The organism is Kitasatospora azatica KCTC 9699, assembly GCF_000744785.1.
GTDB lineage: Bacteria > Actinomycetota > Actinomycetes > Streptomycetales > Streptomycetaceae > Kitasatospora > Kitasatospora azatica.
The window spans coordinates 3,597,607-3,825,836 of sequence record NZ_JQMO01000003.1; the positions used below are offsets into that span (position 1 = coordinate 3,597,607).

The 228,230-nt window shown below is 71.9% G+C and carries 194 protein-coding genes, 3 rRNA genes, 1 other RNA gene and 1 pseudogene (2 of these 199 only partly in view); 126 read left to right on the plus strand and 73 right to left on the minus strand.

Annotated features, from left to right (window positions below; translation table 11 throughout):
- Positions 1-1,531, minus strand: partial view of an FG-GAP-like repeat-containing protein gene (locus BR98_RS26680; RefSeq protein WP_198042286.1) — the 5' portion only. The gene continues 20 nt to the left of window position 1, outside the view; the window shows 1,531 of its 1,551 coding nt (coding positions 1-1,531); the start codon lies at positions 1,529-1,531; its stop codon lies off the left edge, out of view.
- Between the two features lie 259 nt (positions 1,532-1,790).
- Here BR98_RS26680 and BR98_RS26685 point away from each other — a divergent pair, with 259 nt between their 5' ends.
- Positions 1,791-3,194 carry an ATP-binding protein gene (locus tag BR98_RS26685; protein WP_035853993.1) on the plus strand — a complete coding sequence of 468 codons (1,404 nt, stop codon included), beginning with the start codon at positions 1,791-1,793 and terminating at the stop codon, positions 3,192-3,194.
- A 31-nt stretch (positions 3,195-3,225) separates the two neighbouring features.
- A complete protein-coding gene (locus tag BR98_RS26690) occupies positions 3,226-3,912 on the plus strand; it encodes a LuxR C-terminal-related transcriptional regulator (RefSeq protein WP_035848275.1) in 687 nt (228 codons plus the stop codon).
- 102 nt (positions 3,913-4,014) lie between these two features.
- On the opposite strand, the gene BR98_RS26695 is transcribed toward BR98_RS26690, so the two are convergent.
- Positions 4,015-5,391, minus strand: coding sequence for an acyltransferase family protein (locus tag BR98_RS26695; RefSeq protein WP_035848277.1), 1,377 nt, complete (start codon positions 5,389-5,391; stop codon positions 4,015-4,017).
- Positions 5,392-5,696: 305 nt separating this feature from the next.
- Here BR98_RS26695 and BR98_RS26700 point away from each other — a divergent pair, with 305 nt between their 5' ends.
- The 6 genes from BR98_RS26700 to BR98_RS26725 all read left to right on the plus strand — a co-directional run bounded on the left by BR98_RS26700 (position 5,697) and on the right by BR98_RS26725 (position 14,798).
- Positions 5,697-6,983: a glycosyltransferase family 87 protein gene (locus BR98_RS26700; RefSeq protein ID WP_083977011.1), complete on the plus strand. Its 1,287-nt coding sequence runs from the start codon at positions 5,697-5,699 to the stop codon at positions 6,981-6,983.
- Positions 6,984-7,101: 118 nt separating this feature from the next.
- The gene (locus tag BR98_RS26705; RefSeq protein WP_051970237.1) at positions 7,102-8,391 is read left to right on the plus strand and encodes a glycosyltransferase family 39 protein; all 1,290 of its coding nucleotides are present in this window, start codon (positions 7,102-7,104) and stop codon (positions 8,389-8,391) included.
- Positions 8,392-8,455: 64 nt separating this feature from the next.
- Entirely contained in the window at positions 8,456-9,964 is a 1,509-nt protein-coding gene (locus BR98_RS26710) for a glycosyltransferase family 39 protein (RefSeq protein ID WP_035848279.1), read from the plus strand.
- A gap of 164 nt (positions 9,965-10,128) precedes the next feature.
- Positions 10,129-11,643, plus strand: coding sequence for a glycosyltransferase family 39 protein (locus BR98_RS26715; RefSeq protein ID WP_198042287.1), 1,515 nt, complete (start codon positions 10,129-10,131; stop codon positions 11,641-11,643).
- Positions 11,644-11,703: 60 nt separating this feature from the next.
- The gene (gene pcrA, locus BR98_RS26720) at positions 11,704-14,295 is read left to right on the plus strand and encodes a DNA helicase PcrA (protein ID WP_035848281.1); all 2,592 of its coding nucleotides are present in this window, start codon (positions 11,704-11,706) and stop codon (positions 14,293-14,295) included.
- A gap of 95 nt (positions 14,296-14,390) precedes the next feature.
- Positions 14,391-14,798, plus strand: a complete 408-nt coding sequence (locus BR98_RS26725) for a cobalamin B12-binding domain-containing protein (protein WP_035848284.1) — start codon at positions 14,391-14,393, stop codon at positions 14,796-14,798.
- 76 nt (positions 14,799-14,874) lie between these two features.
- Here BR98_RS26725 and BR98_RS26730 read toward each other — a convergent pair whose 3' ends face one another.
- Positions 14,875-16,539, minus strand: coding sequence for a DUF5691 domain-containing protein (locus tag BR98_RS26730; protein ID WP_232247610.1), 1,665 nt, complete (start codon positions 16,537-16,539; stop codon positions 14,875-14,877).
- On the minus strand, positions 16,536-17,831 hold the full coding sequence (locus BR98_RS26735) for an SWIM zinc finger family protein (protein ID WP_035848287.1): 1,296 nt from the start codon (positions 17,829-17,831) through the stop codon (positions 16,536-16,538). The genes BR98_RS26730 and BR98_RS26735 overlap by 4 nt, the downstream gene beginning before the upstream one ends.
- Before the next feature lie 134 nt (positions 17,832-17,965).
- Between BR98_RS26735 and BR98_RS26740 the strand changes: the two genes are divergently transcribed.
- The 5 genes from BR98_RS26740 (at position 17,966) to sucD (ending at position 25,044) form a co-directional block, all read left to right on the plus strand.
- Positions 17,966-19,150 (plus strand): ATP-binding protein, encoded by a 1,185-nt coding sequence (locus BR98_RS26740; protein WP_198042288.1) that lies wholly within the window; start codon positions 17,966-17,968, stop codon positions 19,148-19,150.
- Between the two features lie 37 nt (positions 19,151-19,187).
- Positions 19,188-21,539: a DUF5682 family protein gene (locus BR98_RS26745; protein ID WP_063774846.1), complete on the plus strand. Its 2,352-nt coding sequence runs from the start codon at positions 19,188-19,190 to the stop codon at positions 21,537-21,539.
- Positions 21,536-22,690: a VWA domain-containing protein gene (locus BR98_RS26750; protein ID WP_035848293.1), complete on the plus strand. Its 1,155-nt coding sequence runs from the start codon at positions 21,536-21,538 to the stop codon at positions 22,688-22,690. The genes BR98_RS26745 and BR98_RS26750 overlap by 4 nt, the downstream gene beginning before the upstream one ends.
- A gap of 279 nt (positions 22,691-22,969) precedes the next feature.
- Positions 22,970-24,145, plus strand: a complete 1,176-nt coding sequence (gene sucC / locus BR98_RS26755; RefSeq protein ID WP_035848294.1) for an ADP-forming succinate--CoA ligase subunit beta — start codon at positions 22,970-22,972, stop codon at positions 24,143-24,145.
- Positions 24,146-24,162: 17 nt separating this feature from the next.
- Positions 24,163-25,044, plus strand: a complete 882-nt coding sequence (gene sucD / locus BR98_RS26760) for a succinate--CoA ligase subunit alpha (protein WP_035848296.1) — start codon at positions 24,163-24,165, stop codon at positions 25,042-25,044.
- A gap of 53 nt (positions 25,045-25,097) precedes the next feature.
- Here sucD and BR98_RS26765 read toward each other — a convergent pair whose 3' ends face one another.
- On the minus strand, positions 25,098-25,958 hold the full coding sequence (locus BR98_RS26765; RefSeq protein WP_051970239.1) for a sigma factor-like helix-turn-helix DNA-binding protein: 861 nt from the start codon (positions 25,956-25,958) through the stop codon (positions 25,098-25,100).
- A 76-nt stretch (positions 25,959-26,034) separates the two neighbouring features.
- On the opposite strand from BR98_RS26765, the gene BR98_RS26770 reads away from it, so the two are divergent.
- Positions 26,035-27,612, plus strand: coding sequence for a cell division protein PerM (locus tag BR98_RS26770; RefSeq protein WP_157537943.1), 1,578 nt, complete (start codon positions 26,035-26,037; stop codon positions 27,610-27,612).
- A gap of 39 nt (positions 27,613-27,651) precedes the next feature.
- Here BR98_RS26770 and BR98_RS26775 read toward each other — a convergent pair whose 3' ends face one another.
- Positions 27,652-28,347, minus strand: a complete 696-nt coding sequence (locus BR98_RS26775; protein ID WP_051970240.1) for a hypothetical protein — start codon at positions 28,345-28,347, stop codon at positions 27,652-27,654.
- A 385-nt stretch (positions 28,348-28,732) separates the two neighbouring features.
- Here BR98_RS26775 and purN point away from each other — a divergent pair, with 385 nt between their 5' ends.
- Both purN and purH read left to right on the plus strand, forming a co-directional pair.
- Positions 28,733-29,392, plus strand: a complete 660-nt coding sequence (gene purN / locus BR98_RS26780; RefSeq protein WP_035848301.1) for a phosphoribosylglycinamide formyltransferase — start codon at positions 28,733-28,735, stop codon at positions 29,390-29,392.
- A complete protein-coding gene (gene purH, locus BR98_RS26785; protein WP_035848303.1) occupies positions 29,389-30,969 on the plus strand; it encodes a bifunctional phosphoribosylaminoimidazolecarboxamide formyltransferase/IMP cyclohydrolase in 1,581 nt (526 codons plus the stop codon). Before purN ends, purH begins: the two co-directional genes overlap by 4 nt.
- Positions 30,970-31,041: 72 nt before the next feature.
- Here purH and BR98_RS26790 read toward each other — a convergent pair whose 3' ends face one another.
- From BR98_RS26790 to BR98_RS26800, 3 genes are all read right to left on the minus strand, one after another.
- Positions 31,042-31,497, minus strand: coding sequence for an RDD family protein (locus BR98_RS26790; RefSeq protein ID WP_051970242.1), 456 nt, complete (start codon positions 31,495-31,497; stop codon positions 31,042-31,044).
- Between the two features lie 67 nt (positions 31,498-31,564).
- The gene (locus BR98_RS26795) at positions 31,565-32,221 is read right to left on the minus strand and encodes an RDD family protein (RefSeq protein WP_035848307.1); all 657 of its coding nucleotides are present in this window, start codon (positions 32,219-32,221) and stop codon (positions 31,565-31,567) included.
- Between the two features lie 87 nt (positions 32,222-32,308).
- Entirely contained in the window at positions 32,309-32,728 is a 420-nt protein-coding gene (locus BR98_RS26800) for a DUF2752 domain-containing protein (protein ID WP_083977019.1), read from the minus strand.
- 231 nt (positions 32,729-32,959) lie between these two features.
- Between BR98_RS26800 and BR98_RS26805 the strand changes: the two genes are divergently transcribed.
- From BR98_RS26805 to BR98_RS26835, 7 genes are all read left to right on the plus strand, one after another.
- Complete coding sequence (locus BR98_RS26805) at positions 32,960-33,814, plus strand: bifunctional methylenetetrahydrofolate dehydrogenase/methenyltetrahydrofolate cyclohydrolase (RefSeq protein ID WP_035848309.1); 855 nt, start codon at positions 32,960-32,962, stop codon at positions 33,812-33,814.
- Positions 33,815-33,837: 23 nt separating this feature from the next.
- Complete coding sequence (locus tag BR98_RS26810) at positions 33,838-34,251, plus strand: DUF3017 domain-containing protein (protein WP_035848312.1); 414 nt, start codon at positions 33,838-33,840, stop codon at positions 34,249-34,251.
- 221 nt (positions 34,252-34,472) lie between these two features.
- Positions 34,473-35,465 carry a malate dehydrogenase gene (locus tag BR98_RS26815; protein ID WP_035848315.1) on the plus strand — a complete coding sequence of 331 codons (993 nt, stop codon included), beginning with the start codon at positions 34,473-34,475 and terminating at the stop codon, positions 35,463-35,465.
- Positions 35,466-35,537: 72 nt separating this feature from the next.
- On the plus strand, positions 35,538-36,875 hold the full coding sequence (locus tag BR98_RS26820) for a hemolysin family protein (protein WP_051970243.1): 1,338 nt from the start codon (positions 35,538-35,540) through the stop codon (positions 36,873-36,875).
- A 30-nt stretch (positions 36,876-36,905) separates the two neighbouring features.
- Positions 36,906-37,946 carry a tryptophan--tRNA ligase gene (gene trpS, locus BR98_RS26825; protein ID WP_051971187.1) on the plus strand — a complete coding sequence of 347 codons (1,041 nt, stop codon included), beginning with the start codon at positions 36,906-36,908 and terminating at the stop codon, positions 37,944-37,946.
- Positions 37,946-38,527, plus strand: a complete 582-nt coding sequence (locus tag BR98_RS26830) for a 2'-5' RNA ligase family protein (protein WP_051970244.1) — start codon at positions 37,946-37,948, stop codon at positions 38,525-38,527. The genes trpS and BR98_RS26830 overlap by 1 nt, the downstream gene beginning before the upstream one ends.
- Before the next feature lie 157 nt (positions 38,528-38,684).
- A complete protein-coding gene (locus BR98_RS26835) occupies positions 38,685-40,541 on the plus strand; it encodes a stealth family protein (protein WP_051970245.1) in 1,857 nt (618 codons plus the stop codon).
- A gap of 60 nt (positions 40,542-40,601) precedes the next feature.
- Here BR98_RS26835 and BR98_RS26840 read toward each other — a convergent pair whose 3' ends face one another.
- Positions 40,602-44,165, minus strand: coding sequence for a bifunctional glycosyltransferase/CDP-glycerol:glycerophosphate glycerophosphotransferase (locus tag BR98_RS26840; protein ID WP_035848320.1), 3,564 nt, complete (start codon positions 44,163-44,165; stop codon positions 40,602-40,604).
- Between the two features lie 206 nt (positions 44,166-44,371).
- On the opposite strand from BR98_RS26840, the gene BR98_RS26845 reads away from it, so the two are divergent.
- Positions 44,372-45,313 (plus strand): YihY/virulence factor BrkB family protein, encoded by a 942-nt coding sequence (locus BR98_RS26845; protein WP_051970246.1) that lies wholly within the window; start codon positions 44,372-44,374, stop codon positions 45,311-45,313.
- Between the two features lie 34 nt (positions 45,314-45,347).
- Here BR98_RS26845 and BR98_RS26850 read toward each other — a convergent pair whose 3' ends face one another.
- Entirely contained in the window at positions 45,348-46,697 is a 1,350-nt protein-coding gene (locus tag BR98_RS26850; RefSeq protein WP_063774848.1) for a D-alanyl-D-alanine carboxypeptidase family protein, read from the minus strand.
- Positions 46,698-46,859: 162 nt separating this feature from the next.
- Here BR98_RS26850 and BR98_RS26855 point away from each other — a divergent pair, with 162 nt between their 5' ends.
- Positions 46,860-47,102 (plus strand): SCO4848 family membrane protein, encoded by a 243-nt coding sequence (locus BR98_RS26855; RefSeq protein WP_035848323.1) that lies wholly within the window; start codon positions 46,860-46,862, stop codon positions 47,100-47,102.
- Between the two features lie 58 nt (positions 47,103-47,160).
- Here BR98_RS26855 and BR98_RS26860 read toward each other — a convergent pair whose 3' ends face one another.
- Genes BR98_RS26860 through sdhC form a run of 4 tightly spaced genes read right to left on the minus strand, consistent with a single transcriptional unit; the run spans position 47,161 to position 50,596 of the window.
- Positions 47,161-47,937 carry a succinate dehydrogenase iron-sulfur subunit gene (locus BR98_RS26860; protein ID WP_035848325.1) on the minus strand — a complete coding sequence of 259 codons (777 nt, stop codon included), beginning with the start codon at positions 47,935-47,937 and terminating at the stop codon, positions 47,161-47,163.
- On the minus strand, positions 47,937-49,679 hold the full coding sequence (sdhA, locus tag BR98_RS26865) for a succinate dehydrogenase flavoprotein subunit (protein WP_035848328.1): 1,743 nt from the start codon (positions 49,677-49,679) through the stop codon (positions 47,937-47,939). Before sdhA ends, BR98_RS26860 begins: the two co-directional genes overlap by 1 nt.
- Before the next feature lie 35 nt (positions 49,680-49,714).
- Positions 49,715-50,206 carry a succinate dehydrogenase, hydrophobic membrane anchor protein gene (gene sdhD, locus BR98_RS26870; protein ID WP_035848331.1) on the minus strand — a complete coding sequence of 164 codons (492 nt, stop codon included), beginning with the start codon at positions 50,204-50,206 and terminating at the stop codon, positions 49,715-49,717.
- Positions 50,207-50,212: 6 nt separating this feature from the next.
- Positions 50,213-50,596, minus strand: a complete 384-nt coding sequence (gene sdhC, locus BR98_RS26875) for a succinate dehydrogenase, cytochrome b556 subunit (protein ID WP_035848332.1) — start codon at positions 50,594-50,596, stop codon at positions 50,213-50,215.
- Between the two features lie 239 nt (positions 50,597-50,835).
- On the opposite strand from sdhC, the gene BR98_RS26880 reads away from it, so the two are divergent.
- Positions 50,836-51,627, plus strand: a complete 792-nt coding sequence (locus BR98_RS26880; protein ID WP_035848334.1) for a hypothetical protein — start codon at positions 50,836-50,838, stop codon at positions 51,625-51,627.
- 5 nt (positions 51,628-51,632) lie between these two features.
- Here BR98_RS26880 and BR98_RS26885 read toward each other — a convergent pair whose 3' ends face one another.
- The 3 genes from BR98_RS26885 to BR98_RS26895 form a co-directional block, all read right to left on the minus strand.
- On the minus strand, positions 51,633-52,124 hold the full coding sequence (locus BR98_RS26885) for a 2-oxo-4-hydroxy-4-carboxy-5-ureidoimidazoline decarboxylase (RefSeq protein WP_035848336.1): 492 nt from the start codon (positions 52,122-52,124) through the stop codon (positions 51,633-51,635).
- Positions 52,125-52,447: 323 nt separating this feature from the next.
- The gene (locus BR98_RS26890; RefSeq protein WP_232247612.1) at positions 52,448-53,989 is read right to left on the minus strand and encodes an alpha/beta hydrolase; all 1,542 of its coding nucleotides are present in this window, start codon (positions 53,987-53,989) and stop codon (positions 52,448-52,450) included.
- Positions 53,990-53,993: 4 nt separating this feature from the next.
- Positions 53,994-54,755, minus strand: a complete 762-nt coding sequence (locus BR98_RS26895; protein ID WP_035848338.1) for an SDR family oxidoreductase — start codon at positions 54,753-54,755, stop codon at positions 53,994-53,996.
- Positions 54,756-54,908: 153 nt separating this feature from the next.
- Here BR98_RS26895 and BR98_RS26900 point away from each other — a divergent pair, with 153 nt between their 5' ends.
- The gene (locus BR98_RS26900) at positions 54,909-56,501 is read left to right on the plus strand and encodes an acyl-CoA mutase large subunit family protein (RefSeq protein WP_035848340.1); all 1,593 of its coding nucleotides are present in this window, start codon (positions 54,909-54,911) and stop codon (positions 56,499-56,501) included.
- Between the two features lie 71 nt (positions 56,502-56,572).
- On the opposite strand, the gene BR98_RS26905 is transcribed toward BR98_RS26900, so the two are convergent.
- The gene (locus tag BR98_RS26905) at positions 56,573-58,639 is read right to left on the minus strand and encodes a S53 family peptidase (protein WP_083977021.1); all 2,067 of its coding nucleotides are present in this window, start codon (positions 58,637-58,639) and stop codon (positions 56,573-56,575) included.
- Between the two features lie 572 nt (positions 58,640-59,211).
- On the opposite strand from BR98_RS26905, the gene BR98_RS26910 reads away from it, so the two are divergent.
- The 13 genes from BR98_RS26910 to BR98_RS26970 all read left to right on the plus strand — a co-directional run bounded on the left by BR98_RS26910 (position 59,212) and on the right by BR98_RS26970 (position 70,967).
- Positions 59,212-60,441: an amidohydrolase gene (locus BR98_RS26910; RefSeq protein ID WP_051971189.1), complete on the plus strand. Its 1,230-nt coding sequence runs from the start codon at positions 59,212-59,214 to the stop codon at positions 60,439-60,441.
- Between the two features lie 179 nt (positions 60,442-60,620).
- On the plus strand, positions 60,621-61,691 hold the full coding sequence (locus BR98_RS26915) for a BMP family lipoprotein (RefSeq protein WP_035848342.1): 1,071 nt from the start codon (positions 60,621-60,623) through the stop codon (positions 61,689-61,691).
- Positions 61,692-62,028: 337 nt separating this feature from the next.
- Entirely contained in the window at positions 62,029-63,588 is a 1,560-nt protein-coding gene (locus BR98_RS26920; RefSeq protein WP_051971190.1) for an ABC transporter ATP-binding protein, read from the plus strand.
- A 5-nt stretch (positions 63,589-63,593) separates the two neighbouring features.
- Positions 63,594-64,748, plus strand: a complete 1,155-nt coding sequence (locus tag BR98_RS26925) for an ABC transporter permease (RefSeq protein ID WP_051970249.1) — start codon at positions 63,594-63,596, stop codon at positions 64,746-64,748.
- Positions 64,745-66,019, plus strand: a complete 1,275-nt coding sequence (locus BR98_RS41575) for an ABC transporter permease (RefSeq protein WP_035848345.1) — start codon at positions 64,745-64,747, stop codon at positions 66,017-66,019. Before BR98_RS26925 ends, BR98_RS41575 begins: the two co-directional genes overlap by 4 nt.
- Positions 66,016-66,414 carry a cytidine deaminase gene (locus tag BR98_RS41580; RefSeq protein WP_035848347.1) on the plus strand — a complete coding sequence of 133 codons (399 nt, stop codon included), beginning with the start codon at positions 66,016-66,018 and terminating at the stop codon, positions 66,412-66,414. The genes BR98_RS41575 and BR98_RS41580 overlap by 4 nt, the downstream gene beginning before the upstream one ends.
- A 108-nt stretch (positions 66,415-66,522) precedes the next feature.
- Positions 66,523-67,800: a thymidine phosphorylase gene (locus BR98_RS26940; RefSeq protein WP_035848349.1), complete on the plus strand. Its 1,278-nt coding sequence runs from the start codon at positions 66,523-66,525 to the stop codon at positions 67,798-67,800.
- A 156-nt stretch (positions 67,801-67,956) separates the two neighbouring features.
- Positions 67,957-68,295, plus strand: coding sequence for a helix-turn-helix domain-containing protein (locus BR98_RS26945; RefSeq protein WP_035848352.1), 339 nt, complete (start codon positions 67,957-67,959; stop codon positions 68,293-68,295).
- 98 nt (positions 68,296-68,393) lie between these two features.
- Positions 68,394-68,912, plus strand: a complete 519-nt coding sequence (locus tag BR98_RS26950) for a hypothetical protein (protein WP_035848355.1) — start codon at positions 68,394-68,396, stop codon at positions 68,910-68,912.
- Between the two features lie 89 nt (positions 68,913-69,001).
- A complete protein-coding gene (locus BR98_RS26955) occupies positions 69,002-69,838 on the plus strand; it encodes a DUF4097 family beta strand repeat-containing protein (protein WP_035848358.1) in 837 nt (278 codons plus the stop codon).
- 73 nt (positions 69,839-69,911) lie between these two features.
- A complete protein-coding gene (locus tag BR98_RS26960; protein WP_035848361.1) occupies positions 69,912-70,190 on the plus strand; it encodes a type II toxin-antitoxin system Phd/YefM family antitoxin in 279 nt (92 codons plus the stop codon).
- Entirely contained in the window at positions 70,175-70,591 is a 417-nt protein-coding gene (locus BR98_RS26965; RefSeq protein ID WP_198042289.1) for a type II toxin-antitoxin system VapC family toxin, read from the plus strand. The genes BR98_RS26960 and BR98_RS26965 overlap by 16 nt, the downstream gene beginning before the upstream one ends.
- A gap of 79 nt (positions 70,592-70,670) precedes the next feature.
- Positions 70,671-70,967, plus strand: coding sequence for a putative quinol monooxygenase (locus BR98_RS26970; RefSeq protein WP_035848364.1), 297 nt, complete (start codon positions 70,671-70,673; stop codon positions 70,965-70,967).
- 4 nt (positions 70,968-70,971) lie between these two features.
- Here the strand turns inward: BR98_RS26970 and BR98_RS36685 are convergent, their stop codons facing one another.
- Entirely contained in the window at positions 70,972-71,496 is a 525-nt protein-coding gene (locus tag BR98_RS36685) for a Uma2 family endonuclease (RefSeq protein ID WP_051970250.1), read from the minus strand.
- Positions 71,493-72,770, minus strand: a complete 1,278-nt coding sequence (locus tag BR98_RS26980) for an MFS transporter (RefSeq protein WP_035848366.1) — start codon at positions 72,768-72,770, stop codon at positions 71,493-71,495. Before BR98_RS26980 ends, BR98_RS36685 begins: the two co-directional genes overlap by 4 nt.
- A gap of 28 nt (positions 72,771-72,798) precedes the next feature.
- Here BR98_RS26980 and BR98_RS26985 point away from each other — a divergent pair, with 28 nt between their 5' ends.
- The 3 genes from BR98_RS26985 (at position 72,799) to BR98_RS26995 (ending at position 75,618) form a co-directional block, all read left to right on the plus strand.
- Positions 72,799-73,782, plus strand: coding sequence for a LysR family transcriptional regulator (locus BR98_RS26985; protein ID WP_407639541.1), 984 nt, complete (start codon positions 72,799-72,801; stop codon positions 73,780-73,782).
- A 94-nt stretch (positions 73,783-73,876) separates the two neighbouring features.
- Positions 73,877-75,025, plus strand: coding sequence for an adenosine deaminase (locus BR98_RS26990; RefSeq protein WP_051970251.1), 1,149 nt, complete (start codon positions 73,877-73,879; stop codon positions 75,023-75,025).
- Positions 75,026-75,210: 185 nt separating this feature from the next.
- On the plus strand, positions 75,211-75,618 hold the full coding sequence (locus tag BR98_RS26995; protein ID WP_035854041.1) for a hypothetical protein: 408 nt from the start codon (positions 75,211-75,213) through the stop codon (positions 75,616-75,618).
- A gap of 97 nt (positions 75,619-75,715) precedes the next feature.
- On the opposite strand, the gene BR98_RS27000 is transcribed toward BR98_RS26995, so the two are convergent.
- A complete protein-coding gene (locus tag BR98_RS27000; protein WP_035848368.1) occupies positions 75,716-75,898 on the minus strand; it encodes a PspC domain-containing protein in 183 nt (60 codons plus the stop codon).
- A gap of 106 nt (positions 75,899-76,004) precedes the next feature.
- Positions 76,005-76,613, minus strand: coding sequence for a VanZ family protein (locus BR98_RS27005; RefSeq protein ID WP_051970253.1), 609 nt, complete (start codon positions 76,611-76,613; stop codon positions 76,005-76,007).
- A gap of 198 nt (positions 76,614-76,811) precedes the next feature.
- Between BR98_RS27005 and BR98_RS39690 the strand changes: the two genes are divergently transcribed.
- Entirely contained in the window at positions 76,812-77,135 is a 324-nt protein-coding gene (locus tag BR98_RS39690; protein ID WP_035848370.1) for a hypothetical protein, read from the plus strand.
- A 42-nt stretch (positions 77,136-77,177) separates the two neighbouring features.
- On the opposite strand, the gene BR98_RS27015 is transcribed toward BR98_RS39690, so the two are convergent.
- Together BR98_RS27015 and BR98_RS27020 are read right to left on the minus strand one after the other, a co-directional pair.
- Complete coding sequence (locus BR98_RS27015; RefSeq protein ID WP_083977031.1) at positions 77,178-78,758, minus strand: ATP-binding protein; 1,581 nt, start codon at positions 78,756-78,758, stop codon at positions 77,178-77,180.
- Between the two features lie 18 nt (positions 78,759-78,776).
- Positions 78,777-79,454: a response regulator transcription factor gene (locus BR98_RS27020; protein WP_035848373.1), complete on the minus strand. Its 678-nt coding sequence runs from the start codon at positions 79,452-79,454 to the stop codon at positions 78,777-78,779.
- Positions 79,455-79,696: 242 nt separating this feature from the next.
- Between BR98_RS27020 and BR98_RS37145 the strand changes: the two genes are divergently transcribed.
- Entirely contained in the window at positions 79,697-80,518 is an 822-nt protein-coding gene (locus tag BR98_RS37145; protein WP_063774849.1) for a SigE family RNA polymerase sigma factor, read from the plus strand.
- Between the two features lie 178 nt (positions 80,519-80,696).
- On the opposite strand, the gene BR98_RS27030 is transcribed toward BR98_RS37145, so the two are convergent.
- A complete protein-coding gene (locus BR98_RS27030) occupies positions 80,697-81,617 on the minus strand; it encodes an AraC family transcriptional regulator (protein WP_035848377.1) in 921 nt (306 codons plus the stop codon).
- A gap of 146 nt (positions 81,618-81,763) precedes the next feature.
- On the opposite strand from BR98_RS27030, the gene BR98_RS27035 reads away from it, so the two are divergent.
- Positions 81,764-82,750 (plus strand): zinc-dependent alcohol dehydrogenase family protein, encoded by a 987-nt coding sequence (locus BR98_RS27035; RefSeq protein WP_035848379.1) that lies wholly within the window; start codon positions 81,764-81,766, stop codon positions 82,748-82,750.
- A 36-nt stretch (positions 82,751-82,786) separates the two neighbouring features.
- On the opposite strand, the gene BR98_RS27040 is transcribed toward BR98_RS27035, so the two are convergent.
- The 4 genes from BR98_RS27040 to deoC all read right to left on the minus strand — a co-directional run bounded on the left by BR98_RS27040 (position 82,787) and on the right by deoC (position 87,040).
- On the minus strand, positions 82,787-83,419 hold the full coding sequence (locus BR98_RS27040) for an ATP-binding protein (protein WP_035848381.1): 633 nt from the start codon (positions 83,417-83,419) through the stop codon (positions 82,787-82,789).
- Between the two features lie 243 nt (positions 83,420-83,662).
- Entirely contained in the window at positions 83,663-84,583 is a 921-nt protein-coding gene (locus BR98_RS27045) for an aldehyde dehydrogenase family protein (RefSeq protein ID WP_035848383.1), read from the minus strand.
- Positions 84,576-86,048, minus strand: coding sequence for an aldehyde dehydrogenase family protein (locus BR98_RS27050; protein WP_035848385.1), 1,473 nt, complete (start codon positions 86,046-86,048; stop codon positions 84,576-84,578). Before BR98_RS27050 ends, BR98_RS27045 begins: the two co-directional genes overlap by 8 nt.
- 5 nt (positions 86,049-86,053) lie before the next feature.
- Complete coding sequence (gene deoC, locus BR98_RS27055) at positions 86,054-87,040, minus strand: deoxyribose-phosphate aldolase (RefSeq protein WP_035848387.1); 987 nt, start codon at positions 87,038-87,040, stop codon at positions 86,054-86,056.
- Between the two features lie 193 nt (positions 87,041-87,233).
- Between deoC and BR98_RS27060 the strand changes: the two genes are divergently transcribed.
- The 3 genes from BR98_RS27060 (at position 87,234) to BR98_RS27070 (ending at position 89,429) form a co-directional block, all read left to right on the plus strand.
- Positions 87,234-87,863: a TetR/AcrR family transcriptional regulator gene (locus tag BR98_RS27060; protein ID WP_035848390.1), complete on the plus strand. Its 630-nt coding sequence runs from the start codon at positions 87,234-87,236 to the stop codon at positions 87,861-87,863.
- A 91-nt stretch (positions 87,864-87,954) separates the two neighbouring features.
- Positions 87,955-88,695 carry an ABC transporter ATP-binding protein gene (locus tag BR98_RS27065; RefSeq protein ID WP_157537948.1) on the plus strand — a complete coding sequence of 247 codons (741 nt, stop codon included), beginning with the start codon at positions 87,955-87,957 and terminating at the stop codon, positions 88,693-88,695.
- Positions 88,692-89,429: an ABC transporter permease gene (locus tag BR98_RS27070; protein WP_035848392.1), complete on the plus strand. Its 738-nt coding sequence runs from the start codon at positions 88,692-88,694 to the stop codon at positions 89,427-89,429. The genes BR98_RS27065 and BR98_RS27070 overlap by 4 nt, the downstream gene beginning before the upstream one ends.
- 37 nt (positions 89,430-89,466) lie before the next feature.
- Here BR98_RS27070 and BR98_RS27075 read toward each other — a convergent pair whose 3' ends face one another.
- Entirely contained in the window at positions 89,467-89,829 is a 363-nt protein-coding gene (locus BR98_RS27075; RefSeq protein ID WP_157537949.1) for a hypothetical protein, read from the minus strand.
- A 53-nt stretch (positions 89,830-89,882) separates the two neighbouring features.
- On the opposite strand from BR98_RS27075, the gene BR98_RS27080 reads away from it, so the two are divergent.
- Together BR98_RS27080 and BR98_RS27085 are read left to right on the plus strand one after the other, a co-directional pair.
- Positions 89,883-90,386: a GNAT family N-acetyltransferase gene (locus tag BR98_RS27080; protein ID WP_035848396.1), complete on the plus strand. Its 504-nt coding sequence runs from the start codon at positions 89,883-89,885 to the stop codon at positions 90,384-90,386.
- Positions 90,387-90,611: 225 nt separating this feature from the next.
- Complete coding sequence (locus BR98_RS27085) at positions 90,612-90,872, plus strand: hypothetical protein (RefSeq protein WP_157537950.1); 261 nt, start codon at positions 90,612-90,614, stop codon at positions 90,870-90,872.
- A gap of 65 nt (positions 90,873-90,937) precedes the next feature.
- Here the strand turns inward: BR98_RS27085 and BR98_RS27090 are convergent, their stop codons facing one another.
- Positions 90,938-93,094: a carbohydrate-binding module family 20 domain-containing protein gene (locus BR98_RS27090; protein WP_232247615.1), complete on the minus strand. Its 2,157-nt coding sequence runs from the start codon at positions 93,092-93,094 to the stop codon at positions 90,938-90,940.
- Between the two features lie 297 nt (positions 93,095-93,391).
- Here BR98_RS27090 and BR98_RS27095 point away from each other — a divergent pair, with 297 nt between their 5' ends.
- Positions 93,392-94,072: a PH domain-containing protein gene (locus tag BR98_RS27095; RefSeq protein ID WP_035848402.1), complete on the plus strand. Its 681-nt coding sequence runs from the start codon at positions 93,392-93,394 to the stop codon at positions 94,070-94,072.
- Between the two features lie 114 nt (positions 94,073-94,186).
- Here BR98_RS27095 and BR98_RS27100 read toward each other — a convergent pair whose 3' ends face one another.
- The 4 genes from BR98_RS27100 to BR98_RS27115 all read right to left on the minus strand — a co-directional run bounded on the left by BR98_RS27100 (position 94,187) and on the right by BR98_RS27115 (position 98,310).
- Entirely contained in the window at positions 94,187-94,873 is a 687-nt protein-coding gene (locus BR98_RS27100; protein ID WP_035848411.1) for a hypothetical protein, read from the minus strand.
- Positions 94,874-95,000: 127 nt separating this feature from the next.
- Positions 95,001-96,671: a phospho-sugar mutase gene (locus BR98_RS27105; RefSeq protein ID WP_035848413.1), complete on the minus strand. Its 1,671-nt coding sequence runs from the start codon at positions 96,669-96,671 to the stop codon at positions 95,001-95,003.
- Between the two features lie 241 nt (positions 96,672-96,912).
- The gene (locus tag BR98_RS27110) at positions 96,913-97,734 is read right to left on the minus strand and encodes a purine-nucleoside phosphorylase (RefSeq protein WP_035848415.1); all 822 of its coding nucleotides are present in this window, start codon (positions 97,732-97,734) and stop codon (positions 96,913-96,915) included.
- Between the two features lie 138 nt (positions 97,735-97,872).
- Entirely contained in the window at positions 97,873-98,310 is a 438-nt protein-coding gene (locus BR98_RS27115) for a gamma-glutamylcyclotransferase (RefSeq protein WP_035848418.1), read from the minus strand.
- 159 nt (positions 98,311-98,469) lie between these two features.
- Between BR98_RS27115 and BR98_RS27120 the strand changes: the two genes are divergently transcribed.
- Complete coding sequence (locus tag BR98_RS27120; protein ID WP_035848421.1) at positions 98,470-99,930, plus strand: NAD(P)H-quinone dehydrogenase; 1,461 nt, start codon at positions 98,470-98,472, stop codon at positions 99,928-99,930.
- Between the two features lie 198 nt (positions 99,931-100,128).
- Positions 100,129-101,064: a DeoR/GlpR family DNA-binding transcription regulator gene (locus BR98_RS27125; protein ID WP_035848424.1), complete on the plus strand. Its 936-nt coding sequence runs from the start codon at positions 100,129-100,131 to the stop codon at positions 101,062-101,064.
- Between the two features lie 72 nt (positions 101,065-101,136).
- Here the strand turns inward: BR98_RS27125 and BR98_RS27130 are convergent, their stop codons facing one another.
- From BR98_RS27130 to BR98_RS27150, 6 genes are all read right to left on the minus strand, one after another.
- Entirely contained in the window at positions 101,137-102,909 is a 1,773-nt protein-coding gene (locus BR98_RS27130; RefSeq protein WP_035848427.1) for an acetyl/propionyl/methylcrotonyl-CoA carboxylase subunit alpha, read from the minus strand.
- A 206-nt stretch (positions 102,910-103,115) separates the two neighbouring features.
- A complete protein-coding gene (locus BR98_RS27135) occupies positions 103,116-103,895 on the minus strand; it encodes a hypothetical protein (protein WP_035848430.1) in 780 nt (259 codons plus the stop codon).
- Positions 103,896-103,990: 95 nt separating this feature from the next.
- A complete protein-coding gene (locus tag BR98_RS27140; RefSeq protein ID WP_035854045.1) occupies positions 103,991-104,590 on the minus strand; it encodes a nucleoside triphosphate pyrophosphatase in 600 nt (199 codons plus the stop codon).
- 31 nt (positions 104,591-104,621) lie between these two features.
- Positions 104,622-104,762, minus strand: a complete 141-nt coding sequence (gene mmpB / locus BR98_RS40550; RefSeq protein ID WP_198042291.1) for a morphogenic membrane protein MmpB — start codon at positions 104,760-104,762, stop codon at positions 104,622-104,624.
- Positions 104,763-104,872: 110 nt separating this feature from the next.
- On the minus strand, positions 104,873-105,094 hold the full coding sequence (locus BR98_RS27145; RefSeq protein WP_035848432.1) for an acyl-CoA carboxylase subunit epsilon: 222 nt from the start codon (positions 105,092-105,094) through the stop codon (positions 104,873-104,875).
- A gap of 43 nt (positions 105,095-105,137) precedes the next feature.
- Positions 105,138-106,742: an acyl-CoA carboxylase subunit beta gene (locus BR98_RS27150; protein WP_035848433.1), complete on the minus strand. Its 1,605-nt coding sequence runs from the start codon at positions 106,740-106,742 to the stop codon at positions 105,138-105,140.
- 213 nt (positions 106,743-106,955) lie between these two features.
- On the opposite strand from BR98_RS27150, the gene BR98_RS27155 reads away from it, so the two are divergent.
- The 3 genes and pseudogenes from BR98_RS27155 to BR98_RS41585 form a co-directional block, all read left to right on the plus strand.
- Positions 106,956-107,852 (plus strand): biotin--[acetyl-CoA-carboxylase] ligase, encoded by an 897-nt coding sequence (locus BR98_RS27155; RefSeq protein WP_051970254.1) that lies wholly within the window; start codon positions 106,956-106,958, stop codon positions 107,850-107,852.
- Positions 107,853-107,996: 144 nt separating this feature from the next.
- Positions 107,997-109,217: an adenylate/guanylate cyclase domain-containing protein gene (locus tag BR98_RS27160; RefSeq protein WP_083977039.1), complete on the plus strand. Its 1,221-nt coding sequence runs from the start codon at positions 107,997-107,999 to the stop codon at positions 109,215-109,217.
- Between the two features lie 60 nt (positions 109,218-109,277).
- Positions 109,278-110,543: pseudogene (locus BR98_RS41585) on the plus strand (diguanylate cyclase domain-containing protein); the annotation flags it as partial.
- Positions 110,544-111,150: 607 nt separating this feature from the next.
- On the opposite strand, the gene fdhD reads toward BR98_RS41585, so the two are convergent.
- A complete protein-coding gene (fdhD, locus tag BR98_RS27170; protein WP_035848435.1) occupies positions 111,151-111,972 on the minus strand; it encodes a formate dehydrogenase accessory sulfurtransferase FdhD in 822 nt (273 codons plus the stop codon).
- A gap of 100 nt (positions 111,973-112,072) precedes the next feature.
- Between fdhD and hutH the strand changes: the two genes are divergently transcribed.
- Complete coding sequence (gene hutH, locus BR98_RS27175; RefSeq protein ID WP_083977041.1) at positions 112,073-113,653, plus strand: histidine ammonia-lyase; 1,581 nt, start codon at positions 112,073-112,075, stop codon at positions 113,651-113,653.
- Between the two features lie 24 nt (positions 113,654-113,677).
- Here hutH and BR98_RS27180 read toward each other — a convergent pair whose 3' ends face one another.
- A complete protein-coding gene (locus tag BR98_RS27180) occupies positions 113,678-114,121 on the minus strand; it encodes a hypothetical protein (RefSeq protein WP_035848439.1) in 444 nt (147 codons plus the stop codon).
- Positions 114,122-114,387: 266 nt separating this feature from the next.
- Between BR98_RS27180 and BR98_RS27185 the strand changes: the two genes are divergently transcribed.
- The 7 genes from BR98_RS27185 (at position 114,388) to BR98_RS27215 (ending at position 122,469) form a co-directional block, all read left to right on the plus strand.
- Entirely contained in the window at positions 114,388-115,245 is an 858-nt protein-coding gene (locus tag BR98_RS27185; protein WP_035848442.1) for a MurR/RpiR family transcriptional regulator, read from the plus strand.
- Between the two features lie 31 nt (positions 115,246-115,276).
- Positions 115,277-115,627: a hypothetical protein gene (locus tag BR98_RS27190; protein ID WP_035848446.1), complete on the plus strand. Its 351-nt coding sequence runs from the start codon at positions 115,277-115,279 to the stop codon at positions 115,625-115,627.
- A gap of 126 nt (positions 115,628-115,753) precedes the next feature.
- Entirely contained in the window at positions 115,754-117,442 is a 1,689-nt protein-coding gene (hutU, locus tag BR98_RS27195) for a urocanate hydratase (RefSeq protein WP_035848449.1), read from the plus strand.
- Between the two features lie 17 nt (positions 117,443-117,459).
- Positions 117,460-118,647 (plus strand): allantoate amidohydrolase, encoded by a 1,188-nt coding sequence (locus BR98_RS27200; RefSeq protein ID WP_035848455.1) that lies wholly within the window; start codon positions 117,460-117,462, stop codon positions 118,645-118,647.
- On the plus strand, positions 118,635-119,996 hold the full coding sequence (locus BR98_RS27205) for a formimidoylglutamate deiminase (protein ID WP_035848461.1): 1,362 nt from the start codon (positions 118,635-118,637) through the stop codon (positions 119,994-119,996). The genes BR98_RS27200 and BR98_RS27205 overlap by 13 nt, the downstream gene beginning before the upstream one ends.
- Positions 119,993-121,159 (plus strand): imidazolonepropionase, encoded by a 1,167-nt coding sequence (gene hutI, locus BR98_RS27210; RefSeq protein WP_035848467.1) that lies wholly within the window; start codon positions 119,993-119,995, stop codon positions 121,157-121,159. The genes BR98_RS27205 and hutI overlap by 4 nt, the downstream gene beginning before the upstream one ends.
- 71 nt (positions 121,160-121,230) lie before the next feature.
- Positions 121,231-122,469: a hypothetical protein gene (locus tag BR98_RS27215; RefSeq protein ID WP_035848469.1), complete on the plus strand. Its 1,239-nt coding sequence runs from the start codon at positions 121,231-121,233 to the stop codon at positions 122,467-122,469.
- A gap of 71 nt (positions 122,470-122,540) precedes the next feature.
- Here the strand turns inward: BR98_RS27215 and BR98_RS38425 are convergent, their stop codons facing one another.
- The gene (locus BR98_RS38425) at positions 122,541-122,669 is read right to left on the minus strand and encodes a hypothetical protein (RefSeq protein WP_324606690.1); all 129 of its coding nucleotides are present in this window, start codon (positions 122,667-122,669) and stop codon (positions 122,541-122,543) included.
- Positions 122,670-122,930: 261 nt separating this feature from the next.
- Here BR98_RS38425 and BR98_RS27220 point away from each other — a divergent pair, with 261 nt between their 5' ends.
- Complete coding sequence (locus BR98_RS27220) at positions 122,931-123,833, plus strand: hypothetical protein (protein ID WP_051970257.1); 903 nt, start codon at positions 122,931-122,933, stop codon at positions 123,831-123,833.
- Between the two features lie 7 nt (positions 123,834-123,840).
- On the opposite strand, the gene BR98_RS27225 is transcribed toward BR98_RS27220, so the two are convergent.
- A complete protein-coding gene (locus BR98_RS27225; protein ID WP_232247617.1) occupies positions 123,841-124,449 on the minus strand; it encodes a Uma2 family endonuclease in 609 nt (202 codons plus the stop codon).
- 43 nt (positions 124,450-124,492) lie between these two features.
- On the minus strand, positions 124,493-126,004 hold the full coding sequence (locus BR98_RS27230) for a peptide MFS transporter (RefSeq protein ID WP_035848474.1): 1,512 nt from the start codon (positions 126,002-126,004) through the stop codon (positions 124,493-124,495).
- Between the two features lie 390 nt (positions 126,005-126,394).
- Between BR98_RS27230 and BR98_RS27235 the strand changes: the two genes are divergently transcribed.
- Positions 126,395-127,069 (plus strand): response regulator transcription factor, encoded by a 675-nt coding sequence (locus BR98_RS27235; RefSeq protein ID WP_035848478.1) that lies wholly within the window; start codon positions 126,395-126,397, stop codon positions 127,067-127,069.
- A 12-nt stretch (positions 127,070-127,081) separates the two neighbouring features.
- Positions 127,082-128,329: an ATP-binding protein gene (locus BR98_RS27240; RefSeq protein WP_035848482.1), complete on the plus strand. Its 1,248-nt coding sequence runs from the start codon at positions 127,082-127,084 to the stop codon at positions 128,327-128,329.
- An 88-nt stretch (positions 128,330-128,417) separates the two neighbouring features.
- Here BR98_RS27240 and BR98_RS27245 read toward each other — a convergent pair whose 3' ends face one another.
- A complete protein-coding gene (locus tag BR98_RS27245) occupies positions 128,418-128,960 on the minus strand; it encodes a GtrA family protein (protein WP_035848485.1) in 543 nt (180 codons plus the stop codon).
- 170 nt (positions 128,961-129,130) lie between these two features.
- Between BR98_RS27245 and BR98_RS27250 the strand changes: the two genes are divergently transcribed.
- The 3 genes from BR98_RS27250 to BR98_RS27260 are packed head-to-tail and all read left to right on the plus strand — an operon-like array spanning position 129,131 to position 132,036.
- Positions 129,131-130,288 (plus strand): 5-(carboxyamino)imidazole ribonucleotide synthase, encoded by a 1,158-nt coding sequence (locus tag BR98_RS27250; protein WP_267886094.1) that lies wholly within the window; start codon positions 129,131-129,133, stop codon positions 130,286-130,288.
- Positions 130,285-130,815, plus strand: coding sequence for a 5-(carboxyamino)imidazole ribonucleotide mutase (purE, locus tag BR98_RS27255; RefSeq protein WP_035848497.1), 531 nt, complete (start codon positions 130,285-130,287; stop codon positions 130,813-130,815). Before BR98_RS27250 ends, purE begins: the two co-directional genes overlap by 4 nt.
- Before the next feature lie 27 nt (positions 130,816-130,842).
- A complete protein-coding gene (locus BR98_RS27260) occupies positions 130,843-132,036 on the plus strand; it encodes a dipeptidase (RefSeq protein ID WP_035848500.1) in 1,194 nt (397 codons plus the stop codon).
- A gap of 46 nt (positions 132,037-132,082) precedes the next feature.
- Here BR98_RS27260 and BR98_RS27265 read toward each other — a convergent pair whose 3' ends face one another.
- The gene (locus BR98_RS27265) at positions 132,083-133,078 is read right to left on the minus strand and encodes a helix-turn-helix transcriptional regulator (protein ID WP_035848511.1); all 996 of its coding nucleotides are present in this window, start codon (positions 133,076-133,078) and stop codon (positions 132,083-132,085) included.
- A 156-nt stretch (positions 133,079-133,234) separates the two neighbouring features.
- Here BR98_RS27265 and BR98_RS27270 point away from each other — a divergent pair, with 156 nt between their 5' ends.
- From BR98_RS27270 to BR98_RS27300, 7 genes are all read left to right on the plus strand, one after another.
- On the plus strand, positions 133,235-133,591 hold the full coding sequence (locus BR98_RS27270; RefSeq protein WP_157537952.1) for a hypothetical protein: 357 nt from the start codon (positions 133,235-133,237) through the stop codon (positions 133,589-133,591).
- Positions 133,592-133,736: 145 nt separating this feature from the next.
- On the plus strand, positions 133,737-133,880 hold the full coding sequence (locus BR98_RS39695) for a hypothetical protein (RefSeq protein WP_157537953.1): 144 nt from the start codon (positions 133,737-133,739) through the stop codon (positions 133,878-133,880).
- A gap of 162 nt (positions 133,881-134,042) precedes the next feature.
- Complete coding sequence (locus BR98_RS27280; protein ID WP_035848516.1) at positions 134,043-134,450, plus strand: CoA-binding protein; 408 nt, start codon at positions 134,043-134,045, stop codon at positions 134,448-134,450.
- Between the two features lie 177 nt (positions 134,451-134,627).
- Positions 134,628-135,536 (plus strand): ABC transporter ATP-binding protein, encoded by a 909-nt coding sequence (locus tag BR98_RS27285; RefSeq protein ID WP_035848523.1) that lies wholly within the window; start codon positions 134,628-134,630, stop codon positions 135,534-135,536.
- 64 nt (positions 135,537-135,600) lie between these two features.
- Entirely contained in the window at positions 135,601-136,356 is a 756-nt protein-coding gene (locus BR98_RS27290; RefSeq protein WP_035848525.1) for an ABC transporter permease, read from the plus strand.
- Positions 136,357-136,467: 111 nt separating this feature from the next.
- Complete coding sequence (locus BR98_RS27295; protein WP_407639542.1) at positions 136,468-137,742, plus strand: sensor histidine kinase; 1,275 nt, start codon at positions 136,468-136,470, stop codon at positions 137,740-137,742.
- Entirely contained in the window at positions 137,739-138,371 is a 633-nt protein-coding gene (locus BR98_RS27300; RefSeq protein WP_035848530.1) for a response regulator, read from the plus strand. Before BR98_RS27295 ends, BR98_RS27300 begins: the two co-directional genes overlap by 4 nt.
- Before the next feature lie 4 nt (positions 138,372-138,375).
- Here the strand turns inward: BR98_RS27300 and BR98_RS27305 are convergent, their stop codons facing one another.
- Positions 138,376-139,722, minus strand: coding sequence for a UDP-glucose dehydrogenase family protein (locus BR98_RS27305; protein WP_035848533.1), 1,347 nt, complete (start codon positions 139,720-139,722; stop codon positions 138,376-138,378).
- Between the two features lie 177 nt (positions 139,723-139,899).
- Between BR98_RS27305 and BR98_RS27310 the strand changes: the two genes are divergently transcribed.
- Both BR98_RS27310 and BR98_RS27315 read left to right on the plus strand, forming a co-directional pair.
- The gene (locus BR98_RS27310) at positions 139,900-141,063 is read left to right on the plus strand and encodes an acyl-CoA dehydrogenase (RefSeq protein WP_035848538.1); all 1,164 of its coding nucleotides are present in this window, start codon (positions 139,900-139,902) and stop codon (positions 141,061-141,063) included.
- Between the two features lie 164 nt (positions 141,064-141,227).
- The gene (locus BR98_RS27315) at positions 141,228-141,899 is read left to right on the plus strand and encodes a DUF4232 domain-containing protein (RefSeq protein WP_157537954.1); all 672 of its coding nucleotides are present in this window, start codon (positions 141,228-141,230) and stop codon (positions 141,897-141,899) included.
- A gap of 11 nt (positions 141,900-141,910) precedes the next feature.
- On the opposite strand, the gene BR98_RS36690 is transcribed toward BR98_RS27315, so the two are convergent.
- Positions 141,911-142,372: a serine O-acetyltransferase gene (locus tag BR98_RS36690; protein ID WP_051970260.1), complete on the minus strand. Its 462-nt coding sequence runs from the start codon at positions 142,370-142,372 to the stop codon at positions 141,911-141,913.
- A 66-nt stretch (positions 142,373-142,438) separates the two neighbouring features.
- The gene (locus tag BR98_RS27325) at positions 142,439-143,755 is read right to left on the minus strand and encodes an LCP family protein (protein ID WP_035854069.1); all 1,317 of its coding nucleotides are present in this window, start codon (positions 143,753-143,755) and stop codon (positions 142,439-142,441) included.
- Between the two features lie 150 nt (positions 143,756-143,905).
- On the opposite strand from BR98_RS27325, the gene BR98_RS42650 reads away from it, so the two are divergent.
- The 5 genes from BR98_RS42650 to BR98_RS27345 all read left to right on the plus strand — a co-directional run bounded on the left by BR98_RS42650 (position 143,906) and on the right by BR98_RS27345 (position 149,311).
- Entirely contained in the window at positions 143,906-143,995 is a 90-nt protein-coding gene (locus tag BR98_RS42650; RefSeq protein ID WP_407639501.1) for a putative leader peptide, read from the plus strand.
- Positions 143,996-144,064: 69 nt separating this feature from the next.
- Positions 144,065-144,625, plus strand: coding sequence for an NADPH-dependent FMN reductase (gene ssuE / locus BR98_RS27330; RefSeq protein ID WP_035848543.1), 561 nt, complete (start codon positions 144,065-144,067; stop codon positions 144,623-144,625).
- Positions 144,626-144,802: 177 nt separating this feature from the next.
- A complete protein-coding gene (locus tag BR98_RS27335; protein ID WP_051970261.1) occupies positions 144,803-145,591 on the plus strand; it encodes an ABC transporter ATP-binding protein in 789 nt (262 codons plus the stop codon).
- Between the two features lie 16 nt (positions 145,592-145,607).
- Positions 145,608-148,187, plus strand: a complete 2,580-nt coding sequence (locus tag BR98_RS27340; RefSeq protein ID WP_035848549.1) for an ABC transporter permease — start codon at positions 145,608-145,610, stop codon at positions 148,185-148,187.
- A 98-nt stretch (positions 148,188-148,285) separates the two neighbouring features.
- Positions 148,286-149,311: a glycosyltransferase family 2 protein gene (locus tag BR98_RS27345; RefSeq protein ID WP_157538232.1), complete on the plus strand. Its 1,026-nt coding sequence runs from the start codon at positions 148,286-148,288 to the stop codon at positions 149,309-149,311.
- A gap of 34 nt (positions 149,312-149,345) precedes the next feature.
- Here the strand turns inward: BR98_RS27345 and BR98_RS27350 are convergent, their stop codons facing one another.
- Positions 149,346-150,629, minus strand: coding sequence for an LCP family protein (locus BR98_RS27350; protein ID WP_051970262.1), 1,284 nt, complete (start codon positions 150,627-150,629; stop codon positions 149,346-149,348).
- 152 nt (positions 150,630-150,781) lie between these two features.
- The gene (locus tag BR98_RS27355) at positions 150,782-151,558 is read right to left on the minus strand and encodes a TIGR03089 family protein (RefSeq protein ID WP_035848553.1); all 777 of its coding nucleotides are present in this window, start codon (positions 151,556-151,558) and stop codon (positions 150,782-150,784) included.
- Positions 151,559-151,704: 146 nt separating this feature from the next.
- On the opposite strand from BR98_RS27355, the gene BR98_RS27360 reads away from it, so the two are divergent.
- Genes BR98_RS27360 through BR98_RS27375 form a run of 4 tightly spaced genes read left to right on the plus strand, consistent with a single transcriptional unit; the run spans position 151,705 to position 154,377 of the window.
- Positions 151,705-152,847 (plus strand): peptidoglycan recognition protein family protein, encoded by a 1,143-nt coding sequence (locus BR98_RS27360; protein ID WP_035848561.1) that lies wholly within the window; start codon positions 151,705-151,707, stop codon positions 152,845-152,847.
- Positions 152,848-152,875: 28 nt separating this feature from the next.
- Positions 152,876-153,799 carry a DNA-3-methyladenine glycosylase family protein gene (locus BR98_RS27365; protein ID WP_035848564.1) on the plus strand — a complete coding sequence of 308 codons (924 nt, stop codon included), beginning with the start codon at positions 152,876-152,878 and terminating at the stop codon, positions 153,797-153,799.
- A gap of 39 nt (positions 153,800-153,838) precedes the next feature.
- Positions 153,839-154,111, plus strand: a complete 273-nt coding sequence (locus BR98_RS27370; protein ID WP_035848571.1) for a type II toxin-antitoxin system Phd/YefM family antitoxin — start codon at positions 153,839-153,841, stop codon at positions 154,109-154,111.
- Positions 154,108-154,377, plus strand: a complete 270-nt coding sequence (locus BR98_RS27375; RefSeq protein ID WP_035848577.1) for a type II toxin-antitoxin system RelE family toxin — start codon at positions 154,108-154,110, stop codon at positions 154,375-154,377. The genes BR98_RS27370 and BR98_RS27375 overlap by 4 nt, the downstream gene beginning before the upstream one ends.
- A gap of 7 nt (positions 154,378-154,384) precedes the next feature.
- Here the strand turns inward: BR98_RS27375 and BR98_RS27380 are convergent, their stop codons facing one another.
- The 3 genes from BR98_RS27380 to BR98_RS27390 form a co-directional block, all read right to left on the minus strand.
- Positions 154,385-155,683 carry a coenzyme F420-0:L-glutamate ligase gene (locus BR98_RS27380; RefSeq protein ID WP_035848582.1) on the minus strand — a complete coding sequence of 433 codons (1,299 nt, stop codon included), beginning with the start codon at positions 155,681-155,683 and terminating at the stop codon, positions 154,385-154,387.
- Complete coding sequence (gene cofD, locus BR98_RS27385; RefSeq protein ID WP_035848585.1) at positions 155,680-156,639, minus strand: 2-phospho-L-lactate transferase; 960 nt, start codon at positions 156,637-156,639, stop codon at positions 155,680-155,682. Before cofD ends, BR98_RS27380 begins: the two co-directional genes overlap by 4 nt.
- 91 nt (positions 156,640-156,730) lie before the next feature.
- Positions 156,731-157,258: a cysteine dioxygenase gene (locus BR98_RS27390; protein WP_035854075.1), complete on the minus strand. Its 528-nt coding sequence runs from the start codon at positions 157,256-157,258 to the stop codon at positions 156,731-156,733.
- A gap of 869 nt (positions 157,259-158,127) precedes the next feature.
- Between BR98_RS27390 and BR98_RS27395 the strand changes: the two genes are divergently transcribed.
- The 3 genes from BR98_RS27395 to BR98_RS27405 all read left to right on the plus strand — a co-directional run bounded on the left by BR98_RS27395 (position 158,128) and on the right by BR98_RS27405 (position 164,229).
- The gene (locus tag BR98_RS27395; RefSeq protein ID WP_035848588.1) at positions 158,128-158,397 is read left to right on the plus strand and encodes a WhiB family transcriptional regulator; all 270 of its coding nucleotides are present in this window, start codon (positions 158,128-158,130) and stop codon (positions 158,395-158,397) included.
- A 256-nt stretch (positions 158,398-158,653) separates the two neighbouring features.
- Complete coding sequence (locus BR98_RS42115; RefSeq protein WP_083977045.1) at positions 158,654-162,577, plus strand: glycosyltransferase; 3,924 nt, start codon at positions 158,654-158,656, stop codon at positions 162,575-162,577.
- Positions 162,574-164,229: a DUF5719 family protein gene (locus tag BR98_RS27405; protein ID WP_051970263.1), complete on the plus strand. Its 1,656-nt coding sequence runs from the start codon at positions 162,574-162,576 to the stop codon at positions 164,227-164,229. Before BR98_RS42115 ends, BR98_RS27405 begins: the two co-directional genes overlap by 4 nt.
- Before the next feature lie 7 nt (positions 164,230-164,236).
- On the opposite strand, the gene BR98_RS27410 is transcribed toward BR98_RS27405, so the two are convergent.
- Positions 164,237-164,716 carry a metallopeptidase family protein gene (locus BR98_RS27410; protein WP_083977047.1) on the minus strand — a complete coding sequence of 160 codons (480 nt, stop codon included), beginning with the start codon at positions 164,714-164,716 and terminating at the stop codon, positions 164,237-164,239.
- A 139-nt stretch (positions 164,717-164,855) separates the two neighbouring features.
- On the opposite strand from BR98_RS27410, the gene BR98_RS27415 reads away from it, so the two are divergent.
- The 7 genes from BR98_RS27415 (at position 164,856) to ahcY (ending at position 172,163) form a co-directional block, all read left to right on the plus strand.
- Positions 164,856-165,227, plus strand: a complete 372-nt coding sequence (locus tag BR98_RS27415; RefSeq protein WP_035848593.1) for a DUF3499 domain-containing protein — start codon at positions 164,856-164,858, stop codon at positions 165,225-165,227.
- 92 nt (positions 165,228-165,319) lie between these two features.
- Complete coding sequence (locus BR98_RS27420) at positions 165,320-166,705, plus strand: phosphomannomutase/phosphoglucomutase (RefSeq protein ID WP_035848598.1); 1,386 nt, start codon at positions 165,320-165,322, stop codon at positions 166,703-166,705.
- A gap of 106 nt (positions 166,706-166,811) precedes the next feature.
- On the plus strand, positions 166,812-166,994 hold the full coding sequence (locus tag BR98_RS27425; RefSeq protein ID WP_035848603.1) for a Trm112 family protein: 183 nt from the start codon (positions 166,812-166,814) through the stop codon (positions 166,992-166,994).
- Positions 166,995-167,030: 36 nt separating this feature from the next.
- Entirely contained in the window at positions 167,031-168,233 is a 1,203-nt protein-coding gene (locus BR98_RS27430; RefSeq protein ID WP_035848606.1) for an SIS domain-containing protein, read from the plus strand.
- A gap of 80 nt (positions 168,234-168,313) precedes the next feature.
- Positions 168,314-169,522, plus strand: coding sequence for a mannose-6-phosphate isomerase, class I (manA, locus tag BR98_RS27435; RefSeq protein WP_035848609.1), 1,209 nt, complete (start codon positions 168,314-168,316; stop codon positions 169,520-169,522).
- Between the two features lie 13 nt (positions 169,523-169,535).
- Positions 169,536-170,504 (plus strand): cation diffusion facilitator family transporter, encoded by a 969-nt coding sequence (locus tag BR98_RS27440; protein WP_035848613.1) that lies wholly within the window; start codon positions 169,536-169,538, stop codon positions 170,502-170,504.
- 210 nt (positions 170,505-170,714) lie between these two features.
- Entirely contained in the window at positions 170,715-172,163 is a 1,449-nt protein-coding gene (gene ahcY / locus BR98_RS27445) for an adenosylhomocysteinase (protein ID WP_035848617.1), read from the plus strand.
- A gap of 78 nt (positions 172,164-172,241) precedes the next feature.
- Here ahcY and BR98_RS27450 read toward each other — a convergent pair whose 3' ends face one another.
- The gene (locus BR98_RS27450; protein WP_232247619.1) at positions 172,242-173,402 is read right to left on the minus strand and encodes a hypothetical protein; all 1,161 of its coding nucleotides are present in this window, start codon (positions 173,400-173,402) and stop codon (positions 172,242-172,244) included.
- The gene (locus tag BR98_RS27455) at positions 173,399-173,917 is read right to left on the minus strand and encodes a SigE family RNA polymerase sigma factor (RefSeq protein WP_035848627.1); all 519 of its coding nucleotides are present in this window, start codon (positions 173,915-173,917) and stop codon (positions 173,399-173,401) included. Before BR98_RS27455 ends, BR98_RS27450 begins: the two co-directional genes overlap by 4 nt.
- 119 nt (positions 173,918-174,036) lie before the next feature.
- Between BR98_RS27455 and BR98_RS27460 the strand changes: the two genes are divergently transcribed.
- Entirely contained in the window at positions 174,037-174,666 is a 630-nt protein-coding gene (locus BR98_RS27460; protein WP_035848632.1) for a hypothetical protein, read from the plus strand.
- 4 nt (positions 174,667-174,670) lie between these two features.
- Here the strand turns inward: BR98_RS27460 and BR98_RS42120 are convergent, their stop codons facing one another.
- Entirely contained in the window at positions 174,671-175,786 is a 1,116-nt protein-coding gene (locus BR98_RS42120) for an RDD family protein (RefSeq protein WP_267886095.1), read from the minus strand.
- A gap of 178 nt (positions 175,787-175,964) precedes the next feature.
- Here BR98_RS42120 and BR98_RS27470 point away from each other — a divergent pair, with 178 nt between their 5' ends.
- The 5 genes from BR98_RS27470 to BR98_RS27490 all read left to right on the plus strand — a co-directional run bounded on the left by BR98_RS27470 (position 175,965) and on the right by BR98_RS27490 (position 183,332).
- The gene (locus BR98_RS27470) at positions 175,965-176,969 is read left to right on the plus strand and encodes a stage II sporulation protein M (protein WP_035848635.1); all 1,005 of its coding nucleotides are present in this window, start codon (positions 175,965-175,967) and stop codon (positions 176,967-176,969) included.
- 494 nt (positions 176,970-177,463) lie between these two features.
- Positions 177,464-178,985, plus strand: a 16S ribosomal RNA gene (locus BR98_RS27475).
- Between the two features lie 280 nt (positions 178,986-179,265).
- Positions 179,266-182,381: ribosomal RNA gene (locus BR98_RS27480) — 23S ribosomal RNA — on the plus strand.
- An 86-nt stretch (positions 182,382-182,467) separates the two neighbouring features.
- Positions 182,468-182,584, plus strand: a 5S ribosomal RNA gene (gene rrf, locus BR98_RS27485).
- Together the 16S, 23S and 5S rRNA genes form the textbook arrangement of a ribosomal RNA operon.
- A gap of 73 nt (positions 182,585-182,657) precedes the next feature.
- Positions 182,658-183,332 carry a transposase gene (locus BR98_RS27490; protein WP_083977051.1) on the plus strand — a complete coding sequence of 225 codons (675 nt, stop codon included), beginning with the start codon at positions 182,658-182,660 and terminating at the stop codon, positions 183,330-183,332.
- A 38-nt stretch (positions 183,333-183,370) separates the two neighbouring features.
- Here BR98_RS27490 and BR98_RS27495 read toward each other — a convergent pair whose 3' ends face one another.
- From BR98_RS27495 to BR98_RS27515, 5 genes are read right to left on the minus strand one after another with little or no spacing between them, the layout of a single operon-like run.
- Positions 183,371-184,681 carry a DUF58 domain-containing protein gene (locus BR98_RS27495; protein ID WP_035848637.1) on the minus strand — a complete coding sequence of 437 codons (1,311 nt, stop codon included), beginning with the start codon at positions 184,679-184,681 and terminating at the stop codon, positions 183,371-183,373.
- 49 nt (positions 184,682-184,730) lie between these two features.
- Positions 184,731-185,684: an AAA family ATPase gene (locus tag BR98_RS27500; protein ID WP_232247631.1), complete on the minus strand. Its 954-nt coding sequence runs from the start codon at positions 185,682-185,684 to the stop codon at positions 184,731-184,733.
- A 17-nt stretch (positions 185,685-185,701) separates the two neighbouring features.
- Entirely contained in the window at positions 185,702-186,943 is a 1,242-nt protein-coding gene (locus BR98_RS27505; protein WP_232247635.1) for a DUF4350 domain-containing protein, read from the minus strand.
- On the minus strand, positions 186,940-187,611 hold the full coding sequence (locus BR98_RS27510) for a DUF4129 domain-containing protein (RefSeq protein ID WP_035848642.1): 672 nt from the start codon (positions 187,609-187,611) through the stop codon (positions 186,940-186,942). The genes BR98_RS27505 and BR98_RS27510 overlap by 4 nt, the downstream gene beginning before the upstream one ends.
- Positions 187,612-187,615: 4 nt before the next feature.
- Complete coding sequence (locus tag BR98_RS27515; protein ID WP_051970265.1) at positions 187,616-188,929, minus strand: DUF7847 domain-containing protein; 1,314 nt, start codon at positions 188,927-188,929, stop codon at positions 187,616-187,618.
- 240 nt (positions 188,930-189,169) lie between these two features.
- Between BR98_RS27515 and mtrA the strand changes: the two genes are divergently transcribed.
- The 3 genes from mtrA to BR98_RS27530 are packed head-to-tail and all read left to right on the plus strand — an operon-like array spanning position 189,170 to position 193,872.
- A complete protein-coding gene (gene mtrA / locus BR98_RS27520; RefSeq protein ID WP_035848644.1) occupies positions 189,170-189,847 on the plus strand; it encodes an MtrAB system response regulator MtrA in 678 nt (225 codons plus the stop codon).
- Between the two features lies 1 nt (position 189,848).
- Positions 189,849-191,963 carry an MtrAB system histidine kinase MtrB gene (gene mtrB / locus BR98_RS27525; protein WP_198042292.1) on the plus strand — a complete coding sequence of 705 codons (2,115 nt, stop codon included), beginning with the start codon at positions 189,849-189,851 and terminating at the stop codon, positions 191,961-191,963.
- Positions 191,950-193,872: an LpqB family beta-propeller domain-containing protein gene (locus tag BR98_RS27530; protein ID WP_035848647.1), complete on the plus strand. Its 1,923-nt coding sequence runs from the start codon at positions 191,950-191,952 to the stop codon at positions 193,870-193,872. The genes mtrB and BR98_RS27530 overlap by 14 nt, the downstream gene beginning before the upstream one ends.
- A gap of 66 nt (positions 193,873-193,938) precedes the next feature.
- Here BR98_RS27530 and BR98_RS27535 read toward each other — a convergent pair whose 3' ends face one another.
- The gene (locus tag BR98_RS27535; RefSeq protein WP_051970266.1) at positions 193,939-194,616 is read right to left on the minus strand and encodes a ComF family protein; all 678 of its coding nucleotides are present in this window, start codon (positions 194,614-194,616) and stop codon (positions 193,939-193,941) included.
- A gap of 348 nt (positions 194,617-194,964) precedes the next feature.
- Between BR98_RS27535 and hpf the strand changes: the two genes are divergently transcribed.
- Positions 194,965-195,654 (plus strand): ribosome hibernation-promoting factor, HPF/YfiA family, encoded by a 690-nt coding sequence (gene hpf, locus BR98_RS27540; RefSeq protein ID WP_035848653.1) that lies wholly within the window; start codon positions 194,965-194,967, stop codon positions 195,652-195,654.
- A 191-nt stretch (positions 195,655-195,845) separates the two neighbouring features.
- Positions 195,846-196,574 carry a response regulator gene (locus BR98_RS27545; protein ID WP_035848658.1) on the plus strand — a complete coding sequence of 243 codons (729 nt, stop codon included), beginning with the start codon at positions 195,846-195,848 and terminating at the stop codon, positions 196,572-196,574.
- 25 nt (positions 196,575-196,599) lie between these two features.
- Here BR98_RS27545 and BR98_RS27550 read toward each other — a convergent pair whose 3' ends face one another.
- The 3 genes from BR98_RS27550 to BR98_RS27560 form a co-directional block, all read right to left on the minus strand.
- Complete coding sequence (locus BR98_RS27550; RefSeq protein WP_035848663.1) at positions 196,600-197,766, minus strand: winged helix-turn-helix domain-containing protein; 1,167 nt, start codon at positions 197,764-197,766, stop codon at positions 196,600-196,602.
- A gap of 64 nt (positions 197,767-197,830) precedes the next feature.
- Positions 197,831-198,445: a GNAT family N-acetyltransferase gene (locus BR98_RS27555; RefSeq protein ID WP_035848668.1), complete on the minus strand. Its 615-nt coding sequence runs from the start codon at positions 198,443-198,445 to the stop codon at positions 197,831-197,833.
- Positions 198,445-198,999 (minus strand): GNAT family N-acetyltransferase, encoded by a 555-nt coding sequence (locus tag BR98_RS27560; RefSeq protein ID WP_232247637.1) that lies wholly within the window; start codon positions 198,997-198,999, stop codon positions 198,445-198,447. Before BR98_RS27560 ends, BR98_RS27555 begins: the two co-directional genes overlap by 1 nt.
- A 235-nt stretch (positions 199,000-199,234) precedes the next feature.
- Here BR98_RS27560 and secA point away from each other — a divergent pair, with 235 nt between their 5' ends.
- On the plus strand, positions 199,235-201,988 hold the full coding sequence (secA, locus tag BR98_RS27565; RefSeq protein ID WP_035848674.1) for a preprotein translocase subunit SecA: 2,754 nt from the start codon (positions 199,235-199,237) through the stop codon (positions 201,986-201,988).
- A gap of 56 nt (positions 201,989-202,044) precedes the next feature.
- Here secA and BR98_RS39700 read toward each other — a convergent pair whose 3' ends face one another.
- Positions 202,045-202,680, minus strand: coding sequence for an Rv3235 family protein (locus BR98_RS39700; RefSeq protein WP_051970267.1), 636 nt, complete (start codon positions 202,678-202,680; stop codon positions 202,045-202,047).
- A 298-nt stretch (positions 202,681-202,978) separates the two neighbouring features.
- On the opposite strand from BR98_RS39700, the gene BR98_RS27575 reads away from it, so the two are divergent.
- From BR98_RS27575 to BR98_RS27590, 4 genes are all read left to right on the plus strand, one after another.
- Positions 202,979-203,488, plus strand: coding sequence for a DUF6912 family protein (locus BR98_RS27575; RefSeq protein WP_035848677.1), 510 nt, complete (start codon positions 202,979-202,981; stop codon positions 203,486-203,488).
- An 84-nt stretch (positions 203,489-203,572) separates the two neighbouring features.
- Entirely contained in the window at positions 203,573-204,229 is a 657-nt protein-coding gene (locus BR98_RS27580) for an HAD family hydrolase (RefSeq protein ID WP_035848683.1), read from the plus strand.
- 85 nt (positions 204,230-204,314) lie between these two features.
- Complete coding sequence (gene pruA, locus BR98_RS27585; RefSeq protein ID WP_035854116.1) at positions 204,315-205,940, plus strand: L-glutamate gamma-semialdehyde dehydrogenase; 1,626 nt, start codon at positions 204,315-204,317, stop codon at positions 205,938-205,940.
- Between the two features lie 300 nt (positions 205,941-206,240).
- Positions 206,241-211,187: an NAD-glutamate dehydrogenase gene (locus BR98_RS27590; RefSeq protein WP_035848689.1), complete on the plus strand. Its 4,947-nt coding sequence runs from the start codon at positions 206,241-206,243 to the stop codon at positions 211,185-211,187.
- A gap of 116 nt (positions 211,188-211,303) precedes the next feature.
- Here BR98_RS27590 and BR98_RS27595 read toward each other — a convergent pair whose 3' ends face one another.
- Positions 211,304-214,000, minus strand: coding sequence for an FtsK/SpoIIIE domain-containing protein (locus tag BR98_RS27595; protein WP_035848691.1), 2,697 nt, complete (start codon positions 213,998-214,000; stop codon positions 211,304-211,306).
- Between the two features lie 324 nt (positions 214,001-214,324).
- On the opposite strand from BR98_RS27595, the gene BR98_RS27600 reads away from it, so the two are divergent.
- From BR98_RS27600 to prfB, 3 genes are all read left to right on the plus strand, one after another.
- Entirely contained in the window at positions 214,325-216,292 is a 1,968-nt protein-coding gene (locus BR98_RS27600) for a serine/threonine-protein kinase (protein WP_035848697.1), read from the plus strand.
- Between the two features lie 183 nt (positions 216,293-216,475).
- Positions 216,476-217,774: a serine/threonine-protein kinase gene (locus BR98_RS27605; protein WP_051970269.1), complete on the plus strand. Its 1,299-nt coding sequence runs from the start codon at positions 216,476-216,478 to the stop codon at positions 217,772-217,774.
- Between the two features lie 16 nt (positions 217,775-217,790).
- On the plus strand, positions 217,791-218,900 hold the full coding sequence (prfB, locus tag BR98_RS27610; protein ID WP_035848701.1) for a peptide chain release factor 2: 1,110 nt from the start codon (positions 217,791-217,793) through the stop codon (positions 218,898-218,900).
- 68 nt (positions 218,901-218,968) lie between these two features.
- Here the strand turns inward: prfB and BR98_RS27615 are convergent, their stop codons facing one another.
- Positions 218,969-219,163, minus strand: a complete 195-nt coding sequence (locus BR98_RS27615) for a hypothetical protein (protein WP_035848703.1) — start codon at positions 219,161-219,163, stop codon at positions 218,969-218,971.
- Between the two features lie 395 nt (positions 219,164-219,558).
- Between BR98_RS27615 and ftsE the strand changes: the two genes are divergently transcribed.
- From ftsE to BR98_RS27650, 8 genes are all read left to right on the plus strand, one after another.
- Positions 219,559-220,248: a cell division ATP-binding protein FtsE gene (gene ftsE / locus BR98_RS27620; protein ID WP_035848706.1), complete on the plus strand. Its 690-nt coding sequence runs from the start codon at positions 219,559-219,561 to the stop codon at positions 220,246-220,248.
- 63 nt (positions 220,249-220,311) lie between these two features.
- The gene (ftsX, locus tag BR98_RS27625; RefSeq protein ID WP_035848709.1) at positions 220,312-221,223 is read left to right on the plus strand and encodes a permease-like cell division protein FtsX; all 912 of its coding nucleotides are present in this window, start codon (positions 220,312-220,314) and stop codon (positions 221,221-221,223) included.
- An 84-nt stretch (positions 221,224-221,307) separates the two neighbouring features.
- Positions 221,308-222,453 carry a S41 family peptidase gene (locus tag BR98_RS27630; protein ID WP_035848714.1) on the plus strand — a complete coding sequence of 382 codons (1,146 nt, stop codon included), beginning with the start codon at positions 221,308-221,310 and terminating at the stop codon, positions 222,451-222,453.
- A 62-nt stretch (positions 222,454-222,515) separates the two neighbouring features.
- On the plus strand, positions 222,516-222,992 hold the full coding sequence (gene smpB / locus BR98_RS27635; RefSeq protein ID WP_035848718.1) for an SsrA-binding protein SmpB: 477 nt from the start codon (positions 222,516-222,518) through the stop codon (positions 222,990-222,992).
- Positions 222,993-223,101: 109 nt separating this feature from the next.
- Positions 223,102-224,352: an alpha/beta hydrolase gene (locus BR98_RS27640; RefSeq protein WP_051970270.1), complete on the plus strand. Its 1,251-nt coding sequence runs from the start codon at positions 223,102-223,104 to the stop codon at positions 224,350-224,352.
- 109 nt (positions 224,353-224,461) lie between these two features.
- Positions 224,462-224,844, plus strand: a transfer-messenger RNA (tmRNA) gene (gene ssrA / locus BR98_RS37150).
- 134 nt (positions 224,845-224,978) lie between these two features.
- The gene (locus BR98_RS27645) at positions 224,979-227,318 is read left to right on the plus strand and encodes a HelD family protein (RefSeq protein WP_035848722.1); all 2,340 of its coding nucleotides are present in this window, start codon (positions 224,979-224,981) and stop codon (positions 227,316-227,318) included.
- Positions 227,319-227,697: 379 nt separating this feature from the next.
- Positions 227,698-228,230, plus strand: partial view of an NAD-dependent malic enzyme gene (locus BR98_RS27650; RefSeq protein ID WP_035848727.1) — the beginning only. The gene runs 943 nt beyond the window's last position; 533 of the gene's 1,476 nt are visible here — the first part of the coding sequence; the start codon lies at positions 227,698-227,700; its stop codon lies off the right edge, out of view.

Consider the following 228,230-nt stretch of genomic DNA (forward strand, 5'->3'; position numbering starts at 1 on the left):
CGGTGGCCACCTGGCCCAGGCCGAGCCAGCCGCCACCGCCGTCGCCGCCGTGGTTGAGGAAGAGGTTCACCGCACCGGTGGGGGTGACCTGGAGGTAGTCGGCCTTGCGATCGCCGTCGAAGTCGGCGAGGCGGACCTGGTTCTGGTCGCTGGTCTGGCCGGTGGCGACCTGGCCCAGGTTCTGCCAGCCGCCGCCGGTGTCGCCGCCGCGGTTCAGGAAGACGTGGACCGAGCCGTCGGGGTTGATGACGGTGTAGTCGGCGCGGCCGTCGCCGTCGAAGTCGGCGAAGCGGACCCGGGTGCGGTCACCGGTCTGGCCGGTGGCGACCTGGCCGAGGTTCTGCCAGCCGCCGTGACCGTCGCCGCCGTTGTTCTGGAAGACGTCCACCGAGCCGTCGTCGTTCAGCAGGATGTAGTCGGCCTTGCCGTCCCTGGTGAAGTCGGCGAAGCGGACCCGGTCGGCGTTGTTGGTCAGGCCGGTGGCGACCTGGCCGAGGTCCTGCCAGCCGCCGCCGGTGTCGCCGCCGCGGTTCAGGAAGACGTGGACCGAGCCGTCGGGGTTGACGAAGATGTAGTCGGCCTTGCCGTCCCCGTCGAAGTCGGCGAACCGGACCCGGCTGCGGTCGCGGTCCAGGCCGGTGGCCACCTTGCCGGCGTACTGCCAGCCGGGGTGCCCGGGGGTGTCGCCGCCCTTGTTGAGGTAGACCTCCACCGAGCCGTCGTCGTTGACCACCAGGTAGTCGGCCTTGCCGTCGCCGTCCCAGTCGGCCCAGCGGACCCTGCTGCTGACCTCGGGGGCGCTGCCCGGGTTCGGGCTGTTGCCGGGGACCCAGCCGTCGCTGAAGGCCTGGTCGAGGCCGGTGAAGTAGGTCTGCGCCATCCGCGCGTAGCCGGCGTCGTTGGGGTGCAGGCTGTCGTGGAACTGGTCGGAGGTCAGCGCGGGCGCGTCGAGGAAGCTGAGGTGGCGCCCCGCCTGCTGCTCGACCGCCGGTAGCTGCCTGGCCAGGTCGTTGTACTGCTGCACCTGGGTCTGCAGGTTCGCGGTGGTCGGGATCAGGCCCTGGAGGACCACGGCGATGCCCGGCCGGTCGGCGAAGATCCGCTCGACCAAGGTCTTCAGCTGGGCCTCGGCCTGCACCGGGTCCGCGCCGCGGTTGAGGTCGTTGATCCCGATGTGCAGCAGCACGACGTCCGGACGCTGCAGGCCCAGCCAGCTGTCGACACCGCCGGCGATGTCGTTGATCCGCCAGCCGCTGTGGCCCTCGTGGTCCGCGTCGGGGCCCGGGCCGTTCAGCTGCGAACCGACGAAGTCCATGCTGTACCGGGACTGGCCGGCCACCTGGTTCCACAGCGGGAGCCGGTAGCCGCCGCCGCTCTCGCTGTAGGCCCCCATGGTGATCGAGTCGCCGAGGGGCATCACCCGCAGGACCGGTGGTGTGGTGGCGGCCGCGGCGGCGCCACCACCGAGGACCGGCGCACCGGCCGCCGCGCCGATCAGCGCGGCCACAGTGAGCGGGATGAGCCTTTTCACGAGGTTTTCTCCGTACATGTGATGACAATTCGTCAGGACGGTGTGCTCGCACACCAGGTCGATCCTGGCGCAGCCCTACGACACCGCCGCGCGCGGGGCCCCCGGTGGCGGTCTTCGCCGCCTCGGTCGTCAGCACCTAGGGGCCGGACCCTGATGCATTCGGACCCGCCGTCGTGTGACCATCGGTGGCGTGGCAGCCCCCGGTACCGATCCGACCCCCAGTACGCCCGCCCCCGACGGCCCCGCCCCCGACAGCCCGGTGGCCCCGGGCACCGAGCCGACCCCGGCGGCGGGCCGGCCGCCGTACCGCAAGCTCTACCGCAGCCCGCACTCGCGGATGCTGGGCGGGGTGGCGCACGGGCTGGCGGTGCATCTGGGGCTGCCGGTGACCTGGGTGCGGGCCGCGTTCGTGCTGCTCTTCTTCACCAACGGGATCGGGGTGCTGCTGTACGCGGCGTTCTGGTTCGTGGTGCCGATCGGGATCGGCGAGCCGGCGCTGGGCAGCGACTATGTCTGGGCGAACGGCCAGTTCGTCCCGGCCGGCGCCTCCGGCATCTCGCCCGACCCGCTGCGCAAGGGCCGGCGCGGGCGGCTCGGCCGGCTGCGGGACCTGCTGCAGGGCACCTTCCAGGGCGAGCCGGTGATCGTCGAGAACACCCCGCCCGGCAGCTCGCCCGGCGCCACCAGCCGGCAGAACGTCGGGCAGCTGGCCGCGCTGCTGATGCTGGTGATCGGCGTGATGGCGCTGCTGAACGCGTTGGGCCTGCAGTCCTCGAAGCCCTACGTCTGGCCGCTGCTGGCCATCGGTGTGGGTGTCGCGCTGGTCTGGCGGCAGGCCGACGACTCGCGCTGGCAGCGCTGGTTCGGCCTCGAGGGCGGCGGCAAGCGGCGGGTGGCCTTCGTCCGGGTCGGCGCCGGCGTGCTGCTGGTCACGGTCGGCATCATCGGCTTCCTGGTGCTGCAGGGCGCCGGCTCCACGCTGGCCTCGGTGGTCGAGGCCTCGCTCGCGGTGCTGGCCGGGGTGCTGGTGCTGACCGGCCCCTACGCGCTGCGGATGTGGCAGGACCTCGGCGCCGAGCGCACCGCCCGGATCCGGGCCCAGGAGCGGGCCGAGATCGCCGCGCACATCCACGACTCGGTCCTGCACACGCTGACCCTGATCCAGCGTCGGGCCGAGGACCCCAAGGAGGTGCAGCGCCTGGCCCGGGCCCAGGAACGCGAACTGCGGCTGTGGCTCTACCGTCCGGAGGCCGCCGCCGAGGCCGCTCCCGATACGCTGGCCGAGCGGATCCGCGAGGTGGTCGCCGAGGTCGAGGACCGGCACGGCGTGCCGATCGAGCTGGTCTGCGTCGGGGACTGCCCGATGGACGAGAAGATCGCCGCACAGATGCAGGCCGCGCGGGAGGCGATGGTCAACGCCGCCAAGTACGGTGGCGGGGGACCGGTGCAGGTCTACGCCGAGGTGGAGGGGAGGACGGTGCTGGTGTTCGTGCGCGACCACGGCCCGGGCTTCGATCCCGACTCCGTGCCCGAGGACCGGATGGGTGTCCGGGAGTCGATCATCGGCCGGATGAAGCGCAACGGCGGCACCGCCCGGGTGCGCCCGGCGCCGGACGGCGGCACCGAGGTCGAGCTGGAGATGGAGAGAGCTGCTGATGACTGAGTCGACGTCACCTGAGAGCACATCAGGGCCCATGGGGGTCCCCCCGGCCGAAGGCCGGGGGAGGGTGGCGCGGGTGGTCCTGGTCGACGACCACCGGATGTTCCGCACCGGAGTCCGGGCCGAGATCGGCCGCACCGAGACCACCGGGATCGACGTGGTGGGCGAGGCCGACGACGTCGAGTCCGCGGTCCGGGTGGTCGCCGAGACCCGACCCGACGTGGTGCTGCTCGACGTCCACCTGCCCGGCGGCGGCGGCGTCGAGGTGCTGCGCCGGTCCACCGCGGTGATGGGCGAGCCCGGCGGCGTGAAGTTCCTGGCCCTGTCGGTCTCCGACGCCGCCGAGGACGTGATCGGCGTGATCCGCGGTGGCGCCCGCGGCTACGTCACCAAGACCATCACCGGCACCGACCTGGTCAACGCGATCTTCCGGATCTCAGACGGCGACGCCGTCTTCTCGCCGCGGCTGGCCGGCTTCGTGCTGGACGCCTTCGCCGCCACCGACACCCCGCCGGTCGACGAGGACCTCGACCGCCTCACCCAGCGCGAGCGCGAGGTGCTGCGACTGATCGCCCGCGGCTACGCCTACAAGGAGATCGCCAAGCAGCTCTTCATCTCGGTGAAGACGGTGGAGAGCCACGTCTCCGCGGTGCTGCGCAAGCTCCAGCTGAGCAACCGCCACGAGCTGACCCGCTGGGCGACGGCCCGCCGCCTGGTCTGAGACGCCCGGTCCGAGACGGCTGGTCCGAGACCCGCCCGGCACGTGAAGGGGCCCGCCCGGTCTGCACCGGGCGGGCCCCTTCAGCTGTTCCTGCGCGCTCTGCTAGCTGCCCGCGGCCGGGCCGGGGGCCGGTTCCGGGGTGGCGGCGACGGTCGCGGCGACCGGAGCGGTCCTGGCGGTGCGGCGGTCGAGGGCCTTGGCGACCTTCTTGCCGATCTTCTGGCCGGGCATCTCGATCAGCTTGTAGGTGAGCTGGCTGACGATCAGGACGGCCGCGATGAAGAAGGCGGGGAGCAGCCAGCGGCCGGCTCCGGTGGCGGGGAAGGTGACCACCTTGTCCTTGAACCACCAGGTGCCCCAGAGCACCGGGATGTGCACCACGTAGACCGAGTAGCTGATCGCGCCGAGCCAGGTGAGCACCCGCGGCCAGCGGCGGTTGCGCAGCAGCATGCCGAGGCCGAAGACGGCCCAGGCGGTGATGTAGGGGATCGAGAAGCCGTACCAGGAGGAGGTCCAGGTCCGGTCGAAGGCCTTGCCCTGGTTGTACATGTAGCCGGACAGGAAACCGGCGGCCAGCACGAACAGGCAGCAGACCACACCCACCACGCGGTCGATCTGGCCCTTCTCGGCGCGGAAGATCGCGGTGCCGGCGAACATGGTGGCCAGGATCATCATGCTCTCGAAGAACATCGACCGGGCGTTGAAGAAGAGCAGCACCACGCCGAGGCCGCCGAGCACCATGGCGCCGATCCGGATCAGCTCCGGACGTCCGGTCAGCACGCTGACCAGGCCGGCGGCCAGCACCACGACGGTGGCCACGATGATGTGGTGGGTCGCGCTGGGCGCCACCCAGGGCAGCTTCGGGGTGATCATCTGCGGCGTCCACCAGGCGCCGAGCAGCAGCGCGAGGCCGGCGAAGAAGACCGAGATCGGGGCGCTGTTGCGGTGCCAGCCCTTGACGAACAGGGCGCTGACGAAGAAGTAGAAGACCATCTCGTAGCAGAGGGTCCACATCGCGCCGAGCGCGCTGGAGATGTTGGTCATCTCGTGCAGCAGCGTCAGGTTGGCCAGGTAGGCCCAGAACGGCCGGTCGGTGACCTGGGTCGGCACCGCCGAGTAGTGCTTGGGCAGCAGCACCAGGGAGAGCGTGACGACGATGATCACCAGCGGGTAGATCCGGAACAGCCGGCCGACCCAGAAGCCTCGGACATCACCGCGGCGCTCCAGCGAGGCCGGTACGATGTAGCCGCTGACCAGGAAGAACAGCATCACGGCGAAGATGCCGAGGTCGAAGTTCTTCTCGAAGTCCTCGCCCCAGGAGAACCACTTCACCAGCCCGAAGTGGTGGACCGCGACCAGCAGGGCGGCGATGCCGCGCAGGCCGTCGAGCCAGCCGAGGCGGGCTGCGGGCCGGTCTGGGCGGGCGCTCTTCGAGGTGCCGACGGCCCGGTCGGCGGACTGGTGTTCAATCACGGTCACAGGGGGAGGCTAGCTTACCGGGGCTGTGCCCTGCATGGCGCGATCCGCGCCCGGGGGGCGCGTGCGGTCCCGGTTCACCCGCGGTGTTCGCCGCAGTGTTCGCGTGCGGTGTGTGCGTCTGCGGAGGACAGGTGAGACTTCCGGCCGGGCGGCGCCACATAATAGGGTCTTGACGGTTGCCGGGCAGTGGTCCGGTACACGCGCGTCGCGGCCGACCCCCGAGCACGAAGCTGCCCCGGTGTTCGGTCGCGTTGTTGTGCTTCCCCCGATCTTCCGCCCGCGACACCTGCAACTGACGGAGCACGATGTCTGAGACCATCACGGAGACCCGGCCGGCGGCCGGCGATTCCACCGGTTCCTCGTCGGCAGGTGGTCGGCCCGCGCTGGTGTGGTGGAACCCGACCAGCTGGCCGGGGCGGATCATCGCTCCGCTCGGCTACTGGGTCTCCACTCGACTGATCATGATCATGACAGTCTTCCAGACCCGTGAGAACTCCAACGGCGAGGTCCACAAGCTCTACCAGGCCTGGGCGCAGATCCTGCGGCACGGCTCCTACCCGATCGGGGACCCCACCTGGCAGTACCCGCCGGGGGCGGCCGGGGTGATCCTGGCGCCGCTGGCGGTGCCGGGCGTGAACTACGTCCAGGGCTTCGTGGTCGTGACGATAGTCGCCGACCTGGTCGTCATGGGGGCGCTGCTGCGCTACGGCAGCCGGCCGGGACGCTCGCTCGCCGGAGCCTGGGTCTGGCTGCTGACGCTGCCGCTGATGACCTACATCCCGTACGCGCGCTACGACGTGATCGTCACGCTCTTCGCGGTGCTGGCCCTGCTCTGGTTGCAGCGGCGCCCGTGGCTGGGCGGCGGGATGGCCGCGCTCGGCGCGATGATCAAGGTCTGGCCCGCCTTCGCGGTCTTCGGTGCGCCGCGCGGGCGCTCGCTGCGCTCGGCCGTGATCGGCTTCGTGGCCTCCGCCGTGGCCCTGGTGCTGATCGCCATGGCGCTCTTCAAGGGCTCCTTCGACTTCCTGAACGGCCAGGGCAACCGCGGCGTCGAGTTCGAGTCGCTGCCCGGCAGCATCCTGCTGCTGGCCCACCAGTTCGGCTACAAGGGCAACATCGCCTACCGCTACGGCTCGCTGGAGATCGTCGGCCCGCACGTGGAGACCATCGGCAAGGCGATGCTGGTGCTCAGCGTGCTCGGCTTCTGCTGGCTGCTGCTGTGGCGACTGCGGGCCCGGACCTTCTCCGACGCCACACCGGCGGACGCCGCGCTCGCCGTCGTGCTGGTCTTCATCACCACCAGTCGGGTGATCAGCCCGCAGTACCTCATCTGGGTGGCCGGCATCGGCGCGGTGTGTCTCAGCTTCAAGTCGACCACCCAGCGGCCCATCGTGGGTCTGCTGGTCCTCGCCACCGCGATGACCACGGTGGAGTTCCCGCTCTTCTGGCAGGACGTGATCGCCGGCAAGCCGGGCTTCGACACGCTGCTGGCTGCGCGCAACCTGATCCTTCTGGTAGCGACCGTGTGGTCCTGTGGCAGGCTGTGGCGGGCAACGGTGCCGCGCGGCCGCCGGCGAGGCATCTCGAAGTAGTACGGCCCCGGCCGTCCGTCATCAGATCGTGCCGCAGGGCTCGACCGCGATAATGAGGTGTTGTGTTCACTAGCAAGGGAGCCGGGTGCCCCAGGTACGACCGCGCGGGGAGCGGGCTGTGACCTCGCAGCTGGTGGAAGAGGCGACCGCCGTCCGAGTGCCGGTCCGTCGTGGGCACCGGCGGCGCGGGGCGCGGTTCGTCGTGCGGGTGCTCGGCGCGTTGCGCTACGCCGCACCGGCGCTGCTCGGGTACCTGGTGGTGCGCGCGATCGGCGTCGCGGTGCTGTTGCACTGGCACAGCCAGTCGATCATGAACCCCGCGTACAAGCAGTTCGCGGACGGGCACCACGCGACCGCGCTGGTCCAGCTGGCCACGCTCTGGGACGCCCAGTGGTACCTGGACATCGCGCACCACGGCTACGCCGGGACGCCCGCGCACGCGGGTCCGTTCGGCCCGTACCAGCCGTACGCCTTCTTCCCGGTGTACCCGGCGCTGATCCGGGTCGTCTGGACCGTCCTGCCGCTGCCGCTGCACTACGCGGCCCTGCTGACCGCCTGGGTGGCGGCGCTGGCCGCCGCCTGGGGCATCTTCAAGGTCGCCGACAAGCTCTACGGCCGCCGGGCCGGAGTGATCGCCGCGGTGCTGTGGGGCGTCACGCCGTACGCCGTGGTCGAGAGCATGGCCTACTCCGAGCTGCCGTTCTGCGCGCTGGCCGCCTGGACCATGTACGCCGCCGTGAGCAGGCGCTGGATCCTGGCCGGGGTGCTCAGCACGCTGGCCGGCCTGACCCGGCCGACCGGTGTCGCGGTGGCCGCGGCGATCGGCATCGGCGCGGCCTGGGTGCTGGTCTCCCAGTGGTGGCGGGGCCGTCGCGGCACGCTGCCGGCCGAGGATCGGATCGCCTGGTGGCGACTGGTCCTGGGCGGCGCGATCGCGCCGGTCGGCTTCGTCGGGTACATCGCCTGGGTCGGCGTAGTCAAGGGCCGGATGGACGCCTACTTCCGGATACAGGACGCCTGGCAGTCGCACTTCGACTACGGACGCTCCACCTGGGACTCCTTCCACCACATGCTGACCGTGCCCGGCGGCATCTGGCTGACCGACCTGGTGGTGGCCGTGGTGCTGGTGGCCTCGGCGCTGCTGCTGGTCCTGTCCGTGCTCCAGCGCCAGCCGCTGCCGCTGCTGGTGTTCAGCGCGATCACCCTGCTGCTGGCCGTCGGCGACGCCGCGTACTTCAACTCCCGGGCCCGCTTCCTGGTGCCGGCATTCGCCCTGCTGTTCCCGCTGGCGGCGAACCTGGCACGGGTGCGCACCCGTGCGGTGGTGCCGACGGTGCTGGCCTCGGCGGCGGTGTGCTCCGCGCTGTACGGCGGCTACGTGGTCTTCGTCTACACCAACTCACCCTGAGCACCAACTCACCATGGGTCACGAGAGAGAATCTGGCAGGTCTGCAGGCATGAGTGTCGGCACGATGAGTACTGCCTCCGAACTCCCCGAGCAATCGGCGGGGGACGGGGAGGCAGGCGGCGGGGGCGTCGGACGGAACATCTTCGACCTGGCGCGGCGCGGATACTGGCTCTGGCCCGCCCTGCTGACCCTGGGCTTCGGCGTCTACGGCAGTGCCCGGGTCGGCCTGTGGCGCGACGAGCTGGCCACCTGGAGCGCGATCAACCGCAGCCCCGGCCAGCTGTACTACCTGCTGCACCACGTGGACGCCGTCTCCGGTGCCTACTACCTGTTCCTGCAGGAGTGGGTCCGGCTGTTCGGCCACTCCCTGACCGTGCTGCGGCTGCCCTCGGCGCTGGCCATGGCCGGGGCCGCCGCCTTCGTCGCGCTGACCGGCGGGAAGCTGTTCAACAAGCGGACCGGTCTGACCGCGGGCCTGCTCTTCGCGGTGATCCCCTCGGTCTCCCGGTACGCGCAGGAGGCCCGCTCCTACGCCATCGTGGTGCTCGCGGTGGCTGCGGCGACCTGGCTGCTGCTGCGGGCGCTGGAGCGCTCGGGAACGCTGCGCTGGTTGCTGTACTCGCTGGCCGTCGCGACCGTGGGCGTCTTCCACATGGTGGCGCTGGCCATACTCGCGCCGCACGCGCTGATCGTGGTGGCGCGCTGGTGGCGCGAGCGTGACCGTCGACTGCTGCTGGGGTTCCCGGCGGCGGCGCTGGTGGCACTGCTGGCGGTGCTGCCGATCGCCTACGAGGGGCACAAGCAGGCCGGGCGCCAGCTCGGCTGGACCAGTGCTCCGGACCTGAAGTACGTGGCCGACCCGTTCTGGCGCGGGCTGTACGGCTCGACCTGGGTGAGCCTGTGCGTGCTGGCACTGGCGGTGCTGCCGCTGGCCTGGCCGCGCGGGCGCCGACCGGCGGTCACCATCGCGGCCGTCGCGATCCTGCCGATCGCGCTGATCTGGGTGGTCTCGCAGAGCTCGAGCCACTACTTCCTCGACCGCTACCTGCTCTTCACGCTGTCCGCCTGGGCGGTGCTGGCCGGTGCCGGGCTGTGCGCGCTGCGGCCGCGGGCGCTGGTGGCGGTCGGGTTGGTGGCGGTCGCGCTGGTCGGGCTGGACGACCAGAGGCACCTGCGGCAGGTGGGTTCGCGCGAGCAGTTCAACGCCAAGGCGGCCGCCGCCGTGATCGCGAAGGACTACCAGCCGGGTGACGGCCTGATCGCCGTTCGCGGTGACAAGGCGTACCTGCAGATCGAGACCGCGGTCGACTACGACCTGCCGGCCGACCGGACGCCGAGGACCGTCCTGGTCTCGAAGACAGCGGCGGCGTACGGGGACCTGCTGCCGCTGCCCTGCGCGGACCCGACGGCGTGTGTCGGCGACACCCCGCGACTGTGGGTGGTGACCATCGGGAACTGGCTGGACCCGTTCACCGGGCTGTCCTCGGGCGAGCTGGCCGCACTGCAGAACTACAAGCAGGTCTCGTCGACCAATGTGCCCGGGCTGATGGTGACGCTCGTCGAGCGGAAGTGACGGTACGGAGCATCCGCTGCAGCCGGGCTCCTCGACGGTGACCCCGTCGAGGAGCGCCCGGTAGCGGACTGCGTATCCTGCAGGGGACGCCGGCATCGTGGGGGACCGGCGGGGTGGGGAAAACTGGCCGGGGGGCTGTGATGAGCGTCAGTTCGATCTGTGTTGTGCCGGAAACCATACGGGTGGACGACCGCCCGGCCGAGGTCGGACGCCGGCTGCGGGACGTGGCGAGACGCGGGTACTGGCTGCCGCCGGCCGTGCTGACGCTCGCCGTCTGCATGTACCACATCACCCGCACCGGCCTGTGGCGGGACGAGCTGGCCACCTGGAGCGCGGTCGACCGCAGCCCGGGGCAACTGTTCCAGCTGCTGCACCACATCGATGCGGTGTCGGGGGCCTACTACTTCCTGCTCAAGGGCTGGGTCGGCCTGTTCGGGCACTCGCTGCTGACGCTGCGGATGCCGTCCGCGCTGGCGATGGCCGGCTCCGCGGCCCTGGTCGCGCTGATCGGCCGTCAGGTCTTCGACCGGCGGGTCGGATTGACCGCCGGCCTGCTCTTCGCGGTGATCCCGTCGGTCAGCCGGTACGGCCAGGAGGCGCGCTCGTACGCCTTCGTGGTGCTCGCGGTGGCCGCCGCGAGCTGGGCGCTGCTGCGCGCCCTCGAACAGCCGCGGGCCGGGCTGCGCGGACTCGGCTGGTGGGGGCTCTACGCCTGCTGCGTCGGCTGCGCCGGACTCTTCCACCTGGTCTCGCTCACCATCCTGGCCAGTCACGCCGGGATCGTCGCCCACCGCTGGTGGCGGGTGCGCGCCCGGGGGCAGGTGGTGGGCTTCGTGCTGGCGGTCCCGGTCGGCCTGCTGCCGCTGCTGCCACTGGCCTGGATCGGCATGCACCAGCAGGGGCGCCAGCTCGGCTGGCTGGCGGCACCGACCATCCAGTACGTCGGCGACGCGTTCTGGCCCGGCCTGTTCGGCTCCTCCTGGACCAGCGTCACCGTGATGGCTCTGGCGGCACTGCCACTGGCCTGGCCGCGCGGTCGGCGCCGCACCCTGGACCTCTACCTGCTGGCCATGCTGCCGGTCGGGCTGGTCTGGCTGGTGTCGCAGAGCGGCTCGCACTACTTCCTCGACCGCTACCTGCTCTTCACCCTGCCGTTCTGGGTGCTGCTCGCCGCGAGCGCGCTGGCCGGGCTGCGCCCGCGCGCGGTCGGGCTGGTCGGCCTGGCCGCCGTGGTGCTGCTGGCCGCGCCGCAGCAGCTGCAGCTGCGGCAGCCGTACGCGCGCGAGCATTTCGACGCGGCCAAGGCGGCGGCCGTGCTTGCCGCGGGCTACCGGCCGGGCGACGGCATGGCCCTGCCCAGGGGCTCCTTCCACTGGTTCTTCCAGGTCGACACCGCGCTCGGCCTCTACCTGCCGTCCCAGGTCGCGCCGACCGACGTCTTCCGGGCCAAGTCCCCGGCCCAGCAGCAGGGCCTCTACTCGGCGGGGTGCCCCGACGACCAGACGCTCTCCTGCCTGGCGGCCGCGGCGGCGCCCCGGATCTGGGTGGTGACCGTCGCCGAACCCAGTGACCCGTTCGCCGGCCTGTCCGAGGCCGAGAAGGCGGCGCTGACCTCGCAGTACCGGGTGCGGTCGGTGACCGAGGTGCCGGGCATGGTGCTCACGCTGATGGAGCGGTAGGGGGGCGGGTTCCCCGTGGCCGCCGGATCTGTCGGTGGCGGGCCATAGACTCGGAGGGCCATGAGTAGCCTCTTTGACGACCTCCCGCTGCCCGGCTTCGAGCCCTTCGAGGCGAAGCCCGCCGCCGACGCGATGCCCGTCGACCTTGCCGAGGAGCCTCCGCCGGAGGAGTACCACGGCCATGACGAGGGCGGTTACGAGGAAGAGATCCCCGCGGATCTCTTCCACACCGACTACGCCGCCCAGGCCGCCCGCGACGCGTACTACCGCAACGGCGCGCACCGCACCGTGGTCGACCCCGCGCAGCTGCTGGAGGGGATGAACGACCCGCAGCGCGAGGCCGTGCTGCACGCCGGGTCGCCGCTGCTGATCGTGGCCGGCGCCGGGTCCGGCAAGACCCGGGTGCTGACCCACCGGATCGCCTACCTGCTGGGCGCGCGCGGGGTGCAGCCGGGGGAGATCCTGGCGATCACCTTCACCAACAAGGCGGCCGGCGAGATGCGCGAGCGCGTCGAGCAGCTGGTCGGCCCGCGCGCGCGGGCGATGTGGGTGTCGACCTTCCACAGCGCCTGCGTGCGGATCCTGCGCCGGGAGAGCAAGCGGCTCGGCTTCACCTCCAGCTTCTCGATCTACGACTCGGCGGACTCGCAGCGGCTGATGTCGCTGGTCTGCCGGGACCTCGACCTGGACCCGAAGCAGTTCCCGCCGAAGTCCTTCACCGCCAAGGTCTCCAACCTCAAGAACGAGCTGATCGACGAGGAGAGCTACGCGGCCCAGGCGTCCAACCCGATGGAGCGCAAGCTGGCCGAGGCCTACGCGCTCTACCAGGCCCGGCTGCGCGAGGCCAACGCGCTGGACTTCGACGACATCATCATGACCACCGTCAACCTGCTGCAGGCCTTCCCGGACGCGGCCGAGCACTACCGGCGGCGGTTCCGGCACATCCTGGTGGACGAGTACCAGGACACCAACCACGCCCAGTACATGCTGGTCCGCGAGCTGACCGGCGGGGCGGCCGGCTCGGCGCCCAAGCGCACGGTGGACGGGGAGTTCGTCAATCCGGCCCAGGCCGGCCTGGCCGAACTGCCGCCGGCCGAACTCTGCGTGGTGGGTGACGCCGACCAGTCGATCTACGCCTTCCGCGGCGCGACCATCCGCAACATCCTGCAGTTCGAGGAGGACTACCCGGACGCCGTCACGATCCTGCTGGAGCAGAACTACCGCTCCACCCAGACCATCCTGTCGGCGGCCAACGCGGTGATCGAGCGCAACGCCAACCGCCGGGAGAAGAAGCTCTGGACGGCCGGCGAGCACGGCGAGAAGGTGATCGGCTACGTCGCGGACGACGAGCACGGCGAGGCGCAGTTCATCGCCGAGGAGATCGACCGGCTGACCGACGCGGGCGACGCCCGGCCCGGGGACGTGGCGATCTTCTACCGGACCAACGCGCAGTCCCGGGTGTTCGAGGAGGTGTTCATCCGGGTCGGCCTGCCGTACAAGGTGGTCGGCGGGGTGCGCTTCTACGAGCGCAAGGAGGTCCGGGACGTCCTGGCCTACCTGCGGGTGCTCTCCAACCCCGAGGACACCGTGCCGCTGCGCCGGATCCTCAACGTCCCCAAGCGCGGCATCGGCGACCGCGCCGAGGCGATGATCGAGGCGCTCGCCTCCCGTGAGCGGATCTCCTTCGCGCAGGCGCTGCTGCGGGTTGACGAGGCGTACGGGATGGCCGCGCGCTCGGCCAATGCGGTGAAGAAGTTCAACGCGCTGCTGGCCGGGCTGCGCGAGGTGGTCGAGTCGGGCGCCGGTCCGGCGGCGATCCTGGAGGCGGTGCTCGAGGAGACCGGGTACCTGGCCGAGCTGCAGTCCTCCACCGATCCGCAGGACGAGACCCGGGTGGAGAACCTGCAGGAACTCGCCTCGGTGGCCCTGGAGTACGAGCAGGACCCGGGCGAGCGGCCGGACGCGGGCGAGGACGGCGCGCCGCCGGTCGGCTCGCTGGCCGACTTCCTGGAGCGGGTCGCGCTGGTCGCCGACTCCGACCAGATCCCGGACGACGAGGACGGCCAGGGCGTCATCACGATGATGACCCTGCACACTGCCAAGGGCCTGGAGTTCCCGGTGGTCTTCCTGACCGGGATGGAGGACGGGATCTTCCCGCACATGCGGGCGCTCAGCCAGGTCAAGGAGCTGGAGGAGGAGCGCCGGCTCGCCTACGTCGGCCTGACCCGGGCCCGGCAGCGGCTCTACCTGACCCGCTCGGTGCTGCGCAGCGCCTGGGGCCAGCCCGCCTACAACCCGGCCTCGCGCTTCCTGGACGAGATCCCGGTCGACCTGGTCGAGTGGAAGCGCACCGGCGCGACCGCGGTGCCGGCCTCGCGCGGGCTGTCGATGAGCGGTTCGCGGGGCGGCGGTGGCGGCGGTGGGCTGAGCTCGCAGGGGCCGAAGGCCGGCTGGGGCAAGTCCGCGCGGAAGGTGACGGAACGTGAGGTGGTGAGCCTGGCGGTGGGTGACCGGGTCAGTCACGACACCTTCGGACTGGGCACGGTGGCCGGCGTCGAGGGGGTGGGGGAGAAGGCGAAGGCGACCATCGACTTCGGCTCCTCGGGCCGCAAGGTGCTGCTGCTGCGCTACGCGCCGGTGGAGAAGCTGTGATTTTCCCCTCCCTTTAGCCCGAGACGAGTGGCGTCGCAGGCAGGAGCGCTAACCTCCCCTCAGGTCGGTTATTGCTGGTTAACGTGGAGGCAGTGATGGGTGTGTCAGGCCCGATCCGGGTGGTGGTTGCCAAGCCGGGGCTCGACGGCCATGACCGTGGCGCCAAGGTGATCGCGCGGGCCCTGCGCGACGCCGGTATGGAGGTGATCTACACCGGCCTGCACCAGACGCCCGAGCAGGTGGTGGACACCGCGATCCAGGAGGACGCGGACGGCATCGGCCTGTCCATCCTCTCCGGCGCCCACATGACCCTCTGCGCCCGGGTGATCGAGCTCCTCAAGGAGCGCGACGCGGCGGACATCAAGGTCTTCTGCGGCGGCATCATCCCCGATGCCGACATCGCCGAGCTGAAGGCGCTCGGCGTCGCCGACATCTTCACCCCGGGCACCCCGACCCGCGACGTGGTCGCCTGGGTCGAGGCCAACCTGCGCGCGGCCGGCTGAGCCGGCGCGGACCATCCCCGGGGCCGGACCGGCCCTGGGGCCGGCATGGGCCGACCTGGGTGGCAGCCGCCGGCGCTCACTCGAGTTCGGCCAGCATGGCGGCGCGGAAGCGCAGCGTGCCGGCGAGCCGGGCGAAGGTCTCGGACCAGGCGGTGTCGGGTGCGGCGTCGGTGGCCAGGGCCTCGACGGCCGGCGCGGTGGCGGGAGCCAGCGAACGCTCCGTCAGGCCCAGCACGCCGCTGTGGCTCCATGGATAGGAGCCGGATGCGGCGGCCCGCTCCAGGGCCGCCACCACCGCCGTGCTGAGCGGCGGCGTCCACGGAGTGGCGCAGGCGCCGAGCAACTGGAAGGCGTCGCCCAGCCCGTGGCTGCGCAGGAAGGCGGCCGTCCAGGCGGCCCGCTCCGGTGGCGGCAGCACCGCGAGCAGCTTGGCCGGCGCCCCGGGCGACACCCGCGCCCCGCGTGGCGCGGGCCCGAGCAGGACCCGCGCCCAGTCGGCGTCGTGCTGGCGCACCGCCGCCCTGGCCCAGGCCTCGCGCAGTTCCTCACGCCATTGGTCGCTGCTCCCGACGGCGTCAGCGGCGTCGGTGGTGGCATCGGTGGCATCGGTGGCGTCCTCGGTCTCGTCCGCCACGGGCAGCGCGAGCAGCTGAGTCGGCGTCAGACCGAAGGCCGAGGTCCAGGTCGACAGCGGTGTCGCGGCCAGCAATTCGCCCAGCCACCAGGCCCGTTGGCCCCGTCCGGTCGGCGAGCTGGGCGCGATCCCGTCCCGCTGCATCGCGGTGTCGCAGGCGGTGGGCGGGGCGACCAGCAGCCGTCGGCCGTCGTCGGCGAGCCGGACGGCGGCCAATGCCCGATCAGCCATCCGCCGACCCAGCGCCGAGCCCGGCAGGCTGGAGAGCAGCTCGGCGGCGGTGGCCCGGACGTTCTTGCTGCGGTCGTCCAGCGCGGTTTCCAGGAACGGCTCGTCGGCCGCACCCAGACCCTCCTGCAGGGCGTCCAGGAAGAGCAGCCGGTCCTCGGCCCGCTCGGTCGACCAGGTGCCGGCGAGCAGGGTCAGCGCGGCCGCCGGATCCGTCCGTCGCAGCCGGGTCAGATGGGTCACCCGTTCGGCGAACAGGCCCTCCTGCCAGATGCGTTCACCCTCCGCCGGGCTGTCGCCGCCGACCGTGCGCAGGACGTAGCGCCACTGCGGGTTGTGCTCGGCCAGCCAGCGCCCGAGCGGCCCGGCCAGCGCCACCACGTCCCCGCGCAGCTCACTGCGGGCCCGGGCGGTGTCGAGCAGGGCCGGGACCAGCGCGGCCGGTGGGCGGTAGCCGCGGGCCCGGGCCTCGGCCAGCCACTGCGGCAGCAGCTCGGCCAGGTTGGCCTGCCCGCCGCCGGTGGCCCGCCCGGCCAGCAGCACGCCGAGCCGACTCGCGGCCGCCTCGGGCAGCACGGGGCGGAGGTCGACGGCCGCAGGCCGGGCGGCCTGCGGGGCCCGGGCCGGCAGCAGCCCCGCCCGACGGCGGACGGTGGCGAGCGCGGCCAGCTCCAGCAGGCCGGTGGCCGGATCCTGGCCGGCCACCGCGGCGGCCGCCGCGGTGAAGGCGGGCGAGCCGCTCAGGGCGGGGAGCGGGCGCCGGTCGGTGCCGAGCAGCGCGGTGCTCTGCAGCTGCGCCCAGGGGTCCTCACTGCTCACATGCTCACCGCTCACATGCTCACCGCTCACATGCGCACTGCTCAGGTGCTCGCTGCTCATCCGCTCACTCCTGTCGCCTTGCCGGATTCGTCCCAGACCGTGACGGGCGTGAAGCCCCGGTGCCCGCACTCGCCGAAGACGGTGACCGGACGGCCGCCGGAGACCGCCGCCAGGCGCCAGCGCGCGTCCTCGCCGGTGTCCCGGATGGGCAGCGCGTGCTGACCATCCGTCAGGTACCAGTCGGGCCGGCCCGGCACCGGTACCACCCCCGCCAGCACCACCGGCCAGGACTCCACCCACGGGTCGTCGGCCACCGCCTCCCCGTAGGCGGCGAGCCCCGCGGTGGGCGAGAGTCCGGACGGGAGCGTGCGGGCCGTGCCGGGGGTGCCGTACCGGGCGCCGATGACGGCACGCAGCGGTCGGGCGGACGGATGGAAGGCCAGTTCGGCCTCCAGGAGCTGCCCGGTCGGCAGCGGGAGGTCGGGGGCCTGGCCCGGGCGGCCGAAGGCGAGCAGCAGGGCGCTGCGGCCGGTCTTGGTGCCGTGCAGCCAGACCCGACGGGTGGTCAGGTTCGCGTCCGCGTTGTCCCGCCTGCCGAGCACCAGCCACTGGTCCCGCACCGTCGGACCGGCGAGCAGTTCGGCGGTGTCGGTGGTGAAGCCGACCCGGGCCCGGACCGTCGCGGCCAGCGGCTCGGGCAGCTCGCCGACCCGCTGGTAGGCGGCCGCCAGCAGGTGCAGCAGGGCGTACTCCGCAAGCAGCGACTCCTGCCCGGCCGACCCCAACTCGCGGGCCCGGGCGGCGAGTCCGGGTGCCTGGGCGTCGACCATCCGGGCCGCGACCTGGTCCCAGCCGGCCGAGGCGGCAGCCGGGTCGGCCAGCCCCTGCCGGATCCGGTCGGCCAGCCGCAGGCAGAGCTCCTGGGCCCCCGCCGCCACCCGGGCCGACCGCCGCTCGGCCCGCCGCGCGGCCGCCACCGGATCGGCCGCGGCCGGCGCCGACACCTTCTGCGCGCGTTTCTGACGCCCGGCCAGCCAGGCGGCCGCCCACTCGGGCGGCACCGTCCCGCCCGGCACCGCCTCCGGGCTCCCGCTCCACAACAGCAGCAGCCCCAGCGCGTGCTTGCACGGGAACTTCCGGCTGGGGCAGCTGCACTGGTACGCCGGCCCGCCCAGCTCCACCACCGTCCGGTACGGCGTGCTCCCGCTCCCCCTGCACTCCCCCCAGAGCGCGCCCTGTCCCCACCCCGCCCCGGACCAGGGCGCGGGCCCGGACAGCTTCCCGGCAGCCTTCAGCGAGGCAGCGTCAGGTGCGAGCGACAGGACGTGTTCGGTGCTCCAACGTTCCTCCATGCCTCGAACGCTAGGGCGGGGGACTGACAGGCCATCAGGGCGGCGGTGGCCGGCCGCTGATTGTCAGTGGCGGGGTGCAGAGTGGTTCTTGCAGGTCGGACGGGAGGTTCGTCCCGGGCCTGCCATCTGCGCCGATGCTCCCTGGACACCCCACCGCCCGGGCACTCGTGTGTGCTGGGGCGGGCGATTCGAAGGAGCCCGTTGTGACTGATTCCGATGTGACCGATTCCGAGAAGACCGCCGAGGTGCTGCGCGCCCATGCCGAGGACGCGTTCGCCGGTGAGCTGGCGGCGTTGGCCGCGCAGGACGAGCGGCCGCGGCCGGAGCGCTGGCGGCTGTCGCCGTGGGCGGTGGCCACCTATCTGCTGGGAGGTGAGCTGCCGGACGGGACGGTGATCACGCCCAAGTACGTCGGGCCGCGCCGGTTGGTCGAGGTGGCGGTGACCACCTTGGCCACCGATCGGGCGCTGCTGCTGCTCGGGGTGCCGGGCACCGCCAAGACCTGGGTGTCCGAGCATCTGGCGGCCGCGATCAGCGGCGACTCCACGCTGCTGGTGCAGGGCACCGCGGGCACCCCCGAGGAGGCCGTGCGGTACGGCTGGAACTACGCCCAGCTGCTCGCCAACGGCCCGAGCCGGGACGCCCTGGTGCCCTCGCCGGTGCTGCGGGCGATGGCCGACGGGAAGATCGCCCGGGTCGAGGAGCTGACCCGGATCCCGGCCGACGTACAGGACAGCCTGATCACCATTCTGTCGGAAAAGACGTTGCCGATACCGGAGTTGGGCGGGGAGACTCAGGCTGTCCGCGGGTTCAACCTGATCGCCACCGCCAACGATCGCGACCGCGGAGTCAACGAACTCTCCAGTGCGCTGCGCCGCCGGTTCAACACGGTGGTGCTGCCCCTGCCGGCGACCCTCGACGAGGAGGTCGAGATCGTCGCCCGGCGGGTCGGCCAGCTCGGCCGCGCCCTGGACCTGCCCGAACTGCCGGGCGGCGCGCAGGAGATCCGACGGGTCGTCACGGTCTTCCGCGAGCTGCGCGACGGCGTCACGACCGACGGCCGGACGAAGGTCAAGACGCCCACCGGCACGCTCTCCACCGCCGAGGCGATCTCGGTGGTCACCAACGGTCTCGCGCTCGCCGCGCACTTCGGCGACGGCGTGCTGCGCGCGGGGGACGTGGCGACCGGCGTGCTCGGGGCGGTGGTCCGCGATCCGGTCGCCGACCAGGTGGTCTGGCGCGAGTACGTGGAGGGAGTGCTGCGCGAGCGGGACGGCTGGAAGGACTTCTACCGGGCGGCCCGCGAACTGTCCAACTGACGTACACATCATCAGAATTGGGGGAAGGGACACGAAAATGACCGCTGAGGTGACCCTGCTGGGGGTCCGGCACCACGGGCCGGGATCGGCCCGGGCGGTGGCGGCCGCGCTGGCCGCGCTGCGGCCGGACGCGGTGCTGATCGAGGGGCCGCCGGAGGCCGACCCGATCGTCGCCCTGGCAGCGGAGAAGGAGATGGTGCCACCGGTCGCGCTGCTGGCGCACGCGGTGGACGACCCGGCCCGCGCGGCGTTCTGGCCCTTCGCCGCGTTCTCACCCGAGTGGGTGGCGATCCAGCACGCGCTGGCGGCCGAGGTGCCGGTCCGCTTCATCGACCTGCCGGCCGCCGCCACCTTCGCCCTGATGACTGATGGATCGTCAGATCAGGCCCTGGAACGCCTGGTTGACCCGATCGCCGCGCTCGCCGCAGCGGCCGGGCAGTCGGACCCGGAGGCCTGGTGGGAGGACGTGGTCGAGCACCGGACTCCCGGCGAGGACCCGCTCGCGCCGTTCACCGCCGTGGCCGAGGCGATGGCGGTGCTGCGCGGCGAGGACCCGGTCGGCACCCCGGGCTCGCCCGGCGTGCGGCGTGACGATCTGCGCGAGGCGCACATGCGCCAGCAGATCCGCGCCGCCCGCCGGGCGGGGCACCGGCGGATCGCCGTGGTCTGCGGCGCCTGGCACGTACCGGCGCTCGCCGCGCTCCCTGCGGCGGGCGCCGACCGCGCGTTGCTGGCCACCCTGCCCAAGAAGCCGAAGACCGAGATCACCTGGGTGCCCTGGACCCACCGCCGACTCTCCCAGCACACCGGCTACGGCGCCGGGATCGAGTCCCCGGGCTGGTACCAGCACCTGTACGAGACCTCCGGCGCCACCGCCGGCCACGGCCTGGCCCGCTGGCTCACCCGCGCCGCCGAACTGCTGCGCGCCGAGGACCACCCGGTCTCCTCCGCCCATGTCATCGAGGCGGTCCGGCTCGCCGAGACACTGGCCGCCGTTCGCCGCCGCCCGTTCGCCGGACTGGCCGAGACCCTGGACGCCGTGCGCTCGGTGATGTGCGACGGCTCGGACCTCGCCCTCGCCCTGGTCCGCGACCGCCTGGTGGTCGGCGAGGCGCTCGGCGAGGTGCCCGCGAGCACCCCTACCGTCCCCCTGCAGCGCGACCTGACCCGGCTGCAGCGCAGCCTGCGGCTCAAGCCGGACGTCGAGGAACGCGAGCTCACCCTGGACCTGCGCAAGGAGCTGGACGCCAACCGCTCCCTGCTGCTGCACCGGCTGCGCCTGCTCGGCATCGGCTGGGGCACCGAGTCCCGCTCGGCCGTCAACTCCACCGGCACCTTCCGGGAGAGCTGGCGGCTGCGCTGGGACCCCGAGTTCGCCGTCCGCGTGGTCGAGGCCGCGCAGTGGGGGACCACCGTGGCGCAGGCCGCCGCCGGCAAGGTCGCGGCGCTGGCCGAGCGGGCCACCGAGCTCGCCGATCTCACCGGGCTGGCCGAGCACTGCCTGGTCGCCCAGTTGCCCGAGGCACTGCCCGCCGTGCTGCGGGCGCTCGCCGACCGGGCCGCACTGGACACCGACACCGCCCACCTGGCCGAGGCGCTGCCCGCCCTGGTCCGGGCGCTGCGCTACGGCGACGTGCGCGGCACCGACAGCGGTGCGCTGGACGGTGTGGCGCGCGGCCTGGCGGAGCGGATCTGCGTCGGCCTGGCGCCCGCCTGCACCGGCCTGGACGCCGAGGGGGCGAGCGCGATGCGCGCCCGGCTGGACGCCGTGCACACCGCCATCGGCCTGCTCGGAGGCGGCACCGAGGACTCGTCCGACACGCTGGCCGACCGCTGGGCCGCCGCGCTCGGCTCGGTCAGCCGGCGCGAGCCCACCGGCGGCGCGGCCACCGGGGTGCCCGGACTGCTGCGCGGGCGAGCCGTGCGACTGCTGCTGGACGACGGCCGGCTGGCCACCGCCGAGGCCGGGGACCGGCTGGGCCTGGTGCTCTCCCGGGCCAGCGCGCCCGCCGACGCGGCCGGCTGGATCGAGGGCTTCCTCTCCGGCGGCGGCGCCCTGCTGCTGCACGACCCCCGGCTGCTCGCCCTGCTGGACGGCTGGCTGACCGCCGTCCCCGCGGACGCCTTCACCGACCTGCTGCCGCTGCTGCGCCGCACCTTCGCGACCCTGGAGGCGGGCGTGCGGCACAGCGTCGGCGCCCGGATCGCGGCCGGCCGGCTGGACGCCGCCCCGCGCCCCGCCGCTGGCGAGCAGCTGGACCAGGCCCGCGCGGACGCCGCGCTGCCCACCGTGCTGCGGCTGCTCGGCCTGCCACCCGGCACCACCGAACCGCCGCCGCCCGTCCGCCCCCGGATCCCCCGCCAGCTGGACCGAAGGAGCGCCGCGTGACCAGCACCCTCGACTCGGACCGGCTGCGCCGCTGGCGCCTGGTGCTCGGCGGCGAGGCCGACGGCACCGGCTGCACCCTGACCGGCCGCGACGCCGGGATGGACCAAGCCCTCGCCGCCCTCTACCGCGGTGCGCGCGAGCAGCAGCCCGCCGGCCGTTCCCGCTCGGCCGGACTCGGCGGCAGCGCCCCGCAGGTGGCCCGCTGGCTGGGCGACATCCGCACGTACTTCCCCACCTCCGTGGTCCAGCTGATGCAGCAGGACGCGATCACCCGGCTCGGCCTGGAGCGGCTGCTGCTCGAACCCGAGATGCTGGCCGCCGTCGAGCCGGACGTGCACCTGGTCGCCACCCTGCTCTCGCTCAAGCACGCGCTGCCCGAGACCACCCGGGAGAGCGCCCGGCTGGTGGTGGCCAAGGTGGTGGCCGATCTGGAGCGCCGGCTGGCCGACCGCACCCGGGCGGTGCTCGGTGGAGCGCTGGACCGCAGCGCCAAGGTCAACCGCCCGCGCCACCGCGACATCGACTGGGACCGCACCATCCGGGCCAACCTGAAGAACTACCTGCCCGAGCGGGGCACGGTGGTCCCGGAGCGCCTGGTCGGCCACGCCAGGGCCCAGCGCGCGGTGAAGAAGGAGGTGATCCTCTGCATCGACCAGTCCGGTTCGATGGCCGCCTCGGTGGTCCACTCGGCGGTCTTCGGTGCGGTGCTGGCCTCGATGCACTCGCTGGCCACCCGGTTGGTGGTCTTCGACACCTCGGTGGTCGACCTGACCGAGCAACTCACCGATCCGGTCGACGTGCTGTTCGCCACTCAGCTCGGCGGTGGCACCGACATCAACCGGGCGCTCGCCTACTGCCAGTCGAAGATCACCCGTCCGGCTGACACCGTGGTCGTCCTGATCAGTGATCTCTACGAGGGCGGGATCCGGGACGAGATGCTCAAGCGGGTGGCCGCGATGAAGGCCGCCGGGGTCCAGTTCATCGCCCTGCTCGCGCTCTCCGACGAGGGCGCCCCGGCCTACGACCACGCGCACGCCGCCGCGCTGGCCGCCCTTGGTGCCCCGGCCTTCGCGTGCACGCCGGACGCCTTCCCGGAGATCATGGCGGCGGCCGTCGAGCGGCGTCCGCTGCCGGTTCCGCAGGCCCGCTGACCCGGCGCGGGCGCCCGGCGCGCGACCCGCCGACACGCACCCGCTGTGACGGTTCTCACCCAATCCGCAGCGGTCCCGGGCGAACCGCGCCCGCCCTGCGGGGATAACCTGCCAGACGGACGTGACGCGCGTGTTGATTGACGTGTGCGCCCGTGGCTGTGTGGGCCGCAAGGCCAGAAACTCTGCGTATCCGCACCGCCCCGACGACCCGCAGCGAAGATCCTGCCGTGGCACGCTCGTAGAGACACAATCCGCGACCACGAACAAGGACGAACACACGTGGACCTGTTCGAGTACCAGGCGAGGGACCTCTTCGCCAAGCACGGCGTACCCGTGCTTGACGGTGATGTCATCGAGACCCCCGAAGCCGCTCGTGCCATTGCCGAGCGCTTCGGCGGGCGCGCCGTCGTCAAGGCTCAGGTGAAGGTCGGTGGCCGTGGCAAGGCCGGTGGCGTGAAGCTCGCCGCCGACCCGGCCGACGCCGTCGCCAAGGCCGAGGCGATCCTCGGTATGGACATCAAGGGCCACACCGTTCACAAGGTGATGCTGGCCCAGACCGCGGACATCAAGGACGAGTACTACGTCTCGTTCCTGCTGGACCGCACCAACCGCACCTTCCTGGCGATGGCCAGCGTCGAGGGCGGCGTGGAGATCGAGGTCGTCGCCGAGGAGAACCCCGACGCGCTGGCCAAGATCCCGGTCGACGCCAACGAGGGCTGCACCCCGGAGAAGGCCGCCGAGATCGTCGCGGCCGCGAAGTTCCCGGCCGAGGTCGCCGACCAGGTCGCCGAGGTGCTGCAGAAGCTGTGGACCGTCTTCATCAAGGAGGACGCCACCCTCGTCGAGGTCAACCCGCTGATCAAGTCCGGTGAGGGCAAGATCATCGCGCTCGACGGCAAGGTCTCGCTCGACGAGAACGCGGAGTTCCGTCAGCCCGAGCACGAGGCGCTGGAGGACAAGGCCGCGGCCAACCCGCTGGAGGCGGCGGCCAAGGCCAAGGGCCTCAACTACGTCAAGCTCGAGGGCGAGGTCGGCATCATCGGCAACGGCGCGGGTCTCGTCATGAGCACCCTGGACGTCGTCGCCTACGCCGGCGAGAAGCACGGTGGCGTCAAGCCCGCCAACTTCCTCGACATCGGTGGCGGCGCCTCCGCCGAGGTGATGGCGAACGGCCTGGAGATCATCCTGGGCGACACCGACGTCAAGGCGGTCTTCGTCAACGTCTTCGGCGGCATCACCGCGTGCGACGCGGTCGCCAACGGCATCGTGCAGGCGCTGGCGCTGCTCGAGAGCAAGGGCGAGGCCGTCACCAAGCCGCTCGTCGTCCGCCTCGACGGCAACAACGCCGAGCTGGGTCGCAAGATCCTGACCGACGCCAACCACCCGCTGATCGAGCAGGTGGACACCATGGACGGCGCCGCTGACCGCGCCGCCGAGCTGGCCAACGCGAAGTAAGGAAGGGGACTCTCACCATGGCTATCTTCCTTACTGAGGACAGCAAGGTCATCGTTCAGGGCATGACCGGCTCCGAGGGCATGAAGCACACCCGCCGCATGCTGGCCTCGGGCACCAAGATCGTCGGCGGCGTGAACCCGCGCAAGGCCGGCACCACGGTCGACGTGGACGGCACCGAGGTGCCCGTCTTCGGCTCCGTCGCCGAGGCGATCGAGAAGACCGGCGCCGACGTCTCCGTCATCTTCGTGCCGCCGGCCTTCACCAAGAGCGCCGTCGTCGAGGCGATCGACGCCGAGATCCCGCTCGCGGTCGTCATCACCGAGGGCGTCCCGGTGCACGACTCGGCCTCGTTCTGGGCCTACGCCGGCGAGAAGGGCAACAAGACCCAGATCATCGGCCCGAACTGCCCCGGCCTGATCTCCCCCGGAAAGTCCAACGCGGGCATCATCCCGGCGGACATCACCAAGGCCGGCAAGATCGGCCTGGTCTCCAAGTCCGGCACGCTGACCTACCAGCTCATGTACGAGCTGCGGGACATCGGCTTCTCCTCGGCCGTCGGCATCGGTGGCGACCCGGTCATCGGCACCACCCACATCGACGCGCTGCGCGCGTTCGAGGCCGACCCGGAGACCGAGATCATCGTGATGATCGGTGAGATCGGTGGCGACGCCGAGGAGCGCGCCGCGGCCTTCATCAAGGAGAACGTGACCAAGCCGGTCGTCGGCTACGTCGCGGGCTTCACCGCCCCCGAGGGCAAGACCATGGGCCACGCCGGTGCCATCGTCTCCGGCTCCTCGGGCACCGCGGCCGCCAAGAAGGAGGCCCTGGAGGCCGCCGGCGTCAAGGTCGGCAAGACTCCGTCCGAGACCGCGCGCCTGGCGCGCGAGCTCATCGGCTGATCGAGCACAGCGGTTGAGTCCTCTGACGCAGCCTCACAGCGCCCCGGACCGGGTCACCGGTCCGGGGCGCTGTACGTGCACCAGGGGCTGCGCGGCCCGGTTCCGGCACCGATCGCGGCCGGGCCGGCGCCGCCGGTGCTCGCGCAGTGCTGCCGGGGCGCCGGGGCTGGGCCGGTGACCAGCGGGTGGCCGGCCAGGGTGCTGCCGAAGGCCCCGACGGTGGCCAGCACCAGCACTCCGCAGGCCACCGGCCGCGTGGCTGCGCGCACCCGGCCGCGGGCTCGCAGCGCCACCGTCGGACGCGGCTCGGCCGGCCGGGGACAGCCGCGCTGCGCCGCGCGGTAGAGCAGCCCGCCGAGCCGCTCGCCGAACTCGGGCGCCTCGGGGTCGGCGCCGACCAGTGCGGGCACCGTATGGGCCAGCTCCCGGCGCGCGGCCGCGACCCGCGCCGCGACGGCCGCGGTGCTGGCCTCCACCTCGGCGGCGATCGCGGCGGGCGGCAGGCCCAGCGCGTCGTGCAGCAGGACGGCGCGCCGGCGGGGGCGGGAGAGCCGGCGCACCGCCTTGAGCAGGGCGCGGTCCCGGCCCGCGGTGTCGGCCATCGGGGGGACGCTGATCCGGCGCCGAGGCAGCCGGACGGCATGGGTGCGGCGTGGTCCGACGCGCCGCCAGGGGGCCAGGGCGCTCTCGAAGGCGTGGGCGCGCAGCCAGGCCACCGGGTCGGGCCCGGCGGCCAGCTCGGGCCAGCGCAGCCAGGCTGCGCCGAAGGCGCGGCGGACGGCTCGGGCGGCGCGGCGGCGGCCGGCGGTGAGCAGGAAGGTCTGCTGGAGCAGGTCCGGGTACGTGCGGGCGTACACCTGCTCGAAGCCGTCGAGGGTGGCTTCGACGGGTTCGGCGGCACCGTCCTGACACATAAGCAGATCATCCGAGACACGGCGAGGGCTCGCTCCTGCACAGAGCAGGACGAGTGACAGCGGCACCATGGGCGGCATGACGCACCACCTGACGGGCCGTCCGATCCCGGGCCACGTCGGCACACCGGCGTCCGGACCGGCTCTCGCCGGCGCCACGGCCGCGCTGCTCGGACTGGCCCTCACCGGTGTGCCGGTGCTGGTCCTGTGGGTGCTCACGGCCACCCCGCAGGACAGCGCCGCCGACGCCGCCCGACTGGCCGGCGCGCTCTGGCTGCTCGCCCACGGCGGGCCGCTGACCAGGGGCGGCGCCGGTGCGCCGCTCTCCCTCACCCCGCTGCTGCTCACCCTGGCCGCCGTCCTGCTGCTGCGCCGGGCCGGCGCCCGGGCGGCCGCGACGGCCGGCGTGCGGTCCGCCACCGTGCCGGCCGCGCTCTGCGCCGGGTACCTGGCGGTGGCGCTGCCGGTGGCGCTGGCCTGCCGGGGCGCGGGGGCGCTGCGCGCCGAGCCGCTGCCGGACCTGCTGGCGGTCGCCCTGCTCGGCTACGGATCGGCCGCGCTGGGCGCCCGCACCGGACCGCGCTGGTGGCCCGCCCTGCGGCGCCGCGTCCGGCGGCTGAGCGAGCGCCTGCTCACCGGTCTGCTCGGGCGCCTGCCCGAGCGCTGGAGCCGGGCGGTGCGTCGGCCCGAGCTGCTGCCGCCGCCGACCGCCGTCGGCCAGGCCGCGGCCGCCGGACTGCTCACCCTGCTCGCCGGCGGCGCGCTGCTCTTCGGCACGGCCCTGCTGCTGCGCGCCGACGCCACCGACCCGGCCGTGCGCGAGCTGTCCGCCGGCAGCCTGCCCGGGGTGCTCGGCCTGCTGCTCACCTGCCTGCTGCTGGCACCCAACGCCGTGCTCTGGGCCACCGGCTACGCGCTCGGCCCGGGCTTTCGACTCGGCGCCGACACGGTGGTGGCCCCCGGTCAGGTGCGGCTCGGCGTGCTGCCCGACTTCCCGCTCTTCGCACTGGCGCCGACCAGCGCCTCCGGCTGGCAGCGCCTGGTCCTGCTGGTCCCGCTGCTGGCGGGCGCGGTGGCCGCCGGACTGCTCGGGCGGGTGGCCGCCGCCGTCGGCCCGCACCCCGAGGACGGGAGCGACGCCGCGCCGTGGCGGCCGGCCACCACCGCGCTGGCCGGCCTGGCCACCTCGCTGACCGCGGGCACCGCCGTGGCAGCGGCCGGCTGGCTCGCCCAGGGCGCGGTCGGCACCGGGCGGATGGCCGAGCTGGGCCCGTCCTGGGCCTGCGGACTGGCCGCGGCCGGCTGGTTCGCGCTGGTCACCGTTCCCGGTGCCACCGCCCTGCGCTGGTGGCTGCTGCGCCGCGCCGAGGCCGAGCAGGACTGGGCGCAGGCCGAACTGGACTGGGCCGCGCCCGAGGGAAGGCCGGCTCGGGGGCGCGGCTGGCCGGTGTTGCGCTGGTGGCTGCTGCGCCGCGCCGAGGCCGGGCCCGAGCCGGACTGGGCCGCCCCGGTCGAACGGTCCAAGGAGCAGTCCACCGAGCAGTGCACTGGGCACTCCACTGAGCGCTCCACTGGGCACTCCACCGGGCAGTCCGCCCGGTCGGCCGCGCTCGGCGACCGGCTGCGTCGGCTCACCGGACGGGTGCGCGGCGGCTGAGGCGGCCCCCGCCCCGGCGGCCGGACCCCGGCCGCCCGGTCAGTTCTGCTGGTCGGTGATCGAGACCAGCCAGTGCGGCGCGAGGTTCGCGCAGCTCTTGTCGGCCACCGAGGTCAGGGCGTCGTTGCGGCAGTCGAAGTACGGCTGGTAGGCCAGGTTGATCGCATAGCTGCCGAGCACCAGCACCAGCGCCACGCCGCCGGTGAGCAGGCCGCCGAGGGCGGCCGGCACCTGCGGACGGCTGCGCAGCGCCGGCGGCCAGCCGCCCGAGGGGGCCGCGTCGGTGCCGGCGGGCCGTTCCGTGGCGCTGGGCGCGGACTCCTTGGCTCCCGCCCGCAGCGCGCTCACCCCCCAGTACAGCGCGAGCGCGCCGAACAGCAGCGCGAGCTCCAGCAGGCTGGAGAGCCCGGCGAAGAGCGCGGCCATACCGCTGCCCAGCGCGTACCGGGAGCGCCGGTGCACCGGGTCGTTGGGGTCGAATTTGGGCTGCTGCGGCGGCTGCTGACGGTCCGGCCAGCCGGGCCCGCCGCCGCCCTGCCAGTTGGGGCTCCACGGGTGCGGCGGCGGCACCGGAGGGCGGTTCGGCCGCCCCTCCTCCGAGGACCCGTCGGCGCCCGGCGGCGGCCCGTCAACGGGGCCGCCCTGCGGGAGGCGCGGCTGCCACGGCTGGTCCGGGGCATCCGCCGGCGGCGGCGCGAAGGGGTTGCGCTCGTCGCTGTTCTTGCCGCTGCTCATGTCGGTCGGAGTCCTCATCCTCGTGGGGCTTCGGGTGGCGTCCTCGGGCGTCCGGGACCCATGATCCCGCAGGCCGTCCGTCGGTTGTGGTCGGCCTGCCGTTCGATGCGCAGGTGAAACAGTCCGGGGCGCTTCGCGGCCCGGTGGGCGGGTGCGCGAGATCCCGCTCTCATCTACGCGCGTCGAGCAGAATCCCAGGTACAACCCGCGTTCAACCAGCCGTTATCGTGGTGACGGTCAGCAGCTCTCCCAGGTTCCCGGGCCCGCAGCGCAGCGGGAGCCCCCGGCGTACCTCCCGCCCGCCGACCTGCCGCCTGTCCGTAGTGGCCCCACCGCCCGGTGGACGTACCAGCGGGCAGGCACCCGACGTACGGAGACCCGCGCAGTGGCCGCCGCATCCACGCTCGCCTTCCCGCCCCCGTCCGACCGCCCGGCCCGGCTGGTGGTCCTGGTGTCCGGCTCCGGCACCAACCTCCAGGCCCTGATCGACGCCGTCGCCGACCCCGCCTTCGGGGCCGAGATCGTCGCCGTCGGCGCCGACCGGGACGGTATCGCCGGTCTGGAGCGCGCCGAGAAGGCCGGCATCCCCACCTTCGTCCACCGGGTCAAGGACCACGCGGGCCGTGCCGACTGGGATGCCGCGCTGACCGCCTCCGTGCAGTCCTGGCAGCCCGACCTGGTGGTCACCGCGGGCTTCATGAAGATCCTCGGGGCCGGCTTCATCGCCGCCTACGCCGGACGGATCGTCAACACCCACCCCGCCCTGCTGCCCGCCTTCCCCGGCGCCCACGGTGTCACCGACGCGCTGGCGTACGGGGTGAAGGTCACCGGCTGCACCGTCCACCTGGTCGACGCCGGGGTGGACACCGGGCCGATCATCGCGCAGGGCGTCGTGGAGGTCACCGACGCCGACCATGCCGATGGCGGCGAAGCGCTGCACGAGCGCATCAAGACTGTCGAGCGCCAGTTGCTCGTCGACGTCGTGGGCCGCCTGGCCCGTGAAGGTCACCGCATCGAAGACCGAAAGGTATGGATTCCGGCATGAGCGCCGCCTCCAACACGGCCCCCGTCTCCGAGAACGTCCGCCCGATCCGTCGCGCGCTGATCAGCGTGTACGACAAGACCGGCCTGGAGGAGCTGGCCCAGGGCCTGCACGCCGCCGGGGTCGCCATCGTCTCCACCGGTTCGACGGCCGGCCGGATCGCCGCCGCCGGGGTGCCGGTGACCGAGGTCTCCGAGCTGACCGGCTTCCCGGAGTGCCTGGACGGGCGCGTGAAGACGCTGCACCCCCGGGTGCACGCCGGTGTGCTCGCCGACCTGCGCCTGGAGTCGCACCGCGCGCAGCTGGCCGAGCTCGACATCGAGCCCTTCGACCTGGTCGTGGTGAACCTCTACCCGTTCACCGCCACCGTCGCCTCCGGCGCCACCCCGGACGAGTGCGTGGAGCAGATCGACATCGGTGGCCCCTCGATGGTCCGCGCCGCCGCCAAGAACCACCCCTCGGTGGCCGTGGTGGTCGACCCGGCCCGCTACGCCGACGTGCTGAAGGCCGTCAACGAGGGCGGCTTCGACCTGCTGACCCGCAAGCGGCTGGCCGGCGCGGCCTTCGCGCACACCGCCGCCTACGACGTCGCGGTGGCCCAGTGGTTCGAGACCTCCGGCTACACCGAGTCCGAGGAGCCCTTCCCGTCCTTCCTCGGCGCCACCTGGGAGCGCTCGAACGTCCTGCGCTACGGCGAGAACCCGCACCAGCAGGCGGCCCTCTACACCGACGGCACTGGTGGCCTGGCCTCCGCCGAGCAGCTGCACGGCAAGGAGATGTCGTACAACAACTACGTCGACACCGATGCCGCCCGCCGCGCCGCCTACGACCACGAGCGCCCGGCCGTGGCGATCATCAAGCACGCCAACCCGTGCGGCATCGCGGTCGGCGCCGATGTCGCCGAGGCGCACCGCAAGGCACACGCCTGCGACCCGCTGTCGGCCTTCGGCGGGGTGATCGCGGTCAACCGCCCGGTCACCGTGGAGCTGGCCGAGCAGATCGCGCCGATCTTCACCGAGGTCGTCGTCGCGCCGGACTACGAGGAGGGCGCCGTCGAGGTGCTCGCCCGGAAGAAGAACATCCGGGTGCTGCGGGCCCCCGAGGCCCCCTGCGAGCGCCGTGAGGCCCGCCGGATCAGCGGCGGCCTGCTCTTCCAGCAGGTGGACAAGGTGGACGCCCCCGGCGACGACCCGTCGACCTGGACCCTGGCCACCGGCGAGGCGCTCTCCGCGGCCGAGCTGGCCGACCTCTCCTTCGCCTGGACGGCCTGCCGGGCCGTCAAGTCCAACGCGATCCTGCTGGCCAAGGACGGCGCCTCGGTTGGCGTCGGCATGGGCCAGGTGAACCGGGTCGACTCCGCGAAGCTGGCCGTCGAGCGGGCCGGCGAGCGCGCCCAGGGCTCCTTCGCCGCCTCCGACGCCTTCTTCCCGTTCGCCGACGGCCTGCAGATCCTGCTGGACGCGGGCGTCAAGGCGGTTGTGCAGCCCGGCGGTTCGGTCCGTGACGAGGAGGTCGTGGCGGCCGCCGCGGCGGCCGGGGTGACCATGTACTTCACCGGGACCCGGCACTTCTTCCACTGAGTCCGGGCGCCGAACGACCGACGGGCCGTGGGATCGAGAGATCCCACGGCCCGTCGGGCTTTGCTCAGGACGTCACTTGGAGACGACGACCACCGAGCCGACGATCTTGTCGGCGAAGGTCTGGCGCTTCTCGTCCCAGATCGGCCAGAAGTAGCCGAGGAAGCAGGCGAGTGCGTCCAGGATGTGCAGGACCCGGCGCAGGATGCCGATGCCGACGCCGAGCAGCGCGCCGTCCGCGTACTTGGCGGTGCGCAGGCCCACGACCTTCTTGCCGGGGGTCTGGCCGGTGGTGCCCTCCATGTAGCCGAAGGCGATCAGAGCCGCCAGGCTGACCAGGTTGCCGAGCAGCTGGTTGGTGACGGCGGCGATGGCGACGGTCGGTATGACGACGATCAGCCAGTCGATCAGGCCCGAGCCCAGCCGCTGGCCCCAGTTGGCCAGCACCGGAGCCTGCGGCTGCGGGGTGTAGGCGTAGTTCGGGTCGAGGTTGGGCTGGTAGCCCGGCTGCTGCTCGTACGGGTTGCTCATGGGATCCCCCAGGGACGGTGAGTGGTGGTTGGTGGTGCGAGGTCCTGCGAAAGGTGATGCCGCACCGTCAGGCGCGGATCACCAGGCTGCTGGTGACCTTGTCGGCGAAGGTCTGGCTCTTGTCGTCCCACAGCGGCCACAGGTAGCCGAGGCCGCAGAGCATGTTGTCCAGGAAGTGCGCCAGCTTGCGGACGAAGGCCATGCCGAAGCCCAGCACCTGCCCGTCGAGTTCGCGGACCAGCTTGATGCCGACGGCCTTCTTGCCGACGCTCTGGCCGGTGCTGCCCTCGCGGACCAGCTGCCAGATGCCCAGCACCAGGCTGACCAGGGCGCCGACCGCGATCACGGCCAGGCCGCCGCCGCTGATGTTGCCGGAGGACGTGTCGCAGCTCGTGTAGCCGTACGCGTCGGTGGTGCAGGCGTTCTGCACCTTGGTGACCACCATGGCGATGCCGATGACGTAGCAGATGATCACGGGGATGCCGACGATCAGGAAGTCGATGAAGTACGCACCCACCCGCGATCCCCAGCTCGCCAGCACCGGCGGCGCCACCGGGGCGTACCCGTACGGCGCGGCCTGCTGCGGGAACCCGTACCCGGGGGCGGGCTGCTGCGGGTAGCCGTAGACCGGCTGCTGCTGGCCGTACGGACCCTGCGGCGGGACGCCGTACGGCGCCTGCTGCGGCTGGCCGTAGGGGTTGTTGGGGTCGGGCGGGTAGGACACGGAAGGCCTCCGGGCAAGACGTGCTCAGCTGAGTGGGGGACAGGCGAACGACGGACGTACGGATCAGCGGGTGAGACTAGTGGAGCGTCATGACAGCGCGACACCCAGGCGGTTGAGCTGCCAGATCCAGGCCGTGGCCAGCCCGGCCGCGATCAGCAGACCGCGCCGACGCGACGTCAGGGACCACCACCAGCTGCCGCCGCCCAGCGGGGCGGTGAGCAGGCCGAGCACCGCGACCAGGGTGACCGGATTGGCCGTCAGGGCGCCGAGCCAGTGGCCGTGTCCGGCCTCGATGAAGACGGTCGTGCTGCCGCAGGCCGGGCACGGGATGCCGGTGAACCGGCGCAGTGGACAGAGCACTCCCGGGTCGTGCACGTCGTGCAGGACGGCGACCGTGAGCGCGGCGACGGCCGCCCCCGCGCCGCGCAGTGCGGTCTGCAGCAGACGGGAGCCGAGCCCACCCGGTTCGGTCCTGGCGGCCCTGGCGGCCCGGACCGGCGTGCTCACGGGCCCGGCTGCGGATGGTTCGGATGGCTCACGTCGTTCGTTCCCCCTGACTGTTGCTCGCGCACTATCGTCGAGGTCCGTCGCGCCGCTGTCCAGCGGCTTAACGCGGTGCGGACACAACTGTGGCGCAACCGCAATCGGATCCACACGTTCCGTTAAACCGGGACCGGGCTACCGGCACGCTACGCGCGTGGATCCGGAGCAGGGCCACCGATCCGGGAGGATGGGGGCATGACTGCCCAGATTCTCGATGGCAAGGCCACCGCGGCCGCGATCAAGTCCGAACTCGCCGTCCGCGTGGCGGCCCTCAAGGAGCGGGGCATCACGCCCGGCCTCGGCACCGTGCTGGTCGGCGACGACCCCGGCAGCCACTCCTACGTGCGCGGCAAGCACCGCGACTGCGCCCAGGTCGGCATCGCCTCGATCCAGGTCGAGCTGCCCGCCACCGCCACCCAGGCCGACGTCGAGGCCAAGGTCCGCGAGCTCAACGAGGACCCGGCCTGCACCGGCTACATCGTCCAGCTCCCGCTGCCCAAGGGCCTGGACGCCAACCCGGTGCTCGAGCTGATGGACCCGAACAAGGACGCCGACGGCCTGCACCCCACCTCGCTGGGCCGCCTCGCGCTCGGCATCGAGGGCCCGCTGCCCTGCACCCCGTACGGCATCGTGGAGCTGCTGCGCCGGCACGAGGTGGAGCTCAACGGCGCCGACGTGGTGGTGGTCGGCCGCGGCGTCACGGTCGGCCGCTCGATCGGCCTGCTGCTGACCCGCAAGAGCGAGAACGCGACCGTGACGCTCTGCCACACCGGCACCCGCGACCTCTCCGAGCACCTGCGCCGGGCCGACATCATCGTGGCCGCCGCGGGCGTGCCCTACCTGGTCAAGGCCGAGGACGTGCGACCGGGCGCGGCCGTGCTGGACGTCGGCGTCTCGCGCACCGAGGCGGGCCTGGTCGGCGACGTGCACCCGGCGGTGGCCGAGGTGGCCGGCTGGCTGTCGCCCAACCCGGGTGGTGTCGGGCCGATGACCCGCGCCATGCTGCTCAACAACATCGTCGAAGCGGCCGAGCGCCAGGCCGCCGAGTAGCTCTCACTCCCCGAGGAACCACAATGAGCGCGGAACGAACGGGCCGGTCCTCGCGCCGCCGACCGGTCAGGACCACCGGGACGCTGCCGCCGGAGGGCTCGGGTGCGGCCATGGACCGCGGCCACTCGCTGCCGATCCGGCAGTGGCCGATAACGCTGGTGCTGGCGGTGGTGGCGATCGGACTGGTCGTCACCTGGGCCGACGACTTCAGGTACGGGCTGCTGGTGATCGGCGGCGGCCTGGGGCTGGGCGCGGTCCTGCGGCTGGTGGTGCCCGAGGTCGGGATGCTGGCCGTGCGCAGCCGGTTCACCGACGTGCTGGTGCTGCTGCTGTTCGGCGGCGCGATCGTGCTGCTGGCACTGGTGGCCCAGCAGGACCCGTGGCTGCACCTGTCGAAGTTGGAGGACGTCGGCAAGTACATCGGCCGCAAGCACTGAACCCGGCTCGGGGCCCGTCCGCACGGACGGGCCCCGAGCCGGTTCGGCTGAATTCGGCCGCACCCGGCCCGCTGTGACGCACCAGCCACACCGCCGAGCGCGTCCCGCGCCCGGCCTTGCGATAACCTGACGCCGGTTCTCTCGATGTCGAGAGAAAGACATCCTCGGCTCCAGCGCGCCGACGTGCCTGGGGCATGCTGGCGATCGCTGGAGAAGGAAAAATGACTCGCACCCCCGTCAACGTCACCGTCACCGGAGCGGCCGGTCAGATCGGCTACGCGCTGCTCTTCCGCATCGCCTCGGGCCACCTGCTCGGTGCGGACGTGCCGGTGAACCTGCGCCTGCTGGAGATCCCGCAGGGCCTCAAGGCCGCCGAGGGCGTCGCGATGGAGCTCGACGACTGCGCCTTCCCGCTGCTGCGCGACATCACCATCACCGACCAGGCCGCCACCGCCTTCGACGGCGCCAACGTGGCGCTGCTGGTCGGCGCCCGGCCGCGCACCGCCGGCATGGAGCGCGGCGACCTGCTCGCGGCCAACGGCGGCATCTTCGGCCCGCAGGGCAAGGCCATCAACGACAACGCCGCGGACGACATCAAGGTCCTGGTGGTCGGCAACCCGGCCAACACCAACGCCCTGATCGCCCAGCGCAACGCCCCCGACGTGCCGGCCGACCGGTTCACCGCGATGACCCGCCTGGACCACAACCGCGCGGTCGCCCAGCTCGCCAAGAAGGCCGGCGTCACCGTCGAGGACGTCAAGAAGGTCACCATCTGGGGCAACCACTCCGCCACCCAGTACCCGGACCTGTTCCACGCCGAGGTCGCCGGCAAGGGCGGCTTCGAGGCCACCGGCTCGGACCTGGAGTGGGTGAAGACGGACTTCATCCCGACCGTCGCCAAGCGCGGTGCGGCGATCATCGAGGTGCGCGGCGCCTCCTCGGCGGCCTCGGCCGCCAACGCCGCCATCGACCACGTCCACACCTGGGTCAACGGCACCCCGGCCGGCGACTGGACCTCGATGGGCATCGTCTCCGACGGCTCCTACGGCGTGCCGGCCGGCCTGATCTCCTCCTTCCCGGTCACCTGCAAGGACGGCAAGTACGAGATCGTCCAGGGCCTGGAGATCTCCGAGTTCTCCCGTCCGCTGATCGACGCCTCGGTCAAGGAGCTCGCCGACGAGCGCGACGAGGTCACCAAGCTCGGCCTGATCTGAGCCGACTGCGGTACCCGGTGGCCCACCAGTCCCCTCAGGGGTGGTGGGCCACACCCGTTTACACTGCCGACCGTGAACGAAACCCTCCAGGACGCGGCTCTCGTCCTGGTCTTCATCGTCCTGGGCGGCCTCTTCAACATCGCCGAGATCTCGCTGATCTCGCTGCGCGAGGGCCAGATCCGGGCCCTCGCCGAGCGCGGCACCAAACGCGCCGCGCGGGCCGCCCACCTCGCCGCCGATCCGAACCGGTTCCTGGCCGCCGTGCAGGTCGGGGTGACCTGCATGGGCTTCCTGTCGGCCGCCTTCGGCGCCGACACGCTGGCCGGCAAGCTCTCCCCGGTCTTCGTCCGGATGGGCCTGTCGGAGGGGGTCGCGGACGCCGTGGCGCTGGTCGGGCTGACCCTGGTGATCTCCTACATCTCGCTGGTGCTGGGGGAGTTGACGCCCAAGCGGATCGGCCTGCAGCGGGCCGAGTCGATCGCGCTGCTGGCCGCGCCGGTGGTGGACGTGATGTCGGTGGCGCTGCGGCCGGTGATCTGGCTGCTCGGCCGGTCCACCAACCTGATGGTCCGGCTGTTCGGCGGCGACCCCAAGGCCGGGCGCGGCAGCATGAGTTCGGAGGAGCTGCGGGGTCTGGTGGCGGCCAACACCGAGCTGGGCAGCGACGAGCGGGCGCTGATCGCGGACGTCTTCGCGGCCGGTGAGCGCCAGCTGCGCGAGGTGATGGTGCCGCGCACCGAGGTCACCTTCCTGGACGCCGACCAGCCGCTCACCGAGGTCCGCGAGGAGACCAGCACCTCGCCGCACTCGCGCTACCCGGTGGTGGAGGGCTCCTACGACGCGGTGGTCGGTTTCGTCCACGTCCGCGACCTGTACCGGGCCCGTGGCGAGCGGGCGCTGCGGGTGCGCGAGATCGCCCGTCCGGTGAAGCTGCTGCCGGCCACCAAGAAGGTGCTGGAGGCGATGAGCGAGATGCGCCGGGAGGGCCACCACCTGGCCATGGTGGTGGACGAGTACGGCGGCACCGCCGGCATCGTCACCCTGGAGGACCTGGTCGAGGAGGTGATCGGCGAGATCCGGGACGAGTACGACGCGCAGGAGACCACCGCGACCCGGCGGCTGGCCGGCGGCGGGGTCGAGGTGAACGGCCTGCTGAACCTGCCCGACTTCGCCGAGGAGACCGGGGTCACGCTGCCCGAGGGGCCGTACGAGACGGTGGCCGGCTACGTGGTCGCCGAACTGGGTGAACTGCCCTCGGTGGGCGACGCGGTGTGCACCGAGGAGGGCCTGCTGCTGACCGTGGCGGCGCTGGACGGCCGGCGGATCGACCGGGTTCGGGTGAGCGCGGAACGCACCGGCCCGTCGGGCGCCGATCGCTCGTCGGAACCTCCAAACGAAGCCGGGTCCTGACCGCACTGCGAAGCTGGAAGAATGACGGTCATGGTCAACGAAGCGGTCAACGGTCCGGCGAAGGTTCGCCCCCGGGTGCTCTCCGGCATCCAGCCCACCTCTGGCTCGTTCCACCTGGGCAACTACCTCGGCGCGGTGCGCCAGTGGGTGGATCTGCAGGAGGCCAACGACGCCTTCTACATGGTGGTCGACCTGCATGCGATCACCGTGCCGCAGGACCCGGCGGTGCTGCGGGAGAACACCCGGGTGTCGGTGGCGCAGCTGCTCGGCGCCGGTCTGGACCCGGAGCGGTGCACCCTGTTCGTCCAGTCCCAGGTGCCCGAGCACGCGCAGCTCGGCTGGGTGATGAACTGCCTGACCGGTTTCGGCGAGGCCGCCCGGATGACCCAGTTCAAGGACAAGTCGGCCAAGCAGGGCAGCGACAGCACCACGGTCGGCCTGTTCACCTACCCGATCCTTCAGGTCGCCGACATCCTGCTGTACCAGGCGGACGCGGTGCCGGTCGGCGAGGACCAGCGCCAGCACCTGGAGCTGACCCGGGACCTGGCCGAGCGCTTCAACAGCCGCTTCCAGCCCACCTTCACGCTGCCCAAGGCCTACATCCTCAAGGAGACGGCGAAGATCCTGGACCTCCAGGACCCGACGGCCAAGATGAGCAAGTCGGCCTCCTCGCCCAAGGGCCTGGTCAACCTGCTGGACGAGCCGAAGGTCAGCGCCAAGAAGTTCAAGAGCGCGGTGACCGACACCGACACGGTGGTCTCCTACGACGAGGAGAAGAAGGCCGGCGTCTCCAACCTGCTGCGGATCCACGCCGCACTCAGCGGGCAGAGCGTGGACCAGCTGGTGGCGCACTTCGACGGCAAGATGTACGGCGCGCTCAAGACCGAGCTGGCCGAGCTGTTCAGCGAGTGGGTGCTGCCCTTCCAGGAGCGGACCCGGACCTACCTGGACGACCCGGCCGAGCTGGACCGGGTGCTCGCGGTGGGCGCCGAGAAGGCCCGCGAGGTGGCGTCGGTGACCCTGGAGACGGTCTTCGACCGGATCGGCTTCCTGCCGGCCGCCAAGCGCTGATGGACCCGTCCGCTGCCCTCGGTGGTGACGCCCTCCCGCAGGGCGCCACCACCGGCACCTCGCTGACCATCGGGGTCGCGGTGACGGTGCCGGAACCGTTCGGCTCGGCGATCCAGGACGCCCGGGCCGGACTCGGTGATCCGCTGGCCCGGGCGATACCCACGCATGTGACGCTGCTGCCGCCGACCGAGATTCCGGTCGCGCGGCTGCCCGAGGTGCGCGGGCACCTGGCGGCGGTGGCGGCGGCGCACCGGCCGTTCCGCATGCTGCTGCACGGCAGCGGGACCTTCCGCCCGGTCTCCCCGGTGGTCTTCGTCCGGGTCGAGGCGGGCGCCCAGGAGTGCCGCGAGCTGGAGGCGTCGATCCGCTCCGGGCCGCTGGCACGGGAGTTGGCCTTTCCGTACCACCCGCATGTGACCGTGGCGCACGCGCTGCCGGAGGCGGCGCTGGACGCCGCCTTCGCCGAGGCGCGGGCCTTCCACGCGGCTTTCGCGGTGCCCGGGTTCACACTCTCCTGGTTCGGCGAGGACGCGGTCTGGCGGCCGTGGCGCAGTTACGCTTTCGCGAATACGCAACTTTAGGCGCTCAGTGCGGATAGCGCGGGGGCTCTCAGAATTCCAAATAGTCATTTCTTATTAACTTCTCATTTACTCCATCGTGTACTGAACGCTACACTTTCCCGTTAATGGCCGCGGGGGCCTGGGAGCGGTCAGAGTGCACACCGTCTTGGAGTGATTGATGCGCTGTCCCCGCACGGCCCGGCGGCTGCTTCGCGCCGTGGCCCGCCGGGCCCGCCGGACCCGGGCCAGCGAGGGGCAGCCGGTCGCGCCGCCCGATCCGACCAGCGCCCGGGCGGCCCAGCCCGGGGGCCACGGCGATCCCGAGCCTGCTCCCCAGCCTGAACCCGAGCCGCCGGCGCCGACCGCCGAGCAGCTGCGACGGGCGCGCGAGGAGTGGCTGCTCGAACGGTGGCCGGGACTGGTCCGGGCGGACGGCCGGGTGGCCGAGGTGCGCGACGACCTGCTCTCCGGCGCCGCCTTCCTGCGCAACTTCACCGAGACCGCCGAGGTGCTGGTCGCCGCCAAGGTGGTCTTCGCGCCGATGCGCGCCCAGGAGCTGCGGCACTGGGTGGTGATCGCCCCCGGGCAGCGGGCGGCGGTGCTGGCCGCCTGCGCGAGCGCCTTCGAGGGCAGCCCGGTCTACGCCGAGCTGCTCGGGCACGACGTCACCCTGGCGACCGTCCTGGCCGAGGAACTGCCGGTCGCTGTAGCCGAGTTGGAGCAGGCCACCGAGGATGACGACGGGGCCGAACCGGTGCTGGTCAAGGGCGTGCGGATCTACCGCCCGGTGGTGACCAGCGGCGGCACCCTGCACTACGGCCCCGAGCACGGCTGCGACCTGGACTTCTGGGACTCGGCCGAGCCCGCCGCGGGCGCCATCGCGGCCATCCACGAGCCGCCGATCGGCTGGTGGGTCCCCTCGCTGGAGCCGGACACCACGGTCCGGATCGACGGCCGCGAGTACCCCGTGCCGGCCGCCTTCGCCCAGCCGCTGCTGGACGACGTCACCTTCCCGGTCGACGCCGTGCTCACCTGGGTGGACGACAGCGACCCGGCCTGGCGGCAGCGGCGTGAGCAGGCCCTGGACGCGCTGGCCGAGCCGCCGGCCACCGGTGGCGGCGCGGAGCGCTTCCGCAGCCGCGACGAGCTGCGCTACTGCCTGCGCTCGATCGCCATGTACGCCCCGTGGATCCGGCGGGTCTTCCTGGTCACCGACGGCCAGCGCCCCGACTGGCTGGCGGCCGAGCACCCGGCCCTGACCCTGATCACCCATCAGGAGCTGTTCGCCGACCCGGCGGTCCTCCCGGTCTTCAACTCGCACGCCATCGAATCCCAGTTGCACCGCATTCCGGAACTCGCGGAGCATTTCCTGTATTTCAACGACGACATGTTTCTTGGACGACCCGTCAGACCCGAACAGTTCTTCCAGGGCAACGGCGTTCCACTGGTCAACCTGGACTCCCGGGTCATTCCGCCCGGGCCGGTGGTGGCGCAGGACGACGAATACGTCGCCGCGCAGAAGAACACCCGGGCGCTGGTCCGCCGTGAGTTCGGCCGGCACACCACCAACGCGCTCAGCCACGCCCCCTACCCGCTGACCAGGGCGCTGCTGGCGGACAGTGCCGAGGTCTTCGCCGCGGAGCTGGCGGCCATCGCCCGCTCGCGGTTCCGGGCCCGCACCGACGTCGCGCCGATCACCCTGGCGGTCAGCCGCGGCTACCTCACCGGCCGGGTCGCCTGGGGGCGGATCGGCCACCGCTACGTGGACGTCGACCGGTTCGCGGCGCTGGAGCAGCTGCCCGGACTGCTGCGCGAGCGCGGCATCGACACCTTCTGCCTCAACGACGGCGATCTGGACCAGGTGCCGCGGGCCGAGCAGGACCGGATCATCACGGCCTTCCTGCAGGACTACTTCCCGATCGCCGGGCCGTTCGAGTGCTCCGCCCCGCAGCCGGCCTCCCGGATCCCGCAGCAGGCCGGCCTCGCCGAGCAGGACCCGGCGGCCGTGCAGGAGCCTGCCGAGCAGCTGCGCTGAAGCCCGTGGGGGCCCTCGCCGCCGGCGATGGCCCCCACGGGGTGAAGCGGTGCGGTGGGCTCAGCCGAGCAGGCCGTCCACCACCCGGGCGGCGGCGTGGCCGTCGTCCAGGTCGCAGTAGGTGCTGCGGAAGACCGCGTAGGCCTCCTTGTGCTCGGCGGCCACCTTGTCCAGCTCGCCCAGCGCCTTGATCAGCTCCGCCGAGGTGCGCAGCAGCGGGCCCGGGGCGTCCTTCTCGAAGTCGAAGGTGAAGCCGCACAGGTTGTCGCGGTAGTGCTCCAGGTCGTAGGTGAAGAAGAGCATCGGCCGGCCGGTGGCGGCGAAGTCGAACATCGAGGCCGAGTAGTCGGTCACCAGGGCGTCCGCGACCAGCAGCAGGTCGGACATGTCCGGGTAGTGCGAGACGTCCCAGACGTAGCCGTTGCCGGCGTCCTGGACCGGTCCGTAGCAGTTGGAGTGCGGCCGGACCAGCAGCACCTGGTCCTCGCCGAGCGCCTCGCGGGCCGCCGCCACGTCGACCCGCAGGTCGATCTGGTAGCCGCCCTGCGGGCGCTTGCGGTCCTCGCGGAAGGTCGGCGCGTACAGCACCACCTTCTTGCCCTCCGGCAGACCCAGCCGACCGCGCACCTCGGCGGCCCGCTTCTCCCGGTCGGGGGAGAAGAAGATGTCGTTGTGCGGGTAGCCGGTCTCCAGCAGCTCGCCCTGGTACTTGAAGGCCCGGCGCAGCACCGAGGAGGCGTAGCTGCTGCCGGAGACCAACTTGCCCCAGATCGGGACCTCGCGGTCCAGGTGCTTGAGGTAGTTGCTGTCGATGAACCAGATCTTCTCGAAGTCGTGGCCGATCCGCTTGAGCGGAGTGCCGATCCAGGTCTGCAGGATCACCTGGCCCGGGCGCGGGGTCACGAAGTCGGGCAGGTGCGCGCTGGTGACGATGTACTTGGCGGTGGCCATCGCCTCGAACCACTCGGGGCTCCACTGGCGCAGCCCGCGGGCGGTCTGCGGCAGGTCGGTCTGCTGGTCGTCCACCGTCCACAGGTGCTCCAGCGGCAGCCCGCGGCGGACCAGCTCCTCGTGTATGGCGCGCGGCGAGCCGGCGTACTGGCCGCCGTTGGCCACGTTGTAGAGCACCGCGTCACGCAGCGGACGGTGCTGCGCGGCCGGGAACTCCTCCTTGCGCAGTATCCGCTGGCGGTAGCCGCTGCGCTCGTGCGGGCCGAGGTCGGAGTGCGCCTCCAGCGAGAGGGTGTCGTAGTAGCGCCGCTCGAGCACTATCTCCTTGCCGCGCGCGTGGATCTCGGCGGGCAGCGAGGCGTGCGCCTCCAGCGCCACGTGCACGGTCGGCCAGGGCAGCTCCGGGTCGCCGTCGGTGGGACGGAAGAAGAGCTCCCAGGTGCCCTTGTGCAGCGGCACCCGGCCGACCACCGGGTTGGTCGGCACGGCCGGCAGCAGCACCTCGAAGCGGCCGTCGCGGATCACCAGCGGGTGCAGGTGGTCCTCCTCGCGCCAGACGTGCCGGACCACCAGCTCGTAGTGGTGCTCGCCGGGCAGCGGGAAGTGGCCGGCGAGGGCGAAGCCCTCCTCCTCGGCGGCGGTGATCCGGTCCACCACCGGCTGCGCCAGCTGGTCGACGAACTGCAGGCGGCCGGTGTCGGTGGCCTTCGAGACCAGGGTGCGGGCGGTGCCCAGCGGCGCCTCGGGGTCCAGCGGCAGGTCCAGGTGCTCCAGCGGGGCCCGGTCGTCCACCATGATCGGCAGCGTGGTCCCGTCGGCGAGCAGCAGCTTGGCGTACCACTGGTCGGCGGAGCGGGTGTCGGCCGCCGGGTCCAGCGCGTTCCAGCGCTCGCGGACCTCGGCGACGTCGGCCAGCGGGATCCTCGCGGTGAACGGCACCGGCCGCCCGGCCGGGACGCCGAACTCGACCGGGAAGTCCAGCTTGATCCCGGACTGCGAGTGCTTTATCCGCAGCTGCAGGCCCTGCAGGTCGGAGGCGCTGCGCACGGTGCCGCTCAGCTCGACCGCGCCGTCCGCCGCCTTGACCGCGGTGACCGAGGCGCGCAGCTTCTCGATCCGCAGGTGCAGGAAGCCGTCCTTGAGCAGCGGGACGATCCGGGTGGTGGCGTCCGCCCAGTAGGTCGGGTAGCTCTGCGCGGTGTCGGCCCAGCCGCCGGAGATCCGGCCCTTGTAGACACCGGCCTTGCCGGCGCCGGCGATCAGCACCCGCCAGGTGCCCTCCTGCCACTGGCCGCGCTTCTTCAGCTTGGTCGGGTCGATCTGGGTGGTGAAACCGGCCCAGTCGCAGCTGTAGAGGTCGTGCGGGGAGCTGGCGGTCGCCTCGGGGGCGTACATGGTCTTGGTGCCGAAGGTGACGAAGCGCTTCCCCTTGGCCTCGCGCAGCACGATCATCTTGACCAGGTCGTGCTTGTTCTCCGCGCCCAGGTGCTCGGGGAAGGCGTGCCCGGTGAGCTGCAGCTTCCCGTCCACCCAGGCCGAGGTGTAGACGCGGCTGCGCATCACCAGCGCGTTGTCCAGCCGCAGCACGTCGGCGGGCACGCTCTTGCGGCCGCCGCGCAGGAACGGGTAGTCGGCGTACGGGCGCAGCAGGCCGCGGGCGGGGGCGGCGCCGTTGCTCTCGGCCTCGAAGCGCATCTGCTCGACGAACTCGTCGAGCCGGCCCTGCAGGGTCAGGTGGTACTTCAGGCGCAGCGGGGCGCGCAGCTTGCGGACCTGCTCGGGGCCGATCGCGCGCAGCAGCCGGCCCACGCACTGCTGGTAGGCGTCCCGGTAGTCCTGCTCGCCGTCGACCACCGACCAGAAGAACATCGGGATCTCCTCGACGAGGTTGTTCTCGTCGTAGGAGCGCAGGTACTCCTTGTACTTCGGCTCGGTCTGCTTGAGCAGCCAGGCCCGGACCAGCTCCATCGAGGTGACCCGGTCGATCAGGCCCTTGGGGTTGGTGCGCATCTGGGTGATCGACATCTCGCCGAGCTCGCGCTCGCGCCAGTGGTAGATCGGGTCGGAGAGCACGTCCACGCTCTTGGCGAGGTAGTGGTGCGGGACGCTCACCGGGGCGTCCTCGTACAGGATGCCCTCGGGGTAGAGCAGCCCGGCCGCGTCCCAGAAGCTGCGGCGGTAGACCTTGTTCCACGCGGTGCGGTCGGTGACCAGCGCCGGGATCTCGGTGATGTGGGTCTTCAGCTTGGTCTGCCGGAACGGCTTGGCGTGCCCGCCCGACTGGTAGTGGCCGACCGCGCGGAAGCGCAGCACGTTGCCGGAGCAGAAGTCGGAGCCGGTCTCGTCCAGCGTGCCGATCATCAGCTCGTAGGCGCTGGGCGGCAGGGTGTCGTCGCTGTCCACGAAGGCGATGAACTCGGTGCCTTCGGTGAGGTGCAGCAGACCGGTGTTGCGGGCGGCGCCGAGGCCCGCGTTCTGCTTGCGGACCAGGCGGAACCGGGAATCCTTCGCGGCGAACGCCTCGGCGATGGCCGCGCTGCCGTCCTTCGAGCCGTCGTCGACCATGATGCACTCGAGGTCGCTCATGGTCTGGGCGGCGATGGATTCCAGGCACTCCTCCAGGTACCGCTCGACGTTGTAGATCGGAACGACGACGGAGAGACGGGGGGCCATCAGCTGCGCGGGCCTTTCATGAGGGACAGAACACGGCCTCGGAGCGGACCCGCTGCGTCGGGGGCCTGGCGCACCGAGGCGGTACAGCCGCGATCCTACCGTCCGCCGCAACCGGCTCCCGCTGGGCCACGGGAGCCCGGCGCAGCGCCCCGGGACCCGGCGGGGCTGAGTACTCCTCAGGTGCCGGGAATGTCAGTCTGGGCGCCATGGGATTCCTCACCAGGCTGCCGGTCCTCGGCCCGTTGCTGGCCGCCGTGTTGCGCAGCCGCCCTTACCGGGTCTACCAGCTCCTCAGCGCCGCCAAGGGCAACCGGCTGGCCGGGGCGGTGACCTTCTTCGGCTTCCTGGCGCTCTTCCCGCTGCTCACCGTGGCGCTGGCGATCGCGGTCAGCACGCTGACCCCGACCCGGGTGGACAGCCTCAAGCACAAGATCGCCGACCAGGTGCCCGGGCTGTCCGACTCGCTCGGCCTGGACTCGCTGATCGCCAACGCCGCGACCGTCGGGGTGATCAGCGGGCTGCTGCTGCTGGTCTCCGGGCTCGGCTGGGTGGCGACCATACGCGGCTCGATCCGCGACATCTGGCAACTGCCCGCCGAGCAGGACAACGTGGTGCTGCTCAAGATCAAGGACTGCGTGGTGCTGCTGGGTCTGGGCCTGGTCTCGATCGTCTCGCTGGGTGCTTCGACGGTGGCCACCCGGCTGGCCGGGCAACTGGCCACCGGGCTGGGCCTGGCCGACCGGGGGCCGGGGCACTGGCTGCTGGTCGCTTCCGGCTTCGTGATCGCGGTCGGCGCCGACCTGCTGCTCTTCCTCTACCTGCTGGGCCCGTTCCCGGGGATCTACGGCCAGCACCGGCGCGACCTGCTGACGGCGGCACTGATCGGCGCGGTCGGCTTCGAACTGCTCAAGCTGCTGCTCTCCTCCTACCTCGGCTCGGTGGCCGGCAAGAGCCTGTACGGGGCGTTCGGGGTGCCGGTGGCGCTGCTGCTCTGGATCAACTTCGTCTGCCGGCTGCTGATGTACTGCGTCTCCTGGACGGCGCTGGCCGACCCCGAGGGTGCCCGGGCCCGCGCCCGGGCCAGCGCGGAGGCCGCCTACCGCGCGGCCGGCGAGCTGGGGGCGGGCGGCGTGCCGACGCGCGGGTGAGCGGGTGAAGGGAAGCGGGCGAGCGGGGGGAGCGTTACCTGCGGCGCAGCGCGGTGGAGCCGCCGGGGCCGGTCGGCGGGGCCGGCGGGGAGTGCGGGGCGGAGACGGCGGTGGAGCCACCGGTCTGGGCGACGGCGGGCTCGGCGGGGGTGAAGGCGGTCGGCACGGCCGCGGTCGCGAGCCGCCGGCGCCGGTTCAGCAGCCAGCCCGCCGCCGCGGCGGCGAGGGTGACGGCGGCGACCATCGTCCAGCTCTCGGGGCTGAGCAGCTTGGCACTGTGCCGGCCGACCCGGGGTACCTCCACGGCCTGCGCCCGGGTGGCCTGCCCGTTGGCCGCCTGGCCCGCCTTGGCCGCCGCCTGCGGGGGCTGGGCGCCCGCCGTGGCGCTCGGTGCCGGGCTGGGCGTGGGCACCGCCTTCGGCGCGACCAGGGCGCCGACCGGCGTCACCTTGTCGGCTGCCGCGAAGCCCCAGTCCAGCAGCGCCGCGGTCTCGTCGTAGACCTTCATATAGGTGTCCGGGTGCATCACGGCCACCAGCAGGGTCCGCCCGTCCCGCTGGGCCGCCCCGACGAAGGTGGAACCGGCGTTGGTGGTGTAGCCGTTCTTGACGCCGATCAGCCCCGGGTACTTGCCCAGCAGCCGGTCGGTGTTCTGGATCCCGAAGGTGCCGCGCTGCCCGGTCTTCGGGTCCACGGTGCCGGGGAACTGGGCGTCCCGGGTGGCGCAGTAGGAGCGGAAGTCCGGATTGCGCAGCCCCTCGCGGGCGAACAGGGTCAGGTCGTAGGCGGAGGTGAGCTGCCCGTCCTCGTCGTAGCCGTCGGGCGAGATCACCTGGGTGTCGGCGGCGCCCAAGGCGTCGGCCTCGGCCTGCATCTGACGGACCGTCTGCTCGATCCCGCCGTTCATGTGGGCGAGCACGTGCACCGCGTCGTTGCCCGAGCTCAGGAAGACCCCGCGCCACAGGTCCTCGACCTTGTACTCCAGGTCCTCCTTGATGCCCACCAGGCTGCTGCCGGTCCCCATCCCGGCCAGTTCGGCGGGCGCCACCTTGTGCACCGCGTTCCGGTCGAACCTGGGCAGCACGGTGTCGGCGAAGAGCATCTTCAGGGTGCTGGCGGGCGGCAGCCGCAGGTGCGGGTGGTACGCGGCGAGCACCTCGCCGCTGTCGGCGTCGGCCACCAGCCAGGACTGCCCGGTCAGCCCGCTCGGCAGCTGGGGCGCGGCCGGGCCGAGCGCGACCTGCACGCCCGACTGTCCCAGCAGCCCGCCGCCCACCGCCTCGGGCAGCGGCGGCGGCTCGGCGGCGGCGGCCGGTGCGAGGGCGAGGACCAGGGCGACGGCGAGTGCCGCCGGCCCCGCCGCTCGGCGAGCAGTACGACTCATCAGGTGATCATCCAAAAGCACGTGTTGGGTGTACCCAGTCCCCGCCCCACCCGCCCAGGCGCGCCGCCCAGCTCCCCCGATCGGGTGCCGCCGACTACGCCGATCGGCCCGCTGCCCATACTGGATGCCTGCTCCACCCCCGTCCACGAAGGAACGTCCGCCATGAAGCTCAGCCGCCGCACCTCCTGGTTCCTCACCGCCTTCGGCGCCTGGTCCCTGATCATCTGGACCACCTTCGTGAAGAACCTCTGGAAGGACTCCGGCCACCAGGCCTTCACCGGCGGCGACCACTCCCACCCCACAGCCTTCTTCTGGGTGCACCTGACCCTGGCCGTCACGTCCTTCGTCCTCGGCGCCCTGGTGGGTGCGGTCGGCGTGCGCGGACTGCGCGCCGCGAAGTCCTGACGGCACAACGACCGAGGGCCCGTCCGGTGGGTACCGGACGGGCCCTCGGCGCAGGCGACTAGAAGCGGCGCGTCACCAGGGCGCGCTTGACTTCCTGGATGGCCTTGGTGACCTCGATGCCACGCGGGCAGGCCTCGGAGCAGTTGAAGGTGGTGCGGCAGCGCCAGACACCCTCACGGTCGTTGAGGATCTCCAGGCGCTGCTCGGCGCCCTCGTCGCGCGAGTCGAAGATGAAGCGGTGCGCGTTGACGATGGCGGCGGGGCCGAAGTACTGGCCGTCGTTCCAGAAGACCGGGCAGGACGAGGTGCACGCGGCGCACAGGATGCACTTGGTGGTGTCGTCGAAGCGCTCGCGGTCCTCGGCGGACTGCAGGCGCTCGCGGGTGGGCTCGTTCCCCTTGGTGATCAGGAACGGCATCACGTCCTTGTACGCCTGGAAGAACGGGTCCATGTCGACCACCAGGTCCTTGAGGACCGTGAGGCCCTTGATGGCCTCGATGGTGATCGGCTTCTCCGGGTTGACGTCCTTGAGCAGGGTCTTGCAGGCCAGCCGGTTGCGCCCGTTGATCCGCATGGCGTCCGAGCCGCAGATGCCGTGCGCGCAGGAGCGACGGTAGGTCAGGGTGCCGTCCTGCTCCCACTTGACCTTGTTGAGGGCGTCCAGGACGCGCTCCTTGGGGTCCATGGTGAGCTGGTAGTCCACCCACACCGGCTCCGGGTGCTCCTCCGGGTTGAACCGGCGGATCCGCAGGGTGAAGGTGATCAGCTGCACGCCGCCGGCCTCGGCCGCGTCCAGCGCCGCCGAGTGCGGTGCGTCGATCGTGGGGGCGCTCATCAGTACTTACGCTCCATCGGCTGGTAGCGGGTCGTGACGACCGGCTTGTAGTCAAGGCGGATAGAGGTGGTGCCGTCCTCGGCCACCTCCTGGTACGCCATGGTGTGCTGCATGAACTTCACGTCGTCACGGGTCGGGAAGTCCTCGCGGAAGTGGCCGCCGCGCGACTCCTCGCGGGCCAGCGCGGAGACGACCAGCACCTCGGCCAGGTCGAGCAGGTTGCCCAGCTCCACGGCCTCCAGCAGGTCGGTGTTGTAGCGGTAGCCCTTGTCCTGGATGGACACGTTCTTGTACCGCTCGCGCAGCGCGGCGATGTCCTCGCTGGCCTGCTTCAGGGTGGCGCCGGTGCGGTAGACCATGGCGTTGACGTCCATGGTCTCCTGCAGCTCCTTGCGGATCTGCGCGACCGACTCGGTGCCGGTGGACTCGCGCAGGCCGTCGACCAGCGCCTGCACCTTCTCGGCCGGGTTGGCCGGCAGCGGGGTGAAGTCGACCGTCGACGAGTAGTCGGCGGCGGCGATGCCGGCCCGCTTGCCGAACACGTTGATGTCCAGCAGCGAGTTGGTGCCCAGGCGGTTGGCGCCGTGCACGGACACGCAGGCGACCTCGCCGGCCGCGTACAGGCCCGGGACGACGTCGGTGTTGTTGCGCAGCACCTCACCCTCGACGTTGGTCGGGATGCCGCCCATCGCGTAGTGCGCGGTGGGCTGGATCGGGATCGGGTCCGTGTAGGGCTCGATGCCGAGGTAGGTGCGGGCGAACTCGGTGATGTCCGGCAGCTTGGCGTCCAGCTGCTCCGGCGGAAGGTGCGTCAGGTCCAGGTAGACGTGGTCGCCCTCGGGGCCGCAGCCGCGACCCTCGCGGATCTCGGTGTAGATCGCGCGGGAGCAGACGTCACGGGACGCGAGGTCCTTCATGACCGGGGCGTAGCGCTCCATGAAGCGCTCGCCGTCCTTGTTGCGCAGGATGCCGCCCTCGCCGCGGGCGCCCTCGGTGAGCAGGATGCCCATCCGCCAGATGCCCGTCGGGTGGAACTGGAAGAACTCCATGTCCTCCAGCGGCAGGCCGCGGCGGTAGACCAGGGCCTGGCCGTCACCGGTGAGGGTGTGGGCGTTGGAGGTCACCTTGAAGAACTTGCCGGTGCCGCCGGAGGCGAAGACCACGGCCTTGGCCTGGAAGACGTGGATCTCGCCGGTGGCCAGCTCGTAGGCGACCACGCCGGAGGTCTTGCCGTCGTTGATCAGCAGGTCCAGGACGTAGAACTCGTTGAAGAACTCGACGCCGTGCTTGACGCAGTTCTGGAACAGCGTCTGCAGGATCATGTGACCGGTGCGGTCGGCCGCGTAGCAGGAGCGGCGCACGGCCGCCTCGCCGTGGTTGCGGGTGTGGCCGCCGAAGCGGCGCTGGTCGATCCGGCCCTGCTCGGTGCGGGAGAAGGGCAGACCCATCTTCTCCAGGTCGAGGACGGCGTCGATGGCCTCCTTGCACATGATCTCGGCGGCGTCCTGGTCGACCAGGTAGTCACCACCCTTGACCGTGTCGAAGGTGTGCCACTCCCAGTTGTCCTCCTCGACGTTGGCGAGGGCGGCGCACATGCCGCCCTGGGCCGCGCCGGTGTGGGACCGGGTGGGGTAGAGCTTGGTCAGCACCGCGGTGCGGCTGCGCTGGGTCGACTCGATGGCCGCGCGCATGCCGGCGCCGCCGGCGCCGACGATGACGGTGTCGTACTGGTGAATCTGCATGGGGTTCTACTCGCCTCTGGCTCTGCGATGGCCGATTAGATGTTCGGGTCGAAGGTGAAGATCACCAGGGTGCCGAGCAGAACCGTGAAGACGGTCGCGACTCCCATCAGGGTCTTCAGCCAGAGCCGAGTCGAATCCTTCTCGGCGTAGTCGTTGATGACGGTGCGCATGCCGTTGGCGCCGTGCAGCATCGCCAGCCAGAGCATCAGCAGGTCCCAGCCCTGCCAGAACGGCGAGGCCCAACGGCCCGCCACGAAGGCGAAGTTGACCTTCGCCACGCCGCCGTCCAGGGTCAGCATGATGATCAGGTGACCCAGGATCAGCACGACCAGCACGACGCCCGACAGGCGCATGAAGAGCCAGGCGAGCATCTCGAAGTTGGTGCGGGTGCGACGCGGGGTCGTCTTGGTCCGGGTCCGCGGCGGCTCGATCACGAAGCCGTCGGCGGGATTGCCGGTGCCCAGGCCCTTGCCGGTGTGGGTCTGGGAGGACGAGACCAGCTCGATGTCAGTGGTGTCGGTCGACATGCCGGATCAGCCCTTCCCGAACCAGTCGGTCAGCGTGTGCTGGAGAATCGGGTAGAAGGCGCCGGCCATCAGGACGACCCAGACGCCGACGACGCTCCAGAGCATCTGCTTCTGGTACTTCGGGCCCTTGGACCAGAAGTCGACCGCGATGACCCGCAGCCCGTTCAGCGCGTGGAACAGGATGGCGGCGGTCAGGCCGTACTCCATCAGGTTCACCAGGGGCGTCTTGTAGGTCTGGATGACCGAGTCGTACGCCTGCGGCGAGACCCGCACCAGCGCGGTGTCGAGAACGTGGACGAGAAGGAAGAAGAAAATGAGGACGCCAGTGACTCGATGAGCCACCCAGGACCACATGCCTTCGCGGCCGCGGTACAGCGTTCCAGCCGGCACGGGAAACCCTCCGGAAGCGGTTGAAGGGCTCGGCCGGCTTCGGTGTCGGTCAGCCCGGCCGGGTACGGTCCACCGGCCGCGAGCATCCTATCGACGCCGCGTCGGGAACCGCCTCCGGGGGGTTTGAGTGTGATCAATCAGGCACGTGCGGGCTAATCGGGGCCTTCCGGGTGACGTTGGGCCACCGGGCGGCTGCGGTACGGTGACGAACCCGCCGCCGACCGCTCTGCGAGGACGCCATGCCGGCCCGCCGTCCGTCTCAGCCCGTCCGCCTGCCGTCCGCCGGTCCGCTGCGCACCCGCCTGCCGCGCACCCACTCGCCGCGCACCCGCCTGCTTCCCGTCCTGCTGCCGACCGTGCTGGTGCTCGCCGGCGGCTGCACCACGGTGCGGCCCACCAGTTCCGACGCCTCCCCGGCGCCCGCGGCCCGGGTGCTGACGGCCGCCGAGCTGCGCACGGCCGCGGTCGGCCAGGCCGAGCTGGGGCCCGGATACACCGTCAGCCTGGTCAAGGAGGGGCAGGCCGCGCCGCCGCCGGGCGCGGTGGAGCGGCAGCTGTCGGACGTGCCGGCCTGTCAGCCGGTGCTGGACGCGATCGGTCCCGGCGATCCGGCCGCGACCCCGCAGGCGGAGGCCGACCTGATGGTGAACAAGGGCGCCGGCGGCTCCTCCTACGTCGCGCTGCTCGGCTACCCGGCGGGCCGGTCGACGGCACTGCAGTCGACGCTGGACCAGGTGCTGGCCCAGTGCGCCGCCTTCGGCTCCACGGTCAAGGGCCGGCCGGGCCGCAGCAGGCACCAGCTGGCCAAGGCCGACACGCCCACTCCCGAGGGAGCGGACGCGGTCAGCGCGTTCACCCTGACGAGTGGTGACCAGGGCGGGCCCGCACTCACCCAGCGGGCGGCCGTGGTCCGGGTCGGCACGGCGCTGGCCGTCTTCTCCACCGTGGGCACGGCGAAGGAGCCGGCCGCCGTGCCCGACCCGGCGGTGGTGCAGGCGCAGACCCGCAAGCTGCGGGCCGCCGAGCGTTGACGAACTCAGCTCGCGCCGCTGGCGACCAGGTGCTCCAGCCGGTGCAGTGCGATCCGGCGCAGCTCCTCGGCGGCGACCAGGCGCTCCTCGTCCGGCTCATTGGCCAGCCGGGTCCGGATCGAGCTGAGCACCGTGTCCAACATCTCCTCCGGCTCGACGCCGTCCAGGCAGACCACGAAGACGTGCCCGAACCGGGACTCATAGGCGGCGTGCGCGGCCCGCAGCGCGGTGTGCGCCGCCTGGCTGCCCGGCGCCCGCATCCCCAGCAGTGGCTGGGGCATCCAGCTCTCGTCGGCCAGCGCCTCGGCCAGGTCGCTGGGGCGCAGGTCGTAGGAGGCCTCGCTGGCGGCGGCCAGCAGGGACTCCAGGTCGGGGTAGGGACGGTGGGCGGTCAGCCGCAGCGCCCAGCGGTGGCTGCCGCAACAGGCGAGCAGCGCCTCCTCGGCGGCGCCGGGATCGGCCTCGTTGAATCGGTGCAGGCCGACCGCCGGAAGCACGGGGCAGTCGGCGGCAGTCGGCCGGGGTGCGGGGATACCGACCTGATCAGCGGAGCTGTCGGTCGGAGTGTCGCTGGCCAGCGGGTCCTCCTCAGGAGGGCGGGAAGGGCGTCGGGTGAGCACAAGAGGTCGTAACCAGCATGGATCACGGCAGGGCGTGGGCGAACTCGCCCACGCGGGACCGTGGTCGTCCCGGGCAGCGGCACCACGGTAGTTGAGCGCTCACCAGTTGGGGAGAGTGCTCGCGGAATTCACCCTGACGAGCTATCAAGTTGTGACCCGTGCGCTACCGGGCCATCGACCTTACCCGTCGGGAGCAGCCGTTACTCCTGCGCGCAGGAGGTGTTCGCGGCCGGCACGGTGCCGCTGACCAGGTATCCGTCAAGTGCGGAGTCCACACAGCTGTTGCCGCTGCCGAAGGCCGCGTGGCCCTCGCCCTGCCGGGTCAACAGGGTGGCGTTGGCGAAGCCCTTGGCCAGGTTGACCGCCGACTGGTACGGGGTGGCCGGGTCGCCGGTGGTGCCGATCACCAGGATCGGGGCGCTGCCCTCGGCGCGCACGGTGTGCGGTTGCTCGGTGGTCTGGAACGGCCAGTCCGCGCAGCCCGCGCCCTGCACGTCCTCCGCAGTGGTGTCCCGGTTGAGCAGCGGGGCCTGCTGCTTGAGCTCGCCGAGCACCTGCTGCACGCGTGCGGCCGACGGCGTCGGGCTGGCCGCGTCGGCGCAGCCGATCGCGGTCTGGGCGTCGTCCGAGGCGGTGTAGTGGCCGTTCTTGTCGCGGCCGTTGTAGGCATCGGCGGCGGCCAGCAGCCGGTCGCCGCTGCCCTGGCGGATCGCGCTGCTCAGCGCCGAGCGCAGCTCGCGCCAGGCGGTGTCCTGGTCGCCGTAGAGGAACAGCAGCGCGCCGGTCCAGCCCAGGCCCGAGGTGAGCTTGCGCCCGTCGTGGTCGCCGGTCGGCAGCGGCTTGTCGCGCAGGCCGTCCAGGAAGGCGGCGGCGTTCTCGCCGGCCTTGGCCGGGTCGCTGCCCAGCGGGCAGTCGTCCGGGTGCTTGGTGACGCAGTCGGTGGCGAACCGCTCCAACGACTTCTCGAAGCCGATCTGCTGCTGCACGCTGCTGTCCAGCTTGTCGGCGGCCGGGTCCACCGCGCCGTCCAGCACCAGCCGGCCGGTCCTGGTCGGGAACTCCTCGGCGTAGAGCGCGCCCAGGTAGGTGCCGTAGGAGACGCCGAGGTAGTTGAGCCTGGCATCGCCCAGCGCCTGGCGCAGCAGGTCCATGTCGCGGGCGGTGTTGCGGGTGCCGACGTAGGGCAGCAGCTTGCCCGAGCCGGCCTCGCAGGCCGCCGCGTAGCTCTTGTCCCGCTGCGCGCGCACCGCCTTGCGGGCCTGCGGGTCGGCCGGGTCGTCCTGCTGGTCCTGGGCGTCGCGCTGCTGGTCGGTCAGGCAGCGGACCGGGGAGCTGTCCCCGGTGCCGCGCGGGTCGAAGCCGACGATGTCGAAGCGGTCGTGCAGCGGGCCGTCGAACTGCTCGGTGCCGTCCTTGACCATGGCCACGCCGGACTCGCCGGGGCCGCCCGGGTTGACGATCAGCGAGCCGACCCGCTGCCCGGTGTTCCTGGCCCGCTCGCGGACCAGCGCGAGTTCGAGCGAGTCGCCGGCCGGCTTGCCGTAGTCGAGCGGGACCCGCAGCTTGCCGCACTGCAGGCCGGAGCCGCAGGAGGTCCAGCTGATCCGCTGGCTGTAGTAGCCGTCGGTGCTGGTGGGCGCGGGGGTGGGCGGGGTGGCACTGGTGCAGCCGGCGAGCAGCAGCGCGCCGAGCGCGACCGGTATCGGCAGACGCAGCAGGGCCGACCGCAGCAGGGGGGTCAACGGATCAGTCCCGGTGCACCTTGTAGTTGGACGCCTGGGCGCGCGGGCGCACCACCAGCAGGTCGATGTTCACGTGCGAGGGGCGGGTGACCGCCCAGGCCACCGTGTCGGCGATGTCCTCGGAGGTGAGCGGGTGCGTGACGCCCTGGTAGACGGCGGCGGCCCGGGCCTCGTCGCCACGGAAGCGGGTGACCGCGAAGCCCTCCGACTTGACCATGCCGGGGGCGATCTCGATCACCCGGATCGGCTCGCCGACCAGCTCCAGGCGCAGCGTGGCGGCGATGGTGTGCGCGGCGTGCTTGGCGGCCACGTACCCGCCGCCGCCCTCGTAGGCGGCCAGCGCGGCGGTGGAGGAGAGGATCAGCACGGTGCCGTCGCCGCTGGCCCGCAGGGCCGGCAGCAGCGCCTGGGTCATGTGCAGCACGCCCAGCACGTTCACCTGGTACATCGCCAGCCAGTCGGCCGGGTCGCCCTGCTCCACCGACTCGGCGCCGAAGGCCCCGCCGGCGTTGTTGACCAGTACGTCGATCGGGCCGAGCTGCTCGGCGAAGGCGTCCACCGCGGCCCGGTCGGTGACGTCCAGGGTGACCGCCCGGGCGGTGCCGCCGGCGGCCTCGATCTCCTTGGCGAGCTCCTCGATCCGCTCGGTGCGGCGCGCGGTCAGCACCACCGAGAAGCCCTCGGCTGCCAGGCGCCGCGCGGTGGCCGCGCCGATCCCGCTGCTCGCGCCGGTGACCACCGCGACTGGTTGCTGACCGGTACCCATCGTGCCCGTCCTCCTTTGTGCCTTGTGTGAAGACCATCATCGCAGCAGGCTGTGAGCAAGGTCCCAGGGGTGGAATCTGTCCTGTCTTCTACACAGCCCCCTACAGTGCGTAGCGCCAGCTGAACGTTAGTCAGCGTTATCCGGAGGTTCCCCATGGCGCCCGAGCCACGCCGTACCGAGTCAGCCCGTCTTTCCGAGTCAGGCTGGCCCATCGAGCCGCTGTACGGCCCTGAGCAGCCGATCGAGCGGCTCGGCGTTCCGGGCGAGTACCCGTTCACCCGCGGCGTCTACCCGTCGATGTACACCGGACGCCCCTGGACCATGCGCCAGTACGCCGGGTTCGGCACCGCGGCCGAGTCCAACGCCCGCTACAAGCAGCTGATCGCCAACGGCACCATGGGCCTGTCGGTCGCCTTCGACCTGCCCACCCAGATGGGCTACGACTCGGACGCCCCGATCTCGGCCGGCGAGGTCGGCAAGGTCGGCGTGGCGATCGACAGCGTCGAGGACATGAGCGTGCTGTTCGGCGGCATCCCGCTGGGCGAGGTCTCCACCTCGATGACCATCAACGCGCCCGGTTCGCTGCTGCTGCTGCTCTACCAGCTGGTCGGCGAGTCCCAGGGGGTGGCGTCCAACAAGCTCACCGGGACCATCCAGAACGACGTGCTCAAGGAGTACATCGCCCGCGGCACCTACATCTTCCCGCCGAAGCCGAGCCTGCGGCTGATCGCGGACGTGTTCCAGTACTGCCGGGCCGAGATCCCGAAGTGGAACACCATCTCGATCTCCGGCTACCACATGGCCGAGGCCGGGGCGAACCCCGCGCAGGAGATCGCCTTCACGCTGGCCAACGGCATCGAGTACGTGCGCACCGCGGTCGCCGCCGGGATGGACGTGGACGACTTCGCGCCGCGGCTGTCCTTCTTCTTCGTCTCGCGCACCACGCTGCTCGAGGAGGTCGCCAAGTTCCGTGCCGCGCGCCGGATCTGGGCCCGGGTGATGCGTGAGGAGTTCGGCGCCAAGAACCCCAAGTCGCAGATGCTGCGCTTCCACACCCAGACCGCGGGCGTGCAGCTGACCGCCCAGCAGCCCGAGGTCAACCTGGTCCGGGTCTCGGTGCAGGCGCTCGCGGCGGTGCTCGGCGGCACCCAGTCGCTGCACACCAACAGCTTCGACGAGGCGATCGCGCTGCCGACCGAGAAGTCCGCCCGGCTGGCGCTGCGCACCCAGCAGGTGCTCGCCTACGAGACCGACATCACCGCCACCGTCGACCCGTTCGCCGGTTCCTACGTGGTCGAGGCGATGACCGACGAGGTGGAGGCCACGGCGCTGGAGCTGATGGCCAAGGTCGAGGAGATGGGCGGCGCGGTGGCCGCGATCGAGAACGGCTACCAGAAGTCCGAGATCGAGCGCACCGCCTACCGGATCCAGCAGGAGCAGGACTCCGGCGAGCGCACCGTGGTCGGGGTCAACCGCTTCCAGCTGGACACCGAGGACCCGTACGAGCCGCTGCGGGTGGACCCGGCGATCGAGGCCCAGCAGGCCGAGCGACTCGCCCGGCTGCGCGCCGACCGCGACTCCTCGGCGGTGGACCGCACGCTGACCGCGCTGCGCAAGGCGGCCGAGGGCAGCGACAACGTGCTCTACCCGATGAAGGAGGCGCTGGCCGCCCGGGCCACCGTCGGCGAGGTCAGCAACGCGCTGCGGGAGATCTGGGGCACGTACACCCCGGTCGACCGGTTCTGACGCCTGACGCCACAGAAACCGAGTGGGGCCCGGGAGAGTCTCTCCCGGGCCCCACTGGTGTGTCAGGACGGTCAGCCGCGCTTGGCGAAGGACTTCAGGAAGTCCTTGCCCGGGGTGCCGACGCCGGTCGCGGTGTCGTAGCCCGGGGTGGCCTTGAGACCGAAGTCCGAGCCGATCTTGTACAGACGCACCTTCAGCGCGCCGTTGATGACGCCGAGGTCGACCACGTTGCCGAGCTTGCCGTGGTTCTCGGTGTCGTCCACGTCGTTGTAGATGCGGTCGTTGTCGGCCCGGTTGTACAGCGCCGGGTTGGCGAAGCCGATCGCCTTGCCGCCGCGCGCCTCGATGGCGTCGGCCAGCATGCCGGCCAGCTCCGGGGAGGAGACCGAGGTGCCGCCGTAGCCGCCCTCGCTGTAGGCGCCGCCGGTCGGGGTGTAGCCGACCAGGGTGGCCGCCACCAGGTCACCGCTCATCGCGATGTCCGGGGTGGCGCGCAGCGGGGTGGCCGACTTGGTGCCGTCCGCGGCGGTGTGCGAGACCGAGTCCGGCACGACGCCCTGCTGGTACCACGGCTGCGCGATGTCCTTGGCGACACCGCCGCCACCACCGAAGTAGAAGAAGCCGGGCAGCGGGTTCCAGGACTTCTGGTCGGCCGAGAGCACCGAGCGCTGGTCGCCCATGCTGACCTCGTCGGCGTAGTCGCCCTTCTTGTTCCACAGCTCCAGCGCGGTGCCGCCGACGGCGGTGACCCACGGGGAGGCGGACGGCCACTGCACCTGGGCCTGGTTGGTGTCGGCCTGGCAGTTGATGCCGGTGGCCGCGGCCGCCGGCGAGTTGTCGCCGCAGTCGCCGGAGGAGACCGTGAAGCCGATGCCCTGGACGGCGCCGAGCTGGAAGATCTGGTTGTCCGCGGCGATCACGGCCGGGTCCAGGTCACCGCTCTTGCCGTGCATGATCTCGCCCCAGGAGTTGGAGACGACATCGGCCAGGTGGTTGTCGACGATGTTGGCCAGCGCGTCGCCCAGGTCCTGGTCGTAGCAGGAGTTGGCACCGACGTAGACGACGTTGGCGTCCGGCGCGAGACCGTGCACCATCTCGACGTCCAGCGCCTCCTCGCCCGACCAGTCACCGCAGTCGGCCTGGTGCTGCCACTTGTCGGGGGTGACGATCTCCTTGTACTGCCCCGGGGCGAACGGCTTGTCACCGTGCGCGGTGGAGAAGTGGTTGGCGTCGGCCTCCATGGTGCCGAAGCCGTAGGCGTCGACGATGGCGACGGTGGCGCCCTTGCCGGTCAGACCGGACTTGGTGACGCCGTAGGCCTGGCGCAGCTGCGAGGTGGTGTACGAGCAGGGAGCGAAGGGCTCGTTCTTCTCGTAGCCGGCCGGCGCGCCCTTGGCGATCAGCGAGTCGTAGCCGTCCTCGGAGCAGGTCGGCACGGTCGGCAGGGTGTCGGTGCCCTTGTCGGCGATGACGCCGGGCGCGGCGGCCCGGGCGGCCTGCTGCGCGGCGACGGCCTTGGCCTCGGCGGTGGCGGCCGAGACGGCCTGCGAGGAGGCCTTGCCGGCCGCGTCGCTCAGACCCTGGACGGCGAGCACGGCGTTGGCCACGGAGGCCGGGACCACGGCGTCGGAGGCCGGGGCCTTACGGGTGCCGTCCGCGGTGCGGTAGTTGCGGAACTCGGTGCCGAAGGCCTTGGCCAGCGCACCGCTGGAGCCGGAGACCTGCACGAAGTGCGTGGTCACGGCCTCGACGGTCAGGCCGGCGCCGGTCACCCAGTCGGTGACCGCCTTGACCTGCTCGGGGGTGGCGCCGAACCGGGCCTTGGCCTCGGCGGCCGACAGGAAGTTGCCGTACTGCGCCGAGCTCTGCGAGGAGACGGCCTGCGCGTAGGCGGCCAGTGCGGCCGGGTCCTTGCCGGCCAGGTAGATGCGCGCGGTGCTCGGGGTGCTGCTCGGCACCGCACCGGCGTCGGCCTGGGGGGTCGCCCAGGCGGGGTGGGTCCCCTGAAGGTCCTTCGCGATGCCGGACGGGGCGTCGGCGAACGCCGGGTGGGCGATCGCGAGCGATCCCAGGACCAGGGCGGCGGCCGGAGCCGCCACTGCTATCCGGGACAGCCGGCTGCGCTTGGCTGCGGGCACGTGGGTTCCCCACTCTCATGATGACTGCGCCGCGGACGCACTTCGTGGGCGCAGACCGGGCGCTGGCAGGACGAATCGCCCCAATGCGACCGTGCACCTGACGCAGGGTCGCGCGGAGCGCGAGTTTGACTGTGCGGACGTTGTCTATTCGCTCTGATGGTCGAAGCTCAAGACTTCGTCTGATTTCTTTGCCAGCACATGACCTGAACGACCGGATCTTGATACGTGGCGGCCACGCGGCCGTGACGAGCGGGCCACATCCTGGTCGTCCACCAGACCTTTGGCCTGGTGGGTGACGGGACGTTACTCCTGGGTCGCCCGGTCGTTGCACAGGTTCATCGCCCAGGGCGGTGGTCACCGGGGAAGGCGGCTGAAACGAGATGTCATACCCACCCGCACGCCGCGTATGCGCCAATTCAGGGACGGATTTGGCCGAAGTCAGGCCAAACTCCGGCCGGGCCCATACCCTTGTTGAGGTGAACCGTCCTCAGTCGGCCGCGCAGGCCAGTCCGCAGGTCATCGCGTCCGTGTCGTCGGTGGCGTCCGCGTCGGGTACTCCGAAGGGCAAGGCGATGATCAGTCACCATCCGCTCCCCCCGGCGAAACTGACGCTCCGTTCGCGGGTGCGCGCCTACGAGGCCGAGCTGATCGCGTTCCGCCGTGACCTGCACCAGCACCCCGAGCTGGGCCGCCAGGAGTTCCGCACCACCGGCCGGCTGGTGGACCGCCTCACCGAGGCCGGACTGGCCCCCCGGGTGCTGCCGCACGGCACCGGCCTGATCGTCGACCTGGTCCCGCCCGGCACCCCGGCCGGCGCCCCGCTGCTGGCCTTCCGCGCGGACATCGACGCGCTGCCCATCGATGACGCCAAGAGCGAGGTCCCGTACCGCTCCAAGGTGCCGGGCCAGGCCCACGCCTGCGGCCACGACGTGCACACCTCGGTGGTGCTCGGCACCGCGTTGGTGCTGGCCGAGGCGCTGCGCGAGGGGCGGCTCGGCCAGCCGGTGCGGCTGATCTTCCAGCCCGCCGAGGAGGTGATGCCCGGCGGCGCGCTGGACGTCATCGCGGCCGGCGGGATGGACGGGGTGGGTCGGATCTTCGCGGTGCACTGCGACCCGAAGGTGCGGGTCGGCCGGGTCGGCCTGCGCACCGGGGCGATCACCTCGGCCTGCGACGCGCTGGTGCTCAGCCTGGACGGCCCCGGCGGACACACCGCCCGCCCGCACCTGACCACCGATCTGGTGGCGGCGATCGGCCGACTGGCCGCCGACCTGCCGGGCGCGCTGTCCCGCCGGATGGACCCGCGCTGGGGGGTCAGCCTGGTCTGGGGTCGGATCATGGCCGGTTCCGCCCCCAATGTGATCCCGCAACACGCCGAGCTGGAGGGCACGGTCCGCTGCCTGGAGCTGGACGGCTGGCGCGAGGCGCCGGACGTGCTGCACGAGCTGATCAGCAAGATGGCCGAGACCCATCGGGCGAAGTGGAGCCTGGACTACAAGCGCGGGGTCCCGCCGGTGGTGAACGAGGCCGTCTCGATCGCCCAGCTGGACACCGCGATGACGCGGCAGTTCGGTGCGGGAGGTGACGCGGTCGTGGAGGAGACGGAGCAGTCCCTTGGTGGCGAGGACTTCTCCTGGTACCTGGAGCACGCGCCGGGCGCACTGGCCCGACTCGGTGTCCGGGCGCCGCACGAGACGGCCGTGCGCGACCTGCACCAGGGCCGGTTCGACGTGGACGAGCGGGCGATCGGGATCGGGGTGGAGCTGTTCAGCTCGCTGGCGCTGGAGCATGGCCGGGTGTAACGGTCGAACCGTGGGACACTGGGGGGTGCTCGTCGACATTTGTCCCGGTTCGGCGGGCCTCCGTGCCACGGTTTGATAACAACCCGAATGGCCCGGCACCCCGTAATAAAACCGTGTTCTACGCGCGTTACGGTGGCGCCAGACCACGCCAAACGGGTGTGTGAGAAGGAGATACTCCCTTGCGCCGTTCAGTAAAGCTCGCCGCGGTTGTGCTCTCGGGTTCCCTGGGCATCGCCTCGCTCGCCGCTTGCGGCGCAAAGAGCACCGACAACACCGCTTCCGCAGGCGCCTCCGGCTCCGGTCTCAAGGTCGGTATGGCCTACGACATCGGCGGCCGTGGCGACCAGTCGTTCAACGACTCCGCCGCCCGCGGCCTGGACAAGGCCGTGTCCGACCTGGGCGTCCAGAAGACCGAGGCCGAGGCCAAGCAGGGTGAGGCCGACTCCGACAAGGAGGCCCGCCTCAACAGCCTGGTGACCGCCGGCTTCAACCCGGTCGTCGCGGTCGGCTTCGTCTACCAGGCCGCCGTCGAGAAGGTCGCCAAGGCCCACCCCGAGGTCAAGTTCGCGATCATCGACTCCGCCTCCACCACCCAGCCGAGCAACGTCACCTCGCTGACCTTCTCGGAGCAGGAGGGCTCGTACCTGGCCGGTGTCGCGGCCGCGCTGAAGACCAAGACCAAGCAGGTCGGCTTCATCGGTGGCGTGCAGACCGAGCTGATCAAGAAGTTCGAGGCCGGCTACCGTGCGGGCGTCCAGGCGACCGACCCGAGCGTCAAGGTCGACGTCAAGTACCTGACCACCCCGCCGGACTTCAGCGGCTTCGGCGACCCGGCCAAGGGCAAGTCCGCCGCCCAGGGTCTGCTGGACAACAAGGACGACGTGATCTACTCGGCGGCCGGCTCCTCCGGCTCCGGCGCGATCGAGGCCGTGTTCAACAGCACCAACCCGCCGGCCTGGGCCATCGGTGTCGACTCCGACCAGGCCAACCAGCCGGCCCTGTCGGCCTACAAGGCCAAGATCCTCACCTCGATGGTCAAGAACGTCGACACCGCGGTGTTCTCGTACATCAACAGCATCAAGACCGGTAACCCGCTGACCGGCGTGAAGAACTTCGACCTCAAGCAGGGCGGTGTCTCGCTCGCCACCACCGGTGGCCACATCGACGACATCAAGAAGCAGCTCGACGACGCCACCGCGAAGATCACCTCGGGTGCCACCACGATCCCGACCGCGCCGCCGGCCGGCTGATCACTCGTCAGCACGCAGCAAGCAGTAAGTAGTACCAGGTAAGGGGAGGGGCCCGGTGGGTCGCGCGCCAGCGCACTCCGCCGGGCCTCTCCTGTACTCCCCGCGGCTCGTACCGCCGCACCGTTCTCCGGCTACCCCCCAGCGCGACGAAGCGCCTGCCGACCATCAGGAGATCGCCATCACCGCTTCCAACCCCTCCCTGAGCAAGGGAGGCAACCCCGGCGCGGGGACGGCGACGACGGCCGTCGAGCTGCGCGGCATCACCAAGCGCTTCCCCGGTGTCGTGGCCAACCACGACATCAACCTCACCGTCCGCACCGGTACCGTGCACGCCCTGATGGGCGAGAACGGCGCCGGCAAGTCGACGCTGATGAAGATCCTCTACGGGATGCAGCGCCCGGACGAGGGCACCATCGCGGTCAACGGCGAGCAGGTGGAGTTCAGCACCCCCGGGGACGCGATCGCGCGCGGCATCGGCATGGTGCACCAGCACTTCATGCTGGCCGACAACCTCACCGTGCTGGAGAACGTCGTCCTCGGCGGCGAGAAGCTCTACGGCATCGGCTCCCGGGCCAGGGCGAAGATCCAGGAGATCTCCGACCAGTACAGCCTGAACGTCCGCCCCGACGCCCTGGTCGAGGACCTCGGTGTGGCCGAGCGCCAGCGCGTCGAGATCCTCAAGGTGCTCTACCGCGGCGCCCGGATCCTGATCCTGGACGAGCCCACCGCCGTACTGGTCCCGCAGGAGGTCGACCAGCTCTTCGGAAACCTGCGCGAGCTCAAGGCCGAGGGCGTCACCGTCATCTTCATCTCGCACAAGCTGCACGAGGTGCTCTCGGTGGCCGACGCGATCACCGTGATCCGCCGCGGCACCACGGTCGGCGACGCCGACCCGCAGCAGGTGACGGCCCGCCAGCTGGCCGAGCTGATGGTCGGCAGCGAGCTGCCCTCGCCGCAGAGCCGCGAATCCACGGTCACCACCGAGGAGATGCTCAAGGTCGAGGGCCTGCGGATCGCCAAGCCCGACGCCGAGGGCATCGAGCGGGTGGTCCTGGACGACATCTCGCTGACCATCCACAAGGGCGAGATCCTCGGCATCGCCGGCGTCGAGGGCAACGGCCAGGCCGAACTGGTCGAGGCCATCATGGGCATGCTCCCGCTGGACGCCGGAACCGTCATTCTGGACGGCGCCGACCTGACCAGCGCGCTGACCCGGGCCCGCCGCGAGGCCGGCATCGGCTACATCCCCGAGGACCGGCACCGGCACGGCCTGCTGCTGGAGGCCCCGCTCTGGGAGAACCGGATCCTCGGCCACGTCACCGAGGAGCCCAACTCCAAGGGCTTCCGGCTCGACCCGGCCGGTGCCCGCAAGGACACCCTGCGGATCGTCCAGGAGTACGACGTCCGTACCCCCGGCATCGAGGTCACCGCCGCCTCGCTCTCCGGCGGCAACCAGCAGAAGCTGATCATCGGCCGCGAGATGAGCCACAACCCCAAGCTGCTGATCGCCGCCCACCCGACCCGCGGTGTGGACGTCGGCGCGCAGGCCCAGATCTGGGAGCAGATCCGGGCCGCCCAGCGCGAGGGCCTGGCGGTGCTGCTGATCTCCGCCGACCTGGACGAGCTGATCGGCCTGTCCGACTTCATCAAGGTGATCTACCGCGGCCGCCTGGTCGCCGAGGCCGACCCGGCCACCGTCACCGCCGAGGACCTGGGCACCGCGATGACCGGCGCCGCCTCGGGCCACATCGAGTCCGACGAGACCGCGCTGGCCGAGGCGGCGGCTGTCGCCGCCGAGGAGCTCGGGCGCAGCGACGAGCCGGGCGGGGTCGACACCTCCCCGCAGGACGCCACCACCGACGACACCGCTGCCGACGACGCGCAGGCGGGGGAGTGACCGACATGACCACTTCGACCGAACCCGCCAAGCGCGGCTGGCTGCAGCGGATCGACCGGGAGAAGGTGATCCTCGGCCTGGCGGCACCCGTGCTGGCCGTGATCATCTCGGTGGCGATCAGCTCGATCGTGCTGGCCGTCTCCGGACGTGACCCGTTCCAGGCGTTCAACATCCTGGGCACCTACGGCTCCGCCTCGGACGCCCAGGTGATGGTGATCAACAAGGCGACCACGTACTACATCGCCGGTATCGCGGTGGCCTTCGGCTTCCGGATGAACCAGTTCAACATCGGCGCCGACGGGCAGTACCGACTCGCCGCGCTCTTCGTGGCGTTCATCGGGGCGCAGGTCGACCTGCCGTCCTTCCTGGAGATCCCGCTGCTGCTGATCGTCGCCATGCTGGTCGGCGGTCTGTGGGCGGCCGTCGCCGGCGTGCTGAAGACCGCCCGCGGGGTCAGCGAGGTCGTCTCGACGATCATGCTGAACTACATCGCCAGCGCGGTGATCGCGCTGCTGCTGGTGCCCGGAGTCTTCGCGCCCGAGAAGGGCACCACCTCCAACAGCATCCAGACCAAGCCGATGGCCGCGTCGAGCGACTTCTTCTTCTTCAACTCGCAGGGCGGCCAGATCTACGGCTTCGTGATCATCGCCGTGCTGCTCGGGGTGCTCTTCCAGCTGACCCTGAACCGCACCCGGTTCGGCTTCAACCTGCGCGCCACCGGCCGCAGCGAGGAAGCGGCCGCGGCCAGCGGGGTCAACGTCAAGCGGATGGTGCTCACCACCATGGTGGTCTCCGGTGGGCTGGCCGGTCTGATCGGCATGCCCGACCTGCTGCAGTCCGCGCACTACTACGGCCAGAACTTCCAGCCGGGCCTGGGCTTCACCGGCATCGCCATCGCGCTGCTGGGCCGCAACACCCCGATCGGGATCGCCCTCGCCGCGCTGCTCTGGTCCTTCCTGGACGTGACCGGCCAGCAGCTGCCGCTGAAGGGCGACTTCCCGCAGGAGATCGTCGCCGTCATGCAGGGCACCATCGTCATCTGCGTGGTCGTCGCCTACGAGCTGGTGCGCCGTTACGGCCTCAAGCGCCAGCAGCAGAAGGTCGGCGCCCAGCTCGCCGCTCAGGCCGCCGCGGCCGCCAAGAAGGAGGTCGCCGCGTGAGTACCGCGACTGCAACATCTCGTCCCAAGCCGGCCGGCAAGATTCCCGGAAAGGCGAGCCGCAAGCTCTCCTGGCCCGTCGTGCTGCTGCTGATCGCCGGCGCGCTGGTGCTCTTCTCGGCCGTCGCCGCCGTCACCGGCCACCACGGCCTGACCTCCTCCGGTCAGGTGGAGGCCGCGCTCAGCGCCGCCGTGCCGATCGGCATGGCCGGTCTCGGCGGTCTGTGGTCGGAGCGCGCGGGCGTGGTCAACATCGGCCTCGAAGGCATGATGGTGGCCGGCACCTTCGCCGGCGCCTGGGCCGGTTACCTGGTCAACCCGTGGGTCGGGGTGCTGGCCGGGATGGCCGGCGGCGCGATCGGCGGCCTGCTGCACGCGGTGATCACGGTGACCTTCGGGGTCGACCACATCGTCTCCGGTGTGGGCATCAACATCCTGATCCCGGGCATCTGCGCGTACGTCAACAAGATCTACTACAAGGACTACGTGGCCTTCGGCGCGGGCGCCAACCAGTCCCCGCCGGCCGCCTCGCTGCCGCAGCTGACCGTTCCAGGGCTGTCCCCGTGGCTGGAGCACATCGAGAGCCACCACTGGTTCCTGGTCTCCGAGGTCGCCGGCATCCTGGCCGGTCTGATCACCAACCTCTCGGTGGTCACCATCTTCGCGGTGGCGCTGTTGATCATCAGCTACTTCGTGCTCTGGCGCACCAGCTTCGGCCTGCGACTGCGCTCCTGCGGTGAGAACCCGACCGCCGCCGAGTCGCTGGGCGTGAACGTCTACAAGTACAAGTACATCGCGGTGATCGCCTCCGGTGCCTTCGCCGGCCTGGCGGGTGCCTACCTCTCGCTGGTGCTGTCGCACTTCTACAAGGACGGGCAGACCGGCGGCCGCGGCTTCATCGGTCTGGCCGCGATGATCTTCGGCAACTGGCTGCCGGGCGGTCTGGCGATGGGTGCCGGGCTCTTCGGCTTCACCGACAGCCTGCAGCTGCGCGACCAGGCGGCCGTGCACGACCTGCTGCTGATCGTGGCGATCGCGCTGGCGCTGCTCGCGCTCTGGCAGCTCTACCGGCGCAAGCTGGTGCCGGCCGCGATCAGCCTGGTGGTGGCCGGTGGCCTGGCGGCCTGGTTCGCGATGACCGACCACGTGCAGGTGCCGCTGATCCAGGCCACCCCGTACATCATCACGCTGGTGGTGCTGGCGCTGGCCACCCAGCGGCTGCGGCCGCCGAAGGCCGACGGCCAGATCTACCGCAAGGGCCAGGGCAAGTGACCGATCCTCAGCAGGCATTCGACTGGGAGGCGCTGCGGGCGGCGGCTCGGGACGCGATGGCGCGGGCCTACGCCCCGTACAGCAAGTTCCCGGTCGGCGCGGCGGCGCTGGTGGACGACGGGCGGGTGGTCACCGGCTGCAACGTGGAGAACGCCTCGTACGGGCTCGCGCTGTGTGCCGAGTGCGGCCTGGTCTCGGCGCTGCACGCCGGCGGCGGCGGTCGGCTGGTCGCGTTCACCTGCGTGGACGGGGCCGGGCAGCCGCTGATGCCGTGCGGTCGGTGTCGGCAGCTGCTCTACGAGCACGGCGGTCCCGAGCTGCTGGTGGAGCTGCCCTCGGGGATCAAGCCGATGACCGAGGTGCTGCCGGACGCATTCGGTCCGGAACGGTTGTAATCGGGACAGTCGGTAGTAGCGGCGTGCGTGTTGACGCGCGTAGAGTGGCGCGGGGGCGGCCGAGCAGTGGCCGCCCCCGCGCCACTTTCGTCCCCGTTGGAGAACCGTATGGACGTCATCTCCGTCATCACCGCCAAGCGTGACCGCCGCGAGCTCACCGATGATCAGATCGACTGGGTGATCGACGCCTACACCCGGGGCGAGGTGGCCGACGAGCAGATGTCGGCACTGGCCATGGCCATCCTGCTGAACGGGATGAACCTGCGGGAGATCGGCCGCTGGACCGAGGCGATGATCCGCTCGGGCGTCCGGATGGACTTCTCGGCGCTGGGCATGCCCACCTCCGACAAGCATTCCACCGGTGGCGTCGGCGACAAGATCACCCTCCCGCTGGCCCCCCTGGTCGCCGCCTGCGGCGCCGCCGTCCCGCAGCTCTCCGGCCGCGGCCTCGGCCACACCGGCGGGACGCTGGACAAGCTGGAGTCGATCCCCGGCTGGCGGGCGCTGCTCTCCAACGACGAGATGATGAGCGTGCTGCGCTCCTCCGGTGCGGTGATCTGCGCGGCCGGCGACGGCCTGGCTCCCGCCGACAAGAAGCTCTACGCACTGCGCGACGTCACCGGCACGGTCGAGGCGATTCCGCTGATCGCCTCCTCGATCATGTCCAAGAAGATCGCCGAGGGCACCGGCGCCCTGGTGCTGGACGTCAAGGTCGGCTCCGGCGCCTTCATGAAGAACCTCGCCGACGCGCAGGAACTCGCCCGCACCATGGTCGGGTTGGGCCGCGGCGCCGGCGTCAACACGGTCGCGCTGCTGACCGACATGTCGACCCCGCTCGGCCTCACCGCGGGCAACGCGCTCGAGGTGCGCGAGTCGGTCGAGGTGCTGGCCGGCGGCGGCCCCGCGGACGTGGTCGAGCTGACCATCGCCCTGGCCCGCGAGATGCTCGCGGCGGCCGGCGTCTCCGGCAAGGACCCGGCGGACGCGCTGCGCGACGGCTCCGCGATGGACCACTGGCGCCGCCTGATCAGCGCCCAGGGCGGCGACGTCGACGCCCCGCTCCCGGTCGCCCGCGAGCAGCACGTCATCCCCGCCCCCGCCAGCGGCGTGCTCACCGCCCTGGACGCCTACGCGGTGGGCGTCTGCGCCTGGCGCCTCGGCGCCGGCCGCGCCCGCAAGGAGGACCCGGTGCAGGCCGGGGCCGGCGTCGAGATGCACGCCAAGCCCGGCGACACCGTGACCGCCGGCCAGCCCCTGCTCACCCTGCACACCGACACCCCGGAGAAGTACGACTACGCGATCGCGGCCCTGGAAGGCGGCATCGAGGTCTCCCCGGCGGGGACGGAGTACACCCGGACCCCGCTGATCCTGGACCGGATCAGCTAACACAGTGGATTCATATGGCTACACTGAGCCATGTGAGTGGCGAGCGCTTCACGATCGAGGTGGAGCCTGAGGTGCGCCGGTGGCTTGAGAAGCTGCCGGCGCATCTGTATCTCAGGGTCGAGGCCCGCGTCGATCTTCTTGCTGAGGAGAGATGTGATGAACCACTCTCGGTGGAAGACCGCGCGGACTCGTGCGCTGCTCGGTGAGCAGGTTTCGGAGGATTCTGCCGTCGCTGCCCTGCGCCTGGAGATCCGCTATGCCCTGGTGTTCGGGCAGGCGCACTACGACCGGCGCACCGAGCTGGGACTGTCCAAGGGGGAGGTCGCTCGGCGAGCCGGTCTGACGCTGGCTCAGATTGAGCAGATCGAAGGCGGTGACACCGTGCCGACCTTGCCGCTGCTCCAGCGTCTGGCGGCGGCCCTGGAGGCCGAGCTGGACATCCACGTCGCCGCGGGTGCCGAGGCCGAGGTGCGGTTCCACTCGCCGGCTGCCTGAGGCCGGCGCTGCCACGGCGGCGACTGGTGGCGCCATCTTCCTTCCCGTAGGCGCCACATTCACTAGACATGGCGCCATTGTGGTGCCATGCTTGAGCCATGGACCTCACTCCCTATGTCGACAACCTCCGCCACGAGCTCGCGGTCGCCGCGGCGGCGGGTGGGGATGAAGCCCGTGAACTGGCTGAGCGGCTGACCGCGCCGTTGGAGTCGGCGACTCGGCTGACCTTGCTGAGTGCGCTGTCGGCGGCGATGGGAGAGGTCACCCGGGAGTTGGCGCCGGGGTCGGTGGATGTGCGGCTGCGCGGGCTCGACCCGGAGTTCGTGGTGACGCCGTCGGTGGCGCAGGACGGGTACGAGACTGTGCCAGCCGGCGCCACAGTGGCACCATCGCCGGTGGTGGTCCCCGAGGCCGACGAGGCCGGGACCGCCCGGATCAACTTCCGCCTCCCCGCCCACCTCAAGTCCCGGGTCGAGGACGCCGCGAGTCGGGAGGGCCTGTCGGTCAACGCCTGGCTGGTGCGCGCCGCCGCCACCGCACTCGAGCCGGCCGACCGCGGCCCCGTCGGGACCACCCGGCACCGCGGCGGCCAGACCTTCACCGGCTGGGTCCGTTAGGACCTGTCCGGCCGAGTACCTGGCACCACCTTTCACCTCACCCCGCCGACCTGCGGGAACACACGACGAGCCAAGAGGACGGGACAGCCATGCCTTCTTTCGACACCACCGGACCGATCTCCGCGACCGTGGAGATCGACATCGCCTCGGTCCGGATCACCGCGAGCAAGCGCACCGACGCCGTGGTCGAGGTGCTGCCGGCCGACGGCGCCGACGAGCGGGACGTCTGGTGCGCGCAGCAGACCAAGGTCAGCTACTCCGCCGGCAAGCTGCTGGTCAAGGGCCCCAAGAAGCGGTCGCTCTTCGGCAAGGTCGGCTCGGTCGACGTCAGCATCGAGCTGCCGGCCGGCTCCGAGGTCCAGGGCACCGTGGCGCTGGGCGACTTCAGCTGCGAGGGCCCGCTCGGCGACTGCCGGCTGAAGACCTCGGCGGGCGACCTGCAGGTCGCCGAGGCGGCCGCGGCCAATCTGCGGACCGCGCACGGCGACGTCTCCCTCGGCCTCGCCACCGGCGACGTCGAGGTGTCCGGCGGCGGCCGGGTCGAGCTCGGTCGGCTGCTGGGCACGGCCACGGTCAAGAACAGCAACGGCGAGACCTCGATCCGTGAGGTCACCGGCGACCTGGTGGCGAAGGCCTCCAACGGCCGGATCTCGATCGGCAGCGCGCAGGCCGGCGTCGAGGTGAAGACCGCCAACGGCGCGATCCGGATCGGCGAGGTGGTGCGCGGCGTGGTGCAGCTGAACACCGCGATGGGGGACGTCGAGGTCGGCATCCGCGAGTCCACCGCCGCCTGGCTGGACGTCAACACCCGGCTGGGCACCGTGCGCAACTCGCTCGGCCCGACCGAGGGCCCCGACACCGCCGAGCGGACCGTCGAGCTGCGGGCCCGTACCGGCCTCGGCGACATCGTGATCAGCCGGGCCTGAGCAGTGACCCCGCCCGAGACGGCTTGTGGCGCAGGCGTAGCGCGGTGTATTGCAGCGCGCTACGCTGGATGGCATGAAGACCATCACCCAGCGCGAACTCGCCGCACGCTCCAAGGCCGTGCTCGATGATGTCGAGGCGGGCGAGACGTACCTGATCACGCGCAACGGCACCGAGATCGCCGAGGTGCGTCCGCTCAGCGCCCGGCGGCGGTTCGTGCCGGTGGAGGAGCTCCAGCGGAAGTGGCGCCATGCGCCGGTCGTCGATGCTGCTCGGCTGCGCGCCGAGGGCGACGAGTTCTTCGGTGGCGAGGACCGCGTCGGTGGCGAGGACAATCCGTGGGAGCGGAAGTGACCAACCGCCGGCAGCGCGGCCTGCTGGACACCTGCGTCGTCATCGACCTGCCGAGGATCGACCCCGGCCGGCTGCCGGTGGAGGCGGCCGTGCCCGCGATCGTGCTGGCGGAACTGGCCCAGGGCGTCGCGATGACCAGGGACCCGGTCGAGATGATGACGCGGGCTCAGCTCCTGGCCGACGTCGAGGCGGAGTTCGCGGCCATCCCGTTCGACCGCGAGGCCGCCCGCCGCTACGGCACCCTGGTGGCCCTCACGGTGAAGGCGAACCGCAATCCGCGCCCGCGCCGGATCGACCTGATGATCGCCGCCACGGCCGCCGCCCAGGGACTTCCGCTGTACACGCGCAACGTCGCCGACTTCCGCGGGTTGGAGCAGGGCGTCCAGGTCATTCCGGTCTGAGGGAATCGCGGGCGCGCCCACCGGGTTCCTCATTCGGTGGGGCCGCGGAGGGGCCGGGGCCCGAGGAGAGTGGGGGACCATGTCCGAGCGCGTGAGTGTCGTCGTCACACTGAAGGTCAAGCCCGGTGCGGAGGACCAGTTCCGGGCCCAGGCGGCCGCCACCGAGAAGGTCAGCCGAGCCGAGGCAGGCTGCCTGTCGTACACCAACTTCGTGGACCCGAACGACCCCGCCTCCTGGGTGGTGGTCGAGGAGTGGGCGGACCGGGCGGCGCTGGACACCCACCTGAACAGCCCGCACCTCGCCGAGTCCCTGGCGCTCACGGTCGAACTGCTCGCCGAGCCGCCGGTGTTGAAGATCCTGAGCGAGATCGAGTGAGCCGTCAGGCGGGGTCGGGGCCGTAGCTCGGCAGACCGCTGGTGTCGAGTGTCCACGGGCCGACGGTGATGGTGTCGCCGAAGGCGAACTTCTCGCGCGAGGAGTAGCCCGGTTGGGAGTACACGATGCCGGTGCCCTCGCGGGGGTCCACCAGGAGGTAGTTCAGGAAGCCCATGGCAGCGTAGTCACGAACTTTGGCATCGCAGTCACGGGCCGGCCCGGCGGCCGAGACCACCTCGACCACAAGCAGCATCGGGCCCGGGGCCTCGCCCACCACGAGGTCCGGGCGGTACCGCCGTCCCGGCCCCGGGTCCTCGACCACAGGGCTGGGACGGACGGCGAGCTCCGGGTGGAGACGGGGCAGCTGGGCGCTCAACCGGGAGCCGAGGCGGCGGGCCACCTCGTGCTGCTCGGCAGTCGGCGGCAGGGCCAACGAGACCTGGCGGTCGGTGATTTCGACTTCCCCGTACGCCGAGACCAGATCGGCGATCTGACGGAGCGTGGCGAAGGCCGCTGCGTCGGTGCTCATGCGGGCAGCGTACTCATGCGCCGGCCGCGCCGGGCCGCGAGCGCCTGGCGGGTTGCGTACAGCGTCACGCCCGCCGCCAGCGTCATGGCCGCGAGGCCGACCGCGGCCGAGCCCGGCCAGCCCACGGCGTGGTAGGCGTCGGCGCCGACGGTGCCACCGAGGCTGTTGCCGAGGTAGTAGGCGATCAGGTAGAGGGCGGAGGCCTGGGCGCGGCCGTGCTGGGCGGTGCGGCCGACGGCGGAGGAGGCGGTGGCGTGGCCGGCGAAGAAGCCGGCGGTGATCAGGACCAGGCCGAGCAGGGCGCAGGGCAGCGAGTCGGCGAGGGAGATCAGCAGGCCGGCGCTGGTGAGGGTGATCGCCAGGTAGAGGGCGCCGCGGCGGCCGAGGCGGGCGGTGAGGCGGCCGGCGCTCGCGGAGGAGGCGGTGCCGACCAGGTAGACCACGAAGATCGAGGCGGCCACCGACTGCGGCAGGTGGAACGGGGCGGCGATCAGCCGGAAGCCGACCGTGTTGTAGACCGCGCCGAAGACGGCCATGAAGAGCAGGCCCAGCGCGTAGAGGCGCAGCAGCAGTGGGTTGCGCAGGTGGGCGCCGACCGTGGTGGCGAGCGCCCGGGCGTCCACCGGCGTGCGGCGGAAGTGGCGCGCCGTCGGGATCAGCAGGCGGAAGGCGGCGACCGAGAGCAGCGCGAGCAGGGCGGAGGTGGCCAGGCCCCAGTGCCAGCCCCAGGCGGCGCCGGCCCAGCCGGCGACCAGTCGGCCGCCCATCCCGCCGATGCTGTTGCCCGCGACGTAGAGCCCCATCGCGGAGGCCAGTGCGCTGGGGTGCACCTCCTCGGCGAGGTAGGCCATCGCGGTGGCGGGCAGGCCGGCCAGCGCCGCGCCCTGCAGGGCGCGCAGCAGGACCAGGGTGCCGAGGCCGGGGGCGAACGGAAGGGCCAGGGCGATCACCGAGGCGGCCAGCACCGACCAGGTCATCACCGCGGTGCGCCCGTACCGGTCGGAGAGCGCACTGGCCGGCAGCAGCGCCAGGGCGAGGCCGAGGGTGGCCGCCGAGGCGGTCCAACTCGCCTGGCCGGGCGTCAGATCGAGGTCGCTGGAGAGCAGCGGCAGCAGACCCTGGGTGGAGTACAGCAGCACGAAGGTGGCGATGCCGGCGGCGAACAGCGCGAGGTTCGAACGCCGGAAGTCGCGCTGCCCCGGTCGCAGTCGGAGGTCTTCGGGAACGGCATCCGCCGCGACGGCGGCGGATGCCTCGGTATCGGCGGGAGGCATGTCACCGACGGTAGACCTGGCCCGTTCCATGCGTCCAATGCATCAATCAGCGATAATCCATACCGTGCAGAATGAGGAGCCGAAGACGCCCGCCGACCTCGACGCCGCGGCGCCGGCGGTCCTGCTCGCCCCGCGGCTGGCCCAGTTCGCGGCCGTCGCCCGGCTCGAACACATCACCCAGGCAGCGCAGTTGCTCGGTATGCCGCAGCCCACGCTGTCCCGGGCGATCGCCCGACTGGAGGCCGAGCTGGGAGTGGCGCTGCTGGCCCGCCAGGGCCGCACGGTGCGGCTGACCCGGGCCGGTCGGCTGCTGCTCGGCCCGGTGGAGCGCGCCCTCGCCGAGCTGGCCCGTGGGGCGCAGGCGGCGCGCGAGGAGGCGGACCCGGCGACCGGGCGGGTGGCGTTCGGGTTTCTCCACACCATGGGGACGGACGCGGTGCCCGCGCTGCTGCGGGGGTTTCGCACCGACCATCCGGGGGTGCGGTTCCAGCTGGTGCAGGACTACGTGGCGGCGATGCTGGACCGGCTGCGGGCGGGTGAGCTGGACCTCTGCCTGGTCTCGCCGATCCCGGACGACCCGGAGCTGACCGCCCGTCCGCTGGACGAGCAGGTGCTGCACCTCGCGGTCCCCGCCGACCACCGGCTGGCCGGGCGGCGCCGGATCCGGCTGGCCGAGGTGGCCCGGGAGCCGTTCGTCGCGGTCGAGCCGGGGTACGGGCTGCGGGCGATCACCGACGACTTCTGCGCGCAGGCCGGGTTCACGCCGCGGATCGCGTTCGAGGGCGAGGAGGCCGAGACGCTGCGCGGGCTGGTGGCCGCCGGGCTGGGGGTGGCGCTGCTGCCGCCGGGGCTGGTGCCGCGTCCGGGCGTGGTGGACCTGGCGGTGACGGCGCCGCGCACCCGGCGGGCGATCGGGCTCGCCTGGGTGACCGGGCGGCCGCTGACGCCGCCGGCCGAGGCGTTCCGGGACTTCGTGCTGTCCCGTCGGGGGCGGCTGCTCGACCACGGGTAGGCAGCTCGGATCAGCGGCTCGGGCCAGCGGCTCGGATCGGCAGCGCACGGCGATGGTGTTAGGAATCTACGCGCGTAGGCCTTACACTCCCGCAATGGAGAAGCAGATCCCTGTCCCCGCGGGCACCACGGCCCCGCGTATCCCCACCGCCGACCAGGTCCGCCGCGCGCCCAAGGTGCTGCTGCACGACCACCTGGACGGCGGCCTGCGCCCCGAGACCATCGTCGAGCTGGCCGCCGCCTGCGGCTACCAGGGGCTCCCCACCACCGACCCGGCCAAGCTGGGCGTCTGGTTCCGCGAGGCGGCCGACTCCGGCTCGCTGGTCCGCTACCTGGAGACCTTCGCGCACACCTGCGCCGTGATGCAGACCCGCGAGGCGCTGATCAAGGTCGCCGCCGACTGCGCCGAGGACCTGGCCGCCGACGGCGTGGTCTACGCCGAGGTGCGCTACGCCCCCGAGCAGCACCTGGAGGCCGGGCTGACCCTGGACGAGGTGGTCGAGGCGGTCAACGAGGGCTTCCGGATCGGCGAGGCCAACGCCCGCGCCAACGGCGACCGGATCAAGGTCGGCACGCTGCTCACCGCGATGCGCCACGCCGCCCGCTCGCAGGAGATCGCCGAGCTGGCGAACCGTTTCCGCGACGCCGGTGTGGTCGGCTTCGACATCGCCGGCGCCGAGGCCGGCCACCCGCCGACCCGGCACCAGGGCGCGTTCGACTACCTCAAGGGCGAGAACAACCACTTCACCATCCACGCGGGCGAGGCCTTCGGCCTGCCGTCCATCTGGGAGGCGCTGCAGTGCTGCGGCGCCGACCGGCTCGGCCACGGCGTGCGGATCATCGACGACATCACGGTGAACGAGGACGGCACGGTCGAGCTCGGCCGGCTGGCCGCGTACGTGCGCGACAAGCGGGTCCCGCTGGAGATGTGCCCGACCTCCAACCTGCAGACGGCGGCCGCCAGCTCCTACGCCGAGCACCCGATCGGGCTGCTCAGCCGGCTGAAGTTCCGGGTCACCGTGAACACCGACAACCGACTGATGAGCGGCACCAGCATGAGCCAGGAGTTCGCGCACCTGATCGAGGCCTTCGGCTACGGCCTGGACGACATGCAGTGGTTCACCATCAACGCGATGAAGTCGGCGTTCCTGCCGTTCGACGAGCGGCTGGCCATGATCAACGACGTGATCAAGCCGGGCTACGCCGAGCTCAAGTCCGACTGGCTGTTCGGTTCGACGGTCTGACGCTTCATCAGAAGACTGCGCACATACGGTATTACTGTTAATCCGTATGGGTTAGCTGTCTTTGATCCGCGTGCGACGCAGTGTCTACGGTGTGCCAGTCACTGCTTACACGGTGCAGCGGCGTACCCCCCGGACAGCTCGGGGGTGAGCCAGTGCGCCGGCCCGACGAGGACGAGGACGCACTCATGAAGCAGGCCACTCTCAAGGCTGCAGGTACCGCCGTGCTCGGCGTTGCCATCGCGGCGGTCGCCGCGGGTACCGCCTCGGCCGCCACCGGCGGTCTCAGCGCTCTCCCCACCGGCGCACTGCCCGACACCGGTGGCCTGACCGGGAGCCTGAGCAAGACCCCGGCGGTCGGCGGTCCGGTCTCGCAGACCACCGGTCTGCTCAACCCGGGCGCCGGTTCGCAGGCCCCGGCCGCCGAGGCGCCCGCCGCCCCGGCCGACGCCGCCCCGGTGGCTCAGCCGGGTGGCGCCACCCGCGGCCTGCCGGTCGGCGCGGTGTCCAACGTGACCAAGCAGGCCGGTGGCCCGCTGGGTGGCGCGCTGGGCGGCGTGAGCCCGCTGGGTGGCCTGCCGGGCCTGCCGGGCTGACGGTTCGCAGCGCTGGGGTTCACCAGCACTGAACCGACGAGAGCGCGGGTCCCCGGGAGACCGGGGCCCGCGCTCTGTCGTGCTCGCAGCGGCGGCTTCACGGTTCCTGCGGGAGCAGCAGCCAGAGCGCCAGGTAGATCAGGAACTGCGGGCCGGGCAGCAGGCAGGAGGCCAGGAAGATCAGCCGGACCGTCCACGGAGTGAGGCCGAAGCGCTCGGCGATCCCGGCGCAGACACCGGCGATGACGCGGTTGTGACGGGGGCGGGCGAGCGTACGCATGGGGTCCTCCGAGCGGTGGTGGGGGGGCTTCCCGGTGCTTTCCGATGCTTCCCGGTGTGTCCCGATGTCCTGAGCGGATGACTCCATCCTCCGCCCGGCCGTCCGCTCAGGCGTCAGCCCGGATGCCGATCCGCGACCCCGGCGTCTCACCGGGCCGGGCGATCCGGATCTCGGGGTTCGGCTCAGGGGTGGCCCTGAGGACCTGCCGGGCCCGCAGCGCGGCCCGCCCGGCGGGGACCAGCAGCAGGTGGGCCAGGCCCGCGCCGATCACCCCGAGCAGGATGTCGTCCACGTTCAGTACCTGGCCGGCCAGGCCGGTGCGCAGCACCTCGAAGGCGGTCGCGATCATCGCGCTGCTGCCGACGGCGTGCAGGAAGGACGGGAACCAGGCGGTCCGCAGCCGTCCGCCGGCCACCGGGAGCAGCACGCCCAGCGGCGCCGTCAGCGCCGGCGCGGCCAGCAGTTGGCGCAGTCCGCCGGTGGCGAGGATCCGGTGCACCGAGGCGAACGGGGTCAGGTTGGTGTCGTACGCCCAGGCGGTCGGGACCTGGCGCAGGGCCAGCCAGCCGAGCAGGCAGAAGTAGAGCGCGAGCAGGATCAGTCCGGCCGAGCGCAGCGGCGCGGGCAGCGCGTCGGCGCCGGGGACGTCCGGAAGTGGCGGGGCGCCGCCGGGCGGCGTGGCCGCCGGGGCCCGCCGTCGATCTTCGATCCGCACCCTGTCGCGCGCTTCCCGCACGCCGGTGCCATCACGCTGCACGCCCCGAAGGACGCGGTGTCACGCCGGGGCGGTTCCCGATGATCGCGAGGATTCACCCGTGGGGTCACTCACAGTGGCTGCTCAGCGGGCCTGCACGGTGGCTGCCCGGCCGAGCTGCTCGCCGCGCGGCTGAGTTGCTCACGGCGGCGGCTCACGGTGACGGCTCGGCGGGGCTACTCGCAGCGCAGGCTGCCGCTCGGGCTCGGCGTCGGCGAGGGCTGCGCGCTGAACAGGCTGCCGCTCGGCGGCGAGAGCGAGGGCGCCGGGGAGACCTCGGGGGTCGGGCGGGCCGAGCCCTTCAGCGCGCCGATGGCCTGGCTGGAGGCCACGGCGGGCGGGTGGACCGGGCTCGGGCAGGCGGTCCGGCTGGCGGGCGCGCCGGCGTCCACCGGCACGGCGGTCGGCCGGATCCCGCAGCCGGTCGCCAGCGCGGCCGTCACGGCGGCGCCGACCAGCGCCAGCGCCCAGCGCCCGACCTGACGGCTCGGACCGGCAGCACTGCTCGGTGTCCTTCGAAGGGGCTTAAGCACCGTTGCGACCTCCGCTCGGTTCCTGCGTCGGTCGGCCGGCAGCCGGTGCCGGTGGCCGCAGCGGCAGCCGCAGCGTGAAGACGGCGCCACCGCCCGGCCCGTTGGCGGCGGTGATGGTGCCGCCGTGGATCTGCGCGTTGGCCATCGCGATGGACAGGCCGAGGCCGCTGCCCTCCGAGCGGGCCCGGCCCTTGTCCGCCTTGTAGAAGCGGTCGAAGACGTGCGGCAGCACATCCTCCGGGATGCCGGGACCGCTGTCCGAGACCGCCACCACCACCTCGCCGGCACCGGTCGGGCCGATTCCCTGACGCACCGTCACCCGGACCGGCGAGCCGCCGTGCTTGAGCGCGTTGCCGATCAGGTTGGCGAAGACCACGTCGAGTCGGCGCGGGTCGACCACGGCCAGCACCCCGCGCGGGGCGTCCAGCTCGACGGCGTCGTACCAGGCCCGGCCGTCGATGCAGGACATGATCAGGTCGGCGATGTCCATCTCGTCGGCGACCAGCTTGGCGGTGCCCGCGTCGAACCTGGTCACCTCCATCAGGTTCTCCACCAGGTCGGAGAGCCGGCGGGTCTCGCTGACCACCAGCCGCACGGCCGGTTCGATCATCGGGTCCAGCGACTCGGCCTCGTCCTCCAGGATGTCGGTCACCGCGGTCATCGCGGTCAGCGGGGTGCGCAGCTCGTGCGACATGTCGGCGACGAACCGCCGGCTCTGCGCCTCCCGGGCGCTCAACTCCTCGACCTGCTCGTGCAGCGACTCGGCGGTCCGGTTGAAGGTCCGTGCCAGGTCGGCGAGTTCGTCGGCGCCGCTGACCTCGAGCCGGGTGTCCAACTTGCCCTCGCCCAGCCTGCGTGCGGCCTCGGCGAGTTGGCGAACCGGACGGAGCACGGTGGCGGAGGCGGCCTGGGCCAGCAGGGTCGCGGCGATCAGCGCCAGCATGGTGGCCACCGCCAACGACCAACCCAGCGTGTTGAGATCGTCCCGCTCGTTGTCCAGGGACTTGAACATGTAGGCGGTCGGTCCGGTCGGCACCACCTTGGTCCCGCCGACCACGAACGGCTCGCCGCCGATGTTCACCCGCTGCCAGTACAGGTGGTACGCGTACGGGTTGCCCTCGCCCACCGGGCGCGGCTTCGGCACGGCGGCCAGCAGCGGGGCCGGCACCTGGGCCACGGTGAACCGCGGGTCGGAGGAGGCGGTGCACTCGGGGTGGCCCTCGTCCACCACCACGACGTTGTAGCCGAGTCCGGACGCGGCCACGTCATTGGCGAGTTGGACCAGCGCCGGGCAGCTCGCGTTCATCGGCAGCGCGGACACGCTGCGGCTGAGCGAGACCCGGAAGTCGTTCAGCGCGGTGTTCTGGGCACGCTTGAGCACCGCGTCCCGGTTCAGCCAGTAGGCGATGCCGGAGGCGGAGACGGCGGCGGTCAGCGCCACCACGGCGAAGACGGCGGCCAGCCGGACCCGCAGCGAACTCAGCCGCAGCCGTCGCCACAGGTCGGGGACGAGCCGGCGGCCGTTCTGGGGGGCCGTCACGTTGTCAGGTCTGTCACGAGGTCGGTCAGCCATTCGGTCCGGGTCTGCGGGTCAGGCGGGCGGGTCCAGACGATAGCCCACCCCGCGCACCGTGCGAATCAGGGTCGGTGCCGACGGGACGTCCTCCACCTTGGCCCGCAGCCGCTGCACACAGGCGTCCACCAGGCGCGAGTCGCCCAGGTAGTCGTGCTCCCAGACCAGCCGCAGCAACTGCTGGCGGGAGAGCGCCTGACCGGGCCGGCGGCTGAGCTCCAGCAGCAGCCGCAGCTCGGTCGGGGTGAGCTGGAGGTCCTCGCCGTCCTTGGTGACGGTCATCGCCGAGCGGTCGATCACCACCGAGCCGAAGGCCGAGGAGTCCGAGTTCTCCCGCTCGCCGCGGCGCAGCACCGCGCGGATCCGGGCGTCCAGCACCCGTGGCTGCACCGGCTTGACCACGTAGTCGTCGGCCCCTGACTCCAGACCCACCACCACGTCGATGTCGTCCGAGCGCGCGGTCAGCAGGATGATCGGCAGCTGGTCGGAGCGCCGGATCCGGCGGCAGACCTCGAAGCCGTCGATGCCGGGCAGCATCACGTCCAGCACGATCAGGTCGGGGCGCTGCTCCTTGAACAGCCGCAGGCCGTCCTCGCCCGAGGCAGCGGCGGCCACGCGGTGGCCCTGGCGGGTGAGGGCGAGTTCGAGGCCGGTACGGATGGCGTCGTCGTCCTCGATCAGTAGGAGGAAAGGCACCTGTTCATTCTGGCTCACCGGGTGTGCCGCCGGGAACCGTCCGAGGCACCCGAGACGTCATGGGTGTCGAGCGCCACTGTGGGACCAAGGTCCCAGTGCTTGTGACACCGCTGTGACAGTCGCCGGACACCGCCATGACGGGCGGCGGGCAGGATTTTCCATGTCACCGCAGCGGACCGGCAGCACCGGGCCGAGGCGGGGGCACCGAAAGGACCCGCTCGTACCGATCATGGGGGCGCACGATGAACGCAACGCTTGAGACCCGGGGCATCCTGGATGCGAACCGCCCGGCCGTCCACGGTGTGCGCTCGTCACAGCGCGGTCGGGTGGAGCGGGGCTCGGGGACCCTGCGGGTCGACCTCTGCCGGGTGAGCGGCGGGAGCGCACGGGTCCACGGGGGGAACAGCGGGGGGACCTTCGGGGGGAATGCCGGGGGGAACAAGGGGACCACGATTCTTCGGCTCGCGCCGATAGAGCAGCGCGTCCCGCAGCAGGGCCAGCAGGGAGGCGCGCAGGGGGAGCACTCGGCCGCCGAGGTGGACCACCTCACGGAGTTCACCGCGTACGTGCGCGAGCGTCGCGCCTCCCTGTACGCCACTGCCTACCACCTGACCGGTGACCGCTTCGAGGCCGAGGACCTGCTGCAGAGCGCGCTCTTCAGCACCTACCGGGCCTGGGGCCGGATCACCGACAAGGCCGCGGTCGGCGGCTACCTGCGCCGCACCATGACCAACCTGCACATCTCGGCCTGGCGCCGGCGCAAGCTCAACGAGTACCCGACCGAGGAGCTGCCGGAGACGGTCGGCGACACCGACGCGATGGGCGGCACCGAGCTGCGCGCCGTGCTGTGGCAGGCACTGGCCAAGCTCCCGGAGAACCAGCGCACCATGCTGGTGCTGCGCTACTACGAGGGCCGCACCGACCCGGAGATCGCCGACATCCTCAACATCAGCGTCGGCACCGTGAAGAGCAGCATCTGGCGCGCCCTGCGTCGGCTGCGCGAGGACGAGCAGCTCAACCGCACCGGCGACACCAACCACGCCTTCGGCGAGCTGGTCGCCTGAGCCGCTGCCTGAACCACTGCACCAACCACTGAACTCCCGTCGGGGGACGGGGAACAGGGCGCGGAGTCGCGCGGGGCTCGGGGGAGCCCCCGCCGGCAGGGAAGCCGCGCCCATGCGGAAGAGCCGGACCCGGCATCTCGGGAGAGGATGCCGAGTCCGGCTCTTCTGTCGTGCGCCTTCACGCGGTTCGGTCGCGATACCGGCCCGGGGGGAGGGCGTATTCGCGTTTGAAGGCCTTGGCGAAGGCGAACTCGCTGAGGTAGCCGGTCTGTTGGGCGACGCTCCGGAGTGGGGCGTCGGATTCGCGGAGCAGTCGGCCGGCGGTGGTCATCCGCCACCAGGTGAGGTAGGCGAGCGGGGGTTGGCCGACCAGGGCGGTGAAGCGGCGGGCGAAGGCGGCGCGGGACAGGCCGGCCAGGGCGCCGAGCTCCTCGACCGTCCAGGGGTGGGCGGGGTCGGCGTGGATGGCGCCCAGGGCGGCGGCGATCGCCCGGTCCTGCAGGGCGGTGGCCCAGCCGGTGGTGGTGCGGGCGGACTGCTCGGCGAACCAGGCGCGCAGGGTGTAGAGCAGCAGGGTGTCCAGCAGGGACTGGACGGCCGCGTCCGCACCGGGCTGACGGTCCGTCAGTTCGGCGTCCAGCAGCTCGATCACGGCACGCAGTGCGGGGTGGCGGCCGCCGGCGGTGGTCAGTCGCAGCACCGGGGGCAGCTCGGCGATCAGCGGGTGCGGGCGGGCCTGGTTGAGCAGGTAGGCGCCGCAGAGGGTGCGGCTGGCGTCCGGGTCGTCCGGGTCGGCGGGAGTGGGTTGCGGGCGCAGCCGGCCGTCCGGGTCCATCCGGGCGGGGCGCAGCTCGGCGTCCGGGGCGTCGGCCAGCCCGTAGCCGCGGCCGTGCGGGAGCAGTGCCAGGTCGCCCGGGTCGAGTCGGAACGGCTCGGCGCCGTCCGGCGGGTAGAGCCAGACCGAGCCGCGCAGTACCGAGTGGAACCCGATCCCCCCGCTGTCCGGGAAGCGGATCCCCCACCGTCCGACCCGCGGATGGCGTCCGGCATGCGGCCGCCCGGTGCGCATCACGGTGATCGCGTCGCTGAGCACGTCCATGATCGGGAGCTTAGACCGGTCGGTCCTGGCCTACGGACGAGACGATCGGACATGGAGCGAAGACTTTCCGGCATGGGCCGTCTCGTCCACCGCTCCTACGGTGGAACTCGTCAGCAGGACACCGCGTCAGATGAGGAACCATCACCATGACCAGGACAGTTGTCTTCGACGAGACCGGCGGCCCCGAGGTGCTGCGGATCGTGGATCTGGAACTCGCCGCACCCGGGCCCGAGGAGGTGCTGGTCCGGGTCGAGGCGATCGGGCTCAACCGGGCCGAGGCGCTGCTGCGCGGCGGCGGCTACTACTACCCGGCCGAGCTGCCCGGCTCCCGGCTCGGCTACGAAGCGGCCGGCAGCGTGGAGGCGGTGGGCTCGGCGGTGACCGGCTTCGCGGTCGGCGACCGGGTGTTGCGGGCCGCCGGCGGCCACATGAGCACCGAGGGCGTCTACGCGGAGCGGATCGTGGTCCCGGCCGCCACGCTGCTCCGGCTGCCGGCCGGCACCGACGCGGTGACCGGCGCCGCGCTCTGGCTCGCGTACAGCACCGCCTACGGCGCCCTGGTGGAGCAGGGCAACCTGCGCCCCGGCGACACCGTGCTGATCACCGCCGCCTCCAGCAGCGTGGGCGTGGCCGCGATCCAGATCGCCAACCACCTCGGCGCGATCCCGATCGCCGTCACCCGGACCGCCGCCAAGCGCGAGCAGCTGCTGAAGCTGGGCGCCGCAGGGGTGGTGGTGACCGAGGAGGAGGACCTGCTGGAGCGGGTGCGCGCGGTCACCGGCGGGCGCGGCGCGGAGATCGTCTTCGACTCGGTGGCGGGGCCCGGCCTGGCGACGGTGGCGCAGGCGGTGGCGCCCGGGGGCCTGCTGATCGTCTACGGCTGGCTGGACCAGCAGCCGGCGCCGCTGCCGATGAACTGGGGGCTGCGGATCATCGGCTACGCCAATCTGCAGACCACGGGCGATCCGGCGGTCCGGCGCCGGGTCGAGCACTTCCTGGCCGCGGGCCTGCGGGCGGGCACCATCGCACCAGTCGTCGACCGCGTCTTCGACTTCGAGGACATCGTCGAGGCGCACCGCTACCTGGAGTCGAACGCGCAGGTCGGCAAGGTGCTCGTCACCGTCCGGCACTGACCGGACCGGGCGTCGGCCCGGCTGGGCACCGACCGGTCAGGCGCTGACCGCCACGGTCGCCGGCAGCGCGGTCGCCGTACGCAGCCGGCGGGCGGCCTCCGGCCCGTTGCAGGCGTGGGCGCCGAGCCCGACCTGCTGGGTCACGATGCCGCGCTCGGCCCGCATCAGCCGCCAGCCGCGGCGCAGCAGGTACGGGACGGACTTGCGGCCCTCGCGCACATCGCGCCGGAACCGGCGCCAGGCCGTGGTGAGCGGGCGGTTGCGCAGGCAGAGCGCGTCCGCGAGCAGGTTCTCGGCGGCGCAGGCGGCCACCAGCTCGGCCGCGAAGATGCCCTCCGCGATGAAGACCGGTGCGCCGGCCAGTTCCAGGATGTGCGAGCCGTCGCGTCCGTTGGCGGGGATCGAGTAGATCGGCACCTCCGCGCGGCCGAACTCGGCCAGCACCCGGATCGCGGCGAGCGCGTCGGAGCGGTGCCAGGAGAGCGGCGAGTCCCAGTCGGTGCCGGAGCCGTCGGGCAGCAGCGGCAGGGTCGGGTCGTCGCCGTCCTTGTAGAAGTCGTCCAGCTGGAGCACCGGCAGGCCCGAGCGCTCGGCCAGTGAGGACTTCCCGGATCCCGAGGGCCCGGAGAGCAGCACCACGCGGGCACGGGTGGTGGGGGCGGGGTTCATGGGGGAGTCACTCACGAGACACCAGTCTGACGCATCGGACCCCGTGCTGATAACCCGGTGGTAGGTAAATGGCATAGGACACAAGGAGATAGTCCGTAGGGCGGCGGCATCGCGGCACAGCAGGACGGGCCCGCGCCAGGGGGGGAGAGGCGCGGGCCCGTCAGTGGCGCGTCCGGGCCCCTGGGGGGGTAGGGGCGCTGGGGACGGCCAGCTCTGGGAAGGCGGTCCGGCGGGTGAGCCGGGCTACTGGCCCATCGGGTGCCAGACCGTCTTGGTCTCCAGGAAGGAGAGTAGCCGGTCGGTACCCGGAGCATTGGTCCAGTCCTGCGCCGACGGATCGACCGCCGGGCGCAGCACCCGCTTCAAGGTATCCGCCGCGGCCGCCTCGAGCGAAGCCGCCGCGCCGGGTCCTTCGTCTGCGATCGCACCGGTCAGGTCGAGCGCGTTGACGTCCTGGTGCGAGGCGAGCGTCGGGGCCAGGTCCGCGGTGCGGCCGGAGAGGATGTTGACCACGCCGCCCGGGACGTCCGAGGTGGCCAGCACCTCGCCCAGCGAGAGCGCCGGCAGCGGGGCGTCGGCGGCGGCCGCGAGCACGGCGGTGTTGCCGGTGGCGATCACCGGGGCCAGCACCGAGACCAGGCCGAGGAAGGAGTGGCCGTAGCCCGCCTGCGGGGCCAGGATCCCGACCACGCCGGTCGGCTCGGGCACCGAGAGGTTGAAGTACGGGCCGGCCACCGGGTTGGCGGCGCCGGCGATCTGCGCCACCTTGTCGGTCCAGCCCGCGTACCAGACCCAGCGGTCGATCGCCTGGTCCACCAGTGCGGCGGCCTTCTTGGCGCCCAGGCCCTCGGCCGCGGCCACCTCGGCGGTGAACTGCTCGCGCCGGCCCTGCAGCATCTCGGCAACCCGGTAGAGCACCTGGCCGCGGTTGTAGGCGGTGGTGCCGGCCCAGCCCTTGACCGCCGCGCGGGCGGCGAGCACCGCGTCGCGGGTGTCCTTGCGGGTGCCGAGCGGGGCGTTGGCCAGCCACTGGCCCTTGGTGTCGGTCACCTCGTACACCCGTCCGCTCTCGGAGCGCGGGAACTTCCCGCCGACGAACAGCTTGTAGGTCTTGCTGACCTGGATTCGTGCACTGGCGTCAAGTCGCGTGGCAATGTCAGACATCGAGGTAGGCCTCCAGACCGTGGCGGCCACCCTCGCGGCCGTAGCCCGACTCCTTGTAGCCGCCGAACGGCGAGGTCGGGTCGAACTTGTTGAAGGTGTTGGCCCAGACCACACCGGCCTTCAGCCGGTCGGCCATCCAGAGGATGCGCGAGCCCTTCTCCGTCCAGATGCCGGCGGAGAGGCCGTACTGGGTGTTGTTGGCCTTCTCCAGCGCCTCGGCCGGGGTGCGGAAGGTCAGCACCGAGAGCACCGGGCCGAAGATCTCCTCGCGGGCGATCCGGTGCGCCTGGCTCACGCCGGTGAACAGGGTGGGACGGAACCAGTAACCGGTGGACGGGAGTTCGCAGGACGGCGACCAGCGCTCGGCGCCCTCGGCCTCGCCGGCCGCGGTCAGCTCGGTGATCCGGGCCAGCTGGGCGGCCGAGTTGATCGCGCCGATGTCGGTGTTCTTGTCCAGCGGGTCGCCCAGCCGCAGGGTCTCCACCCGGCGCTTGAGCGCGTCCAGCAGCTCGTCCTGGATCGACTCCTGGACCAGCAGCCGCGAACCCGCGCAGCAGACGTGGCCCTGGTTGAAGAAGATGCCGTTGACGATGCCCTCGACCGCCTGGTCGATCGGCGCGTCGTCGAACACGATGTTGGCCGCCTTGCCGCCCAGCTCCAGCGACAGCTTCTTGCGGCTGCCCGCGAGTTGACGCGCGATCGAGCGGCCGACGTTGGTCGAGCCGGTGAACGCGACCTTGTTGACGTCCGGGTGCGCGGTGAGCGCGGCGCCGGTGCGGCCGTCACCGGTGACGATGTTGACCACGCCCTTGGGCAGACCGGCCTGGCGGCAGATCTCGGCGAACCGCAGCGCGGTCAGCGGGGTGGTCTCGGCCGGCTTGAGCACGACCGTGTTGCCGGTGGCCAGCGCCGGGGCGATCTTCCAGGCCAGCATCAGCAGCGGGAAGTTCCACGGGATGACCTGGCCGGCCACGCCGAGCGGCTTCGGGTTGCTGCCGAAGCCGGCGAAGTCCAGCTTGTCGGCCCAGCCCGCGTAGTAGAAGAAGTGCGCGGCGACCAGCGGGAGGTCGACGTCGCGGGTCTCCTTGATCGGCTTGCCGTTGTCGATCGACTCCAGCACCGCCAGCTCGCGCGAGCGCTCCTGGATGATCCGGGCGATCCGGAACAGGTACTTGGCGCGCTCGCTGCCGGGCAGCGCCGACCAGTCGGCGAAGGCCTTGCGGGCGGCGGCGACCGCGCGGTCGACGTCCTCCTCGGTGCCCTGGGCGAACTCGGCCAGCACCTGCTCGGTGGCCGGGTTGACCGTCTTCAGCGCCTCGCTGCCACTGGAGTCGACGAACTCGCCGCCGATGAAGTGGCCGTAGGAGGTGGCGATGTCGCCGGCCGCCGCGGGGGACTCGGGAGCCGGGGCGTACTCGAAGAAGGCCTTGGGGGCCTCGACCGCTGCTGTGTTCTTCTTGGCCATCGTGATCAGTCCACCGTCACGTAGTCGGGACCGGAGTACCGGCCGGTGCTGAGCTTCTGACGCTGCATCAGCAGATCGTTGAGCAGGCTGGAGGCACCGAAGCGGAACCAGTGCGGGGTCAGCCAGTCCGCGCCGAGCGTCTCGTTGACCATCACCAGGTACTTCATGGCGTCCTTGGTGGTCCGGATCCCGCCGGCCGGCTTCACGCCGACCTGGACACCGGTCTGCGCGCGGAAGTCGCGCACCGCCTCCAGCATCAGCAGGGTCACCGGGGGAGTCGCGTTGACCGCGACCTTGCCGGTGGAGGTCTTGATGAAGTCCGCGCCGGCCAGCATCGCCAGCCAGGAGGCGCGGCGGACGTTGTCGTAGGTCTGCAGTTCGCCGGTCTCGAAGATCACCTTCAGGTGGGCGGCGGTGCCGTCCGGGCGCTTGCACGCCTGCTTGACCGCGGTGATCTCGTTGAACACGTCCAGGTACCGGCCGGACAGGAAGGCGCCGCGGTCGATCACCATGTCGATCTCGTCCGCACCGGCGGCCACCGCGTCGGCGGTGTCGGCCAGCTTCACCGGCAGGGCGACCCGCCCGGCCGGGAACGCGGTGGCGACCGAGGCGACCTGGATGCCGCTGCCGGCCAGCGCGGCCTTCGCAGTGGCCACCATGTCCGGATAGACACAGATCGCCGCGACCTGCGGTGCCGACGGGTCACTCGGATCGGGATACCGACCCTTGGTGCACAACGCGCGCACCTTGCCGACCGTGTCCGCGCCTTCCAGCGTGGTCAGGTCGATCATCGAGATGGCGAGGTCGATCGCGAAGGCCTTGGCCGTCGTCTTGATCGAACGCGTACCGAGAGCGGCGGCGCGGGCTTCCAGGCCGACGGCGTCGACGCCGGGCAAGCCGTGCAGGAAGCGGCGGAGCGAGGCCTCGGATGCGGCGACGTCGCTCAGGCCGCCGCCCGCGGCACCGGGGGCATTGGCTGCAACAGTGGACATAGTCACCAGACCAGCATATCTACGCGCGTAGCCGAACGGTAGCGAGGGCACGGGTTCGATGCGGGAACGAGATCTGGGGTCCCGGTGCCTGGCGTGCGCTGCCCGGTGGAGGTGCTCGGCGCCTCGGCTGCCTGGTGAATGGCGCAGCAGGCTGTTGCTCACCGGTATTGGGCGGGTCGCGGAGAATGGGCCGGTGACCTCCGCAGACCGCTCCGCCGCCGACGCTCCGTCCCCCGCTCCCCGGAAGAAGGTCGGGCGGCGTCCCGGGGGGGCTGATACCCGGGCTGCTGTGCTGGAGTCGGCTCGGGCCGAGTTTGCTGCTCGGGGGTACGAGAAGGCCAGCATGCGGGCGATTGCGCGTGGGGCCGGGGTGGATGCGGCGCTGTTGCACCACTACTTCGGGAGCAAGGACCGGCTCTTCCTGGCGGCTCTGGAGTTTCCGGTGGATCCGGAGCAGGTGGTGGCGCACGTGCTGGGGGGCGACCGGGGGGTGGTGGGGGAGCGGGTGGCGCGGTTCGTGCTGGGGTTGTGGGAGCAGCCGGCGGTGCTGGAGCGGTTGCTCGCGCTGATCCGGGCGGCGGCGACCACGGAGGCGGTGGCGCAGCTGATGCGGGAGTTCGCGGTCGGGCAGCTGATCGGGCGGATCGCGGCCGGTCTGGAGGTCGAGGATCCTGAGCTGCGCACGGAGTTGATGGTTTCGCAGATCATCGGCCTGGCGATGGTGCGGTATGTGATCAAGGTCGAGCCGCTCGCCTCGGCGACGACCGAGGAGCTGGTTCCGCTGCTGGCGCCGACCTTCCAGCGGTATCTCACCGGGGCGTAGTCCGAGCTCTCGTCCGCCGTCGAGCACCGCGGCGTGGTTCCGCCACGCCGCGGTGCTTGACGGCGGACGCATGCCGCAGGAAACTCAACGCATGATGAATTTCGAGGCCGACGCCTCCCCTGCGATCCGGGTGGACGGCCTGACCGTGGTCCGCGGCGGCCGACCGGTGCTGCCCGGACTTGACCTCACCGTCGCGCGTGGCGCGATCACCGGACTGCTCGGCCCGAGCGGCTGCGGCAAGACCACGCTGCTCCGCTCGATCGTCGGCGTGCAGCGCCTGGCGGGCGGCAGCGTCGAGGTGCTCGGCCACCCGGCCGGCGCGGCGGCGCTGCGCGACCGGGTCGGCTACGTCACCCAGGCGCCCTCCGTCTACGCCGACCTGTCGGTGGCCGAGAACCTGCGCTACTTCGCCGCCGTGCTCGGCGCACCGCGCACCGATCCGGCCCGGGTGATCGCCCAGGTCGGCCTGGCCGGACGCGAGCACGACCTGGTCGCCGACCTGTCCGGCGGCCAGCGCGCACGGGTCTCGCTGGCCGCGGCCCTGCTCGGCAACCCCGAGCTGTTGGTTCTGGACGAGCCGACCGTCGGCCTCGACCCGGTGCTGCGCCAGGAGCTCTGGCAGCTCTTCCGCCGACTGGCCGACGCCGGCGCCACCCTGCTGGTCTCCAGTCACGTCATGGACGAGGCCGGGCGCTGCGACCGCCTGCTGCTGATGCGCGAGGGGCGACTGCTCGCCGAGGACACCCCCGCCGAACTGCTGCGCCGCACCGGCACCGCCGACATCGACGCCGCCTTCCTCGCCCTCGTCGCCACCGTGGAGGTGCCCGCGTGAACGCCGCCCGGACCCTGGCCACCGCCCGTCGGGTGCTGGCCCAACTGCGCCACGACCCGCGCACCATCGCCCTGTTGCTGGTCGTCCCCTGCGTGCTGCTCACCCTGCTGCACTACATGTACGACGGCCAGCCGCACGCCTTCGACCGGATCGGCGCCGCACTGCTCGGGATCTTCCCGCTGGTCGTGATGTTCCTGGTCACCTCGGTGGCGATGCTGCGCGAGCGGACCACCGGGACCTTGGAGCGGCTGCTCACCATGCCGATGGCCAAGCTCGACCTACTGCTCGGCTATGCGCTCGCCTTCGGGGCGATCGCGCTGGTCCAGGCGGGGCTGGCGTCCGCGCTGACGCTGGGCCTGCTCGGCCTGAAGGTGGCCGGACCGACCTGGTTGCTGGTCGCGGTGGCGGTCGCGGACGGGCTGCTGGGGATGGCGCTCGGGCTCTTCGTCTCGGCCTTCGCGGCCACCGAGTTCCAGGCGGTCCAGTTCCTGCCCGCCGTCCTGCTGCCCCAACTGCTGCTCTGCGGCCTGTTCGTGCCGCGCGCCGAGATGGCGACGGGGCTGCACTGGGTCTCCGACCTGCTGCCGCTCTCCTATGCGGTGGACGCGATGACCCGGCTGACCGTGGACGCCGGGGTCGGCGGGCGCACGGTGGCCGACCTCGCGGTGGTGGCGGGCGCGGCCCTGCTGGCACTGACGCTGGGCGCGGCCACTCTGCGGCGGCGGACGGCGTAGCGGGGCGCTGCTGCCCGGGCTGGTGCTGGGGTGCGCTTCAGCGTCGCTGCTCACGCAGCTCGGTGCGCACCCGCCGGAGCTCCCGGCGTCCGACGGGCGCGTGCGAGGCGACCGGTCGGCCTTCGCGCTCCAGCTCCAGCCGGTACGGCACCGCCCCGACAGCGCGCAGCACCGCCGCCACCGGGCTCAGCAGCAGCCGGATCACGAACTCCAGCAGCCAGAGCGGCAGCATGACGGCCAGCACCACCAGGGCGGGCAGCGCGAGGACGAACGAGATCGGGTCGGTCCCCAGCCCGCCCGGGACGAGGTCTTGGACGATCTCCAGCTTGACCCGCTGACGGCCGGCCAACCGCCGCTGCCGCAGGGTCCATCGGACGCCGTGCTCATCCTTCCATCGCATGATCGGACTCTAAGGGGTGGCGCCGACCGCGGGCCAGGGTGTGGGCTTGACGCATGACCACCGTCACGGCCGAGGCCATCCGTACCGACCGCCTGCTGCTGCTCCCGGTCCGGGTCGAGCACGCGGAGGAGATGGCCGAGGCGCTCGCCGACCCCGCCCTGCACACCTTCATCGGCGGCGCCCCGGACACGGCCCAGGCCCTGCGTTCCCGCTACCGACGGTGGGCGGCCGGATCCCCCGACCCGGCCGTCTCCTGGTGCAACTGGGTGATCCAACTCCGTGCCGAGGCCTGCCTGGTGGGAACGGTCCAGGCGACGATCGGCGACGGCGCGGCGGAGCTCGCCTGGGTGGTCGGCACCAGCTGGCAGGGGCGGGGGATCGCCACCGAGGCGGCCCGCGGGCTGGTCGACTGGCTGGCGCCGCAGCCGGTGCGCCGCCTCCTGGCGCACATCCACCCGGACCACTGGGCATCCGCGGCGGTGGCGGCGGCGGTCGGGCTCACTCCCACCGACCGGTGGCAGGACGGTGAGCGCGGCTGGGAGCGGGTCATCTGCTGAGTGATCGTCAGCCCGTTCATGTCAGCGGCGGTGAATATGCCAGAGGTACTGAGCCGTTGTCATAAGAACGGCCCAGAAACCTCAAATCTCCCGCAGATCCGGCTGACCTGCGGATAGGGCGCCACGCAACGCGGGTAGCGTGCTGGTAGGGGGAGGTCAGCCGGGGGAGGTGGCACGGTGTTCGAAACGGCGCAGTGGCCCGTGGTGTGGACCGGGTTCCTTTTGATGGCGGTGAGCGTCCGGTTGGCGGTGACGGTTCGCACGCACCGACACCGGCGCAACGGGCCGGCCCGGCGGTCGAGTCATCTGGAGTGGCTGCCGGGGCTGGCGGGTCTGATCGCGGTGGTGGGGGCCGGGCCGCGGATACTTCGGGCGAACAGCTCGGTGCTCGCGGTGACCGACGACCTGGCGCGGCTGGCGGTCGCGGGGGTGGCCGGCTTGCTGCTGTACGGGGCGATCATCGTGCTCCGCCGCCTGCGGGGTTAGCGCACAGGCGGCGGAGGCGCGTTGGGTCGAGTGGGCACGCGTCACCGCGTGTTACCGAGGGCCGATCACTTCCAGCTGTCGTTGAGGTTCACCGAGCCGGCCGCGCCGGTGGTGCCGGTCCGGTTCGCGCCGGACTCCCAGGTCACGTTCCCCGCAGCGTCCTTGACGAGGTACTTGTACTCGAAGGAGGTGTTCGGCGGCAGCGTCACCGAGCCGGTCCAGTTGGGGTACGCCGCCGAGGAGAGCGCGACGGCGGTGTTCGGGTCCCAACTGCCCAGGGCGGCGAGCGAGCCGACCAGGTAGACGTTCTGGCCCCAGACGGTCGTCCGGTTCTCGCTGAAGTCGACGGTCACCTGGCCGGCCGAGGAGCCGCCGTTCCAGCTGTCGTTCAGCGTGCCGCCCGAACTGCCGGTGCCGGCGGCGTGGTTGCTGCCGGACTCCCAAGTTACGTTCCCGGCCGCGTCCTTGAGGATGTACTTGTACTCGAAGGAGGTGTTGGCCGGCAGGCCGACCGTAGCGCTCCACACCGGGTACGCCGCCGAGGAGAGCGGGACCGCCGCAGCGGGGGCCCAGTTGCCGAGCGCCGGAAGCGAGCCGACCAGGTAGACGTTCTGGCCGGCGACGGTGGTCCTGGTCTCGTTGAAGGTCTCGTTGACGAGGCCGGACGACGGGCTGCTCGAGGGACTGCTCGACGGAGTGGGTGTGGGCGTCGGAGTGGGCGTCGACGTCGGGCAGGAGCTGCACGGCGCCCCCGTCGCGTACAGCGCCACCGCGTCCCCGGCGCCCACCGTCACGGTCGCCTGGCCGGCCGCGTTCACCGTCACCGTCGGGCCGCCGCAACCGCCGCCGGTCTGCAGGTCCCCGTGGATCACGTCGCAGTACGTCCCGGCCGCCAGGCCGGTCGCGAAGGTCCGGGTGAGAGCACTGCCACTGTTGTTGATCGCCACCCAGGCGGCGCTGCCCCGGCTGAAGGCGATCGCGTTGCTGCCGCTCCACCAGTTGGCCACCGGCCGACCCTTGCCCGCGTTGTGCCAGCCGACCATGTTGGCGATGCCCTGGTTGCGGTCGGTGCAGACCCAGGCCGAGGAGGAGCAGTCGGTCGCGGTCACGTACCCGTTGGCGTCGGCCGGCGGGGACTGGTCGTTGCTGCTGAAGCTGAAGCCGGAGTAGACCTGCGGGGTGCCGTAGCCGTAGGCCAGTTCGAAGACGGTGGCCAGGGTGTACTTGGACCCGTCCTTGTAGCTGAGGGTCGAGCCGTTGCGTTCGAGGTCGTGGTTGGTCACCATGACCGCTGCCTTGTCGCTCGGCTCGAGTCCAGAACTCTGGCCGAAGCCCTGCAGGTTGGCGATGTCTCCGGTGAACCGGCTCTTCATGTCGTAGGCGTAGTCGAACTCCAGCAGGCTGCCGTTGCTCTCGAAGGCGCTGGGCGCCAACTGCCCGCTGCTGCCCGGGAACACCTCCTGGTAGATGTACGGCCGCGAGCCCCAGGCGGTGTTGTTCAGGCGGGAGATGATGTTGCCGAAGTCGGCCTGCGCGATGTGCTTGGCGGCGTCCACCCGGAAGCCGTCGACGCCGTAGCCGATCAGCTTGTTGAGGTAGCCGGCGATCTTGGCGCGGACCTCGTCCTTCTCGGTGTAGAGGTCGGAGAGCGAGACCAGCTGGCACTCCTGCACCTGCTGGACGTTGTTCCAGTCGTTGATGACGTTCCCGGAGTTGGGGCAGTCGGCCGGATAGTCGTGGAAGCTGGAGCGGTTGTAGCCGATGCTCCAGTAGTTGTAGGTCGCCGGGTTGAAGCTCGCGCCGCCGTAGGAGTCGGTGCTGGTCTGGTTGGATCCGGCGGCGTGGTTGACCACCGCGTCGGCGTAGACCTTGACGCCTGCGTTGTGGCAGGCCGTCACCATCGCGGCGAACTGGGCCTCGGTTCCCATCCGGCTGTTGAGGTCGTAGCCGACTGGCTGGTAGACGTCCCACCAGGGGTGGGTGCCGTTGTTGAGCCGGATCGAGTCCTCGGGCGGGGCCACCTGGACGGCGCCGTAGCCCTTGGGGCCGAGCACGGTGGTGCACTCTCCGGCCACCGAGGGCCAGTTCCACTCGAAGAGGTTGGCGATCGCGTCGCCGCCGTTGGGGGTCGCCGCGGCCTGAGCGGTGCTCTGCAGGCTCAACGGCAGCAGGCCGCCTGCCAGTAAAGCGGCAGCGGCGAGCAGTGGACGCAGGTGTCTCATATGGAGCGCTCCCATAGGGGTGGGGCCGTCCCGTCGGGGGGTGGGGCCCGGCGGTGACGGGGGGTACGGGTGCAGCGGTGCACGACCCTCCCGCTCAGTCGCGGAGCCGTCAAGAGATCTCGCAAAGAATTGCGGAAACTTGCGGAAACTACTTGCTGTCCCCGAGTGGCAACCCGCGTGACGGCCCGCGTGACGGCCCGCGCGACGGCCTGCGCGACGGCCCGCCCCGAGGTCGCGGCCGAAAAGTGACACTCGCGCCCCGAGGGAAGCCGGGACCAATGCGGCAGAATCGTCCTCATGACCGAATCCGACGGCACGCCCGACCACGGCTCTGCCGCCCCCGCCGACGGGCCGAAGTACGCCGACAGCGTCTTCCGCTCGACCCCCGGCATCATCTCCGGTGTCCTGCTGCTGGTGGTCGCCGGCTGGCTGATTGTCGACGCCATGCTCACCAGCAGCGGCAAGACCCCGTGGGTCGCGCTGGCCGCAGCTCCGGTGTTCGCCTTCCCGGTGATCGCCTACACCCTGCGCCCGGCCGTGCTGGCCGGCCTGGACCGGATGGTGGTCCGCAATCCGCTGCGCACCATCACCGTCCCGTGGGCCGAGGTCCAGGAGCTGCGTTCCAGCTTCTCGGCCGAGCTGACGGCGGGCGGCCGGACCTACCAGATGTGGGCCGTCCCGGTCTCGCTGCGCCAGCGCAAGAAGGCCACCCGCCGCGAGCTGATGTCCGCCGGAGCGGGTGACCCGCGGGCCAGCCGGCTGGCCGGTCTGGGCCGGCCGTCCCGGGGCGCGGTGCCCGGCGCCCCGGACCCGACCCGCGCCTGGTCCGACCAGGTGGTCGACATGCTGCGCGAGCAGGCGGAGGTCAACGCGGTGCGCCCGACGGCGAAGGGCGAGGTCAAGGTCGAGTGGTGCTGGTGGGTGATCGCGCCCACCCTGGTCGGCCTGGCCGTGCTGATCGCCCTGATCGTCGCCTGAGGCGTCACCTGAGCGGTACTGAGCCTGAGCGGTACTGAGCCTGAGTGCTGCTCAGCCTGGGCGCTACTGAGCCGCCGTCGGCCCCCACATCCGGGGCCGACGGCGGCTCGGCCGTCACGGCAGGTAGCGGAAGGTCCCCGACAGGGTCCCCAGCTGGTCGCCCGGGTGGAACGTGGTGTTGAGCGCCTGGTTGATCCCGGCCGCGCCCTCCGGCGTCAGGGTCAGCGGGACCTTGGCCGTCTTGATCGCCACCCGCGACAGGTCGAGGCCCCAGCCCGCGCCGCCGGTGAAGGCGCTGCCCAGGGTGTAGGAGACGAAGCGCTGCTCGGTCGGGCTCTTCGAGCCGTTGATCTCCGGATAGGTGGACAGGCCCTGGTTGGGGAAGAACCGCAGCCAGAACTCGTTGGCCGTCCAGCTCCCGCCGGTGGCCGGGTTGCTGAAGGTCCAGCCGCCCGGGTAGTAGACCCGCCCGAAGTCGATCAGGTCGATGTAGTCGTCCGAAGTCCAGCCGATGTCGCTGATCAGCCCGGCTTCGCCCGGCATGGTGGTGACGGGGGCGATCGGGGTGACGGTGATCCCGGCATCGTCCAGCGCGGACTTGAAGCCCGGATCCCAGCTGACCTGGGCGCTGCCCCAGGGGGAGACGTACGGGCCGGGGGCGAGCCTCGGGGCCGGCGCGGAGTCGGCGGCGGGGGCGACGGGCGTCGGTGCGGCGGTGGCCAGGCTCGGCAGGCCGACGGCGAGCACGGCGGCGGCCAGCAGGCCGGCGGCGACGCGGCGGACGGTCAGGCGGGGGTGCATCGTGAGTCCTCCTCAGGTGGTTCCCGGGAGGTACTCAACCGTACGTGGGCGAATCGTCGCTGCCGTTGGCGCTGATCTTCCCTCGTACGGGTGATCGCCCGTACGAGGGAGGGTGCGTGACTTCCGGTCAGATCCCGGCGGCGCCGGCCAGGTCCCGCTTCAGCGCGGTCAGCAGCTCGGCCGCCCGCTCCCGGGTGCCGGCCAGCTCGGCGGCGGTGCCGACCGGCAGCACCACCTCCAGGTAGCACTTGATCTTGGGCTCGGTGCCGGAGGGGCGGACCACGATCCGCGCCGAGCGCACCGACTCGCCGGCCAGGTAGTAGCGCAGCCCGTCGGTCGGCGGCAGCTCGGCCGAGCCGGCGCTCAGGTCGTCGGCGCGGGCGACGGTCAGGCCGGCGAGCGAGACCGGCGGCTGCTCGCGCAGCCGGCGCATCGCGTCGGCGATCAGCGACAGGTCCTCGACCCGGGCCGAGAGCTGGTCGGTGGCGTGCAGGCCGTGGGTGAGCGCCAGATCGTCCAACAGGTCGGACAGGGTGCGCCCGGACCGCTTCAGGGTGGCGGCCAGTTCGGCGATCAGCAGGGCGGCGGTGATGCCGTCCTTGTCCCGCACACCGTCCGGGTCGACGCTGTAGCCGAGGGCCTCCTCGTAGCCGTAGCGCAGGTCCTCGGTGCGCGAGATCCACTTGAAGCCGGTCAGCGTCTCGGCGTAGCCGAGGCCGGCCGCCTCGGCGATCCGGCCGAGCAGGGTGGACGAGACGATGGTGGTGGCGAAGGTGCCCTGGGCCCGCTTGGCCACCAGCGCTGCGCCGAGCAGTGCGCCGACCTCGTCGCCGCGCAGCATCCGCCAGCCGGTGCCGGTGCCGGCGGTCGGCACGGCCACCGCGCAGCGGTCCGCGTCCGGGTCGTTGGCGATCACCAGGTCCGGGCCGACCGAGGCGGCGGCGGCGAAGGACAGGTCCATCGCCCCGGGCTCCTCCGGGTTGGGGAAGGCCACCGTCGGGAATTCCGGGTCCGGCTCGGCCTGGGCGGCGACCACCGTCGGGGCCGGGAAGCCGGCCTGCTTCCAGGCGGCCAGCAGGGTGTCCCGGCCGACCCCGTGCAGCGGCGTGTAGACCACCTCGAGGTCGCGCGGGCCGGCCGGGTCGAGCACGGTCAGGGCCCGGGCCAGGTAGGCGTCAAGCACCTCCTCGCCAAGCAGCTGCCAGCCTTCGGCCGCCAGCGGGACCTCGGCCAGGGTGGCGATCGCGTCGATCTCGGCGGCGATCTCGGCGTCGGCGGGCGGCACGATCTGCGAGCCGTCGCCCAGGTAGACCTTGTAGCCGTTGTCCCGCGGCGGGTTGTGACTGGCCGTCACCATCACGCCGGCGGCCGCGCCCAGGTGGCGGATCGCGAAGGCCAGCACCGGGGTGGGCAGGGAGCGCGGCAGCACGGCGGCGCGCAGACCGGCGCCGACCATCACGGCCGCGGTGTCCAGGGCGAACTCGTAGGACTTGTGCCGCGCGTCGTAGCCGACCACCACCAGATCGCCGGCATCGGCCTTGCGCAGGTAGGCCGCGAGCCCGGCGGCGGCCCGGATCACCACGGCGCGATTCATCCGCATCGGGCCCGCGCCCAGCTCGCCGCGCAGGCCGGCGGTGCCGAACTGCAGGCGGTCGGCGAACCGCTCGGCCAGCTGCGCCGCGACGGCCTCGTCGTCGGCCCGCTCCAGCAGGGCCGCCAGCTCCGCGCGGGTCTCGGGATCGGGGTCCTCGGCCAGCCACTGGCGGGCCCGGGCGAGGAGGGTGGTGGTCTCAGCCATCGCTAACTCCGGTAGGTCGGGTGAAGACCGACCGGCGATTGGGGGGGCGGCGTCGCGACGCCCGGACTCTCGCCTGGACGGCTTCTCCTCAGTCGCCAATGCTCCGCAGTGGCTCCCTCGTCGGCACCGCCCAGACTCGGCCCGGACCCCGCTCCTTCACCCAACCCCCAATCGCCGGTCGGTCCAAGGACAAGAATCGGCCCGGGCGCCCCGGAAACCGGGAACCCGGGCCGAAGGGAGATCAGATCCGCTCCAGGACCTTCGCCAGCAGGGCGCCCATCCGCTCGGCGGAGGCCTTGCCGGCCTCCAGCACCTCGGCGTGGTTGAGCGGCTCGCCGGTGATGCCGGCGGCCAGGTTGGTGACCAGCGAGATGCCGAGCACCTCGGCGCCGGCCTCGCGGGCGGCGATCGCCTCCAGCGTGGTGGACATGCCGACCAGCTCGCCGCCGATCACCCGGGCCATGTGGACCTCGGCCGGGGTCTCGTAGTGCGGGCCGCGGAACTGGACGTAGACGGCCTCGTCCAGGCTCGGGTCCACCTCGCGGCAGAGCTCGCGCAGCCGCTTGGAGTACAGGTCGGTGAGGTCGACGAAGTTGGCGCCGACGATCGGCGAGTCCGCGGTCAGGTTGATGTGGTCGCTGATCAGCACCGGCTGGCCGGGCACCCAGCCCTCGCGCAGACCACCGCAGCCGTTGGTGAGCACGATGATCCCGCAGCCGGCGGCGGCGGCGGTGCGCACGCCGTGCACCACGGTGGCCACGCCGTGGCCCTCGTAGTAGTGGTTGCGGCCGAGGAAGATCAGCGCGTACTTGTCGCCGATCTTGACGGACCGGATCTTGCCCGCGTGGCCGGCCACGGCGGGAGCGGGGAAGCCGGGAAGGTCGGTGACCGAGATTTCGGCCACCGTCGTGCCCAGGGCGTCGGCGGCCGGCACCCAGCCGGACCCCATCACCAGGGCGACGTCGTGGTGCTCGACACCGGTCAGCTCGCGCAGGCGGGCAGCGGCGGCCTGAGCGGCGGCGTAGGGGTCGGCGGACACGGCGGTCTGAGGAGAAGCGTTCACACAGCCGAGGATAGACAAGAAATTCCTACGCGCGTAGAACACCTGCCCCGGTCATGCCGGATCGTTACCCGGTTGACCCAAAAACACCAGCTATGGCCGGTTTTCGGCGGCCCGGCTCGTAGGATCGTTCACTTGCCGTCAGCAGGGACGACGCCGCAGGTCCAGCACGTAGTCATGGGGCGCGCCGGCGCTCTCGGCGGCGTCCGCGATCAGGCCCAGGTAGCGGGCGGCGGGCAGGCCGCCCTCGTAGTCGTTGAGCACGTACGTCCAGACCGGGATGTCCCCGTCCAGGGTGTGCGCGCGCAGCCGGATCTTGCGGTAGATGCCCAGCTGCAGGCCCTCCCAGCGGTCCAGCCCGTCCTCGTCCATCGGCGAGACGTCGTAGAGCGAGACGAAGACCTGCTCCTTCTCGTCCTCCACCACGGTGGCCAGCGATCCCTCCCAGCCCAGCTGCTCGCCGCCGAAGGTCAGCCGCCACCCGTCCAGCCAGCCGGTCCCGCGCAGTGGGGAGTGCGGGGCGCGCCGGCTCATCTGCCGGGCATCGAGATTGGTGGCATACGCGGCGTAGAGCGACATGGGCGTCAGCCTACGGGAGTTGGCAAACGGATCAAGGCCTCCCCGGCCGCGGGGGCGGCGGTGTGCCCGAGTGGTGCCCGCTGTGCCGTGCGTCACAGCCGCTGGTGGTACGCACGAATCAACAGCCCCGTGCTCGCGCCGGAGTCGGCGTGCGGGACAATGGTGCACGTGACTCGGATCGTGATCATCGGTGGCGGACCCGGCGGATACGAGGCGGCCCTGGTGGCCGCCCAGCTCGGCGCGGAGGTGACCGTCGTCGACCGCGACGGACTGGGCGGAGCGGCGGTGCTCACCGACTGCGTGCCGTCCAAGACGCTGATCGCCACCGCCGAGGTGATGACCGGCTTCGACGCTTCCTACCAGGAGCTCGGGATCACCCTGGCCTGCACGGCGACATCAGCCGACTCCGCGGCGGGTGACCGCGCGATCAGCGTGGACCTGGGCAAGGTCAACCGCCGGGTGAAGCGGCTGGCGATCGCCCAGTCGCACGACATCACCCAGTCCGTCACCCGGGCCGGCGTCACCGTGCTGCGCGGCAAGGGCAAGCTGGGCTCCGGCGGCCAGGCGGTGGACGGCTCGCGCGAGGTGCTGGTCGAGGCCCTCGACGGCACCGTCCAGTCGCTGCGCGCCGACGCCGTGCTGATCGCCACCGGCGTGCGGCCGCGCGAGCTGCCGGACGCCCAGCCGGACGGCGAGCGGATCCTCAACTGGAAGCAGGTCTACGACCTCGAGCAGTTGCCCGCCGAGCTGATCGTGGTCGGCTCCGGTGTCACCGGCGCCGAGTTCGCCGGTGCCTACCAGGCGCTCGGCTCCAAGGTCACCCTGGTCTCCAGCCGTGACCGGGTGCTGCCGGGCGAGGACCCGGACGCCGCCGAGGTGCTGGAGGACGTCTTCCGCCGCCGCGGCATGAACGTGATGAGCCGCTCCCGGGCGGAGAGCGTCAAGCGGGTCGGCGACCGGGTCGAGGCCACGCTCAGTGACGGCTCGGTGATCAGCGGCACGCACTGCCTGATGGCGGTCGGCTCGATCCCCAACACCGCGGAGATGGGCCTGGAGGAGGCCGGAGTCAAGCTCAACGACTGGGGTCAGATCAAGGTCGACCGGGTCTCCCGCACCTCGTCACCGGGCGTCTACGCGGCCGGCGACTGCACCGGCGTCTTCATGCTCGCCTCGGTGGCCGCGATGCAGGGCCGGATCGCGATGTACCACGCACTGGGCGACGCGGTGCAGCCGCTCAACCTGAAGACCATCGCCTCCAACATCTTCACCGACCCGGAGATCGCCACCGTCGGTTACACCGCGGCGGACGTGGACTGCGGAAAGATGGACGCGGTCGCGATCAAACTGCCGCTGCGCGGCAACCCGCGGGCCAAGATGCAGGGCATCCGGGACGGCTTCGTGAAGCTCTTCTGCCGCCCCGGCACCGGCATCGTGGTCGGCGGTGTGGTGGTCGCGCCGCGCGCGAGCGAACTGATTCACTCGATCTCGCTCGCGGTGGACAACAACTTGACGGTCGAGCAGGTGGCGGGCGCGTTCACGGTGTACCCGTCGCTGTCCGGTTCGACCGCCGAGGCCGCCCGCCAGCTGCACATTCGCAAGCGGGCCGAGAGCGAATCCTGACCGTTTCACCCGGTTGCGCGGGCATCTCGCCCGCGCGGCGGGGGTGCGCCGGAGGTGTAACGGCGCGCATTGTACGGCCGTGCGCCGCCGTTCGGGGCGGACTTCCTGTTACTAGCGGCAAACGCCTGAAAGCCGACCGTCATGGGGGTTACCGTCGGTTCTGTGTTTGCAGCAGAACGTCGCCAGTTGATCCTCGAAATGGTGCGGGCCAACGGAGCCGTGTCGCTCCGCGAGTTGGCCCGTGTCGTCCAGACCTCCGAAGTGACCGTCCGCCGAGACGTCCGGGCGCTGGAGGCCGAAGGGCTGCTCGACCGCCGACACGGCGGCGCGGTGCTACCCGGAGGCTTCAGCCGTGAGCCCGGCTACCCGCAGAAGACCCACCTCGCCGCCGCCGAGAAGAGCGCGATCGCCGACCTGGCGGCCACGCTCGTCGAGGAGGGGGACGCGGTGGTCATCGGGGCCGGCACCACCACCCAGGAACTGGCCCGCCGGCTCGCCCGGGTACCGGGCCTGACGGTGGTCACCAACTCCCTCCTGGTCGCCCAGGCCCTCGCGCACGCCAACCGGGTGGAGGTGGTGATGACCGGCGGCACCCTGCGGGGTTCCAACTACGCCCTGGTCGGCAGCGGGGCCGAACAGTCGCTGAACGGGTTGCGGGTCACCAAGGCCTTCATCTCCGGCAGCGGACTGACCGCCGAGCGCGGCCTGTCCACCACCAACATGCTCTCCGCGAGCGTGGACCGAGCTCTGGTGCAGTCGGCCGCCGAGGTCATCGTCCTCGCCGACCACACCAAGCTCGGCGCGGACACCATGTTCCAGACGGTGCCGACCGACGCGATCACCCGCCTGGTGACCGACGAGCACGCGGCCGGGCACGACCCGACCGCCCGCGAGCTGGACGCGCTGGCCGACTGCGGGGTGCAGATCGTGCTCGCCCCGCTGGGGCTGGCGGCCGAGCCACCAGGTCACCCAGGCCTGGACCGGCACCCGCAGCAGGCCCCTGGCGGCCCGCGCCGGGCGGTCCCCGGCCCCGGGCAGCCGGGTGGCGCCCCGCTGCCCGGCCAGCGCCGCCCTGGCACCCACGGCGGCCCCCCGCCCGGTCACCTGCCGACCCGGCTGGCGGGCGCCCGGTAAGCAGACGGCCCGCCGGTTGACGAGCAACCAGCGGGCCACGGGGTGAGCTGAGCGGACGTCAGTCCAGCAGGCTCAGTCCTTGATCTCGCAGAGCGCGGCGCCGCTGCTGACGCTCGCGCCGACCTCCGCCTTCAGGCCGACGATGGTGCCGGCCTTGTGGGCGTTGAGCGGCTGCTCCATCTTCATCGCCTCCAGGACGACGATCAGCTCGCCCTCTGCGACGACCTGACCCTCCTCCACCGCGACCTTGACGATGGTGCCCTGCATCGGCGAGGCCAGGGTGTCACCGGAGACGGCCGCGCCGGCCTTCTTGGTGCCCACCCGGCGCTTGGCCTTGCCGGCGGTACCGGCGGCGGCCGGTGCCGTGCCCACGCCGAGCGAGGCGGGCAGCGACACCTCGATCCGCTTGCCGCCGACCTCGACCACCACGGTCTCCCGGCCGTCCGGCTCCTCGCCCTCCACCGCACCGCCGGCGAACGGCGGGATGGTGTTGTTGAACTCGGTCTCGATCCAGCGGGTGTAGACGCTGAACGGCGCGTCGGAGCCGTGCGTCTCCGGCGCGAAGGCCGGGTCCGCGACGACCGCCTGGTGGAACGGGATGGCGGTGGCCATGCCCTCCACCTTGAACTCCGCCAGGGCGCGCTTGGCCCGCTCCAGGGCCTGCTTGCGGTCCCGGCCGGTGACGATCAGCTTGGCGAGCAGCGAGTCCCAGGCGGGGCCGATCACCGAGCCGGTCTCCACGCCGGCGTCGAGCCGCACGCCCGGGCCGGACGGCGGCGCGAAGAGCGTCACCGTGCCGGGGGCCGGCAGGAAGTTGCGGCCGGGGTCCTCGCCGTTGATCCGGAACTCGAAGGAGTGCGCCCGGACCGCGGGGTCGTCGTAGCCGAGCTCCTCGCCGTCGGCGATCCGGAACATCTCGCGGACCAGGTCGATGCCGGTGACCTCCTCGGTCACCGGGTGCTCGACCTGCAGCCGGGTGTTGACCTCCAGGAAGGAGATCAGGCCGTCCTGGGCGACCAGGAACTCGCAGGTCCCGGCGCCGACATAGCCGGCCTCGCGCAGGATCGCCTTGGACGCCCGGTAGAGCTCGGCGTTCTGCTCCTCGGTCAGGAACGGCGCGGGCGCCTCCTCGACCAGCTTCTGGTGCCGGCGCTGCAGCGAGCAGTCACGGGTGGAGACGACCACCACGTTGCCGTGCTGGTCGGCCAGGCACTGGGTCTCGACGTGCCGCGGGTTGTCCAGGTAGCGCTCGACGAAGCACTCGCCGCGACCGAAGGCGGCGACCGCCTCGCGGACCGCGGACTCGAACAGCTCCGGGATCTCCTCCAGGGTGCGGGCGACCTTCAGGCCGCGACCGCCACCGCCGAAGGCGGCCTTGATGGCCACCGGCAGGCCGTACTCGCTCGCGAAGGCGACCACCTCGTCCGGACCCGCGACCGGGTCCGGGGTGCCGGCCACCAGAGGCGCGCCGGCCCGCTGGGCCACGTGCCGGGCGGTGACCTTGTCACCGAGGTCGCGGATGGCCTGCGGCGGCGGACCGATCCAGATCAGGCCCGCGTCGATCACGGCCTGGGCGAAGTCGGCGTTCTCCGACAGGAAGCCGTAGCCGGGGTGGACGGCGTCCGCACCGGAGTCCGCGGCGGCCTTGAGGACCTTGGCGATGTCCAGGTAGCTGGTCGCGGGGGTGTCGCCGCCGAGAGCGTAGGCCTCGTCGGCCGCGCGGACGTGCAGCGCGTCCCGGTCAGGCTCGGCATAGACGGCGACACTGGCGATACCAGCGTCCGAGCAGGCCCTGGCGACGCGGACGGCGATTTCTCCGCGGTTGGCGATGAGCACCTTGCGCACTGTGGCTCCCTTCTTGAACCTCGATGGAGTTTAGGGATGACGGGGTGGTACCGGCGAGTAGCCCCAGGTGGTGAGCTTGCCCACACGGAGCGTGACGCAGATCGTGATCATGCGCGCACACAGCGGGAGGACCGCAGGTGGCAACCGTACGCCTGCCGCTCGACGTGCGGTCGGCAGTCGCTGGAGCCGCCGTGGCCTTCGCCACATCAGGGGGTCCGGGCCGGGGCGGAGGGCGCCGGGAGGGCGCCGACGGGGGCGGCGGCGGGGGCGATCGCGGCCTCGCTGACGTCGGCCACCCGTTCGACCACGTCGGGTCCGTAGCGGCCCGGGTTGATCACCCGAAGGATCAGCGCGAAGCTGCCGTGCGACCCGTGGCGACGCATCAGTTCGCCCTGCCGGCCGATCAGGTAGCGCACCGCGGCGTGGTTGGAGATCGCGGTCAGACCGGCGATCAGGAAGGTCGGCCGCCCGCCGTTGCCCGGATCCAGCCGGGCCAGCAGCGCGTAGGTCCAGCCCGGCGAGTGCTCGGCGGTCGGCTCCTGGCGGAACTCCTGCTCGCCGACCTGGATCGCGCCGCTGGAGGTGCCGGGGTCATAGCTGAACTGCACGCTCGGCAGCCGCCAGCCCAGGTGGGCGGCGGCCCGCTCGTTGCTGGCCGGCCCGCCGAGGCAGAACTCGGCCTTGTCGCCCAGCCCCTGGCGGGTCTGGTCGTGCGCCAGGATCTCCGGGCGGGCGCCGCAGGAGTTGACCAGCACGGCCAGCTCCATCAGCGCGCTGACGTCGTCGCGGTGCACGCTGTGCCCGTGCGCGCTGCTGACGTGCCGGTTCACCACCAGCAGGCAGTCGCTGCCGCCGGGCATGCCGAAGAACTCCTGCATCCGGGCCAGCCGACGCCGGCGGCGCAGCCGCTGCACCAGCCAGCCGGCCGCCGCGCCGATGGCACTGGTCAGCAGGCCGAGCACGATGTTGAGCACGATGTCCGCCATCCCAGCCCCTCCCTGATCGACGGCGGCGCCAGCCTAGCGGGGTGCGGGAGCCAGACCCAGAGGAATCGGGCCGAGCGTGCGCAGAGCGGGAGGTCTCAGCCCCACAGGTCGGTGATCCGCACCCCGAGTTCGGCCAGCAGCTCGCGCAGCAGTGGCAGCGAGAGGCCGATCACGTTGCCGTGGTCGCCCTCGATGCCCGCCACGAACGGGGCGGAGCGGCCGTCCAGGGTGAAGGCACCGGCCACGTGCAGGGGCTCGCCGGTGGCCACGTAGGCCTCGATCTCGGCGTCGTCGGGGCGGGCGAAGTGCACGGTGGTGGAGGCGGTGGCGCTGACCTGTCGGTCGTTGGCGGTGTCGATCACGCAGTGGCCGGTGCGCAGCACGCCCGACCGTCCGCGCATCGCGTGCCAGCGCCGCACCGCCTCGGCGGCGTCGGCCGGCTTGCCGAGCGCCTGCCCGTCCAGCTCCAGCACCGAGTCGCAGCCGATCACCAGCTCGCCGTCGGTCAGCTCGGCGGCCACCGCGGCCGCCTTGGCGCGGGCCAGTACCAGGGCCAGCTCGCCGGGGGTGGCGGCCTGCAGCGCGTCCTCGTCCACGCCGCTGACGATCACGCGGGGGTCGAGGCCCGCCTGCCGGAGCAGACCCAGCCGGGCGGGCGAGGCGGAGGCGAGGACGAGGAGGCGGCGATCAGTCATGCCGACCACCCTATGGTCCGCGCGCCGCCGGTCAGCGCAGTGTGTCGCACAGCATGAGCAGCAGGGCGCCGAGCACCAGCGCGACGGCCAGCAGCCGTCCGGCGCGGCGGAACCTCGCCTGGGTGCGCCGCGCCGGGGTCGACTCGTCGTCGGGGGGATCTGACCAGAGCATGCCCTCAGCCTGCCTGGTCGACCTGGGCGGACGCATGAGTAGCCGTACTCAGATCTGCCCGTTTACTGCTCCGTCCGTTTACTGCTCCGGCCGGCTACAGCTCCGGCCGGCTACTGCGCCCAGCCCGAGGTGCGCCAGGCGTGCGCGCCGGGGCGCAGGGCGGGACGGACGGTGCGGGAGCGGTCGGTCCACGGGGAGGCCGGGCCGCTCGCCGCGCTGCGGGCCGCGTCGAGGGCGGCCTGCGTGGCGGCGGCCCGGGCTTGGACCACCGCCAGGACGGTGGCCAGCTCCTCGGGGGTCGGCTGCCCGTGCAGCACCTGGATGGGGGGCATCGCGGGTCGTCCTTACCGTTGTCGGGCCTTGCAGGGAAATGCCTTACAGGGGAATGTTGCCGTGCTTCTTGGGCGGTAGCACCTCGCGCTTGCCGCGCAGCGCGCGCAGGCCGCGGACGATGTGCCTGCGGGTCTCGGACGGGGCGATCACCGCGTCCACGTAGCCGCGCTCGGCCGCCAGGTACGGGTTGAGCAGGGTGTCCTCGTACTCGGCGACCAGCTCGGCGCGGCGGGCGTCGACGTCCTGGCCGGCCGCGGCGGCCTCGGCCAGCTCGCGCCGGTAGACGATGTTGGCCGCACCCTGCGCGCCCATCACGGCGATCTGCGCGGTGGGCCAGGCCAGGTTGAGGTCGGCGCCCAGGTGCTTGGAGCCCATCACGTCGTAGGCGCCGCCGAAGGCCTTGCGGGTGATCACGGTGATCAGCGGCACGGTGGCCTCGGCGTAGGCGAAGATCAGCTTGGCGCCGCGCCGGATGATGCCGTCCCACTCCTGGCCGGTGCCGGGCAGGAAGCCGGGCACGTCCACGAAGGTGAGCACCGGGATGTTGAAGGCGTCGCAGGTGCGCACGAAGCGGGCGGCCTTCTCGCTGGCGGCGATGTCCAGGCAGCCGGCCAGGTCCATCGGCTGGTTGCCGACCACGCCCACCGGGTGGCCCTCGACCCGGCCGAAGCCGGTGACGATGTTGCCCGCGTACAGCGCCTGGACCTCGAGGAACTCGCCGTCGTCCAGGATGTGCTCGATCACCTTGCGCATGTCGTACGGCTGGTTCGCCGAGTCCGGCACGATCGCGTCGAGTTCGAGGTCCTCCTCGGTGACGGTCAGCTCCGCCACCTCCGGGTAGACCGGCGGGTCGCTCAGGTTGTTGGACGGCAGGTACGACAGCAGGCTCTTGACGTACTCGATCGCGTCCTTCTCGTCCGCGGCCAGGTAGTGCGCGTTGCCGGACTTGGTATTGTGGGTCCGGGCGCCGCCCAGCTCCTCCATGCCGACGTCCTCGCCGGTGACCGTCTTGATCACGTCCGGGCCGGTGATGAACATGTGCGAGGTCTGGTCGGCCATCACCACGAAGTCGGTGACGGCAGGGGAGTAGACCGCGCCGCCTGCGCACGGGCCCATGATCAGCGAGATCTGCGGGATCACCCCGGAGGCGTGCACGTTGCGGCGGAAGATCTCGCCGTACAGGCCGAGCGAGACCACGCCCTCCTGGATCCGGGCGCCGCCCGAGTCGTTGATGCCGATCATCGGGCAGCCGGTCTTCAGCGCGAAGTCCATCACCTTGACGATCTTCTCGCCGAAGACCTCGCCGAGCGAGCCGCCGAAGACGGTGAAGTCCTGGGCGAAGACGGCGACCTGACGGCCGTCGACGGTGCCGTAGCCGGTCACCACGCCGTCGCCGTACGGGCGGTTCTTCTGCTGGCCGAAGTTGGTCGAGCGGTGCCGGGCGAACTCGTCGAACTCCACGAAGGAGTCCTCGTCGAGCAGTTCGAGAACCCGCTCACGGGCCGTCAGCTTGCCCTTGGCGTGCTGCTTCTCGACCGCCGCGGCGGAGCCGGAGTGCACCGCCTCGTCGATCCGGCGCCGCAGGCCGGCGAGCTTGCCCGCGGTGGTGTGGGGGTCAAGCGAGGGGTCGGTGGGCAGGTCGGTCATCCCGAGGAGTTCCTCACGTGAACAGGCGCGATGGAGGGTGAAAGAAAACCGCGGAGTCCGGGCAGGACGGTGCCACGAACTACCGTTGAGTAGCGTATCCAGCCGCACGCCGTTGGTGTTATGGCCAGCGACACAGTGTGTTAACGAGCGTTTCTGCGGGACGATGGGTCGGCCTACGGCTACCGCCTGTCGTGCACCCCATACTCTGGGGCCATGACCGAGGCAGATCGTCCCCGCCGCAGCGGACTGCGTGGTTTCGGCCACGCCGGCCCGTCCCCCTGGACCGACCTGGACCGCCCGCCGCTGGACCTCGAGGCGCTCCGACACGACCTGCTGCAGCCCGGCGGGCTGTGGACGGCGCTCGACGTGGTCGAGCAGACCGGCTCCACCAACAGCGACCTGACCGCCCGCTCCCGCGAGGGCGCGCCCGAGGGCGCCGTGCTGGTCGCCGAGCAGCAGAGCGCCGGACGCGGGCGATTGGACCGTCAGTGGACCGCTCCCGCCCGCTCCGGCCTGTTCCTGTCGATGCTGCTGCGCCCCACCGTGCCGCGCGAACGGCTCGGCTGGCTGCCGATCCTGGTCGGCGTCTCGGCGGCCGCCACGGTCGGCCGGGTGGCCGGTGTCGAGGTCGGCCTGAAGTGGCCCAACGACCTGCAGGTCGAGATCGACGGCGAGGAGCGCAAGATCGGCGGCATCCTCACCGAGCTGACCGGCGACGCGGTGGTGGCCGGCCTGGGCCTCAACGTCTCGCTGCGCGCCGAGGAACTGCCGGTGCCCACCGCCGCCTCGCTCCAGCTGGCCGGCGCCGAGGTCACCGACCGGGCCATCCTGCTGCGGGCCCTGCTGCGCGAGTTCGCCGAGCTCTACGGCGAGTGGCAGGCGAGCGCCGGCGACCCGCAGGCCAGCGGACTGCTGCCGGCCTACACCGCCCGCTGCACCACGCTGGGCCGCCAGGTGCTGGTGCAGCTGCCGGGCGAGCGCGAACTGCGCGGCGAGGCGGTCGCGCTGGACGCTGACGGCCGCCTGGTGGTGCGGACCGCCGACGGCAGCCGGCAGGCGGTCGGCGCGGGCGACGTGGTGCACGTGCGACCGGAGCCGCGCACCCCGTGACGTCGCCCTGACCTGGCGCCGGCGTCGCCGTGACGTCGCGCTGTGCGGTCCGGATGCCCCGGATCGGACGATTCCGTGCGACCATTCCACCTGGCACGGTGTGAGGCGCGCCACTGTCTGGTGGCAGTCGCGCCTCACCACAGGATGGGACCTCAACGGCAAGTGCGGCGACCGCACGGGGACGGACCGGTGGCAGACGACGACGGCGGCGGGCACGCGGCTCAGGACAGCGCGCGCGGCGACGGGGGGCCCGACGAGGTGGACCACACCGTCGCGCTCGACCTGGAGGAGCTGATCCTCGGGGCCCCGCGCCGCTACACCCCCTACCAGGCCGCCCGCACCGCCGAGGTGCCGATGGAGCTGGCCACCCGGTTCTGGCGGGCCATGGGCTTCCCCGACATCGGCCAGTCCAGGGCGCTGAACGACGGCGACGTGATCGCGCTGCGCCGACTGGCCGGCCTGGTGGAGTCCGGGCTGATCAACGAGGCGATGGCGATCCAGGTGGCCCGCTCCACCGGCCAGACCACCGCCCGGCTGGCCGGCTGGCAGATGGACACCTTCCTGGAGAGCCTCACCCAGGCCGCCGAACCGGGCCTGACCCGGGCCGATGTGGCCTACCCCCTGGTCGAGCTGCTGCTCCCGGAGCTCGAGCAGTTCCTGGTCTACGTCTGGCGCCGCCAGCTGGCCGCCGTCACCGGACGCGTGGTGCAGGCCGCCGAGGACGCCGAGATCACCAGCGGCCGGCTCGCGGTGGGATTCGCCGACCTGGTCGGCTTCACCCGGCTGTCGCGCCGGCTGGAGGAGGAGGAGCTCGGCTCGCTGGTGGAGACCTTCGAGTCCACCTGCGCCGATCTGATCGCGGGTCAGGGCGGGCGGCTGATCAAGACCCTGGGCGACGAGATCCTGTTCGTCTCCGAGGACCCGGTGACGGCGGCCGAGATCGCGCTGAGCCTGGTCGAGACGCTGACCCAGGACGAGAGCATCCCGGCGCTGCGGGTCGGGATGGCCTTCGGCACGGTCACCTCCCGGATGGGCGACGTCTTCGGCACCACCGTCAACCTGGCCAGCCGGCTGACCTCGATCGCGCAGCGCGACGCCGTGCTGATCGACGGCGAGTTCGCCGCCGCGCTGGAGCAGGCGGGGGCGGCGGCGCAGGGGGCGGCGGACGGGACCGGCACCGCGCAGGCCCAGTTGGCCGAGGCGCTGGCGGCTCACTCGGGGGCGCCGCTCGGGGCGCTCGGGCAGCCGGCGGGCGCCGGGCCGGTGCCGCGCTTCCACCTGCAGGCGATGTGGCGCCGGCCGGTGCGAGGGCTCGGGCTGGTGGAGCCGTGGCTGCTGAGCAGGCAGATCCGCTCGGCGGTCTGACTCGTTTTCCGCGCCAAAAGCGGGCATATCGTGTCAAGTCGGCCCTAGTCTGGTCACGTGATGGCCGAGCTCGAACACCCAGATGGCGTGGCGGAAGACCCGGTGGTGGCCAGCGGCCTGGACCAGCGGCTGCAGGCCGTGGTCGAGCTGGCCCAGGACATGGCCGGGGCGCAGAGCGCGCTGGAGGCGGTGCGGGCCGCCGCCGCCCGGGCCACCCGCGCGCTGGGCGCCACCATGGCGGCCGTCTCGGTCTGGGACCGCGAGTCCGGTCGGCTGCGGGTGCTGGTCAACCACGGGCAGCTGGCGGCGGGGGAGGAGGAGGTCCCGGAGGACGAGTCCTACCCGGTGGCCGACTTCCCGGAGATCGTCACCTACCTGGACGAGCACTGGAGCACCGGCCGGCTGCCCAGGGCCTGGGTGCAGACGGCCGAGCAGCTGGTCCCGCACGCCGCACACGCGCATCCGGGCGCCGGAGCCTTCTGCCAGCAGCGCGCCGCCGGACTGCGCCGGCGCGGACGGTCCTGCTGCCTGGTGGCGCCGATCGTGCTGCACGGGCAGGCCTGGGGCGAGCTCTACCTGGCCCGTGGCGCCGACCTGCCGGTCTTCACCGAGTCGGACGCCCAGTACGCCACCCTGCTGGCCGCGCAGATCTCGGCCGGACTGGCGCAGACCGAGCGGCTGGCCGACCTGCGGCGGCTGGCGTTCACCGACCCGCTGACCGGACTGGCCAACCGACGCGCCGTGGACGCCCGGCTGGAGTCCGCGCTGGCCGCCCACAACCGGGACAACACCGTGGTCTCGCTGGTGGTCTGCGACGTCAACGGGCTGAAGCGGATCAACGACCAGCACGGGCACGAGATGGGCGACCGGCTGCTGGAACGGTTCGCCAACCAGCTCTCGATGGCCGGCGCCAAACTGCCCGGCTCGCTCGCGGCCCGGCTCGGCGGGGACGAGTTCTGCCTGCTGGCGGAGGGTCAGAAGGCCGACGAGGTCGTGGCGGTGGCCGAGGAGCTGTGCGCCAAGGCGCTGCAGCTGGCCGACGGTGAGGGGGTGGCCTGCGGGATCGCCTCGACCGGGGACGCGATCGGGCCGGTCTCCACCGCGGACCGGCTGTTCCGGCTGGCGGACGCCGCACAGTACCGGGCGAAGGCGGCCCGGGCCGCGCATCCGGTGGTGGCCGGGCGCAGCCACGGACCCGGTCTCGCGCCGGACCCGACCGTGCTGCTGGCCGACGCTGCCGATCCGCACCACCGGGCCGACGGGCGCGGCGGGCGCGCCGGGCCGCCCGCCCGGGGACCGCACGGGGACCGGCGGCGGTTCCGGGGGGCGGCGCACAGCGCGGATCCCGGACAGCTGCTGACCGTGGTGTTCGCGGCGCTGGACCAGGAGCACGGGCTGCGCGCCCACCACCCGGCGGACACCCTGGGGCGGTTGACCACCGTCGCGGAGGCCACCGCCCGGCTGCTGGACGCGGTGGCCTGGTGGATCTCGTACGTGCCGCCGGGATCGCGGCTGATGCACACCGCGCAGCACGCGGTCTACCGGATGACCAGCGGCCCGAGCACCCGCGGCGAGGGGGCGGTGTCGCCCGGCGCGGCCCGGCGGGCGGAGAACCAGCGGGCCCGGATCGAGGCTCCCGACGCCGTCTTCGACCTGCAGCACTACCCGCTCACCCGGCGGGCGGTGCGCGGCGGCAGCTTCGCGCTGCGCACCGGCGCCGCGGGCAACGACCCGGCGGAGGAGGCGGTGCTGGTGGTCGGCGGCTACCGGGGCATGGTCGCCGCCGGCGGGGCCAATCCGGCGGGCGGCTGGCTGGTCGAACTCTTCGCGGACGACTCCACCCTGCCGCTGGGTCAGATCGCTCCCGCGCTGCGCGCGCTGGTGGCGGTGGCCCTGTCCGGGCCGGCCTCGCCGCCGCCGAACTGAAGTGCGCTCACACGCCGATCCGGTCGGCCCTGCTGTACACGTTCGCGCTCTCCCCGCGCAGGAACCCCACCAGCGTGAGCCCCAGCTCCTCGGCCAGCTCCACGGCCAGCGAGGACGGTGCCGAGACCGCCGCCAGCAGTGGCAGCCCGGCCAGCGCCGCCTTCTGGGTGAGCTCGAACGAGGCACGGCCGCTGACCAGCAGCAGGTGCCCCGTCAGTGGCAGCCGCCCCTCGCGCAGGGCCCAGCCGATCACCTTGTCCACCGCGTTGTGCCGCCCCACGTCCTCCCGGGCGCAGAGCAGCTCACCGTCGGGGGCGAACAGTCCGGCGGCGTGCAGTCCGCCGGTGCTGTCGAAGGTGCGCTGGGCGGCCCGCAGCGCGTCCGGCAGTCCGTACAGCACCGCCGTCGGCACGGTCAGCGGGTCGGCGCCGACCGGCCAGCGGACGTGGGTGCGCACGGCGTCCACAGTGTCCCGCCCGCACAGGCCGCAGGCGCTGGTGGTGAGCAGGTTCCGGTGCGCGGAGAGCGGCAGTGCGGTGGCGCCGCGCAGGGTCGCGTCCACCACGTTGTAGGTGTTCGCCCCCTCCGCGTCCGTCCCAGCGCAGTAGCGCAGTGCGGCCAGTTGCTCGCCGCCGTGCAGCAGGCCCTCGCCGACCAGGAAGCCGGCGACCAGGTCGAAGTCCTGCCCGGGGGTGCGCATGGTGACGGTCAGCGCCTCGCCGCCGACCCGGATCTCCAACGGCTCCTCCGCCGCCAGCGCGTCCGGTCGCGTCCCGCGCTCCGCCCCGCGCAGTCGTACCACCGGCCGCCGCGCCGTCGCCCGTGTCATCCCGCCCCGCCTCTCCTGGTTCACCCTCAAGCATGAGGCATCCGGAGTTTCGGCCTCCCATCTGTTGTCATATCTTCATTCAGCTGATCTGATAGTGCATATGGATATGCACTGTGCTGTGGCCCCCGACGCGCCGCTCGTCCAGGTCGGCAAGGCCGACGTCACCGCGGAGGACGTGCTCGCCGTCGCGCGGGGCAATGCCCGGGTCGAGATCGGTCCCGACGCTCTGGCCGAGATGGCCGCCTCGCGGGCCCGGATCGACGCGCTGGCCGCCGAGCCGCGCCCGGTCTACGGCGTCTCCACCGGCTTCGGCGCCCTCGCCGTGCGCCACATCAGCCCCGAGCTGCGGGCGCAGCTGCAGCGCTCGCTGGTCCGCTCGCACGCGGCCGGCATGGGCCCGGCGGTGGAGCGCGAGGTCACCCGGGCGCTGATGTTCCTGCGGATGAAGACGCTCGCCTCCGGCCGGACCGGGGTCCGCCCGCTGGTCGCCGAGACGATGGCCGCGATCCTCAACGCGGGCATCACCCCGGTGGTGCGCGAGTACGGCTCGCTCGGCTGCTCCGGCGACCTCGCCCCGCTCTCGCACTGCGCGCTGGTGCTGATGGGCGAGGGCCTGGCCTACGGCCCCGACGGCGCCGAGCACCCGGCCGGCGAGCTGCTCGCCGCGGCCGGCATCGCCCCGGTCGAGCTGCTGGAGAAGGAGGGCCTGGCCCTCATCAACGGCACCGACGGCATGCTCGGCATGCTGGTGATGGCCATCGCCGACCTGCAGCGGCTCTTCACCACCGCCGACATCACCGCCGCGATGACCCTGGAGGCGCTGCTCGGCACCGACAAGGTGCTCGCACCCGAGCTGCACGCCCCGATCCGCCCGCACCCGGGCCAGGCGCTGAGCGCCGCCAACATGCTCGCCGTGCTCAAGGGCTCCGGCCTGACCGGCCACCACCAGGACGACGCGCCGCGGGTCCAGGACGCCTACTCGATCCGCTGCGCCCCGCAGGTGGCCGGCGCCGGCCGGGACACCCTGGCGCACGCCCTTACGGTGGCCGAGCGCGAGCTCGCCGCCAGCGTCGACAACCCGGTGGTGCTGCCCGACGGCCGGGTGGAGTCCAACGGCAACTTCCACGGCGCCCCGGTCGCCTACGTACTCGACTTCCTCGCCATCGCCGCCGCCGACCTCGGGTCGATCTCCGAGCGCCGCACCGACCGGCTGCTGGACAAGAGCCGCTCGCACGGCCTGCCGGCCTTCCTGGCCGACGACCCGGGCGTCGACTCCGGTCTGATGATCGCCCAGTACACCCAGGCCGCCCTGGTCAGCGAGAACAAGCGGCTCGCCGTCCCCGCCTCGGTGGACTCGATCCCCTCCTCGGCGATGCAGGAGGACCACGTGTCGATGGGCTGGTCCGCGGCCCGCAAGCTGCGTCAGGCGGTGGAGAACCTCGGCCGGATCCTGGCCGTGGAGCTGACCGCCGCCGCCCGCGCGCTGGAGATCCGCACCGTCGACGGCGCCGCCACGCTGGCCCCGGCCACCGCGGCCGCGCTCGCCGCCGCCCGGGAGGCCGGCGTCGGCGGGGCGGGCCGGGACCGGTTCCTCGCACCGGACCTGGCCGCCGCCGAGACGCTGGTCGCCTCCGGCGCGCTGGTGACGGCCGTCGAGCGGGTCACCGGGCCGCTGGCCTGAGCCGCCCGCAGGAGCGGGTGGGTCTCAGGCCCACTCGCTCCGGGCGGCGCGCCGCTTCTCCTCGCGCTGCTCACGCTGCTCGCGCCGGTCGGCGAAGGCGGCGGCGAAGTTGACCCCGACGATGCCGGCCCAGCAGACCAGCATCCCGCTCAGCCCCGAGCCGTGGCCCGGGCTGGAGGCGATCGCGGTCAGCGGGATCGCGAAGACCAGCGACATCGCCGGCAGCGACTTGCCGCCCCAGCCGCGCCGCCGCTCGCGGTCCCGGCCGGGCCGGGGGAGCGGGCCGTGCTCGGCCAGCCGCTCGGCGACCCGCTGCTCGACCCGGGCGTCCAGTCGGGCGTCGATCCGGGACAGGAACGAGTCGACCAGTTCGGTCTCGTACTCGGGGCCCAGTTCCTTGCGGGTCTGCAGGGCGGCGTCGAGTTCGGTGCGGAACTCGGAAGGGCGGCTGTCACGGCGAGGATCCATGGGGACCAGCCTGAGGGTCGCGCGCGGGCGCGGTCCAGCCGGAACCGGCCCTCTCAGGGGGAAATCAGGGTCACCCTGAGAGCGGCCCCCCGCCGCACCGCCCAGTCCGGCGGGCGAGACATCATTGCCCCCCGAGCCATCGCTACTGCACAGTCGATCGGACACCGACCACCGAAGGGACCCAAAGTCATGAGCGAGCGAAGCGAGCGAATCATCCAGGGGCGCGCGTTTCGCGAAGCGACCGGCGAGCGAAGCGAGTCGGCCGCATGAGCGAGCCGTCCCTCGGTCCGTCCGCCCGGCTGCTGGAGCTCTTCGACGGCCACCGGCTGACGCCCACTCAGCGCCGGATCGCGCACGCCCTGGTCCGGCACGCCGGTCAGGCGCCGTTCCTGTCCAGCGTGGAGGTCGCCGACCTGGCGGGGGTCAGCCAGCCCTCGGTCACCCGGTTCGCGGTCGCGCTCGGCTACGACGGCTACCCGGCGCTGCGCAAGCGGCTGCGCGAGCTCGGCGGCGGCGAGCAGCCGGCTCCCGAGACGCCCAGCGAGGCGGTGCGCAACGAGCACCAGCAGGCCGTGCTGGCCGAGATCGCCCACCTGCGCCGGCTCGCCGAGCTGCTGGCCGACCCGGAGCCGATCGTCCGGGCCGCCCGGCTGCTGGCCGCCTCCCGCCCGCTGCCGGTGGTCGGCCTGCGGGCCGCCTCCGCCCAGGCGCACGGCTTCGCCTACTTCGCGGCCAAGGTGCACCCGGACATCCGGCTGATCGACGAGGGCGGCTCGATGCTCGCCGACCGGATCGAGCAGGCCAGCGCGGCCGGTGCCTCCGCGCTGCTCTGCTTCGCGCTGCCGCGCTACCCGCGCGAGCTGATGGACGCGCTCGCGGTGGCCCGGGACTGCGGGCTGACCGTGATCACCGTCGCCGACAGCGCCTTCGCGCCGGTCGCCAAGCTCTCCGATCTGATGCTGCCGGCCGAGGTCGGCACCGGACTGGTCTTCGACACGGCCTGCGCCCCGATGGTGCTCGGTCGGGTGCTGCTGCAGACCATGTGCGACGAACTCCCGGGTGCTGAGGCTCGGTTGGAGGCCATCGAGCAGTCTGCGGCGGCCCGAGGACTGTTCCTGGAGTAATCCGGGCATCCCCTTGTCAGGACGAACGGGGGTGTCCGCGATGCGCGTGATCCACGAGATGAGACCGGTCGGCAGGCTCGCCTCCGGCGCCGAGGAGTGGGCCTGTCCCAGCTGCGGCCGCCGGGTGGCGTTGGTCGGCCCGCCCGAGCCCGGCCTGACCGTGCTCGACCCGGGGGACGAGAGCGCGGTGCACATCGGCCTGGTCGACCCGGGCCCCGCGCCCGACCATCCGGGTGAGCCGTACGGGCTGGGCCCGATCCAGGAGATCCCGCGCCCGCCGAACCTCCCCATGCTCCCCGTCGACCCCGCCGACACCGCCGCCCGCGACCGCGCCTGGCTGGCCGAGATCGGTATCGACTGGGACGGCGACGCCGCCGCTTGACCCGCCGACGGGCGGGTGCGCTCCGAAGCTGATCGGATGGTCACAGGCTCTGGTCGTCGACTGAATGTTTGGATATATTCAGTCTGCTCAATCCTGAATGAATTCATCCGCAAGGAGGCCGACGGCATGGCGGCGCAGCAGACGAGTGGCCCGCGCGAGGTGCGCGCGGCGCGTGGGACGAAGCTCAGCACCCAGGGCTGGCAGCAGGAGGCCGCCCTGCGGATGCTGAAGAACAACCTCGACCCCGAGGTGGCGGAGCACCCGTCGAAGCTGGTGGTGTACGGCGGCACCGGCAAGGCGGCCCGCGACTGGCGCTCGTTCGATGCCATGGTGCGCACCCTGGAGACCCTCAAGCAGGACGAGACCATGCTGGTCCAGTCCGGCCGCCCGGTCGGCGTGATGCAGACCCACGAGTGGGCGCCGCGGGTGCTGATCGCCAACTCCAACCTGGTCGGCGACTGGGCCAACTGGGAGGAGTTCCGGCGGCTGGAGAGCCTCGGGCTCACCATGTACGGCCAGATGACCGCCGGTTCCTGGATCTACATCGGCACCCAGGGCATCCTCCAGGGCACCTACGAGACCTTCGCCGCCGTCGCCAACAAGAAGTTCAACGGCACGCTGGCCGGCACCATCACGCTGACCGCCGGCCTCGGCGGCATGGGCGGCGCCCAGCCGCTGGCCGTCACCATGAACGGCGGCGTGGCGATCTGCATCGACTGCGACCCGTCCCGGATCTCCCGCCGGATCGAGCACCGCTACCTGGACGTCGAGGCCAAGAACCTGGACCACGCGCTCCAGCTGGCCACCGCCGCCCGGGACAAGAAGCAGCCGCTCTCCATCGGCCTGCTGGGCAACGCCGCCGAGCTCTTCCCGCAGCTGCTCGCGATGGACGCGCCGATCGACATCGTCACCGACCAGACCAGCGCGCACGACCCGCTGAGCTACCTGCCGATCGGCGTCGCCTTCGAGGACATGGCGACCTACGCCGCCGAGAAGCCGGCCGACTTCACCACCCGCTCGCGCGAGTCGATGGCCAAGCACGTGGAGGCGATGGTCGGCTTCCAGGACCGCGGCGCCGAGGTCTTCGACTACGGCAACTCGATCCGCGGCGAGGCCCAGCTGGCCGGCTACGACCGGGCCTTCGCCTTCCCCGGTTTCGTCCCGGCGTACATCCGCCCGCTGTTCTGCGAGGGCAAGGGCCCGTTCCGCTGGGCCGCCCTGTCCGGCGACCCGCAGGACATCGCCAAGACCGACAAGGCCGTGCTCGACCTCTTCCCGGAGAACGAGTCGCTGCACCGCTGGATCAAGATGGCCCAGGAGAAGGTGCACTTCCAGGGCCTGCCGGCGCGGATCTGCTGGCTCGGCTACGGCGAGCGCGACAAGGCCGGCGAGCGGTTCAACGACATGGTCGCCTCCGGCGAGCTCTCGGCGCCGATCGTGATCGGCCGCGACCACCTGGACTGCGGCTCGGTCGCCTCCCCGTACCGGGAGACCGAGGCGATGCTGGACGGCTCCGACGCGATCGCCGACTGGCCGCTGCTGAACGCCATGGTCAACGTGGCCTCCGGCGCCTCCTGGGTGTCCATCCACCACGGCGGCGGCGTCGGCATCGGCCGCTCGATCCACGCCGGCCAGGTCACGGTGGCCGACGGCACCGCGCTGGCGGGCGAGAAGATCCGCCGGGTGCTCACCAACGACCCGGGCATGGGCGTGATCCGGCACGTGGACGCCGGCTACGACATCGCCACCGAGGTCGCGGCCGAGCGCGGGGTCCGGGTCCCCATGAACGAGCACAGCCCGATGGGTGAGCTGTGACTTCGTCCTTCGAGGAGATGTGGGCGGAGCTGCTCCCCGTGGGCCGCTCCGCCTCTTCCGGCGGCTACCGCCGGCACGCCTGGAACAGCGCCGACGCCGAGTGCCGGGCCTGGTTCGAGCAGCAGGCCCGCGCCCGCGGCCTGCACTACGAGCTGGACCGCAACGGCAACCAGTGGGCCTGGCTGGGCGATCCGCAGGGCGAGGGAGCGATCGTCACCGGCTCGCACCTGGACTCGGTGCCTGACGGCGGAGCCTTCGACGGCCCGCTCGGCGTGGTCTCCTCGTTCGCGGCGCTGGACGAACTGCGCGGGAGGGGAGCGCGGTTCGACCGGCCACTGGCGATCGTCAACTTCGGTGACGAGGAGGGCGCCCGGTTCGGCGTGGCCTGCATCGGCTCGCGGCTGACCGCCGGGGTGCTCAGCCGGCAGCAGGCCAACGAGCTGCGCGACGCCGACGGCGTCCGGCTGCCCGACGCGATGGAACGGGCCGGCTACGACCCGACCGCGATCGGTGCCGACCAGGAGCGGCTGAGCCGGATCGGCGCCTTCGTCGAGCTGCACGTCGAGCAGGGCCGGTACCTGACGGAGGGTCAGCCGGTCGGGGTGGCGGGCGCGATCTGGCCGCACGGCCGCTGGCGGTTCGACTTCCACGGCGAGGCCAACCACGCGGGCACCACCCGCCTGGAGGACCGGCACGACCCGATGCTGACCTACGCCAACACCGTGCTGGCGGCCCGCAAGAAGGCCAAGCTGGCCGGGGCGCTGGCCACCTTCGGCAAGGTCGCCGTGGAGCCCAACGGCACCAACGCGATCGCCTCCCTGGTGCGCGGCTGGTTGGACTCCCGGGCCGCCGACGAGGCGACGCTCACCGAGGTGGTCGAGCAGATCCGCCAGGCCGCCGCCGAGCGCGGCGAGCGCGACGGCGTCAAGGTCGAGCTGACCCGCGAGTCCTACACCCCGGTGGTGGACTTCGACGTGCCGCTGCGCGACCGGATCGCCGGCACCCTGAACGGCGTCCCGGTGCTGCCGACCGGTGCGGGACACGACGCCGGAATCCTGGCATCCGCCGTCCCGACCGCCATGCTGTTCGTACGTAACCCGAGCGGCGTCTCGCACTCCCCGGCGGAGCACGCCGAGGTGGCCGACTGCCTGGCGGGTGTGTCGGCTCTCGCGGACGTCCTGGAGGACCTGGCATGTCAGCAGTGACGCAGACGTTCTGGGCGGAGCACGCCTGGCTCCCGCACGTCAACGGCCCGGTGGTGGAACCGGACGTGCTGATCGAGGTGGCCGCCAACGGCAAGATCGCCAAGGTCACCCCGGACAGCGGGCCCTGCCCGCCCGGCGCGGTCCGGCTGGCCGGCCTGCTGGTGCCGGGCCAGGCGAACGCCCACTCGCACGGCTTCCACCGGGCGCTGCGCGGCACCGTGCAGGTCGGCTCCGGCACCTTCTGGACCTGGCGCGACACCATGTACCGGTTCGCCGGCGCGCTGGACCCGGACAGCTACCTGGCGCTGGCCACCGCCGTCTACGCGGAGATGGCGCTGGCCGGCATCACCGCCGTCGGCGAGTTCCACTACCTGCACCACGCCCCCGGCGGCGCCCGCTACGGCGACCCGAACGCGATGGGCGAGGCGCTGATCGAGGCCGCCGCCCGGGCCGGCATCCGGATCACCCTGCTGGACACCTGCTACCTCTCCGCCGGCTTCGGCGCCGAACTGACCAAGCCGCAGCTGCGCTTCGGCGACGGGGACGCGGACGCCTGGGCGGCGCGGGCGGCCGAGCTCAAGCCGCGGGCGCACGCGCGGATCGGCGCGGCCATCCACTCGGTGCGCGCGGTGCCGGCCGAGCAACTGGGCACGGTGGCGCACTGGGCCAAGATGCGCAAGGCCCCGCTGCACGTCCACCTGTCCGAGCAGACCGCCGAGAACGACGCCTGCCTGACCGCCCACGGCGTCACCCCGACCCGGCTGCTCGCCGAGCACGGTGTGCTCGGTCCGCGCACCAGCGCCGTGCACGCGACCCACCTGAGCGAGGAGGACATCAAGCTGCTCTCCGACTCCTCCACGGTGATCTGCATGTGCCCGACCACCGAGCGCGACCTCGCCGACGGCATCGGCCCGGCCCGCCAACTGGCCAGCGCAGGCTGCCCGGTGACGCTGGGCAGCGACAGCCACGCGGTGATCGACCCGTTCGAGGAGGCCCGGGCGCTGGAGCTGAACGAGCGGCTGCGCAGCCGCACCCGCGGCCACTGGACCGCCAACGCGCTGCTGCGGGCCGGTACCGAGGACGGGCACGCCTCGCTCGGCTGGCCCGAGGCGGGCCGGATCGAGGCGGGCGCGCTCGCCGACTTCACCGTGCTCGCGCTGGACTCGGTCCGCACGGCCGGCCCGACGCCGCGACTCGGCGCCGAGACCGCCGTCTTCGCCGCCTCGGCGGCGGACGTGCGGCATGTGGTGGTCGGCGGCCGACAGATCGTCACGGACGGGGTGCACCAGTTGGTTCCGGACGTCCCGTCAGCCCTCCACACCTCCATCGCCGCACTGAAGGCATCATGACCAGCACCTTGATCACCAACATCGGCACCCTGGTCACCAACGACCCCTCGCACCCGGGCCTGCTCGGGCTGGTCGAGAAGGCGGCGGTGGTGCTGGACGGCTCGGTCATCACCTGGACCGGGCACGCCGCCGACGCCCCGGCCGCCGACCAGGTGGTGGACGCCGAGGGCCGGGCGCTGCTGCCCGGCTTCGTCGACTCGCACGCCCACCTGGTCTTCGCGGGCGACCGCACCGCCGAGTTCAACGCCCGGATGTCCGGCCAGGCCTACACCGCGGGCGGCATCCGCACCACGGTGGCCGCCACCAGGGCGGCGAGCGACGCGGAACTGTCCTCGAACGTCGCCCGATTCGTCCGTGAGGCACTGCGCCAGGGCACCACCACCATCGAGTGCAAGTCCGGCTACGGCCTGACCGTCGCGGACGAAGCCCGGGCGCTGCGGATCGCCGCCGAGCACACCCCGGAGACCACCTACCTCGGCGCGCACGTGGTGGCGCCGGAGTTCGCCGACGACCCGGCGGGCTACGTCGACCTGGTCACCGGCGAGATGCTGGACGCCTGTGCGCCGCACGCCCGTTGGGTGGACGTCTTCTGCGAGCGGGGCGCCTTCGACGGGGACCAGGCGCGCGCCGTGCTGACCGCCGGGATCGAGCGCGGCCTGACCCCCCGGGTGCACGCCAACCAGCTCGGCCACGGGCCCGGCGTGCAGCTGGCGGTGGAGTTGGGGGCCGCTTCGGCCGACCACTGCACCCACCTGACCGACGCCGACGTGTCCGCGCTCGCCGAGTCCGCCACCGTCGCCACCCTGCTGCCGGGCGCGGAGTTCTCCACCCGCGCCCCGTACCCCGACGCGCGCCGGCTGCTCGACGCGGGCGCCACCGTGGCGCTGTCCACGGACTGCAACCCCGGTTCCTCGTTCACTTCTTCCATGGCCTTCTGCATCGCCGTCGCGGTACGGGAGATGGGCATGACCCCGGACGAGGCCGTGCACGCCGCCACCGCCGGCGGCGCCCGGGCACTGCGCCGCACCGACGTCGGCCGGATCGCCCCGGGAGCGCGGGCGGACCTGCTGCTGCTGGACGCGCCGTCGCCGGTGCACCTGGCGTACCGGCCCGGAGTGCCGCTGACGGCGGCGGTCTGGCGGGCGGGCGTGCGGGAGGTCTAGGCGGGAGGTCCAGCAGGTCAGGGGCCACCTGAGTGCGGGTCTGTTCATGGCCACCCCTAGGATCCGGGGCCATGAACAGACCCGCCCTCATGCTGGCCCTCGCCATAGCCCTGCCCGCCGGCGCCGGCGTGGCCCACGCCGACTCCACCCCGCAGCCGGTGTGCACCAGCATGACCAGTGGCACGTGGAAGATCGACGGGGTCTACGGCCAGATCCCCACCACCTCCTTCGGCGGCTCGGCCACGGTCGACACCCAGATCCACCTCGACGGCCCCGACCAGAGCGCGACTTCGTACTCGGTCCGGGTGGTCCCGTCACCGCAGCAGGCCGGCTTCGCGCCCGGCCCGACCCCGACCGTGCACCTGAGCGTCGACGGCTCCTCGCACGGCTTCGCGCCCAACTGGACCCCGCCGTACGTCGCCGGGACCCTCGGTTCGTGGAACTCGGGCTTCGTCGAGTTCGGCGCCCTGTCGCGCGGCACCCACACCGTGCACGCGACCGTGTCCGTGCCCGCGGGCAACCAGGACGGCGTCTACGAACTCGTCCTGGACGCACGCATGGAGCAGCCGTGCACCCAGGTGCACGAGTCCGCCGGTGGGTCGCTCAGCTACTACTTCACGGGCGGGAAGCCGGCTCCTGCCCCGGTCCCCGCCCCGACCTCCGCCGCCCCCGCGACCCGGAAGCCCTCGGCCCGCCCGTCCTCCGCTGAAGCGACGCCCGAGCCCGCCCCGTCCACCGACGCGCCGTCCCCGTCCGCGTCCCCGTCGCCGTCGGAGAGCGCCAGCCCCACCCCGTCCCCCACGCCCACCCCGAGCGCCTCGGCCGCCCCCAGCCCCGCCGACTCCCCGTCAGCCGTCCCCCTGGCGGCCACGCCCGTCGCGCACGGCAGCTCGGCGCTCCCGTGGGTGGCGGGGACGGTGGTGTTGCTGGCCGCACTGGCGGCGGGCGCCGTCCTGCTGCTGCGTCGCCGCCGGGCTGCGGAGACGGAAGCCATCCCGGGTACTGGAACGCCGGAGGCGCCTGAGACGCCTGCGGAGGCTGTGGTGACTGCGGCGCCCACGGAGCCGGTGGCGACTGTGGCGCCCGCCGAGTCCACGGAGCCCGCTGAGCCCGTGACGCCGGAGGCACCCGCCGAGCCCGCGCCGACTGTGGCGCCCGCCGAGTCCGCGACGTCCGAGGCCCCCGCCGAGTCCGCGAAGCCCGCTGAGCCCGTGACGCCGGAGGCACCCGCCGAGCCCGCCCAGACCGAGGAGCCTGTGAGCCCCGACGCTGCCGACGGGCCCGCCAAGCCCGAGCCCGACACCAACTGACGACGCCTAAGGGCCGCTCATGCCCGCAGCGGGACGAGCGGCCCGCACTGGGAAATGGCGGCCGCAGGGCCTCACCGTGCCGATACCGGCGATCCGCTCTGCCACGAGTCCAGGGAGACACTGGGCCCGTTGTTGAGGTAGCTGAGCAACGCCGTGTCGGTGGTGGACACGAACTCCTGTGGGATGGCGTCGGTGCTCACCCACGCAACCTCTGAGTGCTTCTCAGGCTCGCCGTTTGCAAGCTTCGGGAAACTGCGCTTGAGGTGTTGCGCGGGGGGCGCGAAGGGCGCGCGGGGGTTGCGTGAAGTGACCGCGTGATTGCTGTGTGTCGCTACTTGACCTTGAATCCGTGTAGCGTGCGCCATGAACGGGTCGCCCCGCTGCAAAGGGGCGAGCCCGGCCGGTGTTAGCAGCACCAGTGCCGGGCTCTTCACCCGCCGAGTGGAAGAGAGCCACCGAGGATGCTCAGGCATGTTACCGCGCCCACGCGCGACTTCACCCAGATCGCCAACGCTCACATCTGGGATGACGATCTGTCAGACGCGGCCTTCCGCCTTCTGGTACGGGCCTTGGCCCTCTCCGACGCAGCGGCTCGCAAGACCACGGTGACGGAGCTGGCCGCCGGGTTGACGGGTGGTCGGATCACTGCCGACCGGGCGCGGCGCCAGCTAGGAAAAGCAGGGTTGCTGCACTGCGGAAAGCGGCGCAATGCGACTGGGCAACTGCGCACGGAGTCACTGGTGTCCAACGTGCCGCTCCAGCGAGCGGAGGCGGAGCGGATCCTCGCGCAGCAGGAGCAGCACGAGTCCGCCGACCCGCCGGATGCCGGGGATCGAGAGGACGGGCCGCCCGTCAGCCGGTCATCCGGCACCGCCCTCCCTTCGGGAGAAACACTGGGGGAGAACACGTCTTCCCCCCTCCCGGTCCCGCCGCCCGAACCACGCGACCCGCACGACCCGGCTGAACCGACCGCCGAGCGCCCGCTCCTGTCGCTCCGTCAGCTCGATGCCCGCCTGGTCCTCGGTGCCGCCGAAGCCGCCCGCCTCGCGCCGCTCGCCGCCGAGTGGCTGGCTGCAGGCGTCACCCCGGCAGGCCTGCGCCATGCGCTGACCGCCGGCCTGCCGCCGCAGGTGAAGTGCCCGGCGGCGCTGCTGCGGTACCGCCTGCGCGAGAAGATGCCCGAACCGTCGACTGCCCGTACCGCCGAGCTGACCGCCTGCGACGGCTGCGAGCGCGCCTTCCGGCCGGTCATGGGTGAGCAGCGGTGCCGGAGCTGTCGCACCGCAGCGCCGCAAGCGACATCCGAGCCGCCGATCCGAGCAGGTTGGCGCGAGAGGGTTCGGCTCGTCGCTGCCGGAGGGTGACGTCGAATCAGCGGCGTGGTGCGTAGCGCTTGAACTCGCCGGAGTCGATCGTCCAGTCGCCTACCTGCACCTGGTCACCGAAGACGTAGTCGTGGGTGGCCCGGTAGCGCGGGCCGTCCGGACCGTCGCTCGGATCGCTGGACACCCTGAGGGTGCCCTTGCGCGGATCGATCAGCAGGTAGAGCGGGACGCCCATGGCCGGGTAGTCCTGCATCTTCTCGGTGTAGTCGTTGGAATGGTTCGACGGTGAGACGATCTCAGCGATCAACAGCAGGATCCGCGGGTCGATAGCCCCCACGAACTGTTCGAGAACGGACTCCGAGGCGACGATCAGATCAGGCTGACGCAGTATGCCCAGCGCAGGGTCCTCGACGTCGCCCCCGGTGAGGGCGACCAGGTCTCCGCCGAGCTGCCGGTTCAGCTGGCGCTGCAGCCGCATGGCGTTCAGCTCGTGCGGCATCGACGGCGACATCATCATGGTGATCTCGCCGTCCCGGATCTCGACCCTGCTCGACAGATCGCCGTACCGATCCATGAGCTCGTCGGCGATGGTTCGCAGGCGCGCGTAGTCCATACCGCTCAGCGTAGCGGCGTGCAGACGCCGGTGGCCCGGCACGCGAAACGCGTACCGGGCCACCGGAGAGCAAACTGCGCGAGCGTCAGTGCACGTCGCCCATCAGCTTGATCACGTTCTTGCGGTACATCACCAGCGCGATGCCGGCGACGATCGCCGCCACGCCCTGGATCGCGAAGTACCAGGTGCTGCCGGTGGCGTCGCCCAGGCCGAGCTGGATGACGGCCGCGACACAGTCACCGGCGGTCACGGCGAGGAACCAGACGCCCATCATCTGGCTGGCGTACTTGGCCGGGGCCAGCTTGGTGGTGACCGACAGGCCGACCGGGGAGAGGGTCAGCTCGCCGACGGTCTGCACCAGGTAGACCAGCGCCAGCCAGAGCGGGCTGACCTTGACGCCGCCGGAAGCCGCGCCCATGGCGAGCATCATGACGATGAACGAGGCACCGATCATCAGCAGGCCGATGGCGAACTTCATGGTGGTGCTGGGGTTCTTCGCCTTGCGGGCCAGCGCGACCCAGGCCCAGGCGAAGACCGGGGCCAGCGCCATGATGTAGAGCGGGTTCAGCGACTGGAACCAGCTGGACGGGAAGTGCCAGCCGAAGACCGACAGGTTGGTGCTGCTGTCCGCGAAGACGCTCAGCGTGGAGCCGGACTGGTCGTAGATCATCCAGAACACGGCGGCGACCACGAAGAACCAGATGTAGCCGCTGATCTTCGACTGCTCGGCGGCGCTGAGGTCCTTGTCCCGCTTGAAGCGGGCGAAGACGACCACCGGGATCACGATGCCCGCGATGGACAGCGGCCAGACCGCCAGGTCGATGGTGAAGTAGCCGGCCAGTCCCACGATGGCGTAGAAGACCACGGCCACGGCGAACCAGAGGCCGCCCTTGCGCAGCAGTGCGCTCTTCTCGGCCGGGGTGATCGGCGAGCCGACCACGTCGCTCTTCGCGCTGAGGTGACGGGTGCCCAGCAGGTACTGGCCCAGGCCCAGCGCCATGCCGACACCGGCCAGGGCGAAGCCCAGGTGCCAGTTGACGCTCTGGCCGACGGTGCCGATGACCAGCGGGGCGGCGAAGGCACCGAGGTTGATGCCCATGTAGAAGATGGTGAAGCCGCCGTCCCGGCGCGGGTCGTTCGGCCCGTCGTAGAGGTGGCCGACCATGGTGGAGATGTTGGCCTTGAGCAGGCCGGAACCGGCTGCGATGAAGACCAGGCCGACGAAGAACGAGGCCTTGAACGGCACGGCCAGCAGGAAGTGGCCGATCATGATGATCGTTCCGCCGAGCGCCACGGTCTTGCGGGCGCCCAGGAAGCGGTCGGCGATCCAGCCGCCCGGCAGGGCGAGCAGGTAGACCATCGCGTTGTAGACGCTGTAGATCGCGGTCGCGAGGGCGACCTTCATGCCCAGGCCGCCGTTGTGCGTCGAGGCGACCATGTAGAGCACGAGCAGCGCCCGCATGCCGTAGAAGCTGAAGCGCTCCCAGGTCTCGGTCATGAAGAGCGTGGCGAGTCCTCGGGGGTGCCCGAAGAAGGTCTTGCCGCCAGAAGGGGCGACCGGCTGTACGCCGGCGTCCAAGGTGGTGGTTGACGCCATCAGTAGTTGTTCCTTGCCTGACTGTCTGGGACACCGCTCGCCCGTTGTGTGGGGGGACGGGCGGGTCCGGTGCGCCGCATGATCCCGCTCGCTGCTCGAGCGGGTTCGGATAGCGGTACATGACACGTGGACCGGACCACTGTACGTCGCGTTATTCCACGACATGGCGGGACAAAAGACACCAAGTGAATAACGGAAGAGTCAAGCAAGTCCCAAAGGGGTGTGGCAATCGATGGTACGGCAGCACAGTCTCCTTCGATGCCAAGGTCCAACTGCAGAATCTGTCGCCGCCCTGGGAGTGTCACCGACCGTGTCCGTTATCCGGAGCCGGTTCCCGCCGACTACCGACTGTGAAGTACTTCACAACCCGTGGAGCACTACCATCAGCCCATGACCTGTGTGCTGCTCGCCGAGGACGACCCGGCTATCTCGGAACCGCTGGCCCGTGCGCTGCGCCGTGAGGGCTACGAGGTGTTGGTCCGCGAGGACGGCCCGAGCGCCCTGGAAGCCGGTCTGGAGGAGGAGGTCGACCTGGTCGTCCTCGACCTCGGCCTGCCCCAGATGGACGGCCTGGAGGTCTGCCGCCGACTGCGCGCGGACGGCAAGAGCTGCCCGGTCCTGGTGCTCACCGCCCGGGCCGACGAGGTGGACACCGTGGTCGGCCTGGACGCCGGCGCCGACGACTACGTGACCAAGCCGTTCCGGCTGGCCGAACTGCTCGCCCGGGTCCGGGCCCTGCTGCGGCGCGGCAACGTGGACTCGCTGTCCACCGGCGCACACGGCGTGCGGATCGACATCGAGTCCCACCGGGCCTGGGTCGGCGAGGAGGAACTCACCCTCTCCGCGAAGGAGTTCGAGCTGCTCCGGGTGCTGGTCCGGGACGCCGGCCGGGTGGTCACCCGGGAGGACATCATGCGCCAGGTCTGGGACACCACCTGGTGGACCTCCACCAAGACCCTGGACATGCACATCTCCTGGCTGCGCAAGAAGCTCGGCGACGACGCCACCAACCCCCGCTACATCGCCACCGTCCGCGGTGTCGGGTTCCGCTTCGAGAAGAACTAGGGCACCACCCCGTTGAAACGCAGGATGATCAACTCGCTGCTGGGCGTGCTCCTGGTGGTCGTGGTGGTGTTCTGCGTACCGCTCGCGCTGGTCGAGAAGCAGAGCATCGTCAACAACGCCCAGGACCGGGTGGACGCCGCCGCCGTCCGGCTGCTCGGCCTGGTGGAGACCCGGCTCGCCGCCGGCGAGCCGGTCACCGGCGAGCGGGTCGGCAGCCAGGTGATCGAGGGCGACTACGCCGAGATCCAGGTCCCCGGCCAGCCGCTGATCACCATCGGCGCCAAGCCCGGCGGAGACCACCCGCTGACCGCCAGCGAGCCCGGCGCCAGCGGCGAGACCGTGACCGTGGCGCAGTCCCGCAAGAACGTCGACCGTGACATCGGCAACATGCTGCTGCTGCTCGGACTGGTCACCCTGCTCGCGGTGCTGGCCGCGCTGGCACTCGCGGTCTGGCAGGCCCGCCGACTGGTCCGGCCGCTCACCGACCTGGCCGAGACCGCCGAACGGCTCGGCTCCGGCGACCCCCGCCCGCGTGACCGCCGCTACGGGGTGCCCGAACTGGACCGGGTGGCCGAGGTGCTGGACTCCAGCGCGGAGCGGATCGGCCGGATGCTCACCGCCGAGCGGCGCTTGGCCGCCGACGCCTCGCACCAGCTGCGCACCCCGCTCACCGCGCTGTCGATGCGGCTGGAGGAGATCACCGCACTGGCCCACCAGCCGGACACCGTCCGCGAGGAGGCCACCATCGCGCTCCAGCAGGTGGAGCGGCTCACCGACGTGGTCCAGCGGCTGCTCACCAACCAGCGCGACACCCACGGCCCGAGCGCGGCCGGCTTCGACCTGGACGAGGTGCTCAAGCAGCAGCGCGAGGAGTGGTCGGCCTCGCTGCGCGGCACCGGACGGCGGCTGGTGATCGAGGGCCTGGCCAGGGTCAGTGCGATGGGCACCCCGGGCACCGTCTCCCAGGTACTGGCCACCCTGATCGAGAACTCGCTGATGCACGGCGGCGGCACCATCACGCTGCGGGTGCGGCCGTTCGGCAGCTCGGTGGTGGTCGAGGTGCAGGACGAGGGGCCCGGGGTCCCGGCCGAGCTGGGCAACCGGGTGTTCGAACGGGCGGTCAGCGGCCGCAACTCCACCGGCATCGGCCTCGCGGTCGCCCGCGACCTCGCGGAGGCGGACGGCGGGCGGCTGGAGCTGCTCTCGCTCAAGCCGCCGGTGTTCGCACTCTTCTTGGCGCGGAGCGGCAGGAGCAAATAGCGGGGTCTGGCGCGGAGCGGCAGGAACAAATAGCGGGGCTTGGCGCGGAGCGGCAGGAACAAATAGCGGGGCTTGGCGAGGGCCAGGTCTACCTGACGTACTGGTTCGAGTCCTCCGCGACCAGGATCCGCTCGGCCTGCGCCACCACGGTCGGCTGCGCCTGTCCCTGCGCCTGCTCGGCCAGCTCGGGCATCGCCTTGAACACCCAGGTGCGGTAGCAGAAGAAGCGGAACAGCGTCGCGATGCCGGTGCCGATCACCTTGGCGCCGTTGTAGGCGAGCGTGCCGGTCATGCCCAGCGTGTAGGTGGTGAACCAGACCGTGCCGTTCTCGATCAGCAGGCCGATGCCGCTGAAGACCAGGAAGAGCGTGATCTCCCGGCGCCGCGAGGCCGCGTCCGCGTCCCGGTAGACCCAGTACCGGTAGCCCAGGTAGTTGACCACGATGGCGACCGCGGTGCCGACCATCGAGCTGCGCACCGTCGCCAGGTGGGTCAGGTGCAGCACCGCGTTGGAGACGGCGAAGTTGACGAAGAAGCCGACCAGTCCGACGATGCCGAACTTGACCACCTCACCGGAGGCCCCGCGCAGCCGTTGCAGGAGGGAGGGGCGCCGATGCGCGTGCTTCGTCATCCGAGTAACTCTCCTGTGGCGGGCCGGATCTCGCCGGCAGGCGACTGAGCCATCCAGGCTACCCGCATCGCAAACCCCCCCTCCGCGCGCGAAGGGCTGCCGAGCGCTCCCCGCCGACGCCCCCGCCCGCCGCTGCACCCCCCGCGACCGGCCCGGATATCCTTGGCCGCGTGACTCTCCCGGGCAGCGCAAAATTTCCAGTAGTGGGCATGGTCGGCGGCGGACAGCTGTCCCGCATGACGCACGACGCCGGCATCCCGCTCGGCATCCGCTTCAAGCTCCTCGCGGACACCCCGCAGGACTCCGCCGCACAGGTGGTCGCCGACACCGTGCTCGGCGACTACCGCGACCTGGAGACGCTGCGCCGCTTCGCCGCCGACTGCCAGGTGGTCACCTTCGACCACGAGCACGTCCCCAGCGAGCACCTGCGCACCCTGCAGGCCGAGGGCGTCGCGGTCCGGCCCGGCCCGGAGGCGCTGGTCAACGCCCAGGACAAGGGTGTGATGCGGGCCAAGCTGGACTCGATCGGGGTGCCCAGCCCGCGGCACCGGCTGGTCGCCGACCCGGCCGACGTCACCGCCTTCGCCAACGAGGGCGACGGCTACCCGGTGGTCCTGAAGACCGTCCGCGGCGGCTACGACGGCAAGGGCGTCTGGGTGGTCGACGACGAGCAGGAGGCGCAGGCGCCGTTCCTGGCCGGCGTCCCGGTGCTGGCCGAGGAGAAGGTCGACTTCGTGCGCGAGCTGGCGGCCAATGTGGTCCGCTCGCCCAGCGGCCAGGCGGTCTCCTACCCGGTGGTGGAGAGCCTGCAGGAGAACGGCGTCTGCGCCGAGGTCACCGCGCCGGCCCCCGACCTCGACCCCTCGCTCGCCGCCGAGGCCCAGCAGCTGGCCCTGCGGATCGCCGGTGAGCTGGGCATCACCGGCCACCTCGCGGTCGAGCTGTTCCAGACCCGGGACGGCCGGATCCTGGTCAACGAGCTGGCCATGCGCCCGCACAACTCCGGCCACTGGTCGATCGACGGCGCGGTCACCTCGCAGTTCGAGAACCACCTGCGGGCCGTGCTCGACCTGCCGCTCGGCGACCCCCGTCCGCGCGCCAAGTGGACGGTGATGGTCAACGTGCTCGGCGGCGACTACCCCGACATGTACCACGCCTACCTGCACTGCATGGCCCGCGACCCGGGCCTGCGGATCCACATGTACGGCAAGGACGTGAAGCCCGGCCGCAAGGTCGGCCACGTCACCGTCTTCGGGGACGACCTCGAGGACGTGCGCGAGCGGGCGCGCCACGCGGCCGCGTACCTGAGAGGCACGATCACCGAATGACCAGCACCGCGCCGCTTGTCGGCATCGCCATGGGTTCCGACTCCGACTGGTCGGTGATGGAGGCCGCGGCCCAGGCGCTCGACGAGTTCGAGGTGCCCTACGAGGTCAACGTGCTCTCCGCGCACCGGATGCCGCGCGAGATGATCGGCTACGGCGAGCAGGCGCACAACCGCGGCCTCAAGGCGATCATCGCCGGCGCCGGCGGCGCGGCCCACCTGCCCGGCATGCTCGCCTCGGTGACCCCGCTGCCGGTGATCGGCGTCCCGGTGCCGCTGCGCTACCTGGACGGCATGGACAGCCTGCTCTCCATCGTGCAGATGCCGGCCGGCGTGCCGGTGGCCACCGTCTCGGTGGCCGGCGCCCGCAACGCGGGCCTGCTGGCGGTCCGGATGGTCGCCGCCTTCGACCCGGAGCTGACCGAGAAGATGGTCGAGTTCCAGGCCGACCTGAACGCCCAGGCGACCGAGAAGGGCAAGAAGTTGCGGGCCAAGGTGGCGGGTTCCTCCTCCTTCGGCTTCAGCAGGTAGTCGATCAGGGGATGGTTCCATGGGGGAATGACTTCTCCCGATCAGCTGACCCGGGCCCGCGCGCTGCTCTCGGCCGCGCCCGTGGTGGACGGCCACAACGACCTGCCCTGGGCGATGCGCTCCGTGGCCGGCTACGACCTGGACGCCGTCGACCTGGCGGCCGACCAGCGCGACAAGCTGCACACCGACCTCGACCGGCTGACCGCCGGCGGGGTCGGTGCGCAGTTCTGGTCCGTCTACGTGCCCGCCCGGCTGGCCGGCGACGACGCGGTCAGCGCCACCCTGGAGCAGATCGACTTCGTGCACGCCCTGGTCGAGCGCTTCCCGGACCGGCTGCGCCTGGCCCTGACGGCCGATCAGCTGGAGGCCGCCCGGGCCGACGGGCGGATCGCCTCGCTGATGGGCGCCGAGGGCGGCCACAGCATCAACTCCTCGCTGGCCACGCTGCGCTCGCTGTACCAGCTGGGCGTGCGCTATCTGACGCTCACCCACAACAGCAACGTGCCGTGGGCCGACTCGGCCACCGACGAACCGTCAGCGGGCGGCCTCACCCGGTTCGGTGAGGAGGTGGTCCGCGAGCTGAACCGGCTCGGCATGCTGGTCGACCTCTCGCACACCTCGGCCGACACCATGCGCGACGCGCTGCGGGTCAGCGTGGCTCCGGTGCTCTTCTCGCACTCCTCGGCCCGCGCGGTCTGCCCGCACCCGCGCAACATCCCGGACGACGTGCTGGCCCAGCTGCCCGCCAACGGCGGCGTCGCGATGGCCACCTTCGTACCGCAGTTCGTGCTGCCGGCGGCCTGGGAGTGGGTGGACCGGGCCAGCGTGGAGCTGGAGCGGCACGGCTTCCACCCGCTGGCGCACACGCCGGACGCGATGAAGGTGCTGCACGCCTTCGAGGCCCGCGACCCGCGCCCGATCGCCACCGTGGCCACCGTCGCCGACCACCTGGACCACATGCGCGAGGTGGCCGGCATCGACCACCTGGGCCTCGGCGGCGACTTCGACGGCACGGCCTTCCTCCCGGCCGGCCTGGACGACGTCTCCGGCTACCCCAACCTGATCGCCGAACTCCTGGACCGCCACTGGTCCGAGGCCGATCTGGCCAAGCTCACCTGGCGCAACGCCGTCCGGGTCCTGCGCGCGGCCGAGGACGTGGCCCGCGAGCTGCGGGGCACCCGCAAACCGTCGATCGCGACCCTCGCGCAGCTGGACGGCTGACGCAGCTCCGAGGCACCGGCCCGGGCCGGATCACGTTCGGGCCGGATCACGCCCGGGCGGGCAGCCACCCCTGCTGGACCGCCCGCACGCCGAACTCGAACCGGCTGCGGGCGCCCAGCCGTTCCATCAGGTCGGTGGCCTGCCGCCGCGCGGTGCGCGCCGAGACGGCCAGCCGCTTGGCGATCGCCTCGTCGGTGAAGCCCTGGGCCAGCAGCCGGACGATGGTCGCCTCCTGCGGGCTCAGGCCGGTCGGGTCCTTGGGGGCGGCGGTGTCGAACGGTCGGGCCGTCGACCAGAGGTTCTCGAAGAGGGCGCCGAGGGCGGCCAGCGTGCCCTGACCGGTGAGCAGCACCGCGCCGGCGCCCGCGTCCTCGCTGTGCACGGGGATCAGCGCCGTCCGGTGGTCGAAGATCATCATCCGGGTGGGCAGCTCGGGTGTCGTCCGCACCTCACCGCCCAGGGCCCCGAGCCAGCTCGCGTAGGCGGCCGTCGACTGGCTGTTGCGCACGCTGTCCAGGTAGATCGTGCGCATCCGCACGCCGCGCGACAGCAACTCCAGATCGTTCGGCTTCGAGGCGTCGAGGGTCTCCGTCCGGTGCCCGCCGCCCGGCGCGAAGGTCATCAGCTCGGTGTGCAGCTCGCGGGCCAGCGCGGCGATCCGGTCCCGGATCTCGTCCAGCCCCTGCAACTGCTCCACACCCGAATGCGAGGAAGTCGGGCTGAGCTCGGTGTACTCGGCGATCAGTTGCGCCGCGGCGGCTCGGGAGGCCTCGACCCTCAGCTGCTGCGCGGCCAGCTCGGCCTGTTGGCGGGCCAGCAGCAGGTCCATGCCGACATCGGGTGAGACCGCCCGCAGCTCGCCCTGCCGTTCGTGCGAGGGCCGGATCAGCGCGAGCTCGCTGAGCAGATCGAGACTCCGGCGGATCTCCTCCTGCGGCTCCCCCAGCCGCTCGGCCAAGGCCTGCACCCCGTCCCGGGGGCGGGCGAGCATGGCGCGGTAAACCGCTTCCGAAGTGGCGTCCAGTCCCAGCGCGACAAGCACTTGTTTCCCCCACAAGATGATGACCGTGCGCGCATGATGATCGCATGAGCGTGTTCGCCGAGGCCAGAGGCGTCGGTGGCCACTTTGGTCCATGTCCGGAACCGTCCAGATTGATTCTCTATGCGACTGCCTGGGTGGATTGGGACGGTGGTCCACGTGCATCTCGTCCATGTCGAACTCCACCCGCCGGTGCCCGGTCTGCTGCTCCCACCCGGCATCGCCACGCTGATCCGTACGGCTGCCGTGCCGCACGACCAGGTCGAGCACGTCGTCGTGCACCGACCCGCACTGGGCGCCCAGGTGCTCGGGGTCTTCCTGGTCGCCGAGCGGCTGGAGGAGGCCGAGGCCCGGGCGGAAGCGCTCTGCCGTCGGCTGCTGACCGAACTCGGCGAGCTGGGCGGCTGGGCCCTGGGCCGGGTCGGCGTGCCGCTGATCGCCCCGTTCTACGAGCTGCTGCTGGCCGAGACCGGCCTTGCTGGACTGAATCGGCCACGACCGTTTCCGTCCACCTGAAAGTCCTTCCACCTTGCCTGAGCTGCGACGAAAGTAGTTCTCGCCAGCAGGGAACAGCCCCGGCGGGCACACCGGACCGAGCGTCAACCGCGGGACGCGGACCGGATCACCGTTCACCTCCCAGCTCGTGACAAGGACCACTCCCATGCTTCGCACCCGCCTCGCCAAGGCCGCCGCGGTCATCGCCCTCGCCCTCGCCGCCGTCCCGGCCACCACCGCCTGGGAGTCCGCCACCGCCGACACCCACACCGCCGCCGCGACCGTCCCGGCCACCACCGCCTGGGAGTAACCCCGCTGGACCGCCTGGGAGTAACCCCGCCGGACCGCCTGGGAGTAGCCCCGCCGGACCGCCTGGGAGTAACCCGCCGGCCGAGCCGCCCGGGCCCGACAGCTGGAATCAGCTGCGGCCGGCAGCCGTTGCTATCGGGCAGCAGACCTCAGGAGGCAGCAGATGTACGGAGACCCGGAAACCGTTCGGCGGATCCTCACCGAGCTCGGCGACACCTGGGCCGTGGTCGGCCTGTCCTCGAACCAGCGGCGGGCGGCCTACGGCGTGGCGGACGTGCTGCAGCGGTACGGCAAGCGGATCGTTCCGGTGCACCCCAAGGCCGAGACGGTGCACGGGGAGACCGGGTACCCCAGCCTCGAGGCGATCCCGTTCCCGGTCGACGTGGTGGACCTGTTCGTGCGCAGTGAGCTGGCGGGGGCCGTGGTGGACGAGGCGATCGAGATCGGCGCCAAGGCCGTCTGGCTGCAGCTCGACGTCATCGACGAGGCGGCGTACGAGCGGGCACAGGCCGCCGGGCTCGCCATCGTGATGGACAAGTGCCCGGCGATCGAGATCCCCCGGCTGGGCTGACCCCGCCGCCGGCAAGGGCCGGCGACCCCTGACGAGACCCCGGCCATCAACCGATCGGTTGATGGCCGGGGTCAGCCGTTTCGCGGTCGGAGAGGGCTCGGTGGTCGATCCCGGGCGGGGGTGCGGCGCGGGAATCTGGTGGCACAGCGAGAAGCGGTCCACCAGGGAGAACCGGACATGGCAGTCATCGAGGTCGAGCACCTGCACAAGCGGTACGGGAACGAGATCGCGGTGCACGACGTCTCGTTCCAGGTCGAGGAGGGGGAGATCTTCGGGATCCTCGGTCCGAACGGGGCGGGGAAGACCACCACGGTCGAGTGCCTGGCCGGGCTGCGCGCCTTCGACGGCGGCCGGGTCTCGGTGCTCGGCCTCGACCCGGGCCCCGAGCGTGCGGCGCTGCGCCAGGTGCTCGGGGTGCAGCTGCAGGAGAGCGGACTGCCGGACAAGCTCAAGGTCCGCGAGGCGCTGGAGCTCTACGCCTCCTTCTACCGGCAGCCGGCCGACCCGGTGGAGCTGATGCACCGGCTGGGCCTGACCGAGAAGGCCGGCGCCCGGTACAAGAAGCTCTCCGGCGGCCAGAAACAGCGGCTGGCGATCGCACTGGCCATGGTGGGCAGCCCGCGGGTGGTGGTGCTGGACGAGCTGACCACCGGGCTCGACCCGCACGCCCGCCGCACCACCTGGGAACTGGTCGAGCAGATCCGGGCGGCCGGGGTCACGGTGCTGCTGGTCACCCACTTCATGGAGGAGGCCGAGCGGCTCTGCGACCGGGTCGCGCTGATCGACAGCGGCCGAGTGGTGGCCGTGGACACCCCGGCCGGGCTGGCCGCGCGTGCCGGGCAGCAGCAGCGGATGCGGTTCCGCCCCTCCGCCCCGCTGGACGAGGAACTGCTGCGCTCGCTGCCGGAGGTGGCGGAGCTGAACTGGCACGGCGCGGTGGTCGAGCTCAGCGGCAGCGGCAACCTGGTGCAGGCAGTCACCGCGCAGCTGGCCCGCCGTCAGATCATCGCCGCCGACCTGCGGGTCGAACAGGCCAGCCTGGACGACGCGTTCATCGCCCTGACCGGGCGCCACGAGCCCCGCTGAACCACTCCACTCCCGCGCCAACCTCTGCGCCGACTCCCGCCACGACTTCGAAGGATCCGCCGACATGTCCCTGTCTTCCGCGCTCTCCATGCCCCGCCGGGGCTTTCGCACCCTGACCGTCACCCAGGCCAAACTGCTGCTGCGCGAGCCGGCCGCACTGGTCTGGCTCGGGCTGCCGGTGCTACTGGTGGTCGTCTTCGGCAACATCCCGGCCTTCCAGACCGCAGCGGCCGGCCTCGGCGGCAAGCGGGTGATCGACGTCTACGTGCCGACCCTGGCCGCGATGGTCCCGCTCTTCCTGGCCTGCACCGCACTGCCGATGACCATGGCCGGCTTCCGGGAAAAGGACGTGCTGCGCCGGCTCTCGGTCAGCCCGGTGCCTGCCGCGGGCATGCTGGCCGCCCTGGTCACGGTGATCGCCGGGCTGGCTGCCGCCGGGGTCGCCGTGATCGTGGCGATCGGCGCGCTCGCCTTCGACGTCTCGACCCCGGCCAACCCCGGCGCGGTGATCGCCTCCTTCCTGCTCGGCGGCACCGCGGTGCTCTCGCTCGGCCTGGTGATCGCGGCCCGGGCCCGCACCGGCGGGGCGGCCAGCGCCCTGGGGGTCCCGCTGATGATCCTCAACTTCTTCGCCAGCGGCTTGTACTTCCCGGTCGTCCAGATGCCGCACGCGCTGCAGCGGGTCTGCGAGTTCATCCCGTTCGGTGCCGTGATGGACGCATGGTCCGGGCACGGCGCGCTCTGGCAGCACCTGCTGGTGCTGGCCGGGTACACGGTGGCAGGCAGCCTGCTCGCCGCTCGGACCTTCCGCTGGGAGTAGGCGGGCTGGGAGTGGGCGGGCTGGGAGTGGGCGGGCTGGGAGTAGGCAAGGCCGGGCGCAGGGCGGGCTGGAAGCGGGTCGGGTCTTCGGGAGGCAGGTGTGATCGCCATGATGGTGACTGTGGATCAGGATCCTGAGGAGAACCGGCTGAGCCGGATCCAGCAGTACGTGCCCTACGCCGGTCTGGCGCTCTCCGCGGTGCTCACGCTGGCGCTCGGCCCCAGCGCCGCCGGCTACCGGGCGGCGATGCTGGGGGTGGTCGCGATCGCCGCGCTCTGGCAGAAGCTGATGTCGGTCAGCCACCTCGAGGGCCGGCAGCGGCGGACCAAGGCGGTGGTCTTCTACGCGGGGCTGCTGGTGCTGATCGGCCTGCTGGTGACCGCCAGCCCGTTCTTCGGCTTCTTCGCCTTCACCGGGTACTTGCAGGTGGCGGTACTGCCACGCCGGCTCTGGGCGCCGGCGATCGCGATCACCGCCGCACTGATGGCCACGACCCAGATCGGCGGTGTGGCGAACCTGCACGGCGGGCTGATCGGCCTCTATGTCGGGCTGGTCCTGGTCAATCTGGTGATCGCCGGCGCGATCACCTACCAGAGCATCGAGGAGGACCGGCGCAGTCGCCGACGAGCCGCTCATATCGATGAGTTGGCCGAAGCCAACCGGCGGCTCCGGGAGACCATGGAGGAGAACGCCGGGCTGCACGCGCAATTGGTGGTGCAGGCCCGCGAAGCCGGGGTGCTGGACGAGCGGCAGCGGATGGCCGGCGAGATCCACGACACCATCGCCCAGGGCCTGACCGGGATCGTCACCCAGCTGGAGGCGGCCGAGCGCTTCGACGGCGACCCCGAGCGGCGGGTGCGCCACCTGCGGAACGCACGCCGGCTGGCCCGGGAGAGCCTCACCGAGGCCCGCCGCTCGGTCCAGGCACTGCGACCCGGCCCGTTGGCCGAGGCCCATCTGCCGGAGGCGGTCCAGGACTTGGCCGAGCGCTGGACCCAGTCCTCCGGAGTGGCCGCGCAGGTGACGGTGACCGGCAGTCCGTTCCCGCTGCCGACCGCGCTGGAGGTGGCGCTGTTCCGGGCGGCCCAGGAGGGGCTGGCCAATATCGGCAAGCACGCCCGGGCTTCGCGGGCCGGGCTCACCCTGAGCTACACCCACGAGGTGGTGCTGCTGGACGTGTTGGACAACGGCATCGGCTTCGTGCTGCCCGCCGGGAGCCCGTCCGGCGATGAGAGCTACGGGCTGAGCGCGATGCGGCAGCGGCTGCGTCAGGTCGGCGGCACCCTGGAGATCGAGTCAAGTCCTGGTGAGGGCACCGCGATCAGCGTCAGCGTGCCCGCGCTGCGGGTCAACGGCGCCCCTGCAGCGATGGAGAATGCACCGTGACCATTCGTCTGCTGATCGTTGATGACCACCCGATCGTGCGCGACGGCCTGCGCGGCGTCTTCGAGGGGGACCCGGACTTCCAGGTCGTCGGCGAGGCCGGTGACGGCGCCGAGGGGGTCGACCGGGCGCTGGCCCTGACCCCCGACGTGGTGTTGATGGACCTACGGATGCCCCGTACGGGTGGCGTCGAGGCCATCCGCCTGCTGCGCGAACGGGCCCCCGACATCAGGGTGCTGGTGCTGACCACCTTCGACACCGACGCGGACGTGCTGCCCGCGGTGGAGGCCGGGGCCACCGGGTACCTGCTCAAGGACGCACCGCGCGAGGAGCTGGTCCGGGCGGTCCGGGCCGCCCAGCAGGGCCAGGCCGTGCTGGCGCCGACCGTCGCGCAGAAGCTGCTCGGGCACGTCCGCACCCCGGCTCCGTCGCCCTCGGAGTTGCTGACGGACCGTGAGCTCGAGATCCTGCGCCTGGTGGCGGCCGGCACCACCAACAAGGAGGCCGCCAAGCGGCTCTTCATCAGCGAGGCGACCGTCAAGACCCACCTGCTGCACCTGTACGCGAAGCTGGGCGTGCGCGACCGGGCGGCGGCCGTCGCCGAGGGCTACAAGCGGGGGCTGCTCGACTGAGCGACTACTCGACGGAGGGGCGGCCCATCGCGCGGTAGGTCCAGCCGGCTGCCCGCCAGCGCGCGCCGTCCAGGACGTTGCGCCCGTCCACCACGCGCTTCTCGGCGACCAGCGCGCCGAGCTCCACCGGGTCCAGCGCGCGGAACTCCTGCCACTCGGTGAGGTGCAGCACCACGTGGGCACCGACCGCGGCCTCGGCGGCGGAGGCGGCGTAGGAGAGCGAGGGGAACATCTTGCGGGCGTTGTCCATCGCCTGCGGGTCGTAGACGGTGACCTCGGCGCCCTGCAGCTGGATCTGGGCGGCCACGTTGAGCGCGGGGGAGTCCCGGATGTCGTCCGAGTCCGGCTTGAAGGCGGCGCCCAGCACGGCGACCCGGCGGTCCAGGAAGCCGCCGCCGCACTGCTCGCGGGCCAGTTCCACCATCCGGGAGCGGCGGCGCATGTTGATCGAGTCGACCTCGCGCAGGAAAGTGAGCGCTTGGTCAGCGCCCAGCTCGCCGGCCCGGGCCATGAAGGCGCGGATGTCCTTGGGCAGGCAGCCGCCGCCGAAGCCGAGCCCGGCGTTGAGGAAGCGGCCGCCGATCCGGTCGTCGTAGGAGAGCGCCTTGCTCAGCAGCGTGACGTCGGCGCCGGAGCTCTCGCAGACCTCGGCCATCGCGTTGATGAAGGAGATCTTGGTGGCCAGGAAGGAGTTGGCAGCGGCCTTGACCAGCTCGGCGGTCGGGTAGTCGGTGACCACCAGCGGGACGCCCTCGGCCAGCGGGGTCGCGTAGACCTCGCGCAGCAGCTCCTCGGCCCGGCCGCCCTCACGCACGCCGATCACGATCCGGTCGGGGTGCAGGGTGTCGCCGACCGCGAAGCCCTCGCGCAGGAACTCGGGGTTCCAGGCCAGCTCGACCGCCTCGCCGGCGGGGGCCAGCGCGGCCAGCCGCTCGGCCAGCCGGCCCGCGCTGCCGACCGGGACGGTGGACTTGCCGACCACCAGCGCCGGGCGGGTCAGGTGCGGGGCCAGCGCGTCCACGGCCGCGTCCACATAGGACATGTCGGCAGCGAACTCGCCCTTGCGCTGCGGGGTGTTCACGCAGACGAAGTGCACGTCGGCGAACTCGGCGACCTCCTGCGAGGAGGAGGTGAACCGCAGCCGCCCGGTGGAGCCCTCGTGCCCGGCCACGTGCTTGCGCAGCAGATCGGACAGGCCGGGCTCGTACATCGGCACCCGGCCGGCGGCCAGCGAGGCGAGCTTGTCCGGATCGATGTCCAGACCGAGCACCTCGAAGCCGAGTTCTGCCAGGCAGGCCGCGTGGGTCGCGCCGAGGTAGCCGGTACCGATCACCGAGATGCGCAGGGCCACAGGGGTTCCCCTTTACGGGCTGCCGGAGTAGACCGGCAGAGAACGGGAGGAGGTGCAGGCCCGATGGTATCGGCTGACCGCATGTCGTCCACGTCACGTCCTAGCCAAGCGGCGTGAAGGCCTAGAATGAGGCCTTACTTAACAGTAATTAACGTCATTCCCAGAGGGGCGCACACCATGGCGAGCAGTGCCGACTTCGACCTCTTCCAGATCTCGGAGGAGCACGAGATGCTCCGCGAGACGGTCCGCGCGCTCGCCGAGGCCAAGATCGCGCCGTTCGCGGCGGACGTGGACGAGCACGGCCGGTTCCCGCAGGAGGCGCGCGACGCCCTCGAGGCGAACGAGCTGCACGCCGTCCACGTCCCCGAGGAGTACGGCGGCGCCGGCGCGGACGCGCTGGCCACCGTGATCGTGATCGAGGAGGTGGCCCGCGTCTGTGCCTCCTCCTCGCTGATCCCGGCCGTCAACAAGCTCGGCTCGCTTCCGGTGCAGCTCTCCGGTTCCGAGGAGCTGAAGGCCAAGTACCTGGGTGCGCTGGCCCGCGGCGAGGGCATGTTCTCCTACTGCCTCTCCGAGCCGGACGCCGGCTCGGACGCGGCCGGCATGAAGACCCGCGCGGTGCGCGACGGCGACTTCTGGGTGCTCAACGGCGTCAAGCGCTGGATCACCAACGCGGGCGTCTCGGAGTTCTACACCGTGATGGCCGTCACCGACCCGGAGAAGCGCTCCAAGGGCATCTCCGCCTTCGTGGTGGAGAAGGGCGACGAGGGCGTCTCCTTCGGCGCCCCGGAGAAGAAGCTCGGCATCAAGGGCTCGCCGACCCGCGAGGTCTACCTGGACAACGTCCGGATCCCCGCCGACCGCATGATCGGCGAGGAGGGCACCGGCTTCGCCACCGCGATGAAGACCCTGGACCACACCCGGATCACCATCGCCGCCCAGGCCCTCGGCATCGCCCAGGGTGCGCTGGACTACGCCGCCGGCTACGTCAAGGAGCGCAAGCAGTTCGGCAAGCCGATCGGCGACTTCCAGGGCGTCCAGTTCATGCTGGCCGACATGGCGATGAAGCTGGAGGCGGCCCGTCAGCTCACCTACGCCGCCGCCGCCAAGTCGCAGCGGGTCGACGCCGACCTGACCTTCTTCGGCGCCGCGGCCAAGTGCTTCGCCTCGGACGTCGCGATGGAGGTCACCACCGACGCCGTCCAGCTGCTCGGCGGATACGGCTACACCCGCGACTACCCGGTCGAGCGGATGATGCGCGACGCGAAGATCACCCAGATCTACGAGGGCACCAACCAGGTGCAGCGGATCGTCATGGCGCGCAACCTGCCGACCGCCTGACCTACTGCCTGACCCACTGCCTGCCCGATGGCCGGCCCGGAGCCCCTCGCCTGATCGGCGGGCGGCTCCGGCTCGTTACGGAGTCGGGACAGGCCGCCTCGAACTGACGGTCCACCGGTGCACGTCATGATCCATGACCGAGACACCGACCCGTTGGGGGAGACATGAGGGTGAGCAAGGGCGCGGCCGTCGCCGCGACGACGCTGGTGCTGGCGCTGGGGGCGGTGGCCTGCAACGACGAGACGCCGGCCGGCTCGGCCGCCGGCTCGGCCGCCGGCGCCGGGCCGACCGGTGCCGCCCGGCCCACCTCCGCCACCACGGCCGGCGGCGGCTCCCAGCCGACCGCGACGGCCACGTCTTCAGTGAGCGGGGCCTCGGCGAGCGCGGTCTCGGCCCGCTGCCACACCAACGAGCTGCGGGCGGACATCCAGCTCCAGCCCGATCACCCCGGCTCGGCCATGGTGCTGCTCACCAACAAGGGCTCGCGCACCTGCACCGTCCACGGCTACCTCGGCTACGGCGGACTGCTGGCCGACAACAGCCCCGTGGTGGTGGCGACCAACCGCGTCGCGCACCCGGGCGCGCCGGTCGAGGTCAGCCTGAAGCCCGGCACCACCGCCTTCTCCGGTCTGAAGTGGGCCTCCTGCGACAAGGCCGACCCGAAGTGCCAGGTGCTGGCCGGCGTCAGCGTGACCCCGCCGGACGAGACCACCCAGCTGACCGCGACCGTGCTCGGCATCGACGGCAAGCCGCTCCAGCAGCCGCTCCCGGTCTCGCCGGCCGGCTTCACGGTCGGCTCGCTGCAGCCCAGCAACCAGGGCGTGGTCTTCGCCTGAAGCCTGCTGCCTCAGCGCGGCAGCGGGACCGGCGCCAGGTCCGTGCGGACGCCGATCCGACGGGCCGGGGCGCCGGCCCAGATCTCGTTCGGGCCGGTGGAGTCGGTGAGTACGGCGTTGGCGCCGACCACCGTGCCGGCCCCGACCGTCAGCACACCCCGCTTGCAGAGGACCTTCGCGCCGGCGCAGACCACCACCCCGTCCTCCAGCACGATCCGTTCCATCGCGCTCTGCTGCTGCGGCACCCACGGGTCGGCCCGGCCGATGGTCACTCCGTTGTAGAGGGTGACCCCGGCGCCGAGGGTGGTGAACGGGTGCAGCACGGTGCCGAAGCCGCGGTGGTAGACCGTCAGGCCGGGCCCGATCTCGGCGGCGGCCGGCACCTCCACGCCGTACAGGGCGAGGAGTTCGCGCACCAGCCGGCCGTACACGGGGTGGCGCCGGCGGTAGATCAGCGAAGAGACCAGCGACATGGCCTCATTGTGGCGATCGGCGGCCCGGGCGGGCCGCCGACGCGCGGTACGCGAGCTGCTCGCGGACTACTTGACCTCGGGGACGGCGGTGTCGTTCTGGATCGCCTCGAACACCTGCTTGGCCTTGGTCTGGTCCCACTTGACCGCCGACTCGCCGCTCGGCGTCCGGAAGTCGGCGTTGGCGATCGGAATGGTGATGCTCTTGCCGCTGCCCCCGCTGACCGTCTTCATCGCCTCGAAGAGTCCGGCCAGGTCGGTCAGGCCCGCGTCCTTGTCCACGATCAGGGTGTCCAGCCCGGAGCTGATCAGCGGGTAGACGGTGAACGGGTCGAGCAGGGTGCCCGGCGAGGCCGCCTGGTGGGCCAGCGCGGAGAGGAACTTCTGCTGGTTGCGCATCCGGCCCAGGTCCTGGTCGGCCATCTGGTGGCGCTGGCGGACGAAGGCCAGCGACTGCTGGCCGGTCAGGGTCTGGCAGCCGGCCTTGAGGTTGAGGCCGGAGTCCTTGTCCTGGATGTCCTTGTCGATGCACATGTGCACACCGCCGACCGCGTCCACGATGCCCACGAAGCCGGCGAAGCCGACCTCGGCGTAGTGGTCGATGTGGATGCCGGTGTTCTTCTCCACGGTCTGCGCCAGCAGTTGGCCGCCGCCGTTGTTGAAGGCGGAGTTGATCTTGCTGGTGGTGGCCGGGATGGTCTTCCCGGTACCCGCGGTGTCCTTGTGGGCCGGGATCGGCACCCAGGAGTCGCGCGGGATGCTCATCAGCGTGTTCCCGTGGTCGCCGATGTGCAGGATCATCATCGAGTCGCTGCGCTTGCCCTCGTCGGACCCGGTGTGCAGGTCCTGCTTCTGGGCGTCGCTGAGACCGTTGCGGCTGTCCGAGCCGACGATCAGCCAGTTGGTGCCCTTGCCCGCGGCCGGGCGGCCGTCGTAACCGCTCAGCACGTCCTGGTGGTTGAGCTTGGAGTCGGCCCACAGGTAGGTGCCCACGCCGACGGCCAGCGGCAGCATCAGCGCGGCGAGCAGGCCGAAGGAGATGTACTTGACCTTGCGGCGGCGCGGCCAGCGCTTGGCCGCCGCCGGCCGCTGGCCCCCCGGGCCGCCGGGGCCACCAGGACCACCGGGACCGGCCGGGCCCGCGGGGCCGGCAGGACCCGTGCGTGCGCCGGAAGGGCCGGGAGGGCCGGGAGGACCGGTGGGTGCGCCGGAGGGACCGGTGGGTGCGCCGGCCGGTCGGGGTACCCCCGGGCCGCGCGGGTTGAGTGAAGCCGGCAACGGCGGCTCGGCGCCGCCACCGGCCACGCCGCCCTGACCTGCGCCGGCCCTCGGCCGGGAGGTACCGCCACCACCGCCGCCCGGGCGGCCCTGCTGCCACGTGTTCATGTCCACGAGGATGCCCGATCCGACCCGGTCGGCACCCCCGACCTGGGCTCTTGTAGCAGAGTTGATGCAGGCACGCGACGGATCGGGGGAAAGTTCACCGGGTGGGACGATCCTTGACCCCCTCAACCACTGCGTGTTGTCATGAGAGCCATGGATCAGAGGTGGAGTTTCACGCGTCGACGGCACGTCGACCTGCAGCGTGTCTCCGGCTCGCTCTGTCGTTCCCTCACCCGCGGCTGACCACGCGCCGCAGCAGCCCCCACGACCACGGCGGCTCCGCCGCGCCCCGTCCTGCCCCGAGGTGAACCCATGGCCACTGTCCTCGCCGTCTCCGGCTCCCCGTCCGCCACCTCCCGAACCACCCGACTGCTGCGCCACGTCGGCGCCCAGCTCACCGAGCAGGGCCACCAGGTGCGCACCCTCGACGTCCGCGACCTGCCCGCCGAGGCGCTGCTGCACGCGGACACCCGCCACCCCGCGATAGCCCGGGCCGTCGAGCTGGTGGCCGAGGCGGAGGGCGTGGTGATCGGCACCCCCGTCTACAAGGCCGCCTACTCGGGCCTGTTGAAGACCCTGCTGGACCTGCTGCCGCAGTACGCGCTGGCCGGCAAGACGGTGCTGCCGCTGGCCACCGGCGGCTCCACCGCGCATGTGCTCGCGGTGGACTACGCGCTTCGCCCGGTGCTCGCCTCGATGGGCGCCACGCACATCACCCAGGGCTGGTTCGTGCTGGACCGGGACATCTCGGTCCGCGAGGACGGTCTGACCGTGCTCGAACGGGAGACGGACGTGCTGCTCCAGCCCATGGTGGACGGCTTCTCCCAGGCGCTGCGACTGCGCGCCGAAGCGGTCCTCGCGGCCCGTCCCTGAGACCTCGGTCCTGGTCCCCTAGGGGGAGGTCGTCCGCCACCCGTACAACTCTGGTCATCCAGGGTCCTCCCGTCGGATGACGAGCCGTCGAGGAGCAGGCTCTAGGTTAGTGACATCGGCTCGGCCTCCGTCTGTCCTGGGGTCGGGCTCGGGGGAACACCAACCAAGGAGCACACCGTGACGACGGCATCCGCAGCCGTGCAGACATCCGAGAACCCTGGCGGCCCGTCCGCCAACGCCGCGGCGGCGCGGCAGGTGACGAAGGCGTACGGGCAGGGGGAGACCCGGGTCACGGCGCTGAACGCGGTGGACGTGGACATCCAGCGCGGCCGATTCACCGCGATCATGGGGCCCTCGGGCTCCGGCAAGTCCACCCTGATGCACTGCCTCGCCGGTCTGGACACCGTGACGGACGGTCGGATCTGGGTCGGGGACACCGAGATCACCGGTCTGAAGGACAAGCAGCTGACCCAGCTGCGCCGCGACAAGATCGGCTTCATCTTCCAGTCCTTCAACCTGCTCCCGACGCTGAACGCGCTGGAGAACATCACGCTGCCGATGGACATAGCCGGCCGCAAGGCGGACCAGGGCTGGCTGGACCAGGTGGTCGCCACCGTCGGCCTGGCCGACCGGCTCAAGCACCGGCCGACCCAGCTCTCCGGCGGTCAGCAGCAGCGCGTCGCGGTGGCCCGGGCGCTGGCCGCCCGTCCCGAGATCATCTTCGGCGACGAGCCCACCGGTAACCTCGACTCCCGCTCCGGCTCCGAGGTGCTGACCTTCCTGCGCCGCTCGGTGGACGAGCTGTCCCAGACCATCGTCATGGTCACCCACGACCCGGTGGCCGCGAGCTACGCGGACCGGGTGCTCTTCCTGGCCGACGGCGTGATCGTGGACGAGATGCACGCCCCGACCGCCGACTCCGTCCTCGAGCGCATGCGCCGCTTCGACGGCAAGCGCACCAGCTGAGGCGGGGTCAGAACTCATGTTGCTCAAAACCTCACTACGGAGCTTCCTGGCCCACAAGGGCCGGATGGTGCTCTCACTCATCGCCATCGTGCTGTCGGTGGCCTTCGTCTCCGGCACCCTGGTCTTCTCCAACACCGCGACCAGCACCTTCGACAAGCTCTTCGCCTCCACCGCCGCCGACATCCAGGTCACCCAGGCACCGGTCAAGAAGGACGCCCAGGGCCAGGGTCAGGGGCCGGGCCAGAGGCCGTTGACCGTCCCGGCCTCGGCGGTCCAGCAGGTCTCCACCCAGCCCGGCGTGAAGAGCGCCAAGGGCGAGGTCTCGGTCGTCGACGCCACGCTGGTCAACCCGAAGACCAAGAAGCAGGTCGGCCCGACCGGCGGCGCCCCGACCATCGTCGGCTCCTGGACGCCCGGCCCGCGCTCGCCGATGACGATCACCTCAGGCGCGGCCCCGGCCGGCGACAAGCAGGTGATGATCGACGCCGACACCGCCAAGAAGGCCAAGCTCGGCCTCGGCGACCCGGTCCGGGTGATCAACTCGCTCGGCACCTTCGACTACACCATCTCCGGCATCGCCACCTTCACCGGCACCAACCCCGGTGCGGCGCTGGCCTTCCTGGACGTCCCGACCGCCCAGCACGACCTGCTCGGCGAGACCGGTGTCTTCACCTCGATCTCCGCCTTCGGCGACGGCAGCGTCTCCAACGACCAGCTCAAGAGCGAGACGGTCAGCGCGCTCGGCAGCGGCTTCCAGGTGAAGACCGCGGCCGAGCAGCAGGCCGACGACAGCAAGGGGATCGGCTCCTTCCTCGACTTCATGAAGTACGTGATGCTCGGGTTCGCCGGCGTCTCGCTGCTGGTCGGCGGCTTCCTGATCATCAACACCTTCTCCATGCTGGTCGCCCAGCGCACCCGGGAGATCGGCCTGCTGCGCGCCCTCGGCGGCAGCCGCGGGCAGGTCAACGGCTCGGTGCTGTTGGAGGCGCTGCTGCTCGCGGTGGTCGGCTCCACGCTCGGCATGCTGGCCGGCCTCGGCCTGGCGCAGCTGCTGATCGGGCTGATGAAGCTGGTGGGGATGAACATCTCCTCCTCGCTGGAGTTCACCGCCTCGGTGCCGATCGCCTCCTACACGGTGGGCATCGTGATCACCGTGCTCTCCGCGCTGATCCCGGCCTTCCGCGCCTCCAAGGTCGCTCCGATGGCCGCGCTGCGCGACCACGGCACCCCGAACGAGGGCGCTTCCAACAAGGTCCGGGTGATCATCGGCCTGGTGCTGACCCTGGGTGGGGCCGCGCTGCTGGTGGCCGGTGGCACCGCGAGCAAGGCCGGTACCGGCGGCTCGCTGCTGGGCCTGGGCGTGCCGCTCACCCTGGTCGGCTTCGTGGTGCTCGGCCCGCTGCTGGCCACCGGTCTGATCCGGCTGCTCGGCGGCGTCCTGCCGGCTCTGTTCGGCCCGTCCGGCAAGCTCGCCCAGCGCAACGCGATGCGCAACCCGCGCCGCACCGGCGCCACCGCGGCCGCGCTGATGATCGGCCTGGCCCTGGTCACCGGTGCGGGCGTGGTCACCTCCTCGATGGTCAGCTCGACCGACTCGCAGATCGAGAAGCAGGTCGGTGCCGACTACCTGGCCTTCGCCAACCGGACCGGTCTGACCCCGGCCATGGTGGACGCGGCCAAGCACGCCCCGGGGATCGACCACATCACCGAGGAGAAGTACCTGCCGGCCACCCTCACCACGCCGGACGGCAAGACCACCGAGTCGGCGGTCGCTGCGGAGTCCTCGACCTTCGCCGGTGACTTCCACTTCCCGGTCGCCTCCGGCTCGCCGCAGGACGCGATCGTCGGCGGCGGGATCTCGGTCGACGAGACCTTCGCCAAGGACCACAACCTGAAGCTCGGCGACAAGCTCTCCATCGACTACGGCAAGGGCCGCACCCAGTCCCTGCCGGTCGCGGTGATCACCACCAAGGGCAGCCAGATCTTCGACGGCCACTTCTACACCGGCATCGACACGGTCACCCGGGTGGTCCCGGCCGACCAGCAGCCGGTCGACCGCGCCTTCTACGGCATGGCGGCCGCGGGAGCCGACAAGGGCAAGGCCTACCAGGCCCTGCAGGACGCGCTCAGCGACTACCCGCAGGTGACCGTGAAGGACCAGGAGGGCCTCAAGCAGCTCTTCCAGCAGAACGTCAACGTCCTGCTGTACCTGGTCTACGGCCTGCTCGGGTTGGCCATCCTGGTCGCGGTGCTCGGCGTGGTCAACACGCTGGCGCTCTCCGTGGTCGAGCGGACCCGGGAGATCGGCCTGCTGAGGGCGATCGGCATCTCCCGCCGCCAGCTGCGCCGGATGATCCGGCTGGAGTCCGTGGTGATCGCGGTCTTCGGCGCCGTGCTCGGCACCGGCCTCGGCCTGGCCTGGGGCGTCACCACCCAGCGGGTGCTGCGCAACACCGGCCTCGACGTGCTGACCATCCCGACCGGCACCATCATCGGGGTGCTGATCGCCTCCGCAGTGGTCGGCCTGCTGGCCGCGCTGCTGCCGGCCTTCCGGGCCTCGCGGATGAACGTCCTGGACGCGATCGCCACCGGCTGACCACCCGTCAGCCGACCAGGGCCGGGCGCTCCCACGGGGGGGAGCGCCCGGCCCTTGGCGTTCAACAGCTTCCGGTACGGTGGGGCGCGATGAACACCATGGCTGCTGAGGAGCTGCCGGCGGTCTCTGTGATCATGCCGGTGCTCAACGAGGAACGACACCTTCGCACCGCCGTGCGGCGCATCCTGGAGCAGGAGTACGCCGGCGCCATGGAGGTGGTGATCGCGCTGGGTCCGTCCACCGACAGGACCGACGCGATCGCCGCCGAGCTGGCGGCCGAGGATCCGCGGGTGCGCACCGTGCCGAACCCCACCGGTCGCACGCCCGCCGGGCTGAACGCCGCGATCCGGGCCTCCAGCCACCCGATAGTGGTCCGGGTGGACGGCCACGGCCTGCTCACGCCGGGCTACATCGCCACCGCCGTGCGGCTGCTCGGCGAGATGGACGCGGCCAACGTCGGCGGGATCATGCACGCCGAGGGCGAGACCGAGTGGGAGAAGGCGGTCGCCGCCGCGATGACCGCCAAGATCGGCGTCGGCAACGCCGCCTTCCACACCGGCGGCCTGGCCGGCCCGGCCGAGACGGTCTACCTCGGAGTCTTCCGCCGCGAGGTGCTGGAGAAGCTCGGCGGCTACAACGAGGAGTTCATCCGGGCCCAGGACTGGGAGCTCAACTACCGGATCCGCCAGGACGGCGGCCTGATCTGGTTCACCCCGCAGCTCAAGGTGACCTACCGGCCGCGGCCGAGCGTCCGGGCACTGGCCAAGCAGTACAAGGACTACGGGCGCTGGCGCCGGGTGGTGACCCGCTACCACCGCGGCTCGGTCAACCTGCGCTACCTCGCCCCGCCGGCCGCGCTGCTCGCCGTGCTGCTCGGCCTGGTGCTGGGGGCCGCCGTGCACCCGGTCTTCTTCGTCCTGCCCGGCGGCTACGCGGCCGGCATCCTCGGCGGCTCGCTGCTCGAGGGGCGGGGACTGTCCACCAAGGCCCGGCTGCAGCTGCCGGTCGCGCTGGCCACCATGCACTTCAGCTGGGGCTTCGGCTTCCTCACCTCGCCGCGCAGGCTGGCGGCCAGGGTGATCGCCAGCACGGCGCCGAACGCGGTGCGCGAGCCGGTCCGCTAGCCGGTCTGCTGGCCGGTCTGCTGGCCGGTCCTGGTCACTGCTCGAGCGAGCCGGTCCAGCCCTTGACGCAGCCGGCCTCGTCGCCGTTGTGCACGGTGACTCCGAGGCCGGAGGGCGAGGCGCTGGGGGTGCTGCCGAGGGCGTCGGCCGGAGCGTCGGTCGGGGTGTCGGTGTCGCTCGCGGACGGCGTCCCGCTCGGCGTGGGCGTGGTCGCTGACGGCCTGTCAGTGCCCGTGCCCGTCGCCGGGCTCGGCTCGGTGTTCGGGGTCAGCGGCTGCCCGTCCCGGACCAGCCGGAACAGCTGGTCCGCCGCCGGCTGGGTGAACGCGGCCTTCTGGCGCAGCGAGGGGCTCGGGTCGTCCTCGGTGTAGTGCATCTCGGGCTGCACGAACTGCACCGAACCCGGCTTGATGTTGCTGAGTTCGTTGGCCAGACCGACCAGCTTGGTGGTCCCGTCGATCGCGTCGTCCACCGTGATGGACCGGGTGGCCGCCTCCACCACCGGGAACGCGGTGGTCGGGTCGAGCAGCGTCCCGGCGCTGGTGACCTTGCGCAGCAGGGCCGACAGGTAGGCGCGCTGCATGGTGAAGCGGCCCAGCGAGCTGCCGTCCTGCACCGCCATCCGGGTGCGGACGAAGGCCAGGCCCTGCTCGCCGTCGAGGGTGTGCGGGCCGGCCGACAGGTCGAGGTGCGACTCCCTGTCGTGGATCGGGGTGCAGAGGTTGACCGGCACCCCGCCCACGGCGTCGGTCAGGTCCTTGACGCCCTGGAAGGTGACCAGCGCGTAGTGGTCGATCTTGAGCTGGGTGACCGACTCCACGGTGCTGGTCACGCAGCCCGGACCGCCGCGGCCGAGCGCCTCGTTGAGCGGCCGGTGAGTGGTCGCCCGGAACACCTCGCCGGTCTTCGGGTCCTTGCACTCGGGCAGGTCGACGAGGGTGTCCCGGGGCAGGTTGACGGCGACCGCCGAGCGCCGGTCGGGGGCTATGTGGAGCACGATGTCGACGTCGTTGTTGCCGATCCCGGTGTTGTCCCGGTCGCCGTACGCGCCGTCCAGGCCGGCCCGGCTGTCCGTCCCGATCACCAGGATGTTCATCGCACTGCGGCCTGCCGTGTCGGTCGGCCCCGGCGGCGGCGGGGGCAGCGCCACGGCGGCGCGCAGCGGGGTGTGCTTGATGTTCGAGTCCAGGTGCTTGAGGTAGACGTAACCCGCCGCGCACCCGGCCAGCAGAGTCAGGCCCAGGGTCGCCGCAATGGGCTTCAGCCGCCGCCGCGTGCCGCTCCTGCGGGCAGGCTCGCGCCGCTGCCTGGTCGTCATGGTGGTTCCCCCCGGTTGCAACTTCCAGAGGGGAACCTACCGTGCGAATACGACAGGTCGGCTAATCAGTTACACCATCAGAACATTTGCGCGGAGATTTAACCTTCCGCCCAGGCTTCCGCGCAGGCTTCCGCACGGGTTCCGGCGGAGCCTCAGCCGACCTTCAGGGTCACTCGCTCCGCGTCGATCCGGCTGCGCCACTGATCATCCGTCAGCTCGCCGGAGTTGCGGCACAGCACCACCGAACCGCCGGCCACCAGCGGGGCCAGCAGGCCGGCCTCCAGGCCGGCCCAGTCGTCGTAGGACAGGGTGCTCAGCACCCGCGAGCCGCGCTCCAGGCCGAGCCGGGCGGCGCCCTCGCGGGCCAGTCGCACGGTCTGCTCGCTGCTCAGCTTGAGCGGCAGCCCGTCCACCGTGGTCTCCAGTGCGGGCGAGTCCGCGACCACCGGGGAGTACGGCGCGAAGCGGTCCCCCTGGCCCGGCACCTCGGCCGCGTAGTCGAGGAAGCCGTCCGGGCGCTGCGGGAACCGGCCGCCGAGCGGGCGCAGCGCCAGCGCCACCCGTTCGCCGGAACAGGCCTGGGCGGCTTCCAGCCCGTCCGGGCCGCTGACCACCAGCGCGGCCTCGGCGGGGTCGCCGCCCGGCACCGCGGTGACGCCCACCGACCAGCAGGCCAGTAGCCAGACCGCACTCTGCCAGTGCGCGGGGAGCAGCAGTGCCGCACGGTCCTCGGGACCGGCGTTCAGCTCGTCCTGCAGCAGATTGGCGGTCTTGGCCACCCAGTTGTCGAAGGTTTTGACCGAGAGTTCGACTCTCTCCCCCGTGCGGTCGTCATAGAAAGTGACCAGGGGTCGGGCGGGATCCTCACCGAGGGCGGCTCGCAGCAGCTCGGCGGGGGTACGGGCGTCGGCAGCGAAGGGCGCAGTCATGGTGCAGCCCAGCCTAAGGCCTGCCGGGGGCCGTGCGGGAGGGGCCAACGCGCCTGCGAAGACGGCTGTGACCTTGTCGAATACCCGTCAGATCGTGGGCGTCGGGCGGGTGGCGAGTCGGGCGACTTGGGCCGATTATCCGTTTTATGCGTATTCATCTCGCCTCCTTACTGGGCGCCGGCTGCGCCCTCACCCTGCTCCTCCAGGCGCCCGGCTCCACTGCCGCCCCCGTGTCGACAGCGCGTACCAGCACCCTCGCGCTCACCCCGCTGGCGGCCGACCGCGTCACCGGCGGTCAGCTCCGCGGCCTCACCGCGCGCCCCACCGTCGGCTACTCACTGCTCGGCGTCAGCTGGGACGACCCGAGCGCCCGGCTGACCGGCACCGTCCAGGTCCGCACCCGCGCGGCCGGCCGGTGGAGCGGCTGGCACGACCTGGTCGCCGACTCCGAGGACCGCCCCGACACCGCCGAGGCCACCGGCTCGCGCGCCCGCGGTGCCACCGCCCCGCTCTGGGTCGGGCCCAGCGACGGCGTCGAGGTCCGGGTCAGCGGTGCCGGGCCGCTGCCGAACGGGCTGCGGGTGGAACTGGTGGACCCGGGTGACGGGCCGTCAGCTGCAGCCGCAGCCGCCGCGCCGCCGGCCGAGCGGGCCCCGCGCGTGCTGCCCGCCGCCGAGCACCCGGCCCCGCGCCCGGGCATCGTCACCCGCTCCGGCTGGGGCGCCGACGAGTCGCTGCGCGAGCCGGGCTTCGTCTACACCGGGGACGTCCGGGCGGTCTTCGTCCACCACACCGACAGCGGCAACGACTACAACTGCGGCGACAGCCCCAGGGTGATCCGCGCGATCTACCAGTACCACGTGCGCTCCAACGGCTGGCGCGACCTCGGCTACAACTTCCTGGTCGACCGCTGCGGCATCATCTACGAGGGCCGGGCCGGCGGCGTCGCCCGGTCGGTGCTGGGCGCCCACACGCTCGGCTTCAACACCGACTCGGCGGGCGTGGCCGCGATCGGCACCTACGTCTCCGACCCGCCGCCACAGGCCCAGCTCGACGGCATCGCCAAGATCGCCGCCTGGAAACTCGGCCTCACCGACCAGGACGCCACCGGCACCACCACCCTGACCTCGACGAACGACGGAAGCCGCTACCCCGCCGGCACCAGCCACACCTTCGACGCGATCTCCGGCCACCGCGACGCCTTCAACACCGAGTGCCCGGGCGACGCACTCTTCGCCAAGCTCGACGCCATCCGCGACCGGGCCGCCCACCTGCAGGGGCGTAGGTAGCGTCAGTGCCGAGGTCCAGACTGGACCGGTGAACGACCACGCACCGCGCGAGCGGGTCTGGCTCCCCGGCCACCCGCTCGACCTGCACCGCACCCTCGCCCCGCTGCGCCACGGCCCCGGCGACCCGGCCTGCCGGGTGACCGGCGACGGCGCCGTCTGGCGGGCATCGCGCACCCCGGCGGGGATCGGCACGCTGCGGGTCGAGGCCGGGCCCGGCCAGGTGCGGGCGCAGGCCTGGGGCCCCGCTGCGGACTGGCTGCTCGACCGGCTGCCCGAGCTGCTCGGTGCCACCGACGATCCGTCAGGACTGGTGCTGCCGCCCGGTCCGGTCCGGGAGGCCCAGCGCGCCAACCCCGGTCTGCGGCTCTGCCGCACCGGGCTGGTGCTGGAGTCGCTGGTCCCGGCGATCCTGGGGCAGAAGGTCACCTCCGACGAGGCCTACCGTGCCTGGCGGCTGCTGCTGCGCGACTTCGGCACCCCGGCCCCGGGCCCGGCCGCCGAGCTGCGGATGCGGGTGCCGCCCTCGGCCCGCGAGTGGACGCTGATCCCGTCCTGGGAGTGGCACCGCGCGGGCGTCGACCCCAAGCGCTCGGCCACCATCCAGCGCGCCGTCCGGCTCGCCCCGCGCCTCGAGCAGGCCGCCGGCATGGCGCACCAGGACGCCTACGCCCGCCTCACCGCCGTCCCCGGGATCGGCGAGTGGACGGCCGCCGAGACCCTGCAACGCAGCAACGGCGACGCCGACGCCGTCTCGGTCGGCGACTTCCACCTGGCCAACTTCGTCGGCTGGGCCCTGGCCGGCCGCCCCCGCTCCACCGACGCCGACCTGCTCACCCTGCTCGCCCCCTACACCCCCCACCGCCACCGCACCTGCCGCCTGATCGCCCTCACCGGCCTCCACCCACCCCGCTACGGCCCCCGCCTGACCCCGAACGACCACCGCTCCCGCTGAGCCTGTCCTGGTGTACACCGGCTCGCGTACGCTGAATCCATGGCTGACGCACTGAGCATCCGTGAGGCCCGTGCCCATCTCGCCGAGGTGGTGACCAAGGCCGAGGCGGGCGAAATCACGGTGATCACCCGCAAGGGGGAGCGGGTCGGAGCCGTGGTGCCGATCGCGATCCTGGACGCCATAGAGGAGGCGGCGGACGAGCTGGCCGCGCGGGAGGCGGAGGAGCACCGGGGCGACCCCACGGTCAGCATGGCCGAACTGCTCGCGGACCTCTTCGCCGACCCCAGGGATGCCTCGGGCGGCGCTGCGTGAAGTACGCCTTCCGCTTCACCACCCATGCCCAGCGCCAGCTGCGGGCGATCGGTCAGGTCGCGGCGCTGCGCATCCTCACCGCACTGACCCCGCTGGGCGCGGACCCTTATGCCGATGGCCTCGACGTGAAGAAGCTCAGCGGCCACGAAGGCCTCTACCGGCTCCGGGCGGGCGACTTCCGAGTGATCTACGAGGTGCACGGCGAGGTCCTGGTGATCCTGGTGGTCCACATCGGGAACCGCCGGGACGTGTACCGGAGCATCTGACCCCTCGTCACCGCACGGTGATGAACTCCGCTGCCCCGCGGGGTGGGCGGTCCTTCGGTTGGGCGAGCGGGCGGCCGACGGCTACGGCGCCCATCGGGTCCCAGGTGTCGGGGAGGTGGAGGACCTCGCGGACGGTGTCGCGGCAGAACATGGTGGACGAGACCCAGGCCGTTCCGTAGCCCTCGCCGGCCAGGGTGACCAGCAGGTTCTGCACGGCGGCGCCGATCGCGACGGTGAACATCTCGCGTTCGGCGGCGGCCCGGCGCGGGTCGGGGTAGGGGTGGCAGCCGTCCATCACCAGGCAGGGCACCACCAGGTACGGGGCCTTGCGCAGCACGTCGCCGCGGGCGGTCCGGCGGGCCACCTTGGCCTCGTCCCAGCCGTCGAGCTCGCGCAGGTCGCGCTGCCAGGCCGCGAGCATGGCGTCCAGCAGTTCGGTGCGCGCGGCCGGCGACTCCAGCAGGACGAAGCGCCACGGGGTGGTGTGGTGCGGGGCGGGGGCGGTGACGGCGGCGGCGACCGCGCGGCGGACCGCCTCGGGGTGCACCGGCTCCTCGCTGAACTCGCGCACCGTGCGGCGCAGCGTCACGGCCTCGCGGACCGCTTCCGAGGTGCCGAGCCGGAACATGTCTTCCTCGATCGGCCGGACCAGCGGCCGGATGCCGTCGCCGTCCTGCTCGGTCACGGCCGCGGCCAGGCCGCGCACCACCGCGACCGGGGTGCCGGTGGCCTTGCCCTTCACCAGGTCGCCGGCGGCGGCGAGTTCGTCGGCCACGGCGGTCATGGTGAGCACCAGCTCGTTGCCGTGGCTGTCGGTGCGGCCGCGGTGGTCCTCCAGCACGTCCAGGCCGGCCGCGCCGATCGCCACGTCGGTCAGGCCGTTGCGCCAGGGGCGGCCGAAGGTGTCGGTGACGATCACCGCGACCTGACGGCCGGTCAGCTCGTGGATCCGGGCCCGGATCGCGCGCGCCGATCCGTCGGGGTCCAGCGGCAGCAGCAGCACGGTGCCGGGCGCGGTGTTGGAGGCGTCCACCCCGGCGGCGGCCATCACCAGGCCCTGCCGGTTCTGCACGATCCTGGTCCGCCCGCGCCGGGCCACCACCCGGACCGCCTCGGCGTCGATCGCCGCCTCGCGGTCGACGGCGTGCACCAGCCGCCCCTCGGCCTTGCTGACGATCTTCGAGGTGACCAGCAGGATGTCGCCGTGCCGCAGTTCGACGGCCTTGGCGATCAGTGCGCCCAGGTCGGCGTCGACCTCGATCTCGGGCAGCCCGAGGACCGGCAGGATCTCCAGCGGTTGCGTCACGCCCGCACCTGCTCGGCCAGCTCCAGCGCCGCCCGGGCCATCGCGGCGGTCGCGGCCGGGTCGCTCATCAGCAGCGGTACGGCCCGGCAGGTGATGCCCGCCGCCGTCACCTCGGCCACTGACGCGGCGTCGGCCTGGTCCACCAGCCAACCGTCGATCAGCTCGGCGCCGTAGTGCAGCGCGACGGCCGCGGCCGAGGCCTCGACGCCGACCGCCGCGAGCACCTTGTCCGCCATCCCGCGCACCGGCGCACCGCCGATGATCGGGGACAGGCCGACCACCGGCGCGGCCGCGGCGGCCACCGCGGCGCGGATGCCGGGGACGGCCAGGATGGTGCCGATGCTGACCACCGGGTTGGACGGCGGGAAGAGGATCACGTCGGCGGCGGCGATCGCCTCCAGCACGCCGGGCGCCGGCTTGGCGGTGTCCGCGCCGACCGGGATGATCGCCTCGGCGGGGACGGCTGCGTGCAGTCGGACCCAGTACTCCTGGAAGTGCACCGCCCGGGTGCCTTCCGCATCGGTGATCTTCACGTGGGTCTCGACCCGGTCGTCGCTCATCGGCAGCAGCCGCACACCGGGCTGCCAGCGGTCGCAGAGCGCCTCGGTCACCGCGCTGAGCGGGTATCCGGCGCCGAGCATCTGGGTCCGGACGATGTGGGTGGCGAAGTCCTTGTCGCCGAGCCCGAACCAGGACGGGCCGACGCCGTACGCGGCCAGCTCCGCCTTGACCGCGAAGCTCTCCTCGGCCCGGCCCCAGCCCTGCTCCTCGTGGATGCCGCCGCCCAGCGTGTACATCACGGTGTCCAGGTCGGGGCAGACCTTCAACCCGAAGAGGTGGATGTCGTCCCCGGTGTTGCCGATGACGGTGATCTCGTCGCCGGGAGCGACCACGTCCTTGAGCCCGCGCAGGAAGCGCGCGCCGCCGATCCCGCCTGCCAGTGCCACGATACGCATGCGCTCATCCTGCCAGTCCGTCAGGACTGCCCGGGTGCCAGCGGCGGCACTGTCGCCGTCGTCGGCACTGTCAGCACCATCGTCGGCCCGGTCAGGACTGCTCGGGCTCCAGCTCCGGTACCACCGCGCCGTACTGGTTCATCTCGGTCAGTCCGGGGGAGTACAGGTGGATGCTGACGGCGGGTTCGAGGGTGGCGTTGACCACCTCGTGCAGGTAGCCGGAGGAGAAGACCCTCCCCCAGCCTCCGGCCGGGGGGACCCCCATCCCGCCCGGCTTGAGGGTGCGGGCGCCCTCGCCCGCGTGGGTCAGCGAGCGCTCCACCAACTCGCCCTGCACCACGGTCATCACCCCGGAGGAGTCGCCGTGGTCGTGGAACCCGCTGCTCTGCCCGGGCAGCCAGCTGAGCAGCCAGACCTCGTAGCCGGGGCCGGTCTCCAGCCGGGCGTACCAGCGGGTCAGCGCGTCGTAGCGGACCAGCGGGGCCCAGCGGTCGCGGTCGGCGGCGATCTCGCGGACCAGCCGGGCGTAGCCGGCCACCGTGGTCGGGTGGCCGGGCAGGTCGGTGCGGGCCAGGTGCGGGAAGGCCAGCGGGTCGCCGGCGATGCTGACATCGCTCAGTCCGTCGGCCCAACCCTTGGCGGGAGCCGGGAGGTGCACGGCGGGCTGCACGACGGTCTGCATTGCGGGCTGCACGGCGGCCGCCGCCCGGCGGGCGAGCTTGTTGCGGTCACGGTTGCGCTTGCGGGGGCGGATTCGACGGCGCATCACAGGTCCTCGCGGGTGGTCGGCGGTGGTCAGCCGGTCCGCGGGGATTCGGGGTGGACACGCGGGCGGCCTCGGGGCTCCTGAGGAGGCGCGCCGAGGCCGGAAGAGAGGTCCGGAGAGGGAGCGGCGCGCCTATCGACAGCAGGAGCGGCGACACCGACACAGAGCGCTCGCGGCACGACGGAGCACGATGTGGCGGCTCCGCTGGGCGATGGACTCTGACATGCCGTACAGGAGACAGGGTCGAGGGGCTTCGTGTCAAGTCCACCCTTACGGCCATCAGAGGGACATCAGGGACGAAACGCCGAATCAGGTGATAAGTCATCCTCTATGTTTCGATGTGCGGATAGCCGGGAAGGCAGCCGGTTGACCGGGTTGATCCCGTGTCAGACCGGTGTGTTGGCGGCCGCAATCGGATCGGTTCGTGCAACTGGATCGCAATCGGATCGCAACCGGATCGGTTCGGCAGACGTCTCCGCGAGCGGGGGTTGAGCCGGGTCTGGACCTGCCGCGTCGGCTGCGAGCTGCGGAAAGTCCGTTCTGTCCGGATATGTACACTATTTGTAGTGGCTTGGTTCCGGGGAGTGAATTCGCGACCCAATACCAGAGCTCGGCTTGACTGAGCCAGAGTGACGCACATGTAATTTCAGTCGTGTCGTTCGGCCGAACCAGCCGGCGGCCACACGCACGGGGACGCCAAGAGGGGCAGAGGAGGCGCGCCAATGAGCGAGCTCTTTGAGCTGTTGATCGGTGAGGACATCGAAGAGGAAGAGGAACTCGGTTGGCAGGAGCGTGCACTGTGCGCGCAGACCGACCCGGAGTCCTTCTTCCCGGAGAAGGGCGGGTCCACCCGCGAGGCCAAGAAGGTCTGCCTCGCCTGTGAGGTGCGATCGGAATGCCTGGAGTATGCCCTCGCCAACGACGAGCGATTCGGTATCTGGGGTGGCTTGTCGGAACGCGAGCGTCGTCGGCTCAAGAAGAGCGCTGTCTGAAAGCGCGCAGTCTGACCATAGGATCGGACATCCGCTTTCCTCTTCGCAGAATCTGTGCGGTATCCACAGGAGTTGTGCAAGCGCCTCGCCAACACGGCGGGGCGCTTTTGCATTTCCGCACGCCTCGCGCACCGCCGATGCGCCCGGGCGTCCCGCGTTGTCCGCAGCCCCCCACCAGGTGGGAACCACGATCGGCCGAAGCCGTTAGTGTGGTGCGCCACCTGCCGTCCACTCGGAACCGGGGCCTGCGCACTCGATGACTGCCTACAGCCACCAGCACGGCTACCCAGACCAGCCGTCGTCCGCCCCGCTGTCCTCCGGCGGCTTCGGCGGTGCGGGAGCACGCCCGCCCGCCTACCCGCGCCACCTGGTCACCGCCGTCATCGTCAGCCACGACGGCGCCCGCTGGCTGCCCCAGGCGCTGGCCGGCCTGCTCGGCCAGGACCGGCAGGTCCAGCGGATCCTCGCGATCGACACCGGCAGCACCGACACCTCCCCCCAGCTGCTGCGCGACACCCTGGGCGACTGGCTGCCGGAGAGCGGCCCGATCGTGCTCGGCCGCCGCGCGGGCTTCGGCACCGCCGTCGCCGAGGCCGTCTTCAACAGCCCGCCGCTGCGCCCCGAGGACCTGCCCTACAGCCTCGACCCCTCCGGCTACGACCCGGTCACCGGCGGCTGGGACGACTTCGGGGACCCGCTCTCCGCCGAGCACGACCTGCACTCCTCCGGCCCGCGCGAGACCCAGCCCGTCGAGTGGCTCTGGCTGCTGCACGACGACTGCGAGCCGCAGACCGACGCCCTGCGCCGGCTGCTCCAGGTCGCCGACACCACCCCGTCCGCCGCCGTGATCGGCCCCAAGCTGCGCAGCTGGTACGACCGTCGCCAGCTGCTCGAGGTCGGCGTCACCATCGCCCGCTCCGGCCGCCGCTGGACCGGCCTGGACCGCCGCGAGCAGGACCAGGGCCAGCACGACCAGGTGCGCCCGGTGCTCGCTGTCTCCACCGCCGGCATGCTGGTCCGCCGCGACGTCTTCGAGCAGCTCGGCGGCTTCGACAAGGCACTGCCGCTGATGCGCGACGACACCGACTTCTGCTGGCGGGTCAACGCCGCCGGACACCGCGTGGTGGTCGCCCCCGACGCGGTGCTGCGGCACGCCGAGGCCGCCAGCCGTGAGCGCCGCGCGATCGACTGCGGCGCCGGCCACCCGCACCGGGTCGACAAGGCCGGCGCCGTCTACACCCTGCTGGCCAACTCCCGCCGTGCGGTCTTCCCGTACGTGCTGCTGCGCCTGGTGCTCGGCACCCTGCTGCGGGTGCTGGCCAACCTGGTCGGCAAGGACCCGCGCCAGGCCTTCGACGAGATCGCCGGCCTCGGCCACGAACTGATCCGGCTGCCCCGGCTGCTGCTGGCCCGCAAACGCCGCGCCCGCACCCGCTCCTACGACTCGCTGGACGACCGCAGCCTCTTCCCGCCGCCCGGCGCCACCGCCCGCCTCGCCATCGAGGGCGCGATCAGCTCGCTGGGCATCGGCGGCACCGACGACAACTCCATCGGCCGGCACGGCGGCACCGCCGAGGCCACCGGCGGCGACGAGGACAACGAGGTCCTGGAGGTCGAGCAGTTCGCGCTGCTCAAGAAGCTGGCCCGGCGCCCGGCCCCGGTGCTGTTCGCCGCCCTGCTGCTGTTCGCCCTGGTGGCCGGCCGCAACCTGCTCGGCAGCGCCCCGCTGCTCGGCGGGGCGCTGCTGCCCGCCACCGACGGTGCGTCAGGCATCTGGAACATGTACGCCGGCAGCTGGCACGCCGTCGGCCCCGGCTCGACCGCCACCGCCCCGCCCTACCTCGCGGTGCTCGCGGTGCTCTCCTGGCTGCTCTTCGACCACGCCGACCTGGCGATCACCCTGCTGTTGCTGCTCTCGGTCCCGCTCGCCGCGGTCAGCGCCTACCTGGTCTCCCGGCCGCTGCTCGGTTCCAAGCTGGTCCGCGCCTGGGCCAGCGCCAGCTACGCCCTGCTGCCCGCCGCCATCGGCGCCATCTCCCAGGGCCGGATCGGCACCGCGGTGCTGGCCGTGCTGCTGCCGCCGCTGGCCCGCGCCGCCGCCATCTCGGCCGGCCTCGGCATCCGCAAGGAGACCGCCGCCAAGGGCGCCAGGCCCGGCTGGCGGTCCACCTGGATGACCGTCCTGCTGCTCACCCTGTGCACCGCCTTCGTGCCGCTGACCTGGGCGATCGCCGTTCCGCTGACGCTCGCCGCGCTCGCCGCGGCGATACTGCGCGGCGGCGCCTACGGCACCGGCGGGGCGGCGCTGCGCCTGCTCGGCCCGCGGATCGCGGTGATCCTCGGGGTGCCGGTACTGGTGCTCGCGCCCTGGTCCGTGCACGTGCTCAGCCACCCCTCGCGACTGCTGCTGGAGGCCGGGCTGCCCGGCTTCAGCGGCCACCGGGCCGGCCCGCTCGGCCTGGTGCTGGTCAACCCCGGCGGCGCCGGGGTGCCGCCGATCTGGCTCTCGGCGGGCGTGCTGCTCGCCGCACTGGCCGCACTGCTGCGCGCCGACCGGCGCCGCGCGGTGCTGGCGGCCTGGGCCGCGGCCGGGGCCGGACTGGTCTTCGCCGTGGTGGTGGCCGGCACCAGTGTCACCCCCGCCTCCGGCGGCCTGCCGGTCGCCGCGTGGGCCGGCCCGGCCACCCTGCTCAGCGGCATCGCGCTGCTCGCGGCCGCCGCGATCGGCGCCGACGGCGCCAACGCCCGGGTCGCCGGGATCGCCTTCGGCTGGCGCCAACCGGTGGCCGCCCTGGTGCTCGCCACCGCCGTGCTGGCGCCGCTCGGCACCGCCCTCTGGTGGGCCGTCAGCGGCGCCGACGGACCGCTGCGGCGCAGCTCGGCCGGCCAGGTGCCCGCGTTCATCGCCGCCGAGGCCGGCACCGGCGACCGCTCCCGCACCCTGGTGCTGACCGGCGACGACCAGGCCTCCTCGGTCCGCTTCACGCTGGTCCGCGGCGCCGGCCTGACCCTGGGCCAGGCCGAGGGCACGGTCGACACCGGCGGCTCCACCAAGGACGGCCTGACCAAGCTGGTCGGCAGCCTGCTGGCCGGCTCCGGCGCCGACCAGGCCAGTGCGCTGGCCGGCTACGGCGTGGCCTACGTGGTGGTCCGGGACCCGATGATCGCCAAGGTCCGGGACGTCCTGGACACCACCCCCGGCCTGGTCCGGCTCAGCCAGGACAACGGCACCGCGCTCTGGCAGGTCACCGGCATCGCGGCCACCCGGGCCGTGATCACCGCGCCGAACACCCTGCCGGTGTCGGTCCCCGCCGGGGAGGAGTCGGTGCACGCGACCGTCCCGGCCGGCCCCGACGGTCGGGTGCTGCGCCTGGCCGAGCAGGCCGACCCGGGCTGGCACGCCACCCTGGACGGCACCGCACTCAAGCCGGTCACCCTGGACGGCTGGGCGCAGGGCTTCCAGCTCCCGGCCGGCGGCGGCACGCTCGCCGTCACCCGCACCGCCCCGCTGCTGCACACCGGCTGGATCTGGGCGCAGCTGCTGCTCGGCACCGTGGTGCTGGTGCTCGCGCTGCCCGGCCGGCGCAGCACCAAGGACGACGACCTGCCCGAGGAGGTGGTGGCCGCCGCCGCGCTGGCCGCCGCCGCCCAGGCCCAGGCACCCGCCCCCGGCAGCCGCCGGGCCCGGCGGATGGCCGAACGCGGCGAGGGCGAGGGCGAACCGGTCGAGGAGAACGACCCCGGCGTCTACGGCACCCCGCCGGGCGTCCCCGCCCAGCCCGCCGGCCAGGCCTACCCGGTCGCCGAGCCGCTGCCGGCCCACCAGGACCCGTACGCGCCGGACCCCTACGGCCAGCAGGACTACCAGCAGGCCGACCCGTACGGCTACGACCCGTACGCGGCCCAGCAGCCCTACCAGACGTACGCGCCGCAGCCCCAGGCGGTGCCGGACGGCTACGGCGAGCAGGGCTACGAGCAGCACTACGACCAGCAGGGCCAGCCGGGCGACCCGTACAACCAGCCCTACCCGCCCGACTACAGCTACGGCGGCTACGACCCGCAGGGCTACCAGGGCAACGGCGAGCAGCAGCCCTGGCTGCCCGGCCAGCCGCGCCCCTACGACCCGGACGACCCGAGCTACGGCGGCCACCCGCACCACGACGGAGCTGACCCGCGATGAAGAAGATGCCCAGCCTCTCCGCCCTCTCGGTGGGCCGCTCCGGCGACGGTGACGGCGGATCCGGTGGGTCCGACGGGTCCGGCGGCAGTCGCACCGGCCGCTCGCTGCTCGCCTGCGCGGCCGTGCTCGCGGTGGTGTTCGGCGTGGCCGAGCTGCGCCCGCCGGCCGCACCCGCCGCGCCGCCGGCCGGCGCGGTCACCGGGGCCCAGGTGGAGCGCACCGCGGCGGTCTGCCCGCAGCCGATGCAGGGACTGAGCGGCACCACCCAGCTGACCGCCTTCAGCCCCGGCAGCGGCGGCTCGGCCGGAGGCAGCGCGGCGGTGCGCGACGTGGCACCGCCGGCGGTCGTCGCACCGTCCGCCCCGGCGCCGGCCGGCGCTCCGTCAGCCGGCGCTCCGTCAGGTTCGCCCGCACCGGCCCCCGCCCAGGGCCAGACCAACGACGCCCGGTTGAGCCTGACCAAGCCCGGCACCCCGGTCAGCGTCAACGCCGCCCCCGGCGACACCGCGAACGGCAGTTCCGCCGTCGCCACCGGCTCCTACGCCCCGGGCTTCACCGTCACCCAGACCACCACCGTCACCGACCCGCGCGGCCTGGGCCTGTCCGGGGTCACCTGCTCGCCCGCCGGCACCCACTTCTGGTTCGCCGGGGCCGGCACCTCCGGTGACCGCAAGGACTACCTCAGCCTGACCAACGCCGAGGCCGCAGCCGCCGTGGTCGACGTCCACCTGTACGGCGACAAGGGCCCGGTCGACACCGGCGAGTCCGGCAGCGGCATCAAGATCGACCCCGGCACCTCGCAGGCCGTGCTGCTGAGCAGCCTGACCACCAACCAGAACCCCGACCTCGCGGTCGAGGTGACGGTGCGCAGCGGCCGGGTCGGCGCCTACCTGCACGCCACCGACGGCTCGGCCGGCGCCGACTGGATCCCCGCCTCGGTGGATCCGGCCCCCACCGTGGTACTGCCCGGACTGCCCGCCGACCTGTCCGGCTCCCGGCTGATCGTGGCGGCCCCCGGCAGCGAGGACGACGCCGACCTGAAGATCCAGCTCTCCGGCCCGAACGGCTGGTTCACCCCGGCCGGGCACGAGACCATCCACGTGAAGGCGGGCATGGTCAACGCGATCGCGCTCGACCAGATCAACCGTCAGCAGGTCTCCGCGCTGCGGTTGAGCCCCACCGACCCGAAGCAGCACCCCACCCCGGTGATCGCCACGGTGCGGATCGACCGGGCCAACGGCAGCAAGTCCGACGCCGCCTGGATCACCGGTGCGGGCCCGGTCGGCAAGCGCGCCTCGGTCGCCGACTCCCGGGGCGGCGGCGCGGCCACGCTGCTGCTCACCTCCACGGTTGACGCCGCCACCGTCCGGGTGACGGCCTCGGCGGGCACCGGCGGCGGCACCCCGACCAGCAAGGACGTGCAGATCCCGGCCGGCGCCACGGTCTCCCTGCCGTCACCCGAGCCGGGCGGCGGCAACAGCAACTTCGGCCTCACCGTGGAGACGGTCTCCGGCGGCCCGGTGGTCGCGGCCCGGATGCTGGCGCTGACCACCAAGGACGTGCCGATGTTCACCATCCAGGCGCTGCAGGACGACCACAGCTACGTCCAGGTTCCCCAGGCCAACCAGGACCCGGGGCTGCTGATCCACTGACCGCCGGTCAGTCCTCGTCGTAGCGGGGGTCGATGGCGTCGGGCGACAGCCCGAGCAGCTCGGCCACCTGCTCGATCAGGATCTCGTGGACCAGCGCCGCCCGGTCCTCGCGGGACTTGGCCCGGATCTCCACCGGGCGGCGGAAGACGGTGATCCGGCTCTTGCGGCCCTGGCGGGCCGGACTCACCTGGCCCAGCGGCACCCCGCCGCCCTCGGCCGGCGGCGCCTCGCCGTCCCCGTCGGGCACCTCGGCGACCTCGAACTCCACGTCGATCAGCTGCGGCCAGCGGCGCTCCAGGCGCTCCACCGACTCGCGGACGTAGTCCTCGAACAGCTCGGACCGGCTCAGCGAGATCGGGACCTGCGGGGGCGCCAACGGCCCGCGCAGGCCACGTCCGTGCCGGTCGCGGCGCCGAGGGCGCGGCGCACCTGCGGGCGGCGGCCCGGAGGGGCCAGGAGCGGGCGGTTGGGGTGCGGAGCTGTCCATATCAAAGACGAGCCTAGTCCTTGGAGGCCAGGAAATGGACCACACAGACACGGACACGGGCGCGCTCCCACGCGACACGGAGCGCCGTGCGGCAGCCGGTCTTAGCCAGGCGGGCTCCGGTGCGGTACCGTCCACCCTCGTGAGCCCTGTACGTCGTTGTTCGCGGACCGCGTGCGGCCGACCGGCCGTCGCGACCCTGACGTACGTCTACGCGGACTCCACCGCCGTGTTGGGCCCGCTCGCCACCTACGCCGAGCCGCACTGCTACGACCTGTGCGCCGAGCACGCCGAGCGGCTCACCGCCCCGCGCGGCTGGGAGGTGGTCCGGCTCGCCACCGAGGGCGGACCGATGCGCCGCAGCAGCGACGACCTGGAGGCGCTGGCCAACGCGGTGCGCGAGGCCGCCCGCCCGCAGGAGCGCGGACCGCGCCCGGTGCGCGGCCCGGACGCGGACCCGGCCGAGGCCGGCCGCCGCGGGCACCTGCGCGTGCTGCGCTCGCCCGACAGCTGAGCGTTCCCGAACAGTAACGCGCACCGGGTACGCTGCTGCCCTCGAGGGCCGACCGAGCCCGTTCGCCAGACACACATCAAGGTGGAACCGCAGTGCGCGACCTCAAGCAGCTCGTGAAGGCGTACGACGTCCGAGGCGTCGTCCCGGACCAGTGGGACGAGAACCTCTCCCGTGCCTTCGGCGCCGCATTCGTGCAGGTCACCGGCGCCACGGCGATCGTCGTCGGCCACGACATGCGCCCCTCCTCGCCGAGCCTGTCGCGGGCCTTCGCCGAGGGTGCGGCCGCGCGCGGCGCGGACGTCACCGAGATCGGGCTCTGCTCCACCGACCAGCTGTACTACGCGAGCGGCAAGCTGGACCTGCCCGGCGCGATGTTCACCGCCAGCCACAACCCGGCGCAGTACAACGGCATCAAGCTGTGCCGCAAGGGCGCCGCCCCGGTCGGCGAGAACACCGGCCTGGCCGACATCCGCGAGCTGGTGCAGTCCTGGATCAACGAGGACGACACCGTGACCGTCCCGGCCGTGGACGTGAAGCCGGGTGTGCTGACCCAGCAGGACACCCTGCGCGGCTACGCCGACCACCTGCTCGGCCTGGTCGACCTCAGCGCGATCCGCCCGCTCAAGGTCGCGGTGGACGCGGGCAACGGCATGGGCGGCCACACCGTCCCGACCGTCTTCGCGGGCCTGCCGCTGGACGTCGTCCCGATGTACTTCGAGCTGGACGGCACCTTCCCCAACCACGAGGCCAACCCGCTCGACCCGAAGAACCTGGTCGACCTGCAGGCCAAGGTCCGCGAGGTCGGCGCCGACATCGGCCTGGCCTTCGACGGCGACGCCGACCGCTGCTTCGTGATCGACGAGCGCGGCGAGCCGGTCTCGCCGTCCGCGATCACCGCCCTGGTCGCGGTGCGCGAGCTGGCCCGGGCCCGGGCCAACGGCGAAGAGAACGCCACCATCATCCACAACCTGATCACCTCCTGGACGGTGCCCGAGGTGGTCGCCGAGCACGGCGGCAAGGCCGTGCGCACCCGGGTCGGCCACTCCTTCATCAAGCAGGAGATGGCCGAGACCGACGCGATCTTCGGTGGCGAGCACTCCGCCCACTACTACTTCCGCGACTTCTGGCGCGCCGACACCGGCATGCTGGCCGCGCTGCACGTGCTCGCCGCGCTCGGCGGCCAGGACGGCACGCTCTCCGCGCTGACCGCCGAGTACGACCGCTACGCCGCCTCCGGCGAGATCAACAGCGAGGTCGCCGACCAGGCCGGCAAGACCGCCGAGGTCCGCGCCACCTACGGCTCGCTGGAGGGCGTCAGCGTCGACGAGCTGGACGGCCTGACCATCGCCGGCGCCGACTGGTGGTTCAACCTGCGCGCCTCCAACACCGAGCCGCTGCTGCGCCTCAACGTCGAGGCCAAGGACCAGGCCAAGATGGCCGAGCTGCGGGACGCGGTGCTGGCGATCGTCCGCGGCTGATCCACTTCCGCACGCGCCCGATCCTCTTCTGTACGCGCCCCGGCCGGTAGGGTTGTTACCGGCCGGGGCGCGTCATGTCCCGCCTGACCCACGGAGACCCAACGCCATGACGCTCGAACCCTTCCTGCTGGAGATCCTGGTCTGCCCGCGCTGCCACGCGAAGCTGAACGAGCGCGACGAGGCCGGTCAGCCCGAGCTGGTCTGCACCGGCGCCGACTGCGGGCTGATCTACGAGATCCGCGACGGCATCCCGCTGCTGCTGGTGGACGAGGCCCGCCGCCCTGCCTGACCCTCCCCACCCGAGCGGACCCGGAGGTCCAGCCGCATGCTCGACGACAGCCTGCTCGACGACCCGGCCGCCCTCCAACGCGCCGACCGGGACCACGCCCTGCTGGCGCTGGCCGGCGCCGGCGCCCGGGTGCGGACCGCGCTACGGCTGGCGGACGCGGCCGGCCTGAGCCGGCTGCGCCCCGAGGGACGGCCGCGGGCCGTCCTGGTGGCCGGGCCCGGCAGTGCGCTGACGGCCGGTCAGGCACTGGCCGCACTGGCCGGCAACGGCACCCTGGTGTACCCGCTGGCCCCGGCGGACGCCCGGCCCAGTGACTCGTTCAGCATCGGCCTCAGCTGGCAACTGCCCGGCTGGGCAGGACCGTTGGACCTGCTGGTGGTGGCCAGCGCGGACGGCGTCGAGGACGGGCTGATCAGGCTCGCCGAGCAGGCCTACGCGCGCGGCTGCGCGATCGCCGTGATCACCCCCGAGGGCCGGCCGCTGGCCGAGGCCGCACTGCAGGTGCGCGCGCTGCCCCTGCCGTACGTGCCCTCCGCCGTCGAGGAGCCCACCGGGCCCGCCGCCGAGCCCGACCTGCCCACCGAGGACCCGGGGGCGTTCTGGGCCTACCTCGCCCCGCTGCTGGCCCTGGCCGCCCGGATCGACGTGGTCCAGCTCGGGGCCACCGCGCTGGGCTCCCTCGCCGACCTGCTGGACGAACTCGCGGTCCGGCACCGCCCCGACGCCGGCTCCTACCTCAACCCCGCCAAGGGGCTGGCGGCCCAACTGGCCGGCACCGTCCCGCTGCTGTGGAGCGACGGCGAGCTGGCCGCGGTGGCCGCCGAACGGTTCGCCGCGATGCTCGCCGACCGGGCCGGCCGACCCGCCGTCACCGGGCGGCTGCCGCAGGCCTTGATCGCGCACCGCGGCATGTTCACCGGTCAGCTCGCCGCCGGAGCCGACCCCGAGGACTTCTTCCGCGACCGGGTCGAGGAGCCGGACCCGCTCACCCTGCAGGTCCTGCTGCTGCGGCACACCCCGCAGGAGGTCCCGCCCAGCGCCGAGCCCGAGACGGTGCCGGAGCCCGGACCGGAGACCTACAGCGTCCGCCGCGCCACCCGGCTGGCCGCCGCCCACGACGTACGCCTGACCGAGTTCGCCGCCCACCGGGTCGAGCCGCTGGCCGCGCTGGCCGAACTGGTCGCGCTCGGCGACTTCGCCGCCGTCTACCTGGGTCTGGCGGCCGGTTCCGGGCAGTGACACAGGGTCGGCTAAGGTCACTCAGACACGATCGTCCGCCGAAGACCCATTCGTCGAAGACCTAGGAGCAGGGCCGCACCATGGACCGCCTCGCCAACACCGTCCGCCCCTACGCCTGGGGCTCGACCACCGCGATCCCGGCCCTGCTCGGCGAGCAGCCCACCGGTGAGCCGCAGGCCGAGCTCTGGCTGGGCGCCCACCCCGGTGACTCCTCCCGGGTGGACCGCGGCGCGGGCCAGGTGGCGCTCGCCGAGGTGATCGCCACCGACCCGGTCGGCGAGCTGGGCGAGGCCGCCGTCGAGCACTTCGGCCCGACCCTGCCGTTCCTGCTCAAGGTGCTGGCCGCCGAGCTCCCGCTCTCCCTGCAGGTGCACCCCAGCCGGGCCCAGGCCCAGGCCGGCTTCGCCGCCGAGGAGGCCGCCGGACTGCCCGTCGAGGCCGGCCACCGCAATTACAAGGACGCCAACCACAAGCCCGAACTCATTTGCGCGCTGGACGAGTTCGACGGCCTGTGCGGCTTCCGCGACCCGCTGGCCACCGCCGACCTGATGGACCGGCTGGCCGTGCCGGGCCTGGCGCCGCTGATCGACCTGCTGCGCACCAAGCCCGCCGAGCAGGCGCTGCGCGAGACCCTGGCCACCGTGCTGTCCACCGACCCGGCCGTGGTCGCCGTCACCGTCAAGGAGCTGGCCGAGGCGCTGAACCGGCAGCTGGCCGCCCAGCCCGCCTCCCCGCACGCGCTGGAGTGGGCGGGCTACGCCTACGCCGCCAAGCACTTCCCGGGCGACCCGGGTGTGCTGGCCGCGCTGCTGCTCAACGTGGTCCGGCTGCAGCCGGGCGAGGCGCTCTACCTGGGCGCCGGCGTCCCGCACGCCTACCTGCACGGCACCGGCGTCGAGATCATGGCCAACTCCGACAACGTGCTGCGCTGCGGGCTCACCCCCAAGCACGTGGACGTCCCCGAGCTGCTCAAGGTGGTCATCTTCGAGGCCGGCGACCCCGGCGTGCTGCGCCCGGTGGCGAGCGAGGACGGCGAGGAGCTCTTCCCGGTCCCGATCGACGAGTTCCGGCTCTCCCGCTTCACGCTGACCGCCGACGGCCCGCAGCGCACGGTCGACGGCCGCACGGCCCAGATCCTGCTCTGCACCGAGGGCGCCGTGCTGCTCACCGACGCCGCCGGCGGGCGGCTGGAGCTGACCCGGGGTCAGTCCGCCTACCTGCCGGCCACCGGCACCGACACCCTGCTGACCGGTACCGGCGTGCTCTTCCGCGCCACCGTCACCCTCTGAGGAGTTCTAAGACGTGAGCGCCGAAGGCGGAACGAAGGCGCTGCTCGCGGCGCTGGGAGCGAACCTGGCGATCGCGGTGAGCAAGTTCACCGCCTTCGCGTTCACCGGCTCCTCCTCGATGCTCGCCGAGGGCGTGCACTCGGTGGCCGACTCCGGCAACCAGGTGCTGCTGCTGATCGGCGGCAAGCGCGCGACCAGGGACGCCGACGAGGAGCACCCGTTCGGCTACGGCCGTGAGCGGTACGTCTACGGCTTCCTGGTCGCCATCGTGCTGTTCAGCCTCGGCGGCCTGTTCGCCCTCTACGAGGGCATCGAGAAGATCCGCCACCCGCACGAACTGCACGGCTGGTACTGGGCGGTGGGCGTGCTGGTGTTCGCGGTCCTGATGGAGGGCTGGTCCTTCCTGACCGCCTTCCGGGAGGCCGCCAAGGACAAGGGCACGCTCGGCTGGGCCGCCTACATCCGCCGGGCCAAGGCCCCCGAGCTGCCGGTGGTGCTGCTCGAGGACACCGGCGCGCTGATCGGCCTGGTGCTGGCGCTGTTCGGCGTCGGCCTCACCGTGATCACCGGCGACGGCATCTGGGACGGCATCGGCACCACCGCCATCGGCGCGCTGCTCGCCGTGATCGCCGTGGTGCTGGCGCTGGAGACCAAGTCGCTGCTGATCGGCGAGAGCGCCGACCGGCAGTCGGTGGAGCAGATCCGGGCCGCCCTGCTGGACAGCCCCGCGATCACCTCGGTGATCCACCTGCGAACCCTGCACGTCGGCCCGGAGGAGCTGCTGGTCGCCGCCAAGATCGGGGTGCACCGCGAGGACAGCGCCGAGCTGATCGCCCAGACGATCGACGACGCCGAGGTCCGGGTGCGCGCCGCCGTCCCGATCGCCCGCGCCATCTACCTGGAGCCGGACGTCTATTCGGCCGCCAAGGCGGCCGCCGGCCCCGACCCGGAGGCCACTCCCGGTGGGCGCGGCTCGCACTGAACGGGCCCACGCCCCGAGTCCCTCGGTGTAGATTCGTCACCAGTGCCAAACGTCGCTGCTGATGGCGGTCGATCCGGGCTCGCCCCGGGTCGAGGGAGAGAGGTCCTCCGACGGATTGTGCCGCAGCAGCAGGGTGCCGCCGTCGTCGGTGCGCCGCCCTGCCGCCAAGCACACCCGTACGCAAAGGCCCACGCAGCGAGGAGTTTTCGCATGTCGTCCAAGCTCAACGGTGACTTCAAGGTCGCCGACCTCTCCCTGGCGCCGTTCGGTCGCAAGGAGATCCAGCTCGCCGAGCACGAGATGCCCGGTCTGATGTCGATCCGCAAGGAGTTCGCCGCCACGCAGCCGCTGGCCGGCGCCCGGATCACCGGTTCGCTGCACATGACGGTGCAGACCGCGGTGCTGATCGAGACGCTGACCGCGCTCGGCGCCGACGTGCGCTGGTGCTCCTGCAACATCTTCTCCACCCAGGACCACGCCGCCGCCGCCATCGCGGTCGGCCCGGAGGGCACCCCCGAGGACCCGTCGGGCGTGCCGGTCTTCGCCTGGAAGGGCGAGACCCTGGAGGAGTACTGGTGGTGCACCGAGCAGGCGCTCACCTGGCCGAACGGCCAGACCCCGAACATGATCCTGGACGACGGCGGTGACGCCACGCTGCTGATCCACAAGGGCGTGGAGTTCGAGAAGGCCGGCGCCGCGCCGGACCCGTCCACCGCCGACAACGACGAGTTCCGGATCATCCTGGAGCTGCTCAACCGCACGCTGGCCGAGTCGCCGCGCAAGTGGACCGAGGTCGCCGCCACCATCAAGGGCGTCACCGAGGAGACCACCACCGGCGTGCACCGCCTGTACGAGATGCACCGGGACGGCAAGCTGCTCTTCCCGGCGATCAACGTCAACGACGCCGTCACCAAGTCGAAGTTCGACAACAAGTACGGCTGCCGCCACTCGCTGATCGACGGCATCAACCGCGCCACCGACGTGCTGATCGGCGGCAAGGTCGCGGTCGTCTGCGGCTACGGCGACGTGGGCAAGGGCTGCGCCGAGTCGCTGCGCGGCCAGGGCGCCCGGGTCATCATCACCGAGATCGACCCGATCTGCGCGCTGCAGGCCGCGATGGACGGCTACCAGGTCACCACCCTGGAGGAGGTCGTCTCGATCGCCGACATCTTCATCACCACCACGGGCAACAAGGACATCATCCTTGCCTCCCACATGGAGCAGATGAAGCACCAGGCGATCGTCGGCAACATCGGCCACTTCGACAACGAGATCGACATGGCCGGTCTGGCCGCGCTCCCCGGCGTGGTGAAGACCGAGGTCAAGCCGCAGGTGCACGAGTGGCGCAAGGCCGACGGCCGCACGATCATCGTGCTCTCCGAGGGCCGGCTGCTGAACCTGGGCAACGCGACCGGTCACCCGTCCTTCGTGATGTCCAACTCCTTCGCGAACCAGACCATCGCGCAGATCGAGCTGTTCACCAAGACCGAGCAGTACCCGGTCGGTGTCTACGTGCTGCCCAAGCACCTGGACGAGAAGGTGGCCCGCCTCCACCTGGACGCCCTCGGCGTCAAGCTCACCACCCTGACCAAGGACCAGGCCGACTACATCGGCGTCCCGGTCGAGGGCCCGTACAAGGCGGAGCAGTACCGCTACTGACCAGACGGTGAGCTGAGCTGACCCGAACGCGGCCGCAGGGCCGGTGCGCCCCCGTGGTGCACCGACCCTGCGGCTTCGTCAGTCCAGCACCCGGGTGGTCCACTTGCTGTCGTCCAGCCCGAACAGCGTGATCTTCCCCAGCAGGCCGGTGGCTCCGCCGACCTCGTTCAGCATGTCGCCCGCGTACTGCCCCTCGACGCAGACCTGCAGGCCCTGGTCGGTCGTGCAGAGCGGCGGGCTCACCTGGAAGCCGGGAGGCGCGCCCTGACCGATCGACACGGTCGGCTGCGGTTCCGGCGCGGTCGGCGTCGGCGGGATCGGCTTGACGGTCACCGAGACGGACGTCGTGCCCTTCTGGAAGATGATGTTGAAGTCCCACGCGGTGCTGGGGCCTTCACTGCGCTCCGGACGGTCCAGCGTGGTCATGATCGGCTTGAAGTCGGCCGGCACCCCCGTGATCCGCAGCGGCAGCGGCACCTGGGCGACCTTGACCGTCACCCCGGCTGCCACCCGCAGCAGAGTCGGCTCCGGGTCCGGGTAGTTGGTCGGGTACGAGTCCAACTCGACCCAGTTGCCCGTTGCCGCCTGCCAGCGGAGCATCGCGTGCCCCTCGGTCGGATGCGCGGGGTCGGCGGCGATCCAGTACGCGGGTCGGCCGTTCACCGGCGGGGCGTCCACCTTGGCGACCGGCGGTGCGGAGCCCGGCCCCGCGGCGGGCAGGCTCGGCGTGGTGCCGGTCGGGTAGACCTTGAGCCGGATCCGCGGTGCGTCGATCCCGGTGCTGCCGCGCGCCTCGGCCGCCGTACCGTCCTCGTAGCTGGCCTCGTAGCTGACCCCCGCCTTCCCGCCCACCCAGTCGGGCAGCCAACCGAAGCTCGCCTCGGCCACCAGCGGGTCGCTGCCGGTGGCGGGGACGAAGCCGTCCTGCTGTCCGTGCGCCGGGACCGCGTTGGCGTCGCCCGAGGGCGTGGCGCTGCCGCTGTCGCTGGCGGTGGGCGTCGAGTCGGTGCGCAGGCCCGGTGTGTCGGCACGTCCGCCGGAGCCGGACGGCAGTACCGCCAGCGTGGTCACGACCACCGCCGCGACCACCGCCGCCGAGCCGACCGCCATCCGCTGCCGGCGCCTGCGGGTCCGGCCGATGCGGATCGCCTGCGCTGCGCTGACGGTGCTCGCCGGAGCGGCACTCTCAGTCAACCGGACCATGCCGTCCACGAGTTCGGGCATCTCCTCGGCCATCATGACATCCTCTCTGCGGCGGTGACCGGCCGGACGACCAGCAGGCGGCGCAAGGCGTCCAGCCCGCGCGAGGTCTGGCTCTTCACGTTGCCGGTAGAGCAGCCCAGCGTCTCGGCGGTCTGCTCGACGGACAGGTCGCAGTAGTGCCGCAGCACCACTGCGGCCCGCTGCCGGGGCGGCAGTTCGGCCAGCGCTCGCCGCAGGTCGAGCCCGGCCTCCAGGTCCGCCGGCGCGCTCGCCCGCTCCACCGGCTCCGCGGCGTGCCGCGCGGTGAACCGGCCCCAGCCGGACCGCTGCTCGGCCAGGAACGTGTTCACCAGCACCCGCCGGGCATACCCGTCGACGTTGTCCGCCCGGGAGACCCGCCCCCAGCGGGTGTACAGCTTGGTGATGGTCTCCTGGACCAGGTCGTCCGCGCGGTGCCAGTCCCCGCACAGCAGGTAGGCCACCTTGCGCAGCCACCCCGCCCTCGACGCGACGAATTCGGTGAACTCGTCGTCGTGTTTCGCCTTGGCCATCGGCGGCCACGCTCCTCTCAGCGGCAGCACTCCCCGGCACTGCTCGACCCCCTGATGCGACCGACCACCCGAAAGGTTGCACGGAGGGTTCGACATGCTCTCCACGTAGGCTTCGACCCATGCCCAACGGCCGCTACTCCCACCACGACCCGCACGACGGCACGCCCCTCGGCGAGGAGCGGTTCAGCTGCGCGCCCGGGCCGGCCGGCTGGCGCTACGTCTCCAAGACCTACGCCGCCGACGGCACCGTGCTCAGCACCCTCGACCTCACCCTCGACTCGCGCAGCCGCCCGCTCCGGATGGAACTGCGCTCCGGCGGCTGGCAGGTGCGCGGGGGAGCGGTGGACGGGGTCGCCTGGGTGCGCACCGACCCCGCCGACCCGACCGGTGCCGCGGCCGCCGAGGGCCACGACCGGGCCCATGGCTTCGCCGGCGACTCGCCCGCGTTCCTGATCGCCACCGCCCGGCTGCTCGGCCTCGCCGCCGGCGCGAGCGCGCGGGTGCGGCTGGTCTCCTTCAGCGGCGCGGCGCTGGCGCCACGCACCTTCGACCAGGGTTGGACACTCGCCTCGGTCGAGCAGCACGCCACCGACACCGGACCGCTGCAGGTCGAGCGCTACCAGGTGGCCGACCTGGAGACCGGTGAGCAGCGGGAGGTCCACCTGGCCGGTGACGTACTGCTGGCCGCGCCCGGGATCGAGCTCGAGGAGCTGGAGTCGCCGCCCAACACCTGGCCGAGCTGGGACTGACCGCTCAGCCCGGCAGCGCGAATCCGCCGTCCGCGACGGGCGCGGTCGCCGGCGGCGCATCCTGCGGCTCGGCGGCCCGGACCGGCAGCACCGGGGGCGGGGTGACCTGGACCGGCACCACCGGGGGCGGCTGCACCGGCGCCGGCGGCACTGGCGCCGGCTGGACCGGCGCCTGCGGCACGGGCGCCGACTGCACGGGCGCCTGCGGCACGGGCGCGGATGGCGCCGGCGCTTGGGGCGGCACACCCAGGTACCGCACCGGCGCGGCCGGGGGCGCGAACTGAGGCATCGGCGGCGCGAACGGTGACGGGACCGGGACGGGGACCGGGGGAGCGTACGGGGACGGGGCCATCGGCTGCGCGTACGGAGCGGCTGCCGCCGCCCGCTGCCACTCACGCCGCTGCCGCTCGGTCAGCACCGCGCCGAGGTACAACGCCGGGTGCAGGCCCGCCGGCACCGGCCACTGGGTCCGCATCGCCACGTCCCCGGCCAACTGGTGCGCCATCCGGAACGCCACCTCTGCATCCAACTGGTCGGCCCGGCCGAGCAGCTGGCGGATCGCCAGCCAGAGTCCCTCGGGCACCGAGGACAGGTCCAGGCGGACCAGATCGGTCCCCAGCGCGGCCATCACCTGCGGCGGCGGCGCCACCACCGGACCCGTCGACCGGCCTGCCGGCACCCGCTCCCGGACCACGATGGTGCCCGCGAAGATGTCACCGAGGCGCCGCCCGTCGGAGTTGACCAGCGAGGTGATGGCCGCCGGGACCCCGGTCAGCAGGATGATCTCGATGATCCCGACCAGCCCCCGGACCAGCGCATGCCGGAACCGGGCCGGCCCGCCGTCCAGCCGGACCACCCGCAGCCCCAGTGCCATCTTCCCCAGCGACCGCCCGTGGGTCAGCGTCTCCACCGTGACCGGGACGGCGACCAGGAAGAACACCATCATGCAGATCATCAGCGCCGCCGCGGCAGCGCCGTCCAGCCCCTCCAGCAGGGTCAGCAGCAGCACGGTGACGATGAAGAACGCGGCGAACTCCACCGCCAGATCCAGCACTACGGCCAACGCCCGGCTCGGCAGCTTCGCCGTCCGCAGGCCGAGAACCACGGCCTCACCCGTCACCAGGTCGCTCACTGAACCCCGCCCGTCCACTCGGTCACGTATCGCGCCAACCCTACGGACCCGCCTGATGCCGGGGAAGGCCGGTCCCAGCGGGCCCGCTCTCTGGCAAGCTGACCCCGCTCGTTCTGTTCGTCCTCCCGTTCGTCCTTCTGTTCGCCCTCCCTGGAGCTGAGTCGTCATGGACCTGGATGTCTTCGTCGCCGCCCATCAAGCGCAGTGGGCGCGGCTGGAGACGCTCAGCAGGCAGCGCAGGCTCACCGGCGAGGAGGTGGACGAGCTGGTGCTGCTCTACCAGCGGGTCACCGGCCACCTGGCAAGGGTCCAGGCCACCGCGCCCGACCCGGCCCTGGTCGGGCGCCTGACCACGCTGGTCGCCCGGGCCCGCACCGCCGTCACCGGCAGCCGGGCAGCCGGTTGGCGCGACGCCGCCCGCTACTTCACCGTCAGCTTCCCCGCCGCGCTCTACCGTTCCCGGCGCTGGTGGCTACCGGTGGCCGTGATCTCGCTGCTCGTCTCCGCACTGATCGCCTGGTGGGTCGCCACCCACCCCGAGGTCCGCGACAGCCTCGCCACCCCCACTGAACTGCGGGAGATGACCCGCCCCGGCGGCGCCTACGAGGCGTACTACTCCGACCGCCCGGCCAGCTCCTTCGCTGCCCAGGTCTGGACGAACAACGCCTGGATAGCCGCCGAGTGCCTGGTCTTCGGGGTCTTCCTCGGCCTGCCGGTGCTCTGGGTGCTCTTCGGCAACGTGCTCAACCTCGGCGTCGGCATCGGCCTGATGGCCTCCGCGGGCCGACTGGACCTCTTCCTGGGCCTGCTGCTCCCGCACGGACTGCTCGAGCTGACCGCCGTCTTCGTCGCCGCGGGCATGGGCCTGCGCCTGGGCTGGACGGTGATCGACCCCGGCCCCCGCACCCGCTCGGTGGCGCTGGCCGAACAGGGCCGCGCCATCATCGGCATGGCCATCGGCCTGGCCGTGATGCTCTTCGTGAGCGGCCTGCTGGAAGCGTTCGTCACGCCGTCCGGTCTGCCCACCTGGGCCCGGATCGGTATCGGAGTGACCGCAGAGGTGCTCTTCCTTCTCTATGCCCTCCTCCTCGGCCGTCGCGCGGCAGCCACCGGGGAGACCGGCGACGTCGAGTCCGCCGACCGCGACGACCTCCAGCCGGTGGCGGGATGACCCCCGATGACCTGGTAGTCTTCTCTTCGCGCCGACCGAACCGTTGACACGGAACCGGAAGGCTAGTAGATTCGAACGGTTGGGACGGACTGGACAAACAGCCCGGACCGAGCGTAGTGTCTATGACACGGCAGGCCGAGGCGAGGCATCCACGCGGATGCGGCCCGGCAAGCCCCCTCCCTCAGCGGGAATTCGGCAAGAAATCGGCTGGTAAACAGCACGAATCGGGTCTGATAAGCTGAGAACACGAAAGAACGAAACGCCCGGAGAGCTTGCTGGAAAGCGGCTTGAAGGAAGTGTCCGTTCCTTGAGAACTCAACAGCGTGCCAAAAGTCAACGCCAGATATGTTGACATCCCCGGCCTCGATCGTCTGATCGGGGTTGGAGATTCCTTTTGAAGTAAAACACTAGCGAGGACGCAGTGCACGGGGTCGGCCTATTCCGCCGATTGTCGTGCCGCTCTGCGCGGGTGTCGACCCGATTACGGGAAAACATTCACGGAGAGTTTGATCCTGGCTCAGGACGAACGCTGGCGGCGTGCTTAACACATGCAAGTCGAACGGTGAAGCCCTTCGGGGTGGATCAGTGGCGAACGGGTGAGTAACACGTGGGCAATCTGCCCTGCACTCTGGGACAAGCCCTGGAAACGGGGTCTAATACCGGATATGACCTGGGACCGCATGGTTCTGGGTGTAAAGCTCCGGCGGTGCAGGATGAGCCCGCGGCCTATCAGCTTGTTGGTGGGGTAATGGCCTACCAAGGCGACGACGGGTAGCCGGCCTGAGAGGGCGACCGGCCACACTGGGACTGAGACACGGCCCAGACTCCTACGGGAGGCAGCAGTGGGGAATATTGCACAATGGGCGAAAGCCTGATGCAGCGACGCCGCGTGAGGGATGACGGCCTTCGGGTTGTAAACCTCTTTCAGCAGGGAAGAAGCGCAAGTGACGGTACCTGCAGAAGAAGCACCGGCTAACTACGTGCCAGCAGCCGCGGTAATACGTAGGGTGCGAGCGTTGTCCGGAATTATTGGGCGTAAAGAGCTCGTAGGCGGCCTGTCGCGTCGGATGTGAAAGCCCGGGGCTTAACCCCGGGTCTGCATTCGATACGGGCAGGCTAGAGTGTGGTAGGGGAGATCGGAATTCCTGGTGTAGCGGTGAAATGCGCAGATATCAGGAGGAACACCGGTGGCGAAGGCGGATCTCTGGGCCATTACTGACGCTGAGGAGCGAAAGCGTGGGGAGCGAACAGGATTAGATACCCTGGTAGTCCACGCCGTAAACGTTGGGAACTAGGTGTTGGCGACATTCCACGTCGTCGGTGCCGCAGCTAACGCATTAAGTTCCCCGCCTGGGGAGTACGGCCGCAAGGCTAAAACTCAAAGGAATTGACGGGGGCCCGCACAAGCAGCGGAGCATGTGGCTTAATTCGACGCAACGCGAAGAACCTTACCAAGGCTTGACATATATCGGAAACGGCTAGAGATAGTCGCCCCCTTGTGGTCGGTATACAGGTGGTGCATGGTTGTCGTCAGCTCGTGTCGTGAGATGTTGGGTTAAGTCCCGCAACGAGCGCAACCCTTGTTCTGTGTTGCCAGCACGCCTTTCGGGGTGGTGGGGACTCACAGGAGACTGCCGGGGTCAACTCGGAGGAAGGTGGGGACGACGTCAAATCATCATGCCCCTTATGTCTTGGGCTGCACACGTGCTACAATGGTCGGTACAAAGGGCTGCGATGCCGCGAGGCGGAGCGAATCCCAAAAAGCCGGCCTCAGTTCGGATTGGGGTCTGCAACTCGACCCCATGAAGTTGGAGTTGCTAGTAATCGCAGATCAGCATGCTGCGGTGAATACGTTCCCGGGCCTTGTACACACCGCCCGTCACGTCACGAAAGTCGGTAACACCCGAAGCCGGTGGCCTAACCCTTGGGAGGGAGCCGTCGAAGGTGGGACCAGCGATTGGGACGAAGTCGTAACAAGGTAGCCGTACCGGAAGGTGCGGCTGGATCACCTCCTTTCTAAGGAGCACATAGCCGGTTGCGAGCGAATGTCTCGCACGGTTGCTCATGGGTGGAACGTTGACTATTCGGCACACTGGGTGATGGTTCGTGAGTACTGCTTCGGCGTGGAAAGCGTTCTTGAGTCTGGTGTGTCGGGCACGTTGTTGGGTCCTGAGGGAACGGCCGTCATGGTCTGAACCTCGAGGATGCCGGTCCCACGGACAGTACTCGTTTTCGGGTGGTGTAGGTGGGTGTCTGGTCGTTGTTTGAGAACTGCACAGTGGACGCGAGCATCTGTGGCCAAGTTTTTAAGGGCGCACGGTGGATGCCTTGGCACCAGGAACCGATGAAGGACGTGGGAGGCCGCGATAGGCCCCGGGGAGCTGTCAACCGAGCTTTGATCCGGGGGTGTCCGAATGGGGAAACCCGGCAGTCGTCATGGGCTGTCACCCGCACCTGAACACATAGGGTGCGTGGAGGGAACGCGGGGAAGTGAAACATCTCAGTACCCGCAGGAAGAGAAAACAACCGTGATTCCGGGAGTAGTGGCGAGCGAAACCGGATGAGGCTAAACCGTATTGGTGTGAGACCCGGCAGGGGTTGCCGATACGGGGTCGTGGGAAAGTTCTTCAGTCGTCTGCCGGCGGCTGGGTGAGTCAGAAACCGTTGGTGTAGTCGAAGGACATGCGAAAGGTCCGGCGTAGAGGGTAAGACCCCCGTAGACGAAACATTAGCGGCTCACTTGAGCTTCTCCCAAGTAGCACGGAGCCCGAGAAATTCCGTGTGAATCTGGCGGGACCACCCGCTAAGCCTAAATATTCCCTGGTGACCGATAGCGGATAGTACCGTGAGGGAATGGTGAAAAGTACCGCGGGAGCGGAGTGAAATAGTACCTGAAACCGTGTGCCTACAAGCCGTGGGAGCGTCGTTGGTCTTCGGACCAGCCGTGACTGCGTGCCTTTTGAAGAATGAGCCTGCGAGTTTGCGGTGTGTAGCGAGGTTAACCCGTGTGGGGTAGCCGTAGCGAAAGCGAGTCCGAATAGGGCGTTTGAGTTGCATGCCCAAGACCCGAAGCGGAGTGATCTAGCCATGGGCAGGTTGAAGCGCGGGTAAGACCGTGTGGAGGACCGAACCCACCAGGGTTGAAAACCTGGGGGATGACCTGTGGTTAGGGGTGAAAGGCCAATCAAACTCCGTGATAGCTGGTTCTCCCCGAAATGCATTTAGGTGCAGCGTCACGTGTTTCTTGCCGGAGGTAGAGCACTGGATAGGCGATGGGCCTCACCGGGTTACTGACCTTAGCCAAACTCCGAATGCCGGTAAGTGAGAGCGTGGCAGTGAGACTGTGGGGGATAAGCTCCATGGTCGAGAGGGAAACAGCCCAGAACACCGACTAAGGTCCCTAAGCGTGTGCTAAGTGGGAAAGGATGTGGAGTCGCAGAGACAACCAGGAGGTTGGCTTAGAAGCAGCCACCCTTGAAAGAGTGCGTAATAGCTCACTGGTCAAGTGATTCCGCGCCGACAATGTAGCGGGGCTCAAGCACACCACCGAAGTCGTGTCATTCACAGAATACGTCCAACGACGCTGTGGATGGGTAGGGGAGCGTCGTGTTCCGGGTGAAGCGGCCGAGGAATCGAGTCGTGGACGGGATACGAGTGAGAATGCAGGCATGAGTAGCGATACAAGAGTGGGAAACTCTTGCGCCGATTGACCAAGGGTTCCTGGGTCAAGCTGATCTGCCCAGGGTAAGTCGGGACCTAAGGCGAGGCCGACAGGCGTAGTCGATGGACAACGGGTTGATATTCCCGTACCCGCTTTGAAGCGCCAACGCTGAACCTCTGAATGCTAAGGCCGTGAAGCCGGCCCGGAGTCTTCGGACAAAGGGACGTGGTGGAGCCGCTGATCCGACAGGGTATTAGGTGAGCGATGGGGTGACGCAGGAAGGTAGTCCAGCCCGGGCGGTGGTTGTCCCGGGGTAAGGGTGTAGGCCGAGTGGTAGGCAAATCCGCCACTCTTTAAGGCTGAGACCTGATGCCGAGCCGATTGTGGTGAAGTGGATGATCCTATGCTGTCGAGAAAAGCCTCTAGCGAGTTTCATGGCGGCCCGTACCCCAAACCGACTCAGGTGGTCAGGTAGAGAATACCGAGGCGTTCGGGTGAACTATGGTTAAGGAACTCGGCAAAATGCCCCCGTAACTTCGGGAGAAGGGGGGCCGGAACTGGTGGAGGCACTTGCTGCCCGAGCTGGGGCCGGCCGCAGAGACCAGCGAGAAGCGACTGTTTACTAAAAACACAGGTCCGTGCGAAGCCGTAAGGCGATGTATACGGACTGACGCCTGCCCGGTGCTGGAACGTTAAGGGGACCGGTTAGCTCCATTTCGGTGGGGCGAAGCTGAGAACTTAAGCGCCAGTAAACGGCGGTGGTAACTATAACCATCCTAAGGTAGCGAAATTCCTTGTCGGGTAAGTTCCGACCTGCACGAATGGCGTAACGACTTCTCGACTGTCTCAACCATAGGCCCGGTGAAATTGCATTACGAGTAAAGATGCTCGTTTCGCGCAGCAGGACGGAAAGACCCCGGGACCTTTACTATAGCTTGATATTGGTGTTCGGTTCGGCTTGTGTAGGATAGGTGGGAGACTTTGAAGCCTTGACGCCAGTCTTGGTGGAGTCGTCGTTGAAATACCACTCTGGTCGTGCTGGATGTCTAACCTGGGTCCGTGATCCGGATCAGGGACAGTGTCTGGTGGGTAGTTTAACTGGGGCGGTTGCCTCCTAAAGGGTAACGGAGGCGCCCAAAGGTTCCCTCAGCCTGGTTGGCAATCAGGTGTTGAGTGTAAGTGCACAAGGGAGCTTGACTGTGAGACCGACGGGTCGAGCAGGTGCGAAAGCAGGGACTAGTGATCCGGCGGTGGCTTGTGGAAGCGCCGTCGCTCAACGGATAAAAGGTACCCCGGGGATAACAGGCTGATCTTCCCCAAGAGTCCATATCGACGGGATGGTTTGGCACCTCGATGTCGGCTCGTCGCATCCTGGGGCTGGAGTAGGTCCCAAGGGTTGGGCTGTTCGCCCATTAAAGCGGTACGCGAGCTGGGTTTAGAACGTCGTGAGACAGTTCGGTCCCTATCCGCTGTGCGCGTAGGAGTGTTGAGAAGGGCTGTCCCTAGTACGAGAGGACCGGGACGGACGAACCTCTGGTGTGCCAGTTGTCCTGCCAAGGGCATGGCTGGTTGGCTACGTTCGGGAGGGATAACCGCTGAAAGCATCTAAGCGGGAAGCCTGCTTCGAGATGAGCACTCCCACCTCCTTGAGAGGGTAAGGCTCCCAGTAGACGACTGGGTTGATAGGCCGGATGTGGAAGCCCAGTAATGGGTGGAGCTGACCGGTACTAATAGGCCGAGGGCTTGTCCTCAGTTGCTCGCGTCCACTGTGTTGTTCTGAAACAACGACCCCATCCCGTTTGGTCACGGGGATGGTGCGGCGACAGTTTCATAGTGTTTCGGTGGTCATAGCGTGAGGGAAACGCCCGGTTACATTCCGAACCCGGAAGCTAAGCCTTACAGCGCCGATGGTACTGCAGGGGGGACCCTGTGGGAGAGTAGGACGCCGCCGAACAATCATTCAGAAGAAGCCCCCACCGTTTATTCGGTGGGGGCTTCTTCGCGTTTTGGCAGGTTACGATCCTTTCATGGCACGCCCCGCTCCCAAGAGCCGTCAGAACCAGCAGCCCGACCCCCAGCCCCGTCGCGAGGCGTTCGGCCTGGCCACCGACCCCTTCGCTTTGGAGACCTCGCACGAGGTTGCGGGGATGTACCTGGCACCGCCCGAGCGAGTGCTCGCCCTGCACCTGGACGCGGAGACGATGCTCCGCCCAAAGCTCCGGGAGGAGCTGGGCGAGCGGCAGGCTGAGCCGCTGCCGCCGGCCGTCCAGGAACTGCTCGCCAGTCTGGAGCGGACGACCGAGAAGGTGCAGGGCACGCTGCACCGTCGGCGGCGCGGAGTGGAGTTCCGCCGGTTCCTGTCGGAGCTGGACAGGGAGCTGCCGGAGGTCGGCGAGATCCACCTGATCTGCGACAACTACTTCACCCACAAGTCGCCCACCGTGGTGAACTGGCTGCGCGCCCACCCGCGGGTCACCATGCACTTCGCGCCCACCGAGCAGGCCTGGCTGGCCTGCGTGGAGCGTTGGTTCGCCTACCAGGCGGCGCGGGAGGCGTTCCACGGGGACAAGTCCTCGGCTGCCGGGCTGAGCCAGGGAATCGCCGGCTGGGCCGAGCAGAACGAGGCGGCGGACTCGCAGACCGAGTCCGAGGCGGCCGAGAGCGGCCGCGCCCACGTCTGGCTCAAGCCGTCCCACCTCTGAACACGTCCCACCTCTGAACGCGGAGGGAAGGCAGCAGCTCAGAGCCGCCCTGCCGCCTTGAGCGCCAGGTAGGCGTCCGCGAGCGCGGGCGGCAGGGTGGCCGGCGGGGCGTCCAGCACGGTGGCCCCGAGCCGGGTGAGCCGCTCCGCGACGGCCCGACGGTCGGCCTGGGCCTGCTCGGCGGCGGCCGCGCCGTAGACCGCCTGCACGGTCCCGCGTCCGGTGGCCAGCTCGGTCAGCCGCGGGTCGGCCACGCCGGCGACCACCACCTCGTGGCGTCGGGTGAGTCGGGGCAGCAGCGGCAGCAGACCGTCCTCGGCGGGGCCGGCGTCCAGGCCGGTGAGCAGCACGATCAGCGAGCGGCGCGGAGCCAGCCGCAGGGCGGCTGCGGTGAGCGCCCGCAGGTTCGTCTCGACCAGCGCGGGCTCCAGCAGGGCCATCGCGTGGGTGAAGGCCGGCAGCACCTCGGTGGCGGAGCGGCCCAGTACCGAGCCGCGCTGGTGCTGGTCGTGGGCGAGCAGGTCCACCCGGTCGCCGGCCTTGGTGGCCAGCGCGGTGAGCAGCAGCGCGGCGTCCAGCGCGGCGTCCAGGCGTGGCGCGTCCCCGACCCGGCCGGCCGAGGTTCGGCCGGTGTCCAGCACGATCAGGATGTGCCGGTCGCGCTCGGGCCGCCAGGTGCGGACCGCGACGGTGTGCCGGCGGGCGCTGGCCCGCCAGTCGATGGAGCGGACGTCGTCCCCGGGCAGGTACTCGCGCAGGCTGTCGAACTCGGTGCCCTGGCCACGGGTCAGCAGCGAGGTGCGACCGTCGAGTTCGCGCAGCCGGGCGAGCCGGGAGGGCAGGTGCTTGCGGCTGGTGAATGGCGGCAGCGCCCGCAGCGTCCAGGGGACCAGGTGCGATCCCTGACGGCCCGCCAGTCCGAGTGGGCCGAGCGAACGGATCGTCACCCGGTGCGAGTGGTGGTCGCCGCGCCGGGTGGGCCGCAGTTCGGTGCTGACCCGGCGTCGCTCGCCGGCCGGGACCAGCAGGCGGTGCCGAGAGGCCGTCAGGTCGGTGCCGGGCCGGAAGGCGGAGGGTGCCCAGGCGTCGCGCAGCCGCCCCCGCAGCGGGCGCCGGGACGGGTTGCTGACGGTCAGTGAGACGGTGGCGGGCTCGCCGAGCCGGACCGAGCTGTCGCCCTCCCGGGCCAGGTGCAGGGTCCGGACGGGAGCCGCGATCGCCAAGTCCAGCAGCACGCCGACAACCACCACACCGGTGACCAGCCCGATCCCGGCCCAGGAGGGCAGCACGAGCCCGACGAACAGGCTGCCCAGGGCGGCGAGCAGGGCGGTTCGGCCGGTCAGGGCCACGGCAGGACTCCTAGCTTTTGAAGTGCTTTCGAAACCGACCCGACCCGGCTCAGCGGGGTGCGGGGGTCTGGGCGAGCACGGCCTGGATCACCGAGTCGGCGGTCACGCCCTCCATCTCGGCCTCGGCCCGCAGCTGCACGCGGTGCCGCAGGGTGGGCAGCGCGAGCGCCTTGACGTCGTCGGGGGTGACGTAGTCGCGGCCGGCCAGCCAGGCCCAGGCCCGGGAGGTGTTGAGCAGCGCGGTCGCACCGCGCGGGGAGACGCCCAGCGAGAGCGAGGGCGACTGCCGGGTGGCCCGGCAGAGGTCCACGATGTAGGCGAGCACCTCGGGGGAGACGGTCAGCTTGGCGATCGCCTCCCGGGCGGCGGCCAGGTCGGCGGGGCCGGCCACCGGGCGCACGCCGGCGGCGTGCAGATCGCGCGGGTCGAAGCCGGCGGCGTGCCGGCTGAGCACCTGGAACTCCTGGTCACGGTCGGGCAGCGGCAGGATCAGCTTGAGCAGGAAGCGGTCCAGCTGGGCCTCGGGCAGCGGGTAGGTGCCCTCGTACTCCAGCGGGTTCTGGGTTGCCGCGACCAGGAACGGCACCGGCAGCGGCCGGGGCTCACCGTCGACGGTGACCTGGCGCTCCTCCATCGCCTCCAGCAGCGAGGCCTGGGTCTTCGGCGGGGTGCGGTTGATCTCGTCGGCGAGCAGCAGGTTGGTGAAGACCGGGCCGGGCTGGAAGGAGAACTCGGCGGTGCGGGCGTCGTAGACCAGGGAGCCGGTGACGTCGCCGGGCATCAGGTCGGGGGTGAACTGGATCCGCTTGGTCTGCAGGTTCAGCGCCGTCGACAGGGTGCGGATCAGCAGCGTCTTGGCGACTCCGGGGACGCCTTCGAGCAGCACGTGGCCGCCGCAGAGCAGCGCGACCACCAGACCGGTCACGGCGGGGTCCTGGCCGACCACGGCCTTGCCGATCTCGGCGCGCAGCGCGCTGAGCGCCTGCCGGGGGTCCGCAGACACAGGAGTGGGCTGCTCGGTCACGGCTGTCGTACCTGCCTTTCCAGGGCATCGAGGTCGTCGGCGAGCCGCAGCAGTGCGGCGTCGTCGGTGGGTGGCGGGCCGTACAGCAGCCCGGCGAGCTCGCCGGGCGGGCGCTGGTCGGCCAGCCGTTCGGTGAGGGCGGTCAGCAGGGCGTTGCCGTCCACCTCGCCGGCCGTCACGGGGACGCCGAGCGGCGGCGCGAGCCGGTGTCGGGTGGCCCGGCGCAGTGCCTCGGCGGCCCGGCCGCGGGCCTTGGCCAGCTGGTAGAGCCGGGCCCGGCCCTCGGTGGTCTCGGCGGCCCGGACCACCACCGGGAGCTGCTCGCTGACCAGCGGGCCGAGTCGGCGGGCCCGCCAGAGTGCGGCGAGCAGGGCGGCGAGAAACAGCTGGACGGTGGCCGCCCGCCAGCCGACCGGGATCAGCTCGGTGAGGGTCTTCTGCCCGGCGGCCACGGGGGCGGTGCCGTAGTCGGGCAGGTACCAGGTGAGGTGCGGCCGGCTGCCGAGCAGGGCGAGGGCGAGCGAGGCGTTGCCGTCGTGGGCCAGCCGCTGGTTGGTGAGGAAGCGGCCGGAGCCGATCACCACCACTTCGGCGCCGTCGGTGCTGATCGAGCTGGTCAGGGTGGGGTGGCCGTCGCGGGGGTAGCAGCCGGTGGCGCCGGCAGTGATCCGGTAGAGCCGGCCGCCGGCCTCGGCGCTGCCGGCCTGCTGGGCCGCGGGCAGGTCGCACTGCGGGGCGGTGCCGGCAGAGCTGACGGCCACCGGCGTGGTGTCGCCGCCGTAGGTCTGCACGGACGGGGTGAGCAGTTCGAGCGGCAGGTCGCCGGGCGAGATCAGGACCAGCCGGTGGTGTCCGGCGGCGCCGAGCGCGCGCAGCTGGTCGACCGTCAGGAGGTCCGGCAGCGGCACCACCACGGTGTCGTCCCTGGTGGGGGTGGCGGCGAGTGCGGCGGGGTCGGCGGTGCTGGAGACCTCGATCCCGCGGGCCCGCAGGAGCTGGGAGACGGCCTTGGTGCCGTCGGGGTCGGGAGAGCGCGGGTCGAGCGCGGCGTAGCCGGCCTTGTTGCCGAGGCCGGCTATCAGCAGGCCGGCCAGCAGCAGGAAGGCGCCGCCGGCCAGGAACCAGCGGGTGCGGAGCCAGAGCTGACGTGCCGTCGGGGTCAGGCTGCGGTGGTCGGCGGGGCTCGGGTCGACGCGGTCGGCGGTGCGTATGTCACGGGGGGTGGTGCTGGTGGTCACGCGGCGCCCGCCGGGGTCAGGTGGCTGGGACGGGTCTGGCGCAGCTGCCGGTCGAGCTCGGCGAGCCGCTGGTAGGCGGCCTGGTCGGCGGATCGGTCGCCGTAGGCGATGTCGTCGAAGAGGCGGGCGGCCTCGCGCAGCGCGACGGCCTGTTCGGGCAGGTGGCGGCCGGCCTCGGCGGCGGCCTCGTCGGCGGTGCGGCCGGGGCGCGGGTCGAGCAGGGTGCGCTCCTCGAGGTCGCGGACCAGGGCCCGCATCTGCTCGCGGACGGCTTGTGTCCACTCCCCGGCGGCGGCGTGCCGCTGCGCCGCCGCGCGGTGCTCCGCGGCGGTGCGCGGGCCGTCGGCGGCGAACAGCGCGGCGGCGGTGGTGGCGGCCCGGCCGGGGCGGCCGAGCCGCCACCAGAGCGCGCCGCCGAGCAGCACGGCGAGCACCAGGAACAGGATCAGTCCGGTGGTGCCGTTGCTCGCGGCGTTGCCGAGCTGCCCGAGCAGGTTGTCCAGTTGCTCCCAGAGCCAGTTGGTGATCCGCTGCAGCAGACCGGGGTCGTGGCGGTGGTACTCCGGCTTCAGCAGTTCTTCGCGCGCGGCCTCGCGGGCCGGATCGCGCGGCACGGTCACCGGGGCGCCGTCACCGGCGGCCCGGGCCCAGTCCCCCCAGGTCGGCATCGGGTCAGGCCGCCCCGGTCGGTCCGCCGGTCGGGGTGTCGACCGGCCCGGCGGTGGTGCCGGCCCAGCCGGTGCCGCCGTACTCCGGCAGCCCCGCGGCGCGGGCCAGCTCCAGGTCCAGCGCCTCGCGGCGGATCCGCTGGTCGACGTAGAGCAGTACGTGGATGCCGGCGCTGATCGGGACGGTCAGGGTCGCGCCGAGCACGCCGCCGATCGCGATGATCACCAGTGCGCCGAGCGGCTGCGGGGTGTTCGGGTCGGCGCCCAGCGCGGACAGCGGGTTGCTGTTGCTGACCCCGGCGATGGCGCTGAACGGCACCTCGATGATGCCGGCGAGCAGCGCGGCCAGCACGCCGCCGAGCAGGGTGATCCCGAAGATCCGCCACCAGGAGCCGCGGACCAGGCGGCGGGAGCGGGAGAGCGCGGCCTTGATGCCCTGCTTCTCCAGCATCAGCGCGGGGGTGGCCAGGTGCAGCTGCATGTAGACCCAGAGCGCCACCACGCTGCCCGCGATCAGCCCGAGAGCCAGGGTGACGTCAACGCCCGGGCTGGAGCCGCCGACCGCGAGGGCGATGATGCCGGGGAGCATGCCGACCACGACGATCCCGACGATGATCAGCAGGGTCAGCAGGGTCAGGCCGAGCAGCCGCCACAGCTGTGGGCGGGCGGCCCGCCAGGCGAGGCCGATGGAGACCTGCTCGCCGAGGATCGCCTTGCTGACCACCATGGTCAGCATCGCGGTCATCACCAGTCCGGCGAAGGCGCTGATCAGGTAGCTGACACCGAGCAGGATCACGGCGAGGGTGTTCTGATCGTCGTTGCGGGTGACATAGGTGAGCGCGGTGGCCGTGGTCTGGCTGAACACCGCGACCACCAGGGCGAGCGGCAGCACGGTGCGCCAGTGCTTGCGAGCGGTGGAGATCGAGCCGTCCAGGATCTCGCCGACGCCCAGCGGGCGCAGCGGGATCACCCCGGGCTTGGGGCTCGCCGGCTGCATGCCCCAGTTCGGCTGCCAGCCGGGCTTGCCGGCGCCGGGCTGGCCCCAGCCGGGCTGCCCGCCCTGGGCACCCCAGCCCGGCGGCGCTGTCCAGCCGCCCTGGGCGGGGCGCTGCGGGGGCACCTGGCCGGCGCGCGGGTCGCCGTACGCGCCGGGGTAGGGCGGCGCGGCCGGGGGCGCGGGAGTCGGTGCGGGGGCGGGCGCTGGCGCTGCGGTGGCCGACGGTGCGTCCGACCCGACGGGCGTGTCGGCCGGCGGCCGGACGTCTTCGGGCTCGGATCCGGACGAGCTGGGGGAGACCCAGCCCGGAGTGTCGGTCATCACTGCTCCTCGGCGCGGGGCGAGCGCCCCAGGACGGTGCATGGGGCGCATGCGTGCCGCCCATCGTGCCATGGTGGCGGCAGGCACCCCAGGGGTGCCGGGTTGCTGATCGACAACGGAGTCGACGGGGCCGTCGAAGCTTGGAGTTTGGGTGGATATGGGCGCTCTCACCAGCGGTTCGCCGGGGAGATTGGCACGGGTGTGCGGCAGGTCACAATCCGGTAATGAGAGGATGGGCTCATGAAAGGTCGCGTCCTCGTCGTAGATGACGACACCGCACTCGCCGAGATGCTCGGCATCGTGCTGCGTGGTGAGGGTTTTGAGCCGTATTTCGTCGCGGACGGGGACAAGGCGCTGGCCGCGTTCCGCGAGACCAAACCGGACCTCGTCCTGCTCGACCTGATGCTGCCCGGACGGGACGGAATCGACGTCTGCCGGCAGATCAGGTCCGAGTCCGGGGTGCCGATCGTGATGCTCACCGCGAAGACCGACACGGTCGACATCGTGGTGGGCCTGGAGTCCGGCGCCGACGACTACGTGGTCAAGCCGTTCAAGCCCAAGGAGCTGGTCGCCCGGGTCCGGGCGCGGCTGCGCCGGGCCGAGGAGCCCACCCCCGAGCAGCTGACCATCGGCGATCTGGTGATCGACGTGGCCGGCCACTCGGTCAAGCGGGACGGCCGGGGCATCCCGCTGACCCCGCTGGAGTTCGACCTGCTGGTCGCGCTGGCCCGCAAGCCCTGGCAGGTGTTCACCCGCGAGGTGCTGCTGGAGCAGGTCTGGGGCTACCGGCACGCGGCCGACACCCGGCTGGTCAACGTCCACGTCCAGCGTCTGCGCTCGAAGATCGAGAAGGACCCGGAGCGTCCGGAGATCGTGGTCACCGTCCGCGGTGTCGGCTACAAGGCCGGACCCAGCTGACGTGACGCACCAGATCCACCCCTCCCCGGCCGGCGCCCCGGCCGGGGAGGCGCACATACCGGGCACCGGCGCCACCCGCGCGGCGGTGTCGCCCCTCGGGCTGCTCCGCCGCCGGCTGGGCAGCCCCTTCCACCGCCTCTCGGCGCTCTACCGGCGCTCGATCCAGTTGCGGGTGGTCGCTGCCACGCTGGTGCTCTCGGTCGCGCTGGTCATGGTGCTCGGCGTGGTGGTGATGGCCCAGGTCCGCCAGGGCCTGCTGGACAGCAAGAAGCGCACCGCGCAGAGCCAGGCCTACGGCGGTTTCACCACCGCCCAGAAGCAGAGCGACCTGCTGCGCGACGCCCGCGCCAAGACCGGCAACACCACCGATGCCAGCGCCGGCGAGACCAGTACCTGGCTGACCGACCAGGTCTCCGGGCTGGCCAGCGGCGGCCAGGGCGTCTACCTGGTGATCGGCACCGTGCCGTCCAGCGACCAGAACGCGATCGCCACCAGCACCCCGCTGCTCACCGCCCGGGCCTCCGAGGACGTGGCGCTCAACAGCATCCCGTCCGAGCTGGCCACCGAGGTGGCGAGGGACCCGAGCCACCTGCCGCACGAGCAGGCCACCACGATCCACCGCACCTCCGCCTCCGGGCAGCCGGTCTCGGAGTCGGGGCTGGTCATCGGCAAGCAGCTGAGCGGACCCGACGGCAGCCCGTACCAGCTCTACTTCGCGTTCTCCTTCGTCCAGGAGGACAACACCCTGAGCCTGGTCACCGGCACGGTGGCCACCGCGGGGCTGTTCATCGTCGCGCTGCTCGGCTGCATCGCCTGGCTGGTCGTCCGTCAGGTGGTCACCCCGGTGCGGATGGCCGCCGGCATCGCCGAGCGGCTGGCCGACGGGCACCTCGAAGAGCGGATGAAGGTCACCGGGACCGACGACATCGCCCGGCTCGGCGAGTCCTTCAACCGGATGGCGGGCGCGCTGCAGACCCAGATCCGCCAGCTCGAGGAACTCTCCCGGGTGCAGCGGCGGTTCGTCTCGGACGTCTCGCACGAGCTGCGCACCCCGCTGACCACGGTGCGGATGGCCGCCGACCTGATCTACGACAGCCGCGAGGACCTGGACCCGATGGCGGCCCGCTCCGCCGAGTTGCTGCAGGGCCAGCTGGACCGGTTCGAATCGCTGCTCGCCGACCTGCTGGAGATCAGCCGGTTCGACGCCGGGGCGGCGATCCTGGACGCCGAGCCGGTGGACCTGCGCGACATCGTGCACCGGGTGGTCGAGGCGGCCGACCCGCTGGCCCGGCTCAAGGGCAGCGCCGTGGTGCTGCGCGGGGCCGACAAGCCGGTGGTCGCCGAGGTCGACCCGCGCCGGATCGAGCGGATCCTGCGCAACCTGGTGGTCAACGCGCTGGAGCACGGCGAGGGCCGCGACGTGGTGATCCAGCTGGGCTCCGCCGAGGGCGCGGTCGCGGTCGGCGTACGGGACTACGGCATCGGGCTCAAGCCCGGCGAAGCCTCCCGGGTCTTCCACCGGTTCTGGCGGGCCGACCCCTCGCGGGTGCGGACCACCGGCGGCACCGGCCTGGGCCTGTCGATCGCCGTCGAGGACGCCCATCTGCACGGCGGCTGGCTGCAGGCCTGGGGCGAGCCCGGCGGCGGCTCGCACTTCCGGCTCACCCTGCCGCGCACCCGCGGCGGCGAGATCGGCCGGGCGCCGTTCCGCCTGGAGCCCGAGGACTCGCGGCACAACCGGGGCCTGCGGGCCCAGGGCACCCCGTACCGGCGGGCGCTGCCGGCCGGCGCCACCGCGCTGACCGCCAACGGCGAGCCGACCGTGATCCCGGAGACCCCCGGCGGCGCGGGCGCGGGGCTCGGCCCCGGGCTCGGCGGGGTACTGAGCATCGCCGGGCCGGCGGTCGGCCAGCGCCGACTGCCGGAGGCCCCGGTCGCGGACCCGTCGGACGTCCGGGCGGTGGGTGCGGGGTACGGTGCGACCGGCGCCCAGGTGGTGGTCGACCGCAGCCGGCTGCCGCAGCCGGCGGAGGCGGGACCGGACCCGCGGGAGCAGCAGGGCGTCGACGACGCCGGGAGCACGAAGGCGGAGGGGGCGCGGGGTGGCGAGCAGTAGCGGCCGGACCGGCCGAAGCTGGGCGGGGACGCTCTGGGTCTCGCTGACCGTGCTGCTCGCGGCCGGCTGCGCCACGATGCCGGACAGCGGCGACCCCGAGTCGGTGCAGCCGCCGCAGGGCGCGGGCGCCGACCAGGGTGTCCAGGTACGGGTGATCCCGATGCCGCCGCGCGACGGGCTGTCGCCGCGTGCGGTGCTGCAGAACTTCCTGGACGCCTCGGTCGCCGACGAGGCCGACTACCGGACCGCCAAGCAGTACCTGACCCCGGACGGTGTCGACCACTGGAACCCGAACAACGGTGCGGTGGTGCTCAAGAGCACCGCGCTGCAGAACCCGGTGGGCGAGGACAGCGGCGACCAGGCTTCGCTGACCATCAGCTCGCCCGAGATCGGCGAACTGGACGACAAGCACACCTACCGGCCGCAGGTCGACACGCAGCAGTTCACCCGCACCTTCCGGCTGGTCAACCTGGCCAAGGACGTGAAGGACGGCAAGGGCGCCAAAGCGCAGTGGCGGATCGCCGACCTGCCGGACCGGCTGATCCTCGACCAGACCAGCTTCCGCAACGCCTACCAGCAGGTCGACCGGTACTTCTTCACCAGGACCGACCCGGCCACCGGAAGCGACCAGCCGGTGCTGGTCCCCGACCCGGTCTACCTGCGGCGCCGCATAGACCCGGCTTCCGCCGCGGCCCGGGCCCTGGTCGACGGCCCGTCCTACTGGCTCGCGCCGGCCGTCCACTCGGCCTTCGACGGTGTCCCGCCCGTCGCCCGGGTCAACACCGACGACCCGCGCAACCCCAAGGTGCAGCTGGACGGCGTGGACTGCGTGGCCAGCGAACGGCAGTGCAAGCAGATGGCGGCCCAGCTCTACTTCACCCTGGTCAGCCAGAGCGGTGCGGGCTCGATCGACCGGGTGGTGGTCACCTCCCGCAAGGGCAGCGCCGAGATGACCCTGCAACAGGCCAAGAACCTGCAGTACGTGCCGGGTTCGCGCAGTGGTGGCGGCGGGACGGCGTACGCCCGCAACGCCCAGACCGGGCAGCTGCAGCTGGTCGGGTCGGACCCGCCGACCCCGGTGCCGGGCGTGCTCGGTGCCGCCAACCGGCCGGCGCCGCTGGTGCCGCAGCAGTCCGGTCATGTCACCGGTGCGTTCGCGGTCAGCCGGGACGGCAAGTCGGCCGCGGTGGTCAGCGAGGACGGCAAGTCGCTCTTCATCGCCGGCCTGGACGACAGCACCAAGCAGCTGAACCCCGCGGTGGTGGGCAGCCACGCGCCCCGCCCCGAGCAGGGCCTGACCTCGCCCAGCTGGGACGGGTACGGCGGTCTGTGGGTGGTGGACCGCGACCCGGCGGCCCCGCAGGTGCTGCTGATCGAGCCCAACAAGGCCGATCCCACCAAGACGCTCCGGATCAGCGTGCCGGTGGCCGGGCTGGCCGGTCAGAGCGGGCAGACCGTGGACGCGGTGCGGATCTCCTCGGACGGCACCAGGGCCGCACTGTTGCTGCGCGGTACCGGCGCCGCGGACAGCCTGCAGATCGGCCTGGTGGTGCGTGGCGGCACCGCGCAGCAGCCGACCGCGGAGATCACCGGGCTGCGCCCGATCGCCGGTCAGCTGGTCGACGTCACCTCGGTCTCCTGGGCGGACCCGGACACCCTGCTGGCGCTCGGCAAGGAGAAGGACAGCGTCCTGCAGCTGCACTACCTCTCCACCGACGGCTCCTCCGGCCTGGACGGCGCGCTGCAGGCGGTGGACGGGATGACCGTGGTCGCCTCCTCCGAGTCGCGGCTCGACTCGGTGCTGGCCGACGCCAACGACCCTGATCACACCGTCTACAAGCTGCTCGGCAACGTCCAGTCGCAGTGGAAGACCTACGGCAACGGCATGCGGCCCGCCTACCCGGGCTGATCCGCCTGCCGGGCCGGCCGGCTGGCCGGCTGGCCTGGTGGGGGTGCCCTGGTGGCGGGTGCCCGCTCAGCGGGTGGTGGCCGCCAGGGTGGCCGCCGCCACGGGCGGGGCACCGGCCGCGCGCAGCGCCCGAGCCGCCTCGCCCAGGGTGGCGCCGGTGGTCACCAGGTCGTCCACCAGGACCAGCTGACGGCCGCTCAGGGATTCCCGGAAGAGCTCGGGCACCGTCAGCGCGCGGTGCAGGTTGGCGCGGCGCTCGGCGGCGCCGAGACCCGCCTGGTCGGCCACCCGCCGGGCCGGGCGCAGCACCGGGGCGACCTGGCAGGGCAGCCCGTGACGGCGCAGCCGGCGCGCGGCGCTGCGGGCCAGCCGACGGGTCGCGTCGTGACCGCGGGCCCGGACGGCGCGCCGGGCCGAGGGCATCGGGACCAGCAGCACGGGGTGCTCGGGCGGCGGAGCCTGCGCCAGCGCGGCCCGGACGGCCTCGGCGAGCACCGCGCCCAGCGGCCCGGCCAGGCCGAGCGCGCCGCGCTCCTTGTGGGCCAGCAGCAGTTGGCGAACCGGATCGCGGTAGGCGGTGCAGGCGTGCACCGGGGGCAGCCCGGCAGGGGCTGGGCGCGGCGCGGCCGGATACCCGCGCAGGCCGGTCAGCAACGCCCGGCAGGACGGGCAGAGCAGGGCGCCCGGTGCGCCGCAGCCGGCACAGGGCGCGGGGAGCAGAAGGTCGAGCAGGGACGTGAGCACGGGCACCTCCCACGCGGCTGTGGTGGGGCCAGGGTGGGCCGTCTGGGCGGAGTTGTCCAGATATTTACCGTCACTTCACTCGATTGAGGGTAGACAGGGGGGAACAGCTGTCCGGCCGGAACCCGCAACACCTAAGGTCCCGCTGGAGAGGCGAAAAGCCCGGATGGGGTGTCTCATGAGGCTCCAGGGGGTTTCAAGCCGCTCTGGTGGGGAGGAAGTGGGTGAAGGCCCAGCCCGCCAGGTCACTCGACCAGGCGGCGGGCCGGCGGCATCGTGGCTGGTCAGGCTGGGTCTCATGCCCGGTCCGGTAGTCCGGATCGGCGCCAGTACGAGGGATCGGAGTTCTGCGTGGACATCGTCGTCAAGGGCCGCAAGACCGAGGTGCCCCAGAGGTTCCGCGAGCACGTGGCCGAGAAACTGGAGAAGGTCCAGAAGTTCGACGGCAAGGTGATCAGCCTGGACGTCGAGGTGTCCAAGGAACACAACCCGCGTCAGGCCGACCGGTCCGACCGGGTGGAGATCACCGTTCGCACCCGTGGCCCGGTGATCCGGGCCGAGGCGGCCGCCGCCGATCCGTACGCGGCGCTCGACCTGGCCTCGGCGAAGCTCGACGCCCAGCTGCGCAAGTCCGCGGACCGGCGCCGGGTGCACCACGGCGCGAAGACCACGCCGCTCAGCGTGGCCCAGGCGACGGCGCGGATCGCGGCGCTGCCGGGCACGGCGACCATGGAGGAGCTCGAGCCGCCGGTACGGAAGACGAAGATCGGCTCGCTCGAGGTCGAGGGCGAAGGCCCGCTGGTGGTGCGCGAGAAGACGCACGTCGCCCACCCGATGGCGCTCGCCCAGGCGCTCGAGTCCATGGAGCTGGTGGGCCACGACTTCTACCTCTTCGTGGAGAAGGACAGCGGCCTGCCCAGCGTGGTCTACCGGCGCCGCGGTTACGACTACGGCGTTATTCACCTGAAGTCGGACGGCCTGGAGCCGGACGACGAGATCAGCGGCGCCGGCGGCGCGATCAACGCGGCCGCGGAGCGCTGAACCACTGCCCCAGCCCGGCGGCCGCCTCCGGCCGCCGGGCCTTGTGCTGCCCGCGCTCTGTGCTGCCCGGGGCCCTGCGTTACCCGCGCCCGGCGGGGACCCGTCCGGGGGATCCGCCGATCGGCGGTTGAGCCCAGTGCTGATTACCGTGGAATGATGAGGCCCACAGCATTCGGCGACGGGGAGGGCGGATGGCGGAGCGGTTCGACGGCGGTGGTGGCGAGAGCCCAGGGCCCGAGTACGCACCACGCGGCGGCGAGCCCATTCGCGTCCTGGTGGTGGACGACCACGCCCTGTTCAGGCGCGGGCTGGAGATCGTACTCGCCGAGGAGACGGACATCAGGGTCGTCGGCGAGGCCGGTGACGGCGCCGAGGCGGTGCTCAAGGCGGCCGACCTGCTGCCCGACATCATCCTGATGGATGTCCGGATGCCGCGCCGCAGCGGCATCGAGGCCTGCACCTCGATCAAGGAGGTGGCCCCGAGTACCAAGATCATCATGCTGACGATAAGCGACGAGGAGGCCGACCTCTACGAGGCGATCAAGGCGGGGGCCACCGGCTACCTGCTCAAGGAGATCTCCACCGACGAGGTGGCCACCGCGATCCGCGCGGTGGCTGACGGCCAGTCACAGATCAGCCCCTCGATGGCGGCCAAGCTGCTCACCGAGTTCAAGTCGATGATCCAGCGCCGGTCGGACGACCGGGAGTTGGTCCCCGCGCCGCGGCTGACCGACCGGGAGCTGGAGGTGCTCAAGCTGGTCGCCACCGGGATGAACAACCGGGAGATCGCCAAGGAGTTGTTCATCAGCGAGAACACCGTGAAGAACCACGTGCGCAACATCCTGGAGAAGCTGCAGCTGCACTCCCGGATGGAGGCCGTGGTCTACGCGATGCGCGAGAAGATCCTCGAAATAGGGTGACCCGCAGGCCGGTTGGGGCACCCGGTCAGTCGAGCAGCTTCTCCAGGGCGGGGCGCAGCGCCTCGTCGCTCAGCGACTCCACCCGGACCGCCCGGCAGCCGACCCAGTCGGCCGCCTCGCGCAGCGCCCGGGCCAGCGCGGGCAGGTGCTTCGGCGCGTCCAGCGAGATCTGACGGGCCACCAGGATGCCTGCCTCGCGGGCCGGATCGACCCGGCCGACCAGCTGACCGCCGGTCAGCAGCGGCATCGCGAAGTAGCCGTGTATCCGCTTGTGCTTGGGGGTGTAGGCCTCCAGGCGATGCGTCATGCCGAAGATCCGCTCGGTCCGGGCGCGGTCCCAGACCAGGGAGTCGAACGGCGAGAGCAGCGTGGTGCGGTGGCGCCCGTTCGGGGCCGTGGCCAGCGCCTCCGGGTCGGCCCAGGCAGGGGCGTCCCAGCCGGCGACCGCGACCGGGACCAGGCCGGTCTCCTCCAGCACCTCGTCCAACTGGGCGGACTTCAGGCGGTGGTAGTCCAGCAGGTCGGCCCGGGTGGCCACGCCGAGGGCCTGGCCGGCCTGGCGGACCAGTTGGGTCAGGCACTGACGGTCGGTCAGGTCGCGCTGGTGGAACTCGGCGGGGATGGCCTGCTCGGCCAGTGCGTAGACGCGCTTCCAGCCGCGGCGCTCGGTGCAGACCACGTCGCCGAAGGCCAGCGCCCGCTCCACCGCGATCTTGGCGTCGGACCAGTCCCACCACTCGGCGGTCCGCTTGGCGCCGCCGAGCTCGGTGCTGGTCAGCGGGCCCTCGGCGCCCAGCCGGTCCAGCACGCCCTGGTAGGCCTCGGGGCTCACCCGGTGGTTCCACAGGTTGCCGCGGTCGCGGTAGGCACGGCGGCGGAAGGCGAACAGCGGCCATTCCTCGACCGGCAGCACGCAGGCCGCGTGCGACCAGTACTCGAAGGAGGCCCCCGAGCCCCAGTAGGCCTGCTCGACGGCCGGGCGGCCGACGGCGCCGAGCCGGGCGTAGGGGACCAGCTCGTGCGAGCGGGCCAGCACCGAGATGGTGTCCAACTGGACCGCGCCGAGGTGGCGCAGCACGCCGCGCACCCCGGCCCGCCGGTCCGGGGCCCCGAGCAGGCCCTGGGCGCGCAGGGCGATCCGGCGGGCGTCGTCGGGGCCGAGGGTCAGGGTGGGCGGTGGCGCTGCGGTCATGCCGGGCAGCGTAAAGGGTGCCGCTGACAGCCGGGCGTGGGGTGCGTCAGTCCATGCCCGGGTCTCAGTTCACCGGGTCTCGGTCCACCGGGTCTCGGTCCAGCGGATCGGTGGCCAGGCGGGCGTGCAGGTGCAGGTCGTGGCGGTGGCCGAGACTGTCCGGCATCGCCTCGCGCAGCGTGCCCTCCAGTCGGTAGCCGCCCTTGCGGGCGATCGCGCAGGATGCGCCGTGCGCTGCGGCGTGTCCCAACTCCATCCGGTGCAGGTCAAGTTCGGCGAACGCCCAGGCGGTGGCGAGCAGCAGCGCGCCGGTCGCCACGCCACGGCCGCGGGCGGCGGGCATGGTCCAGTAGCCGACTCGCGCGGTGCGGAACTCCTGGTCGATCTCGCGGATCGCGAGGTGGCCGAGGAGCCGGCCGGTCCGCGGGTCCCGGGCCGCCCAGCCGGCCAGGGTGCCCTCGGCGGCGCGGGCCAGGACGCGGGCGAGCCACGCGCGGGCCTGCTCCTCGGTCGGGACCTCGAGTTGGGCGCGCGGGTTCCAGCGAGCCTGCTCGGGGTCGCCGAGGCCGATCCGCAGGTCGTCCAGGTCCGGCTGGTCGAGCTCGGCGGACCAGGGGGTCAGCAGCAGTTCGGGTCCGCGCAGTTCGACCGCGGTCGGGGTCGGGGTCGGGGTCGGCATCAGATCGCCAGCTCGGAGGCCAGCAGCGAGCCCATCCAGGCGTCGAGGTACGCCCCGCGCTGGGCCGCGTAGGAGCGCAGGGTGCCCTCCAGGGTGAAGCCGGCCTTGCGGGCCAGCGCCAGCGAGGGCTCGTTGCCGACGTAGGCCACCCACTCCAGGCGGCGCAGGTCGCGCTCGGCCACGCCCCAGCGGCAGACCGCGTGCAGGGCCTCCAGCCCGTAGCCGCGTCCGCGCGCCTCGGCGGCGGTCCAGTAGCCGACCTCGGCCGCGCCCGGTCCCCGGGCGGCCAGGCTCTGGGTGCCGACCAGTGCGCCGGTCTGCTTCTCGACCACGCACCAGATCGGGTTCCGGCCGGTGGCCCAGCCCTCGGTGGCGAGCCGGTCGACGAAGAACTCGGCGTCCGCCCGCCGGTAGGGCGAGGGCACCACCGTCCAGCGCTGGATCTCCTCGTCCTGGCAGGCCGCGAAGATCGCGTCGATGTCGGCCGGGACCGGGGCGCGCAGGATCAGCCGGTCGGTCTCCAGGGTCACTGGTTCCAAGATCGGTTCGCTCATGTACGGGAGTATCGCGGGCCGCGGCGCGGGGTGAAAGTGCCTTTCTCGTGCCCGGTTTGTACCCGTTCTGATACCTATCGCGGGATCCGCCCCCACGAGTGACACCGGAATGGCGTGCTGACGCACCTCCCGGGGCATTGGCCTCCTCGCATACGATGGCCCGTGCGGTGGGGTGGATCCCACCGCGCAAGTCGTTGCCCAATCCAGTGCCAATCCAGGCGAGGAGCCCGCTCAAGTGTCCGTCTTCGACAAGATCCTGCGCGCCGGCGAAGGCAAGATCCTTCGTAAGCTCCAGCGGATTGCTGCCCAGGTCAACTCCATCGAAGAGGACTTCGTCAACCTCACGGACGACGAGCTGCGCGCACTGACCGACGAGTACAAGTCGCGGCTGGCCGACGGCGAGTCGTTGGACGACATCCTCCCCGAGGCCTTCGCCACCGTCCGCGAGGCCGCCAAGCGCGTGCTGGGCCAGCGCCACTACGACGTCCAGCTGATGGGCGGCGCCGCCCTGCACCTCGGCTACGTCGCCGAGATGCGCACCGGCGAGGGCAAGACCCTGGTCGGCACGCTGCCCGCCTACCTCAACGCCCTGACCGGCGACGGCGTCCACCTGATCACCACCAACGACTACCTCGCCGAGCGCGACTCGGAGTGGATGGGCCGGGTGCACCGCTTCCTCGGCCTCGAGGTCGGCGTGATCCTGGCGAACATGCCGCCCGCCGAGCGCAAGCGCCAGTACGGGATGGACATCACGTACGGCACCAACAACGAGTTCGGCTTCGACTACCTGCGCGACAACATGGCCTGGTCGCAGGACGAGCTGGTGCAGCGCGGCCACAACTTCGCGATCGTCGACGAGGTCGACTCGATCCTGATCGACGAGGCCCGTACCCCGCTGATCATCTCCGGCCCGGCCGACCAGGCGACCAAGTGGTACGCCGACTTCGCCAAGCTGGTGCTGCGCCTCAAGCGCGACCGCGACTACGAGGTGGACGAGAAGAAGCGCACCGTCGGCGTGCTGGAGGAGGGTGTCACCCGGGTCGAGGACTACCTCGGCATCGACAACCTCTACGAGTCGGTCAACACCCCGCTGGTCGGGTTCCTGAACAACGCCATCAAGGCCAAGGAGCTCTACAAGGCGGACAAGGACTACGTCGTGATGAACGGCGAGGTCATGATCGTCGACGAGCACACCGGCCGCATCCTGGCCGGCCGCCGCTACAACGAGGGCATGCACCAGGCGATCGAGGCCAAGGAGGGGGTGGAGGTCCAGAACGAGAACCAGACCCTGGCCACCATCACCCTGCAGAACTTCTTCCGCCTGTACGACAAGCTGTCCGGCATGACCGGTACCGCCACCACCGAGGCGGCCGAGTTCCACCAGATCTACAAGCTCGGCGTGGTCCCGATCCCGACCAACAAGAACCCGAAGCGGATCGACCAGCCCGACCTGATCTACAAGTCGGAGCCGGCCAAGTTCGCCGCCGTGGTGGACGACATCGCCGAGAAGCACGAGAAGGGCCAGCCGGTCCTGGTCGGCACCGTCTCGGTGGAGAAGTCCGAGTACCTCTCCCAGGAGCTGCGCAAGCGCGGCGTCCCGCACGAGGTGTTGAACGCCAAGCACCACGAGCGCGAGGCGCAGGTGGTCGCACAGGCCGGGCGCAAGGGCGCGGTCACCGTCGCCACCAACATGGCCGGCCGCGGTACCGACATCATGCTCGGCGGCAACCCCGAGCACCTGGCCACCGCCGAGCTGGCCCAGCGCGGCCTGAACCCGGTGGACACCCCGGACGAGTACCAGGCGGCGTTCCCGTCCGCGCTGGAGAAGGCCAAGGCCTCGGTCAAGACGGAGCAGGAGGAGGTGCAGGAGCTCGGCGGCCTGTACGTGCTCGGCACCGAGCGGCACGAGTCCCGCCGGATCGACAACCAGCTGCGCGGCCGCTCCGGCCGTCAGGGCGACCCGGGTGAGTCCCGCTTCTACCTCTCGCTGGGCGACGACCTGATGCGCCTGTTCAAGGCCGGCATGGTCGAGCGGGTGCTCTCGATGGCCAACGTCCCCGAGGACGTGCCGATCGAGTCGAAGATGGTCACCCGGGCGATCGCCTCCGCGCAGACCCAGGTCGAGCAGCAGAACTTCGAGATCCGCAAGAACGTCCTGAAGTACGACGAGGTGCTGAACCGCCAGCGCGAGGTCATCTACGGCGAGCGCCGCCGGGTCCTGGAGGGCGAGGACCTGCAGGAGCAGATCGGCCACTTCATGGACGACACCGTGGCGGCGTACGTCGAGGCCGCCACCGGTGAGGGCTTCGAGGACGACTGGGACCTGGAGAAGCTCTGGCTCGCGCTGAAGCAGCTCTACCCGATCACCCTCGAGGTGGACGCCCTGGAGGAGGAGGCCGGCGGCTCGGCGGGCCTCACCACCGAGTTCCTCACCAAGGTGCTGCAGGAGGACATCCAGGCCCAGTACGGCGCCCGCGAGGACCAGCTCGGCGAGCAGGTCATGCGTGAGCTGGAGCGCCGGGTCGTCCTGTCGGTGCTGGACCGCCGCTGGCGCGAGCACCTCTACGAGATGGACTACCTGCAGGAGGGCATCGGCCTGCGGGCGATGGCCCAGCGCGACCCGCTGGTCGAGTACCAGCGCGAGGGCTTCGACATGTTCGGCGCCATGATGGAGGGCATCAAGGAGGAGTCCGTCGGCTACCTGTTCAACCTGGAGGTCCAGGTCGAGCAGCAGGTCGAGGAGGTCCCGCTGCCCGCCGACGCGGACGAGGCCGAGATCTCGCTGGAGAAGGAAGCCCGCCCCGAGATCAAGGCCAAGGGCCTGGAGGCGCCGGTGCGTCAGCGGCTGCACTACACCGCTCCGTCGGTGGACGGCGACGAGACCGTGATCGAGGGCGAGTTCGAGGACGAGCCCGCGGGCGTCGCGGAGGGCGACGGGCTGACCCGCGCCGAGCGCCGCAAGGCCGCCAAGGGCCGCCGCCGCAAGTAGGCAGCACCCGGTACGGGGCGCCGCTCGGGGATTCCCGGGCGGCGCCCCGCCGCTTTTCACCGCGCCTCCACGGCCGCGCACTGCCACTGGTCGGTGCGCCGGTGCCGCTCCAGCCGGAACGCCACCATGTGGTGCCGGATCCCGGCCTCGACCCGGACGCAGACCTCCAGCGCACCGGGGGCCGGGGTGGAGTCGTGCACCGGACCGAGCCTGGGCAGGGCGGCTCCCGGCTGCCGCAGCGGACCGCCGTGCACCAGCCTGGCCAGCTGCCGGTAGCCGTCGTGGGTGGTGTGCCGGACCAGCTGGCCGGCCGGGCGCACCCCGGCCAGCACCTCGACCAGCCGCAGCGCGAACCGCCGGGCCAGGTCCTTGCGCCCGGCGCTGTCGCGGCCGTCGCCGCCGGCCGGGCCGCAGGCCGCTCGCGGCTGCCGGGGTGCGCGCGGCGGTGCCGGCCGGTGCCGGGGCAGCGGGCCGGCGGCCGGCCTCGGGGCGGCCGCCAGCGCGCTGATCGTCGGTGCGGTGATCGTCGGCGCGCTGATCGTCGGTGCGGTGATCGTCGGCGCGCTGATCGTCGGTGCGATGGTCGGCGCGCTGATCGTCGGTGCGATGGTCGGCGCGCTGGCGGGCGGCGTGGCGGCCGGATGCGCGGTGGCAGTGTGCGCAGTGGCGGGACGGATCGCGGTCTCGGTCATGGGCGGTACCCCCGGGTGCGGGCTGCGGAAGCGGGCGTGTGTCAGTGCTATCGGCGTCCCGGCCCGCGCCTCAAGCGCTTTCCGGGTACCCCGCCCGGGGTCCCCCGAACGGCCGCTTGACAGCCCCGGCACCCCTGGCAGGCACCGGCCGACGCCCGCCACACCCGGCGTCCGGGCCCGGCCTGCGGGCCCGCCGCGATGCGCTCGAAGGGGTACACCCGGGGTGATCGTCCTGGCCGTATTCTGTGGAGGTCCCCAGGACCGCCCCAAGGACCAACCGGAAGCGAGCGTGCCCCCGATGCGTGTCTACGTGCCCACCACCCTGGCCGCCCTGGCCCAGGCGCACCCGGACGGCGCGCTGGAGCAGTCCGCTGCCTACGCCGTCACCCCGGCGCTGCGCGAGTGGTACGTCAGCGACGACCTCGAGGAGCTGGAGTACGCCGCGCTGGTCCGGGCCGCGCAGTCCTCGCTGCGTCTGCTGGCCGCCGACCCGGGCGCGCCGCGCCGGCGCGTGGTGGTGGCGCTGGACGTGCCGGACAAGGCCGTGCAGCCGTTCGCCGGAGACGAGTACCAGGACCAGGCCTCGCTCGGCCGGGTCAGCCTCGCCGCCCCCGTCCAGTTGGCCAAGGCCGCCGCCGTGCACGCGGACGCCGACGAGCAGGAGGTCACCGCGGACGTGGCCGCGGCGGTCGGTGCGATCACCGCCGCGGACGCGGGCGACGCCGACGCGCAGTTCAGCGTGGACGGCGCCGAGGATCACGAGCTGCTCTGGTTCGCGACCCAGGAGATCGCCGGTCTGATCGGCTGACCGTCCGCCCGTCGATCCGTCGACACCCCCCAACCTTCGGCCGGGGGTTGCCCGCATGTCAGTCCGACCCGTTACCGTTCCGGGGTGCGAACTCATATCGTCTGGGACTGGAACGGGACCCTGCTCAATGACATGGCGGCCGTGGTCGGCGCCAGCAACGCCGCCTTCGCCACGGTCGGCGGGGCACCGCTGAGCCTGGAGCAGTACCGCGCCAACTACGAGATCCCGATCCCGCGCTTCTACAAGCGGGTGCTGGGCTTCCAGCCGAGCGGTGCCCAGTGGGAGGCGCTGGACGCCGCCTTCCAGCAGCGTTACTCGGAGTTGAGCGGCGGCTGCACCCTGACCGAGGGCGTGGTGGAGCTGCTGGCCGGCTGGGCGGCCGAGGGCGGCACCCAGTCACTGCTGTCGATGTATGAGCACCAGCGGCTGGTTCCGGTGGTCGAGCGGTTCGGCATCCAGCGGCACTTCCTGCGGGTGGACGGCCGGGTCGGCCCCTCGCACGGACAGAAGGCCGCCTCGCTGGTCCGGCACCTGGCCGCGCTCGGCCCGACGGTGGACCCGGCCCGCACCGTGCTGATCGGCGACGCGGCGGACGACGCGCTGGCCGCCCGGGAGGCCGGGGCGCACGCCGTGCTGTACACCGGCGGCTCGCACATCCGGGAGAACCTCGAGCCGATCGGCGTCCCGGTGGTGGACACCCTGGCCGAGGCCGTCGAGTTGGCGCGGAAGATCACGCGCTGAGCGGTGTGTCGCGGGCCGGCGGTCGGCGCTCGGGTGGTCAAGGTGGGACCGACCACCGAAGCGAGGAGTACCGCCGACCATGCCGATCGACGCCGTGACCCAGGTGCCCGAACCGGTCAACGAGCCGGTGCACGGCTACGCCCCGGGCAGCCCCGAGCGCGCCCGGCTGCTGAGGCGGCTGGACGAGCTGGCGGCCGAGCCGATCCCGCTGCCGATGACCATCGGCGGCGAGCAGCGGTTCGGCTCCGGTGAGCGGATCGACGTGGTCCAGCCGCACCACCACGCCGCCAAGCTCGGCGTGCTGGGCAACGCCACCCAGCAGGACGCCAAGCTCGCGGTGGACGCCGCGTTGGCGGCCGCGCCCGAGTGGCGCCGGCTCTCCTTCGACGACCGGGCGGCGGTCTTCCTGCGCGCGGCGGACCTGTTGGCCGGCCCCTGGCGGGAGACCCTGGCGGCGGCCACCATGCTGGGCCAGTCCAAGACCGTCCAGCAGGCCGAGATCGACGCGCCCTGCGAGCTGGTCGACTTCTGGCGGTTCAACGTGCACTTCGCCCGGCAGCTGCTGGCCGAGCAGCCGCGCTCCTCGCCCGGGGTGTGGAACCGCACCGACCACCGCCCGCTGGAGGGCTTCGTCTACGCCGTCACCCCGTTCAACTTCACCGCGATCGCCGGGAACCTGCCCACCGCCCCGGCACTGATGGGCAACACCGTGGTCTGGAAGCCCTCGCCCACCCAGACCCTCTCGGCGTTCCACCTGATGCGCCTGCTGGAGGCGGCCGGGCTGCCGCCCGGGGTGATCAACCTGGTGACCGGCGACGGCCAGGCGCTCTCCGAGGTGGCGCTGGCGCACCGGGAGCTGGCCGGCCTGCACTTCACCGGTTCCACCCGGACCTTCCAGTCGCTCTGGCAGACCATCGGCGCCAATCTGGCGAAGTACCGCGGCTATCCGCGGATCGTCGGGGAGACCGGCGGCAAGGACTTCCTGATCGCGCACCCCTCGGCCGATCCGGCGGTGCTGAAGACCGCGCTGATCCGGGGCGCCTTCGAGTACCAGGGCCAGAAGTGCTCGGCGCTCTCCAGGGCCTACCTGCCGCGCGGGCTCTGGCAGCAGATCAGGGACGAACTGCTGGCCGAGGTGGACGCCCTGACGGTGGGTGATGTCAGCGACCTGTCCAACTTCATGGGCGCCCTGATCGACGCCCGCGCCTTCGCCAAGAACCGCGACGCGATCGAGCGGGCGAAGCGGGACCGGAGGGTGGAGCTGGTGGCGGGCGGGCAGTACGACGACGCGATCGGGTACTTCGTCCGGCCGACCGTGCTGGTCGGCGAGGATCCGGGGAACGAGATCTTCTCGACCGAGTACTTCGGCCCGATCCTGGCCGTGCACGTCTACGAGGAGAAGCGGTGGACCGAGGCGCTGGCCGCGGTGGACGCCGGCGCGCCGTACGGCCTGACCGGGGCGGTGCTGGCCCAGGACCGGTACGCCATCGCGCAGGCCGTCGAGGCGCTGCGCTACGCGGCCGGCAACTTCTACATCAACGACAAGCCGACCGGCGCGGTGGTCGGCCAGCAGCCCTTCGGCGGCGGCCGCGCCTCCGGCACCAACGACAAGGCCGGCGCGGCGCAGAACCTGCTGCGGTGGACCTCGACCCGGTCGATCAAGGAGACCTTCGTTCCACCCACCGTGACGGGCTACCCCCACATGGGCTAGGGCCGGTCAGTCGGTGGAAAGCGGCCTGGTTGGACATGGTGTCCAGGAAAACCGGATCTTCCTATGGGATTGCTCCTCCATGTCCCCTGACACCTTCGTTTCATCCGGTTAGGCTGGCTGGCGTCGTCGGGACGGATCCCACAGGCCGAAAGATCTGTCGTACCCAGGCGAGGCGTTCTTTAAGCGTGCCTTGAGTGCCCCTCGCCGGATTGGTGCGAGAGGATTGTGGACGGACCCGGCGGTGCACACCCCAGACCACCACCGAGTCACGCAACGGCGCGCGACAGGAGCCAATCAGTCATGCAGACCAAGCTGGACGCAGCGAAGGCCGAACTGCTCGTCAAGGCGGCCGCAGCCGCCGAGCACAGCCAGGTGGGGGGAGCGGCGCCCGGGGAGGGTCTGAGCAACGGTGCTCTGACCGCGTACCTGCACCACTACTACCTCCACACCGCCCCCGAGGACGTGGTGGACCGCGACCCGGTCGACGTCTACGGCGCGGCGGCCTCGCACTACCGACTGGGGCTCAAGCGGCCCCAGGGCACCGCGGAGGTCCGGGTCTCCACCCCGACCGTCGACGAGAACGGGTGGTCCAGCGGCCACACCGTGGTCGAGGTGGTCACCGACGACATGCCGTTCCTGGTCGACTCGGTCACCAACGAGCTGTCCCGGCAGAACCGCGCGATCCACCTGGTGATCCACCCCCAGCTGGTGGTCCGCCGTGACATCACCGGCAAGCTGCTGGAGATCCTGGACATCGACGCCTGCGCGCGCAGCCAGGCCGGCGGCGCCGAGTGGCCCGCCGACGCCACGGTCGAGTCCTGGATGCACGTCGAGATCGACCGCGAGAGCGACCGCGAGGACCTGCGCCAGATCGAGGCTGACCTGCGCCGGGTGCTGGGCGATGTCCGCGAGGTGGTCGAGGACTGGGCCAAGATGCGCACCTCCGCGCTGCGCCTGGCCGACGAGCTCGCCGAGCAGCCCCCGGCCCACCTGCCCGAGCAGGAGGTCGGCGAGGCCTGGGAGCTGATGCGCTGGCTGGCCGACGACCACTTCACCTTCCTCGGCTACCGCGAGTACGACCTGGTCGAGCACGAGGGCGAGGAGGTGCTGCGGGCGATCCCCGGCACCGGCCTGGGCATCCTGCGCTCCGACCCGCTCAGCCACGACACCGACCACCACCCGGTCAGCGAGTCCTTCGGCCGCCTGTCCGCCCCCGTCCGGGCGAAGGCGCACGAGAAGAAGCTGCTGGTGCTGACCAAGGCCAACTCGCGCGCCACCGTGCACCGCCCGGCCTACCTCGACTACGTCGGGGTGAAGAAGTTCGACGCCGCCGGCAACGTGGTCGGCGAGCGCCGCTTCCTCGGCCTGTTCTCCTCGGCCGCCTACACCGAGTCCGTCTCCCGGATCCCGGTGGTGCGCCGCAAGGTCCAGGAGGTCGTCACCAACTCCGGCTTCTCCAGCGAGAGCCACGACGGCCGCGACCTGCTCCAGATCCTGGAGACCTTCCCGCGCGACGAGATCTTCCAGACCCCCGCGGACGAGCTGCAGCAGATCGCCACCAGCGTGCTCTACCTGCAGGAGCGCCGCCGGCTGCGGCTCTTCCTGCGCCAGGACGAGTACGGACGCTACTTCTCCGCGCTGGTCTACCTGCCGCGCGACCGCTACACCACCCGCATCCGGCTGCGCCTGATGGACATCCTGATGCAGGAGCTGAACGGCGCCACCATCGACTACACGGTGTACGCCACCGAGTCGGTGCTGACCCGCCTGCACTTCGTGGTCCGGGTCGCCCCGGGCAACGAGCTGGCCGAGCTGACCGAGGCCGAGGTCGAGCGGATCGAGGCCAAGCTGGCCGAGGCCGCCCGGTTCTGGATGGACGGCTTCAACGACCAGCTGCTCATCGAGCTGGGCGAGGAGCGGGCCGCCGAGTTGGCGCACAAGTACGCCAACGCCTTCCCCGACGGCTACCGCGCCGACTTCACCGCGCGCACCGCCGTGGCCGACCTCAAGCAGATCGAGTCGCTGCACGGCGAGGGCGACTTCCGCCTCAACCTGTACCAGCCGGTCGGCGCGGGCGACGACGAGCGCCGGTTCAAGATCTACCGGGTCGGCGGCCCGATCTCGCTGACCGAGGTGCTCCCGGTGCTGCAGCGGCTGGGCGTCGAGGTGCTGGACGAGCACCCGTACGCGCTGCGCCGCTCCGACAACACCACCGCCTGGGTCTACGACTTCGGCATGCGGCTGCGCGAGGCCGCCGAGCTGACCGACGAGGCCCGCGAGCGCTTCCAGGAGGCCTTCGCCGCCACCTGGACCGGCCGGGCCGAGAACGACGGCTTCAACGGCCTGATCCTGACCGCCGGGCTGACCTGGCGTCAGGCCGTGGTGCTGCGCGCCTACGCCAAGTACCTGCGCCAGGCCGGCAGCACCTTCTCGCAGGACTACATGGAGGACGCGCTCCGCAACAACGCGCACACCACCCGGCTGCTGGTCAACCTCTTCGAGGCCCGCCTCAGCCCCAGCCACCAGCTGGGCGCCCGCGAGCTGAGCGAGGCGATCCAGGAGGAGCTGGACGGCGCCCTGGACGAGGTCGTCTCGCTGGACGAGGACCGCATCCTGCGCTCCTTCCTGCACCTGATCCAGGCCACCCTGCGGACCAACTTCTTCCAGCGCTCGGCGTCCGGCGACTGGCACCCGTACGTGTCGATGAAGTTCGACCCGCACGCCATCCCGGACCTGCCCGCGCCGCGCCCGGCCTTCGAGATCTGGGTCTACTCGCCCCAGGTCGAGGGCGTGCACCTGCGCTTCGGCAAGGTCGCCCGCGGTGGTCTGCGCTGGTCCGACCGGCGCGAGGACTTCCGCACCGAGATCCTCGGCCTGGTCAAGGCCCAGATGGTCAAGAACACCGTGATCGTGCCGGTCGGCGCCAAGGGCGGCTTCGTCGCCAAGCAACTGCCCGACCCGTCGGTGGACCGGGACGCCTGGCTGGCCGAGGGCATCTCCTCGTACAAGACCTTCATCTCGGCGCTGCTCGACATCACCGACAACCTCAAGGCCGGCCAGGTCGTCCACCCGGTCGACGTGGTCCGGCACGACGAGGACGACACCTACCTGGTGGTCGCCGCCGACAAGGGCACCGCCACCTTCTCCGACATCGCCAACGGCGTGGCCGAGGAGTACGGCTTCTGGCTGGGCGACGCCTTCGCCTCCGGCGGCTCGGCCGGCTACGACCACAAGGGCATGGGCATCACCGCCCGCGGCGCGTGGGAGTCGGTCAAGCGCAACTTCCGCGAGCTGGGCGTGGACACCCAGACCCAGGACTTCACCGTGGTCGGCATCGGCGACATGTCCGGTGACGTCTTCGGCAACGGCATGCTGCTCAGCGAGCACATCCGGCTGGTGGCCGCCTTCGACCACCGGCACATCTTCCTGGACCCGAACCCGGACGCGGCGGTCTCCTTCGCCGAGCGCCGTCGGCTCTTCGACCTGCCGCGCAGCTCCTGGGACGACTACGACAAGTCGCTGATCTCGGCCGGCGGCGGCGTCTTCCCGCGCTCCGCCAAGTCGATCCAGCTGACCGGGCAGGTCCGCGAGGCGCTCGGCCTGCAGGCCACCAAGGTCACCCCCGCCGAGCTGATGAAGGCCATCCTGCAGGCGCCGGTCGACCTGTTCTGGAACGGCGGCATCGGCACCTACATCAAGGCCGAGCGGGAGACCAACGCGGACGTCGGCGACAAGGCCAACGACGCGATCCGGGTCAACGGCGGCCAGGTCCGGGCCCGGGTGGTCGGCGAGGGCGGCAACCTCGGCTGCACCCAGCTGGGCCGGATCGAGTACGCGCAGGACGGCGGCCCGGCCGGCACTGGCGGCTGGATCAACACCGACGCGATCGACAACTCGGCCGGCGTGGACACCTCGGACCACGAGGTGAACATCAAGATCCTGCTCAACCAGGTGGTCGCCGAGGGCGACATGACGGTCAAGCAGCGCAACGCCCTGCTCGCCGAGATGACCGAGGAGGTCGGCAAGCTCGTCCTGCGCAACAACTACGCGCAGAACGTGGTGCTGGCCAACGCGGTGGCCCAGGCGCACAGCATGGTCAACGTGCACTCGCGCATGATCAACCGGCTGGAGGCCGACGGCCAGCTGGACCGGGCGCTGGAGTTCCTGCCCAGCGAGAAGCAGCTGAAGGACCGTCAGCAGGCCGGCTTCGGCCTGACCCAGCCCGAGCTGTCGGTGCTGCTCGCCTACACCAAGATCACGCTGGCCGAGGAGCTGCTCGCCACCGAGCTGCCCGACGACCCGTACTTCCGCGACACCCTGCACCTCTACTTCCCGACCGCGCTGCGCCAGAAGTTCACCGAGGCGGTGGACAACCACGCACTGCGCCGGGAGATCATCACCACCCTGATCGTCAACGACACGGTCAACCGCGGTGGCTGCACCTTCGCCTTCCGACTGCGCGAGGAGACCGGCGCCGGCTACGAGGAGATCGCCCGCACCCACACCGCGGCCCGCGCGGTCTTCGGCCTGGAGCGGATCTGGGACGAGGTCGAGGGCCTGGACGGTCAGGTCCAGGCCGAGGTGCAGACCCGGATGCGGCTGCACTCGCGCCGCCTGGTCGAGCGCGCCACCCGCTGGATGCTCAACAACCGCCGCCAGCCGCTGGACATCGCCGGCACCATCGCGTTCTTCCAGGAGCGGGTGGACCAGGTGTGGAGCAGCCTGCCCAAGCCGCTGCGCGGCGAGGACCTGGCCTGGTTCCAGCACGTCTACGGCGAACTGGCCGAGGCGGGTGTCCCGGAGGCGCTGGCCACCCGGGTCGCGGGCCTCTCCTCGGCCTTCCCGACCCTGGACATCACCGTGGTCGCGGACCGGGCCGGCAAGGACGTCACCGAGGTCGCCGAGCTCTACTACGACCTGGCCGACCGCCTGGACATCACCCACCTGCTGGACCGGATCATCGAGCTGCCGCGCACCGACCGGTGGTCCTCGATGGCCCGTGCGGCGATCCGCGAGGACCTCTTCGCGGCGCACTCCGCGCTCACCGCCAACGTGCTGGCCTGCGGCGGCCCGGAGGCCACCCCGTCCGAGCGCTACGAGGCCTGGGCCGAGCTCAACGGCACGCTGCTGACCCGGGCGCAGACCACGCTGGACGACATAAGGGGATCGGACACCTACGAGCTGTCCAGCCTCTCGGTCGCCATGCGGGTCATCCGCACCCTGCTCCGCGCGGGGTCGATGGGCTGACCTTCGGGTCGCAGCCGAGCGCGAGGGCCGTACCTTTCGGGGTGCGGCCCTTTCGCATGGAACCCGGAGGCGCGAGCGGACAGGTGGGGGCGTGGAACTGTCACCGCGCTCCCGGCCTAAGCGCCCGCCGCCCGTTGCAGGGCGCTTGCCAGCAGCGCCAAGTCCGTCGGCCCGTTGCCCAGTTCGCGGACCGGGCGGCGGGTCGGCGGGGTGCCCAGTTGCGCGGGGTCGATGGCGACGACGGTGGGGCGCAGGGTGGAGGTGCGGGGGATGCGGCCGGTGACGCGGGCGGTTTGGAAGGCGAGCACGGCGCCGTCGGGGCGGCGGAGGTAGCCGCGGCCGGGGGTGGCGTCGGGGAGGGCGGCGGCGTCGTCCACGTGCACCAGCAGGTCGGAGTCGGCGGGGTGGTCGGTGCGCAGGGCGATCCGCCAGAGGGCGGCCTCGTCCACCTCGGTGCCCGAGCTGAGTTCGGGGCGGCCGGTGGCGGCGACCAGGTGGACGCCGAGGCGGCCGCCGCGCTGGGCGACGGCGGCCAGGGCGCGGGCCAGCGGGCGGCCGGCGGGGGAGTTCGGGACGAGCAGGGCGTCGTAGTCGTCCACCACGACGATCAGGCGGGGCGGGGGAGCCGTGACGGTGGCAACGGCGGCCGAGGGAGCGGCGGGAGCGGGGGAGGACGAACCGCGCGGGTGGACGATCCTCGCGCTCAGCGCCTGCTCGGCGTACCAGCTGCCGAACGGGCGGCCCTGGAAGAGTTCTTCACGATGGGTCAGCTCCTCCAACAGCGACTCGGCGGTCAGCAGTGCCTGGCGCGGGTCGGCGGCGGCGTCGAGCTGAGCGGTGACGTGCGGCAGTTCCGCGCAGCCGGCCAGTCCGTCGTCCTTGCCGCCGATCAGCAGCATCGAGAGCCGGTCCGGTCGCTCGCTGACCGCCAGCGAGGCGACCAGGGTGCGCAGCAGCTCGCTCTTTCCGGTGCCGCGGGCTCCACCGACCAGCAGGTGCTGATGCTCGATCAGCTCCGGGCCGGCCAGGTCGACGGTGCACAGGTCGTCGCGGGTGGTGCCGAGCAGCGCGGAGGCGGTGCCGGTGGTGCTGGGCAGGTCCTCCCAGCGGGCGGAGAGCTTGGCGGGGGTGACGGTGTCCAGCTGCAGCAGGTCCAGCAGGCGCAGCGCCTCGGGCAGCGGGCCACGGGAGACCGGGGCGGTTTCGCGCAGCGGCGCGAGGGCCCGGGCCAGTCGCTCGGCCCAGGCGGGGGAGACGGCGTCCAGCGCGATCTCCTCGACGGTCTCGGCGGCGTGCAGGGTCAGCTGGGTGGCGACCTCACCGGTGAGCAGCGCGGTGGCACCGAGGCCCTCGGGGAGCTGGTCCGGGCGCGAGGAGAGGCAGAGGACGTGGATCCCGGCGCCCGGGCCCTCGCGCAGCAGTCGGGCCAGCGCCGCTCGGGCGGCCTCGGATCCCGGGTCCCCGTCGACCAGCAGCACGGTCGGTGCGGGCTGCTCGGCCCCCACGGCGGTGAGCAGCTCGCTGAGCCGCTGCTCGGCCTGGGCCGGGTCGAGGCCGAAGAGGAGTCGGCAGTCCTGCCCGTGGCCCGGGCGCAGGTGCGGCAGCCACAGGGCCCAGGTCCAGTCCGCGGTGCGCTGCTCGGCGGCCGCGTGTGCGTCGGCGCTGACCACCACCAGGCTCAGCCCGCTCGGCGGGTGCAGCACCGCCAGCTGGGCGAGCAGCGCGCGGGCCAGCCCGAGCAGTCGCTCGCGCGGGCCGGCGGCGCCGAGGCTGCCGGCGGCGCGCAGGTCGACGGTGACGGGGACGGCGGGCAGCACGGTGCCCGGTGCGGTGCCGGGGCCGCCGGGCCGGTCGGCGGTGCCCAGGCGCAGGGTGAGTGCGTCGGGGTGGGCCGGGCCCCGTTCCCAGAGCCGGGGGCCGGGGCCGAGGGCGCTGAGCAGCAGGGTGGCCGGGTCGGGGAAGCGTTCCCGGAGGGCGGCGGCCTGGCGCAGCCGGGCCCGGTCGTGCTGCTGCCCGGGGTCGGGCAGGGGGGCGGTGGGCGTGCGCCCCAGAGTGCGGGAGACCAGGGTGCGGGTGAGCAGCGAGCGGGTGCGGCCGGGCGCGCTCGGCGCGGCGGGTGCGGGCTCCTCGCCGACGGGGGCGGTGGGCCGGGCGGCGCGCGGCGGCGGGCTGACCTGGAGGTGGCCGAGCCCGTCCGGCACGGTGGTGCGGGCGGCCTCCGCGGGCGGGGCGGCGGCCAGGGTGACGGTGGACTCGCCGAGCCGCAGCAGCGCGCCCTCGGCCAGCGGGCGGGGCTCGTCGGTGAGCGGGCGGCCGTCGAGCGCGGTGCCGTTGGTGGAGCCGAGGTCGTGCACGGTGACCGAGCCGTCGGCGGCCAGGTGCAGGGCGAGGTGCAGGCGGGAGACGTCGGGGTCGTCCAGCGGGACGTCGGCCTCGCTGGAGCGGCCGAGGCGGATCTGCCGGCCGTGCAGCCGGTGCACGCCGCCGGCGTCGGGGCCGCCGATCACCCGCAGCTCGGTGGCGGCGCCCGCCGGGGCGCCGTCGGCCTGCGGATCGGGCTCGCCGATCGAGAGGACGGCGCCGTCGAGCAACGGGGGGTGGCCGAGCGGGGTGCGGTCGTCGATCCGCTCCGCCCCGGCGTACAGGTGCACATGGGTCGCGCTGCGCGGACCGCGCACGCCGACCGCGCCGGCCAGCGCCACCGCGAGCGCCCCGAGCGCCGTGCCGACGGGCGCGGTGACCAGCACGTCGGTGGCGGACGCGGGCACGCCCGCGCCCGCGCGGGGTCGGAGGACCGTCAGCCGGATCTGCATCTCGCCCGGGGTTCCCCTCTGCTCGTGATGAGTGTTGGACCGCAGGAGTGCGCCGCAGTGGTGCCAGGCTCTGTCGGTCAGACAGACCCTAGGCGTCATCCTGCCACCCGGGACTGACAGTCCGCGCACCGTACCGGATTTGACGATCTTGTGATCATCGACATGGTGGAGCCGACGGGGCATCAGGTCAAGGCGCCCCTGGAACCACTGTTCACACCACTGGCGTCAGTCACCCGAGTGGGGTCGCACGGACACCGTTAGAGTTGCCGCACACGTGGGCTCTCGCCCGCGGCGTCAGGCTCGGTAGGGCGAGGAGTGCACCAGGTGCGGCCGGTCGGCAGCAAGTATCTGCTCGAGGAGACCCTCGGACGCGGTGCCATGGGCACCGTCTGGCGCGGGCGGGTCCGGGAGGACGCGGGTCTGGTGGACCTGGTGCCCGGCCAGCTGGTCGCGGTCAAGGTGCTCAAGGAGGAGTTGGCCGCCGACCAGGACATCGTGCTGCGCTTCCTGCGCGAGCGCTCGGTGCTGCTGCGCCTCAGCCACCCCAACATCGTCCGGGTCCGCGACCTGGTCGTCGAGGGCGAGCTGCTGGCCCTGGTGATGGACCTGGTGGACGGTCCCGACCTCTACCGCTACCTGCGCGCCAACGGGCCGCTCAGCCCGATCGCCGCCGCGCTGCTGATGGCGCAGATCGCCGACGCGCTGGCGGTCAGCCACGCGGACGGCGTGGTGCACCGCGACCTCAAGCCCGCCAACGTGCTGCTCGCCACCATCCAGGGGACCGACGGCCAGGGCGAGCGGCTGCACCCGATGCTCACCGACTTCGGCATCGCCCGGCTCGCCGACTCCCCGGGAATCACCCGTACCAGCGAGTTCGTCGGCACCCCGAGCTACGTCGCCCCCGAGTCCGCCACCGGGCAGCCGCAGACCTCCGCGGTGGACGTCTACGGCGCCGGGATCATGCTGTACGAGCTGGTCACCGGGCGCCCGCCGTTCCACGGCGACGGGGCGCTGCAGATCCTCCAGATGCACCTGACCCAGGAGCCGCCCCGCCCGCCCGGGATGCCCGAGCCGCTGTGGACCGTGGTCGAGCGCTGCCTGCGCAAGGACCCGGCCCAGCGGCCCAGCGCGACCTCGCTGGCCCACGCACTGCGCGTGGTCGCCGCCGGGGTCGGGGTGCACGCCTCGCCGGCCGCGGTGGACGCCGCGCTCGGGGTGGCGGCACTGCTGCGGCCCGAGGAGCAGCCGGCCGAGGTGCCGGGGACCGGGCCCGGGTCGACGCTGCCCGCCGGGGTGCCGCTGGGTGCGGGGGACCCGACCTTCGCCGGGCAGTACGACCCGGCGGCCGCCACCCAGGTGCTGCCGCAGGGCGCGCCGGTCGGACCCGGTGCTCCGGGGCCCGAGGGCACCCGGCTGATGCCGCCGACCCGGCTGATGCCCGCCGGCGCACCCGTCCCGCCGACCCAGCCGCCCGGGCCGCCGGTCCAGCCGGGGCAGCAGCCCGAGGTCGAGCACCCGTGGCAGACCCAGTTGCGGGCCGCCCGGGACCGCAACCAGCAGACCCAGGTGTTCGCCGCCGAGGACTTCGAGTCCCCGCAGCCGGCCCCGCAGCCGTACCAGGGGGGCGGCGGCCGTCCCGGCCCCGGCTACCCGCCGCAGGGCTACCAGCAGGGCGGCGGCTACCCCCAGGGCAACCCGAACACCCCTGGCAACCCGAACAGCCAGGGCTACCAGGGCAGTCCCGGCTACCCCGGAAACCAGGCCGGCCAGCGCAACCAGGGCGGCTACGGCCGCCAGGAGCGCCCCCCGGTGGCCCCGCCGCCGTACCAGGCACGCCCCCAGCAGCAGCCGGCCCCCGGCTACCGCGAGCCGGGCCGCTACAACGAGCCGCCGTACGGCGACCAGGGCTACGGCGCTGCGCAGCAGCAGCGCCCCCAAGCGCCGCGTCCCGAGCCGCAGCGCCGCCCCGAGCCCCCGCTGTCCCGCGAGCCCGAGCGTCCCCGCGACCGCGACAACAACCGCGACCGAGACCGCGACAACAGCCGCGACCGCGACGCCGACTACGAGCCCCGTCAGCGCCGCGAGCCCCGCCCGCGCAGCCGCAACCGGATGTACATCCCGGGCCTCGGCTGCCTCAAGGGCTGCCTGATGGTCCTGCTGGTGCTCGCGGTGGCCGCGTTGGCGCTGTGGAACTTCACCCCGCTCCCGCACTACTGGGACAACGTGCACCACTGGTTCAACGCCACCACGGGTTGGATCAGCAGCACCTGGCACTCGCTCACCGGCAACTGACGGTCACCGGCCACCAGCGCACCGCCACCGGCGGTCAGTATTGACGCTTTGTCGACATTGACTGCCCGGAGGTCCCACCGAGGGCCCCGGGGCGCGTAGGTTGGTCGGCGACGTACAGACCTGACGAGCGCTCCCGAGCCCCAGCGGGCGCCCGGGAGCGCTCCTGCCGCCCACGGAGCAGCATTGGCACGCAAGATCGGCAGCCGGTACACCGTGCACCAGGTGATCGGCCGGGGGTCCGCCGGCACCGTGTGGCTGGGCGAGGGCCCCGACGGACCAGTGGCCGTCAAGCTGCTGCGCGAGGACCTCGCCACTGATCAGATCCTGGTCGGCCGCTTCGTCCAGGAGCGGGCCGCACTCACCAGCCTGGACCACCCCCGGGTGGTCGGGGTGCGCGACATGGTGGTGGACGGCGACGACCTGGCGCTGGTGATGGAACTGGTGCACGGCACCGACCTGCGCTCCCGGCTGGAGCGCGAGGGCGTGCTGGCCCCGCAGGCCGCCGCCTCGGTGATCGCCGACGTGGCCGACGGCCTGGCCGCCGCGCATGCGGCCGGCATCGTGCACCGGGACGTCAAGCCGGAGAACGTGATGCTCGACCTGGCGGCGCCGCCCGGGCCCGGTGGGGCGCCGCGGGCCAAGCTCACAGACTTCGGCATCGCCCGGCTGGTCGACGCCCCGCGCCGGACCCGGGCCACCCGGATCATCGGCACCCCCGACTACCTGGCCCCGGAGATCATCGAGGGCCTGGAACCCCGGGCCGCCGTGGACATCTACGCCCTGGCCACGGTGCTCTACGAGCTGCTCGCGGGCTTCACCCCGTTCGGCGGCGGCCACACCGGCGCGGTGCTGCGCCGGCACGTCACCGAGAGCGTCCCGCCGGTCCCCGGGCTGCCCGACGGCCTGTGGCGGATCATCGCCGAGTGCCTGGCCAAGGCCCCCGCCTCCCGGCTGCGCGCCGCCGAGCTGGCCGAGCGGCTGCGCGAGCAGCTGCCCGCGCTCGAGGGCCTGCCGCCGCTGGCGCTGCCCGCCCAGGGCGGCGCTGCCGGGCCCGAGCCGGAGGAGCCGCTCACCCTGGCCGAGGCCGTCTACGCCGAGGCGGAGACCGGCACCGGCGCGCACCGGCGCCGACGCGGTCCGGCCGTCCCGCTGGTCCCGGCGCCGGCCCCCGACTCCACCCGGGACACCCACACCAGCCTGCGCCGCCCCTCCGCCCAGGAGCTGGCCGGCTACGCCGCCGAGTCCCGGGCCCAGCGCGCCGTCCCCGCCAGCGGCCACCGGGGCGGGCGCCGGGCGCTGGTCCGGCGCCGCCGGCTGCTCGCGGTGCTGCTCGCCGTGGTGCTGCTGGTGGCGGGAGCCGCGGCCGCCTACAGCGCCTTCGCCGCCGGGGGCGGGCACCGCGGCGGTGCTCCGGCCGTCGGCCCGGTCGCGACCCTCGGGCAGGCCCCGGGGCTACCGGCCGGTCCCAGTGCGCCGCGCTAACCATTAGGCTGGTGGCGTGGCAGCCGTCGATCCTTCCGAAGAGCTCAAGAACCTCGAAACGACCATGGGGTCGATCGAGGCCGTCCTCGACCTGGACAAGATCCGGGCCGACATCGAACGCCTGGAGGAGGAGGCAGCCGCCCCGTCCCTCTGGGACGACGTCGCGAACGCCCAGAAGGTCACCAGCCGGCTGTCCTTCCTGCAGGGCGAGCTGCGCCGCGTCGAGTCCCTGCGCAGCCGGATCGAGGACGTCCGGGTCCTCTTCGAGCTGGCCGAGGAGATGAACGACGCGGACACCCGCGCCGAGGGCGAGGCCGAGCTGGCTTCGGTCAAGAAGGCGGTCGAGGAGCTCGAGGTCCGCACTCTGCTCTCCGGCGAGTACGACGCGCGTGAGGCCCTGGTCAACATCCGGGCCGAGGCGGGTGGCATCGACGCCGCCGACTTCGCCGAGCAGCTGATGCGGATGTACCTGCGCTGGGCCGAGCGGCACGGCTACCCGACCGAGGTCTACGACACCTCCTACGCGGAGGAGGCGGGCATCAAGTCCGCGACCTTCACGGTGAAGTCGCCGTACGCCTACGGCACCCTCTCGGTCGAGCAGGGCACCCACCGCCTGGTGCGCATCTCGCCGTTCGACAACCAGGGCCGTCGGCAGACCTCCTTCGCCGGCGTCGAGGTGCTCCCGGTGGTCGAGCAGAGCGACCACGTCGACATCGACGAGGGCGACCTGCGGGTCGACGTCTACCGCGCCTCCGGCCCGGGTGGCCAGGGCGTCAACACCACCGACTCGGCGGTCCGGATCACCCACCTGCCCACCGGCATCGTGGTCTCCTGCCAGAACGAGCGCTCGCAGATCCAGAACAAGGCCTCGGCGATGAACGTGCTGCAGGCCAAGCTGCTGGAGCGGCGCCGCCAGGAGGAGAAGGCCCGGATGGACTCGCTGAAGGACAGCGGCAGTTCCTGGGGCAACCAGATGCGCTCCTACGTGCTGCACCCGTACCAGATGGTCAAGGACCTGCGCACCGAGTACGAGGTCGGCAACCCGCAGGCGGTGCTGGACGGCGACATCGACGCCTTCATCGAGGCCGGTATCCGCTGGCGCAAGCAGAGCGAGATCGCCGAATAACCAAGGCGCAACGAGAAGGGCCCCGGACGGATCGTCCGGGGCCCTTCTCGTTGAACTGCGCTCGGTTGTCAGGCCAGTGCCTGCCGGCAGATCACCGCGATCGCCAGCAGACCGGCGATCAGCGCGAGCAGCGCGGCGGGGGAGAGCGAGGCGAACGGGCCCTGCTGCTCCTGCAGGCGGGCCCGATGGGCGCGGCAGACCGGGCAACGGCCCTCGCTCACGCGGCCGGCGCAGTTGGCGCACACCAGATGGTCGCACGTCATGCGATCTCCTCCTTGCCTGCTACTGCGCTGTCATCTCTCAACGCGTTGGGTGGGCCGTTGGTTCCCGGGCCTGCCCCGCGCGGGGGATCGGTGACCGATCGCGGCACTCGCGGTATCCCTTCTACTCTGCCAGGTTCCGGGCCATCCGGCTCCCGGACCGGTGAACGGCCGGCGGGCGGGCGGTATCCGGCGGAAAAATGGCCTGCAATTTTACGGTCATTTCATGACAGATACGGACAATAGGTCAGCAATTCCGGGGGTCGGCCCTGCACGCGGTCGGGGCGGTCGCGTATGGTCCCAAGCCGGGGGAGTCGGCCCGGGGCCGCTCCAACCGCCCGCCCCGGTCGAACCGCGGGGGTCGGGACTCCACCTAGGATGGCCTCCGTGATGCAGCCGTGATCAGATTCGACAACGTTTCCAAGACCTATCCCAAGCAGAACCGCCCCGCCTTGTCGGAGGTCTCGCTGGAGATCGAGAAGGGCGAGTTCGTCTTCCTGGTCGGCTCCTCCGGCTCCGGTAAGTCCACCTTCCTGCGGCTGTGCCTGCGCGAGGAACGCCCCAGCACCGGCGAGGTGCACGTGCTCGGCAAGGACCTGGGCAAGCTGTCCAACTGGAAGGTGCCCCACATGCGGCGCCAACTGGGCACGGTCTTCCAGGACTTCCGTCTGCTGCCGAACAAGACCGTGGCGCAGAACGTGGCGTTCGCGCTGGAGGTCATCGGCAAGCCGAAGGGCGCCATCAACAAGGTGGTGCCCGAGGTGCTCGACCTGGTCGGCCTCGGCGGCAAGGAGGACCGGATGCCCGGTGAGCTCTCCGGTGGTGAGCAGCAGCGCGTGGCGATCGCCCGGGCCTTCGTCAACCGCCCGATGCTGCTGATCGCGGACGAGCCGACCGGAAACCTGGACCCGCAGAACTCGGTCGGCATCATGAAGCTGCTGGACCGGATCAACCGCACCGGGACCACGGTGCTGATGGCGACCCACGACCAGGCCATCGTCGACCAGATGCGCAAGCGCGTGATCGAGCTCGACAAGGGGCTGCTGGTCCGCGACCAGGCCCGCGGCGTCTACGGATACCAGCACTAGCCGGCTCTCCGTTCCCGCCGTCGTCGGCCCACCAGCTGCACTGATCTTGGAGTCTTAGAAGCCATGCGCGCCCAGTTCGTCCTGTCGGAAATCGGTGTGGGTCTCCGCCGCAACCTGACCATGACCATCGCGGTCGTGGTCAGCGTCGCGCTCTCGCTCGCCCTCGCCGGTGCCTCGCTGCTCGTCCGCGACCAGGTCAACTCCATGAAGGGGTACTGGTACGACAAGGTCGAGGTGAGCATCTACTTCTGCACCAAGGCGGATGCCAAGACCGCGCCGCAGTGCGCCAGCGGTGCGGCCACCCAGGACCAGATCGACTCGGTCAAGGCCCAACTGGACAGCATGAAGCCGCTGGTCAAGGACTCCACCTTCGAGACCCAGGCGGAGGCGTACAAGCACTGGAAGGACATGAACCCGGACAGTGCCCTGGTCTCGGTCCTCGGTGCGGAGGCGATCCCGGCCTCCTGGCGGGTCAAGCTGCAGGACCCGACCCGGTACGACGTGATCCAGAGCGCGTTCGCCGGAAAGCCGGGCGTGCGCTCGGTGGAGGACCAGCGCAAGATCCTGGAGAACCTCTTCGGGCTGCTCAACGGCCTGCAGACGGCGGCCTTCGTGATCATGCTGCTGATGCTCTCGGTGGCGCTGCTGCTGATCGTCAACACGGTCCGGGTGTCCGCCTTCAGCCGAAGGCGCGAGACCGGGATCATGCGACTGGTCGGCGCCTCCAACTTCTATGTGCAGATGCCGTTCATCGCGGAGGCGGCGTTCGCCGCGCTGCTGGGCGCGGTGCTGGCCTCCGGGCTGCTGCTGCTCGGCAACTTCGGCGTGCAGCACTGGCTGGCCAACCGGGTGCAGTTCATCCACTTCATCGGGCTCTCCTCGGTGCTCCAGGTGATCCCGCTGCTGGTGGTGGTCGGTATGGGCATGGCGGCGATCGCGGCCTTCCTGACGCTGCGTAAGTACCTCAAGGTCTGATCACCCGGCGGCGATTGGTCACTCCTGGTGATATTCGGGCGTTCTGCGACCACGGAGCGCACCGGGCGCCTACACTCCGGTCCCATGACCACTCAGCGGGCGCGCCAGGGTGCGACCCTCACCCTGCTGTTCGGCGTGCTGCTGATCAGCGGTGCGGCGGTCGGCGGCTGGGGCGGCGCCGCGCCGCCGCTGCCGCGCCGGGCGCCCTCGGCGGACGCGGCGCCGCCGGAGGTCTCGGCGCTCTCCCCGCAGCAGGCCGAGCGCCTGGTGGCCAGCGGCGCGGACCGCTGGGCCGCGTACTACAGCGCCGACGACTACGCCGAGTTCACCCAGGGCCTGGACGGCGAGTACCTGGGCGTGGGCCTCTCGGTGGGCCGCACCCAGGACGGCGCCACCCTGGTCTCCTCGGTCCTGGCCGACTCCCCGGCCGGGGCCGCCAAGGTCGCGGTCGGGGACCGGCTGCTCGCGGTGGACGGCGCCGCGGTGGACCACCTCCCGGTCACCGAGGTGGTGGCCAGGCTGCGCGGCCGGGCCACCGCCGCGGCAGCGGGCGGGCGCTCGGCCGGCCCCGGCTCCACCGTGGTGCTGACCGTGCAGCGGCACGGCTCGCCGGCCCGCGAGGTGACGCTGCGGCGCACCGTGCTGGCCACCCAGGACGTCACCCTCGACCACCCCGCGCCCGGTGTGCTGAGGATCACCGTGCGGGCCTTCACCAGCGGGGTCGGCGAGGAGGTCCGGGCCGCCGTCCAAGCGGCCCGGCAACGCGGCGTGGTGCTCGACCTGCGCGGCAACTCCGGCGGCCTGGTCGAGGAGGCGGTGACCGCCGCCTCGGTCTTCCTGGACGGCGGGCCGGTCGCCTCCTACCTCTCGCACGGCGAGCAACGGGAGTTGACGGCCGCTCCCGGCGGCGACACCCGAACCCCGCTGGTGGTGCTGGTGGACGGCGGCACCATGAGCGCGGCCGAGCTGCTGGCCGGCGCGCTGCAGGACCGCTGCCGGGCGGTGCTGGTCGGCACCCGCACCTTCGGCAAGGGCACCGTGCAGCAGCCCAGCCGACTGGCCGACGGATCGGTCCTGGAGCTCACCGTGGGGCGCTACTTCACGCCCGCCGGCCGCACCCCGGACGGCACCGGCCTGCTCCCCGACGTGGCCGCCGCCGACCCGACCGAGGCCGGCGCGCTCGCCCTGCGGGTGCTCAGCGGTCTCGGCCCGACTCCCGCCGCCCGCTGACGCGGGCCCGCCGGTAAACCGGCTGCCGACCGGGCCGCCGAGGTGCGAGAATGTCCGGTGCTATGGCAAAGGAAAAGGGACAGAAGCTGATCGCGCAGAACAAGAAGGCGCGACACGAGTACACCATCCTGGACACCTACGAGTGCGGGATGGTGCTCACCGGCACCGAGGTGAAGTCACTGCGCGAGGGCCGGGCCAACCTGGTCGACGGCTACGCCTACACCCAGGCCGGCGAGGTGTGGATCGACAACGTCTTCATCCCCGAGTACACCCAGGGGACGTGGACCAACCACTCGGCGCGGCGCAAGCGCAAGCTGCTGCTGCACAAGATGGAGATCCGCAAGCTGGAGGCCAAGACCAAGGAGACCGGCCACACCCTGGTGCCGCTCTCGCTGTACTTCAAGGACGGCCGGGTCAAGCTCGAACTCGCCCTCGCGGTCGGCAAGAAGCTGTACGACAAGCGGCAGACGCTGCGCGAGAAGCAGGACACCCGGGAGACCGCCCGCGCGGTGGCCGCCGCCCGCCGCCGCCAGCGCTAGGCGCCCCAGGGCAGCCCTCAGTGCCCGCTGTGTAGCAGCTTCGTCCCAAGCCGTCCGCCGACCGGGTGAACGGTCCGGTGCCGCCCTGACGCTCAGTACGATCCGTGGCATGAACGTGTCCCTGTTGAGCGGCTGGTTCCCGTGGGGCGTCCAGCTCGCGGCAGCCGGCTCGCTGGTGGCCGCGATCGGCTGGCGCGACCGCCGCTGGCGGCTGCGCCGGGCCCCGTCGGCGCTGGCCGCGGCGGCCGGGCTGACCGGTCTGTTCGGGCTGCTGGCCGTCACCGTGGGCGGGGTCACCGACCCGCTGCCGCTCGCCCTCTGGTGCTGGCTGGGCGCGGCGGTGGCGGCGCTCGCGGTGCTGGTGGCCGGCTGGCGCGGCGCGCGCTGGTGGCGCCGGGCACTGGCGCCGCTCGCCGCACTGCTCGCGGTGGTCGCCGGCGCCAACGCGCTGAACGCGTCCACCGGTTACTTCCCGACCCTGGACGACGCGATCGGCGAGCTGAGCGGCGACCCGCTGCCGCAGCAGGTGACGATGGACCAGCTCTCCTCGCTGACCGGACGCACCAGCACGGGCCGGATCGTCCAGGTGGACATCCCGGACGCCGCCAGCGGCTTCGCCCACCGGCAGGAACTGGTCTACCTGCCGCCGGCCTGGTTCCGCAGCAGGACCCGGCCGAAGCTGCCGGTGCTGGAGATGATCGGCGGCGAGTTCGCGGCCCCCGACAACTGGGTGCGGGCCGGCAACGCGGTGCAGACCGCCGACGCCTACGCCGCCCAGCACGGCGGCGTCGCCCCGGTGCTGGTCTTCGCGGACGCCACCGGCGGGTTCAAGGTGGACACCGAGTGCGTGGACGGCCCGAACGGAAAGGCCGAGGACCATCTGGTGAAGGACATTCCGCCGTTTGTCGAAAAGGCCTTCGGCACCGCCACCGACCCGCGCAAGTGGGGTGTGGTCGGCTGGTCGATGGGCGGCACCTGCGCGGTCGACCTGGCGGTCGAACACCCGGATGTCTTCGCGCATTTCGAGGACATCTCCGGCGACCTCGGCCCCAATACCGGGGACAAGCAGCAGACCATCGACAAGCTCTACGGCGGCGATGCCGCGGCCTGGGCGGCGCACGACCCGCTGACCGTGCTGGCGCACCACCCCAAGTACAAGAACGTCTCCGGCTGGTTCGAGAGCGGGGACCAGGAGGCGAACCACATCGGCCAGGCCCGGCAGCTGGACGCGGCCGCCCGCAAGGTCGGCATCAAGTCCCAGGTGGTGGTCCAGCCCGGCAGGCACGTCTGGCAGTTCGCCGGCGGCGCGTTCGCCGAGGCGCTGCCCTGGCTGGCCCAGCAGGTGGGCCTCAAGGGGTAATGCGCTGGACCCCTGGTTGCGGTACGCGTACCATGGGCGCAGCACCACCGGCGGGGGTCACACCCGGTCGGGGGTTTTCGCAACAAGCTGCACCTTTTTAAAAAAACATGGGGATGATCGGTTTCGACAGGGGAAGTCGAAACAGGAGAAGCGAGCCGAGGAACGCGGCAATGATCTCGTTAACCATCTGTCGCAAAAAAATAATCGCCAACTCTAAGCGCGATTCCCACCAGTTCGCTCTCGCTGCCTAATTAAGCAACGATAGCGCTTGGGTGTCAGACCGGGGAGTTCCCGACCCGGACCCTGGCATAATCTAGGGAACTCAACCGTCCGCTCGGGCTACGAGGGTGGATGGGAAATCAAACAGTAGCTGGGCCTGTTGGCGGCTTGTCCGTGTGACTGCCAGGGCCGAGAAAAGCACAGCGGACTGCGCTCGGAGAAGTCCTGAATCCACTCCACTGGACCCGGGTTCGATTCCCGGCATCTCCACCATCCCATGTGCATGCGGGCCGTCCTCCGATTCGGAGGGCGGCCTTCGTGTTTGTCCCGGCGTGCCGTAGGATCTTCTGTCCGCCGACTTCCGACGGCGGCGCTCACCCACCGCAAGATGTACGACAGGGGCTTCCTTGGGCGCGCACGGCAGACAGTACCCAGCCGCTACCACCACCGCCGACTCCCACGAGGGTCTGCGGGAGCGCGAGATCGCTGACGAGCAGCGGCACCTCGACACCGTCTACCGGCGGCTCGAGGAGAAGCTCGCGGAGGCCGAGTACGTCCTGGAGGACGCCGCGAAGCGGGTCCAGGTCGGTACTCCCGGCGCGCTCGCCGAGCGCGACGCGCAGGTCTACCGGGCCGGCGCCCACCTCAACCGGCTGAACAACGAGTTCGAGGACTTCCTCTTCGGGCGGATCGACCTGCAGCAGGCCGACGCGCCCGAGGAGCACGGCATCCCCTCCTTCACCCCGCTGGACGCCAGCGACCCGGTGGTCGCGCAGAGCCTGCACATCGGCCGGCTCGGCGTGCTCGACGCCGAGTTCGGCCCGCTGGTGATCGACTGGCGGGCGCCGGCCGCCGCGCCGTTCTACCGGGCCACCCCGCTGGAGCCGGGCCGGGTGCTGCGCCGCCGGGTGATCCGGTCCAAGGGCCGCAAGGTGATCGGCGTCGAGGACGACCTGCTGCGACCCGACCTCACCCCCACCCTGGACGGCCAGGAGCTGGCGGTGATCGGCGACGGGGCGCTGATGGCCTCGCTCGGCCGGGCCCGCAGCCACACCATGCGCGACATCGTCTCCTCGATCCAGAAGGAGCAGGACGAGGTGATCCGGGCGCCCGCCGCCGGCGCCACCCTGGTCACCGGCGGCCCCGGCACCGGCAAGACCGCGGTCGCCCTGCACCGGGCCGCCTTCCTGCTCTACCAGGACCGGCGCCGCTACGCGGGCGGCATCCTGGTGGTCAGCCCGACCCCGCTGCTGGTCTCCTACACCGAGGGCGTGCTGCCCTCGCTCGGCGAGGAGGGCCAGGTCGCCATCCGCGCGGTCGGCAGCCTGGTAGACGGGATCGAGGCGGAGCGCTACGACAGCCCCGAGGTGGCGCGGATCAAGGGCTCGGCCCGGATGGTCCAGCTGTTGCGCCGGGCCGCCCGCGGCGCCCTCGAAGTGCCGATCAGCGGCTCCGCCGGGCAGGGCGCGCCCACCGAGCTCAAGGTGGTGGCCCGCGGCGAGGTGCTGCGGCTGGACGCCAATCGGCTGCGCACCGTGCGCGGCCATGTGCTGGGCAGCGGCGGCACCCCGCTCAACCTGCTGCGCCCCCGGGCCCGCCGGCTGCTGCTGGACGCGCTCTGGTCGGAGCTGGTCAAGCACCTGCCCAAGCCCACCGACCACTACGGTCGCGAGCAGCGCCAGGAGGAGAAGGAGGCCTTCGACGAGTACGTCTCGGACGAGGCGCCGTTCCTGGACTTCCTGGACGCCTGGTGGCCCGCGCTGGCTCCGCGTCAGGTGCTGGCCACCCTCAAGCAGGCCAGGCACACCAACCGGATCGCCCGGCGCGCGGTGACCCCCGAGGAGGCCCGGCTGCTGGCCGCCTCCTGGCGTCACCTGGGCCCGCGCGGCGAGGGCCCGCTGTCCGCGCACGACGTCGCCCTGCTGGACGAGCTGCAACTGCTGCTCGGCGAGCCGGCCCGGCCGAAGGTGCGCGAGGTGGACGCGATGGACCTGCTGACCGGCCTGGACGAGGTGACCACCTTCGCCGACCGGACCTCGCGCTCGCGCGAGCGGCTGCCGGTGGAGCGGACCGAGTACGCGCACGTGATCGTGGACGAGGCCCAGGACCTCACCCCGATGCAGTGGCGGATGATCGGCCGCCGCTCCCGGATGGCGACCTGGACCATCGTCGGCGACCCGGCGCAGAGCTCCTGGCCGTTCCCGCAGGAGGCGCAGGCCGCCTTGGACGAGGTGCTCGGCTCCAAGCCGCGCCGGCGCCACACGCTCACTGTCAACTACCGCAACCCCGCCGAGATCGCCGAGGTGGCGGCGAAGGTGCTGGCGCTGGCCGCGCCGGGGACCCCGTCGCCGAGTGCGGTGCGCTCGACCGGGATCACCCCGCGGTTCGCCGCGGTCGTCGATCCGCAGCCGGCGGCCTTCGCCGCCGCGGCCCGCGCCGAGCTGGTCCGGCTGCTCGGCGAGGTCGAGGGGACGGTTGCCGTGGTGGTCCCGATGGACCGCCGGGCCGAGGCCGCCGAGTGGATCGCCGGCCTGGGCGGGCGGGCGGTGGCGCTGGGCAGCCTGGAGGCCAAGGGCCTGGAGTACGACGCCACGGTGGTGGCCGATCCGACCGGCATCGCCGGCGAGTCGGAGGCCGGGCTGCGGGTGCTCTACGTGGCGCTGACCCGCGCGACCCAGCGGCTGACGGTGCTCTCCGGTCCGGACGACCTGCCCGACCGCGAGGGCGTCCCGGCGCTGCTGCGCTGACCGCGGCGCACCTGAGGGTGCGTCAACGACGAAGGCCCCCACCGGTGGTGGGGGCCTTCGCGTTACGTTGGTGACACCGACCCGCCATGCTCGCCTCGCGGCAAGTGGTCGCTCGAAGCGACTAAGGTTGGGCCCGGGGGCTTGGATCGAGCCGGTGTCTCGTCCAATGTAACCCATCGCCCCCGGCAGGCAATCCCATGCGGCGGATTTCCGGTGCTTGTCCAGGTTCGCAGGACACTCTGTTGTCGACTCCCTGCAATCAATGAACGATATTTCTGGGTTCCCTCTGGCCGGTGGGACGATCGAGATCTAGGATGCGCAAGACGGCAGCATCAACAGTTTGTTGAAATCAACGGTCGTACCAGGAAGAAGGACGTCGATGGCGACGGTGCCCAGTGTCTCCAACTCGATCACGGTGCGGCTGGAGGTCCCGGCCAGTGGCAACGCGGTCAGCAACATCACCACCGCGGTGGAGTCCTCCGGCGGCTCGGTGACCGGTCTGGACGTCACCGCCTCGGGCCTGGAGGCGCTGCGGATCGACGTGACGGTGGCAGCCGCCTCGGTGGCGCACGGCGAGGAGATCGTCGAGAAGCTGCGCGCCATCGAGGGCGTGACCATCGGCAAGGTCTCGGACCGCACCTTCCTGATGCACCTCGGCGGCAAGATCGAGATGTCCTCCAAGCTGCCGATCCGCAACCGTGACGACCTGTCGATGATCTACACCCCCGGCGTGGCCCGGGTCTGCATGGCGATCGCCGAGAACCCCGAGGACGCCCGCCGCCTGACCATCAAGCGCAACAGCGTCGCCGTGGTCACCGACGGCTCGGCGGTGCTGGGGCTGGGCAACATCGGCCCGATGGCCGCGCTGCCGGTGATGGAGGGCAAGGCGGCCCTGTTCAAGCGGTTCGCCAA

What these genes read in the sequence shown, in the direction of transcription:
- sdhA (WP_035848328.1), bottom strand. Translation starts at nt 49,679, where the DNA reads ATGCAGATTCACCAGTACGACACCGTCATCGTCGGCGCCGGCGGCGCC.
- BR98_RS27595 (WP_035848691.1), bottom strand. Translation starts at nt 214,000, where the DNA reads ATGCAGATCCGGCTGACGGTCCTCCGACCCCGCGCGGGCGCGGGCGTG.
- BR98_RS27260 (WP_035848500.1), top strand. Translation starts at nt 130,843, where the DNA reads ATGACTTCTCCCGATCAGCTGACCCGGGCCCGCGCGCTGCTCTCGGCC.
- BR98_RS26690 (WP_035848275.1), top strand. Translation starts at nt 3,226, where the DNA reads ATGGGGGTCCCCCCGGCCGAAGGCCGGGGGAGGGTGGCGCGGGTGGTC.
- deoC (WP_035848387.1), bottom strand. Translation starts at nt 87,040, where the DNA reads ATGTCCACTGTTGCAGCCAATGCCCCCGGTGCCGCGGGCGGCGGCCTG.
- BR98_RS26880 (WP_035848334.1), top strand. Translation starts at nt 50,836, where the DNA reads ATGCCGGCCCGCCGTCCGTCTCAGCCCGTCCGCCTGCCGTCCGCCGGT.
- BR98_RS26815 (WP_035848315.1), top strand. Translation starts at nt 34,473, where the DNA reads ATGACTCGCACCCCCGTCAACGTCACCGTCACCGGAGCGGCCGGTCAG.
- BR98_RS27550 (WP_035848663.1), bottom strand. Translation starts at nt 197,766, where the DNA reads ATGACCGCAGCGCCACCGCCCACCCTGACCCTCGGCCCCGACGACGCC.
- BR98_RS27290 (WP_035848525.1), top strand. Translation starts at nt 135,601, where the DNA reads ATGTCCCTGTCTTCCGCGCTCTCCATGCCCCGCCGGGGCTTTCGCACC.
- BR98_RS27455 (WP_035848627.1), bottom strand. Translation starts at nt 173,917, where the DNA reads ATGGCCAAGGCGAAACACGACGACGAGTTCACCGAATTCGTCGCGTCG.
- BR98_RS26980 (WP_035848366.1), bottom strand. Translation starts at nt 72,770, where the DNA reads ATGCCTCCCGCCGATACCGAGGCATCCGCCGCCGTCGCGGCGGATGCC.
- BR98_RS27405 (WP_051970263.1), top strand. Translation starts at nt 162,574, where the DNA reads ATGAAGAAGATGCCCAGCCTCTCCGCCCTCTCGGTGGGCCGCTCCGGC.
- BR98_RS26950 (WP_035848355.1), top strand. Translation starts at nt 68,394, where the DNA reads ATGGACCTCACTCCCTATGTCGACAACCTCCGCCACGAGCTCGCGGTC.
- purH (WP_035848303.1), top strand. Translation starts at nt 29,389, where the DNA reads ATGAGCGCCGCCTCCAACACGGCCCCCGTCTCCGAGAACGTCCGCCCG.
- cofD (WP_035848585.1), bottom strand. Translation starts at nt 156,639, where the DNA reads ATGCGTATCGTGGCACTGGCAGGCGGGATCGGCGGCGCGCGCTTCCTG.
- BR98_RS27160 (WP_083977039.1), top strand. Translation starts at nt 107,997, where the DNA reads ATGGGACCTCAACGGCAAGTGCGGCGACCGCACGGGGACGGACCGGTG.
- BR98_RS27490 (WP_083977051.1), top strand. Translation starts at nt 182,658, where the DNA reads ATGGCACGCCCCGCTCCCAAGAGCCGTCAGAACCAGCAGCCCGACCCC.
- purE (WP_035848497.1), top strand. Translation starts at nt 130,285, where the DNA reads ATGACCAGCACCGCGCCGCTTGTCGGCATCGCCATGGGTTCCGACTCC.
- BR98_RS27075 (WP_157537949.1), bottom strand. Translation starts at nt 89,829, where the DNA reads ATGCGATGGAAGGATGAGCACGGCGTCCGATGGACCCTGCGGCAGCGG.
- BR98_RS27115 (WP_035848418.1), bottom strand. Translation starts at nt 98,310, where the DNA reads ATGTCGCTCTACGCCGCGTATGCCACCAATCTCGATGCCCGGCAGATG.
- BR98_RS27035 (WP_035848379.1), top strand. Translation starts at nt 81,764, where the DNA reads ATGACCAGGACAGTTGTCTTCGACGAGACCGGCGGCCCCGAGGTGCTG.
- hutI (WP_035848467.1), top strand. Translation starts at nt 119,993, where the DNA reads ATGACCAGCACCTTGATCACCAACATCGGCACCCTGGTCACCAACGAC.
- BR98_RS27355 (WP_035848553.1), bottom strand. Translation starts at nt 151,558, where the DNA reads ATGACTGCGCCCTTCGCTGCCGACGCCCGTACCCCCGCCGAGCTGCTG.
- BR98_RS26855 (WP_035848323.1), top strand. Translation starts at nt 46,860, where the DNA reads ATGAAGCTCAGCCGCCGCACCTCCTGGTTCCTCACCGCCTTCGGCGCC.
- BR98_RS26990 (WP_051970251.1), top strand. Translation starts at nt 73,877, where the DNA reads ATGGAGAAGCAGATCCCTGTCCCCGCGGGCACCACGGCCCCGCGTATC.
- sucD (WP_035848296.1), top strand. Translation starts at nt 24,163, where the DNA reads ATGGCTATCTTCCTTACTGAGGACAGCAAGGTCATCGTTCAGGGCATG.
- BR98_RS27640 (WP_051970270.1), top strand. Translation starts at nt 223,102, where the DNA reads ATGAACGTGTCCCTGTTGAGCGGCTGGTTCCCGTGGGGCGTCCAGCTC.
- BR98_RS27295 (WP_407639542.1), top strand. Translation starts at nt 136,468, where the DNA reads ATGGTGACTGTGGATCAGGATCCTGAGGAGAACCGGCTGAGCCGGATC.
- BR98_RS26910 (WP_051971189.1), top strand. Translation starts at nt 59,212, where the DNA reads ATGATCAGTCACCATCCGCTCCCCCCGGCGAAACTGACGCTCCGTTCG.
- BR98_RS27340 (WP_035848549.1), top strand. Translation starts at nt 145,608, where the DNA reads ATGTTGCTCAAAACCTCACTACGGAGCTTCCTGGCCCACAAGGGCCGG.
- BR98_RS27285 (WP_035848523.1), top strand. Translation starts at nt 134,628, where the DNA reads ATGGCAGTCATCGAGGTCGAGCACCTGCACAAGCGGTACGGGAACGAG.
- BR98_RS27095 (WP_035848402.1), top strand. Translation starts at nt 93,392, where the DNA reads ATGACCGAATCCGACGGCACGCCCGACCACGGCTCTGCCGCCCCCGCC.
- BR98_RS27230 (WP_035848474.1), bottom strand. Translation starts at nt 126,004, where the DNA reads ATGGCGTCAACCACCACCTTGGACGCCGGCGTACAGCCGGTCGCCCCT.
- BR98_RS27030 (WP_035848377.1), bottom strand. Translation starts at nt 81,617, where the DNA reads ATGGACGTGCTCAGCGACGCGATCACCGTGATGCGCACCGGGCGGCCG.
- ftsX (WP_035848709.1), top strand. Translation starts at nt 220,312, where the DNA reads ATGCGCGCCCAGTTCGTCCTGTCGGAAATCGGTGTGGGTCTCCGCCGC.
- BR98_RS27615 (WP_035848703.1), bottom strand. Translation starts at nt 219,163, where the DNA reads ATGACGTGCGACCATCTGGTGTGCGCCAACTGCGCCGGCCGCGTGAGC.
- BR98_RS27345 (WP_157538232.1), top strand. Translation starts at nt 148,286, where the DNA reads ATGGCTGCTGAGGAGCTGCCGGCGGTCTCTGTGATCATGCCGGTGCTC.
- BR98_RS27395 (WP_035848588.1), top strand. Translation starts at nt 158,128, where the DNA reads ATGAGCGAGCTCTTTGAGCTGTTGATCGGTGAGGACATCGAAGAGGAA.
- BR98_RS26895 (WP_035848338.1), bottom strand. Translation starts at nt 54,755, where the DNA reads ATGGGTACCGGTCAGCAACCAGTCGCGGTGGTCACCGGCGCGAGCAGC.
- BR98_RS26725 (WP_035848284.1), top strand. Translation starts at nt 14,391, where the DNA reads ATGGGTGTGTCAGGCCCGATCCGGGTGGTGGTTGCCAAGCCGGGGCTC.
- trpS (WP_051971187.1), top strand. Translation starts at nt 36,906, where the DNA reads ATGGTCAACGAAGCGGTCAACGGTCCGGCGAAGGTTCGCCCCCGGGTG.
- BR98_RS26765 (WP_051970239.1), bottom strand. Translation starts at nt 25,958, where the DNA reads ATGTGTCAGGACGGTGCCGCCGAACCCGTCGAAGCCACCCTCGACGGC.
- BR98_RS26960 (WP_035848361.1), top strand. Translation starts at nt 69,912, where the DNA reads ATGAAGACCATCACCCAGCGCGAACTCGCCGCACGCTCCAAGGCCGTG.
- BR98_RS26830 (WP_051970244.1), top strand. Translation starts at nt 37,946, where the DNA reads ATGGACCCGTCCGCTGCCCTCGGTGGTGACGCCCTCCCGCAGGGCGCC.
- BR98_RS26925 (WP_051970249.1), top strand. Translation starts at nt 63,594, where the DNA reads ATGACCACTTCGACCGAACCCGCCAAGCGCGGCTGGCTGCAGCGGATC.
- manA (WP_035848609.1), top strand. Translation starts at nt 168,314, where the DNA reads ATGGACCGCCTCGCCAACACCGTCCGCCCCTACGCCTGGGGCTCGACC.
- BR98_RS26995 (WP_035854041.1), top strand. Translation starts at nt 75,211, where the DNA reads ATGAAGCAGGCCACTCTCAAGGCTGCAGGTACCGCCGTGCTCGGCGTT.
- BR98_RS27155 (WP_051970254.1), top strand. Translation starts at nt 106,956, where the DNA reads ATGACCGAGGCAGATCGTCCCCGCCGCAGCGGACTGCGTGGTTTCGGC.
- BR98_RS26920 (WP_051971190.1), top strand. Translation starts at nt 62,029, where the DNA reads ATGGGCGAGAACGGCGCCGGCAAGTCGACGCTGATGAAGATCCTCTAC.
- BR98_RS27510 (WP_035848642.1), bottom strand. Translation starts at nt 187,611, where the DNA reads ATGCCGACCTGGGGGGACTGGGCCCGGGCCGCCGGTGACGGCGCCCCG.
- BR98_RS27560 (WP_232247637.1), bottom strand. Translation starts at nt 198,999, where the DNA reads ATGAGCGAACCGATCTTGGAACCAGTGACCCTGGAGACCGACCGGCTG.
- BR98_RS26770 (WP_157537943.1), top strand. Translation starts at nt 26,035, where the DNA reads ATGACGCACCACCTGACGGGCCGTCCGATCCCGGGCCACGTCGGCACA.
- BR98_RS26775 (WP_051970240.1), bottom strand. Translation starts at nt 28,347, where the DNA reads ATGAGCAGCGGCAAGAACAGCGACGAGCGCAACCCCTTCGCGCCGCCG.
- ahcY (WP_035848617.1), top strand. Translation starts at nt 170,715, where the DNA reads ATGTCGTCCAAGCTCAACGGTGACTTCAAGGTCGCCGACCTCTCCCTG.
- BR98_RS27555 (WP_035848668.1), bottom strand. Translation starts at nt 198,445, where the DNA reads ATGCCGACCCCGACCCCGACCCCGACCGCGGTCGAACTGCGCGGACCC.
- BR98_RS26810 (WP_035848312.1), top strand. Translation starts at nt 33,838, where the DNA reads ATGAGCGCGGAACGAACGGGCCGGTCCTCGCGCCGCCGACCGGTCAGG.
- BR98_RS27360 (WP_035848561.1), top strand. Translation starts at nt 151,705, where the DNA reads ATGCGTATTCATCTCGCCTCCTTACTGGGCGCCGGCTGCGCCCTCACC.
- BR98_RS27100 (WP_035848411.1), bottom strand. Translation starts at nt 94,873, where the DNA reads ATGCACCCCCGCCTGACCGTCCGCCGCGTCGCCGCCGGCCTGCTGGCC.
- BR98_RS27575 (WP_035848677.1), top strand. Translation starts at nt 202,979, where the DNA reads ATGCGTGTCTACGTGCCCACCACCCTGGCCGCCCTGGCCCAGGCGCAC.
- BR98_RS27430 (WP_035848606.1), top strand. Translation starts at nt 167,031, where the DNA reads ATGCTCGACGACAGCCTGCTCGACGACCCGGCCGCCCTCCAACGCGCC.
- BR98_RS27410 (WP_083977047.1), bottom strand. Translation starts at nt 164,716, where the DNA reads ATGGACAGCTCCGCACCCCAACCGCCCGCTCCTGGCCCCTCCGGGCCG.
- sdhD (WP_035848331.1), bottom strand. Translation starts at nt 50,206, where the DNA reads ATGTCGACCGACACCACTGACATCGAGCTGGTCTCGTCCTCCCAGACC.
- BR98_RS26860 (WP_035848325.1), bottom strand. Translation starts at nt 47,937, where the DNA reads ATGAGCGCCCCCACGATCGACGCACCGCACTCGGCGGCGCTGGACGCG.
- BR98_RS27125 (WP_035848424.1), top strand. Translation starts at nt 100,129, where the DNA reads ATGGTGCGGGCCAACGGAGCCGTGTCGCTCCGCGAGTTGGCCCGTGTC.
- BR98_RS27050 (WP_035848385.1), bottom strand. Translation starts at nt 86,048, where the DNA reads ATGGCCAAGAAGAACACAGCAGCGGTCGAGGCCCCCAAGGCCTTCTTC.
- BR98_RS27200 (WP_035848455.1), top strand. Translation starts at nt 117,460, where the DNA reads ATGTGGGCGGAGCTGCTCCCCGTGGGCCGCTCCGCCTCTTCCGGCGGC.
- BR98_RS37145 (WP_063774849.1), top strand. Translation starts at nt 79,697, where the DNA reads ATGAACGCAACGCTTGAGACCCGGGGCATCCTGGATGCGAACCGCCCG.
- BR98_RS26740 (WP_198042288.1), top strand. Translation starts at nt 17,966, where the DNA reads ATGCTCCCTGGACACCCCACCGCCCGGGCACTCGTGTGTGCTGGGGCG.
- BR98_RS42115 (WP_083977045.1), top strand. Translation starts at nt 158,654, where the DNA reads ATGACTGCCTACAGCCACCAGCACGGCTACCCAGACCAGCCGTCGTCC.
- BR98_RS27000 (WP_035848368.1), bottom strand. Translation starts at nt 75,898, where the DNA reads ATGCGTACGCTCGCCCGCCCCCGTCACAACCGCGTCATCGCCGGTGTC.
- BR98_RS27015 (WP_083977031.1), bottom strand. Translation starts at nt 78,758, where the DNA reads ATGGCTGACCGACCTCGTGACAGACCTGACAACGTGACGGCCCCCCAG.
- BR98_RS27150 (WP_035848433.1), bottom strand. Translation starts at nt 106,742, where the DNA reads ATGACCGACCTGCCCACCGACCCCTCGCTTGACCCCCACACCACCGCG.
- BR98_RS27630 (WP_035848714.1), top strand. Translation starts at nt 221,308, where the DNA reads ATGACCACTCAGCGGGCGCGCCAGGGTGCGACCCTCACCCTGCTGTTC.
- BR98_RS26845 (WP_051970246.1), top strand. Translation starts at nt 44,372, where the DNA reads ATGGGATTCCTCACCAGGCTGCCGGTCCTCGGCCCGTTGCTGGCCGCC.
- BR98_RS27120 (WP_035848421.1), top strand. Translation starts at nt 98,470, where the DNA reads ATGGTGCACGTGACTCGGATCGTGATCATCGGTGGCGGACCCGGCGGA.
- BR98_RS39700 (WP_051970267.1), bottom strand. Translation starts at nt 202,680, where the DNA reads ATGACCGAGACCGCGATCCGTCCCGCCACTGCGCACACTGCCACCGCG.
- BR98_RS26710 (WP_035848279.1), top strand. Translation starts at nt 8,456, where the DNA reads ATGAGTACTGCCTCCGAACTCCCCGAGCAATCGGCGGGGGACGGGGAG.
- BR98_RS26955 (WP_035848358.1), top strand. Translation starts at nt 69,002, where the DNA reads ATGCCTTCTTTCGACACCACCGGACCGATCTCCGCGACCGTGGAGATC.
- BR98_RS26970 (WP_035848364.1), top strand. Translation starts at nt 70,671, where the DNA reads ATGTCCGAGCGCGTGAGTGTCGTCGTCACACTGAAGGTCAAGCCCGGT.
- BR98_RS27245 (WP_035848485.1), bottom strand. Translation starts at nt 128,960, where the DNA reads ATGACGAAGCACGCGCATCGGCGCCCCTCCCTCCTGCAACGGCTGCGC.
- BR98_RS27310 (WP_035848538.1), top strand. Translation starts at nt 139,900, where the DNA reads ATGGCGAGCAGTGCCGACTTCGACCTCTTCCAGATCTCGGAGGAGCAC.
- BR98_RS42650 (WP_407639501.1), top strand. Translation starts at nt 143,906, where the DNA reads ATGGATCAGAGGTGGAGTTTCACGCGTCGACGGCACGTCGACCTGCAG.
- BR98_RS26945 (WP_035848352.1), top strand. Translation starts at nt 67,957, where the DNA reads ATGAACCACTCTCGGTGGAAGACCGCGCGGACTCGTGCGCTGCTCGGT.
- BR98_RS27460 (WP_035848632.1), top strand. Translation starts at nt 174,037, where the DNA reads ATGCCCAACGGCCGCTACTCCCACCACGACCCGCACGACGGCACGCCC.
- BR98_RS27205 (WP_035848461.1), top strand. Translation starts at nt 118,635, where the DNA reads ATGTCAGCAGTGACGCAGACGTTCTGGGCGGAGCACGCCTGGCTCCCG.
- BR98_RS27280 (WP_035848516.1), top strand. Translation starts at nt 134,043, where the DNA reads ATGTACGGAGACCCGGAAACCGTTCGGCGGATCCTCACCGAGCTCGGC.
- BR98_RS26840 (WP_035848320.1), bottom strand. Translation starts at nt 44,165, where the DNA reads ATGGCCCCCCGTCTCTCCGTCGTCGTTCCGATCTACAACGTCGAGCGG.
- BR98_RS26850 (WP_063774848.1), bottom strand. Translation starts at nt 46,697, where the DNA reads ATGAGTCGTACTGCTCGCCGAGCGGCGGGGCCGGCGGCACTCGCCGTC.
- BR98_RS27370 (WP_035848571.1), top strand. Translation starts at nt 153,839, where the DNA reads ATGGCTGACGCACTGAGCATCCGTGAGGCCCGTGCCCATCTCGCCGAG.
- hutU (WP_035848449.1), top strand. Translation starts at nt 115,754, where the DNA reads ATGGCGGCGCAGCAGACGAGTGGCCCGCGCGAGGTGCGCGCGGCGCGT.
- BR98_RS27180 (WP_035848439.1), bottom strand. Translation starts at nt 114,121, where the DNA reads ATGGATCCTCGCCGTGACAGCCGCCCTTCCGAGTTCCGCACCGAACTC.
- mtrA (WP_035848644.1), top strand. Translation starts at nt 189,170, where the DNA reads ATGAAAGGTCGCGTCCTCGTCGTAGATGACGACACCGCACTCGCCGAG.
- BR98_RS27235 (WP_035848478.1), top strand. Translation starts at nt 126,395, where the DNA reads ATGACCTGTGTGCTGCTCGCCGAGGACGACCCGGCTATCTCGGAACCG.
- fdhD (WP_035848435.1), bottom strand. Translation starts at nt 111,972, where the DNA reads ATGACACGGGCGACGGCGCGGCGGCCGGTGGTACGACTGCGCGGGGCG.
- BR98_RS27220 (WP_051970257.1), top strand. Translation starts at nt 122,931, where the DNA reads ATGCTCAGGCATGTTACCGCGCCCACGCGCGACTTCACCCAGATCGCC.
- BR98_RS39695 (WP_157537953.1), top strand. Translation starts at nt 133,737, where the DNA reads ATGCTTCGCACCCGCCTCGCCAAGGCCGCCGCGGTCATCGCCCTCGCC.
- BR98_RS27040 (WP_035848381.1), bottom strand. Translation starts at nt 83,419, where the DNA reads ATGAACCCCGCCCCCACCACCCGTGCCCGCGTGGTGCTGCTCTCCGGG.
- BR98_RS26900 (WP_035848340.1), top strand. Translation starts at nt 54,909, where the DNA reads ATGGCGCCCGAGCCACGCCGTACCGAGTCAGCCCGTCTTTCCGAGTCA.
- BR98_RS26985 (WP_407639541.1), top strand. Translation starts at nt 72,799, where the DNA reads ATGCGTCCAATGCATCAATCAGCGATAATCCATACCGTGCAGAATGAG.
- BR98_RS27080 (WP_035848396.1), top strand. Translation starts at nt 89,883, where the DNA reads ATGACCACCGTCACGGCCGAGGCCATCCGTACCGACCGCCTGCTGCTG.
- smpB (WP_035848718.1), top strand. Translation starts at nt 222,516, where the DNA reads ATGGCAAAGGAAAAGGGACAGAAGCTGATCGCGCAGAACAAGAAGGCG.
- BR98_RS27350 (WP_051970262.1), bottom strand. Translation starts at nt 150,629, where the DNA reads ATGACGACCAGGCAGCGGCGCGAGCCTGCCCGCAGGAGCGGCACGCGG.
- mmpB (WP_198042291.1), bottom strand. Translation starts at nt 104,762, where the DNA reads ATGCTCTGGTCAGATCCCCCCGACGACGAGTCGACCCCGGCGCGGCGC.
- BR98_RS27140 (WP_035854045.1), bottom strand. Translation starts at nt 104,590, where the DNA reads ATGACTGATCGCCGCCTCCTCGTCCTCGCCTCCGCCTCGCCCGCCCGG.
- BR98_RS27515 (WP_051970265.1), bottom strand. Translation starts at nt 188,929, where the DNA reads ATGACCGACACTCCGGGCTGGGTCTCCCCCAGCTCGTCCGGATCCGAG.
- BR98_RS27215 (WP_035848469.1), top strand. Translation starts at nt 121,231, where the DNA reads ATGAACAGACCCGCCCTCATGCTGGCCCTCGCCATAGCCCTGCCCGCC.
- BR98_RS27185 (WP_035848442.1), top strand. Translation starts at nt 114,388, where the DNA reads ATGAGCGAGCCGTCCCTCGGTCCGTCCGCCCGGCTGCTGGAGCTCTTC.
- BR98_RS27590 (WP_035848689.1), top strand. Translation starts at nt 206,241, where the DNA reads ATGCAGACCAAGCTGGACGCAGCGAAGGCCGAACTGCTCGTCAAGGCG.
- BR98_RS27090 (WP_232247615.1), bottom strand. Translation starts at nt 93,094, where the DNA reads ATGAGACACCTGCGTCCACTGCTCGCCGCTGCCGCTTTACTGGCAGGC.
- BR98_RS26745 (WP_063774846.1), top strand. Translation starts at nt 19,188, where the DNA reads ATGACCGCTGAGGTGACCCTGCTGGGGGTCCGGCACCACGGGCCGGGA.
- BR98_RS26790 (WP_051970242.1), bottom strand. Translation starts at nt 31,497, where the DNA reads ATGAGCAACCCGTACGAGCAGCAGCCGGGCTACCAGCCCAACCTCGAC.
- BR98_RS27545 (WP_035848658.1), top strand. Translation starts at nt 195,846, where the DNA reads ATGGCGGAGCGGTTCGACGGCGGTGGTGGCGAGAGCCCAGGGCCCGAG.
- BR98_RS27145 (WP_035848432.1), bottom strand. Translation starts at nt 105,094, where the DNA reads ATGCCCCCCATCCAGGTGCTGCACGGGCAGCCGACCCCCGAGGAGCTG.
- BR98_RS26835 (WP_051970245.1), top strand. Translation starts at nt 38,685, where the DNA reads ATGCGCTGTCCCCGCACGGCCCGGCGGCTGCTTCGCGCCGTGGCCCGC.
- BR98_RS26805 (WP_035848309.1), top strand. Translation starts at nt 32,960, where the DNA reads ATGACTGCCCAGATTCTCGATGGCAAGGCCACCGCGGCCGCGATCAAG.
- BR98_RS26730 (WP_232247610.1), bottom strand. Translation starts at nt 16,539, where the DNA reads ATGAGCAGCGAGCACCTGAGCAGTGCGCATGTGAGCGGTGAGCATGTG.
- pcrA (WP_035848281.1), top strand. Translation starts at nt 11,704, where the DNA reads ATGAGTAGCCTCTTTGACGACCTCCCGCTGCCCGGCTTCGAGCCCTTC.
- BR98_RS27450 (WP_232247619.1), bottom strand. Translation starts at nt 173,402, where the DNA reads ATGATGGCCGAGGAGATGCCCGAACTCGTGGACGGCATGGTCCGGTTG.
- ssuE (WP_035848543.1), top strand. Translation starts at nt 144,065, where the DNA reads ATGGCCACTGTCCTCGCCGTCTCCGGCTCCCCGTCCGCCACCTCCCGA.
- BR98_RS36685 (WP_051970250.1), bottom strand. Translation starts at nt 71,496, where the DNA reads ATGAGCACCGACGCAGCGGCCTTCGCCACGCTCCGTCAGATCGCCGAT.
- hutH (WP_083977041.1), top strand. Translation starts at nt 112,073, where the DNA reads ATGGATATGCACTGTGCTGTGGCCCCCGACGCGCCGCTCGTCCAGGTC.
- BR98_RS27105 (WP_035848413.1), bottom strand. Translation starts at nt 96,671, where the DNA reads ATGGCTGAGACCACCACCCTCCTCGCCCGGGCCCGCCAGTGGCTGGCC.
- BR98_RS27135 (WP_035848430.1), bottom strand. Translation starts at nt 103,895, where the DNA reads ATGGCGGACATCGTGCTCAACATCGTGCTCGGCCTGCTGACCAGTGCC.
- BR98_RS36690 (WP_051970260.1), bottom strand. Translation starts at nt 142,372, where the DNA reads ATGTCGCTGGTCTCTTCGCTGATCTACCGCCGGCGCCACCCCGTGTAC.
- BR98_RS27045 (WP_035848383.1), bottom strand. Translation starts at nt 84,583, where the DNA reads ATGTCTGACATTGCCACGCGACTTGACGCCAGTGCACGAATCCAGGTC.
- BR98_RS26700 (WP_083977011.1), top strand. Translation starts at nt 5,697, where the DNA reads ATGTCTGAGACCATCACGGAGACCCGGCCGGCGGCCGGCGATTCCACC.
- BR98_RS27470 (WP_035848635.1), top strand. Translation starts at nt 175,965, where the DNA reads ATGGACCTGGATGTCTTCGTCGCCGCCCATCAAGCGCAGTGGGCGCGG.
- BR98_RS27325 (WP_035854069.1), bottom strand. Translation starts at nt 143,755, where the DNA reads ATGAACACGTGGCAGCAGGGCCGCCCGGGCGGCGGTGGTGGCGGTACC.
- BR98_RS27065 (WP_157537948.1), top strand. Translation starts at nt 87,955, where the DNA reads ATGATGAATTTCGAGGCCGACGCCTCCCCTGCGATCCGGGTGGACGGC.
- BR98_RS26735 (WP_035848287.1), bottom strand. Translation starts at nt 17,831, where the DNA reads ATGGAGGAACGTTGGAGCACCGAACACGTCCTGTCGCTCGCACCTGAC.
- BR98_RS27425 (WP_035848603.1), top strand. Translation starts at nt 166,812, where the DNA reads ATGACGCTCGAACCCTTCCTGCTGGAGATCCTGGTCTGCCCGCGCTGC.
- BR98_RS26940 (WP_035848349.1), top strand. Translation starts at nt 66,523, where the DNA reads ATGGACGTCATCTCCGTCATCACCGCCAAGCGTGACCGCCGCGAGCTC.
- BR98_RS27315 (WP_157537954.1), top strand. Translation starts at nt 141,228, where the DNA reads ATGAGGGTGAGCAAGGGCGCGGCCGTCGCCGCGACGACGCTGGTGCTG.
- BR98_RS27085 (WP_157537950.1), top strand. Translation starts at nt 90,612, where the DNA reads ATGGCGGTGAGCGTCCGGTTGGCGGTGACGGTTCGCACGCACCGACAC.